Below are 230,686 nucleotides of genomic sequence, written 5' to 3'. Positions count from 1 at the left end.
TCAGGAGAAAGAAGTCAGTCGCAAAACTGCCGTGCGTAAATTGCGTTTGCCGGGAAAACTTGCCGATTGTACCCATAATTCTGCCGCAGGTGCCGAACTGTTTCTCGTCGAGGGAGACTCGGCCGGTGGATCTGCCAAGCAGGCGCGAAATCGTGCAACTCAAGCCGTTTTGCCTTTACGTGGGAAAATCCTCAACGTTGCAAGTGCAGGCAGGGACAAGCTCAGCAACAACCAGATTATCTCCGATCTTATATTGGCGCTCGGATGTGGGACCCATTCAAAATATAAAGAAAGTGATTTGCGATATGATCGCATTATCATCATGACAGATGCCGATGTGGATGGCGCACATATTGCTTCATTATTGATTACTTTTTTCTATCAGGAAATGCCTGAACTTATAAGGAAAGGGCATCTTTTCCTTGCAGTCCCGCCTTTATATCGCATTTCTCAAGGTGGTGTTGTCGCCTATGCGCGTGATGATGCCCATAAAGACGAGCTGTTAAAAACGAAGTTTACCGGCCGCGGAAAAATTGAAATCGGGCGTTTCAAAGGGTTGGGAGAAATGCGCTCTGACCAATTGAAAGAAACGACTATGGATCCTAAAAACCGGACTTTGTTGCGGGTCGATATTGCGAATGACAGCGACCAGGAAACTAAAAAAGTTGTCGATGATCTTATGGGATCAAAACCTGAAGCACGGTTCCATTTTATACAGGATAATGCGGAATTTGCCGAAAACCTCGATATTTGATGAAGTATCAGCGAAACTGAAATAACTATTAGATTGTGATGGTATAATTCATTTTTTAAAAATGTTTTGACCGTTTATACAATGTGCAGTTCCGACGGGCAATCCGGTACATTCTGCCGGATATTCTTTTTATAATTTTGAAATCCGCGTAAGGCTGTTTCGTCGTCCTGGCAAGTCCGGAATTGCCATTATGATATAAAACATAATTGCCGTAAATTCGATCTCTTTATTTCTGATACCTTTCTTGAAAAGGTTTATTTGTGTAACTCTGTCATTCATCATTATAGAAGTTGGAATTGAACAAACTTTTAGAACTTGATTTGTCAAACAGTCTATTCTTTTTGTAATCCTGCTTACAATTATACGAAGCAGGATATAATCGCGTCATTGATATTATTTTTAACCGGATAATACATTAACAATAAACAGACATAAGTCGGCTTTTATACTTTATAAAACACATGTCCGCCGGATAAAATTATGCCGGATTATTTTTCGAGCGGCTAATAGAAATTTATTCCGGCTCGGCAGCGTCAATAACGCGAAATTGTGGCGAAGCTTGTCCATTCCAATAGTTAAGGTTGAGATTGCCCGCAACATGGATGTTTTTCCCAAAATGGGTCATCAGGAAGTCACCCAAATCTGTGCCGACTGCACGAAATGCAATAGCCTTCAATCTTTTGCCTTCAGTATTGGAAATAGACATCATCAAGTGGCCTTTACCCACCTCACGGACATCGGCCAAGCGATGCGACGGCAACACGAACACCGGCAATGGATTTCCCGACCCAAAAGGACCTGCTTTTTCAAGCATTTCATAGAGTTCCCGCGTGGCTCCGGAAGCTGAAAGGACACCGTCAACCAACAAGGTTTCGTGAGCGTGCAAGTCGTTGACCTTTGAAGACAATTTCTCATTAAGCCATTTTCTGAATTCGTCAATTTTACCGCTTGAAATCGTCACACCGGCGGCCATTGCATGGCCTCCGCCTTTTTCAAGCAATCCTGATTGAACGGCTTCACGGACAAGCTCTCCAAGATTGACACCGGCTATCGAACGACCCGATCCCGTAGCCGTGCCGTCATTCTTGATTGCTATCGCAAAAGCCGGACATCTGAATTTTTCTTTCAGTCTGGCGGCAAGAATACCAACAATTCCGGGATGCCATCCTTCGTGGGCAACCACAATAACACTCGGGGTTTCGTCAAGTGTCAATGATTGTAAGCCGACTTCGGCTTCAAGGAGTTGCTTTGCTTCAATATTTTGTCTTTCCTGATTTAAAGCATTTAGCTCTTCCGCAATGGACTCGGCATCGCCTTCTGTCTGTGTCGTCAGCAAACGCGCTCCCAGTGCCTGATCGCCAATCCGTCCACCTGCATTTATGCGTGGTCCGAGCAGAAAACCGAGATGAAACACATTGAGCGGCTCACCAATTCCGGCAACCCGTGAAAGTGCGGCAATGCCCGGATTGGACATCATTCGCGCAACTTTAAGTCCCTTGATAACGAAAGCCCGATTGACACCGACAAGAGGCACAACATCGCAGACTGTCGCAAGCGCCACAAGATCAAGGTAACGAAGAATATCCGGAAGGGTTTTATGTTTTCCTTCAGCCCGAATTTTTTTCAGTGTCCACGCCACCGCAATAAACACAAGGCCTGCTGCGCAAAGATAGCCCTGCCCCGACCGATCATCCGGACGGTTTGGATTGACAAGAGCGTTGGCCGCAGGATCGACTTCCCCCATCTGGTGATGGTCAAGCACCACCACATCCACACCTTTTTCACGAGCAGCTTTTATAGCTTCGGGGCTATTCGCTCCGCAATCGACTGTTACAATCAGACTGGAGCCTTCATCTGCCAGCATTCTCATAGCCTGCGGGTTTGGCCCATATCCTTCAACAAGGCGATCGGGTATGTAGATATGAACATCAAGACCGAAAAACGTCAAAAATTGATAGAGAATGGCAGAAGAACAAGCACCGTCGACATCATAATCACCAAAAATAGTGACCTTTTCCTTCCGGTTGATCGCCTGCAAAATACGATCCGTTGCTTTTTCCATATCAATAAAAGTCGTGGGATCGGGCGTCAACGTTTTCAAAGTCGGTTCAAGATAATTCAAGACTTCGTCTTCGGAAACCGAGCGGGCTGCAAGAACACGCGCCAAAGGTTCTGCAATTCCGAATTTTTGTGATAGGGAGCGAGCATTATTCACCCCTTCTCGGTCGAGACTTTCCGTCCAGCTTCGACCGACTGCGGAGCGGGTTACTCCCAAAAAATTTTGTTTACGCTGTATCATATCGGATTTGATACAACAAAACACCGTCGAAAGCGAATGACAAATTGATATATGTCCGGATCAACCTTTGTCGCCAAAATCAAACAATTCGGAAATTCTATAGTTTGAACTTTCAGGCGTGACTGTTTCGCGCACGCCTGAAAGATCTGTTTGTCATTAATAACTGATAATTTGTTTTATTATCAAATTTGGTTCAATGCCTGTTCAATGTCACCGATAATATCTTTAATATCTTCTATACCGATCGACAGACGCACAACGTCCGGACCTGCACCGGCGGCAATTTTTTGACTGTCTGTCAACTGGCGATGGGTGGTTGAAGCCGGATGGATAACAAGCGACCGTGTATCGCCGATATTGGCAAGAAGCGAAAATAATTTCAATGAAGAAGCGAATTTGACGCCTGCTTCATAGCCGCCTTTAACACCAAAAGTGAAGACAGAACCCGCCCCCTTCGGTGCATAACGCTGCTGAAGCTTGTGGTATTTGTTGTCCGGCAAACCGGCATAATTAACCCATGAAACTTTTTCGTGTTTTTCCAGATATTGGGCAACTGCCAATGCATTATCGCTATGCTTTTGCATACGTAACGGCAAGGTTTCAGCCCCTGTCAAAATGAGAAAGGCGTTAAACGGCGAAATGGTCGGACCGAAGTCGCGCATTCCCAGCACGCGCGCCGCCGTGGCAAAAGCCGCATTACCCGTTGCTTCGTAAATGACAAGACCGGCATAATCGGGACGTGGTTCGGTCAATTTTTTATAATGCCCTGACTTGCCCCAATCAAAAGTGCCACCGTCAACGAGAAGACCGCCCATCGAATTGCCATGACCACCAATAAACTTCGTTAGTGAATGAATGACGATGTCGGCTCCATATTCGATAGGGCGTAAGAGATAAGGTGTCGCAAGTGTGTTATCGACAATCACAGGAACACCATGTGCATGAGCTATTTTCGCAATGGCTTCAATATCGACTACAATTCCACCGGGATTGGCAAAACTTTCAATAAAAATTGCCCTTGTCTTGTCGTCAATCTGCTTTTCAAATGACTGTGGATCTTCGCTATCAGCCCAACGCACTTGCCAATCAAAAGATTTGAAAGCATTGGAAAACTGGTTAATCGAACCACCATAAAGCTGTCGGCCGGCAACAAAATTTTCACCCGGTTCCATCAAAGTATGAAACGTCAAAAATTCGGCAGCATGACCGGATGCCGTTGCCAAAGCAGCTGTGCCGCCTTCGAGTGCTGCAACTTTTTCTTCAAGTACCGCCTGTGTCGGATTTGTGATGCGTCCATAAATATTCCCCGGCTCCGCCAAGGCAAAACGATTTGCCGCCTGATCTGCGTCCTTGAACACATAAGCGGTGGTTTGATAAATCGGTGTAATTCTTGCTCCGGTCGTCGGATCGGGCGCAGTGCCCGCATGGACTGCCAATGTTTCTATTCCGGGTGTCGTTTTTGTCATTTGCTTCTCCATCAAGCATCTCTCAACATTGCATTTTGTTTGAGGCTAGTTGACGCAGAGACAAGTCACAAGAAAACAATTTCTCAAATCCCTGAATTGTTACTATTTCTCTCTCAAATCACCGAAATTTTTGATATTTATTTTCCCGGAAATTGGTTTCCCGCTTAGGTTGAAGAAAAAAAAGGAAAAAAACAAAAGCTCCACAGCAGAAAAACGCCACAATCAAAAAAATTCGTACAGTGATAGCCTGATGCATTTCTATCAGTCCGGTAATAATCTCTTAGGTAGCGGGCGTTCGAGTTGTTCAGAAAATTCCGGCTCCCCGAAAATGGCTCCCGATTGATTGGCTATTCATAGCTTAGGCCGGCTATCTTCATTGCCGGAATATTAAATGTTGACGCGTTGGAATTTTGTCGGAACTATCCCGATCATTCCGAATAAATGATGAAAGCTTTCGAGCTTTATATCGGGATATTTACTCAAAATATATTTATCATTTATGCAATTATAATAATATGTTACGCATTGTTTTTTATATTTTGATTCAAGCAATATAAAATAACGAGTATCAAAACACGTCCGGAAATATTGATTGGAGAACTATTTTTGCGTTCTTCCTGAACCGCAGTCCGGCCAATTCCCGACAGAACAAATTATTCAACCGTTGTTTTATCGTTTGTCAAAAGCTGCGTCCATTATCGCGCTTTGCTGCATTGTCGTGTTTTATTCGATTGTTGCGCTTTATTTTGTAATTTTTTTGAAGTTCACCTTATGAAATTTCAGTTTTTCAAGATGAAGTTCTAAGAACGAAAACAGATTCCCGCTTCTGTTAGCAACAATAACAATCTATTTTAAGCGGTATTATAATACCGCTATTGCAAAATATTGGAAATATTGGATTATTTTTCAATTGACGTTATGATCGAGAGCTTATAAGAAGCTCGCACATGTCGCATTCGGCATAAATTGTTGTGATACGATGTCACAACGCAAAGCAACAAAAAACGCCCTTGTTTAACGAGGGATTTAAAAAAGGAAAGCTTCAATGGCAACTTTTTCACAAAAGCCCGCTGAAGTGGCCAAGAAATGGGTCATTATTGACGCAGAGAACCTTGTTTTAGGTCGTCTTGCCACATTGGTAGCCAACCGGTTACGCGGTAAACATAAACCAACATATACACCTCATGTCGACGACGGTGATAATGTTATTGTCATCAATGCCGATAAAGTTGTTCTGACCGGCAAAAAATTTCACAATAAAAAATATTACTGGCATACCGGTTATATTGGCAGCGTGAAAGAACGTACCGCCCGTCAAATCCTCGAAGGTCGTTTTCCTGAACGTGTTATCGAAAAAGCTGTTGAACGTATGATTCCGCGTGGTCCTCTTGGTCGTCGGCAGATGAAGAATTTGCGCGTTTATGCCGGAACAACACATCCTCATGAAGCCCAGCAACCTGAAGTTATCAATGTTGGCGCACTCAACCGTAAAAATAAAAGGATTGCTTAATTATGGCCGAGATTAGTTCTTTTTCTGAACTTGGTGCAGTGACCGAAACGGTTGTAGCTCCTGCAGCACCAGCAGCACCAGTCCATGAACGTAAACTTGATGCGCAAGGACGTTCTTACGCAACTGGTAAACGTAAAGATGCCATTGCACGTGTATGGATCAAACCGGGTAGCGGCAAAATTGTTGTTAACGGTAAAGATTTCGACAAATATTTTGCACGTCCTGTTTTGCAGATGATTTTGCGTCAGCCGATCCTTGCTGCCAATCGCGACGGCCAGTTTGACATTGTCGCATCTGTTGCCGGCGGTGGTCTTTCCGGTCAGGCCGGTGCTGTTCGTCATGGCATTTCAAAAGCTTTGACATATTTCGAGCCGGGTTTACGTTCCGTATTGAAAAAAGGTGGCTTCCTTACACGTGATAGCCGCGTTGTAGAACGTAAGAAATACGGTAAAGCAAAAGCTCGCCGTTCGTTCCAGTTCTCGAAACGTTAAGTTTCAGCATTTTCATTTTTCATGGAAAAGCCCCGTTTTACGGGGCTTTTTTATTGCTCTTCTATTTCCAATTCGGGAACTTGCTTTTTAACCCAGAAAGCGTTTGACCATAGACATGAAATTGACGACCGATATTGGCTTGGACATGTAATCCTCACAACCGCTTGCCCTTATCCTTTCTTCATCGCCTTTCATTGCAAAAGCTGTAACTGCCACAACAGGAATCGATTTCAATTTCTCATCGGCTTTCAGTTGTTTTATCACGTCAATTCCTGAAACTTCCGGCAATTGAATATCCATCAGAATGAGTCCGGGATTGCTTTTCCGCGCCAAATCCAAAGCAGCCAAACCGCTGCGCGTCTCCACTGTTTCATAGCCACTCGCTTCGACAAGATCGCGGAACAATTTCATATTCAGCTCGTTATCTTCCACAATCATAACTTTTTTTGCCATTCTACAATCTCCGCTCTTCCAGCTTTGCGCTGACAAGAGTAAACTACTTATGGTTACCACTTGGCTAAAATGATATGAAAAAACAAATAACCAACCGTGAAGAAGCCGAACAATTGGCAGTCGACGCATTATTGTTTATTGCCAACGATCCTGAACTTATGCCGCGTTTCCTGAACATTACCGGTATTAACGCTTCCGATATCCGTCAAGCTGCGGCCTCCAACGGTTTTCTTGCGGGCGTATTACAATTCATATTGGCGCATGAACCCACATTGATGAGTTTTGCTGAACAATCGGGTTACCCGCCACAGTCAATCGGCGAAGCGATAAACTTTCTTCCCGGTGGAGAACAACCTGTATGGCTATAAACCCGTTTGACCAACCTGATTTTGGTTTTTGTCGGGATTGTTTATCCATTCAACATGCATTCGATAAACGTTGCGAAAAATGTGGCTCGCCTCGTCTCATACGTCATCCGGAGCTCTATTCACTTTCATTAGCACATATCGATTGTGACGCTTTTTACGCTTCCGTGGAAAAACGCGATCATCCCGAACTGCGTAACAAACCGGTTATCGTCGGTGGCGGCAAAAGAGGTGTCGTTTCGACCGCTTGTTATATCGCCCGGATTTCCGGCGTACATTCGGCAATGCCTATGTTCAAGGCATTGGAACTTTGTCCGGAAGCCATCGTCATTCCTCCGGATATAACCAAATATGCACGTATCGGTCGGGAAATTCGCCAACTCATGCTGGAATTGACACCGCTCGTCGAACCAATTTCCATTGATGAGGCGTTTCTAGACATGAGCGGCACAGAGAAACTGCATAAAGCACCGGCTTCCTTTACTCTGGCGCGTTTTGCCAAGCGTGTTGAAAATGAAATCGGGGTTAGCGTATCAATCGGATTATCTTATTGCAAATTTTTGGCAAAAATCGCTTCCGATCTCGATAAACCGCGTGGTTTTTCCATTATCGGTGAACATGAAGCACTAGCATTTCTAGCAAAACAACCAGTTACGAAAATATGGGGGGTTGGCTCGGCACTGGCGCAAAAATTATCACATGACGGAATTACTATGGTGGGAGAACTCCAGCATCTCGATGAAGCATTGCTCATCAAACGCTATGGACAAATGGGACAACGCCTTTATCGGTTATCGCGCGGACAGGATAAAAGACAGGTTGAACCCGAACGTGAAGCTAAAAGCATTTCCTCGGAAACAACTTTTATGAATGATCTGTCGAATAGTGAGGATTTGATACCCGTTTTACGCATGCTATCGGAAAAAGTATCAGCAAGATTGAAAGCAAGCGATATTGCCGGCCAAACAGTCGTTCTCAAGTTGAAGACAAAAGATTTTAAAACACGAACGCGGAATGTCGGTCTGGATGACCCGACACAAACTGCCGATCGTATTTTTCGTACCGGATTAAGATTGCTTCAAAAAGAACTTGATGGAACGAAATTCCGTCTTCTGGGAATTGGCGTTCAGCAATTGTCAAAAGCAACGGGTCTATATGATGGCGATTTTCTCGATCCTTATTCTCACAAGCGGGCTGTCGCAGAAACCGCAATGGATAAACTCCGTGCCAAGTTCGGCAATAAGACTATTGAAACCGGCTACACCTTCGGAAAAAATATGTCCTTGCCAAAAAAGCACGATGATAAACTTTAAGAAATCCCGATTATAGGCGCTGCCGCTCGAAAATTTTTCCATTTCAACAAACGGATAATTCGCTATATGTTGGCCGAAAATGTTTTCGACCGGAAATTTGCATTTTAAGTTCCGCATTGCATCCGGAACCGTCAAGAACAATTCCGTCAACAGAATGCCACTTGCCGGATTTCTGCAATTTTTCGAGACATTGGCGACACGCTCCATTGGCGTGTCGTTCTTCACTTCGCCAGAAAAACGACTTTCTAATAAAACGATATTTGACTTACCCAAACGATATTCGAGGAGCCCGCACGCTTCATGAAATCGAGCTCCGCCAAGCCCACGCTCAATACCAACCAAGAGCTATTTGAGCTTCCTCGGACATTCTGTCAGGTGTCCAGGGTGGATCGAATGTCATATTGACTTCGACATGCGATACCCCCTCCACTGCTCCTACCGCATTTTCAACCCAGGTCGGCATATCGCCCGCCACCGGACAACCCGGCGCTGTCAATGTCATGTCAATTTTTACCGTACGGTCATCTTCTATATCAATTTTATAAACGAGACCCAGCTCATAAATGTCAGCCGGAATTTCGGGATCGAATACCGTCTTCAACGCATTGATAATATCGTCTGTCATGCGGTCAAGTTCATCGGCGGGAATCGCTGAACCATGTGATGTAACAATATCATTGTCCCATGCGCCTACCGGTTCTGCCGCATGAATTTCGTTGGCGGAGTCACTCATTAAAAAACCTCCTTGCCTTTTCCAACGCTTCGGCAAGCTGATCGACATCATCGCGGTCATTATACATTGCAAAAGATGCCCGACATGTCGATGTCACGTGAAAGCGATTCAATAGCGGCTGGGCACAATGCGTTCCGGCTCGCACCGCTACTCCTTGACGATCAATATACATCGACACGTCATGAGGATGGATTCCCTCAAGCTCGAAAGAAATGATACCGCCTTTATCAGGCGCATGTCCGAAAATTCGTAATGAATTGATCGCTTCAAGTCGTTCATGGGCATAGGCCGTCAAAGCCTTCTCATGTGCTTCAAGCGCTTTTCTGTCTTTCGACATGATGTATTCAAGTGCAGCACCAAGCCCTATAGCCTGAACGATTGGCGGTGTACCTGCTTCAAAGCGATGCGGCGGTTCATTATAGGTGATCTTGTCGATGCTCACATCTTCAATCATCTCGCCGCCGCCCTGAAAGGGATGCATTTCTTGCAGCCGATCTTTTTTTCCAAAGAGAACGCCAATTCCCGTTGGCCCATAAAGTTTATGGCCGGTCATCACATACCAGTCACAATCAAGATCCTGAACGTCGACGGTGAGGTGAACAGACCCCTGTGCACCATCAACCAGAACAGGAATATTACGGTCATGAGCTACCTTTATCATCTCTTTGACCGGTGGCACTGTGCCGAGCGTATTGGACATATGCGTGATTGCAACGAGTTTTGTCTTTTCAGTCAAAGCCTTATTGAAATCATCAAGATGTAGAACACCATCCTCGTCGACCGGCACAAAAACCAGCTTTGCTCCCTTGGTTTCCCGAATAAAATGCCAGGGAACAATATTTGAATGGTGTTCCATAATCGTCAGAACAATTTCATCACCTTCTGCAAAACGCGGCATCGCATATCCATAGGCAACAGTATTGATTGCTTCGGTTGCATTTTTGGTGAAAACAATTTCCTCATGAGACGATGCATTGATGAACTTGCGAACGCTTTCTCTGGCTTTTTCATAAAGATCGGTTGCTGTATTTGACAAAAAATGCAGACCACGATGCACATTGGCATAACTTGTCTTGTAAACCTCATCCATTACATCAAGCACTTGACGGGGCTTTTGCGCCGAAGCGGCATTATCAAGGTAGGCCAAACGTTTGCCATATATTTTCCGATCAAGAATTGGAAAATCGCGCCGGATTTTCTCGATATCGAAAGGAGAAGGCGAAGGAGTTGACATAATAAATCCCTTTAAAGGTGCTTTTCCAACCATTGATTGATGATTTCGACAATGACATCCTGCATCTGTTCATTATTGACATCGTCTATCAACTGCGAAACAAACGCTTTCACCAGCAAGCCGCGTGCGACCGATTTTTCGACACCACGAGCCATAAGATAAAATAGTTGGTCGCGATCAATTTCCGCGACAGTCGAACCGTGCCCGCAAGCAACATCATCGGCAAAAATTTCAAGTTCCGGTTTTGAATCAAACTCGGCATCATCCGATAAAATAAGACTATTGCATGCCATGCGCGCATCAGTCTTCTGCGCTTCCCGCGCAACCTTTATCATGCCCTGAAATGCGCCGCGTGCATTGTCTGTCACAACATTGCGGACAATTTCAGTCGACGTTGTACTTTCCGCAATATGACGAACGAACATCGTAACGTCGCTATGGCTTGCTCCGGCGAGCAAATTAATCGTTCTGAGCTGGAAATTCCCGCCTTCACCAGGCATTTCGACATCAATTTCCTGCCGGTTCAACTGGCTTGCAATATTGACGATATAAAGGGTAAGTTTGGCATTTCCGGCTAGTGTTGCGCGGAATTTGGAAAATTGTGTTGCCTCAAACCCGCGATCACGGATGATGATCCACTTGACATCCGCTTCCTCGCCCACTTCGAGATTTTGAACGGCAGTAACAAATACTGGTTTTTCGCCACCCAACTGTCTTTCAATAAACGTAACCGAAGAATTGGCTCCGACTTTTATGTTGGAAAATACGTGAGCTTGCCCCGCCGGATTAACCATTTGCAATTCGACCGGTTCTTCAATTTTTGCCCCCTCTTCAACTTCAAGAAGCCAACCATCCGTTACGAAAGCGGTATTGATTTGTCCAACAAAATCATCATCGGCAATATCAGGCTTAAGGGTGAAATGCTCGTTCGCAAGCTCGTCGGCTACACGTTTGACCGTTATGGATTTTATTTCCGGCGCGCTCAGCGTCTTTCCGTTAAAAATAGCCAATACAGAGTTTTTAGCTAAAAGTGGAGCACGTGCCAACCCGTCGCCCTCGTCGCTGAAATTCGGAACAGTCTTCAGCAATGTACGCAAATCGGTATAATGCCAATATTCGCGTTTTCTCGAAGGAACCCCTACCCGTTTGAATTGTTCGACCACGCTGTCACGCGTTGACATGACCTCGCTATTACCGGGAAAATCACCCAATTTTTGTCCGAAAATATCGACAATTGCTGTTTCAGCAGCCGTCATTTCCGGCTTTTTATCAGATTTCGAGGTTTCACTCATGTTCTTCCCCCGATTCTGCTTTGTCAATAATATCGGCATAACCGGTTTCTTCGAGCTGCATCGCCAATGTTTTATCACCGGTTTTGATTATTCTCCCCTTATAAAGGACATGGACCGTGTCAGGCACGATGTAATCGAGCAATCTTTGATAGTGGGTAATCACCATGAATGAACGTTCGGGAGAACGTAAAGCATTCACGCCGTTTGCCACAATTTTCAACGCGTCGATATCAAGCCCGGAATCGGTCTCGTCCAGAATGCAGAGTTTGGGTTCCAACAATAACATCTGGAGGATTTCTGCACGCTTTTTTTCACCACCTGAAAAACCGACATTGAGCGGCCGCTTGAGCATTCCCATATCCATTTCAAGTTCGGCAACACCTGCCTTCACTTTCTTGAGAAATTCGGGTACTTTCAGCTCTTCTTCACCGCGAGCTTTTCGTTGACAATTCATTGCAACTTTCAAGAATTCCATCGTTGCAACGCCAGGTATTTCCATTGGATATTGAAAGGCCAAGAAAATACCGGCTGCCGCGCGTTCGGCCGGATCCATTTCAAGAAGCGGCTTGCCATTGAACAGAATTTCACCTTCTGTCACTTCATAGTCATCACGACCTGCCAGAATGTAGGAAAGTGTCGATTTACCCGAACCGTTCGGCCCCATGATAGCAGCGACTTCACCGTCGTGAATTGTCAAATCCAGACCATGCAGAATTTCGGTCTTGGTTTCGGCGATACGTGCATGAAGATTTTTGATTTCTAACATTTTTAAATCCTATTTTGCGGACGCTAATCGGACTACCGCATAAAAACTATAACTTCTGTCAACCGACACTACCTTCCAGACTGATCCCAATGAGCTTTTGCGCTTCTACAGCAAATTCCATTGGCAATTCCTGGATAACTTCCTTGACGAAGCCGTTGACAATGAGCGCAATTGCTTCTTCTTCCGGAATGCCGCGTTGCATAACGTAAAACAATTGGTCTTCAGATATTTTGGACGTTGTAGCTTCATGTTCAAACTTTGCGGTCGCATTTTTAGCTTCAATATAAGGAGCCGTATGAGCACCACAATTGTTGCCGATTAGCAGGCTATCGCATTGCGTGAAGTTACGGGCATTGGCAGCTTTACGATGCGCCGATATTTGCCCGCGATAGGTATTGTTGGAAAATCCGGCTGAAATACCTTTGGAAATAACACGACTGGACGTGTTTTTTCCCAAGTGGATCATTTTCGTACCGGAATCGATTTGTTGATGTCCGTTGGAAACGGCAATCGAATAAAACTCGCCACGGGTATTATCACCGCGCAACAAACAAGACGGGTATTTCCACGTAATAGCCGAACCGGTTTCCACCTGTGTCCAGGATATTTTGGAATTGTCACCGCGACAGTCACCGCGCTTGGTGACGAAATTGAAAATGCCACCTTTACCGTCTTTATCACCCGGATACCAATTTTGAACCGTCGAATATTTTATCTCGGCGTCTTTTTGCGCGATAAGCTCGACCACGGCCGCATGGAGCTGGTTTTCATCACGTTGCGGAGCTGTGCACCCTTCGAGGTAGGAAACGTAAGCACCTTCATCGGCGATAATCAAAGTACGCTCGAATTGACCGGTATTGCGCTCGTTAATACGGAAATATGTAGACAACTCCATCGGGCAATGAACGCCTTTGGGGACATAAATAAACGAACCGTCGGTGAACACTGCTGCATTGAGCGCTGCATAAAAGTTGTCACCAGCCGGCACAACCGAGCCGAGATATTGTTTTATCAGCTCCGGATGCTCGCGTATTGCTTCCGAAATCGAACAAAATATAACGCCCGAACGTATCAGCTCTTTTTTGAATGTCGTAACCACAGATACAGAATCAAAAACTGCGTCAACAGCAACGCGCCCTGAAGCGTAGACATTATCGTCAAGCTGCGACGGTTCTTGCTGTTTGCGAACACCCGCAAGAATTTCCTGTTCTTTCAGTGGTATACCAAGCTTTTCGTACGTATTGAGAAGAGCCGGGTCAACTTCATCAAGAGATTTCGGTGCATTCTGGCTTTTAGGAGCCGAATAATATGAAATAGCCTGAAAATCTATCGGTGGAATATCCAATCTGGCCCAGTGCGGTTCCTCCATTGTCAACCAATGGCGAAATGCTTTAAGCCGCAATTCCAACATCCATTCGGGTTCTTGTTTCTTCGCGGATATTAAACGAATAATATCTTCATTAAGCCCTAACGGGGCTTTATCCGCCTCGATCTTGGTTTCAAAACCATATTTATATTGGTCCACGTCAATTTCACGGACCTGACTTATAGTTTCCTGCACTGCAGGCATGGGCTTCTCCCTCCTGGCCGGGTCAAAAACCGGCAGTTGTCGATTATACCAAAATAAGCATAACCTGATTTAGGGTTTCATTCACCAGACTTCAATGAAAAAACATGATAAATCCAGTCAAGCTTATTTGACTTTGTTTAAAACGGTTCTAAAGTGGATTGCAAGTACTGTTTTTCAAATTTTTGAATTTTGGATGATTTTTTGAAAAGCAGCCAGAAAATCGTCAATATTTTTGAGGCTGGTTCGTGTGCCCGTAGAGACACGAATTGCCCCGTCGGGGACGTGGTAGCCCATCGCTTCGAGAACGCCGCTTTGTTTGACTTTTCCTGAAGAACAGGCAGAACCTGCCGAAACCGCAAACCCCGCCAGATCAAGGCCTATTTGCACTGTTTCGGCCTTCAAGCCTTCTATTGCAAAATAGGTTGTGTTTGGAAGGCGGGGCGCATGTTCTCCGTAAATCACAAGTTTGTTGCTTAATTGACGCAAACCGTTTTCCAAACGCATTTGAAGTGCTTTGGAGTGGTCAAGATCCTGCGTTGTAGGCTTTTGCTCCATTGCTGCTCCGAAAGATGCGATCAAAGGAATAGACTCGGTTCCTGAACGGAAGCCCTTCTCTTGCCCTCCTCCAAGAATCATCGCTTCGGGCATCAGTGCGCTGCCGGTTGCAACAAATGCACCCACTCCTTTCGGACCGCCGATCTTGTGTGCGGCAACAATAAAGAAATCCCCTCCGAAACTCTCGATATTGACAGGAAGTTTACCGATATACTGGACTATGTCGACAATAAGCACGCCACCCGATTGTTTGACGACATCGGCAATTTTTCCGATCGGCTGGATGACACCGGTTTCGCCATTCGCCGCTTGAATGGCAACCATTGGCAAACCTTGGGATTTATCATGTCGGGCGAGTTTTTGTTCAAGCTCGTCAATATTGATAATACCGTTTTTGTCAACTCCGATATGGTCTTGCCGGTCTTTATCAAAACGGCCACCTTTGCCGATACAGGGATGTTCGGTTGCTCCTATGTAGACTTTGGAAAAAGAGACATCCGAACGACCCATTTTATAATGGGGTGTAAGCAGCGTCATGGCTGCCTCGGTTGCACCTGAAGTAAACACAACGTGATCTGCTTCGGTATGAAGACGTTTGGCTACCTGCCTGCGTGCCTTTTCCAACAAAGCCTTTGCAGCACGTCCTTCCTGATGGACTGATGACGGATTGCCATAAACATCCAGAGCGTCGACAAGCGCATTGCGCGCCGCATCTGATAATGGAGTTGTTGCATTATAATCGAGATAGCATCTTGAAGATGACATAAAAAGCCTCGCAAAATTTATTCTTTCAAATGCATCATTAGCGCAATTTCCTTGAAAAGTGCACCCATAACAGACTATCTAATCTTCAGATATTTTTTTAACATTCAAAACGGTTGGAAGCTGATTATATCCATTTGTCTAATGATGGGCTTTCCAACCGGTATAATAAGGAGTGCTTGATGCCTGAAGTCATTTTCAATGGTCCCGCGGGTCGCCTTGAAGGTCGTTATCAACCCTCACCGGAAAAAAATGCTCCTATAGCTATTGTTCTTCATCCACATCCACAGTTCGGCGGAACAATGAATAACAAGATCGTTTACGACTTGTTTTATATGTTCCAACAACGCGGTTTTACCACATTGCGTTTCAATTTCCGCAGTATCGGTCGCAGCCAAGGTGAGTTCGACCATGGTGCGGGGGAATTATCCGATGCGGCTGCCGCGTTGGACTGGGTGCAAGCCTTGCATCCGGATTCAAAAAATTGCTGGGTAGCCGGTTATTCATTCGGCGCATGGATCGGCATGCAGCTATTGATGCGTCGACCGGAAATTGAAGGTTTTATATCGGTTGCGCCACAACCGAATATTTATGACTTTTCGTTTCTTGCCCCCTGCCCATCGTCAGGCCTTATCATTCATGGAGATGCTGATCGGGTAGCGCCGGCTAAAGATGTTCAAGGGCTTGTCGACAAGCTAAAAACACAAAAAGGCATTACAATTACCCAGCAGATTATTGAAGGTGCAAACCACTTTTTTGCCGGTCAGGTTGACGAGCTTATCGACGATTGCGCCAACTACCTCGACCGTCGTCTTAATGGTGAATTGTCCGAACCACGTATGAAGCGCCTGCGTTAAAACTTTGCATTTCAGAAAGTTTGTTGAAACCTTGAAGGTAGCGGCCCTTGCGAAACACTCGCAAGGGTTTATTTTTATTTTTTGTTTTCAGAATTTGAAAAATAGACGGGTCCAAAACGAACCAAACAATACACCTGAAAACGCATTTACAATATACCGAAAACGGCGAGAAAAATTTTGATTAATGAAAATGGCGTTTCAGCTATTCAATGATAGAAATTGTCGCTTCGTTGATTATTTCTATGAATTGACTTTACCTTTTGTTTTCCCGTCACAATCAAAACCCGTGCTTTGCCAACACACCACCCGACTGTGGTGACGAGCATCCTGTTGTCGTCGGAAAAGTAATCGGCAAACCGTAACTCGATCTGATTGCAAGATAAGCCCACGCTTCCGCTTCGATAAAATCCGAAGATAGATTTAATGATTGCGCAGTTAATGTGACAATGTCGTATTCTTTAGCGAGGCTTTCCAATGACGCCATAATAGCACGGTTATATGCACCGCCACCTGACACCACGATTGTTTTCGGCAATATAGGGAGATGCCTGAATGAATTGACAATTCCATAAGCTGTAATGAAACTCAGTGTTGCTGCACCATCTTCGACAGATATTGTTTTGTCAGACAAGGGTTCAAAACTGCGCCAATCAAGAGAACCGGACTTTTTTTCATTGAAAAACGGGTGATGACGATATGATTCGACGATCGGTTCGATTATCGTTCCGTGAAGTCCGGCTTCGCCATTACGGTCGTATGGTTTATCTCTCCTCAAAGACATCCACTGGTCAATCAAAACATTTCCCGGCCCGCAATCAAAAGCATAAAGTTCGTCATTTTTACCTATGAAAGTCAGGTTGGAAATTCCGCCAATATTGACGAATGCAACCGGAAAATCGATCTTATCCTTCATTTTCTTTATCAAAGCACGATGGTAAACCGGCACAAGCGGTGCTCCTTGCCCGCCATGCGTCATATCATTCGAGCGAAGATCGAAAATCACGTCAATCCCGCATTTTTGAGCGAGAAGTTTTCCATCACCCAATTGGATAGTCAGTCCGCTTTCCGGCTTATGCAGAATAGTTTGTCCGTGAAAACCGACAAGATCCACATCGGCTGGCAGCATTCCATATTTCTTGAGTAATTTTTTGACAATATCTGCATGTCTCAGTGTCAATTCGCGCTCGATAGTCAAAGCAGCCACTGGGAGTTCGTCCCGGCTCTTCACTTCGGTTACATCATCCAGTATTTCTTTCAATCGTTTCCGAAAATTTGTGTCATATTGACTCGACAAATGGCCGATAATTTTTATTTCGTTTTCGCCATCGCTTACAAGCACAGCCGCATCAATTCCATCCATCGACGTTCCGCTCATAAGGCCAATGGCCGTTTTTGTCGCGCGCATATTAAGTTTCCCGTAGCGTGTTTCCTTGTGAATCACATCTATTTTATGATAAAGCCCTCAAAACAGTTGAATATTGTTTTCTATGCATGACTTTTTTTAGGAAAAAATCTGATGTCCGCTTTTAAATCCGATTTCCTCAATGTTATGAGCGAGCGTGGTTTTATTCACCAAATGTCCGACGAAAAAGGTCTGGACGACCTGTTGTCGAAAGAAGTTGTAACCGGTTATATCGGATTTGATCCAACAGCCGCAAGTCTTCATGCGGGCAGCCTGATCCAGATTATGATGCTCCACTGGTTGCAACAAACAGGCCATCGCCCCATAGCCCTGATGGGAGGGGGAACCGGAATGATCGGAGATCCGTCTTTCAAAGACGAGGCGCGCAAATTACTCACTGTTGATAAAATTGACTCCAATATCGCAGGTATCAAAAAAGTTTTCTCGAATTATATAAAATTCGGTGATGGTGCCACAGATGCAATCATGGTCAACAATGCCGATTGGCTGAGGGATTTGAACTATATAGAATTTTTGCGTGATGTCGGCCGTTTTTTCTCGGTCAACAAAATGCTTTCCTTTGATTCGGTCAAATTGCGGATGGATAGAGAGCATTCCCTTTCATTTCTCGAATTCAATTATATGATCTTGCAAGCCTATGATTTTGTCGAACTCAATAAACGGTTCGGCTTGCGCATGCAGATGGGCGGTTCTGACCAATGGGGAAACATCGTCAACGGTATTGATCTCGGCCACCGTATGGACACGCCACAGCTTTTTGCATTGACCTCACCACTATTGACGACAGCCTCCGGCGCAAAAATGGGAAAATCGCTGAACGGTGCTCTTTGGCTCAATGCGGAAATGCTTTCTCCTTACGACTTCTGGCAATATTGGCGCAATACAGAAGACGCCGACGTTTCACGTTTTCTGAAGCTCTACACGACCTTGCCTATGGACGAAATAAATCGCCTTTCGGCGCTACAAGGTTCGGAAATCAACGATGTGAAAAAAATTCTGGCAACAGAAATCACGGCCATGCTGCATGGCCGCGAAGCAGCAGAAAAGGCCGCCGAAACAGCACGCAAAACTTTTGAAGAAGGTGAGGTCAGTCACGACCTTCCGAAAATCAAGGTTTCATCGGACGAACTTAAAGGCGGAGTGGGCCTTTTGACATTGTTGGTTAAAGCAGGCTTTGCCAAATCGAACGGTGAGGCGCGGCGTCATGTGCAAGGTGGTGGCATACGTGTCAACGACGTATTGGTCGAAGATGAGAAGCGTTCCATAACCGAAAATGATGTTAATGCCGACGGCGTTATAAAATTGTCTTTCGGAAAAAAGAAACACGTCCTCGTGACACCATCGTAACCCCGTACAAAATATAAACTGCTTCCGCTTACAGGCTTTGTGCAGAAAATATTTGATTACCTAAATTTGTTGCAAATCCGGCTTTGCAACAAATGGATGCCGGTCATAACAGTCCCGTGATATTGGCAAAAACTTTTCCCGAAAGCTGGTGACGATGGGGCGTCGCTCTAGGTTTAGCTCACAGACAAACGCGCCTTCTCGCATGCATAGATAAATTATTTTCGGTTACTCAGCCGAGTTGAGTTTATCAAATGAAACGCAAACTGGAAGAAACTGGCGTCGCACGGAAACCTTTGAACATCAGCTCATCGGCGAGTGAATGAAAACCAACCCTATCTTTGTCGATCGTGGCTTTCATATAGCGGGTTTATTGAAACTCGAAGATTGACCGGAAGATACCCGGAGCAATAACCGAAATCGGATTAACCATGACTTGCGGGTGTTTTGCGTTGCCCTCGATTTTAAATGTAATCCCTATCAAGCCACGATCGCGCCCGTTCCCCAAAACTTGTCCTATGATTGGCAAATCACCGAAGAGGCGGTTCAAACCATAGGCAGGCATGAAAGTGCCGGTAATCGACATATTTCCCGAAACATCATAAAGGACACCCTGAAATGTTGCCCCGACTGTCGGCCCGCGCAAAACACCCCGATCAAGTACAAGATAATTATCACCTTTCCCGATATGGGCATAGGCCAGATCAAAACCGACGCTTGAGCTGTTAATTTTACCCCTCACGGCTTCGTTCAAGCTTTTTCCACCTCCACTTGGACGAGATGAAACAATCGTCGCAAGTCGTGGTTCATCAACAACCTCGAAATTTCTTATACTAACGCGTCCCGACAGCGGTTGACCGGATGATGAATTCAAATCGGCTTTCAAGACACCGCCGCGAATTTTGTCATAATAATTCATGAACCGCATGAGCGCACCCGCATCGTTGCTTCTTGCGCTGACAGTCTGGCGACCTTGACTCTTTTGCGTCTCTACATTGATTGACTGGCGACTATGCGTTGAACCGCTTAGTGAAAATTGCACAGCTTTCTGTTCTGTTATCTCGTAAGTTGCATTTACATTTGTCAGCTCTTCACCATAAAAACCTGCAAGATTTCCGATAGAGGCATGCAAAGAAATTGCGGTTTTATCATTTGCATTGTTTTTTGTTGTTTTTCCAAGTTGTTGAATGAGTGCGCGTCCGTCAAAGCTCTTGCCTGTAGCCTCGATATGATAGGATTTTCCGGAACTTATCACTTTCAATGCCAAATCGTCATTCCGGCTTAAATTGGCTTTGGAAAATTCCGCGCCGAAAAATTGTTTATCCTTGATATGGATTTGACCCGCTACATCGAGATTTTGCCCCGACAAAGCAAAGTTTTCAATCGAGTAATCCGGTTTATCTTTTATGTTTGAAGGCATATCGAATTGCGCATGAGCGGCCATGCCTTTCCCTTTTTTCCAGCCTGCCCACGAAAATTCAAGATCGGCATTTGTCAGATCGGCGTTAAAACGACGCTTTCCATTATTATCCTGTCCGATTTCGACAGCCACAGGGCCTGAAAGGAAGTTATTAAGAAAAGCAAAGTGTTTCGCCCGAATTGTATCGTCGATATTAAGCGTGATTTTCTCACTTTTTTGCAAGCCGGAATTCTCGAAAGGTTGAACAAGCTTTATTTGCGCAGGAAACTCGTTCAGTAAGCCGTTAGCTTCCAGAACAATTCCCGATTTATCGACATCAGCAGTACCTGACGCATTGCTGACGGAGTTGTTTTCGATAGGATCAGGAACGGAAAAATCACTGAAGTTGACATGTGCACTGTAAGTTATTTCTCCACGTGGATTGTCTCGTGTTACAGGAAATCTGAGCTTGATTTCCGCCTCGACATTACCTTGCGCATGATCGGAATTGAAAGGCAGACGATGACGGGCATTTATAGGCGAATATCCGATCATCTCTCCGGCGGCATTTATCTCACCCCGTGCAGTCAAGTCCATATCGGCAAAAACCGGCCGCTGTGGCCCCCATGGTATTACCATAGTTCCTTCGACAGCTTCGATCTTACGACCTTCGGAAAGATAACTGGCACCGCTATCAAGCGTTATTGTCGTCGTCATACCGTCAACCGCAACATTGCCGGAAGCATCGCGTAAAGCAGGCAAATCACCAACGAGGTCCGAACGCGTATTGACAATATCGGTTCTGATCTTGACTTCATTGCCGGAAAGTGTGCCTGCCGGAATACCCGATTGGAAATAGCCTTGTGGTAGGGCTATTTCAATCGAACCATTTTTTAATTGACCACCAAAAATATGCGACACAACCCATCTTCTCGCACCCGGAGAAATATTGACCGGCCACAATTGCTTAGCTTCTGCAACGTCCATTTGTGGAACATGGAGAACAAAAATCGTTTCCGGAGACCCTGTACCGAATTTCAGGCTGCCCTGCCCCATCAAATTACCATGCGGAGTGTTGATGGTAATTTCATCCATAATGGCTTTTTTATCGGCACTGTTGAATTGGCCTGCAAGCTTCATTTCAAAGCGGAGTGCTATATCCGGCACCTCGTTTGAAGCACTAACCGCGTGTTGTGCTACAATTTCAAAACGGTAATCATTCACCGGTCTATCCGTTTCGGCATTGGCCGGTGTTAGCCCGATAGCCCCGTTAAAGGGAATGACCAATCCACCAATCTGTAGCAGTGACGGCTCGAATTCGATCTTGTTGCTATGGGGCATGTGCAGCAGGTTGAGATTGAACTTCGATGGAATATTCTGTTCGGTGCCGAAATCCATAACCCCTTCGGACATGGCAAGTTGCGTGCGCACAACCGGTTCCTCGTCGATACTGGTGCGATGAGCCTCGACTGTCAGATCGGCTTTACCTTTTAATCTGAAATGTCCGTTATTCGTATGGCCATTTGGTAAGAATGGTGAAACGTCGTCGGCAGCCCCCAAATGTAGCGGAAGCGATTTAACGTCAAGTGTAATATCCCGTGCATGTCGGTCGATATAATTTGCATTTGCTTCAAGATCTATTTCCTGACCATTCCACGTCAAGGCCGACAACAGCGTGGCCGTTTTCCACCTCATGCGCAAATCGAGATTTTTTATTCCTAAAATCGTGCCATCTGTTCCCGGCATACGCAGAGAAATATTTTTCAATACCAGAACATTGATTGACATTGACCGTAATTTATCGGCACTCGCGTCAAAAGCGGGAAATAGAATATTGGCGGTTGCATCAGGATCAACCCGGCCATAGGAATCTTTCGGTAACTGTGCCAAAAACCCCGGCCCTTGTGACTGCGGCAACAGCACATTCGCATCATGTAGTTCGATCTGTGCTATCTGTAGCTTGCCCAGGAGCAATCCCCAGGATGAAAAACCGACGCGAAACACTCCGATCTGGTCTACCTTTACGCCATCCTTTATATCGTCCAGCATAACATTCTGTGTCTCAAGTGCCAGATGATAATCTTCATCCAAAGATAGTCGTGCATCATTTATTTTGACATGCGCATAATCACCCAGTTGCTGGGACAATGTCGCCTGCATTTTTTGTGTCAGATATTGGCCGCTAATGCCAACTTTCAAAAGCGAGAATATCAAGCCCAGCATTACGATGACTATAAAAGCCGCCCATAGGATGATGTGAAAGCAGCGTTTCAATAATTTTTTACGTTGGCGTGGGGTATCAACTTTCACTCCGTCTCCATGGCGAGACGAAGGAAACTGGTCGAGGCTTTTTATCTCGCTTTTTTTAAAGCGAATCTCTTCATGTGGACCTGTCAAATCACAACCAATCCTGTTTTTCGCTCGCTACATTGAACGGTGTAGAATGAATAATCTGTGACTCGTTATAGCACCGATTAATGTTGATTCATGAGTTTTATAATGTAATTTTACATCTTCTCCCAGAAGAAAGCTTCTATGAAGAAAGGTTATAGAATGACCACATTGGAAAAAGGCGATATTGCCCCCGATTTCAAGTTGCCGCGCGATAGCGGAAAGATACAAACACTGTCCGGTCTTCGCGGACATCCTGTTGTTCTGTATTTCTATCCTAAAGATGACACAAGCGGCTGCACGTTGGAAGCACATGATTTTACAGAGTTGAAACCCGAATTTGACAAAATCGGCGTTACGATTATCGGAATGTCGCCCGATAAACCTGAAAAACACGATAAATTCAAATCGAAACACGATCTCGACCTTATTCTGGTATCCGACGAAGAAAAAACAACGCTTAACGCCTATGGCGTATGGGTGGAAAAGTCGATGTATGGACGGAAATATATGGGAGTTGAGAGAAGCACTTTTCTCATTGATAAAAACGGCAAGATTGTTGAAATCTGGCGAAAGGTAAAAGTTCCCGGTCACGCAAAAGCTGTTCTTGAAAGTGCCAAAGCTATCGCATGAATTTGCCTGTTAGGGATTTGTTAACTTTTTGGTGCGCAAATAGTTGCCATAAAGGGCATATGGCAAAATGAAATATCTGACAAAAATTCTGGTTTTATCATCAGTTTTCGTTACAGGGATTGTATCCGCTACGATTGCCAAAGACACCACAAATGTAAACATAGCTTCGGGACCGGCTATTCATCAAACGCTTCCCGCATTACCGAAAATGTCGGCGCCAAAAACCGAGAACATTGTGTTCAAACCGGATGCGGGTATTGACCCGATCATTACCGGCCCCCGCAGTTAATAGCCCAAAAAAACATTGTCGGCCGTTCAGTTTTGAACAACGTAAGCAATTTGAAGTTTTGCCCCCCCTCCCCATTGCCTGTAAACCCAAGTGTTAAGGGCAAATCCTGATTTTCCCCGATAGGCATCGTCACGATTTCGGGGATTACAGATTTTCCACCAAATTCAGCATAGAAAGAGAAGACGTCAGGTGACGTCTTCCACATGTTCGACACCGCCCTTGATCTTTTGGGCAAGCGCTGCTTCCATAAATTCGTCGAGATCGCCATCAAGTACCGCTTGCGGGTCAGTGTTTTCAACGCCGGTGCGCAGATCTTTGACCAACTGGTAAGGCTGCAAGACGTAAGAACGGATTTGGTGTCCCCAACCGATTTCTGTTTTGGACGCTTCCAGAGCATTCACTTCGTCTTCTCTGCGTTTCAGCTCCTCTTCATATAAACGCGCTCTCAACATTGCCCAGGCTGTAGCACGGTTTTTGTGTTGCGACCGTTCCGCCTGACATTGAACAACAATACCGGTTTTCAAGTGCGTAATTCTCACTGCAGAATCGGTGGTATTGATATGCTGTCCGCCTGCGCCCGATGCCCGATAGGTATCAATTCGCACATCCGCTTCCGATACATCCACTTCAATATTGTCATCAATAACCGGATAGACCCAAACACTGGCAAAAGATGTATGGCGTCTTGCATTCGAGTCGTAAGGGGAAATACGCACCAGACGATGCACCCCCGACTCGGTCTTCAACATGCCATAGGCATTATGTCCCTTCACAAGTATTGTCGCTGATTTTATGCCTGCTTCTTCGCCATCGTGGACTTCAAGCACCTCGACTTTCATGGAATGTTTTTCAGCCCATCTCGTATACATGCGAAGCAGCATTGAAGCCCAGTCCTGACTTTCAGTACCACCAGCTCCGGCGTGAATTTCAAGATAAGTGTCGTTGCCATCAACCTCGCCTGATAAGAGCATTTCAATCTGCCGTTTATCAAGCTCGCTTTTTAATGCATGAATTGACGCTTCGGCATCCCGGATAATGTCTTCATCACCTTCTTCTTCACCCATTGCAATGAGTTCGACACTATCATCGAGTGTCTGCGTCAGATGTTTGATATTGTTGATTCCATCATCCAGCCGCTGACGCTCGCGCATCATTTCTTGTGCTTTGGCTGCATCATCCCAAAGGCTTGGATCTTCGGCTTTTTCATTGAGGTATTCCAAACGTTTTACTGACTGATCCCAGTCAAAGATGCCTCCTCAGCAGGCCTATAGCCTGCTTGATTTCTTCGACCAAAGTTTCGATTTCTGCACGCATAATGATTTATTTTTCCCGATTTTTTCGTCTTTTATGTTTGTTGAAATGATCGTTTTTCACGCTTTTGGCAAATTTGAAGTCATCTGTCAAAAGGCCTTTTATCAACTGGCAATTCTGTTGCGATATTCACATCGCGAGTTTTTGTCAAAAACCGAAGATCAATAGAGACCGCCAGCGCCGCTCTGGATTGCTTTATTTACTTGCGGTGAAGTTGGCGCTACCGGCACTCCTTCCTTGAACGAAGTTGACCCGCCAATAACCTGATAAACGTCGGCCGGTCCGGTTCCGGGCTTGAAAGCTTCAACGATAACATTGCTGTTTCCCGGTTCTGCACGCATGCCCGTCTTTCGATCTATTGCAATCTGCGTCATCCCGTCGGGTATTTTGAAATCGACATCCGGTACACCCTTCATGGCATTTTCCATGAATTCTCCAAAAACCGGAACCGCGAGGGAACTACCTGTACCGCCATACCCCAAGGTTGCAGGCTGGTCATATCCGATAAACACACCAACTACGATATTGGGTGTAAAGCCCATAAACCAAGCATCTTTCGAGTCATTGGTTGTCCCTGTTTTACCGGCGATATGCCGGTTGAGATAAGCAAGACGTGCAGCCGTACCGCGTTGCACAACGCCTTCCATCATAGATGTAATCTGATAGGCGGTCATCGGATCGAGAACCTGATCGCGTTCGTCGACGAGCGTCGGTTCGGGCTGGTTATCCCATGCCCTGACATTGCAGCCTTCACATTTACGCTGATCGTGCCGGTAAATCGTTTTACCGTAACGGTCTTGAATCCGGTCTATCAAAGAAGGCGAAATCGAACGTCCGCCATTTGCAATAACCGAATAGGCCGTCACCATACGCAAAACTGTCGTTTCACCCGCTCCCAAGGCCATTGGCAGGTAAGGTTGCAATTTGTCATAAATGCCGAAACGTTCCGCATATTCCGAGACAATCGGCATTCCAAGATCATTTGCCAATCGTACAGTCATCAAATTACGCGAATGTTCGATGCCATAGCGCAATGTGGAAGGTCCGGCAAAAGTACCACCATAGTTTTTCGGTCGCCAAACTTCCCCATTCGGCTGTTTGATCTCGACAGGACCATCAAGAACAACAGACGCAGGCGTATAGCCATTATCCAGTGCCGCCGCATATACAAACGGTTTGAACGAGGAGCCGGGTTGCCTGTAAGCTTGTGTTGCACGGTTAAATTCCGATTCAGCAAATGAAAACCCGCCGACCATAGCAAGAACGCGGCCGGTGCGTGGTTCCATGACCACCATAGCCCCTTCGATTTTAGGCGGTTGGCGTAACAAATAGCTGCCATCGTTTCCCGCTTTTTTCTCGACAAAGACGACATCGCCCACTTGCAAAACCCCTGACGGGCTTGAAGCAGATGAACGGCGGTCATTCCTACCGACCATGCGATAAGCCCAACGCATATCGCTGGCGTTGATTGTGGCAACGTCACGCTCCGCCGAAAGTGCACCCGAAACTTCACGTTTCGGCTGTAAACCGATTTTTACTTTGTCAGCAGACACAGCCAAGACGACAGCCAAACGCCATTCCGGAACGTCGCTAAAACCACTCACCTCGCCGAGTGCAACACCCCAATCGTCCGAAATATCAATATGTTTATAAGCACCGCGCCAACCGTGATTCTGGTCATATTTGACAAGGCCATCCTGCAAAGCACGACGCGCCATAACTTGCAAATTCGGATCAAGTGTTGTGCGAACCGATAATCCCCCCTCGTAAAGTGCCTTCGACCCATACCGATTTATCAATTGGCGGCGAACTTCTTCAGTAAAATAATCAGCGGCAAAAATATAGGTGTCGTCGCCCCGCAGAGTAACTCCGAGCGGTTTTAATTTCGCTTGTTCACCCTGCATTTGCGTTGCATAGCCATTTTCGACCATCCGGTCGATCACCCAGTTACGCCGATCAAGCGCGCGTTGTGTATGTTTGAATGGATCATAGTTGCTTGGCCCCTTCGGAAGAGATGCAAGATAGGCGCATTCCTCCAAGGTCAGTTCATTCACGGACTTATTGAAATATGTTAAAGCCGCAGCAGCAATCCCGTAGGCACCCCGCCCCAGATAGATTTCATTCAGATAGAGTTCGAGGATGCGATCCTTGGAATAGGCGCGCTCGATACGCATAGCCAGAATTGCTTCTTTGATTTTGCGTTCCATCGTCGCGTCGGAACTCAATAAAAAATTCTTTGCCACCTGTTGCGTGATGGTTGACGCCCCCTCCGGTCTGCGTCCGGAGCCGATATTCTTGAAATTGCTCACCATTGCGCGGGCAAGTCCTTCCGGATCAAGTCCGAAGTGGGTATAGAAGTTTTTGTCTTCTGCCGAAATAAATGCCGATTTGACCAGATCGGGAACAGACTGGATTGGCAAATAAAGACGGCGATTGGTTGCAAACTCGGCCATAAGGCCACCATCGGCGGCGTGAATGCGTGTCATCACCGGAGGTTCATAATCGGCAAGCACCTGATAATCGGGAAGCTCATCATCTTGCTGTTGGTTCACAGCGGCTGCCGACCCGATCAAGGTTATACCCATGCCGCAAGCAACTCCGGCGGCAAGAAAAAAATTAAAAAACTTCATCATAATACCCGGATGTCGCTTTCTCCCGAACTCGCACAATGCGAGACATTCACTGCTGAGCCTCGTTGCGTGTGCACCGGAATTGCGATAGAAACAAGGCTAAATTGCAATATTTAGTATTTTAATGTCAAAGTTAAGACTATCGTAGCAGTTTTTCTCAAGCATTTTTCTCATGGTTGTGGATTATTTCCGTTGCGGTTGCGATAATTGGCGAATTGTTGCACTGCATTTGCAATCGCGGTTGCAGCGCGTCTGCGCCAAAGCGGATCGGTAATCAGCTTTTCATCTTCCCTGTTCGACAAATATCCGATTTCTACGAGGACCGAAGGAATATCGGGTGCTTTCAAAACCTGAAAACCGGCATAGCGATGCGGATTTTTTATGAGATTTATATTATTTTGCTCAAGGCATGAAATAACCCTGTCGGCGAAGTTTACCGAAAACGAAAGCGTTTCTCTGCGCGCCAGATCAATCAGAATATCCGTAACTTCTGGCGATTCATCGGGTGGCAATCCGTCCACAAGATCGGCTTTGTTTTCACGATCGGCTAAAGCTTTAGCGATGTCATCCGAAGCCTGATCGGAAATCGTATAGACTGTTGCACCGCGCATTGCCGTCATGTTGATTGTGTCTGCATGGATAGAAACAAAAAGATCTGCTCCATAACTTCGCGCTTTTTGCACACGTTCGTTCAGTCTGAGAAAAACGTCGGAATCACGCGTCAAAAAAACTTCCAGATTGACATTTTTTTCAAGTTCATCACGTAACGATCTGGCAAATGCCAAAGTCACATTTTTTTCCAACACCCCCGAAATGCTCTCCGCACCACTATCAATTCCGCCATGTCCGGCATCAATCACAATGCGGAAAGGTTTTTGTGCGATTGGCCTGTTTCCGGCTGTCTGTGCATTTTCAGTAATCCCGCTATTCACCAGCTTTTTGAAATTTTGCTCGTTATCTTTGACGAGATCGATAACAAGTTGCCAAAGTCCGCTATCAAGCTGTTCAATGCTGTTTTTTTCGATAGAAAATGGTGCTGTTGTGGTCAGGATAATTCTCGAAGACACCGGACCGGACGAGCCGTAGCGCAAATCGGAAACCATACCGAAGTTTAAAGGCTTTTGTTTCTGCGAAGAAAAATCGACAACCGGGAGGTTGATTACAAGACGGTTCGGATGGTCGAGAAATTGGAGCGAATAGGCAGGATTGGCAGAGAATACCGCAATGAGGCGTGTGCGTGTATTGTCGCCGATAGCCCTTATGTTGATAAGCTCCAGTTTTGCCGGTGCAGCAATACCGGAATTGATAAAACCGGAAAAACACATCAACAAGGCGATAAGAAAAAGAACCCCTCTCGCATTTCCTCTTACAGCAATGAACCCCGATCGCTGTCTTTGTTGATTCATTGCTAAACAATCCTCGTTTCTTTTAGTTTTTGCCCCCAAAAACGGGTCGAACAGTAATGCGGCTATTTGGCAATTTTAAGATCGTGCCACTATTGTTTGCAAAAGATGCACATAAACCGCCAAAATCATGTTTTTCAAGGGATAAGTTATGTGTCCCTATAAAGTTACTTGTGTTGGACACAATATCGACTTAAAAGCGTAAATGTCTTGAATGGTCAGGAAAAAATGGATGAACGTTCTTTTAGGCAGTTCATGCAAATAATTTTCCTTCCAAGAAGTCTATAAGCGCCGGGCGTTCTATATCATTTTGTCATAGACTGAATGTATTGGAAACGGGCTTGTAACAGTTAAGTTTCGCTGGTTCGGTTATCCGGACTATTTCAAAAACGTTTTGCCGGAGACTCGCTGGATATGAGTCAAACAAAACTGATAGTGGAAGTTATTTCAATAGCGGCACATGCAAGCTGGAATATGCGCGCCCACTCTTACTATAGTTCGTTGGCAAAGCTTCTATTCATCGGCAGACAGTATTTTTTGCCTCCCAAGAGACTTTCAAGGTCTCTCATCGGCTCTATTATACGTGTCGCCTGCAGGATTTTCTATAATGTCAAACAAAATGCTTATCGATGCCTCCCACCCGGAGGAAACTCGCGTTGTTGTTGTTCGTGGCAATCGTATTGAAGAATTCGATTTTGAATCCGAACACAAAAAACTTCTCAAGGGAAACATTTATCTAGCCCGTGTAACGCGGGTAGAGCCGTCTTTACAAGCTGCTTTCGTTGAATATGGCGGTAATCGCCATGGTTTTCTTGCGTTTTCCGAAATTCATCCCGATTATTATCAAATTCCCGTTGCTGACCGGCAAGCTTTATTAGAGGAAGAAGAAAAAGCAGCTCTTGTCGACGATGAAGACGAACAGGAAAACGAAAAAACTTCCAGAAATAACCGCAGAAAGAAAGTCAAACCGGCTGAAGCTGAAATTGAGAGCGATATAGTCGCCGATTCAGGTGATGAGATTGACGACATTGAACAGGCAGCGGGCGAAGATGCTGAAGACAGTGTCGAGCTTGTTGGTGCTGAAGACGCGTTGGAAGAGGTTCCCGCTCGCGAGCGTGCTCCCCGTCGCCAATATAAAATTCAGGAAGTTATTAAACGTCGTCAGATTTTGTTGGTTCAGGTTGTGAAAGAAGAGCGTGGCAACAAAGGTGCGGCCATGACAACCTACTTGTCCTTGGCGGGTCGTTATTCTGTGCTTATGCCGAATACTGCTCGCGGTGGCGGCATTTCGCGCAAAATCACAAATGTCCAAGATCGTAAACGTCTTAAAGATGTCGTCAAAGACCTTCACGTACCAAAAGGTATGGGGGTTATTTTGCGCACAGCCGGAGCCAACCGCACAAAGGCAGAAATCAAGCGCGATTATGAATATTTGATGCGTCTTTGGGAAAATGTTCGCGCGCTGACGCTTGAATCGGTTGCGCCCTGCCTTGTTTACGAGGAAGGTAGCCTTATCAAACGCTCGATCCGCGATCTTTATAACAAAGACATCAGCGAAATTCTTGTTTCAGGCGAGCATGGCTATAGAGAAGCCAAAGACTTTATGCGCATGTTGATGCCCAGCCATGCGAAAGTCGTTCAACCTTATCGCGAACAATTACCAATTTTTGCCCATAATGGTATCGAGGCGCAACTTGATGCCATGTTGCAGCCTGAAGTAACGCTTAAATCCGGTGGCTATCTTGTTATCAACCAGACCGAAGCTCTTGTTGCAATCGACGTAAACTCCGGTCGGTCGACCAAAGAACATTCTATTGAAGAGACCGCCTGTCAAACAAACCTTGAAGCAGCCGAAGAAGTTGCGCGACAATTGCGACTTCGTGATCTTGCTGGACTTGTTGTCATTGATTTCATTGATATGGAAGAAAAGCGCAACAACCGGTTGGTCGAGAAAAAACTCAAAGATTGTCTGAAAGATGATCGGGCGCGCATTCAGGTCGGGCGCATTTCGCATTTCGGACTTATGGAAATGAGCCGCCAACGCATTCGTGCTTCTGTTCTTGAAAGCACTATGCAACCCTGTCCACATTGCAATGGAACAGGCTATATCCGTTCCGACTCGTCATTGGCTCTCCACGTATTGCGGTCAATAGAAGAATATCTGTTACGTAACCCGCATTTCAATATTACCGTTCGGACATCGGTCGCAACAGCACTCTATGTGCTCAATCACAAACGGCAAGCTTTGTCGGATTTGGAACATCGGTTCGGTCTTACAATCAATATCGAGGCTGATGACGAAGTCGGTGCACAAAATCTGGCGATTTATAAAGGAACGGCCGCCGAAGGGACACCTGCGGTTATTCCGCAATTGCCACCGGTTGATGATAGCGAAGATGAAATCATTGTCGAAGAAGACACTTCGGAAATCGATAATGAAACAAAAGATGATAATAATAACGACAATAATCAGAGGCGCAAACGTCGTAACCGCGGCAAATCGAACGACCGCAATGAAGAGAAAGCCCAGCGTACCCGTAATGAGGATGACGTAGTACGCAGCGAAGACGACAACAGGCGTCGCCGTCGTCGTGGACGCCGTGGCGGCCGCCGTTATCGTGATGGCGATTTTGAACGTCGCAGAATTCCTTATGCGGAACCGGTTGGCGAATTTGCTGAACGCGCGCTCGCCGAAGTTATCGCAGCCAGAAGGCAACGTCGTGTACCGGCTGCCGAACCGGTCGGCTTTTCCGCAACAGAAATTGCAATCAAGGTGACACCTGTAGTTGCAAAAGAACAAAGTGTTCCCGAATTTCCTGCTGAACAACCGAAAATAGATCAAAAGGACAATAAAGACCAGAAAGACCAGGAAGAAACCGCAAAACCCCGCAAGAGACGGACAAAGAAAACGCCTGTTGAAGCCGGAGAAACTGCACAAGAGAAAAATAGCGAGACAAAGTCTCAGACTAACGAAGCGGACGAAACACCAAAACGCTCGTCGCGTGGTCGCAAACGTAAAACAAAAACGGCTGAAACTGTTGAGGCTGTTTCAAATGACGACGCGACAACCCCTGTAGAGACGACGATAGAACAGGTGCCGCCGGAAGAAGTCGAAAAACCTGCAAAGAAGACAACCAGACGGTCACGTAAAGCGAAAGTCGAGGAACAATCAGACGAAACAGCGTCAGAAACCGAAACGCTTGAGGCGGAAAAACCTGCCAAGAAATCTCGACGCAAAACAACGCGATCAAAAAATAAAACCGACGAGAATGAAAAAACGGTTTCCAGTGAACCGGTTGTAACCTCCTCTGACGAAAATGAAGAAGACAAGCCAAAACGTGTTGGCTGGTGGCAAAGAAAAGGATTTTTCTAAGCGTTTCACTTGAAAATACCTATTTCATCGCTCAAGAACAAGCCTCACAAAGTCCGGAATATAACGGCGTTGTGAGGCTTTTTTGTTGTTGTAAAAGTTAACCAAAATTTTCTCTACAATCCTGCTGCTGACAAAATATCAACGCGAAAGTCTTTACCGCACAACCGACTTTTATTTTATCAGCAATTTTTATCGTTATTTTTGGAAAGGTTATGGGAAGACATAAAATCTTCTGTCTTGCGCCCGCTCTTTTTTAATTTTCACGCAAATCTTTCGGATTCCCGCCCTTTTTCCATATTATTGGATAGAGTTGCAAGACCGTAAAAGTCCTGAATGTTGCAGCAAATCGTATTGCCGATTTGCTTGTCACGAACATTGAAAAACCATCGTGACATCAGAAGCGGTTTTATAAAATTCCGGATTGATTTCACATATCGGGAACAACCGGAAATTGGTTCGCGCTAAACGAACGTCTCTCTGCTTATCGAATATTTTCAAGAAATAGATACCATATTGGCGCACCCGAAGAGATTCGAACTCTTGACCTCTGCCTTCGGAGGGCAGCGCTCTATCCAGCTGAGCTACGGGTGCAAATCCGGATTGCAAGAACCTGGTTTGTTTTGAGGTTTTCTAGCCGATCAGAATGAATGGTTCAATGGTGAAAATGCTTTTTGTATTAATAACGTGAAAAAAATCAAAAACTGAAAATATTTTTCGCTTCGCCTTAGGGCATTTTATTTGTAGTGCGACAGATGCTTTAAACCGTCATTGCACCATTCCAGAAAACGCGTTCCAATTAACACATCTCATAGATCATGTGGCACCATGCCTCTTCAGAATGTGATGACAGTTTTTTGCCGCAAACACATTTCTATTTTAATTTTGCAAATGAGAGAATAACCAAGCGGCGCAATTGTCGGCAGCAATCAAGCCGCCGAAACATATTTGGATCTAATATCAATCAATTTCACAATAGAACAATCTAAACGCTGAAACCTTTTTGATAAATTTTCTTTGGATGCGGTCATTTTTTCAGGCTGAAAAGGTCCACCAAACCGAATTTTAGCGAATACCAAACGAAATTCTGGCGAATAGTTGGTTTTGAACGACAAGCCACCAACATTCCGCATTCTCAAAATGAGCAAGCATAACAGCAGTTAAAGCACACCCTTGAAAACTATTCTGGTGGCGTTTTTGGCCTCGCCCGCCCTTTTTACCCGCTCATCAGAACGATCACCGGTAATTTGATAAATGTCGCTATAACAAAACGCAAAACACCAAAATCGGGAGAACAATACCCTTTTTAACGATCGAGTTCTTCCTGCGCAGCTTTCAGTTCTTGTTTTGCCTTTTCCAGTTTTTCAGCTTTACGGGATATTTTTTTCGCGTCACCGCGTGCTTTCGCCTCATTCAGTTCGGCTTCTCTTTCAGAAACCTTGTTCATTCTTTCTGTTATTTTTTGTTTGCGTTCAGCCGCCAGTTTCTTATCGTCACAATTTTCGATATTATCTTCAAGAGCTTTTTCCAACCCCTTTATTTGATGTTTATTGTTATATTGTCGTGCATGTTGGAGTTGCGTTTCGATGCTGTGTTTTTTTGCAGCACAACCTTTCAGAGCCGGTTCTCCATAGGCATAAGAAAAAGAAAAAAGTGCGACAGGTATAATCAAACAAAGTCTCGTTTTCATCACTTCACCTTTTTGGGTAACCGTTTCTTTTCGGCTTGCGTTTCAATTATTTGCTGAACGAATGATAAGAACTTGCCATTATTCATGAACTAAGGCAGCAGAAATTGTCAATGATTGAAAAAACTGTTTTTACAGATTAAGTATCCAATGTTTTGTTTTTATAATGAATCCCAATGTGCGGCCTGCAAATTCAAACTCTTCTGAGACCAGGCTCCCGGAAAAGCGGAATAATTTTATGGATAAATCTATAGAGCGGTTTCATTTTATTGCATCCAGAACCGAACAGGCAAAAAGTTCGATGCAAGCCCTGACTGACCGTTATGGACAATCGGCGGTGGATGAAGCCGATGTCATTGTTGTGTTGGGTGGCGATGGAACAATGCTGGAAGTTTTACGTAACTTCATGAATTCGGGAAAGCCCATTTACGGAATGAATCGCGGGTCGGTCGGCTTTCTTATGAACGAATATAGAATAGCAAATCTGCCACAACGCATCGCCAAAGCGCACAAAGAAGATATAAAACCTCTCAGAATGATAGCGGATTCGATCTGTGAAGGCCATGTCGAGGCATTGGCGATCAATGAGGTCTCGCTGTTCCGGCAATCATATCAGGCGGCCAAAATCAAAATCAGTATTGACGACAAAGTGCGTATGGATGAACTGAATTGTGACGGGGTCATGGTTGCAACTCCGGCTGGTTCGACTGCTTATAACCTTTCGGCACAAGGGCCGATATTACCTTTACTTGCCCCGCTACTGGCTCTCACGCCGGTTAGCCCGTTCCGGCCAAGGCGTTGGCATGGTGCGCTGTTGCCCAATTCTGTGACTGTCCGTTTTGATATGCTGGAATTGGATAAGCGGCCTGTTAATGCTGCCGCAGACAATGTCGAAGTAAAATCCGTGAGTTCGGTAATTATTTCATTAGCAAAGGGCGTTAAGGCCTCTATTTTATTTGATTCTAACCATTCATGGGATGAGCGTATATTATCCGAACAATTCCGTTATTAAGAAGAATACACGTTAAAACGCGTGGCGAACAAGGGTTTTTGTTGACTTTTTTATGATTGCACCTTAACGCCTTTGTAAGGGGTGTAAGTTGGCTGACTTGTCCTGACCATAGTCATAAAAGTTGGGCGAAAAAGAGAAAGAGTGATAGCGCCTTTGACCAGTTTCAGTGATTTGGGCCTTTCTGAAAAGGTTCTCGAAGCAGTAAAATCCGTTGGATATGAAGAACCGACGCCAATACAACTTGGAGCCATTCCTCATGTCCTGAAGCATGAGGATGTATTGGGCATTGCCCAGACCGGTACGGGGAAAACTGCTTCCTTTGTACTTCCAATGTTGACGCTTCTTGAAAAAGGGCGCGCAAGGGCACGAATGCCCCGCACCCTCATTCTTGAGCCGACGCGTGAACTTGCTGCGCAAGTGAAAGAGAATTTCGATCAATATGGCGTCAATCATCACTTGAGTGTGGCACTTCTTATTGGCGGCGTGTCATTTGACGATCAGGATCGCAAGCTCGACCGTGGAGCGGATGTTCTGATTGCTACTCCGGGACGACTCCTCGATCATTTCGAGCGGGGCAAATTGTTGTTAACCGGCGTTGAAATTCTGGTTATCGATGAAGCAGATCGTATGCTTGATATGGGATTTATTCCCGATATTGAACGTATTTGTAAACTCATTCCGTTTACCCGCCAGACGTTGTTTTTTTCCGCAACCATGGCACCCGAAATTACCAAATTGACCGAGCAATTCCTGCATAATCCGGTCAGGATTGAAATCGCAAAAGCCTCTTCAACCGCCACCACAATTACGCAAAAGCTCGTCGCTTCCGGCCGTAAATCCTGGGAAAAGCGTGCGGTCTTGCGCGACCTCATTCACAATGAAGGAAATGAATTAAAAAACGCAATTATCTTTTGTAATCGGAAAAAAGATATATCGGAGCTGTTTCGTTCGCTCGTACGCCATAACTTCAGCGTCGGTGCACTTCATGGCGATATGGATCAACGTTCGCGTATGACTATGCTGGCGAATTTCAAAGAAGGAAAAATTGCTTTGCTCGTTGCTTCCGACGTTGCTGCCAGAGGTCTTGATATTCCGGATGTAAGTCACGTCTTTAACTACGATGTTCCAACTCATGCAGAAGATTATGTTCACCGTATCGGACGAACCGGCCGAGCCGGAAAATCTGGAAAAGCTTTCACTATCGTTACAACGGCAGATAAAAAATACGTCGACGCAATCGAAAAGATGAGCGATCAGAAAATCGAGTGGTATAATGGCGATCTCGCTTCGCTGAAACAGGATACGAGCGAGGAAGAACCGAACCGTAACGACAAACGCTCCAAATCGGCAGAATCGAAAACCGGAAGAAACGCGAAAAAACGAACAGACAAGGCCGAGCAAAAGCAGGAAAGCAAAAGCCGTGAAAAGCTGCCTGTCGAAAAGATTGAAAAAACAAAAGATGCTGAGCCAAGCCTGAAGCATGCTTCTGCAACGGATGTTCGCTCCAACGACTCTTCAAAAAATTACGCCGGTAAATTGTCAAAAGAACCCGCCTCTCCGAAAGGGTTCGGGAACGATATTCCCGCTTTTATGTTGATTGATACACGGGGCTGATTTAGCCGTAAGCGGGGTGATTTAATGGTACGCGGGGCTGATTATTTGCCGTACGCAAGGCTGATCTAACCGTGGGCTGGGCTGATTTAGCCATACGAGGGTTGATTTAACCGTTTCTCCGTTCGTTTCATCCGGCATTGTTATAGAGCGGAAAATTCAGCGGTTTGAAGCGGTATTTCGCTGCCAATATAGATTTTATCAAATAAAAATAGCAGCCTTACGTATCGCTAGCTTTTGGCCAAATAGAAAATTTTTGATTAAAGAAAAGGCAGATCAACATCTGCTGGTCTGCCTCTATTGGTGTTTCTTTAAACATCAAGTCACGCTTTTAAACGCTCAAGAGTTTTGGTTTTTCCCAATAGCGGTAATAATGCTGCCATTTCCGGTCCATGATCGAGGCCGGTGAGCGCCTGCCGCAATGGCATAAAAAGTGCCCTGCCCTTTCGGCCTGTTGCTTTTTTTAATGCTTCCGTCCAGCTTTTCCAGCTTGTTTCGTTAAATTCGCCTTCCGGTAAATAGGAAACAGATTGGTGAACATAATCACGATCTTCCTTTGAAACAGCGTTAAAAGAACCGTCTTTCTCCAATCTTTCCCACCAGAATTTGGCTTCGTTAACCTTGTCAATATTGCCGCGTACTGCATACCAGAAGGGTGAAGCATCTTTTCCGGCTATACCCAATTTCTCCAGACGTGCCTTGACTTCATCAAATTCCAGCAAATGCACAATATGCTTGTTAAGCGTTAACAAATCGGCCGGATCAAATTTTGCCGAAGACTTTGATGCAGATGCCAGATCAAAGTGTTCCAGCAACTCTTCCTGTGTTCTACATGCTGTTACATTTTCAGAAGTTCCAATCAGAACCGCCAATGACTCGACAGCCATAGGTTCAAAACCTTCTTCCCGTAATGAACGGATTGACAGGTCACCTTTACGTTTAGAAAGACCTTCACCCGAAATGGTCGTAAGCAGATTGATATGGCCGAATGTCGGTGCATGAGCACCAAGTGCCTCAAAAATTGCTATTTGAACGCCGGTATTTGTAACATGGTCATCGCCGCGAATAATATGGGTTATACCCATGTCAATATCATCTACGACAGATGGCAGCGTGTAAAGATAACTTCCATCCTCGCGAATGAGGATCGGATCCGACATAGAAGCAAGATCAATTGTTTGCGGCCCACGCACAACATCATCCCAATGGACATCGGTGCGTCTCGTCTTGAACGGGTCGGTATCAAAATTGGGCAGTTTGAAACGCCAATGAGGTTTGCGGCCTTCGGCCTCAAATGCTTTTATTTCTTCCGGCTCAAGTTTTAAAGATTCACGCCCATAGATTGGCGGAAGTTTGCGAGACAAACGAATTTTACGCCGTCTTTCAAGCTCTTCCTGTGTTTCATAACAAGGATAAAGAAGACCTTGCTGTTTCAACTTTTCAACGACATCATTATAGCGGTCAAATCGCTTGGACTGATAATAGATTTCATCCGGTTTGATACCGAGCCAGTCGAGGTCAATACCGATTCCATCAATATATTCCTGTTTGGAACGTTCGATGTCTGTATCATCGAAACGTAAAACATATTTACCCTGTTCGGCCTTGGCAAACAGCCAATTAAACAAAGCAATTCTGGTATTACCGATGTGAATATAACCGGTTGGCGAGGGTGCAAAACGAACTTTTATCATAAAACAACTCAATTTTTATCGCGGAAACGATTGGTAATGGGGTAGCGACGATCACGACCGAAATTTTTATGGCTTATTTTTACGCCGGGGGCCGATTGGCGTCTTTTATATTCGGATATATAGAGCAAACGCTCGATCCTTTCGACCAAATCTCTTGGATGTCCACGTTCGACTATTTGGGAAACACTCATTTCTTCATCGACGAGGCAACGCAAAACATCATCAAGTACCGGATATGGAGGAAGCGAATCCTCGTCTTTCTGGTTTTCACGCAGTTCGGCCGATGGTGCCTTATCAATAATATTTTGCGGAATGACCGCGGCTTTTGGTCCCAAGCCGTTCATTGGAAAATGGTTATTGCGCCAATTTGAAAGCGCATAAACCTGCATTTTATAAATGTCTTTTATCGGATTAAAGCCGCCATTCATATCGCCATAAAGTGTAGCGTAACCAACCGACATTTCAGATTTGTTTCCGGTGGTTACAACCATTGAGCCGAACTTGTTCGATATGGCCATCAAAATTGTGCCGCGTGTCCGGCTTTGTAAATTTTCCTCGGTAATATCGGCCTTTGTGCCTTGGAAAAGCGGTTTTAGAGCCTGTTCAAATCCTTCGACCGGTTTGGCAATCGGTACTGTGTCATACCGGCAGCCCAGCATTTTCGCACATTCTTCCGCATCCCTTATCGATTCCGAAGAGGTATAGTTATAGGGAAGCATAATAGCGTGAACACGTTCGGCTCCAAGTGCATCGGTTGCAATGGCCGCACATAAGGCTGAATCGATACCACCCGAAAGCCCCAATACAACGCTCTTGAACCGGTTTTTATTGACATAATCGCCAAAGCCTAAAACGCAAGCCTGATAATCGGCTGCTGCATCATGAAGCATTTTTTCCTGAGGTCCCGAAACACAAGACCATTTACCATTCTGTTTTTGCCAGCGACTATATGCAAGCTCGCTTTGAAAATGCTTCATTTGAAAGGCAAGCGTTCCATTTGCATTGACCGCAAACGACCCACCATCGAAAACAAGTTCATCCTGACCGCCGACTTCATTCGCATAAACAATTGGCAGAGAAGATTTCAATACCTGTTTTTTAACGACTTCATAGCGTAATTCCGGTTTTTCACGATTATAAGGAGAGCCATTGGGAACGAGTATGATTTCCGCGCCTGCTTCGGCAAGTCGGGCTGCGACTTCATCATCATTCCAAATATCTTCACAGATTGGCAAACCGATCTTCATGCCGCGGAATTCTACCGGCTGCGGACATGGTCCGGCAGAAAAAACCCGTTTTTCGTCAAACTCGCTATAATTCGGCAGGTCGAATTTCAGGCATTCGGCAATGACCTTTCCCCCGTCAAGAACGACAGCGGCGTTATAGACGTGGCCTTTTCGACGTATCGGAACACCGACGATAATACCGGCACCCGTAGCCGTTGCCGACGCAAGTTTCGACAATGCTTTTTCACAAGTTTCAATGAAAGACGGTTTCAGCACAAGATCTTCAGGAGGATAACCGCTGATAAAAAGCTCGGTAAACAGTAGAAGATCGGCACCGGCTTCACTCGCCTCGTTATGGGCTTTCAAGGCAAGATTCAAATTGCCTTCAATGTCGCCAACAACCGGATTGAATTGTGCAACAGCGAGCGTCAGATCATTTTCTATCAGCTTTTTGGTCATGGTCTTGATTTAGCCTGTCATCGTTGCCCTTGCAACGGCATATGTTAAACGAAAAACAACGTTTTTAAAATGACCGAAATCCATATACATATCGTTAAGAGAATAGAAAGAAGAACCGCTAGAGAACCCGCATCCTTGGCAATTTTTATATCTACACGATATTCGCGGGTGATGGCGTTGCAGGTCGCTTCGATAGCGGTATTCAATACCTCGACAATAATGACAAAAACTATAGAACCGCAAAGCAATAAAAAGCTTTGCCAATTATCGGTCAAAAAGAAGGCTACAGGCAGAGAAATCACGAAAAGAATTGTCTCTTGAATAACAGCCTTTTCGTGAGTCAACAAATATTTGACTGCACGGAGGGAATTCAAAAATGCTTTGAATAATCTCTCCATGCGCTTTTCATCCGATGTCAAAAATCGTGTTTTAATTTCTCTAGCGGGCAGTTGCCTGTGTTGTCTCGGCATCCCGTTGTTTTTTCAAAAGCTCTGCAACAAGAAACGCCAATTCAAGTGCCTGATCGGCATTCAGCCGCGGATCACAATGGGTGTGATACCGATCGGAAAGATGTTCTGCCGAAATGGCATGGGCGCCACCCGTACATTCAGTGACATCACGTCCGGTCATTTCGATATGGATACCACCGGGATAAGTTCCTTCCGCATGATGGACAGCGAAGAAGTTTTCCACCTCTTTCAAAATCCGTTCAAACGGGCGGGTTTTATAACCGTTGGCCGTAATGGTATTGCCATGCATCGGATCACAAGACCAAACAACCTTTTTGCCTTCGCGTTCAACAGCACGAATGAGTTGCGGAAGGTGATCTCCTACTTTGTCGTAACCGAAACGGGCAATCAGTGTCAGTCTTCCCGCCTCGTTTTCAGGATTGAGAATATCAATCAGTCTCAACAAATCATCAGGTTCAAGTGACGGACCGCATTTAAGGCCGATCGGGTTTTTGATACCGCGACAATATTCGACATGCGCATGATCGGACTGACGTGTACGATCTCCGATCCAGAGCATATGCCCCGATGTCGCATACCAGTCACCCGATGTAGAATCAACGCGCGTTAGCGCTTCTTCATAACCGAGGAGAAGCCCTTCATGGCTTGTATAAAATGACGTTTCACGCAATGACGAATTTGTATTGGCTGTTATACCGATTGCCCGCATAAAATCCATTGTTTCTGAAATGCGTTGTGCAAGCTTGCTATAACGTTCGCCCTGCGGGCTGTTGGCAATAAACCCCAACATCCATTTATGGACATTATCCAGATTGGCATAGCCACCTTGAGCAAAGGCACGCAATAAATTCAAAGTTGCTGCCGATTGCCGGTAAACTTCCGACATGCGCTGTGGATCGGGTGTACGAGAAGCTTTATCGAACTCTATTCCGTTTATGATGTCGCCACGATAGGATGGCAAGGTAACACCATCCTTGGTCTCGGTGTCGGAAGATCTCGGTTTTGCAAATTGTCCGGCAATGCGGCCGACTTTTACCACCGGCTTTGAAGCGCCGAAAGTCAATGCAATCGCCATCTGTAAAAATACACGGAAAAAATCGCGGATATTATCAGCTTCATGCTCGGCGAAACTTTCTGCACAATCACCGCCTTGCAACAGAAAAGCCTTTCCTTCTGCAACCAGTGAAAGTTCATGCTTCAAATTGCGCGCTTCACCGGCAAATACCAAAGGTGGATAACGGCGCAATTCACTTTCTACATGAGCCAATGCTACAGGATCAGGATAAGTCGGTACCTGCTTAATCGGTTTTGATCTCCAAGATGCAGGCGTCCAATTTTTAGTCATCATTATCTCACTTTACGGTATAAAATATAGTTCCGGTGTCCTTTTATCGGGATTTAAAAATATCCCGGATCAGGTGCACCTACCTACTTTATGATATAAACAGAATTGTTGTTTAAAGCCAAGTCCATGGTCTCTCTAAAAGTGTAATTCCGCTTTTTTTACTACAATTTAACAACATCCGTTCGACTGAACACATTCTATTCAATTCAGCTTCTTTCCGTTTTCGTAAACATAAGTGGGTTGATACATTGTAACCAATTCTTCAGAGGCCGTCGGATGAAGCGCCATGGTTCTATCAAACACATCTTTCGTCAATTGGCCTTTGAGAGAGACACCGAGAAGTTGTGCCATCTCGGCTGCATCATGACCCAGTATATGGGCTCCCACCACCCGTTTTGACGTTCCATCAACAACCAGTTTGGTGAGCATTTTTTCAGTATTTCCCGAAAGTGTATTACGCATCGGACGGAACAGAGCACGATAAACCTCGACACGTTGGAACTTCTTCACCGCCTCTTCCTCTGTCAGCCCTACTGTGCCAATCTCTGGCTGTGAAAATACTGCTGTTGCAATAAGTTCATGATCCGGCTTTGTCGGATTGTTTTTGAAAGCGGTTTCGATAAAACACATTGCTTCATGGATTGCGACAGGTGTTAGCTGTATCCTGTCGGTAACATCACCCACAGCCCAAATATTATCAGCACTTGTCTTCATATAGTCGTCGACAATGATAGCATGACGGGAATTACATTCAACTCCGGCTTTATTCAAATTCAATCCGTCGGTGTTGGGCGAGCGTCCAAGAGCCAGCATGACTTTTCCCGTTGTCAATGTTTCGCCTGTCGAAAGCTTTACGTTGAAGTTTTCAGAATTTTTCTCAACCTGTTCGATCGTTGCGTTATATAAAATGCGAATACCTTTTTCTTGCATGGCATCATTTAACAGTTGCCGTAAATCGGAGTCGAATTTGCGCAATATCAGATCACCGCGGTAAACCAATGTTGTTTTCACACCCAGTCCGTGAAAAATGTTTGCAAATTCTACTGCAATATAGCCACCGCCTGCTATCACGATGGATTGAGGCAATTTGTCCAGATTGAAAGCCTCATTCGAGCTGATACACAATTCGTTTCCGATAATTTCCGGATGGCGGGAAACATGACCGCCTGTTGCAATCAGAATTTTCTCGGCAGTTACCCGTTCGCCGGTTGTTTTAATTTCCAATGTGTGAGCATCGACAAAAACGGCACGGCTTTCAAAAATCTTGACATGGTTGTTATCAAGTCCTTTGCGATAAAGCCCTTCGAGTCTGGCAATCTCTTTGTTTTTAGCTTCAAGAAGCCGCGTCCAGTCGAATTTGTAATCATCCAGAGTCCAGCCAAAGCCATGACTATCCTTGAACTCCTGTGAATATTGCGAGGCATAGACAAAAAGCTTTTTCGGCACACAACCGCGGATAACGCAGGTTCCGCCCATGCGATATTCTTCTGCAATGCCAACTTTTTTTCCGAGCGCACCGGCCAAACGTGCAGCACGCACACCGCCCGAACCACCACCTATTACAAACAGATCAAAATCATATGATGACACGGGGACTTCCTTTCACTTCAATTGTTGGAACTTTTAATATGGTACCGGAGTGCCTGAATTATAAGCCAATACAATGTTATTTGCTTTAACCGATTTCTGAAATAGCTGTATTTTTAATTTTTGGCAAAAAAAATGGCGACAATAATGCCGCCATTTTCAAAACTTGATGAAAGCCGATTATTGTGCAGGTGCGGGAGCCTTGGGCTTTGCACTCTGTGCGGCTGCCGGTGGATTGGGTGCTGCACGTTTTTGTGTACCAAGCTTTTGAGCCATTGCTTTTCCGACATTTGCAGCCAGATCCTGAGCTACACCTTGACGCCATACGTCATATGCCGAAAGGATGTCGCGAACGGCAACAGGACCTTCTGTCAACAATTTTTTACCTGTGTCCGATGTATAAAAGGCAGTGATCTGGTCAAGCTCGGCTTGTGAAAAATGCTTGGCATAGGCACGGGCGGCCTCTTTTTCCAAATCGGCGCGACGTTTGGCAAGTGCCATCGCCTGTTCATCAACCGTATCGGAAATAATATTTGCGAGATTGGGGTCTTTACGCATCAACTCGTCTTTCAGATCACGAGCGGTGCTTGGGAGAAATTCATCAAATTGGTCTGTAGCATGGATTGCAGCAATTGCTTTTTGTGCCGATTGCAACTGTGCTTCGCTAATATCGTCAGCATAGGTGAAATTAACGCCCATACCAAGAATTGCGACTGTTCCCAGCGTTGCAGCAAGGCGTCGGATGGAAAATGCCGTGTTCATTCAGTGGTTACTCCATAATTATCGTCAAAAACTTTTAGCCATCTTTTTCGTCAAAAAAAACCGATGGAAAGACATTTACTCTAAAAATCCGCCTCATCCAAAACTTTTATTTCACCATTGGTCATTGCAACCACCGATTTCTTTGCCAAATTCAAAAATAAACCGTGTTCGACAACGCCCGGGATCGAAAAAAGTGCTTCGGATAGAGCTTCTGGATCAGAAATACGACCAAATGATGCATCGAGAATAAAATGTCCACCATCAGTAACAAAAGGTTTATTATTCTCTTGCCTTAATGAAATGTTGCCAGAAAGGCCAAGGCTCTTTGTTACTTCGACAATTGCAAGTTTTGTTGCTGCCAAACCGAACGGATTGACTTCAATAGGCAAAGGAAATGCACCAAGCGCGTTAACCAGTTTGGAAGAGTCAGCAATCACCAACATGCGGGACGAAGCAAAAGCGACGATTTTTTCGCGCAATAATGCACCACCGCCCCCCTTTATCAAAGCCATATGCGGACCAATTTCATCAGCACCGTCAACATCAAGATCAAGAGCGGGAACATCATCGAGACTTGCTACCGGAATTCCGAGTTCACGGCATAGCTGTTCCGAACGCACCGATGTAGCAACGCCCACAACGCTTAAACCGTCTCTGACACGCTCCGCCAATATACGAATAAATTCATTTGCTGTAGAGCCGGTTCCAATTCCAAGTTTCATCCCGTCTTGGACAAATTCAACCGCTTTTGCGGCGGCTGCTTTTTTCAGTTCCAGAGCATTCATAGCCATTCGCTTTTCCTAACAAGTGTTTCATCTCTTACGGATCGCCGAAAAAAAAGCAATCTCCCGACACCCGAAACCCGATATTTTTACTGAAATTTGCCCTTTTATACCCTGATTTTATAGTGGATAAAAAAAATCCACTTTAGGGGTTGATTCCCGACTTAATGTTTCATATGTTTGTCATGTTTTAGTGAGTCTGATAGGTTTCATTGTAATTGGTTATCGATAATGATTGTTTGTTCGTGTAACGTAATAAGTCAATCAGAGATCGAAGATGTTATCAATTCTCTGTTGGAAGAGGATTGTTGGCAATTGATTGTTCCCGGAAAAATTTATAAAGTGTTGGCGAAGCGCGGCAAGTGTTGCTGTTGCTTTCCGAATATACTCGAAACCATTATTCGGGTATCGGAAAATTATCATCGCCTACATAATCGGGACGAGGCTGAGATTATCTCCTATCTTGATCGTGTGCGCGCATTGCGATTGAAATATAGGAGAATAGGTCAACATGAAAGGTCACGAAAAGGTCATCGAGCGGCTTAACCAGGCGCTCTTTCTTGAACTTGGGGCGGTCAACCAATATTGGATTCACTACCGCTTGACTGAAGATTGGGGTTACACAAAGCTTGCAAATAAGGAACGTGAGGAATCCATTGAAGAAATGGGGCACGTTGACAAGCTGGTCAAACGTATTGTTTTTCTGGAGGGGCATCCCAATTTGCAAACCCTCGCCCCTCTTCGCATCGGCCAGAATATCAAGGAAGTTCTGGAATGTGACTTGGCCGGAGAATATGAGGCAAGAGAAGCTTATCGCGTTGCACGTGAGCTGTGCGCCGAATTGTCCGACCATATTTCAAAAAAATTATTCGATGAATTGTTGGAAGATGAAGAAGGCCATATCGACTTTCTGGAAACACAACTTGCTCTCCTTAACAAGATTGGCGAAGAAAAATATGGCCAGTTGAATGCAGGTTCAGCTGAACATGCCGAAGCCAAAGAATAAAAAATAACTATCGAAATTGAACCGGCCAGAACCACCACGAGTGTCGTTCTGGCCGGTTTCTTTTAGCCTGAAGCCGTTTTTCAAATTCACATATTTATTTTGAAATAGCTATTTATTCGCTTACACCTTGTTTTGGTTTTCGCCCTCATTGCTCGTTAAACCGACGTTCCGGTATGTCGCAGTTGTCACAACACCACCGTTCATTCCAGAAAGACTTGCGGAGTTGGCGAACCGTATCCATGGAGCTAGAAATCTCGTCGATTTATCCATGAAAATAAGAAATCTTGCAGATATTTTCAGGTTCTGCCTCTATTATATTTAACTGGCTCGATAACTTTTCAAAGCTTCCGTGAAACCGAAAACCTTAAACTGCGCGACAGTTTCTTTCATTGATCGACAGTTTCGTTCATTATTGACGCTTCAAGCGAATACCCGAACGATGTCAGTTGTTAATCTCGAAAAACAAACGGAAAAAGATGAGCAGAAGACAAGCTGAAATCGAAGAATTGAAATTCAAGAATCCTGATAGTCTTTAACTGTCATTTCATTCAAAATGACCGGTTTGAAGCTTGCAAATATTTTCGATATTCGTTCCAAGGTCGTGTCGGCCCTCCCTTAATAGAGGATATTATTTTACCTTTATCGGTAACCAGCGTAGTTCCGTATAACATCAATGAAGTTGCAGTAATAATTTTTTGCCCTGAGTCACATTTCAATAAATGGATATTTTGATAAACAACCAGAATATCCGCATCAGGGCATGTCATGTCGCTATTATATTGCTCTTCGATCACTGCTATTTTTAAACCGCTATCTTTTTGTGTTCGACAAGTTCCTTCATTACAAATAAATTGCGCTCCTTCCCGCTGTTCAGCGTTTGCGGGGCCTACAACTGTGTTCAATTTATACGACCGTTGCCAAACTTCTGTGACAAATTTCGTCGGCTTTTTATCGGTAATATAAAGATTTCGATTGTCGATGAGGCCGACAGCACCTTTATCTTCCGACACAAGCAATAAAGGCGGTTTTTGTATAACAACAAAAAAAATGCCTGCCAAAAACCATAGAACTGAAAAGAGACAAAGCCTCGTCTTTAAAAATAAAAGTATAATGAGGCCGGAAGACAGAAAAACCAATGCAACCGGAGGGATGACACCCGGATTGATATCCGGCGAGATTGCCGCAACACTGTAGGAAATTTTTTCAACAAGTTTCACGCCTCCTCCCATGACTTGCAACGGCAGCCATTCAAGACCGAATGGCATAACCAGCGCTGCAACAAGTGCAAAAGGCATGACAATGATCGACATTACAGGAAATGCCAAAGCATTGCTGATAATTCCAAGGGGCGCTGTATTGGAAAAATGGTAAGCAGAAAAAATTCCGCTTGCAAGACCGGCCACAAGTGAAGCGATTGCCGTCGAAAGAACCGGAAAAAGAACAATGCGCATTATACCGGCTCCCAAAAACATCGGTGTCGTCTGATAATATGATTTCGGTCTTCTGCTCCACCAACCGAACACAGCCACCAATGCGGCTGTTGCCGAAAACGACATTTGAAAGCTCGGTCCCAGCACTTCATGCGGGACAACAAGCAAAGTCATAATGGCGGCAATAGCGAGATTGCGCATTGTTATCGCGGAACGATCAAAAATTATCGCGATAAGCATAACTGCAACCATTACGAAACTGCGCTGCGCCGCGACATCGGAACCGGACAAGACGAGATAGAAGGCGGATGCCAATAATGCCGCTGCGGCGGCAATCTTTTTTGATTGATAGCGCGAGGCAAAGCCAGGAAATATTGCAAGTAATGTCCTGACAATAATCAGAACCATGCCGGCGACCATCGCCATATGCAAACCGGAAATTGACAAAATATGCGAAAGTCCTGCAACCCGTAAAGCATCATTGGTTGTTTGCGAGATGCCGCCTCTTTGGCCGGTAATCAATGCTGCCGCTATGCTACCGGTTTCCCCGCCGATCGCCTTTATTATCCTTACTGTCATTGCCACACGTAAACGCGAAATTCCCAGAGAAACCCGCTTGACCAACGAGTCCGGCGGTTCGACAATAATTTTCTTGGGCTTGCCTACAAAATAGCCTTGACCACCGATAGACTGGAAATAATTGGAAAATCCGAAGTCATAGCTGTTTGGCCTGATTGGTCCGGAACTTGCCCGTAATTTCACCCGTCCCTCGACCCCGTCACCCGGTTCGATTTCCATATTGCTCGTCGAAGCGGATAACTTTACTCTTTCGGGAGCGTAATAGAGATGGGGATTATTCGTCGCCAATATATCCACAACCAAACGCGATTTTGCATTTGTTGCCTTTTCGACTGCGATAACTCTACCCCTTATTGTTGTCGAAATATCGCTTCCAAGCATTGGTGTCGCTATACGCCACGTCTCTATTTTGGAACAAAATGCCCCGACAACAATACATGTCGCAAAACCGGCAACAAAAAAGACCGGCCGATAATGACGGGACAGGATAAAAAACCCGATCGCCAAAGCGCAATAAGCTGCAAGTTTTGAACCGTCGGGTTCATATGGAAGTGTAAAATAGATTATCGCACCGACAGCCATGAACACCGGAATCAACAGAAACGCTAACCCTTGCTCGAATTCATGAACAAACGAGTGATAGACCCACAAAAGCGCATCCTTGAGCTTTTTAGAGAGCGAATTTATCCCTGTTTTATGTGGATTGATAAATGGTATATCATCGGGCAGACTCACAACATGCCGCTCGACCGGGCTGTAAAGCTGCGCAGCAGACGCCATCCTGTTCTTTCCGGACTGCCTGTTCAATCCTTGCGCATTTGATTTGCTTTCTGGTGCATTTCTCTGCTTTATAATTCTATCTGTCCCCGTTGGTATGACTGGCACACGTGAGTGAGTCTATGCTAATGGTTCGACACCATACTGACAATGGAATACTCGTAGAAATCTGGAGACATTTATGTCCACGCCTGTAGTTACACGTTTTGCCCCTTCACCCACCGGTTTTCTTCACATCGGGGGAGCGCGTACCGCCCTGTTCAACTGGCTTTACGCCAAGCACACCGGTGGCAAAATGCTGCTTCGTATCGAAGACACCGATCGGGAACGCTCCACCAAAGCAGCGGTCGACGCAATTATTGACGGATTGAAGTGGTTGGGATTGACATGGGATGGCGAGCCTATTTCGCAATTCTCACGTGTTGACCGTCACCGTGAAGTTGCCGAAGAACTCGTCAAAAAAGGGCAAGCTTATTATTGCTACGCCACACCGGAAGAATTGACAGAAATGCGTGAAAAAGCACGGGCAGAAGGAAAACCCCCGCGTTATAACGGCATCTGGCGCGATCGCGATCCTTCCGAGGCTCCGAAAGGAGTAAAACCGGTTATCCGCATAAAAGCACCCCTTCAGGGCGAAACAATCGTGCACGATCGTGTACAAGGGGATGTACATTTCCCCAACAAGGATCTTGATGATTTTATTATTTTGCGTTCGGACGGAACACCTACTTATATGTTAGCTGTGGTGGTTGATGACCACGACATGGGAGTAACCCATGTTATCCGTGGCGATGACCATCTGACCAATGCTGCACGCCAGACAATTCTTTTTAATGCGATGGGGTGGGATGTTCCGGTAATGGCTCATATTCCACTCATTCACGGAGCTGACGGTGCAAAACTGTCAAAGCGCCATGGCGCCCTCGGCGTTGATGCCTATCGCGCAATGGGTTACCTGCCGATAGCCTTGCGCAACTATCTTGTACGTCTTGGCTGGAGCCATGGCGATGACGAGATTATGTCGACTGAAGATATGATTTCTTGGTTTGATATTGATGACATCAACAAAGGTGCTGCCCGCTTCGACTTCAAGAAACTTGAGGCGATCAACGGCCAATATATGCGCATGAGCGATGACAAAGAACTGTTTGATGCCGCGCTTTCCATTCTACCGGAAATCGAAGGCGGTAAGGAACTTCAAGCGAAGCTCGATGATAAAAACCGGGCTGAATTTCTAAAAGCAATGCCGGAATTGAAAGAACGCGCCAAAACGCTTGTAGAACTGATTGATAATGCCGCTTTTATCTTTGCCGATAGGCCTTTGAAACTTGATGAAAAGGCTACCAACCTTTTGAATGAGGAAGGAAAGGCGATTTTGAGAGCTGTCTATCCGGCTCTTGAAGCTTGCACCGATTGGAACAAGGAACAACTTGACCACATCATCAGGCAATATGCGGAAGGTGCACAATTAAAGCTCGGTAAAGTTGCACAGCCTTTGCGGGCAGCATTAACAGGTCGGGCGGTTTCACCCGGTGTTTTTGATGTGCTCGTTATTTTGGGACGCGAAGAGTCGCTGGGCCGGATAAGAGACCAGATCGCCTGAGACTCCACACCGTATTAGCCGGTATCTTGGTGTTTATTATTGTGCCACAGCTCCTTTTAAAGCGCTGTGGCATTTTTTTATCAAATTAGTTTGGACATTTTGCGACCGCGGGCAATGCCGATCTTTGATACGCGCATTTTCCTGTGCTTGAATCACACAAGATTGACACCGGTAACATAAAAATACACAACTTAGAGATTGCAAGCCGGCGCTTTTTGGATAATCTGGAAAGTAACACAGGCATTAGACATGAGCCGCAATTATTACCTGTAGTGTGAACGCGGCACCTCATCTTTTTGGGGTGGAGGGTCTGAAAGGGAAGATACATGATAGACAATAAAGCACATATAACCGTTGACGGTAAAAGCATTGAACTTCCGGTACGCAAAGGCACAATGGGCCCGGACGTTATCGAGATTGCACCGCTTTATAAGCAAACGGGAACGTTTACTTATGACCCCGGTTTCACATCAACGGCTTCTTGCGAATCCAAGATTACCTATATTGACGGAGATGCCGGTGTATTGCTCTACCGCGGCTATTCGATAGATCAGCTTGCCGAGCAAGGTGACTTCATGGAAACTTGTTATTTGCTGCTTTATGGAGAACTCCCCAGCAAAAAACAAAAAGAAGATTTTGACCGGACTGTGCGCGAGCACACCATGGTTCACGAACAGTTCTCGCGATTCTTCCATGGCTTCCGCCGTGATTCACACCCGATGGCTGTGATGGTCGCCTGCCTTGGAGCAATGTCGGCTTTCTATCATGATTCACTTGATATTGCCGACCCGCGTCAAAGGATGATCGCATCCATCCGTCTTATTTCAAAAGTGCCGACACTTGCCGCTATGGCCTACAAATATTCAATCGGCCAACCGTTCGTATATCCAAGTAACAACTTGGGTTATGCTGCAAATTTCCTGAAAATGTGTTTTGCCGTGCCTTGTGAGGAATACAAAGTCAATCCGGTATTGGCGCGGGCAATGGATCGTATTTTCATCCTTCATGCCGACCACGAGCAAAATGCTTCAACATCGACTGTCCGTTTGGCCGGTTCGTCGGGAGCCAACCCGTTTGCTTGTATTGCTGCCGGCGTTGCTTGCTTGTGGGGTCCTGCCCACGGCGGGGCTAACGAAGCATGTTTGAAAATGCTTCAGGAAATCGGATCAGTTGAAAGAATTCCTGAATTTATCGCACGTGCGAAAGATAAAAACGATCCGTTCAGACTTATGGGATTTGGTCACCGCGTCTATAAAAATTATGACCCGCGTGCAAAAATCATGCAAAAGACATGTCATGAAGTATTGACGGAACTCGGCATTAAAGACGATCCTCTTCTCGACATTGCTATGGAACTCGAACATATCGCTCTCCATGACGAATATTTCATCGAGAAAAAGCTTTACCCGAATGTCGATTTTTATTCCGGTATTACTTTGAAAGCCTTGGGCTTCCCGACCGATATGTTCACAGTTCTGTTTGCTTTGGCACGTTGTGTCGGCTGGGTTGCTCAATGGAAAGAAATGATTGAAGATCCGGCACAGAAAATTGGTCGTCCGCGTCAGCTCTATACCGGTGCTGCACGCCGCGAATATGTACCGCTGGACAAACGCAAATAATTTGCTACAGAAATATTAAATTTCCAGAAAAACAAAAATTAAAACCCCGTCACAAATTTTATGGCGGGGTTATTTCTTGTTCAAATATCACTTTCGCGATCGAGATAACATTCACGAACAACGCCTGCCCGCATTGTTATCCTTGGTCAATTCCATAAACCCGCACGACCGAGCCAACCGACATACCGATATTCCGATATAATTTGCCGGTTACAACCGGCGCAAGACGGGTCTTCAGCCGGTTGCTCCATTCGGGCTATAGACCGAGCCTATAGTCGAATTGGGTAATGCGTTTATTTATTACTCTTTATTGAGCGGTGTAACCGCCATCAATAACCAGTTCCGAACCGGTGACAAAACCGGATTCATCGGAAGCAAGATAGAGAATGCCATAAGCAATATCGTCCGGTACACCTAATTTTCCAATCGGGTGTAGAGCTGTTAAGGCTGCTTTTCTTTCCTCAACATCGCCGCTTTCTTTGGCACTTTCTTCAACCATGGGTGTCCAGATATAGCCCGGATGAACCGAATTCACACGAATTCCATAGCCCGATTTTGCGCAATGCAATGCGGCAGACTTGGTGAATAGACGAACCCCGCCCTTACTTGCGTTATAAGCAGCAAGCGTTGGATCTCCAACCAATCCTTCGATAGAAGAGAGGTTGATGATCGAACCGCTCTTCTGGTTTTTCATGACGCGGATCGCTTCTCTTGTACCCAGAAATACGGCATCAAGGTTGATCGATTGCAGAAAGCGCCATTTTTCCAACGTTTCGTCTTCTGCAGAAGCCGAGTGTCCGACACCCGCATTATTGACCAGAATATCCAGTTTCCCGAATAGATTGACGGTTTCATCGACGACTTTTTTCCATTGCTGTTCATTGGCAACGTCGTGTTTCATATATTTTGCAATGCCGCCGGCTTTGTTAATTTCTGCTTCGACTTTCTTGCCTTGGACTTCATCAAGATCGGTCAAAACGACTTTTGCACCTTCTTTAGCCAGAAGACGTGACGTCGCCTCGCCCAAACCTTTTGCGCCACCGGTAACGATCGCTACTTTATCTTTCACCCGCATAATAAATTCTCCTCATGCCTATATTTTCTTGCTATTACATTTTAATAGCAATCACATATCGGTATCAGATGAAATGATTATCTTACAATTGTCAACCGTTCTGCGGCACGTGTAATTGCTGTATAAAGCCAGCGTTCGCGCGTATCGCGAAATGCAAAACTTTCATCAAACAATACAACATTATCCCATTGCGAGCCTTGGGCTTTATGGACGGTCAACGCATAGCCGTAATCGAAATCGTCATAACGGCGCTTCATTTGCCAGGAAATCTCGCTTTCAGGATCGTCAAAAACTGCTTTTAATAATTTTATTTTTGCAACACCGCGATCGTCATCTTCCGGTGTAATAAGCAAACTGATACCGGGTTTGATTGTTTCCTTCGAGGCTGTCATGACTTTCCATAACGAGCCATTCAACAGCCCCTTTGCGGGATCATTGCGCAAGCAAACAAGTTTATCACCTGCTTGCGGGTAATCGGCCGAAAAACCTTTAAGCTCCCGCAACCGTTTATTATAAAGCCGTCTCGTCCGGTTAATGCCAACCAGCACCTGATCGGCTTCAAGAACCAATTGCTGATCCACTTGCTTTCGGGTAATTACCTTGGCACTACCGTAATCACCATAATCAATATTGCGGCCTTCCCGAACATCCATAGCCAGACGGATAATCGGATTATCCCGTGCCTGACGGTGTATTTCCGTCAAAAGAAAATCCGGCTCGTGCTCGGTAAAAAAACCGCCACCTGATATTGGTGGCAATTGACCGGGGTCACCCAATACGAGGATAGGCGTTCCAAAGCTCATCAGATCACGCCCCAATTGTTCATCGACCATCGAACATTCGTCAATGACAACGAGCTTGGCTTGAGCAATGGGACTCTGCCGATTGAGCGAAAACATCGGAGCCATCGAAGTTTTTCCGGTGGTTTCGTCTGCCACTTCTTCTTCACCGCGTGGACGATATATCAAAGAATGGATGGTTCGCGCATTCGTAGCACCCTTCGAGCGCAAAACTTGCGCCGCTTTACCTGTAAAGGCAGCAAATTGAACCGTACCATCAACACTTTCGGCAAAATAGCGGGCGAGCGTTGTTTTGCCTGTTCCCGCATATCCGAACAAACGAAAAAGCTGCGACTGACCATTCTTGAGCCAAGCCGATACTTTTGTAAGCGCTTTATCCTGTTCCGGTGAGAATTGCATGATTTAACCAAACAGGATTCGACGATCAAGGGCAAGTTAATTATAGTCCTGTTACCATAGAATATTCGTGTTTTTACGGGAGGTACACATGCCGCATACCGGTTTTTGCGATCGTTTCAAAATAGATATTCCGCTTATTCAAGCTCCGATGGCCGGCGTTTCAACGCCCGAATTGGCAGCGAAAATCTGTAATAGCGGCGCAATCGGTTCACTCGGTTTGGGGGCATCATCTGCTGAAATCGCATATAAAGCAATCGAAAGCTTGAAAAAAGCGACAACGCAGCCTTTCAATGTCAATTTTTTCTGCCATAAGCCTGCGCTGATCGCAAAACAAGTTGAAGAAAACTGGCTACAACGTTTGAGCCCTCTGTTTCAAAAATTCAACGGCCAACAGCCCGCGAGCCTGCGGGAAATCTATACAAGTTTTTATTCCAATGATGAACTTTTCACACTCGTTATGAAAGAAAAGCCGGCAATTGTGAGTTTTCATTTCGGTCTACCGCAACCGGAAAAAATCAATGCTATGAAAAGTGCCGGAATCTTTTTGCTTGCAACCGCCACCAACCTTGACGAGGCTTTGGCAATCGAACATGCCGGTTTCAATGCGATTATCGCCCAAGGTTACGAGGCCGGTGGCCATCGCGGAATATTTGATGAAAACTCTGTCGATCAATGCCTTTCGCTTGCACCACTTTTAAAGATCATTCGTAAAAATGTTTCTATTCCGGTCATTGCCGCCGGAGGCATCATGGACGGGCGTGACATCGCAGCCTTTATAAAACTCGGTGCCAGTGCTGTACAAATGGGTACGGCCTTCATCGGCTGTCCGCAATCGCAAGCCGATAGCGGCTATAGACAAACTCTCACAAGCAACTCGGCCTATCATACGGTGATGACCCGCGCATTTTCCGGAAGACCGGCGCGTGCACTTGATAATGCTTTTGTTGAATTTACCCGAAACGTTCCGAATAAGGAGGTTCCCCCCTATCCTTTTGCCTATGATGCAGCAAAGCAACTTGCAAAACTTGCGGCAGATAAACAGAACTTTCAATTTGGCGCTTATTGGGCCGGACAAGGAGCCCCGTTTTCACGCCCGATGGATGCAGGCGAACTCGTTGATTGTCTAAAAAAAGAATATTATCAGGCAATACAATCTGCTGAATAAAAATCCGGTTTAATAAAAAGCCACCGGCATTTTACCGGTGGCCTTCTATCGAGCCTCATTACATACCGTCCGGCCCTCTATTCATGGCGGAAACACCTGTCCGGCAAATTTCAACCAGTCCCAATGGCCCCATAATTGCAATGAATTGATCGACTTTCGCAGTGCGTCCGGTAATTTCAAAAATGAAATGTTCAACTGTGGCGTCAATTACTTTGGCATGGAAAGCGTCTGCCAAACGTAAGGCTTCAACCCGATCAGCGCCTTCACCAGCGACTTTGATAAGTGCGAGTTCCCGTTCAATCGGAGCATCCTGACCCTGCTCGCGAGCGCGAAGTGTGAGGTCGACCACTCTGTGAACAGGAACAATGCGTTCCAATTGGTGGCGAATTTGATCGAGCACCTGAGGGGTTGCCCTTGTTACAACGGTAATGCGGGATAACCGCTGCTCATGTTCTGTTTCGGAAACCGTCAAACTTTCAATATTATAACCGCGCCCTGAAAACAATCCGATAACACGGGCAAGCACACCCGGTTCGTTGTCAACCAGAACCGCAAGCATATGGGTTTCCATCGGGTCATTATCCGGCTCGATAAAATAAGCTGAGCCAAAACTTAAATTCTGTGCATTCATCATCCTATTCCTTATACGAGCGAGCGACCTTTTGCATCTATGGCGTTCCGGACTGCTTCATCATTTGCTTCATCGGGAAGCAGCATATCGTTATGAGCACGACCGGAAGGTATCATCGGGAAACAATTTTCCAGTTTAGCAACAATGCAATCAAACAAAACCGGTTTGTCACATTCAAGCATTTCAACGATTTTATCATCGAGTTCCTCAGGTTTGGAACATCTGATGCCGACAGCTCCATAAGCCTCGGCAAGTTTTACAAAATCGGGCATAGCATCTGTATAGGAATTGGAGAGCCTGTTTCCATGAAGCAATTGTTGCCACTGACGAACCATTCCCATGTAATGGTTGTTCAAAATAAACACCTTGACCGGCGTCTTGTGTTGCATAGCCGTTGCCAATTCCTGAATATTCATTTGAATGGATGCATCACCGGCCACACATATAACAAGTGCATCAGGATGGGCAATCTGAACGCCAATCGACGCGGGGAAACCATAGCCCATTGTGCCCAATCCGCCGGATGTCATGAAGTGGCGCGGCTCCTCGAAACCATAATATTGCGCTGTCCACATCTGGTGTTGACCGACTTCGGTCGTGATATAGGCGTTCTTTTCTTTCGTCAGCTCGTATAGCCGCTTTATTGCATATTGCGGCATAATGACATCGGATCTGTGTTTATAGGCAAGCGAGTTGCGTGCTCTCCAATGATTGATCTGATCCCACCAGGCTTTTCTTGTTTCTTTATCAGGAACCGGCTTCAGAGCACGCAAATTCCGTGTCATATTTTCCAGAACATGGGCAACGTCACCAACAATCGGCACTTCGACTTTGACAATCTTGTTGATTGAAGAGGGGTCTATATCAACATGGATTTTACGCGCATTGGGCGCAAAAGCGTCAAGCCGCCCTGTAATACGATCATCAAAGCGCGCACCGATTGCCAACATAACGTCGCACTCATGCATTGTCATATTGGCCTCATAAGTGCCATGCATTCCGAGCATACCCAACCAGTTTTTCCCTGATGCCGGATAGGCTCCAAGCCCCATAAGCGTCGAAGTGATCGGAAAATCTCCGAGCGCAACAAGCTCGCGCAACAGGCGCACGGCGTCGCTTCCGGAAGATATTACCCCGCCGCCCGTATAAATAACCGGTTTTTTGGCTTCCGCAAGCATTCTGACTGCATATTCGATTGCTTTGCTGTTGCCATCCAATTGCGGTCGATAACTTTGACGCGGCATAGATCGGGGTGCGGTATAAACTCCGGAGGCAAATTGAACATCCTTCGGAATATCAATGAGAACAGGACCCGGACGCCCCGTCTGCGCTATATAGAATGCCTCGTGAATAATGCGAGACAGATCATTTACATCCTTGACCAGCCAATTATGTTTTGTACACGGGCGGGTAATTCCGACAGTATCGGCTTCCTGAAAACCGTCTGTACCGATCAAGGTTGTCGGAACCTGACCTGAAAAACATACAAGCGGTATCGAATCCATCAACGCGTCCTGAAGTGCTGTCACCGTATTCGTAGCACCCGGCCCTGACGTGACCAACATAACACCGACTTTACCGGTGCTGCGGGCATAACCTTCCGCTGCATGTCCGGCAGCTTGTTCATGACGAACGAGTATATGCTCGAATGAATTCTGTTGATAAATCTCGTCAAAAATCGGGAGCACCGCTCCCCCCGGATAACCAAAAACACGCTCCACCCCTTGGTCGATAAGTGCCTGCACGACCATTTCCGCACCAGACATTGTTTTTCCATCGAAACTGTCTTTTGGTTTTGGTTCTTCTGTCATTTTTCCTACTCGCCAACTGAATTCATTGAGGTAATAAAAAAGGCCCCCAAGGGAGCCTGTTTCGCGTATGAGTGGCTATAAGCCGAATGGTTACACCATTTGCCCCATACGCGTTCGCACTACTAGAATAATCTGTTTCATGGGTGAAACATTATTATGGAGAAAACAGCTCGTCAATCCAAAAATTTCAATTTTTTAAGCAAAACAGGAAGTTTATGAAGCTGAACTTGAAAGCTCATAAAATTGAGCCGATCAGACAGTTTCAGTGAAAAGTAAAAATTGTTGAAGTTTGACGGCAAGTTGAACCGGAAACACAAGTCTGCTTTCAAGTGTCGTTTTGGCCTTGAAATGACGGAATTGGTTGACGTCGGCAGATTTTAAAAAATTTATCCGGATCTTGAACCGTCTACTCCACACGGGTTTATATTTTTTCAATTCCAATTGATTTCAAATGACTGCTTTGGGCAACATTACCGCCGAGAGACGATCGGAAGTTTCAAGCCCTCTTCGTCTTAACCCTGTACAAGGCCTCGACATTCCCGATAGTGAAGAAATCGGAAATCCGGATTTTTGCCCATTAAACAATAATCATAAAACGAATTTTTATAGCTTGGAAAACCGCTTTTTCAATAAAACTCAGGATTGCTTGCGAGCAATAAACAAATGCCCGTTTACAGGTTCGCCCTGCTCGGCACGCACAATGATGTTATTGATACTCACACAATTCATGCCGTATTTTTTCAGTTCCCTGCTGATATAGGCTTCATCATGCGCAAAGCGTTGATGGGAACCGACTTTATAGTCGAGACCATTAAACTCGTTTTGGGCAAGAGTTTCAGTTGAAAATCCGAAAACGCCGTTTTTGGAGAGTCGGCAAGCAACTTTGTCAAAGAAAATATCAATGTCCCCCATATAAGGAAGGACATCGGTAGCTACAATCAAATCCCATTGACCGGACGAACGGCTCACAAATTCCACTACATCTCCCACAAACAAATGTTGGTAATCACCCTTTTCGTGGGCTATTTCAATCATGTTTTCCGAAAGATCAACACCGGTTTTTTCATTTGCCAGATCATCAAGCGCATCGGCAGAAAGTCCTGTTCCACAACCGAGATCAAGCATTTTCTCATATTTCACGTCGGGAAAGTTTTTTATCAATTGTTCGCGCAATTGCAGCGGAACATCGTAACCCAATTGGTCGACAAGAATATAATCGAACATATCGGCATTCTGATCGAACAGAGTTGCAACATAAGCCTTGGGGGCTGTTTTCGGTGTCTCGCCGCGGTTGATAGAAGCAAGCCTTACTTTTATCCCGCCATGATCTTCCGGATCCGCTTCGAGTGCCTTTTTGTAAGCTTCGGCCGCTTTATCGAAATCACCCTGTTTTTCAAGCGATAATCCCAAATTATAAAAATGTTCCAATCTGGATTTATTCGTCTTGTCCAATTTCTTTTCTTCTTTCCGATAAATGACGGGCAATAATGGTACAAACCATCAACTGTATCTGATGGAACAACATAAGCGGTAACACAATAGCTCCGATTGCTCCGCCCGACCCCGCAAAAATAGCGTTCGCCATAGGTGCGCCACTTGCCAAACTTTTTTTCGACCCACAAAACGTAATTGTAATACAGTCTTTCTCGTTAAAGCCTAAAAGTTTGGAGCCATACCAGGTTATCGCAAGCACGATAGCAAGCAAAACCACGTCGATAACCACCATCACGATAAGGTCATGCCAACTTGTCGTATGCCACAATCCGCTTGTTGTAGCCTCGCTAAATGCAAGATAGACAACCAGAATGATCGACCCTCTATCGACAAGCGAAGTCAAAGATTTGTGCCGGATAATAAAATTGCCTATCCACTTTTGGCAAATTTGCCCAAGTACAAATGGAATAAGCAACTGTACCATAATACTTTCAAAAGCAGTTGCCGATATTGCAGCTTTACCACCGCCCGCAGAAAACAACAAACCGACGAGAAGTGGTGTCAAAAACATGCCGAAGATATTGGATGCCGAAGCAGAAACAATTGCGGCGGGGATGTTGCCACCCGCAATAGATGTAAAAGCGATTGATGATTGCACCGTTGAAGGTAACACACATAAATAGAGGATACCGGCATAGAAAGCCGATTCTTTCAGTCCCGGAACAATTGCCCCTGCAACAATACCCAGAACGGGAAAAAGAACAAAGGTTGCAAGGAAGACCGTCAGATGAAGCCGCCAATGAACAATACCTGCGAGAACTGCGTGCCATGGCAATTTCGCGCCATGCAAGAAGAATAACAAGCCCACAAAAAATTGCGTCAGCAACGAAAACCACTCTGCGGCTTTGCCTGAAACAGGTGCGATGCTGGCAATAATAATGGCCAGAATAAGTGCGCTTAAAAATTTGTCGGGCAAAAACTTCATTGTCGTTATTCTTCTTGAAAAACGAAGGCACAAAATCGGGAAAATAGCGCCATCCCTATCCGGCTTCTATAGTTGTTCAGGCAAAGACAAAGGAACAAGATTATTTTTGAACCTTTGCGCATTGTCATAATAATGGGAGGCGGATGCTTTTATACCCTCGATTTCCTTATCCGTCAGGTTTCTCACAACACGTGCCGGATTGCCGAGAATAAGTGATCGAGGTGGAAACTGTTTTCCTTCGGTAACGAGTGCACCGGCGCCAACAATTGACTCTTCCCAAATAATGGCGCGGTTCATGATGATTGCCCCCATCCCGATCAGACTTCCGTCACCGATGGTGCAACCATGAAGAAGGGCTTTATGGCCGATCGTACAATTCTTGCCGATTGAAACAGGAATTCCCGCGTCCGTATGAATAACCGACAAATCCTGTATATTGGTTCCCTCGCCGATTATTATCACGTCGTTGTCACCCCTTAAAACACTGCCAAACCAGACACTTGAGCGCGGTTTTAAAGTGACTTTTCCAATAACTTCGGCACTTTTCGCAACCCAGGTTGCGCCCGTGTCTTCAATTACAGGATCAATGCCTTCAAGCCGATAGAAAGCCATTTGCGTTCCCCTTCACAGGTAAATATTATTAAACTGAAGGTTTTGTTTTTATCATATTATTCAGCCGATCATTCGCCTGAACAGTTAAATTTGCCGTAACAATAAGCGATCCATCGTCTTCCGGCTTTTTTTCAAGGACTTCACCATTATTGTAAAGCCAATCGAGCAAACCATATTCGGCCGGTTTGAGGACGATCCGGCGTTTGACCATTTCACCCGAAATCTGTTTTTCAATCATGCCGAGAAGTTTGTCAATGCCTGCTCCGGTCAAAGCAGAGACCGTTACAACCGGATTAAGAGAAGCGCGTGCTGAATCCTCAAGTGCTGCCCGCGAAACGTCATCCAGTAAATCGACTTTATTCCAGACTTCTATGATATGGTCAGGATTGTCGATATTGACGCCGAGGCTTGAAAGAATGTTCAACACATCCTGAGCATGGGCGTGGTTATCAACGTCCGACATATCCCTTACATGAAGAATAAGATCGGCTTCAACGACTTCTTCCAACGTTGCTCTGAATGCTGCAACCAGATGGGTCGGCAAGTCGGAGATGAATCCGACCGTATCGGACAACATCACTGTCTGTTCATGTGGCAGAATAATTTTGCGCAATGTCGGATCGAGTGTCGCAAATAACATGTCTTTTGCGAGCACATCGGCCCCCGTCAAACGATTGAACAGTGTCGATTTGCCGGCATTTGTATAACCGACAAGAGCGACAACAGGATAAGGCACTTTTTTTCTTTTCGCACGATGAAGGGCGCGCGTTCTGACAACCGTATCAAGCTCGCGCTTGATGCGTACAATTTTACTCTGCAGGATACGCCTATCCGATTCAATTTGCGTTTCGCCCGGTCCGCCCAGAAAGCCGCTACCACCGCGTTGCCTTTCAAGGTGCGTCCAGCTTCTGACCAATCGGCCTTTCTGGTAATTGAGGTGGGCAAGTTCCACCTGAAGAACGCCTTCTTTGGTTCTTGCCCTGTCACCGAATATCTCAAGAATGAGTGCGGTGCGGTCGATGACTTTGCAACTCCACTCTTTTTCGAGGTTACGTTGCTGGATCGGCGTCAGGGAGGAGTCAATAATGGTTAATTCAACATCTTTTTCCGCAATGATTTTTCCGATTTCGGCGACTTTTCCTTGTCCCAAAAGAGTTGCCGGACGCGGTTTATCAATATTTACAGAAAGTTTTTCAACCACTTGTAACCGGATAGCTTCGGCAAGCCCTACGGCTTCGTCAATGCGCGAACGTGTTGAAGCTTCATAGGTTTTTTGGGCATTTTCCCGTTCATAAATCACGGGAACAATGACAATTGCACGCGTTGCTACAGTTTGTCTCGAAATAAGCTTATGAGCCTTGTCATCATCCGTCATGACGCGTCAACCGATTGACAGGCCGGAAAACGGCAATGCCCCATCTTTTCAAGCCTATACTCTTTTTCAAACAAAACACCTTCCCGACCGGAATAAATGTCGCTTATTCGATGTCTTCTTCGTCATCAAACATTTGCACCGGCTGGCTGGGCATAATCGTGGATATGGCATGTTTATAAACCAGCTGCGAATGTCCGTCACGTCGAAGCAACACACAAAAATTGTCGAATGATGTTACTATGCCTGTAAGCTTGACCCCATTAACCAAAAAGATTGTGAGAGAAATCTTCTGTTTACGCACTGCATTCAAAAATAGATCCTGCAGGTGCTGCGATCGTTCCGTCATTGTTCTTATACCTATATTTCGAACCGCAAAAATTCTGTTCTGTTCATATCGAACAAAAAACCATCGATTGTCAATGTGAAACTACAACCGCTCCCACAGCTTTAAGTAGAACACCGTATCAAGCTGTTCACGGTTTCCGGGCTATCATCATGGTAATAGGAAGAGCGTTGCGCCAGACATGGAAATGACCTAAAGGAGCCGCTTCCGAAAGTGCCAAATGAATAAGTCGCGCATTCAATTTCGGCGCCTCGGCGGCAAGAATTGCAGCGGTTTCAAGGGTGACAGCATTGACCACCATCCGACCGCCCTTTTTCAAACTCTGCCAGCATCGACTGAACAGATCGGGATGGGTAAAACCGCCACCGATAAAAATGGCATCAGGGGGTTCAAGTCCATCAAAACAAAACGGCGCTTCGCCTTTTATCAAATGAAGCCCGATAACACCAAAGTGATCGGCGTTTTTTAAAATAATATCCTGCCGTCTGGCATTTCTTTCGATTGCATAGGCACGGGAACCTTTTGTTCCACGCAGCCATTCGATTGAAATAGAGCCGCTTCCCGCCCCGACATCCCAGAGAACTTCCCCCCACCTTGGCGCAAGATGTGCCATGGTGACCGCACGAATGTCCTGTTTCGTTAATTGCCCGTCATTAAAAAACGCACTATCTGCCAAGCCGGAACAGCACGAATATCCTGCATCGGCATTATCCGCTTTGCAATCAACCGCCACAAGGTTGAGATTTTCGCAGTCTTCGAGACTGAACGTATCGGCGTTTTGCGAACGGATACGCTGTTTCGTTCCCGCGAGATGTTCCATAACCACCATGGTGCTCGCACCAAAACCTTGTTCAGTTAATATTTTCGCAAGTGCTGAAGGACTTTCGCCATTTTCGGAAAGGATGATAAACCGGCTGTGAGGCTGTAAATGTGGTACAATCGAGCGGATGGGACGACCGTTAACCGAAAGGCAAATGACATCCTGTAATGCCCAGCCAAGATGCGCAGCAGCCAAAGAAAATGATGACGGATGAGGCAAAACCAGAACCTCGTCAACGGGTAGATAACGTAAAAGAGTAGCACCTACCCCGAAAAACATGGGGTCTCCGCTAGCCAATACAACAATATTTTTCCCTTTGAGCGAAAGTATCTCGTCTATCCCTTTCAAAAAAGGAGTCGGCCAGACTTTCAACTCCGCTTGCAGATTGTCCGGTAAAAAATCGAGATGTCGCTTGCCACCGAAAATATGCGTAGCGCCAATGATGATTTCTTGTTGGCGGTGAGTGAGACCATCCCAACCATCATCACCGATACCTATAATTTTAAGCCAAGGTTTTTTGTTCATTCACGTTGATCGGTCAGCTATTTGTTCCTATTTAGTTTTATTAGATTCCGCACGGTTGAAGAGCAAGCAAAATGATGAATTCCCCCGCCACCGAGATTGAAAACAAGATTAAAGCCGTTCAAGACAGGAGATATGCCTGTCCGGGATTGTTTCGCATGCCCGCTGCCAATGACGGCGGCATTTGCCGGATAAAGCTTCCACTCGGTTGTGTGACAAGCGACCAATTGAATGGTTTGGCTGATGCTGTAGATGCGTTTTCAACCGGTTTTATCGAGCTTACGACGAGAGCAAATCTTCAAATTCGGGCTGTTGAAAAAAATAATGAACAAAAGCTGATCGACAAACTGCTTAAGCTCGGCCTTGGTCCCTTAACGCCGGAAGGAGATGATATTCGCAATGTCATGGTTGCACCAACTGCCGGCATAGATGTGGATATGTCATGCGACACAACAAAATTGGGAAAAGAACTTCTGGAAATGTTGCAACTTGAAAAAGAGTTTGCGGTTCTGTCTCCCAAATTTTCTTTTCTGATTAATGGCGGAGAAACCACTCGCGTTCTCGACCACATTGCCGATATATGGCTCTCTGCCCTACCCGATGGTAAAACTTATAATTTCGGTTTTGCTTCATCCGCTCTTGATAATCAAAAACAGAATTCCAATGCCGTCGGAAATATCAGCGCTTGTCACGCTTTGGAATTTATCCGCTCTGCACTCGAAGCATTCATTGCCGTGTCCAGAACAAATCCGTCAATCAGCCGGATGAAACATCTCTGTTCCGGTTCCACATTCAAGGCGTTTTTAACCGATCTATCCAATCGCTTCGGCGGTGAAATTTCCAAACCTGTGTTTTCAAGCAACAGAAACAACGCCAAATCAACACTCGCCGGAATTTTCCCCCAAAAGCAGGAAGGACTTTTTTACGTCGGAGCGCGGCCGGAACTTGGCCGCCTGACATCTGGCGCATTGCGCGAAATTGCTGAACTTGGCGAAAAACGGAATATCGCCACGCCGGTGCGCCTTACCCACCATCAGGGAATAATCATATCCGATTGTTCCAAGACGGAAGCCGAATCTGTAAAAAATGAACTTTCGCGAATAGGCCTTGCGACAGATGAAAACAGTCCGGCACTCTATGTTTATTGTTGCGCCGGTGCGCCATTTTGCCGTTCCGCACTGTCAGACGTTCAGCGCGACGGAAAATACCTTGTCGATCATCTCTCATCTTCGCAAAACGCTTCTATACATTTAACCGCGTGCCCGAAATCATGCGTAGCAACGGTCGCTTTTCCCTTTACTTTACTGGCTGTCAAAGATGGCGTTTACAATCTCTATCAGGCAGATTCGGGGCAGAAAACCAAATTCGGAAAACTTTTATTCGAGAATGCGGGCATATCCGATATTGTGCGCTATATAGAACAATCGAAAAACGAAACACAAAATAAAAAGGCGCAGGTGAATGCTTGATTACATCAAAGACGGTCAGGAAATATATAATCGTTCTTTTGCAACGATCCGTTCGGAAGCGGATCTTAGCACTGTACCGGCCGATCTTGAAAAAGTGGTTGTCCGCGTCATCCATGCCTGCGGCATGATTGATATTGTCAAGGATATAGCATTTTCAGACCATGCCGGCATTGTCGGCAGAACAGCACTTGATGGTGGTGCTGCAATATTATGCGATGCTAAAATGGTTGCCGAAGGCGTTACAAGAAAACGCTTGCCGGCGAATAATCGCGTGATCTGCACACTTGACGACGAGACTGTGCCTGCTCACGCGAAAGAAATTCACAATACGCGCTCGGCCGCTGCGGTCGAGCTTTGGAAACCTTATCTGTCAAATGCTGTGGTGGTTATAGGAAACGCACCGACCGCGCTCTTCCATCTTCTTAACTTGATTGAACAAGGCTTTGATAAACCGAAGTTAATTATTGGTTGTCCAGTAGGGTTTGTAGGTGCAAAAGAATCGAAAATAGCTCTGTCGACGAACAAATTTTCTATTCCCTATATTGTTGTCCATGGAAGGCGCGGCGGTAGTGCTATGGCTGCGGCTGCAATCAATGCTTTGGCGAGTGAACGCGAATGAGCGATCAAAAAGCAAAGCTTGTCGGTGTCGGCGTTGGTCCCGGCGATCCTGAACTTATCACTGTCAAAGGTGTGAAGGCCATACAGTCGGCCGATGTCATCATCTATCACGAAACAGATTCGCATAATAGCAACGCACTCAAAATAGCAAGTCGCTGGATTTCTCCCTCGGCAATCCTTCAACCCCTGACTTATCCGGTAACCGTACAATCGGATAGCAGTTCTGACGACTATAAGGAAAAGCTGAACGATTTTTATAAGAAATCAGAACAACTTATTGAAACCTATTTAAAAAATGGAAAATTCGTTGTTGTTTTAGCCGAAGGCGACCCACTTTTTTATAGCTCTTTCATGTATATTTATGACCGGCTTGGGAAAAGCTATAAAACAGAAATCATTGCGGGTATTTCGTCTGTTTTCGGTGCAGCATCGGTTCTTCAGGTACCATTATGCTACCGCAATCAAAGTTTCACCGTCTTGTCGGGTGTTCTCGAAAAACAACAGCTTATTGAGCGCCTCAAAAACGGCGATGCTTTTGCCATTCTGAAAGTCGGTCGCAATGTCGAAAAAATTCGACAAGCGCTCGCAGAAACGGGATTGATCGAACGTGCTCTATACATTGAACGGGCTACGATGGAAAACCAAAAGATCATTCCGCTTAATGAAGTCGCCAGTGAACAGGCGCCATATTTTTCGCTTATCTTGATACCGGGGCAATCGCATCAGAAAAAAGGTTGATATTATTGTTTAACGATTCTTCCCAACATATTGCGATATTTGTTTTTTCTGACTTCTCTTCTCAACACGCAATGGCGATAGGCGAAGATTTCAGGAACGCCACAATTTATCGGACAAGTCGCGTTAAACATAGCGGATTTGTGCTTACAGAAAATATCTCCGATGAAATCAGGCACGCGTTCAAGTCCGGTCGGCCGGTTGTCGCATTCTGCGCCTGCGGAATCGTTATTCGCATTCTCGCCCCGCTATTGAAGGACAAATTCGATGAACCACCGGTTTTGTGTATTGCCGAGGATGGTTCGTCCATTGTACCGCTTTTGGGAGGGAACGCCGGAGCCAACGAACTCGCCGGTGAATTGGCTGATATTCTTCACGGACACGCGGCAATTACCACAAGTGGATATTTGCGTTTCGGGTTAAATCTGCTTTTGCCTCCTGCCGATCTCGAACTTGTCAATAAAGAAGATGCTGCAAGTTTCATTTCATCGCTTTTAAACGGACAAAAAGTCGCGTTGGTCGGGGACCATCAATGGTTTCATACCGGTTCGCTGCCTCTGGTCAATGATGCGCCATTAAAAATCGTCATTGATGACGTGAATAAAGAACAGAATGGCTTCCCGACAAAATTGGTTTACCGGAAACGGGAAGAACATGTCTCTTTACCAGCGCAAGAGCGTGGACTGCTTACAATCATCGGCCTTGGATCGGGAAGCTCCGAAGGCATAACTCTTTCTGCACAGAATGCGTTGAAAGAAGCGACAGACGTGTTCGGCTATGAATATTATTTAAAATTGGCCGCTCCGTTTCTGACAAACCAGATTGTCCACGCAAGCGACAACCGCGAGGAATTGGCACGGGCAAAAGCCGCACTTGATCTTGCAGCAACAGGCAAAAAAATTGCGATGATCTCATCGGGAGACCCCGGAATATTTGCAATGGCTGCTGCCGTTTTTGAAACATTGGATCAACATTATTCACCGCTCTGGAATAATGTCGACGTGAGAGTAGAACCGGGCATTACTGCCGCACAATCCGCTGCAGCACGTTTTGGAGCACCACTTGGACATGATTTTGCGGTGATTTCGCTGTCGGATAATCTCAAGCCATGGAAGATTATAGAAAAACGGATTATTTCTGCAATAGAAGCCGATCTGGTTCTTGCTCTTTATAATCCTGTCTCGCGGGCGCGCCCTACAAAAATAATGGATGTCATCGACATGCTTAAAGCACATTGCGGGGCGGAAAGATTAATCATGATTGGCACCGATATTGGCCGAAGTGGCGAGCAAACGTTGATTACGACGCTCGCCAATGTAAACGTTCAGGATATAACAAGCCGTTCTGTTGTCATTATCGGTTCAAGTCAGACACGAAAATTTACACAATCCGGTAAGACGTGGAGTTATACTCCTCGATCATATCCCATCCCGAAGGAATAAACAGGCTTAATTTTAGTAGAGCGATTGTCCGGAAGAAGCTGTTGCTTGCGACCGCTTTTTATTACCGGACGACACGTTGGTTGCAGAAGTGGCTTTCCGCGTGGTTTTAACGACCGTGTTTTCGGTACGACCAGGTGAAACTGTCTTGGCTGATGCTGCTTGTGCTTCTGCTGCTATCTGGTCAGCACTTTTCGGAGATGTATCTATAACCGATTTCACGACACCTCCTGCACTGACAGTGCAGACCGCGTCACGTAAATCGACTTTCAAGATCACTTGTGTCGATCCATCGCCGGGTTTGCGAGAATCAACCGCTTTGATAACCCGTGTCGGTAAAAAGTATTTATTTGCCGCGCTGTTGATACACGCTTGTGCAAGATCGGGTGCAACGCTCCGTGCCGACGAGGTGAATGACGGAAATTTCGGCGCCGGATTGCTTGCTATAGGGGTAACCAAAGCATTTGTTGAAGCCGTCGATTTTGTCGTCGAGGTTGTAGTACATCCCGATACAGCAATTGCTAAACCGGCAACAATAAGAAATGATTTCGGGAAAACGCTTGACATACGAACACCTCAGCTTGCGAACACTTCAGCTTGACCAATCGACAACGCTCGCAAAGTTATCGAATTATAATGCCCTTTAACGATTTTTTCTGCCCGCGTCACCACTATAATGAAAAACCATTGTCATCTGATTGTGAAGTGTGTCGGAAGTACCACAATACCTTCATTCCGACATTCGTTTTTCCACGCTTTGACTTCGCGCCCGTTAATAACGAGATCCGGAGCTATTTCATTTAACGGCTCCAACACAAATGCCCTTTTCGTCATCAACGGATGGGGAATATCCAGAGTTTCAGAGTGATAATGGTCGATATTTTCATATGCGAGCACGTCAATATCGAGCGTTCTCGGACCCCATTTGACTTCTCTTAGCCGTCCATATTTTTTTTCAAGATTCAGACAAAACTGCAAAAGCTCTTCCGGAGAGAGGCCGGTCTCGATCTCGCAACAGACATTGACGAATTGATTCTGGTCGGTTTTTCCCCAAGGAGGTGTGCGGTAATAGGAAGAAACCGCTTTCAACCGGATAGCCGGTGCATGCGCCATATCTTCCAGGGCATTGCCAAGTGTTTTGATAACATCTCCGATATTACCGCCAAGTCCGAGCCACGCCCTCTTCCAACCGTTTTCTCGAAGCTCTTCCACATTCGGCTTGTTCATCAGCGTTAATCACTCTCTTCAATATTCAATAATGCATCAACAATTGCCAATGCATCCTTGTTGGCTGTCACATTATGCACCCGAAAAAGTGAAAAACCGGCCTGCCTTAACAGAACCGAAGTTGCAGCGGTTGCAATGTCGCGCATTTTCGGATTGTCGTAGCCTGTTATTGTTCCGAGAAACCTTTTTCGGGAAGTAGCCGCCAATAACGGAAAACCGAACATCCGGAGTTCGTCTGCGCGCTGAAGTAAAGCGAGATTATCGTGATAATTCTTACCGAAGCCAAATCCCGGATCAAGCACGATCGAATTGTCGGGAATTCCGGCCTTCGTGGCTATTTCCAATGATTTATCGAAAAAGAATTTCTGGTCTTCGATCATATCTGGAAGCGGAACGCGTTCGCGCGAATTGTGCATGATGATGATACCGGCCTGCTCTTCGGCAATTATTTCTGCCATCTCCGGATCTTTCTGCAACCCCCATATATCGTTGATTATATGTGCTCCCGCTTTCAAGGCAAGACGCGCCGTTTCGGCGTGATAGGTATCGATTGACAACAGCCCTTTACCCTGCCCGCTCAAACTCTCTACAACAGGTAAAACACGTCTCTGTTCATCATCGCAGCCTATCTCGCCAAATCCCGGTCGGGTGGATTCCCCCCCGACATCTATAATCATGGCTCCGTCATGCAACATTTTATCAGCGTGACGAATAGCATCTTCAAACGAATTGTGTTCGCCACCATCCGAAAATGAATCCGGCGTTACATTCAAAATCCCCATCAATACAGATTTTGTACCAAGGAAAATAGTTTTATTATGTCCAATAGACCAGCTACTTTGCATGTCGTATTTTGCTTGCTTTAAATTTATCCGATTTTGTAGATGCTTTTTTAGCATATTCATGTAAATGTCTAGAACAACTTACGACATTTAACGACAGAGATTAAAATGTTCAAAAAAACTTTTGGTATTTTAACTGCTACATGTATTTTCTTGATACCGTCCTGTTTGACGGCCAATGCGGCCAGAATTTATAAAACTGTCAGCTACTACACTTTATCGGGCACAACCCCTGAACAATTGGATAAAGGACTGGCACATAAAGGCCCCTATCTGAAAAGCACAGGCAGCCATCATCCCGGTGCTACGACAATTTCGTTTGATCCACGCTTGAAACTGGTTCAGGACGGGCGTTATTGCAAGGTTGCTTCTGTCAGTGTCGATGTGCACGCAAAAATGTCTCTGCCACGCTGGAAGCAACGCAGAACCACCAAGTCAATCGAAATGGCACTCGTCTGGGACACTTTGTCCCGCGATATTCAGCGTCACGAAGAAAGCCACATTGTCATTGCGCGAGCCCATGCCTCGCAAATCGAAAGAGCGGTAAAAAGTTTACCCTACAGAACCGATTGCAATCTCTTGAAAGAAGACATTGAAAAAACAACCTATAAAATATTGGCAAACCACGAAAATGCGCAAAAGGAATTTGATCGGGCTGAAGCAGTAAACTTTGAACATCGTTTCATAAATTTGCTCGTTGCAAGGTTGCAGAAACTCGAACAATCGAGAAAATAATTCTCACCCCTGTCGTTCCGGAATATAAACAACAAGACCGTCCAGACTTTCGTCAAGAGTTATCTGGCATGAAAGTCTGGAATTTTCACGTCTGTCATAAGCAAAATCGAGCATATCATCTTCCATCGGGTTCGGGTCTCCGACGCGTGACAACCAGTTCTCATCTATATAAACGTGGCATGTTGCACATGAACACGCTCCGCCACATTCAGCAACGATTCCGGGAACATTATTTCCCAATGCTGCCTCCATCAACGTCAAACCTGATGGGCTATCCACAACAAATTGCTGTTGTTCACGCGTGTTTACGAAACATATCTGTACCAAACCAATCACCCTATCTCATTGTTTCTTCGGATTTTTTTACCGAATTTTCGAGTCTTGACGAAGTTCCGTTAACTTTATCTTAAAACTTTTCAAACTTTAGCCAAGAACGTATTCCTTTCTAATTCCTTAAAGGTTAGGATAGGCAAGCTTTATTGAAAGTACCACCGTCTTTCAATGTGTATAGAGTAAAGAGGCTAAGATGGCACGCAGAACCAAGGCAGAAAAGATTGATGTCGAAGTAGAAGAAGCACTTGAACAGGCTTTAGACTTCAACTTCGATAATGCCCCGACAAAAGACAATGCTGCCCAACCAAACAACGGGCTCATAGATCTTGATGACCTTGCCGAGCAGATAGCGCAAGCGACAGAAGAACTTGCCGCCGAAAATGCTCCGTCTGCGAAACGCAACGGTCCGGCGGGACCGGCTGTTGACGAATCTGTGGCAGAAAGCCTTTTCGGGAAAAAACCGGTGCGCGAATCAACTGGTGGTACGGTTCACGACACACTGATCGCCAATCAGCCTCGCCCTGCCAATGACGACCTCAATCTTGTCGCCGTTCGTGGAACCTATACCAACAAACCATCGCGCATTTATTGGAGCACAACAGCTTTAAGTGCACTTTGGGCAGCCGGTGGTGCTTACGTTGCAAATACATTGGCACCGGCGGGACTTGCCGCATTTGCTACCACTCCTGTCGGTCTTGCGGTGGCTGCGGGAACGGCAGTGCCTATTTTGATGTTCTGGGGATTTGCACAATTATCGAAACGTTCGAGCGAACTCAAGAATATCGCGGCCGCGGTCAGCGATGCTGCATTACGACTAAGCCATCCGCAATCGACAGAGGAACATGCTGTTTCGTTAGGCAAGACGATCCGTCAGGAAGTCGCCGCTATGAACGAAGGCATCGAACGGACGTTGTCGCGTGCGGTAGAACTCGAAGCACTTATTCAGGGTGAAGTACAAAACCTTGAACGCGCTTATACAGAAAACGAATCACGCATTCATAATCTTATCAGCGAATTGAGCACAGAACGCGAGGCGATTCTTGGCCATGCCGATCGTGTACAATCAACCATTCGCGGAACGCAAAACGAGCTGGGCAAGGAATTTAGCCTCATTACCTCCAACATTTCCGCCAATGTTGAAAACGTCACAAAAACACTGACAAAATCACTCCAGCAACAGGGAGAAGATCTCGTTGCGCGCCTTGCCGAAGTCGGCGAAGGTGTCAGTGGTGAACTTGCCGAAAAGTTCCGTCAGACTGCCGAGGAATTGCAAAAACAGAATTCCGAACTCTACAATAATTTAGAGCAAAGCGTGAATAACGCGACCGAACGGCTTGAATCCAACAGTGCGAAAATATCGTCAAGTTTCAATCAGGGGGCCGAGCAAGCAGAACAGCGAGCCGAAGAACTCGGACAGCGGATGCAAGCTGCAACCGAACGCGTATTATCCACGTTCGACGAAAGAATATCCAAGCTGGGCAGCCATGCAAACACATTGTCGGCCGAATTTGACAATGCAACAACAGCAGCTATCGCAGCATTTGAAAAACGCTTGTCCGACGTCGACAAATCGTTGGACGAACGAGGCAACACGATAATCGATTCATTTATTAAACGCGCTCAAGAACTTGAAGAAAACACCGAGAAGCTTGGCGGAGTACTCGATTCACGTGCGTCAGAAATAAATGAGACACTTAAAGCCCGTGCCATTGATATTGCCAATGCGTTCACATCCGGTCGTAATGATTTTCTCACGACTGTTGATGACGGTAAAAAAATACTTGCCGACCAGATAGCCGGTTTGGACATTTCGCTTGGCGATATGCTCAAGAACCGCGCCGAAGCGTTCAAATCACAGATCGCCGAAGGTCGTGAACTCATCACCGAAATGCTGGGTGGCGAGACAGATAAGCTTTCTGCGATTGTAAAAGGCCAGATCGACGTGCTTTCACAACATGTAACCGGTATTGAAGAAGTTATGGTTAAAAATGTTGAAATGCTCGACAAACGTTCGCAAGGCTATGTCGAGGGTATTGAACAACGCACCGGAGCACTACAAGCGGCTATCGAAAAAAGTTTTGAGACAGCCAACGAATTGCTGGATACGCAAACGCGCAATATCGACACCAGAGCTGATGCTTTGAGGGATTCCCTCACCGTCAACAGCTCTGCGCTCAATGAAGTTCTGGCCGATCAAGCGCGTGTACTTGAGGAACGCATTGATTACATCAAGGATGTCATTGCAAAAGGTGATGCAACTTTTAACGAAACCGTCGGCAATCAGGTTTTGAAAGTTCAGGATGCTATTAGCAGCAATAGTGAATCGTTGAAATCTACGTTCACAAACCATCTGGATACTTTGAAAAATCACACCGAAATGCTCGAAAAAGCATTGGCTGTTTCCAATGATTCATTGTTGGCATCCGTCGACGAGCGTATCGGTTCTATGAATAAAAGCCTGACAACAAGCTCCAATACGATAACCGAACGCGCCAGAGAGTTGGAAAACAGCCTTACCACGACCTTGGGCGAAGTCACCCGTTCGTTGGAAGTCCAAAGCAATTTGCTGGGGCAAAGGTCCGATGAACTGAAAAACATTGTGATCGAGAACAATGAAGGCATTACACGTTCATTCTCCGAACAGACGGCGATCCTCGACGAACGCACCCAGACCATGCAAAAAGCATTGGAAGTCGGCGTTCATAATGTCAAAACAACTTTGGAAGATTCTGCTGTCTCTCTCGCGGGAGATTTGCGTGACAATATAGCGGCCGCATCGGAAGTTTTCAGTAATGAAGCTAAAAAGGCTGCCGAGTTGATTTCCCAGTCGAGCGGTAGTCTCGTTACGAATTTGTCGAGCCAAACAGACAAGGCACATTCCTTGCTGACAGAGGCCAATGACAAACTTGTCAATAGCCTTGAAGAGGCAACACAAAAAGCTTCAGACGTTCTTTCGGCGGCCGGTAACGGATTGACAACGTCAATCGCCGAAGAAACTGAAAAAACCCGCAACGTCATCGAAAATTCAAATGAAACATTAAAGGTTTCACTCACCGAAGTGACAGACAAGGCTTCTGCCATGCTCTCCCAATCGGGTAATCAGGTACTTTCCTCTTTCAATGACGAAGCGGCAAAACTCCAATCGACACTTACCAATATGAGTGATGGTATTCTTTCGACATTGAATAGCGAGACAGATAAGGTTCATTCGAGAATTTCCGACATCAGTCAGGAATTTGTCTCGTCCTTTGCCGATGTTGCAGTAAAAGCCGAGGGCGTTCTCACTGCTTCAGGGCAACGTGCTGTAACCAGTCTTACAGAACAGTCGGATAATGTTGGCAAGGCTCTTGCCGAAGCCGGAGATAATATTCTCTCTTCACTCGATTCCAGAATTAATGAAGCAGCAAGCCGTTTCAACGAAGCCGGACAGACATTGACAACAACTTTAGATACGGAAATGTCTCGCGCTGAAGGGATTATCAACCAGCAAGCCGAGCGTTTTAACTCTGTCATCGAAGCTTCAGCCCAGTCCATCGAACAGTCGTTGTCGGAACGTTCTAATCTGCTGAACGAAACGATGCAGCAATTGCAGAATAATATCGGTTATCAATTGAATAGCGTTGGCGAAAACGTCAACAATGTATTCGCCAATGCTTCGAGCCAAATTGCCGGTAATGTTCAGCAACTGGCAAGCGTTGCAGAAAATCTCGGTCAGACAGCTCAGCAAGCCACACAATCAATCGGTAATATGGCCACGCAGTTTAACGACCAACTCAGCTCGGCGACACAAGAAACCGAGCAACGCATGCAGGCGCAGAACGACGCATTACTGAATGCACTGGCACAACGTACGTCGGAAACGCTACAGGCTGTTTCGGGTGCAAAAGATGACTTCCTTGGCAATGTATCCGGTCTACTGGCGCAAATGGATCAATCTGCGCAGAATATCGGTGCCAATGCCAATTCGTTGATCGCTTCGATCCAGAACATTGACGGTCAACTCAGTGAAACGGCAAATGCGTTCTATCAAAACAGCAACCAGATTGCCGAGAATATCAACAATTCCAGCCAGATGCTCAGCAATAATTTCGAGCTTCTACAAGGTTTGTCAGGCAATACTCTCGAACAAATCAACCAGATGTCGCAGAATATCGATCAACATGCGGGTGTTCTCAGTCAGGCAGTTCAAATGCTTGAACAATCCCAGTCGTCGTTCAGCGGCACAGTTGAAGAGAAGCAGAATGCTTTGGCTCAATTGAGCAATGCCTTGATGGCAAAGTCGGAAGAAATCAGTCAAGTTATCGCCCATTATGAAGAAGCAATCGGGGCAGCATTGAAAGAAACCGACCAAAGCACACGCGATTCAGCATTCAGACTGCAACAGAGTCTCAATGAAATGGTGGTCGTTGCTTCTTCAAAATTCTCCAATGCGACTGATGAAATTCGTCACGCCACCCAATCAATCAAGGACGAACTTGAAAAAACAAGCGACAGTTTGAATAACACGATTCGCCAACTGCCGGTACAAACGAGGGAATCTGCAGACCAGATGCGTCATGCGGTAACCGACCAGATCAATGCGTTGCAAGAACTTTCGGTATTGATGCAGCAAACCGCACAAAGCAATAATTTTTCGCGCCCTGCCTCTTCCAGCGCGAATTTAAGGACTGCGGCTCCGTCTTTTGACGAAAAGCCTCGTACAATGCCGATGTTCAAGCAGAATTTCGCTGCAAAGCCGGCCCCTGCTGCTGCAAAGGTAACGACAACACCTCCGGCGAGAGATGGGTGGGTTTCAAACCTGCTGGCTCGCGCATCACGTGGAGATGAACCCGATGTCGCAACACTGACCAAAGTCGAGCAGCCCCGCCCTGCCGATCATGTGATTGAATCGCTGAATTCGCTTTCTGTCGATATTGTCCGCGCGATAGATCATAATGCAGCAGTTCAGCTTTGGGATCATTATCGTCGCGGTCAACGGAACATCTACACACAACGTCTCTACACTTTAAGCGGTCAGAAGACATTCGAGAAAATTCGCCAAAAATATCTCGTTGACAGTGAGTTCCGCCGTTCGGTCAATCAATACATTGCCGATTTTGAAAAATTGTTACGTGATGTTTCGAGAGAAACCGGTGATCGGGAAACGATACGTAAATATCTGACTTCCGATACAGGCAAGGTTTATACAATGCTTGCCCATGCAAGTGGACGCATCCAGTAAGTTGAAAAAAGGGGAGCCTTAGGCTCCCTTTTTTATCTTAGGCTGATCCGGTTAAAATATCGTTTGAACGTTATTCTGGAAGCCGAGAACCGAAACCTTCTCTAATTCGGCACGATCTTCCGCTTTTTTGCGCTCTTGAAAATCCTCAAGCTTCCTGTTTTTTAACGAGATAATCAAGCTCTCTGGTTTTTGGCTAGCAAATTGTGCAGCCGTTCGGCTCCTGAGCACCGGAAATCTGTTTTTTGGAATGCACAAAAATACCTGCGAATCCGAAACCTCCGAAATAAAATATTTTGTTTGAAACCGATGTTCCCGCCGGTTTTCCGGAAGGATGAATATTTATTCTCCAAAAGGCAATTCGACAGTCTTTAATCCGTAAGTGATGGCTTCATCATCTACCCCGCCACTATCCGTATTTTATAGAGGTGTTGGGAAAACTGCGGCTTTAAAATAATAGCGGAAATCTGCCTGCGTAAGCGTGGTATTCGCCTATTCTAACAATATGCACTACGCCACGCTGCCACAGCGAAATCTCCTCCTACCGGCTTTTCGGCCATATCACGAAAAAGCAGGCGCAAGCTCGTTGACCGAGTGGCTTGCAGCATTATGATTTGTGAAACCGGCTAAAACCCCTTGGCTAAATAGACGAAACTGTCCAGTTGACAATATCATTGGTAATTTTTTTGAAAGCATTATCCAGAGCGGCAGCATATTGATTGTTGTTTGTACCCGACACAGGTGAATTGGCTGTGAAAACTTTCTGCGCTTTTATATTACCGTTTCTGTCATCCATAATTTTTACGGCAATCTCAAGGGTCGCCACATTATGCCCATTCATAACATTGACGTCAAATGAACGAATGTCCGAGAGGATTCGATAATTGATAGCCAAGCCGTCTCCCGGACGCCCGACACCACCGAAATGATTGCTATTGTCATAAGCTTGAATGAGACGTGCCTGAACAAGATCGGGAAGACGGTCGCTCCATTGGGCCCGTTTCAGATAGGAAATAGAACCGCCCTGTTTGACAACAATGTCCTGTCCGTCAAGCGCTTTAACAGCATCCGGTTGTTCAACCAGAATTTGTATTTTCGGATGTTTTTGCGCGCCCTCAAGCGTGGCATTGCCGATTGATAGATCATAAGTGTCGCGTGAAGGTGTACCACAGGCGGAAAGAACCGATGCAGTAAACATGATTCCCAAAGAAACCGAGAGAAACCGGCTGACTTTTTTCCGTTCTGTTATCATCGACGTGTTCTCCCGTCATATTGTGGAACAGTCCCCGTCCCGCCGAATAACACGCGTTGTGGATCACGTTCCAAATCCGAAATGGCTCTTTCTATCCGGTCAACCGAACGACGGCTATCACTGACAAGAGCCTCGACATTTCGTAACCCCTGCCCCGAAAAACGTTCCAGATTATTGGCGATAGGTCCTATATGTTCATTTATAGTATCGGCCGCCTTTTGAATAGAGGCCAAGGTTTGTTGAGCCTGAACAATGACACTGTTCCGGTTATCCGGCGAGAGCATATTGTCAAGCTTGGCCATAATGGAATCGGCTTTTTCCGAGGCGGTATTCAATCGCGCCATCATCTGTCTGGTATCATCAAGAATTTTTTGAACATTGTCGGTGTTGTTGTTCAACGTCGCAGAGAAATTGCGGGTATTTTTTATCGTTTCTGTAAGAGGCTCGCGTGAATCCTTCATAAATCGTTCCATTTCGCCCAATGTCGAATTTGCACGGGCAAAAATATCTTGTGCGGTTGCCAGAAGATTGTTGAATGTTGAAGGATCGGCATCAATACGTGCAACTGTATCTTCTTTCTTTGCTTCTTCAAGGAGATTCGGTTCTTTTAGGCTACCACCTTTAAGTTCGATAAAAGCAAGTCCCGTCAACCCCTGAAATCCCAATGTTGCAACTGTCGAGCGGGTTATCGGCGTTGTGCCGTTAATCTCTGTTTTTGCGATAACCATATTGGGGTTGGTGTCATCGAGAACAAGGCGGCGCACGGTACCAACGCGTATACCGTTAAAGAATACCTGACTGCTTTCGCCCAGTCCGGTAACAGAGCCAGGAATGCGGACATCCAAAGGTTCGAGCTGGTGGGAATCACCCATTCGGGCAATAAAATAAACAATCATAAAAGCAGCGATAAGCGTCACCACAGTGAAGATACCGACTGTCACATAATCTGCTCTGGTTTCCATCTTACTCTGCCGTCTCTTTTATTTCAGGTTCAGGGTGGCGTTTATGCGGAACAATCTGCCTTGCCCGTTTTCCACGAAAATACGATTGAACCCATGGATCGTCAAACTTCAACATATCCTCTATCGTACCTTCAACCATAACCTTTTTATGACCGAGAACCGCTATTCTGTCACAAACAGCGTAGAGGCTATCAAGGTCGTGTGTTACCATATATACAGTTAATCCCATAGTGTCGCGTAAATCTTCAATAAGAAGATCGAAATCTGCCGCACCGATCGGGTCAAGGCCGGATGTCGGTTCATCAAGAAACACAATATGCGGGTCGAGTGCCAAAGCACGCGCAAGTGCTGCACGTTTAATCATACCACCTGAAAGCTCGGAAGGATATTTTTCGGCCGTATCGGCCTCCAGACCGACCAGAGAGATTTTCAATCTCGCAAGTTCGTCCATCAATTTCGGCGATAAATCGAGATATTCGCGCATGGGAACCTGTATATTTTCCAAGACATTCAATGCCGAAAACAAAGCGCCATGTTGGAATAATACGCCCATACGCATATCAATCTCGACTTTTTCATTGTCTGAAATTTCATCAATATCCTGTCCCAGAATTTTGATATGTCCGGATACTTTTTTATTAAGCCCCAGAATTGTTCTCATTAACACGGATTTTCCGGCACCCGATGGTCCTATGAACCCAAGAATTTCACCACGGTGAATATCGAGATTAAGCCCATCGAGAACTTTCTTGCTGCCGAACTGCACTGTAACATCACGAACCGAAATGATTTCATCGGTTGTGAGATCCAGTGTCGAATGGTTCCGTTTGGCTCTTTTCACCTTAAAACCTCTTAAAAATTGATCGCAGCATAGAAGATTGCAAAAAAACCGTCGATGACGATAACAACAAAAATGGACTTGACGACCGAAGATGTTACGCGTTGCCCCAATGATTCTGCACTGCCACCAACCTTCATCCCCTCGACCGAAGCAATGATTCCGATAATCAGTGCCATGAAAGGAGCCTTGATAAGACCGGCAAAGTAGGTTGTTGTATAGACAGCGTCATTCAGACGGGTAATAAAGGCCGCATACGAAATATTGGAATAAAGGTTTGCAACAACGCCTGCGCCGATCAATGCTGCAAGATCGGAAATAACTGTCAGGAGTGGCAAAATAATCGCCAGAGCGACGAGTCGCGGAAAAATCAGAACACCTATCGGGTTAAGCCCCATAACTTTTAATGCGTCGGTTTCTTCGCGCATTTTCATAGAGCCGATTTCTGCGGTGATCGCACTTCCCGATCGTCCGGCAATCATAATCGCCGTTAAAAGCACACCGAGTTCACGGAAAACAAGGATACCAACCAGATCGACCACAAAAATTTCTGCACCGAAAAGCCGCAACTGGAATGCGCCTTGCTGGGCAATAATTGCCCCCACAATAAATGACATAAGAATAATAATCGGAACGGCCCCCACCCCCATCCGGTCGATCTGAGTCACAACGGCAGGCAGGCTTACCCCGGACCCTCTCCCTTTTTTCATCTGGGAACCGCGAATCGTCGCACCCAATATATCCATTGCCAATAAAAAATCGTGGTAGCTGTTAATGACCCTTTCACCCAGGGCGGAAAAAAAGCGGATATAAGCGGGTAGCTTGGGTTCGTTCAGTGTATCATCTTTATTGGAAAAACTTTTACCGACAGTAATGAGAAGCGAATGCCACGATTGCTTGGTTCCTGTCAGCTCGACCTCTATGTTGCGTTCTTTGAGCTTGACATAAAGGCGTTCGAGCACCCATGCACCGGCAGTGTCCAGAGTTTCGAGACCGGAAGCATCCAATACAGCTTTTTTGCACTCGGCGTGTTCGAGTTTGCGTAATTCATCGTCGATAAGATATACCGTATGCGTATTCCAATAGCCAAGACACGAAACAGACAGAACTCCGTTCTCTATATCATGTCTAACCATTGCCGGTTTATTTAACTTCTGTTGTGCCGACTTCATACGATCACTCATTCAACCTGTTCATTTCCCCCTGAAATGTCGATTCTTCTCAATACATTCCTAAATATCATCGAGAAAGATTAATCTCCAATTAACTATGTTTTTCTGGACATAACACATTCGTGTAAGCTACACATTCCTGTAGCTCATGACAGTTGCGGATAGTTAGACTATATCTCGACAACTAAAAATGAAAAACAGCGGCATCCACTTAAAAAAGCCGACATAATCGCGTTCTTATATTATAAAAGGTGGATTGAAAGAAAAATACTATGGATTTGGGTTTAACAACACGTAAAGCGATTATATGCGCGTCAAGTAAAGGATTAGGCAAAGCTTGTGCAATCGCTTTGGCTAAAGAAGGATGTGAAGTTGTCATTAACGGACGACATGGCGAAAGTCTTCACGAGACAGCGAAAGAAATCAAATCGCTTACTGGTGCAACAGTGATCGAAGTGGTTGGCGACGTTGCAACTCAAGAAGGACAGAGAGATCTCTTCAAAGCATGTCCGGATCCCGATATTCTTGTCACAAATAATCACGGTCCTGCCTTTCGTGATTTTCGTGAGCTTGATCGCAACACAATTATTGATGGTGTCATACAAAATATGGTCACACCTATCGAATTGATAAAAGCGGTCATTGATAAAATGGTTGCCAAAAAATTCGGCCGCATTGTCAATATAACATCGACATCGGTTTATGCTCCTATTGCCGGTCTCGATCTTTCATCCGGAGCCCGCGCCGGTTTAACATCTTTTCTTGCCGGAATTGCGCGTACAGTCGTTGCAGACAATGTCACGATCAATAATCTTTTGCCCGGTCCGTTCTTGACTGACCGTTTAAAACAAAGTTTTGCAGCAGCATCGGAAAAGACCGGAATTCCGGTTCATGAAATCGTAGCAAAAAGGCAAAATCAGAATCCGGCTAAACGTTTCGGAAATCCGGAAGAATTCGGGCAGGCTTGTGCGTTCTTATGCGCGACAAAATCCGGTTTTATAACCGGCCAAAACCTTATCATTGATGGCGGCGCTTATTTAAGTGCTTTTTAAATTTGGATTAACCCGATGTCACAAAAAAACAAATCCCCCCGTCAAGTAGAACTCGAACAAGCAGCTCTCTTTTATCACCGTTATCCGAACCCCGGAAAACTTGAAATACATCCGACCACACCTTTGGGAAACCAGCGCGATTTGGCGCTTGCCTATTCTCCCGGTGTAGCTGCCCCTTGCGAGGCTATCCACGATGATCCGAAAACGGCCGCCGAATATACTGCACGCTCAAATCTGGTTGCTGTGGTCTCTAACGGTACGGCAGTCCTCGGCCTCGGCAATATCGGACCACTCGCAGCCAAGCCGGTTATGGAAGGCAAGGCTGTACTCTTCAAAAAATTTGCCAATATCGATGTATTTGACATTGAAATAGATGCCAATGACATTCCCCATATTGTTGATACTGTTGCAGCATTGGAGCCGACTTTCGGCGGTATCAATCTCGAAGACATCAAAGCACCCGAATGTTTTGAAGTTGAAGAGCAACTCAGGGAGCGGATGAATATTCCGGTATTTCATGACGACCAGCACGGTACTGCCATTATCGTTGGCGCGGCCGTTATTAACGGACTTGAACTCGCTCACAAAAACATCAAAGATGTAAAAATTGTCGCTTCCGGAGCCGGAGCGGCCGCCCTTGCCTGCCTCAATCTATTGGTTCGCCTCGGAGCAAAAAAAGAAAATATCTGGGTGAGCGATCTTGAAGGCGTTGTTTATGAAGGGCGTGAAGCTTTGATGGATCGCTGGAAAAGCGTCTATGCGCAGAAAACCGATGCGCGCAAGCTTGACGACATCATCGGGGATGCCGACATTTTTTTGGGCGTTTCTGCCGGTAATGTTTTAAAACCTGAAATGGTAGCAAAGATGGCTAAAACGCCACTCATTCTTGCTCTTGCCAATCCGACACCCGAAATTATGCCGGAAGAAGCACGGAAAGTACGCCCCGATGCAATGATATGTACCGGTCGTTCAGACTACCCCAATCAGGTCAATAATGTTTTGTGCTTTCCTTATATTTTCCGTGGTGCACTTGATGTCGGGGCAACGGCAATCAACGAGGAGATGAAAGCGGCGGCTGTCTATGCAATTGCAGCTCTCGCCAAAGAAGAACCTTCCGATGTGGCAGCTCGCGCCTATTCGGGCGAGGCTTTGAACTTTGGTCCGAATTATCTGATCCCCTCGCCTTTTGACCCCCGGCTTATTCTGCGCATCTCGCCAGCCGTTGCAAAAGCCGCGATGGAATCGGGTGTAGCGACACGACCGATCACGGATATGAATGCTTATATAGACAAGCTGAACCGCTTTGTTTTCCGCTCAGGACTTATCATGAAGCCGGTTTTTGCTGCTGCCAAATCTGCCCAACATAAGCGCGTTATTTATGCTGACGGTGAAGACGAGCGTGTACTGCGTGCCGCCCAAATTGTTCTTGAAGACCAGACTGCTGTTCCTATTCTGATCGGTCGTCCGGAAGTTGTCGAAGCACGATTGAAACGTTTTGGCCTAAGAATTAGACCCGGCAAAGATTTCGAGCTGATTAACCCGCAAAACGACCCGCGCTACCGCGATTACGTCGATCTGCTTCTCCATTACACAGGGCGGCGTGGTGTCACACCGGAAGCAGCTAAAACCATTGTCCGGACTTCTACAACCGCTATTGCCGCGCTGGCAGTCATGCGTGACGAAGCAGACGCGATGATTTGCGGCCTGGGTGGGCGTTTCAGCCGAAATCTCCAGCTTGTGGACCAGATTATCGGCCTTGAAAACAAAGTCGGGCAATTTTCTGCCTTGAGCTTGTTAATTTCACAGCGCGGAACGCTGTTTCTTACCGATACTTATGTGAATACCGATCCAACGGCAGAACAAATTGTCGAAATGGCCGCGCTTGCCGCCGAAGAGGTTCGCGGCTTTGGTATAGAGCCGAAAGTCGCACTGCTTTCACATTCCAATTTCGGTTCCAAGGATACAGATTCTGCGAAAAAGATGCGTAAAGCTTCGGAAATTCTCGCCGAACGTTTTCCCGATCTTGAATCGGATGGTGAAATGCATGGTGATGCTGCTCTCTCGCAAATATTGCGTGATCGTGTTTTTCCCGGTTCCCGACTGAAAGGAGAAGCAAATCTTCTTGTTTTTCCAAATCTTGACGCAGCCAATATCACGCTCAACGTCGTGAAAAATCTGACAGATGCCCTGCATGTAGGGCCAATCCTGTTAGGTACGGCACGACCGGCTCATATTTTAACAACCTCGGTTACCTCGCGCGGCGTTGTCAATATGACTGCATTGGCTGTTCTTGAAGCAAATACAAAAAGGAATCAAAAACAAAACGGATAGGTTTCATCCTGTTCATTTTTTACCTGACTTGTCTTTGTAAACCGTATTCCGTCTCTTTTTTCATAAAAAAGCCTAATTAGAACGGGCTTTATAGTGGAAGAGGCGGAATATTGTTTCCGTGAAGCAATAAGAAATGTTAATTCTGCTTTCAGTCTTTTTTTTAATCGAGAAAGACGCTAGAAAGATTCGCTAAGAGGCTGGTTGACAGCCATAACAATTAAAAGGAATTGCACATTGACCTCTACGTTTGACAGAGTTGCCGACATCATCGCTGAAACAAGCGAGATCGATCGCAATACGATTAAGCCGGATAGCCATGCCATCGACGATCTGGGCATTGATAGTCTTGACTTTCTGGATATTGTTTTTGCTATAGACAAAGATTTCGGTATCAAAATACCGCTGGAAAAATGGACGCAGGATGTTAATGAAGGCAAAGTCGGAACTGATGAATATTTTGTTCTGGAAAATCTTTGCAAGAAGATTGACGAACTCGTTGAAGCCAAGAAAAACGCCGGATAATCTTATATAATGCCAAACAACCATTCTGTCGTCATTACCGGTATAGGTCTGATAAGCTCCCTTGGAGAGGGTGTGGAGAAACATTGGGAGATGTTGAATGCGTCTCCGCTCGCTCCCCACCTCGATCAGGAAAGCTTTGCTCCTTATACAGTTCACGCTCTTGGTGAAGTTGACTGGAGCCTGCAAATTCCCAAGCGCAGCGATCAGCGACAGATGGAAACATGGCAGAGATTGGGCACTTATGCAGCCGGTCTTGCATTGGAAGATGCCGGTGTCAAAGATGACCTTCCGGTAACTTCAACCATGGATATGATTGTTGCTGCCGGTGGCGGCGAGCGCGACATCAATGTCGATGTTGAAATTCTCAACAAAGGCAGGACATCAACAAACCGTGGTGTCATGTTGAATGAAACGCTTTCAACCGAATTACGGCCAACTCTTTTTTTGGCACAATTATCCAATCTTTTGGCTGGCAATATCTCTATTGTTCACAAGGTTATCGGTTCTTCCCGCAGCTTCATGGGGGAAGAGGCAAGCGGTCTTGCGGCTTTTATGGTTGCAACTGCAAGAATTCGATCCGGTCAGAGCACCCATGCTCTTGTTGGAGGGTCTTATAATTCCCAACATTATGATATGCTTTTGGGACAGGAACTGGGACAACTTTTGAAGCGGGACGGGTGGTCTCCGGTCTGGCAGCGGGAAAATTCCCAAGGCGGCGGGCTTGTTACCGGCTCGGGCGGTGTTTTCCTCGTTCTTGAAAGTTTGGAATATGCCAAAAAACGCGGCGCAAAGATTTACGCCACTGTTTCCGACTTTGTGACCGATCAAACAAACCGAAAAACCGCTTCCCTTGATAAAACATTGGAGAGAATGTTTGAACATGTCAAAGGAACCGGCGGGCCAAGACAAAATGATCTGGTTGTATCGGGTGCGTCAGGTGTGAAAGGCATCACCAGAACCGAAAAAGCTTTATGGGATAAAAGCGGACTTCCCTATCGTGGCGTTTCCACTTTGTTCGGTCATTGGCGTGAAGCCCAGTTTCCTCTGGCTTTGGCTCTAGGTGCTATAGCGATAAAGAAAAAACAAGCGTTCAAAGCCTTGAGTGAAGATGAAAAACCGTTCGACGGTAATCTTGAAAGCGTCATTGTTTCAACAGTTGGCACAACGAGAGCCGAAGGTATGGCACGGCTTATAGCTGGCTAAAGGATTTGTAATGGACAAATATACCGATCATCTGGGGCGGCCACTTGTCGCAATTACAGGGGCTGGTGTCATCAGCTCTTTAGGCCAAGGTAAAGAAGAAAATTGGCAAAAGCTTATCAATGGTGTCAGCGGTATCCACCGGATAACACGTTTTCCGGTCGACGGGTTGACGACACAAATAGCCGGCACTGTCGATTTTCTTGAAGAAAGCCATGTCGGTGCTTCCGCTTTATCGGAAAAACTGGCAACTATTGCAGCAAGCGAAGCAATCAACGAAGCAGGGCTTGATGAAGCTGCATTTAACGGTCCATTGTTTCTGGCTGCTCCGCCGGTAGAACTGGATTGGAAATCACGTTTTGCACTTGATGCTGAAGTCGATCACGAAAAAGCTCCCTCCTATCAGGCTATTTTGGAAGTTTGTGCCAAAAATCCCCATCACAGTTTCTTCGAGACAACCCAATTCGGATATATAGCCGAACGATTGAAAGACCGGTTTGGAACAATTGGTTTGCCAATCACCTTATCGACCGCCTGTGCATCCGGAGCAACAGCAATCCAACTTGGTGTTGAAGCGATAAGACGCGGCGAAACCGATCGTGCATTGACTATCGGTACCGACGGTTCGGTGTCTGCCGAAGCGTTGATACGCTTTTCTTTGCTATCGGCTTTATCAACCCAGAACCAGATACCTGAAAAGGCTTCAAAACCATTCAGCAAAGGCCGTGACGGTTTTGTCATGGCTGAAGGTGCGGGAGCACTTGTTCTTGAATCTCTCGAAAGCGCATTAAAACGTGGTGCGAAGGTTCTGGGGCTGCTTGCCGGATGCGGTGAAACGGCTGATGATTTTCATCGCACCCGTTCCAAACCCGACGCTTCGCCCGCAACCGGTTCAATGCGTAAAGCATTGGAAGATGCGGGCATTGGTATTAATGATATTGATTATATCAACGCCCATGGGACTTCCACGCCGGAAAATGAAAAAATGGAATATCTCGCTTTGTCGAATGTATTTGGCGAACATATCCATAAGGTTCCGGTGTCATCGAACAAGTCCATGATCGGCCACACATTGACCGCGGCCGGCGCTATAGAGGCTGTTTTTTCGCTTTTGACCATCCGGACAGGAATTATGCCACCGACCATCAATTATGATGAACCTGATCCGGCTATCCAGCTTGATGTCGTGCCAAACAAATGCCGCAAGGCGAAGGTGACATCTGTTCTTTCAAATTCTTTCGGGTTTGGTGGTCAAAACGAAAGTCTTGTCATCAGAGGCTATAACGGGTAACTCACCGTTTAGTTTTCTTCTCTGGCAAATTATTTTAAGAAGGATTGGTCATGCGCGCATTGCAATTGCTTGACGACAAACGTCTTGAATTAACCGAAATAGCACCACCTCCGGCTCCTGGTAATGGTGAAGTTACGGTCGAGATAAAAGCGGTAGCACTCAATCATATTGATGTTTGGGGCTGGCGCGGAATGGCCTTTGCAAAGCGTAAGTTACCACTGACGATCGGTGCTGAAGCTTCCGGAATTATCCGGTCAGTCGGTTCGGGCGTCGGCAATCTTCAGGTTGGCCAGCTCGTTTCCATTTACGGGGCAAAAACTTGTGGACTTTGTAAAGCTTGTCGTGAAGGACGTGATAACCTTTGCACGCATGTAAGTGGTGTTCACGGCTTTCATATTGACGGTTTTGCCTGCGAAGCGGTGAATTTGCCTGCTCGTTTATTGGTACCGGCACCACTTGATTGCGACGAAATTGACGCAGCCGTTGCTCCCATAACATTCGGTACAGTCGAACATATGTTGTTCGATAATGCCAAACTTCAACCCGGTGAAACCGTTCTTGTCCATGCAGGCGGCTCCGGTATCGGTTCTGCGGCGATCCAGTTGGCAAAGCGCATGGGCTGCACCGTCTATACGACGGTCGGCTCCGACAGCAAAATGGAAAAAGCAAAAGCTCTTGGCGCAGACGTTGTCATCAATTATCGCGATGATCGTTTTGAACATGTTGTGCGGAAATTGACCAAGAAAAAAGGCGTTGACGTGGTCTTTGAACATGTCGGTGCCGATACCTGGGCCGGTTCCATGCTTAGTCTGAAACGGGGCGGTCGTCTTGTCACCTGTGGTTCGACTTCCGGCGTCTCCACACAAATGAATCTGATGCAACTCTTCCAACAACAATTGAAGATTTTCGGTTCTTTTGGCTGTCGCATGGAAAATATGGCCAATGCCATGCAAAAAATGGCGCAAGGTATTGTCCACCCCGTTATCGATACAATTGTTAATTTTGACGATATTGAAAAAGCACTGGAACGGATGGAAAGTCGTGAAGTGTTCGGTAAAATCATCCTGAAAATCAATTGATGCAGAAATTGCGTTTAAAGCTTATCCTTTTTCGTTTGCGGGCAAAGCTGAAAGACTGGTGGGACTGGTCTTGGGCCCATTTTGTTTCCGGATTGATGGCGCTTGTCAGCCACCTGCCTGCAAAGGCCGGTATCGGCTTTTTCGCGTGGTTTGCCCGCACTGTCGGGCCGTTACTGCCGCGCCACAAAATAGCGCTGGAAAATTTGCGCAAGGCATATCCTGAAAAAGATCCGCAATGGATCCGCAAAACCGCCCTTGAAATGTGGGAAAATATGGGGCGGTTATTTGCCGAATATGTGTTTCTTGACAAAATTTTCGACTTCAATCCGAATGATGAAAAACCGGGCCTCGTTGAAGTTGATGGAATTGATATTTTTGTCCGGCTTCGGGACGAAAAAAAGCCGCACATATTTTTCACAGCGCACACCGGCAATTTCGAGCTTTTACCCATTTGTGCCGCAACTTTCGATCTCAATGTTACTGCGCTTTTTCGCCCCCCCAACAATCCCTATATTGCCAAACGCGTTTTAAAAGCGAGACGGACTGCAATGGGGCATCTCGTTCCCTCGAAAGCCGGTGCGGCCTGGGCACTTGCGGGCAAACTTGCCGAAGGTGAAGATGTCGGTATGCTGGTCGACCAGAAATTTCGGCGCGGTATAAAAGGGACATTTTTCGGCAGACCTGTCAGAACAAATCCGCTATTGATTAAGCTTGCGCGCCAGTATGATTGCGATGTCTACCCTGCCCGCTCTATCCGGCTACCCGGAGGGCGTTATCGCCTTGAGCTTTATGAGCGTTTCGACTTACCCAAGGATGATGACGGTAATATTGACGAGGTCAAAGCCGCCCAGAAACTCAATGATATTGTCGAAACCTGGGTGCGTGAATATCCCGGACAATGGATGTGGTTTCATAAACGCTGGGACGATTAAAGCCGTCAGGCATAAGCGATATATCGCCCTTCCTTTGGTTCTTTATTGTCGTGTCGGAAAGCCGCCCTTAACCTGCCGGATATTGCTGCTATTTCACAAAACCCGAAATCCTTTATGGTGACTGATAAATTTCACTCAGGCGGGTTTCATAATTTTTGTAATTTCCCGTAAACACACCGTCAGAATGTTCAATGATGACCTGACATTTTATCGTGTTTCGTTTTTGTTATATCGTGCTGTGCTTTGTCGTCGTTCCGACTGCAATTCTAACACACTGGCTCAACAGCGTACCGGAACATAAAGAATAGCCAAGCTCCGGCAAGAAAGCTTGATCTTTTGTCTGGTTACAAAACCCCTTATCCGGAAACAAAACCGGTTGTCGTGAGACAAAACCGCTTGTCAGAAGACAAAACCGTTTGTCAGAAGACAAGGCCGATGACAGCTTCATTGCGGGCAAACACAGCCATTTGCCCGCTATGAAACCCGCCCGATTTTCCGGATGAAAGCTGATAACCGGAAACTTTTTTAAAGTAAAACGGGCGAGCCGGGAGCGTTACATGTGACGGGCTGACGAGTGAAAATAAACCGGCTCAGTCAGCAACAGCGACCATGACATCGGAAGATTTTATAACAGCAGCGGCTTGTTCACCTTCCTTCAACTGTAGATCATCAACCGCTTCGTTGGTGATGGAGGCTGTTACAATTGCGCCACCAATATCAATCTGGACATGGGCGGTTGTAGCACCCTTTTTGATGGCTACAATCTTACCCTTCAATATATTACGTGCACTAATTTTCATGATATTTCCTTCTTAATGAAACCCTATTTATAACCATCTGGGTTCTTGACCTGAAAATTCCACATATCGGTGCACATTTTTTCCAAATCTTTTTCGGCACGCCAATGAAGCTTTTCAAATGCGGTTGATGGATTGGCAAAAAATTCCCCAATATCACCGGGGCGTCTTGGCCCGACTTCATATTTTATTTTCCTGTTGGATATATGTTCAAATGCCTTGATAACATCCATCACGCTATAGCCGCGCCCACGCCCAAGGTTGATGACATCGCAACCGGGATGTTCCAAGGTTTTCAAGGCTCGTAAATGCCCCTCTGCCAAGTCACTCACATGAATATAATCACGCACTCCGGTTCCATCTTCGGTATCATAATCATTCCCCCAGATCATCACTTTATCGCGTCTTCCGGATGCAGCCTGAGCAATAATCGGCATAAGATTATTGGGTGTTCCTTTAGGATCTTCACCAATCAATCCGCTCTCGTCCGCACCGACGGGATTAAAATAACGCAGAATCGAAAATGCCCATGTCGGATCGCTCGCGTAAAAGTCACGCAACATATTCTCGACTGTCAGTTTCGTGCGACCATAAACGCTTACTGGATTGAGGGGATGTTTTTCATCGTAAGGGAGATATTTCGGAACACCATAAACAGTAGCAGTCGAAGAAAAAACCAATTTCTTGACGCCGGTTGATTTCATGGCTTGTAATAGCCTTAAACTGCCAACAACATTGCAATCGTAATAGAGGTCAGGTTTTTTTTCCGATTCGGCAACTGATTTTAGCCCCGCGAAATGCATAACAGCGTCACACTTATGATGCTCCAAAACATATTCAACAAAGCTTCGATCCCTTATATCGCCAGACTCATTGATCGGAGCACGTCCGGTAATTTTTTCTATCCTGCGCAATACTTCAGGATGACTGTTGCCAAAATTATCCAGAATCACGACGCGATAGCCTGCTTTCATCAGTGCGACAGAACAATGCGACCCAATGTAACCCGCGCCACCAGTTACCAAAATATTCATAATAAAACCCGTAAAACACAACAGATGTGACTTTTATGAAAGAATTCTCTATTACTGACAAGCCGTAACAAGGAATATTTTAGAACGCTTTTTAACTTCCGAAAGATTAACAAAAATGGAACCTTCCAAAAATATAAACCGGCTCATTGAAATCATGAAGTCTTTACGTGATCCGGAAACCGGTTGTCCTTGGGATAAAGAACAGAACTTGAAAACTATAGTTCCTTACACGGTTGAAGAGGTTTACGAGGTCGCCGACGCTATTGACCGCGACGATAAATATGATCTTTGCGAGGAATTGGGCGATCTGCTTTTGCAGGTCGTTTATTATGCCCGAATAGCGGAAGAAGAAGGAAGTTTCGACTTTGGTGATGTCGTTTACGCAATCACAAAAAAGATGATACGCCGTCACCCGCACGTTTTCGGAACAGCCGAACAAAAAGAGCGCGGACTTATCAAAGGGGAATGGGAACGTATAAAAAAAGAAGAAAAAGCCGAAAGACTGGAGAAGCGCAACAAGGCAGGTCTTCCCGATGACACTAAAAAAGGCTACCTCGCAACCGTAAAAACAGCTCAACCGCCGGAAAAGGAAGCCATTGCTTTACAAGAAAGAGCAGCACAAACCGGATTTGACTGGGTAAGACCGGAGCCTGTTTTTGAAAAAATTGACGAGGAATTATCAGAACTCGAAGAAGCGCTGCAAACGGGCGAGAAAAAAAATATCGAAGACGAATTTGGTGATGTCTATTTCACCGTTCTCAATCTGGCACGAACGCTCGACATTTCACCGGAAAATGCTTTGAAAAAAGCCAACAAAAAATTCCGTTATCGTTTCAATTTTATTGAAAACGCATTGGCAAAACAAAATAAAACCTTGTCAGACGCGAACCTCGAAGAGATGGAGAAATTTTGGAACGAAGCCAAACTTGTAAAGCGGTAAACGCCTGATTGTGTGATCGGGAAAAAGAACACCTTTCGTGTGAAACTGAAGGAATTAGAACCATCAACCGGCAATCGACAAGCTTGAACAGCGAAACCACTTGGCGACGGTGATAACCGAATAACACCTGATAATTCAGGTTGTTATTATTCGGGTTATTTCTGCGCCATCTCCAGATCGGCTTGGGCGACAGGCCGAATTTCCACTGATAGCCCGCAACCGCAAGCAGATGTCTGATTGGGGTTATTGAAAACAAAACCCGTGTGCAAAGTCGTTTTCTCGAAATCTATCTGTGTTCCAAGAAGAAACAGCGTCGCTTCGCGGGATACAAAAACACGAGCACCATCATCCTCGGCGAGATCGGCATTTTCAACAGCCGATTCGGCAAGATCAACGGTGTATTCCATGCCCGCACAACCACCTTTTTTTACACCGACGACAATTCCATATGCATTATTGTCATGCATAATATCTTTGATGCGCTCCTTGGCAGCATCAGTCATGGTGATTACTGAAAATCCGGCCATAGAATGGATAACTCCTTTAAAATCCTTGCTGCTAATCTGGTGTCTTAAACGTTTTCCGTCAAGGTATAGTTCTACTTTGATGCGAAACCGAGCGAATGTTAGAATACCAAAAAACCGAAATTGGTGCTAATCACTAATGGGTTCAAATTGCTTCAGCTGAAATCTGATTGTTCCGATGCATCATTTTACTATTTTCTGTTTCACAATTATGGCTTTTGCCAACATCATTACGGGAACACATGCTGCCGACATAGAAAACGGCAAAATTGTTTTTAAACGATGTGCCGCCTGTCATAATGCCGACAAACCCGATAATCGTATTGGTCCGACGCTGCAAGGAATCATAGGCCGCAAAGCGGGATCGCTGGAAGGTTACCGTTATTCTCCCGCAATGATAAATGCCGGCCAGAATGGTCTCGTCTGGAATAGAGAAACACTCATAACCTATCTTCATAATCCGCAAGGAATGGTAAAGGGAACCCGCATGGCGTCAATCCGCCTCAATGATGATTCGGATATTGATGACCTTATCGCATATCTCGAATCTGTTTTGCCGCGTCAAAATGAAAAATAAAAAACGTGACGAAAATCCGGTATAATAGGTTAGCTGTTCAGTAGGTTACGGAAAGTCGCTTACGAAAAATCGGTCAACCGTCAGTTACAGCTGAAGAAGCATTCAACCAGCGAAAACAAAGTAGCCGAACTGACTTTCCCTCAGAAAATACCCTGTTTATCAAAATTTTATACGGTTTCCGGCCAACAAACCGGAACTGGAATTATAGGGATTAGACTTTTTGAAGTGCCAATTCAAAATTTTGAAAGTTTCCCTTTACTGAAACTCCCTTTTGCCCCCCCTTTTTTTAGCAGCGCCCCATTTTGCCAGAACTCCCAGTTGCAAGAAATCTGTTTGGCGTCCCCATTTTGTCAGAACTCCCCGTTGTCGGCAACACGTCTGGCAGCCTCGCTTGCCGCCCCCCCGTTGCCAAAAACATTCTATCACCCGACATAACTCCAATAATGCGATCAACGAAGTTAACGGCAAGCGCGCGTTCGCAAGCCGAGAGCTTTCAATCATAAAATTCCACAGGCTGGGTAGCTCGTGTTCTGGCCAGTTTTGCGGCCAATTTAACCCTCAATAATGAATTGGGATCGTGTTTTTCCCGATTTTGATATTTTTTAAGAATTTTTCACTTGCCTTTGTAACGCTAGTATTTTAGGCCATCTTCACGGCTCGGAGCGTAGCGCAGTCCGGTAGCGCACTTGACTGGGGGTCAAGGGGTCGTGGGTTCGAATCCCGCCGCTCCGACCATTCTTTTTCCAAGATATTGGTCGTTGTTCTGACAGATAGAATCGTTTTCGATTACCAGCGGTAAAACGGTGCTGCAGACGCAAAATTCATTATTCTTTCTTTATTTCAGTCAGTTTCTGATATGCTCATGAAACAATTGTAGAACCCGCGTGGCCGACCACATATAACTGCGGTCAGGTCAATCCCGTGGCTCCGGCGTAGTCAAGTAAACAAAAACTTCCATTGAAATTTTCAATATAAAAAGGCTCCGGAAATTCCGGAGCCTCGAAGCACTTCATATATCGCGGCTAGCTCGCTCTTTGTCGTCGATTTAACGAGGCAGCAATGTCTCGCCCATCAGGAATTCATCAATGGCACGGGCGGCCTGACGCCCTTCCCTGATCGCCCAGACAACAAGTGACTGGCCACGTCTGACATCGCCGGCAGCAAAAAATTTATCGATACTGGTTTTATAATTATTCGTATCAGCCAGAACCGAGTGCGCACCCCGACGGTCGACTTTCAACTTCAACCGGTCTCCCAATTCACTGCAGACGCCTGCTTCAAACGGTCCGGCAAAACCGATAGCAATAAACGCAAGATCGGCACGAATAAAAAATTCGGTACCGGCTATCGGCTTGCGGTGCTCGTCGACATGACAGCATTTTACATGGGTCAACTCGCCGTTTTCGGCAATAAATTCAAGCGTAGCAATCTGAAACTCGCGCTCGGCACCTTCTGCCTGACTTGTCGATGTACGCATTTTTGTTGCCCAATAAGGCCAAACACTCAGCTTGTCTTCTTTTTCCGGAGGTTGCGGGCGAATATCGAGCTGGGTTACTTTAACCGCCCCCTGACGGAAGGCCGTTCCCACACAATCGGATGCCGTGTCACCACCGCCAACAACAACGACATGCTTTCCGTCGGCGGTAATAGACGGTGAAGGCCAACCGACCGATTCAATATTTTCACGACCGACCCGTTTATTTTGCTGCACAAGATAGCACATAGCATCATGTACACCATGAAAATGAACGCCGGGTATGTCAATTTTGCGCGGAGTCTCGGAACCCCCGCAATAAAGCACCGCATCATATTCGTTCAACAGATCGTCGACAGCCTTATCCACGCCAATATTGACGCCGCAGTAAAAAGTGACACCCTCACCTTCCAATTGCTCGACACGGCGGTCGATGTGATGTTTTTCCAACTTGAAATCGGGAATACCGTAACGCAACAGCCCACCGGGACGGCTTTCCCTTTCGTAAACGTCGACCATATGGCCGGCACGGGCAAGTTGTTGTGCAGCAGCCAAACCTGATGGTCCCGATCCGATAATCGCAACCCTCTTTCCCGTTTTTGATTCATTGGGGCGCGGCGCAAAAAAACCGAGTGCAAAAGCTTTGTCAGCCAGTGTTTGCTCGATTGTTTTGATGGTGACCGGCATATCCTCAAGGTTGAGCGTGCATGCTTCCTCACAAGGTGCCGGACAAACGCGACCTGTAAATTCAGGAAAATTGTTGGTGGACAAAAGATTGCTGATCGCTTCTTTCCAATTCCCCTTATAAACGAGGTCGTTCCAATCAGGTATCTGGTTATTGACCGGACACCCTGTCGAACCGTGGCAATAAGGAATTCCGCAATCCATACAACGTGCAGCCTGTTTTTGCACCTCTGCCTCGGACATCGGAATTGTAAATTCACGAAAATGGCGGATGCGATCAGAAGCTGGTTGATACTTCTGCGATTGGCGATCTATTTCAAGAAAACCGGTTACTTTACCCATTTGTTGTTTCCGTATCTGACTTTTGAACGATGTATCTGGCTGCCGATTATTCGGCAGCCGTTTCCATACGCATCTGTTCCATTTCTTCCAAAGCGCGGCGATATTCGACCGGCATGATTTTGACGAATTTCGGGCGATATTGATCCCAATTATCAAGGATCTCTTTTGCCCTTTCAGAGCCTGTATAGTGAAGATGATTGGCAATCATCTGCGCCAGCCGCTCTTCATCGTGGTGGGTCATATTGGCCGATACGTCGACACGGCCTTTATGCATAAGGTCGCCACCATGATGGTGAAGTTTTTCAAGCATATCGTCTTCTTCGGGAACCGGCTCGAGTTCGACCATAGCCATATTGCATCTTTGTGCAAAATCGCCTGCCTCATCGAGAACATAGGCAACACCGCCCGACATACCTGCTGCAAAGTTGCGTCCGGTTTTGCCGATCACCACAACAATGCCACCGGTCATATATTCACAACCGTGGTCGCCGACACCTTCAACAACCGCAGCCACACCGGAATTGCGTACAGCAAAACGCTCTCCCGCAACGCCACGGAAATAGCATTCACCTTCAATGCCGCCATAAAGCACAGTGTTACCAACGATGATCGAATCTTCGGCGACAACATTGCTATCTTCCGGAGGACGAACAATTATCCTGCCGCCAGAAAGACCCTTGCCGACATAATCGTTACCGTCACCAATGAGATCGAAGGTTATCCCCTTGGCAAGAAACGCGCCGAAAGATTGGCCGGCTGTGCCTTTGAAGTGGATGTTGATTGTATTATCGGGCAAACCTTTATGGCGGAAATGCCGCACAACTTCTCCCGACAACATGGCACCAACCGATCTGTCAACATTGCGTACCAATGTCTCGAATTCGACAGGCTTTTTATCGTTCAACGCAGCCTGTGATTTTTCGATAAGCTTGCGATCGAGAATATCCTCAATCGGATGATGTTGACGTTCGGTGTGCCTTATCTGCTTCTTCTCGGCATCCGGTTTATAGAATATCCGGCTGAAATCGAGTCCCTTTGCCTTCCAATGATCGATTGCCGGCTGTTTATCCAACAAATCCGACTGACCGATAATATCATCAAGCTTTTTGAAGCCCATATGTGCCAGAATAGCGCGCACTTCCTCAGCAAGATAGAAGAAGAAGTTGATAACGTGTTCAGGCGTTCCTTTGAAACGCTTGCGCAATACAGGATCCTGCGTCGCAACGCCGGTCGGGCATGTGTTAAGATGGCATTTCCGCATCATGACACAGCCTGCCGCAATCAGCGGAGCTGTTGCAAAGCCGAATTCATCTGCCCCAAGAAGTGCGCCTACAATAACGTCACGACCAGTGCGCAAACCGCCATCGACCTGCAATGCCACACGCGAACGCAAACCGTTAAGTACCAGGGTTTGCTGGGTTTCGGCGAGCCCCATTTCCCAAGAAGAACCGGCATTTCTGACCGATGTCAAAGGAGCTGCCCCTGTACCGCCATCATAACCCGATATGGTGATATGATCCGCACGTGCTTTTGCAACGCCTGCTGCGACTGTTCCAACACCAACCTCGGAGACGAGTTTGACAGAAATGTCAGCGTATTCATTAACATTTTTCAAATCGAAAATCAGTTGTGCCAGATCTTCAATCGAGTAAATGTCATGGTGAGGGGGCGGTGAAATCAGGCCGACACCTTGCGTCGAGTGACGGGTCTTGGCAATTGTTGCATCAACTTTATGTCCCGGCAATTGTCCGCCTTCTCCGGGCTTTGCTCCCTGAGCCACTTTAATCTGGATGACATCTGCATTCACCAGATATTCGGCAGTAACACCGAAACGCCCCGACGCTACCTGTTTGATAGACGAACGCTCGGGATTTTGTGTACCATCAGGCAAGGGATAGAGGCGATCAGGTTCCTCTCCACCTTCACCGGTATTGGATTTTCCGCCAATTTTATTCATGGCGCGAGCCAATGTGGTATGAGCTTCACGAGAGATGGAGCCAAAAGACATAGCGCCCGTTGAAAAACGCTTTACAATTTCGGATGCCGGTTCGACATCCTCGATAGCAACCGGTTTAGCACCACGTTCCTCGGCACTTTTGATCTTGAAGAGACCACGTATCGTCTTGGCGCGCGCTGTTTCACCATTGATACGTTGTGAATAAGCCGTAAACAGCGCCGGATTGGATGTGCGAACAGAATGCTGTAAGCTTGCAACCGCATCCGGTGTCCAGATATGTGTTTCACCGCGAATACGATAGGCATATTCACCACCGACATCCAGAGAGTTGAGAAGAACAGGATCATTGCTGAACGCCGACGTATGCCGTCTTACCGTTTCGGTTGCAATCTGATCGAGATCAACCCCTTCAATTGTTGTAGCTGTTCCCGTAAAGAAACGGTCTACAAAAGACTGCTTCAGACCGACCGCATCGAAAATTTGCGCTCCACAATAGGACTGATAAGTCGAAATGCCCATTTTGGACATAACCTTGAGCATGCCTTTACCGATCGACTTGATGTAACGATAAATAACTTCGTGCTCTTCGACTTCCTTCGGAAACTCGCCGCGCTCGAACATATCAATCAAAGTATCAAATGCGAGATAGGGGTTGATTGCTTCCGCGCCATAACCGGCAAGACAACAAAAATGGTGGATTTCACGCGGTTCACCGGTTTCGACAACCAAGCCGACGGAAGTGCGCAACCCTTTTCTAATCAAGTGATGGTGCACGGCAGCCGTTGCAAGCAATGCCGGTATCGGTATGCGATCCGGTCCAATCTGGCGATCGGAGAGGATGATAATATTGTAACCGCCGTGAACTGCAGCCTCTGCGCGCTCGCAAAGCCGCTCGACCGCACCTTCAAGACCGGCTGCGCCTTCCTGTACAGAATAGGTAATATCGATTGTCTTGGTATCAAAATGATCTTCCGTCTGGCCAATCGCTCTGATTTTCTCAAGATCACCATTGGTCAAAATCGGTTGGCGAACTTCCAGTCTCTTCCTACGGGATGTTCCGATCAAATCGAATATATTCGGCCGCGGACCGATAAATGAAACCAGACTCATCACCAGTTCTTCACGTATCGGGTCAATCGGGGGGTTCGTTACCTGCGCAAAATTCTGCTTGAAATAGGTATAAAGCAATTTCGACTTGTCGGACATTGCCGAAATCGGCGTATCAACGCCCATCGAACCAACCGGCTCCTGTCCGGTTGTTGCCATGGGAGAAAGCAGAAATTTCTTGTCTTCCTGCGTATAACCGAATGCCTGCTGACGGTCGAGGAGCGAAACATCCTTGCGCAGTGATCTAGGTTCGACCGGAGCCAGATCTTCCAGAATAAGTTGGGTATTATCAAGCCATTTACGATAAGGATGTTTGGAAGCAATTTCCGACTTTATTTCTTCATCAGAAACAATGCGCCCTTCTTCGAGGTTGATAAGCAGCATTTTCCCCGGCTGCAAACGCCATTTGCGAACAATGTGCTTTTCCTCAACCGGAATAACACCGGCTTCGGAAGCCATAATGACATAATCATCATCTGTGACAATATAACGTGCAGGACGCAAACCATTACGGTCAAGGGTAGCACCAATCTGGCGACCATCTGTGAATGCTATTGCGGCAGGTCCATCCCATGGTTCCATCAGCGCTGCATGATATTCGTAAAACGAGCGTCTTTCGACACTCATCAGACTATTGCCCGCCCATGCTTCCGGAATAAGCATCATCATCGCATGTGGAAGCGAATATCCACCTTGACAGAGAAATTCCAAAGCATTGTCGAAACACGCAGTATCCGACTGGCCTTCATAAGAGATAGGCCAGAGCTTGGAAATATCGTTACCGAAAAGTTCCGAGTCGACGGAAGCCTGACGGGCAGCCATCCAGTTCACATTTCCCCTCAACGTATTGATTTCACCGTTATGGGCAATCATACGGTAAGGGTGGGCAAGCTTCCATGATGGAAACGTGTTGGTTGAAAAGCGTTGGTGAACAAGCGCCAAAGCACTTTCAAAACGCTCGTCCTGCAAGTCTTTATAATAAGCACCGACCTGAAAAGCCAGAAACATGCCTTTATAGATAACCGTACGCGATGACAAACAAACAACATAAAAGCCGTTATCCCTGCCGCCGGTTTCATGGAAAATACGGTTCGATATGACTTTACGTAATACAAAAAGACGACGTTCAAAATCATCATCCGACTTGATCGACGGATCACGAGCAATAAAAACCTGCCGGTGAACAGGTTCGGTTGCAACAATAGCCGGAGCCTTGGAAAGCGAAGAATTATCAACCGGCACATCGCGAAACGCTATAAAATGCTGCCCTTCGGAAGCAATCACTTCCTTGACGATCTGTTCGATATGGGCGCGCATAGCTTCGTCACGCGGCATAAAAATATGTCCGACAGCATATTGGCCGGCCTTCGGTAATTCTACACCCTGTTCAGCCATAACTTCGCGAAAAAAACGATCCGGTATCTGTACCAATATACCGGCACCATCGCCGACCAGCGGATCAGCCCCGACAGCGCCGCGATGGGTCAGATTTTCGAGCATGAAAAGCCCGTCTTCGATGATTTTATGCGACTTTACGTTTTTTAACTGGGCAATAAATCCAACGCCACAGGCATCATGCTCATTGCGGGAATTATACAACCCCTGCGCAGCAGGAAGTCCATAAGCGGCCGTAGCACCCCCACTCGATAATGATGACGTTATCGACCCCTTTTGAGTAATATTATTACCTGAAGTAACGCTATCCGACATTTAGAAAGCCCTTTTTACGAAAACCGATCCAGAAATTATGACAGAAAATTGCTGATCCATTCTGCAAAAACTGTGAATGGCACTGCATAATCTCTCTTTTTTAAAGCTATGTCAGAAAGGTTCTAAGTTTTCAACTGGCAAATGTTAAAATTGAAATTTTATTTCAATAATTTTAATTATTTTTTATTTTTATTGTTTTAAAATTGATTTTTAATTCATATTATTTTTTTAAGCGTTTTTTTAGACGGTGATAATAACAAATTTCCGGAAGTTCGCCCCAGTTTTATCCGGACTCCTTCTCTTCCGGTATGGTGCTGCAACGGGCCGATACATGAAGAAACACTATACACATCCTAATACCCGATAAATCTGTATCGGAGATTGTTCGGGACATTTTCTAACTGTCCTCTCAGAATGGCAGAAATAAAAAAGGCGTGCCCCATGTTAAACACATGGGACACGCCCTTAACGAACAAAGTTCAAGAATAATTATTCAGCAGCTTCAACTTGAATATCGTGTTTTTGTGCACGTTTATTGCTATTGGAAGCTTTCGGCGTTTCAACCGTAATTTTACGTGGCTTCATCTCTTCGGGAATTTCCCGTTTCAATTCGATATGAAGCAAACCGTTTTGAAGTTGCGCACCAACCACTTCAACATGATCGGCCAATTGGAAACGCCGTTCAAAGGACCGCGATGCTATTCCGCGATAGAGGAAATCGCCTTCGTCATTTTCTTCCTCATGCGATTTCTCGCCCTTGACAGTGAGTTGATGACTTTGTGCTTCAATATCAATTTCATCTTCGGAGAAACCGGCAACAGCCATAGAAATCCGATAAGAATTCTCGCTCAACCGTTCAATATTATAAGGCGGATAAGTCTGAACGCTTTCCGGCTGGGTCATTGTATCAAACATATTGAATAAACGATCAAAACCGACAGTTGAACGATATAATGGTGAAAAGTCTACTTGACGCATAATAATTGCCCTCCTTCAGAGCGACGATTTGTTTGGTTATCACGATCTCCAAAAAGGCAGATCAATATAACCAGCGACCCCGTATCGGCGATCGCATTAATGATGTGGTTATCCGTTAGCCGACTTTCAAGTGCCATTATTTGTCCTGTTAATTTTTTTCAGAGAAAATGTTGAAAAAATCTCGTAACTATAAGCTGTTACCGCAAAATTCTGCGATCAGGTCGGGCTTGTCGAAGTGCGGGTTCATGGAGCTTCAAATTCCGCACGTCAATCCACGTATTCGGCCCACGTCTTCGGCAGGCAATTGCAACGGCAACCGGATATTTCCGGCAAACAAGAAATGCTTTTTTAAATTTTGCGGAATAGATAATTGTTGTTCGTCAATGACCAGCAAAGAAAGATGCGATAATTGCCTGCCTGCCTTTTGAAAGATGAAATGCCGATGCCGCTCCTGCATACTTCTATGCTTGAGACGTCGGATAACAGACAATTGCGAATTATAAAATATACAAGAAAATCCGGCTATCAAAAAGGTACGGTTATTTTCCTGCAAGGTGTAGCCGACAATATTGCAAGATATAAAGAACTGTTTTCAAAGCTTGACGAGCGTGGTTTTTCCTATGCATCATTCGACTGGTACGGGCAAGGCGGTTCTCTGCCGCCGAATAAAGGCAAACACGAAAATTTCCGACACAGATTCGACATTAACCGGCATATAGGTGACCTTGATGATTTCCTCCATCGAATTGTTTATACCGACTGCCCGCCTCCTTATTATTTTCTCTGTTATGAAACGGGATGTCTCATCGCTATCTCGGCGATAGATGTCATTAACAATCAATGCGACCGCCTCATCGGTATTTCACCCCTTTTTAGCCCGTTAGGCTATAGAATCGGCGGCATTCATTACAAAATCAACAAAACACTGAGCGATTTCGGTTTGGGCAGGATGAAATTGAAACAAAGCGCATGTCTGGTTCGTAAATCCTGTTCCCCTTTAACCGCTGGATCGGATCATAATGAACAAAAACAGCTCCCGCTGCTTGACAGGCACTGGCTGGCAGACATCTTTGAAACGGCTGCTTACGCAAAACAACGTTTACAAAAAAACGACCAGCGCTTTCCGGCATTGTTTGTGACCAGCCATAATGACAGCCTAGCTAGCGCATCTGAGGTGCGCAGATTTTGTCATGATGTCAGGCTTGCAGATACAATCACACTATCGGGAGCAAGCCACGACCTATTTCACGCAAGTGATTGGCACAAAAAACAATTCTGGGCTTTATTCGATGCTTTTATACCGGGCACCAATGCTTACGATATTAACCGTTGAGGATAGATGACGCTGCATCGAACAATTCCGGCGTTGAAGCTGCAATAATATTTCCGGCTTCTTCCGCACCACCACCGTTCCACTGCCTGATAACGCCGCCTGCCTGCTCGACAATAGGTATGAGCGCCATAATGTCATATGGCTCCAGCCCTGTTTCCACTACCAGATCGACAAAACCGCAAGCAAGCATAGCAAAGGCATAACAATCCGAACTGTAACGCGTTAAGCGGACTTTCTTTACCAGCTTTTCAAAACGTGTTTTTGATTCACCTTCAAACAGCTCCGGAGCGGTTGTAAACATTGTGGCTTTATCAAGTGTTTTACAGTCGCTGACGGCCAGTTTACGATGGCTACCATCAAGCAGCGTATTCAAATAAGCTCCCTTGCCACAGCTATAATATATTTCACGGGTGAAAGGTTGAGCCATCATGCCGGCAACTGCTTTTCCACTTTTCATGAGGCCGACGAGACTTCCCCAAATTGGCATTCCGGTAATAAAAGAGCGCGTTCCGTCAATCGGATCAATGACCCAGACATTATCATTCAGTCCTTTCAAGGTGGGAAATTCCTCTCCCAATATTCCATCATCCGGACGTTCCTGATGAATAAATTCCCGTAAAGCGATTTCGGTTTTGCGATCGGCAATTGTAACCGGATCAAACCCCTCTTTATCCTTATTGTCTATCGACAGCGAATGCCGAAAAAAGGGAAGCGATGTATCGGCAGCGATTTGCGCAAGTTTTTCAAAGAAATCAAATCCTGGAAGATTGGTCATCATCTGCTCCCGATCACTTGTATTACGGTCATTACGGCACGGATTAGACAAAAAGTTTTAACCGGCTTTGTCGGAAAACTCAATGTCGGGCATTACATTTCCGATTGCGCGTGAATTTCCACCTGCGATATTCTTATCCCGACAATTTGCCATATTATTCAACCGTTCGACCGATTTGAAAATCTGTCTCAAATTTAAAAAATAATTATTCTGCCGCCACTTTCGTGGTCATGAAATGACCTTCGGGAAAGGCCATAATATCCGAAGCAAGCCCCGTGAGGTCATTTTGCAGGACCGGAAAATTATGATTGGGTTCCAACGTAATTTCATCCAGATAAAGGCTTCTATTAATTTCTATTTGAAGAGCATGAATATTTTCGCAAGGTCGACCGTAATTTGCGGTGATGAAACCTCCGGAATAAGGCCGATTGAGAGCGACATTATAACCCTTTTGCTCCAATCTATCGGTTACATATTCAACGAAAGCATTCGCACAAGACTGGCCATATTGATCGCCCAGAATAAAATCGGGTTGTTGACCGCCATTAAAAAATCTCAGTTTTCCCGGCATCGAATGGCAGTCGATAAGAACTGCAAATCCGAAACGTTCTCGCATCTCATCGAGTTTCCTTGCGAGATGTTCATGATAAGGTACATAAAGCCCGTTGATACGCTCCAAAGCATCGCTCAAGTGAATACGCCCGTCATAAATCGGAACGCCAGTTGCAACAATCCTCGGTATGATTCCCAAGCCCGCAAGAACACGTGTCGAAGGCTTCGGAACATCTTCCGGCAATGGCTCGAAAAACATGTCGCCATCAAGTTCATCGCGCTCGCGATTGACATCCAGAAAGGAGCGCGGGAAATTTGCCGCCATGAGAGCTGCACCAAGCTCGACGACATTGCGGAAGAGAAGATCGACAAAACAATCTTCCGATATGCGTATTGTAAAATTGTCCAGACTCGACTGCTTTAAAAAGCTCTTGGGGTAAACACGCCCCGAATGGGGCGAGTTGAAGAGAAACGGAACTCTGAGTTCAGCCGGTTCAAAATATTGGAACGCTGCAACACCATCTAAATCCATTTCCAAAACCTGCAATCAATGTCTTTTTCAATAAAAACCGTAAACCGAATGCACCTTCATTCGCAACCGCGAATTAACCATTATGAGAAACAAAGTTGCACCGACAGCCTTTATCGCTTTTTTTACGAACCTAATTTATTGTATGAATACGAAAGAGATAAGCATCCAATTCAAATAAACAACTGCTGGACACTATAATGAAACGAATTTTGCTTGCTGAAGACGATAACGATATGCGTCGATTTTTAGCAAAAGCCCTGGAACGGGCCGGTTACGAAGTTACCGATTTCGATAACGGTGCAAGCGCTTATGAACGCCTACAGGAAGAACCCTTTTCGCTGCTCCTGACCGATATTGTTATGCCGGAAATGGATGGCATCGAACTGGCGCGCCGCGCAACCGAAATAGATCCGGATTTACGAGTCATGTTCATTACCGGATTTGCAGCGGTCGCACTCAATTCCGATAGCAACACACCACGCGACGCAAAAGTACTATCAAAACCGTTTCATTTGCGAGAACTCGTCTCGGAAGTCGAAAAAATGTTGATAGCAGCCTAGGAAACAGGTTTTAAATTTCCATTTTTTCCGGATTATGAACTATTTTTTTTAAAAAGGCATTGACCTGACTGAATTGATATGGTGTATGCACCAACATCAGATGGGCGTGTAGCTCAGAGGGAGAGCACTACATTGACATTGTAGGGGTCACAGGTTCAATCCCTGTCACGCCCACCATCTGTTTTCCATTTATCCGTTTTTCCGATTGTGTTTCGACACCATCCCGATTATCGGTTCTATTGCTTCCCGACTTTAAAAGCTTTTTTTGAAACCCCCTCTTCAATGGCTGACGAGGCAATTCCAACAATTTTAAAATTCAGTCTCTCGACATTAGAAGGTCGCATTAAAACTGCGACTGTGCTCCCGAAATCAGTAACGATTCTTGCCGATGAAGAACGGTCGAACTTAAAGACATATCGGATTATCACGGAATAAGATTGCTGATAAATTTTCAACTTTTTCTCAAAGCTACCACCGGTTTTTTCGCAAAATATCAGCCGGTCGGGACGATAACGAGCAAGACAACGACGAATACAAAAATTGGTGAGAGGTAACGTTTATATAAAGAATGAGCCTTCAGAATGCTTGATTGCAAAAATCACCGAGTTTTCATCGCTGTGACAGGACTAAAATAATTTTCAATAGAAAGAATATCGGAACCGGTTTTGATCCGCTGATAGTTGTCAGAACAAGAAAATGACTTTTTCACCCGCTTACTTGCGGCCAAATCCAACCGGATGGCTGTTATTACGTTTTTGTCCGGTTTATTTCATAAGGTGCATATTTTAAAAACTATTAAACTCTTACCAGTAAATAAAAATACATTTTTCAATATAAAAAACCATTTTATAAATTTACATTATAAATACTTAATAACATAATATAAAATAATTTATATTATTTTTTTATTATACATGTTTTATAATGGTATTTTTTAAACAATAACCTCTAATTGAAATGGATAATGCCTGATTAACTTCTGCGCCTATAATGTTATTAAAATATATTGTTATTGAAACTGTTTCATGAATGACAGAACTGAATTATTCATTGCCGAGACTGTAGCGACTGTTCGGAAAAATTAATTTTGAAGAACGGTGGCGGCTGCTTGCAAAAACCGTGAATTCAGAACGAAAGCAGCCTTTCAATGCAAAGGAGGAGATTTCAATAACAGGAAACCGTTTAGCCGAAGGTTTCTCGCCCCTGCCCTCATTTAACGGGCGCGGTCAAGCACTCTTTTGCATTCAATCAATTCAAACAGCGCTTCTTGCAGTAGCGTTTTGTTATCTTTGCCTTTTCCGATATTGCTGCCCCCCACTTCCGCATCCGAATCGGACTTCATGAAGCTGAATAAGCCTTTGGATTGCTGCGGTTTGGCTGGAATCGGGGTATTTTCAGCCTCTTCCTCGGCTTTCTTTTTTTGCGTAATCGCATCAATCGCCGCAATATCACCGTTACCCAAGGCGACAACAAAAGCGATGCCATTGTCCTTTAACAGACGTTGCGCGCCTTTAATGGTATAGCCCTGTTCATATAAGAGTTGGCGAATGCCTTTCAGTAAATCAACATCGGCCGGACGATAATAACGACGGCCACCACCGCGCTTTAACGGTTTTATCTGTGAAAAACGTGTTTCCCAAAATCTCAAAACATGCTGGGGGAGATCCAACGCTTCAGCAACTTCGCTGATGGTACGGAAAGCATCCGGACTTTTATCCATTTTTTGCCCTTTGCCGACTGCAACTTGATGTTTGGCCTGATATTAAGTTCCGGCGTCTTCAAACGCTTTCAGCCTTTCAAGCCTGTGTGAAAGTCTTGCAGCTTCATTGATAGATAATTATCACAATAGCTATCAATAACACGAACTTTAGCAAAACTGAAACTGTTATGCCGATCTAGGATTTTTTTGAACGATGGCCATCCAGAATTTTTTTCTTCAAAACATTGGATGCTTTGAATGTCATGACGCGACGCGGTGAAATCGGAACTTCTTCACCGGTTTTCGGATTACGGCCAATGCGTTCGGTTTTATTGCGAACATGAAAAGTTGCAAATGAAGATAATTTGACAGTTTCACCCTTAACGATTGCATCGCAAACTTCGTCAAGGATCATTTCAACCAACGAAGCCGACTCTGTACGTGACAGGCCAACTCTTCTGCAAACTGCATCCGCCAAATCTGCGCGCGTCACTGTAGTACCAGACATAACTATCGCCTTCTTTAAACTGAAGTACAAAAAACATATACGTTATATTTATGATCGGTCAACCCGTCTTGCGGTTACCAGCGGATAAGAATTGCTCCCCATGTGAATCCGCCACCCATCGCCTCCAACATGACAAGATCACCTTTTTTAATTCTACCATCATTAACAGCAACTGCAAGTGCCAGAGGAACCGACGCAGCAGAAGTATTCCCGTGTTGGTCGACAGTGATAACAACTTTTTCGTCGGCAATGCCGAGTTTTTTTGCCGAAGCATCAATGATACGTTTGTTAGCCTGATGCGGAACAAACCAGTCAAGTTCCGATGGAGAAATGCCGGTTGCCGAAAAACAATCGTCCACAACGTCGGTAATCATTCCGACCGCATGTTTGAAGACTTCGCGCCCCTCCATTCGCAAATGACCGGTTGTTTGCGTTGTTGACGGCCCCCCGTCAACATAGAGCTTGTCAACAAATGCACCGTCAGAGCGCTGTTTACAAACAAGAATACCCCGGTCACTATTATCGCCATTTCCGCTTTCGATTGCTTCAAGGATAACGGCACCGGCGCCATCACCGAAAAGCACGCAAGTCGAACGATCATTCCAATCAAGAATGCGGGAAAATGTCTCGGCACCGATAACCAATATCCGCTTTGCCATGCCGCCTTTTAAATAAAGGTCGGCAGTTGTGAGCGCGAAAATGAAACCCGAACAGACAGCCTGCACGTCAAAAGCAAAACCGTGTGACATCCCCAAGGCGTTCTGGATTTCGACAGCAGACGCAGGAAATGTGTGGTTTGGCGTAGCCGTGGCAAGGATTATACAGTCAATATCGGCAACTGTAAGCCCTGCATTATCAAGAGCGGCCTTTGCGGCGGCAGTCCCCAGAGAGACCGTTGTCTCGCCTTCACCGGCTATATAGCGCTGGCGGATTCCTGTTCGTTGAACGATCCATGCGTCGGATGTCTCGACAATCCCCTCAAGCTCGCTGTTCAACATCTTCTTTTTTGGCAGCGCACTGCCTATGCCGCATATGGCAGATCGAATCATTCAGTTCTATCCTTAACCAGCGAATCAATGTTCAGTTATCAATGCGTTTGTTTATGTTTTCAATCATGTACCGTGTGGTCACCATGGTCGAGAAGTTCCGGTTTTTTATCGTGAAAATGCCTCAAATCCGCTGCAATTTTCTCCAAAAGCTTGTTGTTAACCATTTCATAGCCTACACGCAAAGCAGAAGCAAACCCATCTGCATCGGTTCCGCCATGACTTTTGATAACAACTCCGTTAAGTCCCAGTAATACACCGCCATTCACGCGGCCAGGATCCATTTTCTGTTTGAGCTTACGAAAAGCACTAATTGATAAAAGATAGCCGATCTTTGTCAACAATGAACCGGACATGGCTTCCCGCAAAATTTTTGCCATTTGCCGCGCTGTTCCTTCAGCAGCTTTCAATGCGATATTTCCGGAAAAACCTTCTGTCACCACGACATCTACTGTTCCCTTACCAATATCGTTTCCTTCGACAAAGCCCTTATATTCCAGCCCATCGAGACCAATCTCGCGTAACATCATACCGGCTTGTTTGATTTCATCCAGACCTTTGACTTCCTCGACACCAATATTGAGTAAGCCTACTGTTGGCCGTTTGACATTATAAAGTGCGCGGAACATACCTGCCCCCATCACTGCCAGATCAACGAGCTGATCGGAGGAAGCACCGATCGTCGCACCAATATCGAGCACAATGCTTTCACCGCGCAAAGTCGGCCACACGCCCGCAATACCCGGCCGATCGGCTTCCTCCATCATTCTTAGACAAAAATAGGACATTGCCATTAACGCGCCGGTATTACCGGCCGACACACAAGCATCCGCCTCGCCTTTTTTAACAGCTTCGATTGCTGCCCACATGGATGATTTGCCACGGCCGTTACGCAAAGCCTGACTGGGTTTTTCATCCATCCGTGTGTAGGTTTCGGTTGCAATGAATGTCGAAGAAGAACCAAGCTCCGGATAACGTTTCAAAACCGGTTCTACCGCACTTGCCACACCATAAAAAATAAAACGTATTTCAGGAAAACGCTTCTGCGCAATTGCAGCACCGGCAATTGTGATCTCAGGGCCGAAATCGCCGCCCATTGCATCCACAGAAATTCTGATCACTCTCAAATGTCCTATTAGTTTCTAATTCTATATAAGGCCGCGTCACTTGGTTGCGATGGCGCATGAAACTTTAAGCCGAAAATACCGGTTTTAAGCCATTATACAACTATAAAATTTGTTTTTTCGACGACCATTACGATTTCAGTTGTTTCAAAACAGCAAAAGGGGAAGGTTCTTTTTCTTCATTTCCGGTGTCTTCAATATAGTTGCCATCAACCCCTTCCTTTCGCGGATAAGGATTTAAAGAAAGCTCGAAGAATTCCTCCAGAAAAGCACCGACATCTATGCTATCCCCATGAAATACTTCCGGCGTATCAGGCCCTTCCGCATCAATGAAGACTTCGCCCGTATGATCCAGCTCTTCATATTTCACAAGCTTGGAGTCTTCGGGAATAAAAACCGATTGAACTTCCTCTTCAACATGTTCGGGAATTGGTTCCAGTGTAACGACACAGGCCTGGACAATGTCTGCTTCAAACTTTCCCTTGATACGAACGCCCCGTTTTTTCCACGGCGAAACATGGACATCCGCATGAAATGAATCGACGCTTAAAAGACCATGGTTTTCCTTGAGTTTTTGGCGTTCTTTTTCGTCTGCATCAATTTTTATTCGCACACCTTTTACCGGCAATGAACGAACATTGACCGGATAATGGATTGCAAAACTCATGAGATGGCAATCGTTTTCGTTTGTGTGGTCATTATTGTGCATAATGGGCCTCATTCCAGTGTTCAACTTTAAAACTGTGTTTGATACATGCATCTTTTTCTGCACAGGCAAGATGAGGTGTATAAAACGACGTAAAATGTTTCCTGTTTTCCATACTCATTGTTAATAAATAGAAGTCGGCAACGATGCAATCTATTGCAAACGGCTTTAAGGTGGTTTAGGCAAAAAGATTGAAGAATAGTTTTTCCCCCGCCATGCGTTAGATGGAGATGTCATTGTTTCACACGATCCGCATTAAAACCCAAGCTAAGCATGGGTTACTTATCGGTTTAATCGCTGCTACGGCAATCACATTGAGTGGCTGCAAATCCCATGATTTCCTCAAGACAAGCCAAACATACAATGAAGGTTATGTGCTCGACGAGTCGGCACTTGCTTCTGTGCCGGTGGGTTCAAGCCGCGATCAGGTTTTGCTCGCCCTCGGTTCACCTTCAATGACTGCAATGTATGATAACGAGGTCTTCTATTACATCTCGCAAACGCGCTATCGCGGTGCACAATTCATGAAGCCCAAGATTGTTGATCGTAAAATTCTGGCTATCTATTTCAACAAGAACGGTCAGGTTGAACGGATAGCGAATTATGGCCTGCAAGACGGAAAAGTTATCGATACGATCACCCAGACAACGCCAACAGGTGGTCATGACCAGTCGTTCCTGTCGCAATTGATAAAAGGCTCGAAGGGCGTTCCCCAATTGCCACAAACGGGCAGGTAAATTTTCCTGCCCGCAAAGCCGATTTCGGCAGTAAATTAAGGCTTTCATCCCGTTTACTGAAAACGAAAAACCGGCAGACAAAAATAAAAGCTCTATCTTCCGATAGAGCTTTTTTTAAATATTGAATGCAATTTCAGCTTTTGCAACTTTATTGTTCGCGCAATTCTTTTGCCATTCTATCAAGCACGGCATTGACCATCCTCGGTTCATCACCATCAAAAAATGCTTTGGCAATATCGACATATTCGCTGATTGCGACAGCAACCGGTACATCTTTACGGTTTTTTATTTCCCAGGCACCGGCCCGCAATATCGCACGTAAAGTTGAATCAATACGTGACAGCGGCCAGTCTTCAGGCAAATGTTGACGAATCATAGGATCAAGTTGGCGTTGCTCTTCCACCACACCGGCAATAATAGCACGGAACCATTGTGGGTCGGCTTCAAGATATTGTTCGCCATCGACTTCCTGCCCCAACCGATAAGTTTCATATTCCAAGGTTATTTCAAGAATACCGGTACCGGCAACATCCATCTGATAGAGAGCCTGGACAGCAGCCAAACGCGCCGCGCCGCGTTTATTTGCACGGCGCGACCCATTACGATTATTGGCAGAAGTGTTATTCAACGATTTGCTCCGAATTTGTCTTTCAGTGCGATCATATGCAATGCGGCTTCGGCGGCAAAGCCACCCTTGTTCTTCTTATCCGGCAAAGCGCGAGCCCATGCCTGTTTTTCATTTTCGACTGTGATAATACCGTTGCCGATAGCCAATCGTTTGCGAACGCTCAAATCTGCAATGCCCCGACATGATTCGTTAGAAACGATTTCAAAATGGTATGTCTCACCCCTGATAACACATCCCAATGCGACATAACCGTCGTATTTTTTTTCACCCTTTTCGGCAAATGCAATCGCTGCCGGAATCTCCAAAGCTCCCGGAACAGTTACAACATCAAAATCTGCGTTAGCCTGTTCAAGTGTTTCTGTTGCACCTTTCAACAAGGCGTCCGAAATTTCTTCATAAAACCGGGCTTCTACAATAAGGAGATGAGCCTTCTTTACGTTTTTCTTTGTCATAATCTGATCCTATAACTCAACAATCGGGTTGGCACTTTACGTCCCTCAAAGCCCATCACAACAATGAGGTTGAGCCAATATCCCTTCATTTAGAACAGTTTTTGAAAATGCGAAAGCTGCTTTTCTTAAATTGCTTCCAACGAAAAGGATATTTAAGGACTAAGGGTAAATGGATACAAATGAATATCGGACTGTATAGTAACCGGTTACCTGACAAATTCGGAAAGTCGCGCGGCGTAACGCGCTAACTGGTCTATTTCCAGATTGACGAGATCACCCGTTTTCCGCTCGCCCCAGGTCGTTACATTCAGCGTATGACGAATAATCAATACATCGAACAAATTGTCTTTGACAGCATTGACTGTCAAAGATGTGCCATTCAGGGCAACAGAACCTTTACGGGCAATAAAACGGGCCAATTCGTCCGGTGCTTTTAGTTGAAACCTTCTGGCGTCGCCTTCTTCCGAAGTTTCAACAATTTCAGCCAGACCATCAACATGGCCGGAAACAAGATGCCCGCCCATTTCATCGCCAAGTTTCAATGAACGTTCAAGATTGACATGACTTCCAACCTTCCAGCTTGAAATGTTGGTAAGGCGCAAAGCTTCTTCCCATGCTTCAACAGTGAATGACGATTCTGGCGCATGATCTCCCGATTTATCGACCACCGTCAGGCAAATACCGGAACAGGCAATCGACGCACCAATATCGATTGTGTTCACATCGTAATGATTGCGGATTTTGATCCGCAGTCCCTCATTGAGAGGCTCTAAATCGGCTATTTCACCTATATCCGTTACTATTCCGGTAAACATTCGCGACGACATCTCCATTCACTGTAACTATCCTCGCCAAAATTGGCCTCATTGACCTTGTTGAAGTTCACAAGGTACTTGCTGAAATCGGGGGCAGCTATTTCTTTTTTTCCCAATATAAGTTTTGAACGGAAGAGTGCAATCCTGTCAACCAGCCCATGATCGAGAAAAGAACATGCCGTTGCCCTTCCCCCTTCCAGCAAAAGGCTTGAAATACCTTTTTGATACAATGTGTTAAGAATATCTCGCGGTGCAAATTCACCATCCTTATCATCAAGTTCAAAAATATCGATTCCACTCTTTTCAAGGTCCGCCTTTTTCTTGGGATCCACATTTTTGCCTGCGATAATCCAGGTTGGTACATGCTTTGCCGTCTCGACCAAGCGGCAATTCTCACCAATCGAAAGCTTGCGATCAATCACGACACGTATTGGGGAGCGTTCTTCCAACCCCGGCAAACGACAGGTAAGTTCGGGATTGTCGGCAAAAACAGTCTTTATTCCAACTGCGATTGCTGCATTTTCAGCGCGCATTATGTGGCTTATGGAATGCGATATTCCATTGCTGATCTGAACATTTCGCTCGCCTTCCACACCGATACCGTTATCTGCCGAAATAGCCATCTTCAAAGTGACTTCGGGACGGGCCAATTGTCTTGTTACAAGATATGCACTCAGTCCTTCATAGGCCTGATTTGCCAATATGCCGGTTTCAACAACAATCCCAGCATCTTCCAACATTCTTATCCCGCGTCCGGAAACTCTTTTATCCGGGTCGCGAATGGATATGACGACACGTTTTATTCCTGCATTTATCAATGCATTCGCACATGGCGGCGTTTTCCCGTAATGTGAACAAGGCTCAAGCGTTACATAAGCTGTGCCGCCACGCGCATTTTCACCGGCCATTTTTAACGCTTGTGTTTCCGCATGTGGTCGGCCACCGGTTTCCGTTACGCCATGGCCGACAATCGTCGTGCCATCAGCCCCGACGATAATAGCACCCACAGAAGGATTTTCAGCCGTTTCGCCAAGATGCCGACGCGCCAGACGAATGGCAGCCGCCATAAAACGATAATCGTCAGCTCTATCTGCCATTTTTAATGTTGTCTTTATCTCCGTCACGATCCGACAGCTCATCAATTACATCGTGAAAATCACTGGCATTGCGAAAATTGCGATAGACCGAAGCAAAACGGATATAGGCAATGTCATCAATGCCCTTCAAAGCTTCCATGACAAGGTGACCGATCTGTTCGGTCGATATTTCCGGTTCTCCGGAACTTTCAAGCTGGCGAACTATACCGGATATTGCCCGTTCAACCCGTTCGGGATCAACATTCCTCTTGCGCAAGGCAACTTCGACAGACCGCATCAACTTGTCTCGATCAAAGGGGACGTGTCGTCCACTTTTCTTTGTCACCATCAATTCGCGCAATTGCACACGCTCGAATGTGGTAAACCGCCCGCCGCATACAGGACATATGCGACGGCGGCGGATAACCGAGCCATCTTCGGCCGGACGCGAGTCCTTTACCTGGGTATCTTCCGATTGACAGTAAGGACACCGCATTTTTTACTCCGTTCAAATCATTAACCAAGATAAGGATATAGCGGAAAACGTTCAGTCAATGCATGAACTTTTTCGCGTACATGCGCTTCAACAGCGGCATTGCCTTCGTCCGAATTTGCAGCTTTGAGGCCATCCAGAACTTCCGAAATCAGCTCGCCTATCTCATCAAACTCTTTTTCACCGAAACCGCGTGTTGTTCCAGCCGGTGTACCAAGTCTTACACCCGATGTAACGAACGGTTTTTCGGGATCAAAGGGAATGCCGTTCTTATTGCAGGTGATATGCGCCCTGCTCAAAGCACTTTCTGCACGCTTACCTGTAGCGTTTTTCGGCCGCAAATCAACCAGCATCAAATGGTTATCAGTGCCACCCGATACAATATCAAGGCCATTTTTAATCAAGCGGGCCGACAATGTTTTTGCATTGGCAACAACATTTTTCGCATAAGTTTTGAAAGACGGGCGCAATGCTTCACCGAATGCAACAGCCTTCGCAGCAATGACATGCATGAGCGGCCCGCCTTGAATACCGGGGAACACAGCCGAGTTGATCTTTTTTGCGATTGCCTCATCATTGGTCAAAATCATGCCGCCACGCGGCCCACGCAAGGATTTATGTGTTGTCGAGGTTACAACATGGGCGAAAGGTACCGGTGAAGGATGAACACCGCCTGCGACCAAGCCCGCAATATGCGCCATATCGACCATCAGATAAGCGCCGACTTCATCGGCAATTTCACGGAAGCGCTTCCAATCCCAAAAGCGGGAATAGGCCGTGCCGCCAGCAAGTATAAGCTTGGGCTTATTTTCGCGGGCAATACGTGCGACTTCGTCCATGTCTATTTTCTGGTCGTCGCGTCTCACACCATAGGAAACCACGTTAAACCATTTGCCTGACATGTTAACCGGTGAACCGTGGGTCAAATGCCCGCCGGAATTGAGATCAAGACCCATAAATGTATCGCCCGGTTTCAGGAGCGCGAAAAAGACCGCCTGATTCATCTGGCTACCGGAGTTCGGCTGCACATTTGCAAAGGCTGCGCCAAACAGCTTTTTGGCCCGTTCTATTGCAAGATTTTCAACCACATCAACATATTGGCAGCCGCCATAATAACGTTTGCCAGGATAACCTTCGGCATATTTATTGGTAAGAACCGAACCTTGTGCTTCAAGTACAGCACGCGATACGATGTTTTCCGATGCAATCAACTCGATTTCATCGCGCTGACGGGAAAGCTCGCCGCGAATGGCATCATAGATCTCGGAATCAGTTGTTTGAAGATCGTCATTAAAAAAGCGCTTTTGCGCCACATCCACTTGGTCGCTCATGGGAAATATTCCTAACAATGAAAAATAGCCGCTCAATAATTATCACAGCGTTACAATATGTTATACGCTTTCACAGCCAATAGCCAATATTTAGCAAAAAATCTTCACAAAAATGGCCGGTTTTTACCAATTTTATTTGGCAATCATCTTTTTGCGGTTTTCACACCCCTGTTAGCAGTCCTGTTGATATAAACGCACAAATATTGAAAAACGCGCAAATATTGAAAAAAGAATTGTTTTTTTATTCCCTGAAGCAGGTATATTGGCTTTCTCCATAATGGCAATGTTCATAGGTTATATGTTCTTCCAAATTTCCAAAATCCGGTTTACTTCAATCCGGTCAATCATTTGGAACATATCGCCAAGACGCTCAGGTACAAAACAATGCGGACAAAAGTTTTTATTGATGGTGAACATGGTACAACCGGCTTACAAATCAGGAAGCGGTTGGCATCACGCGATGATCTCGAAATTCTTTCCATCCCTTTGGAAGACCGGCACAATGATGCTGCACGTTTCGAGCGTTTGAACGAAGCCGATATTGCCATTTTATGTCTTCCCGACGATGCGGCGATTGCAACAGTCAATGCCGTTGCTGAAAACCACAAATTACGCATTATTGACAGTTCGACCGCTCACCGTATTTCGCCACAATGGGTCTATGGTTTTGCCGAACTTACCGAAGGGCAAGCAGAGCGGATTGGTTCCGCACGATTCGTCGCCAATCCCGGCTGTTATCCAACCGGAGCGCTCAGTATCATCCGGCCATTGCGCGAAGCGAATCTTATAGACGAGAATTTTCCGGTCTCCATCAATGCGGTGTCGGGCTATACCGGCGGCGGAAAAAAAATGATAAGCCAGATGGAAAATCAGAACGGCGATGACAGGATTACTGCCAATTATTTCCTTTATGGACTCAATCTCCGACACAAGCATGTGCCGGAAATTCGGGTTCATGGGAAACTGGCAAAAACACCGCTTTTTGTGCCCAGTGTCGGACGGTTTCCTCAAGGTATGATTGTGAATATACCTCTTCACAACTCTCTTTTGAAAAAACACGTCACCGGCAATGATCTAAGAACAATTTTCAATGACCATTATCGTCATAGCAAACTTATCAGCGTCGCCACAGAAGAAGAAAATAACCGTTTGGTACGCCTTGATGCCGAGCTGCTTGCTAACACCGACAAGCTGAAAATATTTGTATTTGGCGATGATGCTGCCGGAATTTACAATATTTCGGCGGTACTTGATAATTTGGGTAAAGGTGCTTCCGGTGCTGCTGTGCAGAATCTTGATCTGATGATCGGAAAATCATGACACCGTAACATCACTAAAATCTAAAAATTTAAATGTAAAAATAAAGGTCGGCTATTTCTTTAGCCGGCCTTTTATTTAAGAATTCACTCTTCGGCTTTTCAGCAGACTAGAAAAACAGCGTTTCCGGTCAGTTCCAATAATCATGGTTCCGGTTATGCGCTTAACTCTCTCGCTTTATTTACGCTTGTTTCCGCCGGATAGGCACCTTTGGTCGCACGCCAATGGGCAACAGCGAATACAAGAACCAGTAACGCTACGCCCTGATGGATCAATCCCCAACTGATCGGAGCTTCCAGCAACAAGGTGATGATGCCGAAAACAGCCTGCACAATGATTGCTACAAGCAGCAGCATTGCACGCCTTGCATGTGTTGTTCCCGAAGCGAGCTTTTCAACCTTCAAAGCATGGACAAGCGCTGCCAACAACAGAAGATAGGCAAAACAACGGTGAACAAATTGCACAGTCAGTCTGTTCTCGAAAAAGTTCCGCCACGTCGGTTGATCGGCAAGCAAGCCTTCCGGCACCAACTGCCCGTCCATCAAAGGCCAGGTATTATAAACCTTGCCGGCATGCAATCCTGCGACAAGCGCACCAAGGTAAATTTGTACAAGCACCATCAACACCAGCCAACCGGCAAATTTCTGTATGCTGCGATTGGCAGGCTTGTCGCTATAGTCGGCAAGTCCGCGTGAAACATAAGTGACAAAAATCACCACAATACAAGCCGTGACAAGATGGATTGCGAGACGATATTGACTGACGCTCGTCAAATCACTGGCACCGAGACCGGAAGCAACCATCCACCAGCCAATTGCACCCTGAACGGCAATAATCACCGGAACGGCTATCAATTGCGGAAGAAAGGTTTTCTCTATCCGCTTCGTTGCCCAGAACCAGATAAGACCGAATAAAGCAATAACGCCGACAAGACGTGCCAACAAGCGATGCGCCCATTCCCACCAGAATATTCCCTTGAATTGAGAAAGTGTCATTCCCTGATTGACGACTTTATATTGGGCTATCTGTTGATATTTCTCGAATTCGTCCTGCCATTCGGCTTCACCAATTGGCGGGATGACACCGTGAACCGGCTTCCATTCGGTGATCGACAATCCCGATCCGGTCAAACGCGTGGCACCGCCAACAATGACTATTGCCAAACACAGAATTAAAACCGCATAAAGCCAAAGCTGTATCATCTTGCGATTGCGTGCCTGTCTGGCATTAGGCACGGTTTCATCAATTGCGGTCATAGTCATCATCAGACGCTTTCACTTGATAATATGCGCCGGAATTATCCGGTTCTTTTTCCTATTGGTGCAGCAATGTTCTCAAGAAAACAAGGGTATAATCCGCGACAAGCCGTCGCGTCCGGCGAGTTTATCAACTGTCGATAAGCGTGAACAGCGGTTGATCCGAATATTTTGAAAACAAATTGCGCCAGCTATCCTGATCGTTCAAATCATGACAGGAAATAACGAGGCAATTGCTTTGTTTGAATATCTCTTCGACACCGAATTCGGACACCTCTGACATTGCAATCAGAATAACCGCATATTGTTCTTTCAGTGCGTCAATGAGTGTCGGTATATCGCTTGCAAAATCTTTCGCTCTAAGAAGACTTGCAATCCCCCTCGGCAAAATATCGACGCCGGTGTCATAATCGCTATAAATAACTTCGGAAATCTTCGCATCTCCCGTAAGCACATCGGTAAAACCGCGGTGCGGACCAATCAAATTCCCGATTTCATTGGTTGAAATATCAACAAGCAGAACAGATTTTTCCACGCTCCTTAACTTCATTGACAAACGTGCCGAGGCTTGGGCCGCGTCTTTCCCGACAACCGTAACAGTCCTCAAATTGAACTTCCGGATCTCGTCAACCAATCCGGCAAAGTCCAGTTTTAATTGTTCAGGTGCTTTTACCGGCGCGCTAGAAATATCGACACTGTTTTTTGAAGTTTGCGATTTTTCCTGTCCTGAGACGTGTTTTCTTTCTTTCTTCCAACACTTTGCTAAAAAAAGGCTAGCGACAAGAAGAACTAAAAAAATGACAAGTGTAAAGATTGAAAGTGGCCACCCAAAACGGGATAAGAGAGAGCGTTTTTCAACGCTTATCGGACTGACTTCGATATTTTGGTTGTCCGCCAAGCCTCTATCATCTGTTTTTTTATCATAATCCGCCCATATAGACTTCAACTTTTCTTCCAGTTGATCGAAGGCTTGTTTACCCGATTGATTATTTATGTCACCGGCTTTAATTAGCTCGTCACGCAAACCGTTCTCGACCTTCACACAGAGATCGGCTTCAGTATAAAGGCGTTCAATAGCGAGATTTATATGGCGATCAAGTTCCTGCTTTAACGCATTTTGTTCGCTCATCATTGCTTTGATTTGCGGATGCGTGCTGCCCAACTGCGTTTCCATATGGGCTATTTCTGTTGCCAATTTATTCAAATTGGCCCTTGTATTTTGAACAGCCGGATCTCTTGCAATAAAGTCGAGATCGAGCGGCGATTTTCCGGTCTCAAGCAAGTTTCCCAGAACTTCGATGGAAGCCATATAAGCAATGCGATTATCGACTGCGGAAATCAACGCGCCATAAAGTTCTGCGTTACCAGCTTTATAATCGTCCGTTTTCCAATTTTTTTTGAAATTTTCGAGAGCAGACTCAAGATGTTTGTTGCGCTCCTCGCGTATTTTGGAAAGCTCGTTGCCGTTCCCGCGCTGATCGCTGTTTAAAAATTCTTTTGTCAAAACGTTCAAAACATTTTGCAACATCAAGCGGGCACGTGTTCCACTTTCATCAGAAAAAATCAATTCGATATGATCGGGATATTCTTTGACAGAAAGCGAATGATAGAAAGCTGTCAGATCATTTCCAATGGCTGCATCCTTTAAAAAATGAGCCATTTTTTGATAAACGGCGTCGGATGGCAAAACTGGTGGCACATTTTCTTTTATGCCATCGGGTGTCCTGAAACCGGCTTTTTGCCGGATTGAAAATTCGGCTTTTGCATCATAGATTTCCGGCTTTGACAGGCAGTAAAGAAGAGCAATAACAAAACAAACGACTGTAGCCAACAAAACCATGACAATGTTTTGTGGCGTAAATTGCTTGAAGTAATTATCCGATCCGGCTTTTCTGGTCATTCCCGTTCAACTGGTACAAAGGCTGTTATGCTCCAGATAGACCAGAAGGAGTAACTATCCCCTTAAAAAAACAAAATAAAACCGCCTTGAAGGCGGTTTTTGATGTTTTTGTTATCAATTTTGCTCAACCGGCTGTATCAAGAGCCAATTGTGACGATCCGTCAAGGTGATAGATGTCGTCACGGAACTGGACCACGCCTTCGCCTGTCGACCATCCCGAAATATAGACAAAATGAAGCGGAATAGGATCCGGAATGTTAATCGGCGTATTCTGGCGGGAAGAAATCACCGCCTCCATACGTTCTCTGTCCCAACCCGGCGTATTTTTCAAAATCCATACATTGAGATCGCGAATGTTCTGGATGCGGATACAACCTGACGAATCAAAGCGCATCAGACTGTTAAACAGCGTCTGGATTGGCGTGTCATGCATGTAAACCGAATAAGGATTGGCAAAATTGATTTTCGTCGAAGACATCGCATTGATTTTGCCGGGATCCTGCCTGAACATCATGCCGACAGCTTCATCGCTATGCCAGTCAATGCTTTCGGGCGACACCTCTTCACCACGACTGTTGAAGACGTGGATGTTGTTGTCGGAAAGATAGGATGGGTTTTTCTGCATTAACGGAATGATATCTTTCCGGATAATGGACTTTGGTACAGTCCAGAACGGATTAAGAATAACCTGACTGATTTTTGAGTCCAACAATGGTGTTTGCCGGTCAATCTTGCCGACGACAGCCGTATGACGTTGAACGACAACGCCGTTTTCAACCGCTTCGATTTGAGCGGCGGGTATATTGACCATAACAAAACGTTGTTCTTTCGATGTCATCTCGACTTTCGGCTTCAAACGCTCGACATTGATGTGGAGCTGGTTCAGCCGTGTCTGGGCATCAACATTCAACGATTTATATGTTGATTCACCGGTCACACCATCTGCCGGTAAACCATGACGGGCTTGAAAGCGTTTAACGGCAGCATCGACATAAGTATCGAAAGATTGAGACATCCCGATACCGCTTTGAAGATCACCGGAAGCAGCAAGGCGCTGACGCAGTGCAATAACTGCAGGATGTGTTACACCAATTCGCAATTTCCCCTGTTCTGTCGGCACTCTTTGCCAACCACCGCGGCTCACGATCTCTTCATATTGCGCTATTGCCCTTTGTGTGTATTCAACAGTTGCAGAACTCAACACCGGCTGGTTTGAAGCAACTCTTGCTCCGGCGGAAGGGGCCGCGTCAAACTGGTCGTCCCAACGTGCGCGTCCGGATTGGGCAAACAACATATTGTTCGCCTGAGCAATTGTCGGTGCACAGGACAAAGCCGTTAAAGTGACCAGAGATTTCAGAAAGAGTCTTCGCCCGATAAGAGAGTTTTTGGCAGATGTCATATTTTTATGTGTCATTCCCGATTTTTCCAAGCACACCATTGCCGATAAATATCGACACCCATGCTAAAAAATATTTAATGGAAGTATTGTTGCGTTTTCTTTGCTTGATACATTTTTGTGTCTTTATCATGTCTAACGAAAAGTACACCTTGAACATTCCGATGATATAGACAGCTTCCCGTTAAAAATAGGTAACTAGAGTAACTTTTTGTTAGTTTTGAGGTGGAGCAAAACCTGCATCATAATAAATAGCAACAGAATCAGGAAATGGAATACCGCAAGTGAGGGAAAGAAAACAAAGTTCGCGCTATAGAGAGTAAATGCCAATGATTCCGTCAGTGCGGCAAAAAACCATAAAATAATTCCCCACAGAGATCCCATCCATAGTCCGAGAGCCGCAATCGGATAAATCACCGACAAAACAACAGTCAAAACCTGCCAAAGCCACGGCATCCTGTCGATACGCCACAATTCACCGGGAAATACGCCAACAAGTCGGATCCAATAAAAAATTGCAAATAAAAGAGCAATGACAGCAATACAGCGAAGAAAAATCGAATAAGCCGATAATACCAGATTTGGTTTAACCACTTGACGCAACTGGTTATCCATCAAATCTCCAATTCTTTCTCGACCGGCTGAAAATAGGAATCGACAATTTCATCGCTTACTCCGGCTAAACTATCCGGTTGCCAATGCGGATCATTGTCCTTGTCAATCAATACGGCACGCACACCTTCATAAAAATCATGGTTGTCCATCATATGATGGGCAATTCTGTTTTCAACTTTCAAGCAATCATTAAGTCCCAGCGGCTTACATTGCGTCATCGACCGCCAAATGACAGCCAGACTGGTCGGCGAGCGTTTCAAGAGAGTTTCAAGCGTTGTTTTTGCAAACTCGTTCCCCTCGCCTGCTTTCTGTTTTAATATGTTGATACATTCTTCAAGTGACTCCGTACCGAAACATTCACCGATTAACGATCTTGTTTCGGCGCCGGTTTCAAAATTGACCTCGACAGAATATTTTTCCAGAGCCGGACGTGGATTGCCTTGTTCGATAATACTGGCTCGCAAATCTTCCAGATTTTCTTGCGATACAGCATGGGTGGCCAACCCTGTTTGCAAACAGTCGCCCCATTTGCATCTGGCACCGGTCAGCGCCAAATACATACCGAAATTTCCGCCCAAGCGTGAAAGAAAATCACCGGCGCCGACATCCGGAAAAAAACCGATAGCACTTTCCGGCATAGCGAAAAGTGTGTTTTCGGTAACGATGCGATGAGAACCGTGAACCGAAATACCTGCGCCACCCCCCATACAAATCCCGTCGAGTATCGCAATATACGGCTTCGGAAAACGCCCGATATAACCGTCAAGCTTATATTCGGAAGAAAAATAATTGTATGCCGGACGCCCTGCCTTGCCTTCTTTATAGGCCGAGACAACATCGCCACCGGAACAGAATGCTCGCCCCTCTCCCTCGACCATCACGCACAATACGTCATCATCGGTTTCCCAACTGCGCAACGCTTTTTCAATAGCAAGCACCATGTTTAAACTTAATGCATTCAACGATTCGGGGCGTGTGAGCCGGATGATTCCGGCGCGACCTTCTTTCAAAAACGTGACCTCGTTCCCGCCACCAAAATCAAGTTGCATCGCCCAAAACTCCTTAGGAAAACTGAAAGGCTTTCGCTATTTAAATCATTATGCACATCAAAATCAATCGACCTTGGCAGTTCCGAACGCACGCAAACGACAAAAATTAATTTTTGGTAAATTTTGGCGCTTAAGCTCTACGCGCCCCCAAGCCTGGAAACAATTGCATGACCGCACCGATAAGATAAATATACAAACCGGAAATTGTCATGCCGATTTTCACCCATTCGGGAGCATCGAGCCGATAACAAATGCCGATAATACCAAGCGCACACCAGATCAGAAAAATAGTGAGGTTAAGCGGGCGCAAACGCACCACCCTGACGGGATGCAGAAAATAGATCGGGAGAAATGAGATAATCGCCGATATGACCACGATGCTGAACGCTGCCCATTCGCCGGGCTTGACAATAAACAAAGTGAAAATCAACATGTTCCAGACAACCGGAAAACCTTTAAAAAAGTTCTCCCTGGTTTTCATGCCCGTGTCGGCGTAATAAATCGCTGAAGAAACGACTATGATTGCGCCTGAAAGAAACGACAATCCTTCGCCCATAAAACCGCTTTGATAAAGTGCAAATGCAGGAATGAGGACGTAAGTAACATAGTCGATAATATTGTCGAGCAGCTCGCCCGACCATGTCGGAAGAACATATTTGACTTGCAGTTTTCTGGCGATGGGTCCGTCAATGCCGTCTACCAAAAGCGCAAGGCCTAGCCAACCGAACATTGCTGTCCATTCTTTCTCGGAAGCGGCAACCAATGACAGGAAAGCCAGAAACGATCCCGATGCAGTAAGAAGATGAACAGAAAATGCCCGTGCTTGTGGCATTGTTACTTTTTTATGACGTAACTTCTCAGCACCACTCTTTATTTTGCCGGCAAGTTTGTTTTTCAAAGCAGTATAGTCCCTCTTGTCAAATGTGATTATCACATTCCTGCATGAATTTTTATGCTCTTTGTATCACCGATCACAAAAATTGAAACAATTGATTGTAATTACTGGATTGATCCACATATTGTGTTAACACTGATAAGTGATTGTTCCCGAACATAATCCAGCAGAAAGGCTTGGCAATGGCAGCTCCGGCAGATAAAAACAAGAAGGCAATAGCAATCATCGGCGCGGGGCCGGCGGGCATGATTTCTGCGCTTGCAGCAGCGCAAAAAGGTTTTCGATCGTTTTTGATCGGCCCTGATACAAATGCCAATGATTTACGTACCACTGCCTTGATGATGCCGGCTATCAAAATTCTCGATTCTCTTAATATCTGGAAAAATTTGCAAGATGAAGCGGCAGCACTTTCAACCATGCGAATCGTTGACGGGACAAAAAGGCTCATCCGCAGTCCGGTCGTGAGCTTCCGTTCATCGGAAATCGGCGAAATCGCATTCGGTTACAACATGCCGAATGTGGCCTTGAATAGCGCAATCAATAAGGCCGTTCTTGACTGTGAACTCGTCGAAAGATTGGAACTTTCCGCAAAATCGGTTGTGCATTCTAACGACCACATAACGATCACTCTTGACGACGATACCACATTGGACGTTGGTCTTGTCGTTGCGGCCGACGGAAGAAATTCAAAAGCACGTATTGCTGCCGGAATTGATTGTCGCCAATGGAACTATCCTCAAACTGCGGTTATTCTGAGCTTTTCGCATGAATTTCCACACAATAATATATCGACCGAATTTCATACGGAAGACGGGCCGTTTACACAAGTTCCGTTGCCAGGCAACAAATCGAGTCTGGTTTGGGTTCTCAATCCCGAACGCGCCAATAAAATTCTTGGTCTTGGGCCGGAAGGACTTGCCCGTGCAATCGAAGAGCGTATGCAGGCAATGCTTGGAAAAGTGACCGTGATAACGCCGGCTCAGGCGTGGCCATTATCCGGTATTGTGCCGAAATCCTTTGCGACAAAACGAACAATTCTTGTTGGCGAGGCAGCCCATGTATTTCCGCCAATCGGTGCGCAAGGGCTCAATCTCGGCGTTCGCGATGCCATCAATATGGTCAAAGCCATAGAGAGCGACGTGAGCGATCCGGGGAGTGATCGGGTTATGGAAAACTACAATAAATATCGAAAAACCGATATTTGGGTTCGTACCGGTTCTGTCCACGCTCTCAATAAAGCACTTCTTTCCGATATGTTGCCTGCACAACTGGTCAGAAGTCTCGGCCTCGAATTGTTGAGAAATTTTGCACCGCTCAGAAATATTTTTATGCGTGAGGGAATGTATCCGGGAAATGGTATTCGCGCGATCGTCAAGACTTTTTGCCCGTCTCCCAAATAGATTTTGTAATAAAATATCTAAAGTTTTTGTGTTACACTTCACGAGGTACTATGAGTGACAGGAAATAAAGAACTTTCTCTGTCACAATACGAAAATTATTTTGATTACTTTCAAAATGCTCATTGCGAAAAAGGTTTCACATGGTTCAATCTGCCGGTATCAATGGTGATCTGGTTGCTGCCGATAAGAAGATAGTGGTCGACGGCAACAATTTTTTGCAAGTTGGTGCACTGGTTTATCGCCTGCAAAAGGGAGCTGTCGAATTTCTGCTCATTACCAGTAGAGGTACCGGCCGCTGGATTATACCGAAAGGCTGGCCCATGCCGGGTCGCACTTTGTCTCAGGCAGCCCTTCAGGAAGCATATGAAGAAGCGGGCGTGCGCGGCATTGTGGAAATCGCATCAATAGGATCCTATCAATACACCAAGAATGACATGCCGGGAGGCGAAAACGGGAATTTCAGTGTTGACGTATTTGCCGTTCTTTATTCCCATCAAGAAAAAAAATGGCCGGAACGGGGGCAGCGTATTTTTGAATGGGTTACGCCCGAAGAAGCAGCAAAGCGGGTCGTGGAACCACAACTGAAAAAACTGTTATTGGATTACCGGCCTCGTTGATAACACCGTCCGCCTATTCTTGAACGGGTTACGCCCGAAGAAGCAGCAAAGCGGGTCGTGGAACCACAACTGAAAAAACTGTTATTGGATTACCGCCCCCGTTGATAACACCGCCCGCCTATTCTTGAACGGATTACTCCCGAAGAGACCGCAACCCGAGTCGGAGAACCACAACTGAAAAAAACTGTTATTGGATTACCGCCCCCGTTGATAACGCCGCCCGCGTATTCTTGAACGGGTTACTCCCGAAGAAGCAGCAAAGTGGGTCGTGGAAAAACAACTCAAAAAAACTGTTATTGGATTACCGGCCTCGTTGATAACGCCGCCCGCCTATTCTTGAACGGGTTACTCCCGAAGAGACCGCAACCCGAGTCGGAGAACCACAACTGAAAAAAACTGTTATTGGATTATCGCCCCCGCCGATAACACCGTCCGCGTTGATAACACCGATCCCGTTAATAAATGTTGTTATCCCACTATTGTCTGCGCTGGTGAAGATAAATTTGAAGTGCCCTGCCCCACCCCAATTTCTCGGGACTCATCGGTGAAGCTGTCAAGCAATCAATCCGGCAAATTCATCCGGCCAATCATGGTGATTCGGTCAATCATGCTGATTCGGTTTCGGGAGTTTCCCTATGTCACCATTTTATCAGCATTTTTTTTAAAATTATGCCTGAATGCCATTGATATTTTTAATTCCAATATCGTCACGCTGTTTGAAAAAAAATAAAGCGTTGAATTATATCGTCCCCGTTATTCACATCATTTTTCCACTGTGAAACATACCATATCTAGTTGTTTGGTGATTTGAACAAACGACTCCTTGACGGCAATGGCGTTTTGCTCTTTTATGCATAATTGCTCCTGCATTGAAAAATGGAGGACGTTTCAAATCTGTAATCATGCGTAGTTTTGTGTGCAGTCAAAAGGTTGTAATTGCGAGCAGGAATAGCTCGCATTTTTGTTGTTGTGTGCACATAAAAAGGTTCACTAAGCGTTGTGTAAAACTTAAAAATTTATGAAAAATTTACTATATTTTGTGTTAGTTATCCGTTAGCACCACAGAATGTAGTGCATGCATCTTTTTTATACGAGATGTTTGACAGGTATCGGATATGGGCAGAACAGTGTTTCTGTTTGCCATTATCTCATACCGGTTGTTGAAATTGGGGGTTAGTCTCTGCCATCCGGTTTTGTGATGGGAGAGGTTTTGGAGAGATTTGTATCGGGCGGATTTTGCCGACCAGTTACAAACACAACATATTGAATAAGGACAGGCTATGAAAATCGCGCGCCATTTCACCAAGGAGGGACAATCTCCGTATTCAGGAATTGAATTCCATAAAGCGACAAGTGAAATAAAAAATCCGAATGGTTCGATTGTTTTCCGGCTCGAAAATATTGATGTTCCAAGCCAGTTCAGTCAGGTAGCGGCCGATATTCTGGCACAAAAATATTTCCGCAAAGCGGGTGTTCCGGCGGTTCTGAAAAAAGTCGAGGAAAACGGTGTTCCTTCGTGGCTTTGGCGTTCGGTTGCCGATGAAAAAGAACTTGCAAAGCTGGCGGAAGACCGTCGCTATGGTTCGGAAATGGATGCGCGTCAGGTTTTCGATCGTCTGGCAGGAACATGGACATATTGGGGGTGGAAAGGCAAATATTTCGATACTGAAAGTGATGCTCTCGCTTTTCACGATGAACTCGCTTATATGCTGGCGACCCAGCGTGTAGCACCTAATAGTCCGCAATGGTTCAATACCGGACTGTTCTGGGCTTATGGCATTGATGGCCCAAGTCAGGGGCATTTTTACGTCGATTGGAAAACCGGCGAGCTGACACGGTCCAAATCATCCTATGAACATCCGCAACCTCACGCTTGCTTCATCCAGTCGGTTGCCGACGACCTTGTCAATGAAGGTGGCATTATGGATTTGTGGGTGCGTGAAGCCCGTCTATTCAAATATGGCTCAGGAACCGGTTCCAATTTTTCGCAATTACGCGGTCAGGGGGAAAAGCTTTCCGGCGGTGGTAAATCTTCCGGCTTGATGAGCTTTCTGAAAATCGGAGATCGGGCAGCCGGTGCAATCAAATCCGGAGGTACGACACGGCGCGCCGCCAAGATGGTTGTTGTCGATATCGACCATCCCGATATTGAAGCCTATATCGACTGGAAGGTGCATGAAGAGCAAAAAGTTGCTGCTCTGGTTACCGGCTCCAAGATTGTCAAAAAACATCTTACGGCCATTATGAAAGCTTGCATCAATTGCGAGGCCGATAATGGAGATTGTTTTGATCCTAATAAAAATCCGGCTTTGAAACGTGAAATCCGTGCAGCCAAAAAAGATCAGGTTCCCGAAAACTACATCCAGCGCGTGATCCAGTTTGCCCGCCAAGGCTTTCGGGATATGGAATTTGACACATATGATACAGACTGGGATTCGGAAGCCTATCTCACAGTATCAGGCCAGAACTCCAATAATTCGGTTTCCTTGAAAGACGAGTTCTTGCGTGCTGTCGAAAATGATAGCGATTGGAACCTTATTCGCCGCACAGACGGAAAAGTGCACAAAACAGTGCGCGCACGTGACTTGTGGGATCGTATTTCCTACGCAGCATGGGCTTCGGCTGATCCCGGAGTTCACTTCAACACAACAATGAATGATTGGCATACGTCGCCGGCTGAGGGGCCGATTCGCGCGTCGAACCCGTGTTCCGAATATATGTTCCTCGACGATACAGCCTGTAATCTTGCATCCATCAATCTGTTGACCTATCGGAACCATGATGGCTCCTATGATCTTGATGCTTATGAACATAGCGTTCGCCTATGGACGATTGTTCTTGAAATATCGGTCATGATGGCGCAATTCCCGTCAAAAGAAATTGCCAAACGTTCCTACGAATACCGCACACTCGGTCTGGGCTATGCAAATATTGGCGGCCTGTTGATGACATCCGGCATTCCTTATGATTCCGACAAAGGGCGCGCAATTTGTGGAGCACTTACAGCGATCATGACCGGCGTTGCCTATGCGACATCTGCCGAAATGGCCAAGGAACTTGGTGCATTCAAAGGATATAAGCCGAATAAAGAAAATATGTTGCGGGTTATCCGCAACCATCGCCGCGCTGCCTATGGTGAAACGACCGGCTATGAAGGATTGTCGGTCAATCCGGTCGCATTAATCGAGAAAGATTGTCCCGACCATAAGATGATCGAACGCGCCCGTAAGGCTTGGGACAAAGCGTTGGAACTCGGCAAGCTCTATGGCTATCGCAATGCGCAGGCCACAGTTGTCGCTCCGACCGGAACAATCGGTCTGGTTATGGATTGCGATACGACAGGAATCGAGCCTGATTTTGCTTTGGTCAAGTTCAAAAAGCTTGCTGGCGGTGGATATTTCAAGATTATCAACCGTGCTGTTCCCGAAGCTTTGCGCACTTTAGGCTATTCGGAAAGCCAGATCGCCGAAATCGAAGCTTATGCGGTAGGCCACGGAAATATCAATCAGGCTCCTGCGATCAATCCTACGACATTAAAAGCAAAAGGCTTTTCCGACGAAAAGATAGAAGTTTTGAACGAGGCAATGAAAAGTGCCTTCGACATCAAGTTTGTCTTCAACAAATGGACGCTTGGTGAAGATTTCTGCAAAAATGTCTTGAACTTTACCGAAGAGCAACTTGATGATGTTTCTTTTGAGATGTTACCGGCGCTCGGTTTCTCGAAAAAAGACATCGAGGCAGCCAATCTCCATGTTTGCGGTGCGATGACACTGGAAGGTGCTCCCCATCTCAAACAAGAGCATTATCCGGTATTTGATTGCGCCAATGCTTGCGGAAAGATTGGCAAGCGCTATCTTTCGGTTGAAAGTCATATCCGCATGATGGCGGCAGCTCAGCCTTTCATTTCAGGGGCTATTTCCAAAACGATCAATATGCCGAATGATGCAACTGTAGAAGATTGCGCCAATGCTTACATGTTGTCATGGAAACTGGCATTGAAAGCCAATGCGCTTTATCGAGATGGCTCGAAATTGTCGCAGCCTTTGAATGCATCGCTGATTGCCGATGACGATGATGAAGATGCTGTCGATAATCTGATTGAACAACCGGCGGCTGCCCGTACTGCGAAGGTTACCGAGAAGATCGTCGAAAAGGTTGTCGAGAAATATATTCATGAACGTGAAAAACTCCCCAACCGTCGGCAAGGTTACACGCAAAAGGCAATTGTTGGCGGGCATAAAGTTTATCTTAGAACGGGTGAATTCGGCGACGGCCGTTTGGGCGAAATCTTCATTGATATGCATAAAGAAGGCGCTGCTTTCCGCGCTATGATGAACAATTTTGCCATCGCTATTTCGCTTGGGCTGCAATATGGCGTACCGTTGGAAGAATATGTCGATGCATTTACATTCACCAAATTTGAACCGGCAGGAATGGTTCAAGGAAATGATGCAATCAAAAACGCGACATCAATTCTTGACTATGTATTCCGTGAACTCGCGGTTTCTTATCTTAGACGTTATGATCTTGCCCATGTCGATATGTCGGATTTTTCAAATACGGCCTTGGGCAAAGGTGTAAAGGAAGGAAAAACCAACCTTATTTCAACAGGTTGGACACGCGGGTACAAGTTGAAGCTTACCGAAACCAAAGGGCCGGTTGCCAAAATTGCAACGCCTTCTGCGACACCTTCTGCAAAGTCGAATGTTACGACATTGAAGACAGCAGCGTCAGTTCAGGCAAAGGCTTCACCCTCGCTGGAAACACATGGTGCTACGGCTTTGAAACCCGACTTGTCCGAGGAAGAGAACAAGATAAATAATTTGTTCGATGCCGACACTTCGGATGAAGCCAAGGCCGAAGAAATGGCCAATGAAGTGGCTGAAGCAAAAAAGCTTGCCTCCGACCGTAGAAAACAAGCGATGATGCAAGGCTATACCGGCGACATGTGTTCGGAATGTCAGAATTTTACAATGGTGCGTAACGGCACTTGCCTGAAATGCGACACTTGTGGTGCAACAAGCGGATGCAGTTGACCGTTTTATACGTCATTTGATCTTTTAAGCGGCTCCTTTCAGGAGCCGTTTTTTTAAATGCCGTGAAGCATTGATAAATAAAACCGTTTCATCAAGCGGTGAATTCAAAATACGGAATAAAAATTAGGACAAAAACAAAGCCTGAACCCGCCAAATTCTATATAAATGCCTCTCCTCACCGAGGTAAAATATTGCATCCGATTGATTGTTCTTTGCCGCTTACCAATAAAACTCTGGAGTTTTGACCGTTCTATAATGTCCCGAAAATGAATATCATTTCTCTTGCAAGAAAGAGTTGCCAATCCCTTTTAAGAAAGATGTGCCAGTCATTTCCACAAAGGTTACCGGACTTTTTCTCTATAAAGTTACGGGACTTTTTTCCAATCATCCCCTAATTGGTGTCTAAACCATGTCATTTGGCGTTTTGCGTAACGGCGTGTATTGGTTTTGGCTTCTTCGATTGCAGCCTGAATTGTCTTTCGGCCTTTCAGAACATCAATAAATTCCGGAATACCGATCGCTTTCATTGCAGGCATTGACGGGGCTAACCCCAATTTATCCAACGCCCGCGCTTCGTTCAAAGCACCATTTTCAACCATTTTATCGAAACGTTTTTCGATACGCTCATAAACCACGTTGCGATCGGGAAGTAACAGCAACTTTTCAACATTTTCATTTTCGAGTGCGGGTCTGGTCTTCCGACTTTGCCAGTAACTCAAGGTTTTTCCCGTTGCTTCATAAACTTCCAAGGCACGAATAATTCTTTGCCCATCACGATCGCTCAACCTTCGAGCTACCGGTTCGTCAATAGTCTCAAGCATCCTATAGAGGGTTAGCGAGCCTTCATTTTTCAATTTGTCACGCCATTTCTCGCGTGTGCAATCAGGAATATCGGGAATTTCTGCCAAACCTTCTGTCAAAGCTTTAAAGTAAAGCCCTGTACCCCCTACAAAAATGAGCGGAAGCTCGATATTTTCAAGAATCGCAATAGCATCCTTCAGCCATTTGCCGGTCGAATAGTTTTCGTCGGGTGCGACATAACCATAGAGATAATGTGGTATAAGAGCCATATCTTCACGGCTTGGCCGTGCTGTAATAATGTCCAGAACGCTATAGACCTGCATCGAATCGGCATTCACAATCACCGCTTCATTTTCTTGAGCCAATTTCAGAGCAAAATCCGACTTGCCGCTTGCCGTAGGCCCCGCTATCAAAGTAATTGTTCTTTTCTTCATGAACGGAGTTTTCCATGTCCCATAGCGAGTTACTTGTAGCCACGTTGATTGCCAATCCGGAAAAACCGGTATTGACACCACAGCTCGTTGATAAAGCCACTGATAGCATTAATGCAAGCAATGTCTATTGGCTTTGTGATGGAATAGCCTGCGACATCCCGTTGAATAACAATATCGCGCCGGATGAAGCACGAGCCACTTTACGAAACACCCTTCACGGCGAAGCTGTGGATGTTGCTGTTCAACGACAAGACAACAGGCGAAAGAAACTTCTGATCGCCGATATGGACTCAACCATGATCGGTCAGGAATGCATCGACGAGCTAGCCGATGTTGCGGGCTTGCGCGACTATATTTCCGACATAACGAAACGTGCAATGAATGGTGAAATTGCGTTTGAACCGGCGCTTCGTGAACGTGTCGCTTTATTAAAAGGGCTGCCATTGTCGATCATAGACGATGTGATTGAAAAGCGCATCACACTGGCAAATGGCGGCAAAGCACTGATTGCCACCATGCGTAAAAATGGCGCCTATACAGCACTTGTTTCCGGTGGCTTTACACTTTTTACCTCGAAAATTGCAAGTGCCATAGGTTTTGACGAACATAATGCCAATGAACTCGTCGTCGAAGGAGATCATCTCGCAGGACGGGTGAACGAACCTATTTTAGGCAAACAAGCAAAACTTGAAAAATTGGAAGAACTCTGTGAACGGTTACACATCTCGCCCGACGATGCGATGGCGGTCGGAGATGGTGCCAATGACCTTGCAATGCTTCAACGCGCCGGCTCCGGCGTTGCTCTTCATGCGAAACCGATTGTTGCAGAAGCTGCCTCCATTCGCATTGATTACGGTGATTTGACGGCTCTTCTTTATTTGCAAGGTTATCGTAAATCGGACTTTGTCGAATGAAAGCAACCTGAATTATCGCTTATCCGATGTTTTGGACATTATTCGATAAAACGGGCAACTGAAAACAGCTAGGGTGTATTACTGAACTCACCCCTCATCTAATCCGGTAAAATATTTCCAAAACACGTTGAATTTATTCAACAAAACCGGACAGAATTTTTGTAAGGCACGCGGGACAAAAACATCTTTTTTGTCGATAAATCAAAATATACCCTATCGGAACTTGTGTTGTTGAATTCAAAAATATTGATCTAACCCCTATACGAACAGGGTTTTACGCTTAGAAGTTTCCGAAAAAGAAACTCCGTATAGCCATTTTTATAATCCGGTTGTTATCAATCATTCTATCGGTCAATGAGAAGACCAAGTCGCGGTCAGTTGCTTACCGATTGTGATGCAAATTGCCGATATTTCTGCTCAAGAGCGGATTTTCAATCAAGCCGCAAGGTCACAAAACGCAATTCACCATCTTCACCCGCAACCATTAACAAGGCGTTTTTACGACCGTTGGCGCGCAATTGCTCCAATTGCTTGGAAACATCTTCTGGCGTTTTAACAAGCTGCTGGTTAATGTCTACAATAACCTCACCTGCACGGATACGCTTTTCATCGGCGGCACTATTCGGCGAAACCTCTGTGACAAGTACGCCGTCAACACCATCCTTGATATGGTAGCGTTTACGCAATTCGTCCGTTATTTCCGACAACGTCATGCCCATTGCATGGATGGTATCCGCCTCATCGGCCTTCTTATTGCCGCCTTCATGGTCATTGTCTGCGGACGAGTCGCTTTCTACTTCTTTTTCCTTCAAACGACCGAGTTTCACTTTCACACTTTTTTCCTGACCATTACGAAGAATTGTTACATCAACAATCTTGCCCACAGGGCTTTCTGCAACAATCCGTGGCAGTTCACGGGCGTCTTTGATAGTGTGGTTACCAAAGCGGATAATAACATCGCCATCTTTTAACTGGGAGTTATCGACTGTTTTGTCGTCGATTTTTCCGGCGACCAGCGCGCCCTGGGCTTTCGGCAATTTAAGACTATCAGCAATTTCCTGTGTTACCGGTTGTATTCTTATCGCAAGCGAACCGCGCCTTGTTTCGCCAAACTCTTTCAATTGGTCAAGGACACTGGTCGCCATATCGGAGGGAATAGCAAAACCGATACCGATCGAACCGCCGGATGGTGATATGATCGCCGTATTGATGCCGATAACCTTGCCATTCATATCAAATAGTGGCCCGCCGGAATTGCCGCGATTTATGGCCGCATCCGTCTGGATAAAATCATCATAGGGACCAGCGCTAATATCGCGATTTCGTGCAGAAATAATACCCACGGTGACTGTTCCACCAAGACCGAACGGGTTACCTATGGCCATCACCCAATCGCCAATGCGGGCATTATCCGAGTCACCGAACGAAACCGCAGTGAGCTTTTTTGCCTTTGGATCGACTTGCAAGAGAGCAAGATCGGTCTTGGCATCCTTGCCTAAGAGTTTGGCTTTGAGCTTGGAACCGTCAGTGAAATTGACCTCGATTTCATCGGCATCGGCGATAACATGATTATTGGTAACAATGAGCCCTTTTTCGGCATCAATAACAAAACCCGAGCCGAGCGATTGAACTTTCCTTGATTGGTTCAACTCGCTCTTGTCATTTTTGGGTGAAAAAAAGTCGTTGAAATATTCCTGAAACGGTGCACCCTCTTCCACTTTGGGCAAAGCCGTCTTGTCACCCTGCTCGGTGCCTTTCACCGTCTGCGACGTAGAAATATTGACAACTGCATCAAGTAACCCGGAAGCAAGATTTGCCACCGATTCCGGTGCTTTATGTTCAAGCGCGACTTCTGCAAAACTTTCGGAATGAGAAAACCCGAATGCCGAACAAAGAACGACAGCTAGCATAAAGCGCTTTAACAACATATTAGCATCCCATCCGAGAGCGACCAAAACAACGAGGCTCAAACCGTTTAAAACATTTTCAAGCTAAGGGGAAAGACCGAATTTTACCTAAAACAACCTTTATCCCTTTTAATAATGTTTGGCTTTTATCCTATCATTTACGATCGCGAAAGCCATACAATAATTAAACCGATAAGCATCGCGCAAAAACCGCTTATCCGTAAAATATGTTCAGGCGTCACATGTATTTGTGACGCCATCTTTTTTACAAATCCCGGAAAGCCTGCATAAACAAGCCCCTCGATAAACAGAACAAGCCCGAAAGCCGTAACCAACAAGCTCATTAGTTGTTTGCCGGTGAATTAATTTTACCGGTAGCCAGCGGATTGTGGAAATAATAGAAGAAATCCTCGTTAGGCGAAATCACCATCGGAGTGGTTTTCAACTTCTTATAATTTTCCATTGCCAACCAGAAATCATAAAATGACGGATTGGTTTTCCTTGCTTCCAGTAACAAACGGATACTTTCTGCCTGCCCTTCACCGCGGGTAATTTCGGCATCACGCTTGGCGGCAGCAACGATTTCTTCATATTCACGATTGGCTTCCGCGACAATGCGATCGCGTTCCTGCTGGCCGCGTGCGCGAATATTTTCCGCTGCAGCCTCGCGTTCAGCCGCCATTTGGCGATAGACATCTTCCGATACGGCATCTGTCAAATCGGTCTTGCGAATTCTCACATCAACAATTGTAATACCGAGTGAACCGGCATCAGCGGAAAATTGTTGTTGGACTTCTTCCATCATAGCTCCGCGTTCATCCGAAAGAGCCGCTTTGAACTCACGTTTTCCGTAAACTGCACGTAGTGCATCTATAAAACGCGGTGCAAGGTTTTCTTCGGCTGCGACTTGCGGACGGCCGGAGCTGATGCGTTGCAAGAACAGTTTGGGATCGGTGATGCGATAGATGAAGAATGCATCGACTTCATAATAAGCACCGCCACGAACCTGAACAGACTGTGTCGGGACATCATACCGCAACAGACGATTATCGATAATCACCGTCTGGTCGATAAAGGGCGTTTTGAAATATAGCCCCGGTTCCTGTTCAACTCTTACGATCTGTCCGAAACGTTTGACGGCAATCTGTTGACGTGGATAGACGATAAACACCGACATCCAGATTGCCAACAATACGACGATAATGACACCAAGGCCAATGAACAAACGGTTTTGTTGCATTATTGCTGACCTCCTGTCTTATCAGAGTCGGAAGGGGAAGACTTTGTTGCGCTAGAGGTTGCCGGCGATTTGTTTTGCCCCGACATCAATTCATTCAAAGGCAGATAAGACACAGGACCACCATTTTTTTGATCGATTACAAGTTTATTCGGCGCATTCAGAATATTTCCGATTGTTTCCATATAGAGACGATAACGGCTTGCGTCCGGTGAAACCGCGGCTTCATGGGAAATCGCTTCAAATCGTTCTGCACGACCTTTGGCCTCTTCCACAGTCTGCGCCTTTTCACCTTTCGCAACCTCGCGCGCTTTTGAAGCCTCACCATTGGCTTGTCCCAATTTCTGGAAACGCACCCGATTACCTTCTTCAATCATGCGCCCCCGTTCCTGTTCGGCTTGCTGAACAGAATTGAACGCAGCAGCAACTTTCGTAGGCGGAGCTGCCTCACTGATCGAAACACGATTGATTTGAACACCCAGCTGATACTTATCAACAGTCGACTGGATAATTTTTTTCACATTATCCGCGACCTCTTCCTTCTTATCGCGCAAAACATCATCAACGGGACGCCGACCGATAACTTCGCGCATGGCGCTTTCAGCAACCTGACGAACGGTTCCTTCCTGCTCGTTGACATTGAAGAGGTATCTATCAGGTTCCGAAATGCGATAATATACTGAAAAATTTACATAAACGATATTCTGGTCGCTTGATAGCATCAGCCCGTCGCTCTGCTGGGGTTGGCCGGGTTTGCCACCTATTGCGATCGACTTTTCAGTGAGCGGCACCTTCAAATAATTTTCGATTGGCCAGAAATGGAAGTGAAGGCCGTCATTGATAATGCCGGGTTTCGGCACACCGAACCGCAATTCGACAGCTTGCTCATTCTGCTGGACAATATAGAAACATTGAAAAAGCCAGAATATGATTGCAACGATGATTATGACAAGGACAATGGCACCACCGCCGAATTGCTTGAGCGTATCCTGACCTTTGCGTAAAATATCGTCAATATCGGGACCGTTGCCGCCATTATTTCCGCCGCCATTGCCACCCGAACCGAGCGGCTTTTTCCCCCACGGGTTTTTATTGCTGCCATTGTCGTTTCCGCCGCCACTCCACGGGCTTCCACCATTATTTCCGCCGCCTCCCCAGGGGCCGCCGCCATTCTGATTGCTCCAGGGCATAATCACCTCTTGCTCAGCGCAACATTTGCGCAATATTTATCGTTCCACTGTTATAGGGATGTCGACATCACGTTTCAACGCAATGATCGACCAATTGTCCTTTTTTTAAAACTTATTGGCGTTCATAGACAACAAATCTGGTAGGAAATGTGTCTTTCGACCCTTCCGGTACCATTTCACTCGACAAAGCGCGCCAATTTTGCGGATCAAAAGTCGGAAAAAATGTATCTCCCTCAACAGCCGCAAGTATTTCCGTGATATACATGCGATCGGCAAAGGGCAAAAATTCCTTGAAGATTGCCCCTCCTCCGATGATAAAAATTTCGTCTGTCTTTGTTTTATCCGCTTCCGCTTCGGCTATTTGGCGGGCTTCGGAAAAAGAATGCGTCACAATTGCACCATTTCCGGCAAAAGATTTATCGCGGGTGATAACAATATTGGCGCGCTCCGGCAGTGGCTTTTTTAGTGAATCCCATGTTTTACGCCCCATAACCACCGGATGACCGATGGTGAGTGCTTTAAATCTCTTCAAATCCGTCGACAAGCGCCATGGCATTGTTCCATCACGACCAATCACGCCATTTTCCGCAACAGCAACAATAAGACTGATCTTCACCATTACACGGCCACCGGTGCTTTGATATGTGGCGCGGCAACATAGTTTTCGAGTGAAAAATCCTCATATTGAAATTTGAAGAGATCTTTGACATCGGGATTGAGTTTCATGGTTGGCAATGGCAAGGGTTTTCGCGTGAGTTGCAGCTTTGCTTGCTCAAAATGGTTGGAATAAAGATGGGCGTCGCCGAATGTGTGGACGAAATCTCCCGCCTTCAGACCGGTGACTTGGGCAATCATCATTGTTAGCAAGGCGTATGAAGCAATATTGAAAGGTACTCCGAGAAATATGTCGGCCGAACGTTGATAGAGTTGGCAAGACAATTTTCCGTCCGCAACATAAAACTGGAACATGCAATGGCAAGGAGGCAAAGCCATCTCGTCGACCAGCGCAGGATTCCAGGCTGAAACAATCAACCGGCGCGAATAAGGTGTCTTGATAATCATATCGACAAGCTTGGCTATCTGGTCAATATGACGACCATCGGGGCACGGCCATGACCGCCATTGATATCCGTAAACCGGCCCAAGATCACCGTTTTCATCCGCCCATTCATTCCAGATGGATACGCCGTGTTCGTTCAGCCATTTGATATTGGTATCACCCCGCAAAAACCACAACAACTCATAGATAATCGAGCGGACATGAAGCTTTTTGGTTGTCAGCAGCGGAAAGCCGTCGGCAAGATTAAATCGCATCTGGTAGCCGAATACAGAACGCGTACCGGTTCCGGTCCGATCGGAACGGTCAATACCGTTGGCGAGAACATAAGACAGAAGGTCGAGATAGTTTTTCATAAAGCTTTGATAACAGATTCTTGTCGCTCAAGGGAATAGACATCCCGCGCCTTTGAAACACGGTTTCAACAATAAATAACGCTTTAAAAGCTATTATTCCTAATCGAAAACTCCTGAAGGAAATTCTTCCGGTTCACGATTTTTCAGGGGCATTGCGTGCCTATTTCTTTGATTTTTCAATTTATTGCAGCAGAAACGCAATCGTTTATCGTCAAGAAAATACGCTTCAAAAAATCAAGACCGGATATTCATTGTTGGGAAGTCTTTCGATGCTGACAGGAATAAAGAGCTATAAGTCGGCTGAAATAACACTATATGTTGTTGCATCTATTCGATCGACAGAAAATCGATTATTCCGGCATTCGAGATTAAAAATACCGGAATAACCGAATGAACACCCTTCTGCCGTTCTGTCATTGAATGAGATTGGAACTCTATTTCTGAAACCGGTGATAGAACGCTAATGGATAATGAAATTTCTCAACAGAGATAACTTTCCACAAGTCGAACCCAGTAAGTGCTTGCCCGCAATAACAATTCATCGTTGAAATTATAATGGTCGCTATGCAGATTTGCTGTGTTCCCGTTGCCGATAAAGAGATAGCAGCCCTGTTTTTTCTGAAGCATGTAGGAAAAATCTTCGCTAAACGTAAAGGGTTGTGAACGTTCTTCTATAGCCTCCTTACCGAATGCTTCTTCAGCAACGCGGCGTGCAAATTCTGTTAAAGCTTTATCATTCTCGCATGCCGGATTGAGACGAAAATAATCAATTTCGCATTTTGCACCGAACACATTGGCCTGAAATTCGACAATTTCCCTAATGCGTTTTTCTAAAAGATTGCGTATTTTTTCATCATAGCTGCGGATTGTAAGTTTCAATTCGGCCGTTGCCGGAATAATGTTATAGGCTTCACCGGCATGAAAACTTGCAACAGTCACAACGGCAGATTGCAACGGCGAGACGTTGCGCGAGACAATGGTTTGCAATGAACTGACAATAGCCGCACCGACAACAATAGGATCAATTGCCGTTTCGGGTTGGGCTCCATGTCCGCTTTTTCCTTTGATGATAATTCTTGCACGGTCGGAAGCGGCAGTTGCAGCCCCCGGTATAAAACAGAAATTACCGGCCGGAATACCGGGCACATTATGATAGCCGAATATGGCATCACACGGGAATTTGTCGAAAATTCCTTCATCAACCATGCGCCGCGCGCCGCCAAGACCCTCTTCTGCCGGTTGAAAAATAAGATGAAGCGTTCCGGAAAACTGTTTTGTGCGCGCAAGATAGCGCGCTGCCGTCAACAGGCTGGACGTATGCCCGTCGTGGCCGCATGCATGCATTTTTCCGGCATTTTTGCTGGCATAGGGCAATCCTGTCTGTTCATTGACCGGTAGAGCATCCATATCGGCACGAAGACCGAGCGTTTTTTTACCTTCGCCTGCTTTCAAAGTCGCAACAATGCCGGTTCCGGCAAGGTGCGACAATTCATAACCCCATTCCTGAAGCAATTTACCGACAATAGCCGATGTAGCCTTTTCCTCAAAACCTGTTTCAGGGTTAGAATGGATTTGATGTCGCAACTCGGTCATTTCCGGCAAATACGCCTTGATGGCATGGGCGACTTCACGACTATCTTCTATCATTTTCGATTATATCTGTTGCGCCTTATGAAAAAACGTAACAGATTTTTCTCCTATTTCATTTTCAATATTTTACCAGCATAGAAAAGCGCAATAATACTCACAAAAGCGGCGAACATGATATAATAGGCGATTGCTCTATTGTCTCCGGTTATACCGATAAGAGCGGTAGATATTGCCGCAGAAAAGCCACCGAAAATTGTGACCGCTATATTATAGGAAAGCGCAATACCGGACGAGCGAAAGGCTGTCGGAAAGAGTTCGGATAAAGCTGCGGAAGCAGGTGCTGTATAAAGCACCATCAAAACAGCATAAAAGAATTGCTGGCCGATAAGCACCCATAAATTCGGATAAGCCGATAATATCCAGAATGACGGATAGGCAAAAACAAGAATGGCTATTGCTGCCCCAATCATAATCGGGCGCCTGCCGACAACATCAGACCAGGCACCGACAATCGGACAGAATAATAACACTACGCCCACCACTATCATGCCGAGATAAGGCGAAGTCAAAGCCATATGCAGATTATTAATGGCGTAAGTTGCCATAAAGGAGCTTGCTGTTTTGCTCGTCACTGTCCAGATCATAACAATGCCGATGCCGATCAATAACGGTTTCCAACTGTTCTTGAGCAGAATCGTAAAAGGCACATGCTCTTTAACTGTTTTTTCCCGTTCGGCCAGAAATGCCGGAGATTCGTCAATCTGGCGGCGAACGTAAAAGCCGACAGGCGCAACCAGCATCCCGAAAGCGAAAGCGACGCGCCATCCCCAAAGAGCAACGTCTTCCCGTGGCAGAAATGCGGTAATACCCCAACCGATGATACCAGCCACAAGAAAAGCACCGGTTTGGCTGACCTGCTGCCAGGCGGCAAATTGACCGCGCTTATTAGCCGGAGCGGTTTCCACCAAGATTGACAAAGCCGAACCGATTTCACCACCTGCCGAAATACCCTGTATAAGACGGGCAATCACAATAATAATCGGCGCCAGAATGCCGATATGTTCATAAGTCGGGCATATCGCAATGATACCCATGCCGACAGCCATCAGAATCATTGTTAGAGAAAGTGCGGATTTTCTCCCGACGCGATCGGAATAAATGCCAAGCACAACGGCTCCAAGCGGACGCGTTAAAAAGCCGATAGCAAATGTAATAAATGTCAATAACATGGATACGGTCGGATTCCCCGTCGGGAAAAACTGGTCGGAAATGACATAGGCAAAAAGTGCATAAGCCCCGAAATCATACCATTCCAGCATTCCCCCCATCACCGCAGCAATGATTACTTTTCTGGAAACTGTCGGGTTTTCCACTTCGTTCGGATTTTTCATTCGGGCTTGGGCGTCTTGCATAAATTCTCCTTACAAACTGGCTCATGCGATAAAATACAGGAAACATAACCAATTCTCGATTGTTATTTCATAATAAAAGCCATAACAAAAAAGTATGGACATCTACTTTTTGTAGAGTCATTGGGTAAAAGTGTTTCATGTAAGGGATTGGTCAATATTGGATATAAAGCAGATCCGCTATTTTCAAGCTATTGCGCAATATGGCAGCATTTCCGAAGCTGCTAGGCGTCTTTTTATTGTGCAACCGGCATTAAGTCGCCAGATCAAGGAACTGGAAAGAAACCTCGGCGCAAAACTCTTTATCCGCCGGCAAAAGGGTATCGAACTGACCAAAGCCGGAGAACAATTATTGCAGGATAGTTCGACTATCATGCAAGCGCTCAATCTGGCGGTTACAAACGTCAGAAGGGCAAGTGGTGTCAGGGAAACACTCCATATCGGCATTGCCCCGACATATACGTGGAATCCTTTGGTTGTCGGAATTATCGAAGATTTTTGTAAATGCTATCCCGATATAAACCTTTCTCTCGAACCGACGCTCGCCGTCGGTCAATCAGAGCGGCTCACCAAAGGAACGCTTGATGCCGGTTTTATGGCATGGCGGTTGAAAGCCGACACAACAAAAGCAGGCATTTTGCTTGCCCGTTGCAAACTTCTGATTGCCAGTCATTCAGAAAGTAGAATTTTCAAAAACAATAAAGCACTCAAATCACTCGAAAATGAAAAATGTCTGTTTTTCCCGCGTGAAATGTCGCCCGAATTTTATGATTTCCTGTTTGTCGAGTGCCGGAAAGCCAATTTCAGCCCCGACATCGTCACATGTGCGACAGATTTCAATTCATGTCTCGGAATGGTATTAAGCGGCCTTGGCTACACATTTATCTCCAGTATATCGCGTTATAATTGCCCCTCCGGAATCAAGCTTGACGCACATCCACTGCTTTCAGGGGAATATGATTTCGAGCTTGTTTACCGAAAACCCGTACGTAAGGAAGCTTTGCAATTATTGATAGATTTCGTTAAAGAACGTCAAAGTCTCAATCCCCTTCCCGTCGCATGACGCCATAACAAAATGTTATCAACATTCATAAACAAAAATGCTGACGGGGAGAAACTAGACTTTCAATGGCGTTCGGTTTCAGAGTTATCCATTGTTTCATTACCCCTTTTATTTATGACTTATTTATTCGACATCGCATTGCCTGATATAACCGACTTTATAATGTTTTGTCATATCCGGTCAGGTAACGCATGTTCTCTTTGGCATAGGCTACCGGCAATTTTTCAAGCCATTCTTTCTTGCCGCTTTCTACGCCAATCCCGCTGTTTTCAAATGCCGATACTATGTGTCCCAGATCTATCATTGCAGTCCGCGTCATCAATGCGGGTCATAGATTGCTGCGATGAATTGTTTCTGTGTTTTATAAAGATTTTTCGCAAAATTTCTTCTTTTTAGCAAAACTTTGCAACTGGGCTTGGGAAAACCCGCTTTTCTACCTGATATATCAGTGGATTAACGTTTTTCCGTTGCCCTTCACAAAAAGATCGCGTTAAGACTAACGAATGTGGAACCGTTTCAAGCAGAACAAAATAGGAGCGAGACATGAAAGTTCTAGCAGCCGGACTCATATTGGGTAGCCTTTTTATCAGCTGCTCTGCACAGGCAGAAAGTTTGCGATTGGCAAGTGAAGGTGCCTATCCGCCATTCAATTATGTTGATTCCGACAACAAGCTTCATGGCTTTGACATCGATATTGCTTATGCCCTATGCGACAAAATGAAAGTTGAATGCATTGTAACCGCACAAGATTGGGACGGCATCATTCCGGGGCTGCTTGCAAAAAAATATGACGGCATCATTGCTTCCATGATTCCCACGGAAGAACGCAGGCAAAAGGTCGATTTTACAAACCGGTATTACACGACAAAACTTGCAGTCGCGGTTCGCAAGGATTCCGACATCAAGGATGTCGAACCCCAGTCTATGAAGGGTAAAACGATCGGCGCACAGGCCGGTACAGCCCAGGCCAATTACGCAGAAGATAACTATGGCCCTGCCGGTGCTGAAATAAAACTCTATCCAACCGCCGACGATGCGAATAGCGATTTGCTCAATAATCGTCTCGACGGCATTGTCCATGACAAATACCCGTTGATGAGCTGGTTGGAAAACGAAGGGAAAGATTGCTGCAAAGTCCTGGGCGAGCTTGATGGAACGAATGAACCGGTTGCCATCGCTATCCGGAAAAATTCGGATGAATTGAAAGCACGCTTGAATAAAGCTATTGACGAAATCAGAGCCGATGGGACTTACGAAAAAATAGCCAAAAAATATTTTCAGTTCGATGTCTATTGATCGTGCATTGTCTTAATGTAGTGAACGACCCAATCGACTGCCGTCCACACATAGCCGGAGTTTTTTCATGATCGAATATTTGTCATTGCTTTCTTTTGGCAGTGGCGGTTGGGGAATCGTTATGTTGTCCGGTGCGGGGGTAACATTGTCGCTCGCGCTTTGCTGCCTGCCGCTCGGTCTTCCCCTTGGCCTTGTCTGTGCCATGATGATTCAGTCGGATGTGAAGATTTTTCAGCTTGTTGCCACTGTTTTTTCGGCAATATTCCGCGGCTTGCCGGAATTGCTCACATTGTTTCTGGTCTATTACGGATTACAAACCTTGGTGCAAACCCTCATGGCGCATTTCAATATAAATGCCGAATTTTCAGTCAATGCCTTTTTTGCCGGCGTTTTGGCACTTGGAACAGTATTTGCAGCTTTTTCCTGTGAAGTCTGGCTTGGTGCTTTCAAAGTACTGGATAGCGGCCAATATGAAGCGGCAAAAGCGCTGAGCCTTTCACGCGCGACAACATTTTTTCGCGTGATTTTACCGCAGTTGGCGCGCAATGCCCTGCCCGGTCTTTCCAACAATTGGCTGACTCTTCTCAAAGATACGTCGCTGGTTTCAACCATTACTCTTGTCGATATTATGCGTCAGACCAATCTGGCAGTGGCCGCAACAAAACAGCCGATGTTCTTTTATTCGACAGCCTGTGTCATTTATCTTATCTTTTCGGCAATCTCTTCTTTCATTATCCGTTTTATGGAAAAGCGTGCCAATGCCTGTTATGAAAAGGTTTCGGCATGATGATACCCGACTTTTTACATTTTCTTGTTAATCCGGATATATTGACCCGTTACGGTTGGAAATTTGTCGACGGTTTTTTTGTCACAATCAAGCTTGTAGCACTTTCCTACACCGCCGGTTTTTTCTTGAGCATTTTCATAACGCTTGCCGTCCGCTCGAAATATTCGGCATTGCGTATCCCTGCGCGAATTTACATTCTGTTTTTTCGTGGTTCGCCGTTACTTGCCCAGTTGTTTTTGTTTTACTATGGAATCGGGTCTTTTACCGAACTATGGAAAAGCGTCGGGTTGTGGTGGTTTTTCCAAAGTTCGTGGTGGTGTTGTTTATTGATTTTCGCACTCAACACGGCTGGCTATCAGGCAGAAATCTTCCGCGGCAGTATGCAATCTGTACCGACCGGTCAATATGAAGCGGCAAAAGCTTTGGGGCTTGACGGAAGAACCACATTTATCCGTGTCATCTTGCCGCAATCCATGATTATGGCATTGCGCCCGCTCGGAAACGAATTCATCCTTATGGTCAAAGCCTCCGCTGTCGCATCTCTTGTGACTGTTTACGACATCATGGGAGTAGCCAAACTCGCATATTCACGCACATTCGATTTTCAAGTCTATATCTGGGCAGCGGTGCTCTATCTGCTCATTGTCGAAGTGGTTCGACGTGCGATCGGCATAACGGAACGTCGACTGACACGGCATTTACGTTAGATTCCGTTTTTTTTTGAAAAGAGACTTGCGGGACATAGTTTGAATGGAAAAATTTGATGTTATCGTACTTGGTGCGGGAATTGTCGGCGTATGCACGGCTCTACATCTTCAATTCAAAGGGTATAATGTCTGTCTCGTCGATAAAAAAGACCCCGGACAAGGAACAAGTTACGGCAATGCGGGACTGATTGAACGCTCCAGCGTCATCCCCTATCATTTCCCAAGAGAATTTTCCCGCCTTCTTGCCTATGCCTTGAACCGGCAACCGGATGTCAGATTTGACTGGACCTATTTACCTAAAATAGCTCCCTGGCTTTTCAGGTTCTGGCAACAATCGTCACAGAAGAACCTTGAAATTGCCACTCAGGCTATGTTGCCACTCATAGAAAATAGTGTCAAAGAACATGACTTCCTTGCAGCCAAAGCAGGAGCAACGTCTTTCATCGAACCGAAAGGCTGGTTGGAAATTTACCACACGGAGAAAGCGTTTGATGAAGCGAAAAAACATCTTCTGACACTTCAACGTTTTCATCTTGCCTATGATATTCTTGACCGGAAAAAATTGCAGGAAAGAGTGCCATTCATCAGTTCGGCAATGATCGGTGCTATTCATTGGCTTGACCCGAAAACCGTCAATGATCCGGGTGGTCTTACTGCCGCTTATGCAAATTATTTTATAAAACAGGGCGGATCTTTTTTAAAACTCGATGCATTCAAAACAAAAAACAACGACGGCAGATGGCAGATCGAAGATCAGGAACACTCTGTTTCTGCGCCCGATATTGTTGTTGCACTCGGTGCACAGTCGGTTTGTTTTCTGAACCGGTTCGGTTATCATCATATTCCTTTTGCTATCAAGCGCGGTTATCACATCCATTACCGGAAGGTCGATCAAAACACGTCTCTTGCCCATTCCATCTGTGATCCGGTTTCAGGCTTTGTTCTTGCACCGATGCGTCAGGGAATTCGCTTGACCACAGGAATCGAATTTGCAAATCCGGAAGCGCCGGCCTATTGGACACAGATAAAACGCGTGGAAAAAATTGCCAAAAGCATTTTTCCGCTCGGCAAGACTATCGAAGCCCGCCCATGGCTGGGTGAACGCCCTTGCCTTTCCGATATGCGGCCGGTGATCGGAAAAGCTCCGAAACATCATGGGCTTTGGCTCAATTTCGGTCACGCACATCATGGATTGACGCTGGGGCCTGTCAGTGGAAAATTGCTCGCCGGAATGATGACGGGCGAACAACCATTGACATCACCCGATCTATTCAGTCTAACACGTTTTACAAGATAGAAACGGAGAACAACTGCAATGACGGCAGTTCAGCAAACGAACGACACAAACACAGAAGGTGAACATGTTATCGTCATTGAAGGATTGAACAAATGGTACGGCGAATTTCAGGCACTTTACGATATTTCGCTTGATGTTAAAGCTGGCGAACGAATTGTTCTATGTGGGCCTTCCGGTTCCGGCAAATCGACACTTATACGCTGCATAAACCAGCTTGAAATCCCCGAACAAGGCAGCATCGGCATTTATGGCGTCGATATAATGAGTGCCCCTCAGCCGGAACAGAAAAAAGTTCTTCGCGAAGTGGGCATGGTATTTCAGCACTTCAATTTGTTTCCGCATATGACAGTCATGCAAAATTGTATTCTTGCGCCAATGACCGTTCAGGGGCTTACAAAAGAACAGGCAAAAGAACGTGCCATGACTTACCTGAGCAAAGTGGGTATCGAAACGCACAGCGAAAAATATCCCTCGCAGTTGTCGGGTGGACAACAGCAACGCGTTGCCATTGCACGCGCGCTCTGTATGGAACCGAAAGTTATGTTATTCGACGAACCGACCTCTGCCCTTGATCCGGAAATGGTTGGCGAAGTTCTCGATGTTATCGTCAAGCTTGCCGACACCGGCATGACTATGCTTTGTGTAACGCACGAGATGGGTTTTGCCCGTGAAGTTTCCGAACGCGTACTGTTTCTGGAAAATGGTAAAATCATCGAAGACACAACGCCCGATAAATTTTTCACCAATCCTGATAATCAACGAGCCAAAGAATTTCTGGCAAAAATCAAACATTGAGCTATTTACAGGTGAGAACTCTTGGTCCCAACCTCAGCCAAGCTTCAGCCACATTGGTTGAAGCGGCATTTCAGGCTATCCCTACACTCAAATCTCGCCTTTAAACCCGCTTCAATGCTACCATGATACAATTTTAACAAATAATCATTCCGGTTTTGTCAGAATAGACGTGCTCATTCGGCAAGATTGTGTTGGTGCAGGCGTTGAATGACTTGTCCCACACGCGCCCCGAATGTTGTTTTGGCGATAATGTCAGTAAGATAATTAATTCTGTTTCAGATATTTAAGAATGGCTTGTGAAGCAATTTCACCTGACGGCAAGGTGGTTGCCATGGTTTTCCTAATGAGAGAAAATCCGTCAAGTTGAGCCTGACGCACCGGTCCAGCAGCAACCAATTGTTCAATTTGCCTTGCAAGCATACCCGGACGCAAAAATTCGTTAAAATATTCCGGCACAACCGGTCGATCGGCGATGATATTGGGCAAAGCCGCACTCCACACTTTCACTCTGGGCAAAATAAAAGTTTTTGAAAACAGATCCGCTTTATAACCGAGCACCATTGGAACATCGGCCAATGCCAATTCAAGCGATACTGTACCTGAAGCAGCCAAAGCAGCGTCGGCCTTGGCAAACGCTGCCCATTTCTCATCCTCACCGGTAACAATATTGACTTTAACCGTCCATTCGCTTGCAAATTTTCGTACCTGATCGGCAAGACGCGGCAATGTAGGCAAAACAAATTCTATATCCGGCCGGCGCTTTTTCAATATTTCCAAAGCTTGCCCGAATATCGGCATCAAACCGCGAATTTCAAAATGTCTCGAACCCGGTAAAACGACAACTGTCGGTGCGTGCTTCACTTCCTCGATGCGAGAAGATCTCAACTTTTCAATCGCTACCAGTGGCGGATAAGTCAACAGACGATGCCCGACATAAGTTGCAGGCGGGCCTTGCAAATCGCGCATAACCTGTTTTTCAAACGGCAAAACGACAAGGACATGGTCAATATAGGGACACATTGCTTTCGCCCGTTCGGGGCGCCATGCCCAGACAGATGGAGCAATATATTTTATAATCGGAATTTCCGGCGAAAGCTTCCTTACTTTTTTTGCTACACGGTGCGTGAAATCGGGACTGTCAATGATAATGAGGCAATCGGGCTTTTCATCGGCAATAAAATGCGCCAAACGGTGAATATGGAGGATCAGTTTCGGCAGTTTTTTCAAGACTGCTCCAAGTCCCATTAGTGCTATATCATCGACATTAAAGACGCTTTTTAGCCCAAGTGCTTCAAGGTGGCTGCCGCCAACTCCGATCAGCTTGATATTTCGCCCTGTCTTTCGCGCCAGTGACGAAACAAGGTCAGCACCGAGAAGATCGCCGGATTCTTCACCCGCCACGATAGCAATTTTCAAACGACCGTCAGACATAATCGTTTTTTCCGAAAGTTTCGATAAACATCGAAGATTTGTCGGCTTGCTCGACCGTTTCTTTCAATGAAACAATGAAAGTTCGTCCGGCTTCGACTGCAACCCCCTCCAATAGACATTCTTTGGCGCGGATAATCGTTTCGGGACCAATTGTCGGTAGATCGGCCCGTTCATCCTGTTGCGCCTTCGTACGTTTTACAAGCACCCCGCCAATTGGCGGAATACGTTTTTCCTCACGCATTTCCTTGATACGACGTAACATATTATCGGTTCCCTCCGCCCCTTCGACAGCCACGACACGCCCCCTGACTGCAACTGCTCCCTGCCCGATATCAAGTTTTCCCAATATCGCCGCAGCCTTTGCTGCCAACATGATGTCGCGCCAATTTTTATCATTGGCGCGTTTTTTTGTCAGGTTAAAGCCTATCGGTGCCAATAATTGCGGAACAACCTCATGTGCTCCAACAACATGAAATCCATATTTTTCCACAACACTGATGAATGCTTTCAATAATGCATCATCACCCTGCCCTAACGCCCGGAATAATTTTGGCAAAGCCGAGATCGTTGTCCAATCCGGACGCAAATCTGCCAAATTCGGTCGGCTTTTTACGCCGCCAGCCAATATAACGTTCTTGACGTCGGCTTTTTTCAAAGCCTTTATCAATTTTGCCAGTTGCACGACCGATATTTCACAATGATCGAAATTATAAAGGCTCGAATCGGCCTCGCCTTTCAAGGGAACCAGAAACGGTTTTTCGCCTCTTTCCTGAATGGCTTTGGCCACAGCCAAAGGTAATACACCATTACCTGCAATGATAGCAGTACGACCGGAAAGGCTACGTTTTGTGTCGCCCTTCCCCATATTCAATATCCAGTGTCGTCGCTGCTAATGGTATGTTCCAGTTTGGGCGTGCAAAAAGCGCGTTTGTGATCGGCTTCAATAAAATCGATAATGTCGATGACTGCTTTTGAATCGGGATAAGCATTGCGCACATCAATGGCTCTTTCCTTGACCGGTTTGGTTCTGTCAAAGAGCATGGGAACAGCATGGCGCACCGCATGAATTTCCTTATGCGGCAATCCCGACCTTTTCATGCCGATAATATTCAAGCCTCCGAGCCATGCATGGACACCGATGGCAGAACCATAGGGAATGAGATCGCCAACCAATGCAGCCAAGCCACCAACAAAAGCATGATGGCCAACACGAACAAATTGATGAACCGCGCCGCCTCCGCCGATAATCACATAGTCACCAATGACAACATGTCCGCCGATCATCACATTGTTGGAAAAAGTAACATGATTTCCCAAAGCGCAATCATGTGCAACGTGCGCATAAGCCAAAAATTCGCAATCATCGCCAACGGTTGTTGTTCCGCGACTTGTATCAGACCCGCGGTGCATCGTGACACCTTCACGAATGATACAATTTTTTCCGATAACCAAAGTGGTGCGCCCACCTTTGTGTTTGTTGTTTTGCGGATCACCGCCCAGTACCGCATTCGGATAGACAAGACCATTTGCACCCAATGTAGTAGGTCCCATAATAACGACATGACTAAGTAGCCGAGAATTGTCGCCAATGACGGCGTCGCTGCTAATGTGACAGAATGGCCCTATTCTGACATCGGTTCCAAGCTCCGCACCTTTTTCGACAATCGCAGTTGGATGAATTTCAACACCGGCCATTCTTTTATCCTATTCTTCTTTATTATCGCCAACAGCAATCATAGCTGCGACTTCCGCTTCCGCCACACGGTTCCCGTCAACTTCTGCAACGCAGGAAAAGCGCCTAATTCCACCATGTTGTTTCAATTTCTTGACATGAAGCTTTAACTGATCGCCAGGGACAACCGGTTTACGGAATTTTGCTTTATCAACCGTCATGAGATAAACAACACCGGGTTTTTCATCTCCCTGCACAAGCAAAGAAATTGCCCCTGCTGTCTGAGCCATGGCTTCAATAATGAGCACCCCCGGCATAATCGGATTTTCCGGAAAATGGCCGGTAAAATGTGGTTCATTCACCGTAACATTTTTGATACCGGTTGCCGAACGATCGCCGTCAATATCAACAATGCGGTCAATGAGGAGAAATGGATAGCGGTGAGGCAAGATAGACAAGAGCTTGCGTATATCAACTGCTTCCAAACTGTTTTTCTCGACAGCAGCATTCATCTCGTCATTTCTCCTTATTGAACTTTGTCATATTTCTAAGAGCTGCAACTTCGCGGAACCATTGTTTAATAGGTCGAGCGGGACTTCCTCCCCACTTTTCTCCATCGGGTATATCATTCATAACGCCGCTTGCAGCAGCAATCTGAACATGTGAACCGACCTTGACATGATCTGCCAGACCGACACTGCCGCCAAGCTGCGTCATATCACCTATCGTGGAACTGCCGGCGATTCCGCAATGCGCAGCAATAAGACAATAGCGCCCGATCTGGACATTGTGGGCAATTTGTACAAGATTATCAATCTTTGTACCTTCACCGATCACCGTATCTTTCAGTGCACCACGATCAATCGTTGTATTGGCACCTATTTCCACGTCATCCTGAATGATAACCCGACCAAGTTGCGGTATTTTTTCAATTCCGCCCGGACCACCAACATACCCGAATCCATCCTGCCCGACCCTGACACCCGGATAGAGATGAACACGATTGCCTATGAAACTATACTGGATTGAAACCGAAGGTGCGATATAGCATTCTCTCCCCACGCGGCAATTTTCGCCAATCACAGCAGTTGAAGAAACAAGTGTGCCGCTCCCCACTTCAGCACCTCTCCCGATAACGGCACCGGCTTCTACCGTAACACCTTCTTCGAGCTTTGCTTCGGGATGAATAAAAGCTTGCGGGGAAATACCATATTCGCCGAACCATGGAGCAGGTTTTGCGGCTGTAGGAAACAAAATACGCCCGATCATCGCAAAATCGCGGTGAGGCGACGGCGTTACCAGTGTAGCAATATTATCGGGAACTTTGGAAGCAACGTCTTCCGAACAAAAAACTGCAAGTGCACGACTATCCCGCAAAGCTTTTGCAAATTTTCTGTTTTCAACAAAAACCAGCGAGCCCGGCTCCGCATTATCAAGCGAAGAAAGATGCTCTATAACCAAAGCACTCTGTTCAGGATTGCGTAAAGCGGCACCTGTCAAAGCTGCCGCCTCGCCAACAGTCAACTGTCGGGACGGCGTAAAAAATAATGAATCCGCCATCAGAACACTTTCTCTCCCGACCCTGTCCGGTCGGGAGAAAGGAAAAATTAGAACTTGGTTGAGACACCAAAGTTGAAGTTCTGTGTCCGATCACCACTCTCTTTAGCAACAGGCCAAGCATAGTCAAAACGCAACGGGCCAAATGGAGAAGCCCACATCAAGCTGACACCGGCCGATGCACGCCATGCGCTATCATCACCCGTAACCGGATTTTCATTGGGAATACTCGGCTCATAATTATTGCCATATAATGTCGCGGTATCGGCAAAGAACGCGCCACGCATACCCAGACTATCCGGCACAACCGGCATCGGGAACTGGATTTCCGCTGTAGCATTCATATAGGTCGTACCACCGAGGAAGTATTTATCCCCATCCGAAGACCGTTGGCGTGCACCGATACCGTTATATTTGAAACCGCGAATCATGTCCGAATTGCTCTTGAACATATCGAAGATACGAACACCATCGTCACCGATTTCGTGAATATAACCGCCACCGACAGACAACAGCCCGACGAGATCATATGTTTCAGAAATCGTCTTGTACATCATAGCCTTACCGGTTGTCTTCAGGAAGTTGGCGTCGCCACCGATACCGGCATATTCCTGAATACCGCGAATGAAGAGACCATCATGTGGATTTTTCATGTCGTCAATCGTGTTATAGGTCAAACCATAACTAACTGAAGAACGGGTCCACGGACTATTCTCGGAAGCCTCGATAATGGCACCGGAATAATCTTTCATTTCCTCTTGTTCTTTAGTTGTACCGTTTTGCGCTGCAAGTTTCCTATAGTGCCCCTTATGGTCGAGATTATATTCTTCCTGAACGTAGTTATAGGCGATACTACCGGTCAACTGTTCGGTAATCGGAACACCGAAACGAATTGAACCACCAGTTTGTTTAACATCGTAATCGTCATTCATACGATATGTACGACGGAAAATATCAAATCCTGCCGACAACCGATAGCCAAGGAAATAAGGTTCGGTGAACGACAAATTGTAATTACGTGCGTCATCTTCACCGGCACCGGCGCCAATACGAACATATTGGCCACGCCCCAGGAAGTTACGCTCCGTGATAGAAGCTTCGACCGAAGCCCCCGGCGAATCACCGCCGGTTGTATAACCACCACCGATAGAAAATTCACCGGTTGATTTTTCAGTTACATCAACGACAAGGATAACTTGATCGGGTTCGGAACCCGGAGCAGTCGAAACATTGACCGTCTGGAAGAAACCAAGCCCCTCAAGACGACGTTTGGCGCGCTGAACCATTGTCTGGTTATAAGCATCACCTTCGTTCAAATCGAGTTCGCGACGGATAACATAGTCGCGGGTTTTGTCGTTTCCACGAATTTCAATACGTTCGACGTAAGCGCGAGGCCCCTGATCGATGTTATAGACAATGGAAATTGTATGATTGTTGAAATCACGGTCACCGCGTGGTTCGACTTTGGCAAAAGCGTAACCGGAATCAGCGACCTTGTCGTTGATTGCCAAAACCGAATCTTCAATGCGCTTGGCCGAGTAAACGTCACCCTCGTGGGTTTTGAGCACTTTTTGCATCGATTGGGTATCAACACCCTCGATCGTGCTATCAACCTGAACATCGCCTAATTTGTAACGGGCGCCTTCATCAACAACAAATTTGATTTTATAAGAATTGCTTGCTTCATCAAAGGTCGCATCAGCCGAAACAATCTGGAAATCGGCATAGCCGTGATTGAAATAAAAACGGCGAAGAGCTTCCTGATCGGCCTGAAGACGATCATCACTGTAAACGTCGCCACGTGTCAGCCATGAAAGGAAGTTCGAGCGCTTGGTAGCGATAACATCGCGCAAACGGCGGTTACCGAAAGCCTTGTTGCCCTCAAATGTAATATCATCAATCTTGGTCTTCTTGCCTTCTGTGATTTTGAAGACAACATTGACACGCCCTTGCCCCAAATCAACAGTCTGGGCAGAAACGGCGGCATCATTACGACCTACATAACGATAGGCATCACGGATAGCCTGCTCGTCTGATGCAAGCTTGGCCGGATCAAAGGCTTCGCGTGGTTTAAGCGAGATAACACGCTGCAAATCCGGATCCTTGACCTTTTTATTGCCCTGGAAAAGCACCTGATTGACGACTTCGTATTCCTTAACGGTTACGACGAGCGTGCTCCCGACTTGATTCATCTTGACGTCGGAGAACAGCCCCATTGCAAAGAGCCGTTTCAAACCTTCATCAATATCGGTATTGGAAAAATTCTTCCCGACTTTGATACCCGTGTTATCACGAATCGTCTGTGCGTCAACACGCTGATTGCCATGAACCTCGATGGAGCGAACGACAGCCGCCTGTGCAACCCCCATCCCCAAGACCGAGACAGCTACAGTTGCCGGAACGGCCATTGCTACCGTAAGTGCCAGTGCAGATGCTGCGCTAAGAAATTTCGAATTCGCCGTCATTGGCTTCTTTACCCTTGTTTATTTGTTTCCGGACACATTGCGTCCAAAAATGCTTATATACCCCTAATAACGGGTTTTTTTATACAAGCAAGGCCTTCCGTTAAATTCTGCCTACTTCTTTATAAACCGTGGCATGTATGCCACGGCATTTCATAAATATGGTAAACAGTTTACACCATTTTCAATCAGAATTACCGTAGAACTTGATAAACTGTTAACACAGCTTAATCAACCGAACCAGCATAAATAATCATTGGATATTGCAAATAACATAAAAGCCATTACCGCAATAAAGCCGATTGTGAATATCGATTCCTGAATACGTTTTGGAACCGGACGCCCGATAATGCCTTCAATGACGTAAAAAACCAGATGCCCGCCATCAAGCGGAGGCAGTGGAAAAAGATTAATGAGGCCGATTCCTATCGAAAGAAATGCCGTAAAATTGAGCAGCGACATAAATCCCGTTTCGCTTACCTGCCAGGCGATTGTCGCGGTTTTTGACGGCCCGCTCAATTGGCAACGATCCTCTTTTCCGGCAATCAAACGTCCGAGAAAACGCACAGTTTGCACAACAATAAATGCCGACTTATCCGTCGCCTCGCCAATTGCACCAAACAAACCGTAATCAATATGTCGTTCATAAGCGGGATCTAATCTTTGCGGATTATGCGGATCAACCGGCGCACCGGCCCCGATCATGCCGACACGCACTTTATTGCCGAAGCCGTCATCCCGCTCGGTGGGTTTGGGCGTTATCGTGACTGAAAAGGGTGCACCGGCACGCTCCATACCGAAATTGACCGGATCATCTCCATGAAGAGAGACATAGGAGATGAGATCATCGAAACTTTCGACCTTTTGCCCGTCCATGGTTATGAAACGGTCGCCCGTTTTCAATCCGGCCGACATTGCCGGTGCACCTTCAACCAACGAGCCGATAACCGGTTCTACCGTTATTCTTCCGTAAGAAAAAAAGAAAAACGACAAAACGACCACAGTGAAAATTGCGTTAGTAAAGGGCCCCGCAAATACGGTTGCAGCCCTCGCCCATGCACCGGCCGATGCAAAGGAGCCGGGAAGTGCTGCCGCGTCCGATTTCGATGTCATTCCGGCGGCATCTTCATCACCGATAAATTTCACATAGCCGCCAAGCGGTATGAGTGCGATACGCCAACGTGTTCCGCGTTTATCCGTTAAAGCACAAATTTCCGGTCCGAACCCCAGTGAAAAAGTGCTCGCGCCGATACCACACCAGCGCCCGACGAGATAATGCCCCATTTCATGGACAAAAATAATGACCATGATGACACATATCACTCCGATAACACGTAATACCGGCGCTCCGACACCGGTAATAAAACTCATCGTTTCCAAGAAAGGCTCCGTCATTCAGATCAGGTTAAACATATTGGAAGGGACAGTCATATCTGCAAAAATTGCACCGACAAGATAGAGCAGAATGGCGGCAAATACCAATCCGTCAACGCGATCCATAAACCCGCCATGCCCGGGTAGAAAATGCCCTGAATCTTTGACATTGAATTTTCGTTTCACCCATGATTCCGAGATGTCTCCAATTTGGGACACAACCGAAAGAGCAAAAGCAAGAACAGGAATAAACAGATTGGCAGGTGTTGTATCCGCTGCAAGAAACGCAACAAGACAGCCGCCTGCTGTACCGGCAAGAGCGCCTCCGATCGCACCACTCCACGTCTTATTGGGAGAAAACTTCGGCGCAAGTTTCGGCCCTCCCAACGAGCGGCCATTAAAATAGGCAGCAATATCGGTTCCCCAAACAATCGCAAAAAGAAAAATAATTGCGCCGAACCCGAACGGTTCTTCGCCTCTTAGATAAGTGAGTGAAGCCACCGGCAAGGTGGCGTAAAGATATCCACCTGCTACCCAGCCTGCATTGCCAAGCGACCTTAGTGCAAGGATAATCGCCCCCACAGCAATTGTAACGAATACAAGCGGAGCCGAATAATCAAGAACAAGCAGAACACCAAATACGACATAAAACACGCTTGCAAGAATATCATCGACTTTTTGCCAACGGCTCTTTGTGATTCCACGCCACTCGAAGAGCACGAAACCGCCAACACACCAGGCAAACAAGGCGAAAGCCGCTCCACCTTCCCATGTCAGAAAAAGTGCCACAACTGCAAAAATAACAGCCGTCAGAATTCTCATGAGAAGATTAGACATTGTTATTCCGCTCCATAAAAGAATTCATGAGGAACCAAAGCCCTGCACCCCGCATTTTTCATCATCCGGAACAATGTCATGGCAATTCTTCTTTTTCTTTGTCTTTTTCATAAACCCGTCCGAAACGGCGTTCACGCAACCAATAATCCGATACCGCAATATCGAGCTGTTCCTCGTTGAACTCCGGCCAATAGCAGGAAGCAAAATAAAGCTCGCTATAAGCAGATTGCCAAAGCAAAAAGTTTGATAAACGCTGTTCGCCGCTGGTGCGGATAATGAGGTCGGGATCCGGCATATCATATGTGTCGAGACAGCTTGAAAAAACCTTCTCGTCAATGTCATCTACATTGATACGCCCCTCGGCCACTGCTTTTATCATTTTCTTGGCCGAGCGGACAATTTCAGCGCGACCGCCATAATTGAACGCAACAACAAGATTAAGGCCATCATTCTCTTTTGTTGTCGTTTCCGCTTCCTGAAGCAATTTCGCAATTTCGCCAGGAACCCCTTCACGCTCACCGATGACACGTATACGGACATTGTTTTCGCGAAGCTCTTTCAAGTCACGTTTTATGAACAGCTTCAATAGCCCCATCAGGTGATTGACTTCTTCATCCGGACGAGACCAATTTTCCGATGAAAACGCAAATACGGTCAACCACTCGAGACCGTTACGACTGGCATGGCGGACAATCCGGTGAAGTGCTTCCATGCCGACCTTATGACCGGCAATACGGGGCAATCCACGTGTCCGCGCCCAACGGCCATTTCCATCCATTATGATCGCGATGTGACGTGGATAAAGCATTGTTTCAACCTGTTGCAGTGATAATCTTCAAACTTGCATGATTTCTGCTTGTTTGGCTGCAAGAATCTTGTCAATTTCACTGATTGTCGTATCGGTCAATTTTTGAATTTTGTCGGAAGCAATCCGGCTTTCATCCTGACTGATTTCGCTGTCTTTTTCAGCTTTTTTCAAACCTTCCATTCCGTCACGACGGACATGGCGAACTGCGACACGAGCCTGCTCGGCATATTGGTGAGCGATTTTAACAAGCTCCTTGCGACGTTCTTCGTTAAGTTCCGGCAAAGGTATACGCAATGTTGTACCGTCTGTAATCGGGTTAAGACCCAAAGAAGATTCTCTGATCGCTTTATCGACAGCGTTTACCATCGACTTATCCCAGACCGAAACCGACAACATACGCGGCTCCGGTACAGCAATATTGGCAACCTGATTAAGGGGAACAGTCGAGCCATAGGCCTCGACTGTAATCGGCTCAAGCAAGCTTACAGACGCCCGCCCTGTCCGCAACCCCGTAAGCTCATGCTTGAATGATGAAATGGCGCCATCCATACGGCGCTTGAGATCGTCGATATTTGTAGCGTCACTCATGCTAATTCTCCTTCAATTCGTTTGATATTATTCGGATACAACTGTGTATCGTCCGGTACCATTCAGCACATTTGCCAATCCACCCTTTTCGCCGATGGAATAGACAATGATGGGAATATGATTTTCACGAGCCAAAGTAATTGCAGTTGTATCCATAACTGCAAGTCCTTTTCTGATAACTTCTTCATGTGTCAAGCGGTCATAACGGGTTGCATTCGGATCCTTTTTCGGATCGGCAGAATAAATTCCGTCAACCTGTGTAGCTTTCAATAACACATTCGCACCAATTTCCGCAGCTCTGAGGGCGGCAGCCGAATCGGTGGTAAAAAAGGGATTTCCTGTGCCACCTGCGAAGATGACGACTTTACCCTGACTGATATAGCCGACAGCCTTTCGTTGCGAGAAACTTTCACAAATTTGCGGCATGGCAATGGCAGATAGAACGACCACATCCACGCCCAATTTGGTCAGCGATGTGCGCAGCGCAAGCGAATTGATTGCCGTTGCCAGCATCCCCATATGATCGCCGGTAACCCGATCGCCACCTCTCGACGCGACCGCAACGCCCCGAAAAATATTTCCGCCACCGATAACAACACCGACTTCGACGCCCATTTCATGAGCATCGGCAATATCTTTAGCGATACGATCCACCACCGAAACGTCGATACCAAAACTTTGCCCCCCCATCAAAGCCTCACCAGAAGCTTTCAATAAAATCCGTTTATAGAGGGGCTTATTTGTCATCTGTAGTCTCCGAATGCAAAATTTGACTGTGCCTTCGATACACGAAGGGCATCGCATTGTCACGCGATGCCCTCTCTACAACGTTTTTTTTGCTTCTCACAATGCTAAAAGCATCGCTTTCAAGCAAATAAACCGAATTTTGTCAGAAATTAGCCTTTTACTGCCGCTGCAACTTCCGCTGCAAAATCACTTTCAGCCTTTTCAATCCCCTCGCCCAGAGCGAAGCGGACAAAGCCTGTGATTTTTGCCGGAGCACCGATTTCTTTTTCGGCTTCTTTCAGAGCCTGACTTACAGTCTGATCAGGATTGATGACAAAAGCCTGCGAGAGAAGCACAACTTCCTCGAAAAACTTGCGCATACGGCCTTCTACCATCTTCTCGACGATATTGGCAGGTTTACCCGACTGGTTGGCTTGTTCGGAATAAATTGCCTTTTCACGTTCGACAGCAGCCGGATCAACCTCTTCGGCGGTGAGAGCCAACGGATTGGTAGCGGCAACATGCATAGCAACCTGACGACCGAAATGTTCGGCTGCATCTTTGTCACCATTGGTTTCGATAGCAACAAGAACACCGATTTTTCCCAATCCGTCGCCGATGCCGTTGTGAATATATGTGGCAATAACACCATTATCGACCGAAAGTTCGGCAGAACGACGGAATGTCATGTTTTCGCCGATTTTACCGATTGCATCTTTGAGAGTTTCGGCAACAGTCTTATCCGATCCCGGATAAACCGAAACCGAAATTTTTTCCAATGTACCGTCTGTACCCAAAGCGGCCTTGGCAATATTGCGAACAATATCCTGAAATGCATCGTTACGGGCGACAAAATCGGTTTCGGAATTTACTTCAACAAGAACAGCCTTTTTGCCGTCCGAAGCAACGCCGACAAGACCTTCGGCAGCCGTACGCCCTGCCTTCTTATCGGCCTTGGCAATGCCTTTTTTGCGCAACCAGTCAACGGCTGCTTCCATATCGCCATTTGTTTCTGCAAGCGCTGCCTTGCAGTCCATCATACCGGCGCCTGACAATTCGCGAAGTTCTTTCACCTGTGCTGCGGTAATGCTCATATTTACCTCTTAATCTTAATAACGGCGAAAGCGTGCAAGGATTATCCCTCGGCACGCCCGCGATCCTATATCCTTGATTTTGGCACCCTCTCGTTCAAAAGGGGGTGCCAATCTATTCATTATTCTGCGGCAGGAGTTGCTTCATTTTCCAATGCAGGTTCGGCCGGTGCTTCGGCCTGTGCACCAAGATCAACACCCATAGCGCCCTGCTGACGGGCAATACCGTCCAATGCTGCTTTGGCTACGAGATCGCAATAAAGCGCAATGGCACGTGACGCATCGTCGTTACCGGGAATCGGGTAATTGATATTATCCGGATCGCAGTTTGTATCAATCACAGCGACCACCGGAATACCAAGACGCTTGGCTTCGTCGATTGCAATTTTTTCTTTGTTTGTGTCAATAATGAACAGAAGATCGGGAACCGATCCCATATCCTTGATACCGCCGAGTGCACGATTGAGTTTCTCGCGGTCATGTTCAAGATTCAAACGTTCTTTTTTGGTAAAACCTTGTGCCTCATTGGCAAGAATTCCATCAAGCTTACGCAGACGTTGAATGGAATTGGAAATTGTTTTCCAGTTTGTCAACATACCGCCAAGCCAGCGAGCATTGACATAATATTGGGCCGAACGGTTTGCAGCTTCTGCAATAATGTCGGAAGCCTGACGTTTTGTGCCTACAAAAAGCACACGGCCGCCACGGGCAACAGTATCCGAAACCACCTTCAATGCATTATGAAGCAATGGAACAGTCTGTGCGAGATCGATAATGTGAATATTATTGCGCTGCCCGTAAATATAGGGAGCCATTTTCGGGTTCCAGCGATGTGTCTGGTGACCAAAGTGAACGCCGGCTTCCAGAAGCTGGCGCATAGTGAAATCTGGCAATGCCATTTTTTTATCCTTTCCGGTTGAACCTCCACGGAAAGAGGCAGAAAAACTGCCACCGGCGGAAAATTGCGGATTTCTCCCGCAACTCCCCTATTTCCGTGTGTGGAATGTCGGGTTAATTAAGTGAAGTTGAAAAAACTTTCAAGTGTTTTTGACATCACTCATAATATTCTAACGAAAAATCGGAAATTCAACAAGCAGGTTTTGACCAACAGGCTATTCTTTACAGGTTTCTTTTGCTGGTTGTACGTCGAACAATTTGAATGTCTGCAATTTTCCGCGTACTGAAAAATTCCCGTAATCCATCACAAGGTCGCGGGTCACGCCGTTTTCATACAACAGAAAACTCGTGCGATAAACAGGTAAGCCATCCTGATTTTCGTCATCATTGAAATAGGAAATCGTTACCGGCCAATAGGGTTCGTTACCGAGCTTTCCCATGACTTTGGTTTCATTGTCAGCTTTGGCTTCCACCCTATCACCTATCACCACTGTTGCATCCGTCAAACGGTCGGCATCGTCCGAGCCGTCAAAAAGCGTGGTCCGGTAGAAGTGGCGACCTGCTTTGGCCTGACGGATAACTTCTATCGTTTGAATTGTAGGAAATGCAGCCGATTTCAGTTTGACTTCTTTTTCTTTGGGCTTCTTCAGATTGACAACCATTTCGCCTTTGGCAATTTTGGCAACGCCATCTGTTTCGCTGGTCACTTCCTGATCTATGATGGTTTTGCTGACAAAACGAAACTCTTTGCCATTTGCCGTCTCGAAGCTTGTCATTTGCTGGTCGGTAAGCCGTGCCGGTGAATCAGTCATATCAATCCGTGTGACAAATCGAAAACGGGTTGTATAACCTTCGCATGATGAACCGTTGAATTCATAGGCCATACGGCCGACGAGACCCGAAATACCGGATTTATCCGATGCAGTTTCGAGCTGTAGATCATAGATTGCCGTATGGGGAACCATGACAATTTTATCTTCGGCCTGCACTACGCCAAGACCCAGAATAAAAAAAGCAATGGTAACGAGAATCCTTGGCATCCACATATTCCTGTTTTTAACTGAGCTTGGCGTTATCATATATGCTAGATACAAAGCGAGTAAATTTCTTTTTTTAAACTTCGCATTTCCATATAAAAAGAAATGCGTTATTGAGCGAATATAAATCAAGCGAATATGAAATGACGGGATAAAGAGGTAGAAAATGTCCGACACGATTGAAAGCCGTTTAGAAAAACTAGGCATCAAAATCCCCGCTGCTGTACAACCTGTAGCAAACTATGTGACCGCCAGACGTTCTGGTAATCAACTCTATATCTCAGGCCAGCTTCCGCTGCGCGATGGCAAACCTGTCGCTATCGGAAAAGTCGGCAGAACAGTGAATGCCGAACAGGCAAAAAAATCGGCAGAAGCCTGTGCAATCAATATTCTGGCGCAAGCACAAGCTGCTCTTGGTGATTTGGGTAAAATAAAACAGGTTGTTAAAGTCACTGCCTTTGTCGCCGCCGATCCCAATTTTACCGATATTCCGCAAGTGGCTAACGGTGCATCGGATTTGTTTGTCAATGTTTTGGGAGACAAAGGAAAACACGCACGTTCAGCCGTCGGAGTTGCGACACTGCCCATGGACGTACCTGTAGAAGTGGAAGCTATTCTGGAAATTTGAGCGATGCGGCTTGACTGGTTAACAAAACGGCCCATTGCCAATTGTGGTCTTCATGGTTGTGACAAAACGGTTCTGGAAAATACACTCCCTGCATTCGAGCTGGCAGCCCTTGAGAATTATACGATTTGTTGCGACGTTCAATTGTCTCACGACGGAGTGCCTATGGTTTTTCATGGCGCTTCGCTGGAACAGGTAACCGGAAAAAACTTGCGTATTATCGACTTACGGTCATCCGAAATCGAAAAAATTCGCTCGGATGACGGCAAGCCGCGCATTCTCCCGTTCGAGACTCTTCTTCACAACATTGGTGGAAAAGTGCCGATTCTGGTAAATCTTGAAGGGAACGACGGTGAAGATGCAGGACTGATCTCGCGAGTGACCGAATTGCTGATTTCCTATCCCAACAGCTCGGCAATCATGTCGCAAGATGTACACATTTTACGTCGTGTACGTTTTGCCGATCATGCAATACCACACGGGATAAAAGCCGAAGGAAATCGGCGTTCAGAGATAGAAGAACATTTTGCAATGCTGGCTCACGATATGGAATTCGTTGCTTATAATTTTCGCCAATTGGCAAATCCGTTTGTAAGGTTTGCCCGTGAAAAACTGGCAATGCCGGTTCTTGCATGGACAATCCATAACGCGGAAGAATGGGAAAGAGCACGCATTAATGCCGATCAGATGATCTTTGAAGGGTTTAAGCCAACTGGAATTAATTAAATCGTTTTTTCAATTGGTTAAATACAACTGTTAATCTATCGAACGAGGAAAAAATGCAACAGGTCTATGACGAAAATAATATTTTCGCAAAATTGATTCGTGGGGATATTCCTTCGATACGGGTCTATGAAGATAATGATGTTGTCGCCTTCATGGATGTGATGCCGCAGGGAAAGGGACATACTCTTATCGTACCGCGTAAAGGTTCACGCAATCTCTTGGATGCCGATCCCGAAACGCTCTCCAAAGTCATCAAGGTCGTGCAAAAAATTGCCAAGGCCGTAAAAAAAGCCTTCAATGCGGATGGCGTTACAGTTATGCAGTTCAATGAACCGGCGAGCGGCCAAACAGTTTTCCATCTTCACTTCCATGTCATTCCACGTTTTGAAAATGTGCCGCTAAAACCCCATAGTGGCGAACCGGTTGACACTAAAACGCTGGAACAATCGGCAGCAAAAATCCGTGCAGCCTTATAAAAAGCTGTTTTTTCGGGTTCCCTTTTATCTGGCGAATAGTTGAAATTATTCTAAAAAACCTGACCGATCATTCAAACAGTCGGTCAGGTTTTTCTTAATCGGCTGGCGTCGTTTTTTTAACCCGTCGCTTATCTGTTTTTATTGATCGGGTCTGTTTTTTATTTGCCTGTGTTTCGTTGCTGATTATTTTCAAGGCAAGCTTGTTCTTATCGGTTTCATCAGTCATCACTTTGACTGTTCCACCGTGACGCAGCTTGCCGAATAGTATTTCTTCAGCAAGAGGTTTCTTGATATATTCCTGAATGACACGCGATAACGGGCGTGCTCCCATATGTGAGTCGTACCCCTTATTGGCCAACCATTTTGTGGCAGCCGCGCTTAGTTCAAACGTAATATCGCGGTCGGCAAGCTGTGCTTCTAGTTGCAAAATAAACTTCTGCACAACCTGATGGATAATCGGTTCCGACAACGGTGCAAATGGAATAATAGCATCAAGACGATTACGAAATTCGGGCGGAAAAAGCTGGTTGATTGCTTCGACATCATCGCCCTCGCGTTCCGTTTTACCGAAGCCGATCGCGGATTTTGCCATATTCGCAGCACCGGCATTAGTTGTCATGATGAGAATGATGTTTCGAAAATCAATCTCTTTGCCATTATGGTCGGTGAGCTTGCCATGATCCATTACCTGTAACAGAATATTATAAAGATCGGGATGGGCTTTCTCTATCTCGTCAAGCAAAAGCACAGCATGAGGATTTTGGTCGACGGCATCGGTCAACAACCCGCCCTGATCGAAACCGACATATCCGGGCGGTGCGCCAATCAACCGTGAAACAGTGTGCCGTTCCATATATTCCGACATGTCAAAGCGTAACAATTCGATTCCGAGTGAAGCCGCAAGCTGTTTTGCAACCTCGGTTTTTCCAACCCCTGTAGGACCGGAAAACAGATAGCTGCCAATCGGCTTGTCAGGCTCTCTAAGACCGGCACGGGCGAGCTTGATCGAGGCTGCAAGAGCTGAAATAGCCTTATCCTGCCCGTAAACGACACTTTTCAGCTCTTTTTCGAGATTTGCCAGCGTCTTGCGGTCATCACGCGATACAGTCTTTTGAGGAATGCGCGCCATTGTTGCGACTGTTTCCTCTATTTCCTTGACGCCAATGGTTTTTTTCCGCTTATCTTTCGGCAAAAGCATTTGCGCAGCACCGGTCTCGTCGACCACATCAATAGCTTTATCAGGCAATCTTCTGTCAGACATATAACGCGAAGAAAGTTCGACAGATGCTTTCATCGCTTCATCGGTGTATTTGATCTTATGGAAGTTCTCGAAATATGGCTTCAAACCCTTCAATATTTCGATCGCATCATCAATCGAAGGCTCGTTAACATCTATCTTTTGGAAGCGGCGCGCCAATGCACGGTCTTTCTCAAATATTTGGCGATATTCCTTATAAGTGGTCGAACCGATGCAACGGATAAGCCCCGAAGAAAGTGCCGGTTTTAACAAATTGGCAGCGTCCATACTACCGCCCGACGTTGCCCCTGCTCCGATAAGGGTGTGGATTTCATCGATAAAAAGAATAGCACCCTTATAGTTTTCAAGCTCCTTAACGACCTGTTTGAGACGTTCTTCAAAATCACCGCGATAACGGGTACCGGCGACCAGCATTCCCATATCAAGGGAAAAAATCGTTGCATCGTTCAAAACTTCAGGCACTTCGCCATCAACAATGCGTTTTGCCAAGCCTTCGGCAATTGCTGTCTTGCCAACGCCGGGATCACCGACGAGAAGCGGATTGTTTTTTGAACGACGACACAAAATCTGGATTGTCCGCGCAATTTCTTTATTGCGACCGATCAGCGTATCAATTCTTCCCTGACGGGCACGTTCATTGAGATTGATACAATATGCCGATAGCGCATCTGTTTCTTTTGCGGCTGCTTGTTCACTACCGGGCAGTTCGTCATCGGCACCACCGAGCGGAAAACTCGCGGCGCCATTTTCAGACGCTATACCATGAGAAATAAAGTTCACGGCGTCATAACGGGTCATTCCGAGTTCTTGCATAAAATAGGCAGCAAAACTTTCCCTTTCGGCAAAAATCGCTACAAGCACATTTGCTCCGGTAACAATATCACGCCCTGCCGATTGAACATGAATTACAGCACGTTGAATAACACGTTGGAACGAATTTGTCGGCTTGGTATCCTCGTCGTCGCCAATTTGTGCATCAAGTTCCGACTCAACATATTGGGTCAATCGCGAGCGCAATTGTTCAATATCGACATTGCAAGCCTGAATAACTGCTTTGGCATCGACATCATCAAGCAATGCCAGCAAAAGATGTTCGAGCGTCGCATATTCCTGATGCGCGTCGCTCGCTATCATGAGTGCTCTATGGAGTGTCTTTTCAAGGCTGGTTGTGAAAGATGGCATGGGGGATCACTTTCTTTCCATTACGCATTGTAAAGGATGCTGGTTTTCGCGGGCACAATCCATAACCTGTGCAACCTTTGTTTCTGCCACTTCATAAGAATAAACACCGCATTCGCCAACGCCGGTGTGATGAACATTCAACATAATACGCGTTGCGTCTTCACGATTTTTACGGAAAAACTTCTGTAAAACAAATATAACAAAATCCATCGGCGTATAATCATCATTCAAAAGAAGGACGCGATAAAAGTCCGGCTTCTTAACCTTGGGAAGCGTTTTGGTAGCGATACCGGTTTCAAAATTTTCCGGATTATCGCCAGCTCTTTCATCATTATGGCCGCTTAATCTTTCAAACTTGCTTTGTATCACTGTTGCGTTTCTTTCTCTATCGAATGCAATTTATGTAATGTATTTTTATCAGATTATAAGGCCTCCGATAGCGGGTTTGATAACAGTTTTATATCATTTTCCACCATTTAGGTTCCGCTTCGACTATTTAGATTCAAGAAAAATTTTGCCCTTATAAATAAATTGGTAACGCTGTCGGATTAGTCTTCCTGCAACCGAAGCGGCAGAGCCTACTCTGACGCTCATTCTGTTTGGCGAAATCAAGGGTAATTCAAAGTGCAAAAAGCCTACCAAAAAGTAGCTAATTTTTTCAGAACAGCCGCCATTGCAACACTCGTATTTTCTGTTTCTATCACTTGTGCAAAAGCCGCTCCCCAGAGTGCTTATGCCGATAAATATGCGGCAATAGTGATTGATGCCAATACCGGAAGAACCTTGTTCGAGGCAAACGGAAATGCACGTCGTTATCCGGCCTCTCTTACAAAAATGATGACGCTTTATCTGCTTTTCGAGGCTATGCAATCCGGAAGGGTTACGCCAAACACACCAATTCCGGTTTCGGCCTATGCTGCTTCGCGTCCGCCCACAAAAATCGGCTTTCGCGCCGGCCAGACAATTCCTGCCGAACTTGCCGCAAAAGCTTTGATAACCAAATCGGCAAATGATGTCGCAACCGCTATCGGTGAATATCTTGGTGGTTCGGAACCCCGTTTTGCCCAGATTATGACAGCAAAGGCAAGAAGACTCGGTATGATGAATACCAATTTTGCCAATGCATCCGGTTTACCGGACGAACAAAACTATTCGACTGCCCGTGACCTCGCCATTCTTTCACTCGCTTTGCGTGAACATTTCCCGAAGCAATATGACTGGTTCAAGACAACGAGTTTTCAATTCCGCGGCCAAACAATCAACGGTCATAACCGCCTTGTCCGCGATATGAAAGGTGTCGACGGTATTAAAACCGGTTATACCCGCATGTCGGGTTCAAATCTGGCAACGTCCATGCGCCTCGACGGTCGTTCCATTGTTGCGGTCGTGATGGGCGGGCGTTCCTCGGCATTGCGTGATGTGCATATGGCGGAACTCTTACGCCGTTATCTGCCAGAAGCCAGTCGTGGTAAAACACGCGCACCGCTCATGGCTGCCACCCAATACGATTTACCGGAAGTCAATAACGCTCCCATTCCGGTAACAAAAGCAAATATGCCGAATGTCAAAGCCGATAAAATCGCAGTTATTGCAAAAGCGGATGTCACAAATGCCACAGCCGACACAAGTACAGCAGTCGCCGACGCACCAACCGCCAAAAAACCGGATAATGCTTCGGATGTTTTGACAGCACTTGCGAGCACATCCCAATCCAATGTACCTGCGGTAAAAGAAGCAACCGAAGCGGTCCTTTCAAAACCACAAGCCGGAACTGCCCGATCCGGTGCTATTGATCCTGTTATCACCGCATCAGCTCCCACGAATGCCGGTCAGAATGGCTGGGCCATCCAGATTGGCTCCCTGCCCAATCAACAACAGGCAACAGACATGCTTTCCAATGCCTCCGACGCCGCCCGTTCCGCTCTTTCAAACGCAAAACCCTATACCCAAGTGTTTGATAAAGACGGCCAACGCTATTACCGCGCACGCTTCGTCGGATTTAATTCAAAAAAAGCGGCCTGGGACGCATGTTCGGTTTTAAAGAAAGCAAATTTTAACTGCTATGCGATAACACAATAGCCAAGAACAATTTTCGAGTTTTGCGTAAAAGGTAATTGAGCCATGGAAAATGCAACTGATATGGTGTTAAAAGCCCGTTCTCACAATTTCGAGAACCCGTTACTCACTTTGCGGTCGCTTCAGCAAGCAGCCTTGAAATTGCACGGTTTGAAAGCCACGCCCAATGGCTTGGGCACACGGTCCCTGCTCGGCCTGTTGATTTGCCAAACGCAACGCAACCGCCGCATGGCTTTGCCGCCGGTTCGCGTCCATTTGCGTGTTGCAAGCCCGCGGGGGTCGTTCGGCGTAAAACTTCGCCTCGGTTCAACCAACAGTTAAAACCCGGGTGTGTGATTGCGCATTCCATCGAAAGATTATAACAGCCCCAGATCTGCAAGTTCCTGCCTCAACGCAGGAGGTAAGCGGTTTTTGCTTCCGTTCAAATCATCCTTGGGTGCTTCATCTATCTTGAGATAACGCCACCCCTGAAAGGCACGTCTTGGCTGCCATTCCGTCGGAATAATCTTGTCATCAAGGACAAGTTTACAACGATGAATTCCCTCCTCGTCCGTAAACGGGCGGATGTCCAGAAATTTTTGTCGACACTGGATATTACCTTTCATAACCCAATAAAGCGACCCCCCGTCGAGGAGTTCATCAATTTTTTTGGGAACCATGCGGGTAATATGATACTGTTCCGGCTTTTCTCCCGCCAAACGTAATTCGGCAAGCCGAAAATCAACCCAGGCTGCGAGGTCTTCAATCGAGGAACAACCAACGCATAATTTTACCATGTGAAGCGTCATGATTGAAGATTTAGCAATCCGTCACATTAACTGCAAGGCCACCTTTGCTGGTTTCCTTATATCTATCGCTCATATCGTGTCCGGTTTCCCTCATTGTCTTTATGCAAGCATCAAGTGACACAAAGTGGTGACCGTCACCGTGAAGTGCCAATGAAGCAGCCGTTACGGCTTTGACGGCTCCCATCGCATTTCTTTCGATGCACGGAACCTGAACGAGACCGGCAACCGGATCACACGTCATTCCGAGATGATGTTCAAGCGCAATCTCGGCCGCGTTTTCGATCTGCTTGGGCGAACCTCCCAAAACGGCTGTCAAGCCTGCGGCTGCCATAGAAGAAGCAGAACCCACCTCCCCCTGACAACCGACTTCAGCACCCGAAATCGACGCATTGGATTTGATGATTCCACCGATTGCTGCGGCGGTGAGCAGAAAATCCCGAACCCCGTTCTTATTGGCATCGGCACAAAAGCGCAAATAATAGCTGATCACTGCCGGAATAACTCCTGCTGCGCCATTGGTCGGCGCTGTAACAACGCGCCCTCCTGCTGCATTCTCTTCGTTAACAGCAATAGCATATGTCGACAGCCAATCATTTGCCGACAACGGGCTCAACTGATTCTTTTTGCTGTCACCGATCAGTTTCTCGTATAGCTTTTTTGCCCGGCGTTTAATGTGGAGACCTCCGGGCAATTCTCCCTCATGACCAAGTCCGCGTTCAACACAGCTTTTCATTGCGAAGAATATTTTGTCGAGTCCCTCATCCAGATCGCTGCGCGTCATACATGTTTCTTCATTGGCGCGTTTCATTTCGGCGATTGTCAAACCTGATCGGGTTGCCATATCAAGCATGTCTTTCGCAGTGGCGAAAGGAAAAGGCACTGAAGAGCTATCGTTACTGCTGTTGTGCTCGATCCGGTTTATTTCGTCTTCTGTCACCACGAAACCGCCGCCGATAGAATAATAAACGCGGCGCAACAGCACATTTTGCATCTCGTCGAGGCCTTCAAAAACCAGACCATTGGTATGCGCCGGCAACGGTGTCTTGTAATCGAATATCAGATCCGTTTCAGGAGAAAAACGATATGCAGGATGTCCATGCGGATGAACCTCTCCGCTTTCGTATACACGACGAACGATACTATCCATCGCGTCGGGATCGACAGTTGCCGGCGCCTCTCCCGACAAGCCGAGAATGACCGCTCTGTCAGTCGCATGGCCTACGCCGGTAAAAGCCAGCGACCCATGTAGAAATGCTCGCAAATGCACAATTGACGAGTGGCTCGGCTTTGGCCAATTACCCGACAATATCTCTTCAAGAAACATATTGGCCGCAGTCATCGGGCCCATTGTGTGCGAGCTCGACGGACCAATTCCGATTTTAAAGAGTTCAAAGACCGAAAGAAACATGGAATTAATCGAACACGTCAATGTCCAACAATCAGGAATTCCCCTACATAAAGCTTAAAAACCCACTGTAAGGTAAATAAGGGAAATAACAGCAACAAGCGCTATCGTTGCTTTTATAGCGATGCTCCAACAAGATTTTTCAATGATTTCATCCATAAAGCACCTATAAAATAACAAAACAATCAACCTGTAACTGAATTGTCTCAAGCTATAATGGTGAAACAGCAAATAGACAACATTAAAAAAAAATTAAAAAAAATAATTTTCAACAAAATTTTCGAGCAAGTTCCAACATCAAGAACTCAAAATATCCCGCTTTACACACAATCCGGCATCACTCGACAAAACGTACAAACTCTTCGAGTGGCACACGTTCGGTCGGGAAATTATTTTCAGGCGCGTTTTCATCCCGATAGCCGAGAGCAAGTCCGCAAATGACCTGTCGTTCGGGAGGAATATCCAGTTCTTGCGATATTGTGTTATGATATTCGGAAAAGGCCGCCTGAATACAGCTATCAAGACCGAAACTGCGCGCCACCAATGCAATTGTCTGGATAAAACCTCCCAAATCCAGCCAACTGCCAAGCTCCATATCCCGATCCATTGTAAAAATAAGACCGACAGGCGCTCCAAAAAACATGAAATTTTTCGCCTGCTGGCGTTCGATTTTGCTTCTTTCCGAACGTGCAATTCCAAGCGCCCGATAAAGATCCCAGCCGACTTTACGTCGTCGCGCGAGATAAGGCTCACGCCAGGAACGGGGATAGAATTGATATTCACATTCTTCCTTTATGCCGGAAACCGACATGTCGAAAAGTTTCCGGCCGAGTTTTTTCAATGCTCCATTATGAACGACAATCACTTGCCAGGCCTGTATATTTGCTCCCGAAGGCGCACGCGAAGCCAGTTGTAATATGTCTTCCACCAGCTTCCGGTCGACATCCTTTTCCAGATAAGCGCGAATTGATTTTCGGCTTTTTACGACGTCGCAAAATTTTTCAATTCTGGTCATTTTTTATGTTCCACCCACAGGAAAAATGAACACACAGGCTAATTTACCCGAGCAAAGCAAAAACTTTGTGATAGATAGATAGATAGCAAAGGATACCGATATGAACCAGCCTGAAACCATTAAAATACGATTACAAAAGGTTGATCTCTTTCGTGGGCTCGCACTCATTGGCATGGTGGTTTACCATTTCAGTTGGGATTTGAGCTATTTTTCCTATATTGCCCCACAAGTTCCGGCGGAAGGCGGTTTGCGCGTTCTGGCGCGTATTGTCGCGTTTTGCTTCCTGTTTATTTCCGGTTTCAGTCTCTATCTTGCACAGGGAAAACAACTCCACGTTTCAACCTATTTCCGACGCTTGTCGATCATCGTACTGGCTGCTTTTGTTGTTTCTATCGTTACCTATTTTATCATGCCGCAAGGCTTCATCTATTTCGGAATATTACATGAAATAGCTGTGGCAACGGTCATCGGATTGCTATTTTTGCATACGCCGCTTGTGTTGAATTTTTTGGCTATTTTGATTTTCGTTCTATTGCCGTTCATACTGAAATCCGATGTTTTCAACGCACCTTATCTGTTATGGACCGGATTTTCGAGCCATCCCCGCCCCTCATTTGATTATGTTCCGGTTTTTCCGTGGTTTGGCGCAGCTCTTTTAGGGCTTACAACAGCCCGCATCTGCGACAATTTTCATCTATTGCCATATTTACAAAACGGCATCCGCCCACAATGGCTCAACACATTCTTGCAGCTCATCGGGCGCCACAGCCTCATATTTTATCTGGTTCACCAACCTGTCCTGTTAGCTATCCTCTATTGTATCTCTTCTGTTTTTCCCCCTTCCCCCGAAGCCTTGAGGGCACCAATGGAGAAAGCTTGCGTCAGCGAATGTCGTCAAAGTCAACCAAACGGCCACTTATGTTCCGATTTTTGCACTTGTGTGTTTGACAAAATCGAAGCAGGAAAACTGATTTCTCCATTGTCTAAAGGAGAAATAACAGAAACAGATGAAAGGCTACAAAAACCGGTCAATGAATGTTGGGCAGGAATTCTAAATAAACTTGATTAGATGGCATGCTAAAACCATGGGGAAGACAACCGGTTGCCGGACTTCTAACGATTGACATCGCGTTCGGCCAAACGCTCGAAACATATTTCCTCAATACGCTCAAGCTCGTGTAATGATTCATCAATGTCCCGACGCATCTGTTTCAGATCTTCGCGTTTTTCCTTGATATCGTGCAAGACATTCTCGACCTTTATTGCCTCATCAAGCGGAGCTGTAGTAACTGTCAAGAGCGAGGCGATTTCGGCAAGCGAAAAATTGAGCCGCTTGGCTCTGAATATTTGTTGAAGACGATGGCGATCAAGCTCGGTGTAAAGCCGTGTACGCCCCCGGCGCATCGGAACAATAAGCCCCTGATCTTCATAATAGCGCAATGTTCTCGTCGTTACACCGAATTCCCTTGTCAGTTCACCGATTGAATAATATTCATGCATAAGTCAACTAAACAGGGTACGATCAAAAAACCTGACGAACCCTCATCTATCCCTCTTTGTTTTCCACAATAGTTTTGCAAACCGATGGTGCAATAGCGGATCGTTGCAAAACAAATATTGTTGAAATCAATTATATGTTTAACATAGCGGGCGAAACAACCGATAATAAAAACTTTCGCCAGAAACTTGCAAACCCGTTTAACATAAATAACCGGTTGCGAAACCGGCCTTCCCCGTCAACAGTTAATAAAATCATTAAGCGGAACACTGAAAATAGATCAACCCTATATAGCGTTTCAAAACAAAGCCAACCCGATTGATGCAGTATTTTTTAAAACAGTGATGCAATTATGCTCTATATGAACCTGCAAAACCCGTTTATGATAGAAACCGACCAAGCTTTATCGTTCAAGAGTACTCCTTCTGAAGTATGCCATCATGAAGAAAAAAAAATGGATCATTGGCTTTATTGTACTCGTCATTGTCGCCATTCCCTTGTCATTCAACTACCTCGTCGACCGGCTCGGACGTTCCGAGCTATATGCGTTTGCACAGGACAAAAATTATTGCAGAACAGCTGATTGCGAGGAAGGAATTCAATACGTTACGGAACTTCTCCACAAACAATCGGGTATTGAAGAAAAAGACGTTCCCTGGTGTATGGCCACCAACCGTATCTATTACACGGATCTTTATTCTCTGAATGGTTTGAAAGTAAAATTTACCAATTGGATGTACCAGACATGCGAGCGTCACGAGCTTACTCTCGACGATGCAAATATCGAAATCGGCGACCACCATCACGATGAAGAGGATCATTGATCCTTTCCAGACGGCGATGATCCTTCAGGTGAATGATTTTGCCAACATCAACGGGGACATTGATAAATCACAGCCCCGATTTGTCGAACGTTCCGGATTTTGTAGCGCGGCTTTACCGACTTTATCGCCTCCCTCGTTCATTAACGCTTCTGGCTTTTGCTCGCTCTTTTCCAACAAGCTGAAATGCACCAGACACATGACCAGTATCTATAAAAACGGATTTAAAAAATTTGCCATTTGTCATCACAATTTTTCGGTTACGGCGTATGGCCTCTTTTACAATCGTTGGAGAGGCAAAAATACCTCCAATTAAAGCCGTTACTGTTTCATAAAAAAATAAGGACATTGCTATTGCTAAAAATTTTCAAATTTAAAACCGGTTTTATTTATGTTTTTTCAGTGATTTCATATTTTTTTGAACAATAATACAGAAAAACAAATCAACATTACTTAAAAACTTTTCAAAAATGATGTCGCTATTTTCTCTTAGACAACCATCAAACATTATTTTAAAAAATTCGCATCCCTATATTGGAATAGATAACGAAGAGATAAATATTCATCATAATGAAATGATGTCATCCACTTTATCGGGAACGATTTCTGCCTATATTCCGAACAATCATCAAGAAACAAACTGTTCCGAAGACTCTCTATGTTTATCGACCACATTGACCATATTGTTATGACCTGTATCGATTTGGAAGCGACCAAACGCTTTTATACCGACGTTTTGCAACTGAAACTCGAAGTTTTCGGAGAAAACCGTTTTGCACTCCGCTTCGGCAATCAGAAGATCAATCTCCATCAATATGGCAAGGAATATGAACCGAAAGCTCACCTACCCGTTCCGGGAAGTCTCGATCTTTGTTTCATATCAAAACTTCCGCTAGATATGGTCATTACTCAACTGAAAAAGAGCAACTGTCCTATTGTTGAAGGTCCTGTCGAGCGCACCGGAGCGAACGGGAAAATCCGTTCCGTTTACATACGTGATCCAGATTTGAATCTGATCGAGATTTCCGAATATCTGAAATGATAACTGATCGGACAATTTCTTTCTAACAACCGGCTTTCCTCTTTCAAGCCCGAATTTTTTTAAACATTAATAGACAGATTTAAACATTAATATGCAGAAAAGCCCGACCGTTAAGTCGGGCTTTTCTTTTTTCCAAAACCAGCCGAATAGTGGGCTTACTCAGCAGCTGTATGTGTCATATCCGACAACATTGCATTTGCTTTATCGCCGCCATTTGCCTTGCGATGTTCGTCAACGATCAAATCGTCACGAGCTGTGGCAATACGACGGATTTGGGCAATTGTGCCACCTGTACCGGCAGGGATAAGACGACCAACGATAACGTTTTCCTTCAAGCCCTGCAAGGTATCCATCTTTCCGGCAACCGCAGCTTCTGTAAGCACGCGTGTTGTCTCCTGGAAGGAAGCAGCCGAAATAAACGACGGCGTTTGCAACGACGCTTTTGTAATACCCAACAAGACAGGATTACCGCTTGCCGGTTTCTTACCTTCTTCGATGAGCCGATCATTGACTTCCTGAAGCTCGATCCGGTCGACATTGTCACCCGGAATATAGCCTGAATCACCGGAATCGGTAATTTCGACTTTTTGCAGCATCTGGCGAACAATGACTTCGATATGCTTATCGTTAATCACAACACCCTGAAGACGATAAACCGACTGGATCTCGTTGACGAGATAGGAAGCCAATGCTTCCACGCCCTTGATTGCCAGAATATCATGCGGTGCCGGATTACCGTCAAGGATGTAATCACCCTTTTCTATCTGGTCACCATCCTGCAGATGGAACGGCTTGCCCTTCGGAATAAGATATTCGACAGGCTCGACCGTGTCATCATTCGGCTCGATCGTGATACGCCGTTTGTTCTTGTAGTCGCGTCCAAAGCGGATTGTACCATCAATTTCAGCAATAATGGCATGATCCTTTGGACGACGGGCTTCAAAAAGCTCGGCAACACGCGGAAGACCACCGGTAATATCCTTGGTCTTGGCGCTTTCCATCGGCAGACGTCCGATTACGTCACCGGCTTTGACATGAGCACCCGGTTCAACCGAAAGAATGGTTTCCACCGACATCATGTAACGCGCATCACCGCCCTTCGAGAGCTTGGCAATCTTGCTGCCCTTCTTATCCGCATAGATAACAATGGCAGGTTTGAGTTCTGCACCACGGGGGTTGGCGCGCCAGTCAATAACCTGACGTTTGGTGATACCGGTTGATTCATCGGTTGTCTCTGTAACAGACAGACCGTCAAGCATATCTTCGAACCCGACATAGCCCTCGACTTCAGTCATGATAGGACGGGTATACGGATCCCATTCGGCAATACGCTGGCCACGTTTAACCACATCGCCATCATCGACGAAGATGCGGGCACCGTAGGTAATACGGTGGGAAGCGCGTTCCTTGCCATTTTCATCCTTGATAAGGATAGCCATATTACGGCCCATAACGACCAGATGGCCTTCAGAATTGCGAACAACCTTACGATTGCGCAGTTCAACCTTACCTTCATAGGATGCTTCCAGATATGAAGTATCAACAACCTGTGCAGTACCACCCAAGTGGAATGTACGCATTGTCAACTGTGTACCGGGTTCGCCGATAGACTGTGCGGCAATAACACCCACTGCTTCACCCTGATTGACAGGTGTACCACGTGCGAGATCACGACCATAGCACTTGGCGCAAACCCCGACGCGGGTTTCGCAAGTCAGTGCCGAACGGATCTGGACAGACTGGATACCGGCAGCTTCGATCTTGGCAACGTCTGCTTCCTCGATCATGCGGCCGCCTTCAACGATAACTTCACCCGTAGTCGGATGAATAATATCATGAAGTGCGGTACGACCAAGAATACGTTGGCCGAGAGAGGCAACAACCTGACCGGCATCGACGATCGCCTGCATTGTCAGGCCCTTATCCGTTCCGCAATCAACCTCGGAAATGATAGCATCCTGAGCAACGTCAACAAGACGACGCGTCAAATAACCGGAGTTCGCAGTCTTCAAGGCTGTATCGGCAAGACCCTTACGGGCACCGTGTGTCGAGTTGAAGTACTCGTTCACAGTCAGGCCTTCTTTGAAGTTGGAGATAATCGGCGTTTCGATGATTTCGCCCGAAGGTTTAGCCATCAAGCCACGCATACCGCCCAACTGCTTCATCTGGTTCGGCGATCCACGAGCACCGGAGTGGGACATCATGTAAATCGAATTCATCGGTTTTTGACGCCCTGTTACGGGATCAAATTCAACCGCCTGAATACGTTTCATCATCTCGTCGGCAACACGATCGGTACATTTACCCCAAGCGTCGACAACCTTGTTGTACTTTTCGCCCTGTGTAATAAGACCGTCATTATATTGCTGTTCATATTCCTTGGCCAAAGCCTCGGTTTCCTGAACCAGTCTTGCCTTGCTTTCCGGTATAACCATATCGTCCTTACCGAACGAAATGCCGGCACGGCAAGCATTGGCAAAGCCCAACGACATGATGCGGTCGCAGAACATCACGGTTTCTTTTTGCCCGCAGTGACGGTAAACATGGTCGATCATCTTGGAAATGTTCTTTTTGGTCATTTCCTGATTGACGATATCGAACTTGATGTTCGGGTTTTTCGGCAATGTTTCACCGATGATAAGCCGTCCCGGTGTTGTGTCGTAAATTTTCGAGACAATATTGCCATCGGCGTCAACACTTTTAACGCGGCCTTTGATCTTTGTGTGAAGCGTTACAACTTTGCTATCCAACGCATGTTGCAATTCACCCATATCACCAAACGCCATGCCCTCACCCGGTTCATGTTCGCAAACAATCGACAGGTAATAAAGGCCGAGCACCATATCTTGCGAGGGAACAATAATCGGCGCGCCATTGGCGGGATGCAGAATATTGTTGGTCGACATCATCAGGACGCGGGCTTCAAGCTGGGCTTCAAGCGACAGCGGTACGTGGACAGCCATTTGGTCGCCATCGAAATCCGCGTTGAAAGCTGTACAAACCAGCGGATGAAGCTGGATGGCTTTACCTTCAATCAAGGTCGGTTCAAAAGCCTGAATACCCAAACGGTGCAAGGTCGGAGCGCGGTTCAAAAGAACGGGGTGTTCACGGATAACCTCTTCAAGGATATCCCAAACTTCCGGACGTTCTTTTTCAACGAGCTTCTTGGCTTGTTTTACGGTTGAAGAAAAACCTTTTGCATCGAGGCGTGCGTAAATAAACGGCTTGAATAGTTCCAAAGCCATTTTTTTCGGCAAGCCGCATTGATGCAACTTCAGTTCAGGACCTGTAACGATAACCGAACGACCGGAATAATCGACGCGCTTACCAAGCAGGTTTTGACGGAAACGTCCCTGCTTGCCTTTCAGCATATCCGAAAGCGATTTCAGCGGCCGCTTATTGGCACCGGTAATGACACGTCCACGACGACCATTATCGAACAGAGCATCGACGGCTTCCTGCAACATACGCTTTTCATTGCGTACGATAATGCCGGGTGCGCGAAGTTCGATCAAACGTTTCAAACGGTTGTTACGGTTGATAACGCGACGATAGAGGTCGTTAAGGTCGGATGTCGCAAAACGGCCACCATCAAGCGGAACCAGCGGGCGTAAATCCGGCGGAATAACCGGAATAACCTTCATAATCATCCATTCCGGACGATTTCCGGACTCGATAAAATTCTCGACGATTTTCAGACGTTTCATCAATTTCTTGATTTTCAAATCCGATGTCGTCTCTGCGAGTTCCGCACGCAGATCGGCAGCTATTTTCTGCAAATCCATTGCTGCGAGCAGCTCATAGATCGCTTCTGCACCGATCAAAGCGGTAAACTGGTCCGGCCCGAATTCGTCAACCGCCATCATATATTCTTCTTCGGAAAGAAGCTGATGCATTTTGAGCGAAGTCAATCCGGGTTCGGTAACAATGTAGTTCTCGAAATAAAGAACACGCTCGATATCCTTGAGAGTCATATCAAGAAGCGTACCGATACGGCTCGGCAGTGATTTCAAAAACCATATATGTGCGACTGGAGCAGCAAGTTCGATATGCCCCATACGCTCGCGGCGAACACGTGAAAGAGTAACTTCAACACCGCATTTTTCGCAAATAATGCCTTTATATTTCATGCGCTTGTATTTGCCGCACAGACACTCATAATCTTTGATCGGCCCGAAAATACGTGCGCAGAAAAGCCCGTCACGTTCTGGCTTGAACGTACGGTAGTTAATGGTCTCAGGCTTTTTGATTTCGCCATAAGACCAGGACAGAATCTTCTCAGGGCTGGCGATTGATATCCTGATGGAATCAAACGTCTGTGTAGGCGCCTGAGGATTGAAAAGATTCATGACCTCTTGGTTCATGCCGTTCTCCTTCAGGGGTTTTATCTAAAACCCGTTGCGATAGTCATTTTTGTCCATTGATAAACAAAAACCTATCTCAGTAGAAATCTATTTGTTCGACTTAACAAAAGCCAATGGAGGTGCGCCCTCTTGGGCGCACCTTTCCGATTACTCGGCTGCATCCGGCAAGTTTTGCTGCTGAGCCAATAATTCACGCGTATCGTCAAGCTCGACATTAAGCCCAAGAGACCGCATTTCCTTAACCAGAACGTTGAAGCTTTCCGGTATGCCGGCTTCAAACGTATCATCGCCACGAACAATAGCTTCGTAAACTTTGGTACGTCCGGCAACGTCGTCAGACTTCACTGTCAGCATTTCCTGCAAGGTGTAAGCGGCACCATAAGCTTCGAGTGCCCAGACCTCCATCTCGCCGAAACGTTGACCACCGAACTGTGCTTTACCACCCAACGGTTGCTGGGTAACAAGCGAGTAAGGTCCGATCGAACGGGCGTGAATCTTGTCATCAACCAGATGGTGCAGTTTGAGCATGTAAATATAGCCCACTGTCACCTGACGATCGAAAGGTTCACCCGTACGGCCATCAAACAGTTGAACCTGACCCGATGTTGCAAGTCCTGCTTCCTTCAACATTTCGTTGATGTCGGCATCATGTGCACCATCGAAAACCGGTGTCGAAATCGACACACCATGGCTCATCTGGTCGGCAAGACGGACAATGCTTGGATCATCGTATTCACGGATCGGCTCGTTACGGTCATTATCGGGAATAATATCCTCGATCCGTTGACGTAACGGCTTGATGTCTCCGCCTTTACGATAAGCTTCCAACAAATCGCCTATCTGCTTGCCAATACCGGCACAAGCCCAACCAAGGTGGGTTTCGAGAATTTGCCCGACATTCATTCGGCTCGGAACGCCCAGAGGGTTCAACACGATATCGGCATGTGTACCATCTGCAAGGAACGGCATGTCTTCAATCGGCAGAATGCGCGAAACCACACCCTTGTTACCATGGCGACCGGCCATCTTGTCACCCGGCTGGATTTTGCGCTTAACAGCAACAAAAACCTTGACCATCTTCATGACACCCGGAGGCATTTCGTCACCACGCTGGACTTTTTCAACCTTGTCCATGAAGCGACGCTGGAGAGCATCCTTGGATTCGTCGTATTGCTTGCGCAATGCTTCGATTTCACCCTGAAGCTTTTCATCCTCGACGGCGAATTGCCACCACTGTGAACGCGGAAACTCTTTCATGACAGCTTCAGTAAGGCTTGTGCCTTTCTTGAAGCCCTTAGGCCCTTCAATAGCCGTTTTTCCATTCAGCATATCGACAAGGCGTGCATAAACGCTGCGGTCCAGAATGGACTGTTCGTCATCACGGTCTTTCGCCAAACGCTCGATTTCTTCGCGTTCGATAGCCATTGCACGTTCGTCCTTTTCAACGCCGTGGCGATTGAAAACACGAACTTCAACGACTGTACCGAATGCCCCCGGAGGCATACGCATTGACGTATCACGAACATCGGAAGCCTTTTCACCGAAGATAGCTCGCAAGAGTTTCTCTTCCGGTGTCATCGGGCTTTCACCCTTCGGTGTGATCTTGCCAACGAGAATATCACCAGGTTGAACTTCGGCACCGATATAAACAATGCCGGCTTCATCGAGGTTCTTCAGTGCTTCTTCCGAAACATTCGGAATATCACGTGTGATCTCTTCCGGTCCAAGTTTCGTATCACGGGCAGAGACTTCGTATTCCTCGATATGGATCGAGGTGAATACATCTTCTGCAACCATCCGTTCGGACAATAGAACAGCATCTTCGTAGTTATAGCCGTTCCATGGCATGAACGCGACGAGAACGTTACGTCCGAGAGCCAGATCACCGAGATCGGTCGACGGACCATCAGCAATGATATCGCCCTTCTCGATATGGTCGCCAACACGAACCAGAGGACGTTGGTTGATACAGGTCGACTGGTTGGAGCGTTGGAATTTGTGCAAACGATAAATATCGACGCCCGATTTGGTCGGGTCGAGATCCTGTGTTGCACGAATAACAATACGCGTTGCGTCAACCTGATCGACAATACCACCACGTTTGGCTGCAATTGCAGCACCGGAGTCACGGGCAACAATCGGTTCCATACCGGTTCCGACAAACGGTGCTTCGGCGCGAACCAGAGGCACAGCCTGACGTTGCATGTTGGAACCCATCAAAGCGCGGTTCGCGTCGTCGTTTTCGAGGAACGGAATAAGCGCTGCAGCAACAGAAACCAACTGCTTCGGCGAAACGTCCATGAGGTCGATATTCTCGCGCGGTGCCATCAACACTTCGTTGGCATGACGACAAACGACGAATTCATCAACAAATTTGCCGTCATCCGACAAGTTGGAATTTGCCTGTGCTACATAGTGCTTGGACTCTTCCATAGCCGAAAGATAAACGACTTCACGTGTAACCTTGCCATCAATGATCTTGCGATACGGACTTTCGATAAATCCATATTTGTTGACACGGGCAAATGTTGCAAGCGAGTTGATAAGACCGATATTCGGACCTTCCGGTGTTTCAATCGGGCAGATACGACCATAATGGGTCGGGTGCACGTCGCGAACCTCGAAACCGGCACGCTCGCGGGTAAGACCACCCGGTCCCAATGCCGACAGACGCCGCTTATGGGTAATTTCCGAAAGCGGATTGGTCTGATCCATAAATTGCGACAACTGCGACGATCCGAAGAATTCACGCACAGCAGCTGCGGCCGGTTTGGCATTGATAAGATCTTGCGGCATAACCGTGTCGATCTCGATTGAAGACATACGCTCCTTGATGGCGCGTTCCATCCTCAACAGACCGATACGATACTGGTTTTCCATCAATTCACCGACAGCGCGGACGCGACGGTTACCGAGGTTATCAATATCGTCGATTTCACCACGACCATCACGCAGTTCAACAAGTGTCTTGACAACTGCCAGAATATCTTCTTTGCGCAAAATGCGGATCGTATCCGGACAATCAAGATCAAGACGCATATTCATCTTTACGCGACCGACGGCCGAAAGATCATAGCGTTCCGGATCAAAGAACAGCGAATTGAACATCGCTTCGGCTGTTTCAAGTGTGGGCGGTTCGCCAGGGCGCATAACACGATAAATATCGAACAATGCATCCTGCCGGCTCTGATTTTTGTCAGCCGCGAGTGTGTTGCGAATATATGCACCGATATTGACATGGTCGATATCGAGAACATTGATTTCGTCAACATTCTGGTCAAGCAAAATCTGAAGAGTCTTTTCGTCAATCTCGTCACCGGCTTCAAGATAGATTTCACCGGTTTCGTAATTGACAATATCTTCGGCCAGATAGGAACCATAAAGATCGTCTTCTGTTGCCTTGATCTCTTTCAACCCTTTTTCGACAAGTTGCTTTGCCGCACGAGCTGTGAGCTTTTTGCCTGCCTGTGCTACAACTTCACCTGTATCGGCATCAACAAGATCAGCCAGCAACTTCATTCCCTTATAGCGTTCAGCCGAATAAGGAATACGCCAACCATCTTTGGCACGTTTGAAAGTAACCGTATTATAGAATGTCGACAGGATTTCCTGTCCATCCATTCCGAGCGCCATCAGAATACTTGTGACAGGTATCTTGCGGCGCCGATCAATACGGGCATAAACGATATCCTTGGCATCGAATTCGATGTCGAGCCACGAACCACGATACGGAATGATACGAGCAGCAAACAACAGTTTGCCGGAAGAATGGGATTTCCCCTTATCGTGATCGAAGAATACACCCGGTGAGCGGTGCATCTGGGATACGATAACACGTTCCGTACCATTGACGATAAACGTACCGTTATCTGTCATAAGGGGCATATCGCCCATATAGACATCTTGCTCCTTGATATCTTTAATATCTTTGGAACCGGTATCTTCATCAATATCAAATACGATCAAACGCAGCGTCACCTTGAGAGGTGCCGCATATGTAAGATCGCGTTGCCGACATTCTTCAACGTCGAACTTTGGTGGATCAAATTCGTAACGGACGAATTCGAGCATGGATGCACCCGAAAAATCCGTTATCGGAAATACCGACTTGAATACTGCTTGCAAGCCTTCGTCTTTTCTTCCCCCTTTTGGTTCATCAACCATCAGGAATTGGTCATAAGAAGCCTTTTGAACCTCGATAAGGTTCGGCATCTTGGCCACTTCGGGAATCTTTCCGAATACCTTGCGCACGCGCCTGCGACCATTAAATGAAAGGGTCTGAGCCATCGTCGCTCCTCGATTTGTGCCTTTCAGGAGCCTTCACTCCTTAAGAACAATACATCATTAATTCGCTTAAAGCGAACCAGTTAAAGTAGATCATAGAGACCTACACTTTACTTGTTTTACATCAGACATCCGGAACCGGATGTTGATTGGCAACCCCCATGCAACCGGAGCGCCTTGTTTTCTCAAAGACCGACGACCAACCATCCAATCGTTGATTCTAATGTCATGTCCTTGAACGGTTTAAACCCGTTTCCTGACAGCCACCGAACTGTCAGGAAAAGGGTTCAATCCAAAGCTCGTTTCCATCCTTGCGGATGTGGAACCGGTGAGCGAAAGCCCACCGGTTTTGCGAACTTATTTAAGTTCAACCTTTGCACCAGCTTTTTCAAGCTGTTCTTTAAGTTTCTCGGCTTCGTCCTTCGAAACGCCCTCTTTAACGGGCTTCGGAGCACCTTCAACCAAATCCTTGGCTTCTTTAAGGCCAAGACCTGTAATGCCGCGAACTTCCTTGATGACGTTGATCTTCTGGGCACCGCCAGAAACGAGGATAACGTCAAATTCGGTTTTTTCTTCAGCAGCCGGAGCAGCAGCGCCAGCAACAGCAGCAACAGCTACCGGTGCAGCAGCCGAAACGCCCCATTTTTCTTCGAGCATTTTGGAAAGCTCTGCGGCTTCCAAAACGGTGAGGTTGGAAAGGTCTTCAACGATCTTTGCGAGATCAGCCATTTTTATATTCCTTCAAATAAAAGGTTTAACCAATTGTTTAACAGCGAACCGACTAAAAAGACTTGTTTTAAGCGTCTATAGCCGGCTTGCGAAACAGCCTTAAGCCGCTTCGTTCTTGCGGGCATATGCGCCAATAACACGTGCAACCTGACCGGCAGGTGCCTTGACAACTTGAGCAATACGGGTAGCCGGTGTGGAAATCATGCCAACCAGTTTCGCACGCAACTCGTCCAGAGACGGCAACGAAGCCAAAGACTTCACAGCGTCTGCGTTCAAGTTCGTAGCACCCATAGCGCCACCAAGAATGACAAGCTTGTCATTAGCTTTAGAAAATTCGACAGCAATTTTCGGTGCTGTCACCGGGTCCGAAGAATAGGCGATCAGTGTCTGTCCGGTGAACAGATCTGAAATCGACTCCGAATCCGTGCCCTTAAGAGCGATCTTGGCAAGGCGGTTTTTTGCGACTTTAACGGCGCCGCCAGCTTCACTCATTTTGGAACGAAGTTCGTTCATTTGTGAAACTGTCAGACCGGAATAGTGAGCCACAACGACCGAACCGGACTCTTTCAAAGTCCCATTGAGCCATGTGACAAATTCGCGTTTTTCCGCTCTATCCACTGTCTCTCTCCATTTAACAGGTTCTATCAAAAACCTGTCGGGTTGCCTTGAGATAACAGAACCATTTCTGTTATCAGTGAGGATCCTGTCCCCTTTTTCACGCTTTTTTAAAAGCACTCAAAGGCAACGCTGGTTCAAACCTTTTAGTCTCAAAAACATCAAGGTCATTACCCCAGTCTCATGCAGGTTCAAATTCTATTAAGACACTTAATGTGTCACCCACAATCTCGGACAGGACATTCCGGGTTTCCCCGGTATGACCCGGACTTCCTGAAAAGCCCGGATTAGTACGCCAGCAACAAAACTGGCTGAATTCTTATTGCTCCGGACGAACCGTTGCCAAATCGATCTTGACGCCAACACCCATCGTTGAAGAAAGACCGACACGCTTCAGATAATCACCCTTGGCGCCTGTTGGCTTGGCTTTCAAAACTGCATCGGCAAATGCTTTCACATTCTGGGCAATCTGCTCGGCACTAAAGGAAGCCTTACCAACACCGGCATGTACAATACCGGCCTTTTCAACACGGAACTCTACCGCGCCGCCTTTGGAAGCCTTCACTGCAGCCGCAACATCAGGTGTAACCGTACCCACTTTCGGGTTCGGCATCAAACTACGCGGTCCAAGAATTTTACCCAAACGACCAACCAACGGCATCATATCCGGTGTAGCAATACAACGATCGAATTCGATTGTACCGCCGTTTACGGTCTCGAACAAATCCTCGGCACCAACAATATCGGCACCGGCTGCTTTTGCCTCTTCAGCTTTATCACCACGAGCAAAAACTGCAACGCGTACGTGACGACCTGTTCCATTCGGAAGATTGACAACGCCGCGAACCATCTGGTCTGCATAGCGGGGATCAACACCCAGATTCATGGTGATTTCAATGGTTTCGTCAAATTTGGCGATCGCACGGTCTTTCACCATCTTGACCGCTTCATCCAGAGGATACAACTTGTTGAAGTCTACACCTTCACGGATTTTTTTAAGTCTTTTTGCTATCTTCGCCATAATCTTAGCCCACCACCTGTAGACCCATCGAGCGGGCTGAACCTTCAATCATACGCATAGCAGCCTCAACGTCATTGGCGTTAAGATCTTTCATCTTGGCTTGCGCAATTTTGCGAACCTTGTCACGGGAAATCGTGCCGGCAACTGTCTTGCCCGGTTCCTTTGAACCCGATTTCAAATTTGCTTCTTTTTTCAAGAAATAGGAAACCGGAGGCGTCTTCATCGAAAAAGTGAAAGACTTGTCCTGATAATAGGTAATAACGACCGGTATCGGAGAATTTTTCTCCATTTCCTGAGAAGCAGCATTGAATGCTTTACAGAATTCCATAATATTAATGCCGCGCTGACCAAGAGCAGGTCCAATTGGCGGAGACGGGTTGGCGGCCCCTGCCGGTACCTGCAGCTTAAGCTGGCCTGCAATTTTTTTAGCCATAATAATCTGCCTTTTTAACTATGCCGAAAATCGGCGGTTTATATAACCGGATAACCGGTTTTGCAGTTTTGTGGTCTGGCTCATATAACCGGCTAAAGTTATAGTCACCTTCCACAATCCAATTTCAAAAACACCCTACTTCCGACGGGTGTTCTTTGAAAAATCAATCAGAGCTTTTCAACCTGACCAAAGTCGAGATCAACCGGAGTAGCACGTCCGAAGATCGAAACCTCCACCTTCAGGCGGGATCTTTCATCCTCGACTTCCTGAACGATTCCATTGAATGAAGCAAATGGGCCATCAGCAACACGAACCTGTTCGCCGACTTCAAACGAAACAGAAGACTTCGGACGTTCGATCCCTTGCTGAACCTGATTAAGAATCTGATCCGCTTCCCGATCGGTAATCGGTACAGGCTTGGAGTCAGACCCTAAAAAACCTGTTACCTTCGGCGTGTTTTTTATAAGATGATAAACTTCATCCGTCAAATCCGCACGAACAAGAACATAGCCGGGGAAAAATTTCCGTTCCGAATCAACTTTGCGCCCACGACGGACTTCTACAACTTTTTCCGTCGGAACAAGAATTTTCTCGAACAGATGATCCAAGCCTTTCAGCTTTGCTTCCTTTTCAATAGCCTCTGCAACCTTTTTTTCAAAGTTCGAGTAGGCCTGAACAATATACCAACGAGCAGCCACGGTTACTTTCCTTGAACTATTAGCTGAAAAGACGTTTTAGAAGATCAATACTCTCCCAAACGCCAAAATTCATAATCTGGTCTGCAATGAAAAAGAACGCAGCCGCAAAAGCTGCCATCAAAACAACCATAACTGTCGAAATTGTTGTTTCGCGACGTGTCGGCCAGGTTACTTTTGCAGTCTCGGCACGAACCTGTTTGATAAAGGTAATGGGGTTTGTCTTGGCAGCCATCACTTTCCCTATGTTTTCCTGATTATATCGCGAATCACAAAATCTACTTTAAACATGCCAAAACCGCGAAAGGCCAATCACCCAGCCTCACGCGATTTCCTTGTTAACACTAAATAAAGCGTTATTCATAAAATTACAAGCCAAAACTTCGTACAATTAATAACCGGAACCGGTAATAACACGAACTAGCCGAAAAATGAATCACGGCAAACAGCGATTATTCGTTTAACAACAAACCGGTGATGAATAGCAACGATAGTTGCGACCCTTTTGCCGACTTTTTCTAAAAACACCTGTCTATAAAAAACAAAAATGCATAAGCAGGTTTTATAAAAAAACCACACCCATACATCTATCCGGTATTAATTGAAAAAAATGGCAGGGGCAGTAGGGTTCGAACCCACGACCTGCGGTTTTGGAGACCGCCGCTCTACCAACTGAGCTATACCCCTTCAGGTCAAGACAGACATACCAAACTGCATGTCTGTCTTTCTCTTGACTATTCAATGATTTTGGAAACGATACCGGCACCAACTGTGTGGCCACCTTCACGGATAGCGAAGCGGAGCTTCTCTTCCATAGCAACCGGAACAATCAGTGTAACATCCATCGTAACGTTATCACCCGGCATAACCATTTCTGTACCTTCCGGCAATGTTACAATACCGGTAACGTCTGTCGTACGGAAATAGAACTGAGGACGATAATTGGTGAAAAATGGTGTGTGACGACCACCTTCATCCTTTGTCAAAATATAGGCTTCTGCCTTGAACTTGGTGTGCGGTGTAACAGTACCGGGCTTTGCCAATACCTGTCCACGTTCAACACCTTCACGTTCAATACCACGAAGAAGTGCACCAATGTTGTCGCCTGCTTCACCTTCATCAAGAAGCTTGCGGAACATTTCAACGCCGGTCACTGTGGTCTTTGTTGTCGGACGAATACCAACGATTTCAACTTCGTCACCAACCTTCACAATACCGCGCTCAACACGGCCGGTCACAACTGTACCACGACCGGAAATCGAGAACACGTCTTCAATCGGCATCAGGAAAGGCTGGTCGATCGGACGCTTCGGAGTCGGGATATATTCATCAACTTCGTGCATCAAAAGACGAACAGCATCTTCACCGATTTCCTTGTTGGTGCCTTCAAGAGCAGCCAATGCCGAACCCTTGACAATCGGAATCTCGTCGCCGGGGAAATCATATTTTGAAAGAAGTTCGCGAACTTCAAGCTCAACCAGTTCCAACAGCTCTTCGTCGTCTACCTGATCGACTTTATTCAGGAAAACAACAATAGCAGGAACACCAACCTGACGGGCAAGAAGAATGTGTTCGCGTGTCTGGGGCATCGGGCCATCAGCAGCAGAAACAACAAGAATTGCACCGTCCATCTGGGCAGCACCGGTAATCATGTTCTTGACATAGTCAGCGTGTCCGGGGCAATCAACGTGGGCGTAGTGACGCTTCTCTGTCTCGTATTCTACGTGTGCTGTAGAAATCGTGATACCACGAGCGCGTTCTTCCGGCGCAGCATCAATCTGGTCATACGCCTTGAACTCGCCAAAATACTTTGTAATCGCTGCCGTCAGCGTTGTTTTACCATGGTCAACGTGACCAATCGTGCCGATATTTACATGCGGCTTCGTACGTTCATATTTGCTCTTTGCCATCGCCGTCGATCTCTCGTCTTGTTAACACCCTTACAGGGTTTCAGAACCGAACATTACCGGATTAAAACTTCAAACCGGCTTACATCTAATAAACGGAAACTTCCGTCTGGTCACAATGGAGTTTTACCCCAATATTTTATTGCTTTATCGCTAACGAACGCTTGGAGCGGGTAGCGGGAATCGAACCCGCGTATTCAGCTTGGAAGGCTGCTGCTCTACCATTGAGCTATACCCGCACGTTGACTCCGGCTCCGGTAAATGGTGGAGGGGGTTGGATTCGAACCAACGTAGCATAAAGCAACGGATTTACAGTCCGTCCCCTTTAACCACTCGGGCACCCCTCCATTAAATACCTAGCGGAGTTGCGCGATAAGGCATATACAACCAGACCAAATACATAAAGAACTCGTTCTGTTTGTGTGGGGCGTTATGCCGTTTAGCATTGCCTCTGTCAACAGGTTAAATTCCGTTCTTTTCATTTTAATATCAAAAAATTCTTTTTTCACATTTTTTAGTATCGGATAGGACAAGCAATCGGCTATAGAAAACCATGAACGAAAAAACTCCAAAAGATTCCCATTACGCCCGACTACGCCGCCAATATCGTGACCGTTCGGGCTTAAGGGGTGAAAAAAACAGCCGCCCGAAAATTGAACCGTCACCCTTTAATGACGGAGAACTCCGGCTTTATGGCCTCCATACGGTGGCTGCCGCCCTTCGCAATAAAAAGCGCAAACTCAAGAAGCTTTCTGTCACAAAAAACGCGTTTGACCGTCTTGGTCTCGACGAATCAGAATTAAATTGTCCGGTGGAAGTGGTTGCACCGAAAGTGCTTGATTCGCTTGTCGGTAGCGAGGCGGTACACCAAGGTGTCGTTCTCGAAACAGAACCTTTGAAACCACGCTCGCTTGACGAACTCTCCGATACCGATCTTGTTATCGTGCTCGATCAGGTCACCGACCCGCACAATGTCGGCGCTATTATGCGTTCGGCTGTTGCATTCAATGCCGGTGCTCTTATTACAACGAACAGGCATTCGGCACAGGAGACCGGAGTCCTTGCAAAAGCTGCCTCCGGTGCTTTGGAACTTATAGACCACATTGCCGTGCGCAATCTCGCAGACGCACTCGAAGAACTACACAAAGCCGGTTTCACGAGTTTCGGACTTGATTCGGAAGGACCACTTCCTCTCGAACCAAGTTTGAAAGGCGGTCATATCGCCCTCGTTCTGGGGGCCGAAGGAAAAGGATTGAGGCAAAAGACACGCGAAACTGTTTCCGTGCTTGCCCGCCTTGATATGCCGGGAGCGATAAAATCCCTGAATGTATCCAATGCCGCAGCCATTTCGCTTTATGCTGCACGCAATTATATCACAAAAAAATAATCCGGATTTCATTCCGGATTTTTTCAACGCCGGATATATCAAGCCGGCTTTTTCATCAAATTGAGAAAACACCATGCCGACCGGAATCAGGTGGCTGCTAAAGTTCCTGATTTCTGCGTTTGTCAAATATCCCTATGAGAAAGAAGCCGGCTAACAGCCCGCCAATATGTGCTACCCAGGCGATTGAAGTTTCTTCCCCCCCGATAGATGGTGTCGCAATGCCGGTAATGATGTCGATTATGATCCATGTACCGATAAAAACGACCACATTCTTCGAGACCAGTGATTGACCTATGGATAAAATCGGTCCGGCAAATTCCGACCGTTGTCTATATCCTTGATTTTGCACCTGCCTAAAACCGTAGCGTGCAGCAGCTCCCATCATACCGGATATGGCCCCTGACGCACCAACCATCGGCACATAACTATCGGGATAAATGTATAAATGCGCAAACGCGGCGGCAGCCGAACATACACACCAGAAGACAATAAACCTCAAACTGCCTATCCGGTTGGCAAGCGGCGAGCCGAATATCACAAGCCACATCATATTGACGCCAACATGCATGAGGCTTGCATGCAAAAATGAATAGCTGACCGGTGTATACCAGAATTTCAGGAAAGCGTGACTGAAGAAATCGGGAATAAAAGCGAAATAGGTATAAAATATATCGTAGTTTCGGGGTGAAAAGAAATATTCCGGAATTAAAAAACTGAAAATACATACCGCAACGATGATAACGATGATGGTTGGTATATTGAACAGCGGTGTGTGTTGCCTTCGGTTAAAAGCGTGGTCGTTATAGTCGTTGTTCACATTCAGTCTCCTGACATCGGAAATGTTTTTGTGCGTAACGCGGTATCAGACGTACATATATAATTTCGGCAACAAGTTCGACGCAGGTTTGTGTCAAAACAACGCCGGTAATCAGAGCGCGTCCACCAGAGGGTGCTATAGATAGCAAAAGTGGCAACAAAACCAGAGAATTTCGCGTGGAAACACTAAAACTCAGAGCAATTGCCTTTTTCCGGCCAAGCCTCATTAATTTTGCAGTTAAAAAACCGATAAATGGCGCAAGAAAGGCATATAGTGCATAAAATAAAACCCCGTATAAAAATGCACCGGATAATTGCTTTTTATCACAACAAGAAACGGGTTCAGCATTATCGAGCATAGGTAAATTTTCGCCCGATAGCCGATTATTCAGGCCAAATAAACTCGTATTTTCCGCAGCAGAACAGCAATTTTTGAATGTCGAAAAAATTTCCGAACTGGCATAGAAAGCGATAGCCATCAATGTGAGTGCGGTAACAGGAACGACACTTTTTTCCATGACCGAAGTCGAAGTGGAAATGAATTTGTTATGACGGGATATCCCCTGAAGAAGCCAGGCAATACATAACGGTAAAACCAGAACCGAGACAACCGAAAACAAAAATTCACCGATTTTTTGCCGTTCATCTGCAAGACTTTCAGTATTCCCGAAGCCCATTACCCCCCAAAGAAACAGAAAACACAGTTGGACGATCAATAAAACCGGAAGCATCGCAGTCAGAGCTGTGGCATCACCTTTTGCCATACGGCAAAAAGACACAACATAATCCACACAAGGTGCGCAAAGCAGGATTGCTCCAAATAGGGAAAAGTAAAGATAAGGATTGTTGCCGGATGTTAATGTCGAAAAAGAAAGCTGTTTATCCGGAAAATCCAGCCACGACAAACCCGACCATAATAATAAAAACACGAGAGCCGGAATAAACAGGAAATTGCCGACGATTAGCCCCGCAATAAAACGTTTGTCGCTGAAACTATTGACAATTGCTGCGCACGGAACCTGCAAAAATGTGACAAGCAGCAATAGAGGTAACATCACTTGTAATGCTCGATTGGCAAAACCTGATATTGGCGAAAAGCATCCGGTAACGAGCCCTATAACGATTGCTACGCAATAAAACCATATTTGATAATGTTCAAAAAATGCTGGCCAGTTCCGGTGATTACAAACCATTATTTAATCACAATTTTCAAATTTTCCGGCCCCGCTTCTTGCAGCATTTTATAGAGTATCTGCGCATTTGCCGTATTCAGGCGTATGCAGCCATGGCTTGCAGGGCTACCTAACCTGCTTACATATGAAGTTCCGTGGATTGCATAGCCTTCGTTATAGAAAATCGCATAAGGCATAGGCGCATTGTCATATTTTCTGCTCCGCCACATTTTATGCATTCTGACGGGTCTGAAAGTTCCGCTTGGCGTCGTATAACCTTTACGGCCTGTCGATACTTTCCAATGATAAAGTGTCTTGCCGTTTTTTTTAACGACCATTGTTTGTTCCGATACATTCACCAACGCCAATAGGTCGTCAGCCAAAGCAAAATCTGTCAATAAAAATGACGGTACCAACACTCCCATAAAAACAGCAGATATTTTCCAACGCATTGCATCCCCACCCCACTTTACTTTCAAAAAATTCATAGCCCAGCGTAAAACGCTAAAAAACTAAAGGAAATGAAAAAAATAAAAAATCGTTGAATTTTTATCTGATAAATTGATTTTGATATTCAATATTTCGGCATGGATTGCATCTGGTCAAGAACTTGCTGAAAAGCTCTTTTATCAAGAAATCCGTCAACATAATTCCCGCGCCCGACAAGTTTAAAAATAAATCCGCTGACAGCATATTGGCGAAATTCATCTTCAGGAATAAAAATGCGACCTTTTTCTGAATTTGTACATCCGATCGTACAAACTATATTCAGTTTTTCCCGTGCAACATAACGATAGTTTCGTTTCTGCGACCATGCCAGACTAATATCAAGATCGTTGCTGTTTGTAGACGTTGCGATCGTATCAATGACGTAACCTTGATTGCTTATCCATTTTGCCTGCATTTCCAGTTGTATCAAAGGATTGTTCGTAAAATAGAAACTTTTGGAGCTAAGTTCCGTAACACGCGTATAATAATCATGTGTTGTTGAAGGTTCTGTCGTCCACTGGCAGGCGGTGAGACAACAAGCCAAAATCAGATAAGCAAGACTCTTTTTCACAAAACGAATTGACAGCATGTTGCGCCTTCTGAAACACTGCGATTTTCCGATTAAAAGATTAATGCGCGACGCTTACGCCAAGCTTAAGCCTTGTTGTTTGAGATATAAAAACGCAAATAAATCGAAAATAAAGGCAATCCGCTTCTGAAAACAACGGACATCACGCCCGAATATTAACTTTTCAACTTCGCAATGTGTAATTCAAACTGCTTGAAGACTTGAAGTCACAATTATTGACGAGGCCAAGCTTTTTATAATTTTTAATATCCATTTCATATAAAACCGGATTAAGCGGCCTTTGGGTGAAAAATAGATTTCCTTTCGGGATAACCTTGCACCAAAAGCAGTGTCACGTCAGAACATTCCGGTTTCACGCCTTTCAGTTTCACGCCTTTCAGATGACCGGTGCTTTTGCCTGAATTTTTGAAAAAACAAACGGCTATCCGGCGTAAAATGCTGATTTCAACCAAGAGATTTCCGGAAAATGACAGCTTCCAACCGGTTAATACCGATTTCAAACAACATTCGCATTGTTATGGGGGGGAAATAGCACGGCGATTGCCCGCTCATTACATGAACCGGATGAAATGAATAATAAATGCCAATTCAGAAAGATCACTGAGGTGCGGGAACTTTCGATTTTTGTTTGCAGTCTTTCAGCCAAACATCATAAATCGGGTGCTCGACGGCATTCAGACCAGGACTGTCGGCAAACATCCACCCCGTGAAAATGCGTTTTATTTTTTTGTCCAACGTGATTTCATTGACTTCAACAAATCCATCGGTACGTGTAGCCTCATCTGCCGAGTTCGAGTAACAGACACGCGGGGTTACTTGCAACGCACCAAATTGATATGTCTCGCCGATATAGACATCGAATGTTGTAATACGGCCGGTTATTTTATCCAGCCCCGAAAAGACGGCAACCGGATTGCTTAAACGTGTTGTTTCCTGAGAAAATACCGACGTGGTGCCAGCGAGGATACCGGCAACGCCAATCACGGCAAATAAGCAACTTTTTGGAAACGGTTTAAAAAATTTCATAGCACCGCATCAACAACTTCAATTAAAGCCCGAAGCTTATCTGCCAATTATGGCAATATGGCGGAAACCTTCGGTTTGTCCGCCACTGTTTAATTATTTACCCGGTGTCCAGGCATCATAATCGCCGGTTACATGTGGCCGCTCACCATGATGTGTAATCGAGCCTTTTGGCGTATAGGCCTGACTTGTGCCGGTGAGATTTGGGTGATGCGGCTTTTCCCATTCACGTGCGTGATAATTTTCAGCGCTTGGTGGTGTATTTGTCCGATGATGGATCCAGCCATGCCAACCGGCAGGAATTGTCGAAGCTTCGGAATAATTCTTATAAATGACCCAGCGACGTGGATAACCGTCTTTATGAAGGCCACCTTCATAATAGATATTTCCGAACTCGTCCTCGCCGACGCGCTTGCCGTGTAGCCACGTAAAAAACCGCGTATTGATGGTGTTACCATTCCACCACGTAAAAACCTGTTTCCAGATACCAGCCATTTCAGTGCGAGCTCCTTCAGTCCAGCCCATAAGCTTCAAACGAATAACAAACTTTAAATGTTATGCAGCCCGACAGCATTAAAAGCAAGTTATTATTCACATTGTCAAAATAGCGTTTTCTCGAACACAATATCATCGTTCGAGACATTGTCGCTATTTTTCCCCAGTCTTTTATAGCCTTGTTCTTCAAAGAATTTTTGCGCCCGCTCGTCTTTTTTATTGAGCGAGATACGAATTTTCCGCGCAGCAGGAAAGGCTTCTTCAAGTTCTATCAACAAACGTTGACCGATCCCCTGCCCCTGACTTTCCGGCTTTACACATAAATGAAACACAAGAGCTATTTCCGAATCACCCTTGACAGCGCCCTGCGCTGCATAAGCCACCCCGTGAAGCAGTTCGCCATCATCTGCGACGATAAATTCGGATGCGGGACGGCTGAGCATTTTCTTCAATATGTCGGGCGTATAATCATGGGAGATTCTACGGTCTACCTCTTCACGTCCGACGAGATCATCAAATACAGCATGCCATGTTTCGATCAGAAGATCATGAATAGCATTGATATCATCCTTGGATGCAGTGCGAATCCACATGATCGTTATTCAATCCCAAGTTTTGCCTTTATCAATTTGTTCACCACTTGCGGGTTTGCCTTGCCACCGGTCTTTTTCATAACCTGACCAACAAACCAGCCTGCCAGAGTCGGTTTTTCTTTGGCTTGTGCAACCTTATCCGGATTGGCAGCAATGATTTCATCGACAGCCTTTTCGATAGCTCCGGTGTCAGTCACCTGTTTCATTCCACGTTCTTCAACGATTTTCGCAGGATTTCCGCCTTCATTCCAAACAATCTCGAAAAGATCTTTTGCGATTTTACCTGAAATCGTACCCTCTTTGATAAGGTCGATAATTCCGCCAAGTTGATCTGCACTCATTGGAGATTGCGAAATATCAAGGCTTGCCTTGTTCAAAGCGCCGAGCAAATCGTTAATCACCCAATTGGCGGCAAGTTTACCATCGCGACCTTCGGCAACGGCCTGAAAGAAATCCGCAATCGCTTTTTCACTCACAAGGATCGAGGCGTCATAGGCACTCAACCCCATTTCATTGATAAAGTTCGACTTGATTTCATCAGGCAAGGCCGGCAATCCGGCTTTCAGGTCATCGACAAATTTCTGGTCGAAAACCAAAGGCAGCAAATCGGGATCAGGAAAATAACGGTAATCATGCGCTTCTTCTTTGGAACGCATCGGCCGTGTTTCACCTTTGGCGGAATCAAACAGCCTTGTTTCCTGATCGATTGTACCGCCGTCCTCAAGAACCGCTATCTGTCGACGTGCTTCGTAATCGATTGCCTGCCCGATAAAACGGATCGAATTGACGTTTTTGATTTCGCACCTTGTGCCGAAATCCTCTCCCGGACGACGCACCGAGACATTAACATCGGCACGCATTGCGCCTTCATCCATATTGCCGTCGCATGTGCCAAGATAACGCACAATGGTACGCAACTTGGTCACATAAGCTTTTGCTTCATCCGATGAACGCAAATCCGGCTTGGAAACAATCTCCATCAGGGCAACGCCAGAGCGGTTAAGGTCAACAAATGACATTGTCGGGTGTTGGTCGTGAATAGACTTTCCTGCATCTTGTTCGAGATGGAGACGTTCGATACCGATTTCTACATCCTCGAACTCACCTTTCTTGTCCGGCCCCACCGAAATGGTGATTTTTCCCTCGCCGACGATCGGCTGCTCAAACTGTGAAATTTGATAGCCTTGGGGTAAATCGGGATAAAAATAATTTTTGCGATCGAACACCGACTTCAAATTGATTTTGGCATTAAGTCCTAATCCGGTTCGTACAGCCTGTTTTACGCATTCGAGATTAATGACAGGTAGCATTCCCGGCATCGCCGCGTCGACGAGCGACACATGCGCATTGGGTTCGGCCCCGAATTTTGTCGAAGCACCGGAAAAAAGTTTTGAATTGGAGGTTACCTGTGCATGTACTTCCAACCCGATAATGACTTCCCAGTCACCGGTAGCTCCAGAAATGAAACGTTTCGGGTCAGCTGTGCGGGCATCAACGATTGTCATCAGAAATCCATCATTGTTATTTCAAAATAAAATTGTCTTTAATGGCTAGTCCAAACAAGCGCCAAGTGCAAGTAAAGAGTGTCGGGCTTATAAAAAAGGCCCGGAAAAACCGGGCCATAAATTCGCTTTCAAAAGCAAATCAATCTTTTTTGGCTGTTTTCTTGGCAGCCGGCTTTTTAGCTGGAGCTTTTTCTTCATTCTGAGATTTTGAAGCAGCTTTCTTTTCATCCGACTTTTTGTCGTCGGACTTCTTGCTTTCAGCCTTCTTCTTGGAGCCGGATTTCTTCGGCGAAGTTTCGTCTTCGTCCTCTTTCAGCAGTTCTTCGGCCGTTACTTTCTTGTCGGTAACTTTGACTTTGCCCAAGAGATGATCGACAACCTTTTCTTCAAAGATCGGTGCACGCAAATTGGCAACTGCATCGGGAGTGCGACGGAAAAATTCGATAATCTGCTTTTCTTGTCCGGGATACTGACGAACCTGATCGTAAACCGCACGTTGCAACTCATCTTCCGAAACGTTGATTCCGGCCTTTTCACCGATTTCGGACAAAACAAGGCCAAGGCGGACACGGCGTTCGGCAAGCTTGCGATATTCATCACGGGCTGCTTCTTCTGTTGTCTCCTCATCCTCGAAAGTGCGACCGGCCTGCTTCAATTCATTGGTAATCTGTGCCCAGATATTATTGAATTCCACATTGACCAAGCGTTCAGGTGTCTCGAAATCATAATCGTTGTCAAGAGCATCAAGAATCTGGCGTTTTACCTTTTGGCGGGTAATTGTACCATATTGATTTTCAATCTGCTCACGAATGACATCACGAAGCTTTTGCAGTGATTCGAGACCAAGCTTTTTGGCGGCCTCATCGTCGATCTTGAGTTCGTCCGGTTTTGAAACTTCCTTTACAGTAATGTCGAAAGTTGCTTCCTTACCGGCAAGATGTTTTGCATTGTAATCATCAGGGAATTTTACCGTGATGACCTTTTTATCTCCGGCTTTTACGCCGATAAGCTGTTCTTCATAACCCGGAATAAACTGTTTTGAACCAAGAACGAGCTGGGCATCATTGTCTGCACCACCCTCGAACGGTGTTCCGTCAAGCTTGCCAAGATAATCGATCGTTACCCGATCACCCTCTTCGGCTTTACCTTTCTTTTCCGTATAAGTGCGGGTTGAAGAAAGAACGCGCTCGACCTGTTTATCAATGTCGGTTTCAGGAACTTCAACAACTTCACGGGTGACAGCAATACCGGAAACATCCTTGAGATCGAATTTCGGCAAAACTTCATATTTCAACGTAAAGACGAAATCGGCATCTCCGTTCAAAACCTTTTCGGCTTCTTTTTCGTCTTCGCTCATATCTATTTCCGGCTGGGTAGCCGAACGTTCATTACGATCCGAAAGAATTGAACGGGGTGTGTCCTTCAAAATTTCGTTGATGACGTCAGCCATGAAAGACTTGCCATACATCTTTTTCAAATGGCTGACAGGCACTTTACCAGGGCGGAAGCCGTTCAGCTTGACCTTGTCTTTAGCGTCGTCAAGACGTTCATTTAATTTTGCTTCCAGATCTTTAGCCGGGATCACTACCTTGATCTCGCGCTCCAATCCCTTATTAAGCGTCTCGGTAACTTGCATCGAACAACCTTCATTTTTCTAAGGACAAGTGCTTAAGCCCTGTCCGATACCAATTCTGCTCCAACACTAAAGCGTCAGAATACCATGAAGCGGGCTTCCGCCTCAAGCGTAACCCCGCAAAAATTCTCTTTGCATTCAAGGTTGTTGCTGTGGTGCGGATGAAGGGACTCGAACCCCCACGGTTACCCGCCAGAACCTAAATCTGGTGCGTCTACCAATTTCGCCACATCCGCAAATCCTGATAATCAGGTTTGCAACAAACCATAGGCAAGCGGCGTCTCTATATCATTCAATTTCTATCAATCAAAGGAAAAAAGCCGACTCTTGCGTTTTTTAACGCTTATTTGGCGTAGAAGATAGATCAAAATCACACAATCCGGTTTGTTAACAAACGATAATCGGAAAACCATTTCAACAGAATGCCCCTTTGAAGATCTGTAAAACACGTAAATCTTCTGTTTTCATCGAAATTTCGGGATTGCTCCGTAAAAGCTTGAATAAAAGTCGAACAATCATCCGTTCGACTTTAGCGAGAAAGTCAGCGTCTGTTTATTTTTTCGATGAGATGCGATCGTCGATAGACCAGTCGACTGCGACGAACAAAATTTGAAATGCACTCGTTGCACATCCTGTTTGGCGTTTTTTGAGTTCCCTATAAACAACGAAAAAATATTTCCGATAAACATCGGTCGGCAACCTCCCCATCCAGACCAACCGGACTTTTCATTGCCCCGTTTCCTTGAAAATTGACATGAATGATTGATTCGCGAGCGTTAGAAATCCGGTTGTTGAAAAGCCGATTGATCGAGTGCGGCCAATTTTGTTCACGTCAAAAAGTCCGGCGATAATCCATGCTATGTCAGGCCATTTTATAAGAATTTTCCGGTTACATTCATTAAATAACGGCTGAAGAACGATTGATAATCAATTACATCCTTCGGCCTCATATAGTCAAAAATTCGAGAATTTTTGTCGCTACCGTTTTCCCTTGATAGGCCTGAATATCGGTATCGAACCTATTCCTTAAACGGGCTGAAAGGCTCTCATTATATCCGTGCTTTTTCTGCCATAAGATGATATTGACCGGCTTATATCCGGATTTTTATAGGGTAACGCCGGATTTTATAATTTAACACCCTGATTTTTATAATTTAACGCAAAGAATGCCAATGTCGAATTTTTCCAACAAGCCGATCCATGTTATCGGCGGCGGTTTATCAGGTTCGGAAGCTGCCTGGCAGATAGCAGAAGCCGGTATTCCGGTGGTTTTGCATGAGATGCGACCGGTCAAACAAACACCGGCACACAAAACCGCGGGGCTTGCCGAACTTGTATGTTCCAATTCACTTCGTTCGGATGACGCTGCCACCAATGCGGTCGGTTTGCTTCATGCCGAAATGCGGCTTGCCCATTCGCTTGTCATGAAGGTTGCCGACGATCATCAGGTTCCTGCCGGAAGTGCACTTGCGGTAGATCGTGACATTTTTTCCCGAACAATAACAGAGAAAATAGAAAACCACCCGCTCATTGACATTGATCGGGGAGAGCTTGCAACGCTTCCTCCGGAAGAATGGGGTAACGTTATTATTGCAACTGGCCCGCTAACCTCTCCCCGTCTTGCAGAGGCTATTTCCACTGTTACCGGCGCCGATGCCCTTTCCTTTTACGATGCTATTGCTCCGATCGTATATAAAGATACGATTGATATGGATATTTGTTGGTACCAGTCCCGTTATGACAAAGTTGGACCAGGGGGTACAGGCAAGGATTATATCAATTGCCCGCTCGACAAAGAACAATATGAAAACTTCGTGAAAGCGTTGATGGAAGGCGAAAAAGCCGAATTTCACGATTTTGAAAAAGTGCCCTATTTCGATGGTTGCCTGCCAATCGAAGTCATGGCCGAGCGTGGGAGCGAGACTTTACGCCATGGCCCGATGAAACCGATGGGACTTACCAATGCGCATAACCCGACTGTAAAAGCTTATGCCATTGTCCAGTTGCGACAGGACAATGCCTTGGGAACGCTTTACAATATGGTCGGATTTCAAACCAAACTCAAATATGGGGAACAAACGCGCATTTTCCGCTCTATACCGGGACTTGAAAATGCAGAATTTGCACGTCTTGGCGGTATCCATCGCAACACCTATCTCAACTCGCCTGTTCTGCTCGACGAAACTTTAAGGCTGAAAAAGCTTGAACGGTTGCGCTTTGCCGGTCAAATGACGGGGTGTGAAGGCTATGTGGAATCGGCAGCAATGGGGCTTGTTGCCGGACGCTTTGCAATTGCCGATTATAATGGCGTGAAACCGAAACTGCCGCCGGTTACGACGGCGTTCGGTGCATTGCTTAATCACATAACCCGTGGGCATCTTCCGACAGAAGACACCGGCAAACAATCGTTTCAACCGATGAATATCAATTTCGGACTGTTTCCACCGGTAGAGGTTGAAAAACAGGATGGTATACGTTTACGTGGAAAAGAAAAAATTCTGGCGAAAAAACGTGCTTTGACAGCACGCGCACTCGCTGATTGCAAAACATGGTTGAACGAGGGGAAAATCCAATGAGTATCTCGCCCATAATTGTCTTCGATCTTGACGGAACACTTGTTGATTCAGCACCGGATTTGCTTGACAGTCTCAATTTCTGTCTCAGCCAAGAGGGGCTGAAGACTTTCGCACCCGATGATATTCGCCGTCTCGTCGGCATGGGTGGACGGATTATGATCGAGCGTGCACTCGCATTCCAGAACATCAAACCGGATGAGACCCATGTCGAGCAGTTACTTGCAACTTTCCTGCGTCATTATGCTGAAAATATGCCCGGTAAAACGCAATTCTTTGCTGGCGCAGATGCGTCACTCGACGCGCTTTCCAAAGCAGGTTACAAACTTGCTGTCTGTACCAACAAACATGAAAAACTGGCACGTCGTCTGCTAGAGGGAATGGGTGAAGCGGGCCGTTTTGCAACCATTGTTGGCGGAGACACATTTGCCTATCATAAACCGGACGCACGCCATATCCTCTCCACCATCGAGCGTGCCGGTTGCAGTCCTGAAAAAGCTCTGATGGTCGGCGATAGTCAGGCAGATATTCTTGCCGCTCAAAGTGCCGATATTCCGGTGATCGCGGTCGATTTCGGCTATACAGACAAACCTGTCAGCGCATTTAATCCGACGAAAATAATAAGTCATTTCAATGAATTGACACCGCAACTTGTTGCCAAGTGTCTTGGCTGACATTCCAGGCGACAGGAAGGCTATATTTCCCGGATTTTACGACAGCGAGATCACGTCAAAATGGATTATATCCTTAGTTTATCGGATAAAAAGCCGTTATTTGAAGGGCTAACGCGCTCGGTCTATGTCAATGAGAGTGATCCCGATTATCTGATAAAAATTCCGTCTAACGCATGGCGGGAAAAAATTGCCGGATTTTCACCATTGCGTCAAATGCGAAAAGCCGTTGATATAAACACGCCGAACACACGTGAAATCCGCGAATATATGCGTCATTTTCCCGATCCCGAAAAAGCACAGAATGAAAAACATCTGATGCAAATAGCAGGTATTGTTTCCACAGACATCGGTTGGGGATTGCTTGTCAAAGCTGAACGGGATTTGTCGGGAAACTATGCCAAACCGTTTGGTGCGCTTAAAGCCGAAATTCCCCATTACCGCAAGGAAATCGCGGATTTTATTGACTGGGTAAAGACAACCCGCATCATTTGTTACGACCTGAAATTCGACAATATACTCTTAAGTTCAAGGAACGGCAGCCCTACCCTTGTACTGGTCGACGGGATTGGTGAAACGGGGATCATATCGCTACGCAAGTGGTGCCAGAAATATAACCGTGCCAAGAATGTTCATGAACTTCAGGAATTTATTGACGAACTGAAGCAATATATGGATTTGAAAAATCTGTAGAATAATTCGATCTAGACAATAAAAAGCCCGACACTTGGAATAAAGGTCGGGCTTTTAAAATGATTTTTTATTATTTACTGTTGACGGCGTCCTTCAAGCCTTTACCGGCAGAGAACTTCGGAACGTTGCGGGCAGGAATGTTGATTTCTGCGCCAGTAGAAGGATTGCGTCCTTTTGTAGCCGCACGGTGGGAAACTTCAAATGAACCGAATCCGGGAAGACGAACGTCACCGCCATCTTTCAAAGCATCGGTAACGGAAGCAATGAAGGCGTCCACAGCCGAAGCAGCTTGCGTTTTTGTTATGCCGGCTTTTTCAGCTACAGAGCTGACCAATTCGTTCTTATTCATTGGATAATTCCTTTCTTTCTATGACCGGACAATATTGATTCAACCGGTTGGGTGCGAGTTTATTGAAAACTATGGCAAACAGAAGCCAATTTCGACAAAAAAAGCCCGAATTAATGGGAAAATCACAGTTATTCACGGAAAAAATACCGCATTTAACACTTGTAAAACAAGGTTAAAAAGAAAAGGCAGCAGAAAGCTGCCTTTTCCGACGTTTGTTTAACCATTTAATCGACAAGTGATTCAGTGTGCAATCGAAGCAACACCGTCTTCATCACCTGTAATATTGCCGCCAACAGCGGGGGTTGTCGGCTCTACCCATTCGATCGGTTCAGGCCGGCGAACCAGAGCGTGATCGAGAACTTCACTTGCAAAACTTACCGGAACAATTTCCATATTGTTTTTAACGTTATCGGGAATATCGACAAGGTCTTTGGCATTCTCTTCCGGAATGAGCACCTTCTTGATACCGCCCCGTAACGCCGCAAGCAATTTTTCTTTCAAACCACCGATTGGCAAAATCCTGCCGCGTAAGGTAATTTCACCAGTCATCGCAATATCCTTGTGAACAGGTATGCCGGTGAGAACAGACACAATGGCTGTTACCATAGCAACACCTGCCGAAGGACCGTCCTTCGGGGTTGCCCCTTCGGGTACATGAACGTGAATATCACGACGCTCGAACAAAGGCGGCTCTATACCGAAATCGACAGCACGCGAGCGGACGTATGATGCAGCAGCCGAAATTGACTCCTTCATAACATCACGCAGATTACCCGTGACTGTCATCTTGCCTTTACCCGGCATCATGACGCCTTCGATGGTCAAAAGCTCGCCACCGACTTCCGTCCACGCAAGTCCTGTAACAACCCCGACCTGATCCTCGCCTTCAATCTGTCCGTAACGGAACCGTTTGACACCGAGGAACTCGTCAATGTTGCTATCATCGACCTTGACCGCCTTCTTTTCTTTTTTGACGATCTCTGTCACTGCCTTTCGTGCAAGCTTCATCAGTTCGCGTTCAAGACTACGCACACCCGCTTCGCGCGTGTAGTATTGTATGATCGAACGGATTGCCTCGTCAGTCACGACAAACTCTTTCTTGGAAAGAGAATGTTCCTTCATGACTTTCGGCAGAAGATGGCGTTTGGCAATCTCCATTTTTTCTTCTTCCGTGTAACCGGCAATACGGATGATTTCCATACGATCCATTAACGGTTCGGGAATATTCAGCGTATTGGCGGTCGTCACGAACATCACATCCGAAAGATCATATTCGACTTCGAGATAATGGTCCATAAACGTGTTGTTCTGCTCAGGATCAAGAACTTCCAGTAAAGCCGATGAAGGATCACCTCTGAAATCCTGCCCCATCTTGTCAATCTCGTCGAGAAGGAAAAGCGGATTGTTCTTCTTCGCCTTTTTCATCGACTGGATGATCTTGCCAGGCATGGACCCGATATAGGTGCGACGGTGACCGCGAATTTCCGCTTCATCACGTACACCACCCAATGACATACGGACATATTCGCGCCCTGTTGCTTTGGCAATCGAACGGGCAAGCGATGTCTTACCAACTCCGGGCGGTCCGACAAGACAGATAATCGGCCCTTTTACCTTTGCTGCACGGCTCTGCACAGCCAGATATTCGACAATACGTTCTTTGACCTTCTCAAGACCGAAATGTTCTTCATCCATGACTTTTTCAGCATAGTCGAGATCATTCTTGATCTTGGATTTTTTGCCCCAAGGGATACCAAGGAGCCAATCAAGATAATTGCGGATAACTGTTGCTTCAGCCGACATTGGTGACATATTGCGAAGTTTCTTGACTTCGCCTTCTGCCTTTTCGCGGGCTTCCTTCGACAATTTGGTTTTTTTGATACGCTCTTCCAGTTCGGAAATCTCGTCATGGCCGTCTTCGCCATCACCCAATTCTTTCTGGATAGCTTTCATCTGCTCATTGAGATAATATTCGCGCTGGGTTTTCTCCATCTGGCGTTTGACACGCGAACGTATCCGTTTTTCAACTTGCAAGACAGAAATCTCGCCTTCCATAAAGGCAAGCGCTTTTTCGAGCCTTTCACGGACAGATAGCAAAGCAAGCATTTCCTGTTTTTCGGAAAGCTTGATTGCCAGATGTGAAGCGACTGTATCGGCAAGTTTTGTTGCGTCGTCAATCTGGCTGACAGCACCGATGACTTCCGGTGAAATCTTTTTGTTCAATTTCACGTAATTTTCAAAGTCGGAAACAACCGAGCGCATCAAAGCCTCGATTTCGACTTTATCTTCTTCCGGTTCGTCAAGAGGCGTTGCATAAGCCTGATGATAGTCCGGATTATCGGAAAAACCGCTAATCTTGGCGCGCTTAACACCTTCAACCAGAACTTTTACTGTACCGTCCGGCAACTTTAACAATTGCAGTACATTTGCCAATGTACCGACATCATATATATCGTCGGCCTTCGGATCATCATCAGAGGCATTCTTCTGGGTTGCCAGAAGTATTTGCTTATCCTGACCCATCGCCTCTTCAAGAGCACGTATGGATTTTTCACGACCAACGAAAAGCGGCACAATCATATGGGGGAAGACAACAATATCGCGAAGCGGCAAAACAGCATAAAGCTTATCGCCGACATCCGCCGTCTTCTCTAAATCATGTTGCATAACATTTCCTTTCTGGAGCCTGAGGCTCGTTTGCAACGTCGGCACCCCTTAAAATAAGCAAATGCCCACGCACAAAGGGATTAGGTGGTGTGTTTCCACCAATAAATCAAGAGCTACGCGAAACCGGAACACAACACCGTTCAAACTTTGAATTGCCAACCGATATAGCCGTCCAATCAGGCAGAGGCATTTTCTTTCGGATGGTCTCTCTCGGCATAAATATAAAGCGGACGCGCTTTGCCTTCGACAACATCACTCGAAATAACCACTTCCTGAACGCCTTCAAGGGTTGGAAGTTCAAACATCGTATCAAGCAAAATCTTTTCCATAATGGAACGCAGACCACGTGCACCTGTCTTGCGTTCGATTGCTTTATTGGCAATTGCCCGCAAAGCATCATCATGAAAAGTCAATTTGACATCTTCCATCTCGAACAGACGTTGATATTGTTTAACCAAAGCATTTTTCGGCTTCGACAAAATCTGAACCAATGCGTCCACATCAAGATCTTCCAATGTGGCAATAACCGGCAAACGTCCGACAAATTCCGGTATCAAACCGAATTTTAACAGATCTTCCGGTTCAAGATCATGGAAAATCTCGCCTATACGACGTTCATCGGGCGCTTTGACCGTGGCACCGAAACCGATGGATGTCTTTTCTCCACGTGCAGAGATAATTTTTTCAAGGCCTGAAAACGCACCGCCGCAAATAAACAGGATGTTTGTTGTATCCACTTGCAAAAACTCCTGTTGCGGATGTTTGCGTCCACCTTGTGGCGGAACCGAAGCAACCGTGCCTTCCATAATCTTCAACAATGCCTGTTGCACACCTTCGCCCGATACATCACGGGTAATAGAAGGGTTATCGGATTTACGTGAAATCTTATCAACCTCGTCGATATAAACGATTCCGCGTTGGGCACGCTCTACATTGTAGTCGGCGGCTTGTAACAGTTTCAGAATAATATTTTCGACATCCTCACCGACATAACCGGCCTCTGTCAATGTTGTTGCATCGGCCATTGTAAAGGGCACATCAATAATGCGCGCGAGCGTCTGTGCAAGGTAGGTTTTACCGCAACCGGTAGGGCCAACCAGAAGAATATTGGACTTTGAAAGCTCGATGTCATTACTTTTTGACTGGTTTGCCAGACGTTTGTAATGGTTATGGACAGCAACAGCCAGAACACGCTTTGCATGCGCTTGCCCGATAACATAATCATCAAGAACCGACATGATTTCCTGCGGTGTCGGAACGCCATCGCGAGCCTTCACTCCTGAAGATTTGTTCTCTTCACGAATGATATCCATACATAGCTCTACACATTCATCACAAATGAACACAGTCGGCCCGGCAATCAGTTTACGCACCTCATGCTGGCTTTTGCCACAGAATGAGCAATAAAGCGTATTCTTTGAATCGCCCCCGTTATTACCAATTTTGCTCATTTCATTTTTCCTTTCGCCCGAATTGCATGAAATATTTTGCCTTTTCGGTTAAACTTTTCAAGACCATTCCACCAACAAACTAAAACAAATATCAGGTTCGACCATATAACTTGCCGCTGTTTCCTCTGTCATAGGTAAATGCCAAACGTTATTTTTCCATAAATTCCGGAAACAGCAATTTGAAGAAGGGGTTGCCCCCTACTCCGTTCTTAGCCGTCAATCATCCCATTTCAAGCTTGTCTCAAGCTTGATCGTTTTTTTCTTCTTCGGCTTCGGCGCGGTATTGGATGACCTCGTCAATAAGGCCGAATTCTTTGGCTTCATCAGCCGTCATAAAATGGTCACGATCAAGTGTGCGTTCGATTGTCTCATAATCCTGTCCGGTATGATGGACATAGATTTCATTCAAACGCCGTTTCATTTTCAATATATCCTGCGCATGACGCTCGATATCGGAAGCCTGCCCCTGAAAACCACCCGACGGCTGGTGCACCATAACGCGGGCATTCGGCAAAGCAAAACGGTGCCCTTTCGCACCGGCAGTCAACAATAGCGAACCCATTGAAGCTGCTTGCCCCATGCAAAGAGTAGAAACAGCAGGACGGATGAACTGCATTGTGTCATAAATAGCCATGCCGGAGGTGACAACTCCACCAGGCGAATTGATATAAAGGCTGATTTCTTTTTTCGGGTTTTCCGCTTCAAGGAACAGCAATTGGGCGCAGACAAGCATAGCCATACCGTCTTCGACAGGACCATTTATAAAGACAATTCTTTCCTTCAACAAACGGGAAAAAATATCATAGGACCGTTCGCCGCGATTTGTCTGTTCTACAACTATCGGAACAAGATTGAGGGCAGTCTGGATCGGATCACTCATTTTCACTTCCATATTATACGAATCGTCATTTACGACCTGAAATGTCGTTATAACTAGAATATCAATCCATTAGAAGATCAATAGATTGTTGTTTTGCCTTTTGAAACGCTTGTTTACCCGCACTTACAACGACCGGCATGACCTGATATATCGAAAAATGGAAAAATTGCAGATTTCTTCGAATGAAGGGAGACAAGCTTATATGTGTTATTAGCACTGTAATTTCAATCCCCGATGCGAGGAACAAAATAACAAAACAATAAACACAGCTTTTTTGAAAAATGACCGGACATTCAAACGCATAAATTAAAGTATGCCAAGTCGACAAAATGCTCACAAACGCGAAATCAGGTACGACGGGATAGCACTCCGGCGCAATGCGGCCGAACTTTTTATATAGCTGATTTACCAGCTCTCTATATCAGCAATTCGCCAGTTTTAATTATTCTTTTCCTGTTCCAGAACTTTATCAAAGCCGGAAATCCGTTTGACGGCCCAATCGTAAAAACTCCCGCTTTTTATAGGATCTCTTGTTCTTTCCTTCTTATGGACATGAAAGCCGATAAAACGGGGATCATTCAATGGCTCAAGACCGTAAGCAGGATCGAAAATGCGTTCGGTGTCGCGTCCGGTCCAATAATAAAAGGTTTCTTTTTCTTTTGCTTCTTTAAAAAAGCCATATCTTTTGGCAAGGCGGGATATGCCATCATTGCCAAAGACAGTAATTCCCAAACGCCCCGGAACGACCGGTAATTTTTGCCTCTTGAGACGCCATGGCAACCAGACACCGCGGTGAAACCCCAGCCAGTTCGGCACCATTCGGCCACTTTCGAGATAATCGTCAAACTCTTTTATTATCGGATTATCCGCAGGCAGATAAAGCGCCGAAACACCGACACGTGAACGATTTTCACGCGCAAGCCAAACTTTGCCCTCTTCCGGATGAAATTGTTTGACGAGATAAACATCGGTATCAAGCCATACGCCGGCAGAATTTTTCATGAGCCTTACACGAAACAAATCGGAAAGCTGGACAATTGTGCGAATGGGTTTGAAGTCGGGGAAAGTGGGGTCTAACCGATAAAGCGTTGAAAGTGGCAATATCGGCTCTGCCTCCAGAAGCTCTACCCCTTCAGGAACATTTACAACATTCCCGTGGCTATAGAGTTTCACATGCTGTCCGGTTTTGACCATGGAAGAAAGGCATAGCCAATCAATGGGTCGCAAACGATCTCCATACCAGAAAGTGCAGATGTCCATTGAATGCCCCTTTTAAAAATATTCCAGACTGACCCGAAACAATTGTTCGACATCACGCACTGCATCGGCCATTGCAAAAATAACCACCATATCACCGGCTAAAACCCGCGTATCGCCTTTTGGCCTTATCATCGTGTTGTCACGATAAATCGCTCCTATTCGCAGTCCCTCCGGCAGTGCGAGTTCGGACAAAGGTTTGCCCACAAGCGGGGAAGTTTGCATGGCTTCTGCTTCAATAATTTCAGCTTCGCCGTTTAAAACAGAATAGACCGAGCGGATACGACCGCGACGCATTTGCTGGAGCACTTTGGAAATTGTGACGCTGCGTGGATTAAGATGGGAATCAATGCCGACACTTCGGGTGAATTCCTGAAAAGCCGTATTGTTGATGAGTACCATGTTCGACTTGCAGCCAAACATTTTTGCCATGATGGCGCTCAGCACATTGACCTGATCCTGATTGGTCAATGTCACGATCAAATCGGCCTGATCGACATTTGCTTCCTGTAAAATTGCCGGATCAAGCGCACTGCCATTCAAAACTACCGTACGATCAAGCTGGTCGGTAATAGCCATAGCCCGTTCTTTATCGGCTTCAATAATGCGCAGCCTTGCTTTATGTTGGCGCTTTTCCATAGCACGGGCGACATAAAGTCCGATATGACCACCGCCTGCGATAATGATGCGATTGGCCGCCTGCTCATCATGCCCGAACAACCCCAAGGCACGACGAACCTGACTGCGTGATGCAACAAGATAGGTAATATCCCCCACCTTCAATTCGGTATCTGCATGGGCAATGAAGAGTTTCTTTCCCCTTTTTACCGCAGTAACAGTCGTCAAAAGATCGGGAAAGAGATCGGTCAACTGCCTGAGCGGCGTATTGATAACCGGACAATCCTCCATACATTCAAGCGCGAGAGCGACAATATCGTCATAGCTGAAATAAAGAACATCCAAAGCACCCGGCAATGCAATACGGCGCAATACCATTTCGCCAACCTCGATTTCAGGCGAAATAACCACATCAATCGGCAAAGCGTCACGCTGGAATAGGCCCTGATATTGCGGGTCGAGATAGGATTGGTCGCGAACGCGGGCAATTTTTGTCGGCACGTTAAAAAGTGCATGGGCAACCTGACAGGCGACCATATTGACTTCGTCAGAAAGTGTCACAGCGATAAGCATATCCGCTTCATCGGCTCCGGCTGCACGTAACACATCGGGGCGCGCACCATGGCCGACTATTCCGCGGACATCCAAAGTATCGCGGATTTTTTCAATCAGCTTCGGCTCGATATCAATAACCGTGACATCGTGCTGTTCGTTCGACAAACGCTCCGCTATCCCGTACCCCACCTGACCGGCACCGCAAATGATGACGCGCATATTTTAAGAAACTCCAAGCGATTTGAGTTTACGATGCAATGCTGACCGCTCCATACCAACAAATTCGGCAGTACGCGAAATATTGCCGCCGAACCGGTTGATCTGCGCAACAAGGTATTCTTTTTCAAAAAGCTCCCGTGCCTCACGCAATGGCAATGCCATGATATGTAAATCCGAATCTGTCGGGGCGCGCGGCAATGTATCACCCACTTCGGCAGGCAGAAGTTCTGCCGTAATCGGCCCGTCTCCACCTTCTCCGCGTGCCAGAATTAACAGACGTTCGATGTTGTTGCGCAACTGTCTGATATTACCGGGCCAACTATGAGCCTGTAGAATTGCCATTGTGTCATCACCGATCTCGCGCGGCTTTATGCCTGCCTGTTCGGATATTTGGTGAATAAAATAATGGACGAGTTCGGGAATGTCCTCGCGGTGACTGGCGAGTGGCGGAACCGCTATCGGGACAACAGCCAGACGATGGAAGAGATCTTCGCGAAACCGCCCTTCGGCGATCAACCCTTCAAGGTTTTGTGCTGTTGATGAAATCACCCTTACATCGACTTTAACACGTTTACTTCCCCCCACGCGCTCGAATGTCTGATCTGTCAAAACCCGCAAAATCTTGTTTTGTGTCTCTCTCGGCATATCGGCTATTTCGTCGATATAAAGGATACCGCCATGGGCTTCTTCGAGGGCACCGACTTTACGCTCTCCACCATCCATTTCTGTACCGAACAGTTCGATTTCCATGCGTTCGGGTGTAATTGTAGCAGCATTGATCGTCACAAAAGGCCCATTGGCACGACTTGACAATGCGTGAATGGCACGCGCTGTTGTTTCTTTACCCGACCCTGAAGGCCCTGTAATCATGATACGGCTATTGGTGGGGGCTACTTTTTCAATCGTCTGGCGCAAATGGTTCATAACAAGCGACTTGCCGAGTAATTCCGGTGTCACGCTTGATTGTTTGCGCAACTCGTTGACTTCACGCTTTAACTTGGATGTTTCAAGCGCCCGTTCGGTAACCAAGATCAAACGATCGGCTTTGAAGGGTTTTTCAATAAAATCATAAGCACCGCGTTTAATAGCCGAAACAGCGGTTTCAATATTACCGTGACCGGATATCATCACGACAGGCAAATCCGGATAACGGGTCTTGATCTTGTCAAGCAACGCCAGCCCGTCGAGGCGGCTTCCCTGTAACCAGATGTCGAGAAAAATCAATCTCGGTACACGATTCTCGATCTGCTGAAGAGCCTCGTCGGAATTAGCCGCAAGGCGCGTTTCGTGCCCTTCGTCCTCAAGTATTCCGCCGACCAGTTCGCGTATATCCGCTTCATCATCGACAATCAAAATATCCGAAGCCATCTCACTTAACCGTCCTATTTCTCGATATTTACTTCTTCGACATCAGATTCACCAATATCTGCTGCCGGAAAGACCATACGGATCATGGCACCACGGCCATTATAAAAATTCACCGGTGCATCATGCAATTCCATGTAACCTCCGTGGTCTTCAACTATTTTTCGTACTATCGCGAGTCCAAGCCCTGTCCCCTTCTCTCTGGTTGTTATATAGGGTTCCAATAATTTTTGTCTTTGTTCCTTGGGCAAGCCTTTGCCATTATCTATGACATCAGCGACCAATTTATCACCCTGACAATAGGAACGAACAAGAATATGCCCCTCGATATTTTTTTCGAGGGCAACCGCATCTATTGCTTCACTCGCATTTTTAATAACATTCCCGAACGCCTGTCCGATCAAACGGCTATCAAACTCTCCCATGAGCGGCTCATCTCCCAAATCGCGCTCGAACTTGATGTCATGACGGGACACCTCGACAAGAAAAAACGCCTCCCTTAATGGCTCACGCATATCAAGAAGCCGCATTTCCGGTTTCGGCATACGGGCAAATGAAGAAAATTCATCCACCATTCTGCCGATGTCGCCGACCTGCCTGATGATCGTATCAATACATTGGTCGAAAACCTCGCGATCATCAGTAATGACTTTGCCATAACGGCGTCGTATCCGTTCGGCAGATAATTGGATAGGCGTAAGCGGATTCTTGATCTCATGGGCAATACGCCTTGCCACATCGGCCCATGCACTTGATCTTTGTGCTTCAACGAGATCGGTAATATCATCAATTGTCAATACCCACGATTGGCCGCGACCATCATTTTCTTCCATGGTAACCTGTACATTATAAACGCGGTTACGCCCGTCCTGAGAGAGTGTGACTTGTTCGCGATGATTTTTCCGTCCCGAAGACCGTGCAACCTCAAACACCTGCCCGATCTCCGGATTAAGCGACATCAGACTTTTTCCAATGACTTCCTTCGGGTCAAGAGCGAACATTGTCTGCGCGGAACGATTGATAATTGTAATATCACCATTTTCATCAATTCCGGCCACACCGGCATTGACACCTGCAAGCACCGCTTCCGAAAAACGCCGTCTCTCGTCAATCTGGTCACGTGCAGAAATCAACTCGTTGCGCTGACTTTTAAGTTCGCTCACCATATAATTGAATGTTCTGGAAAGCTGGCCGATGTCGCCATCCTTGGCGCGCACAGGGACGACAACATCCATATTGCCGGAGGCCACATCATCGGCTGCGCCTATCAGCAGACGGATTGGCCGCACCAAGCGATCGGCAACCGCAATTCCCGTCCAGATAGCAGAGATCAACAGGCTTAGAAAAAGACAAAAATAAAGAACGGCAAAAGCAATTTGTGTCGGAACACGATTTTCGTTCAGATCATGGTAGCGAGCTGTATTCGCCTCGGTCAAACGCAAAGCCGCCAGAACCCGTTGATCCACATCGCGTACCAGATAAAGAAACGTATTCGGAATATCATTGAGTTTCAGTATAATTCCGAAATAGTCGTGTTCACCCGGTTGAAAAGTAAAAGGGCTACCTTTTGTTGCCTGCACGATAAGGTTCGCTGGCGGGATCGGGAGTTTGTCTTCTCCTCCGAGATTACTTTGCAAAAAAACAGTCCCGTTCGGGCTTAACAAAAATGCACCTCGCAAATCGCGGCCGGCTGCATGGCGGGTGAGTTGCAACCGGTATTCGGTCGGATTCAAGGCCAGCAATTGCCTGTTATCGAGTGCCAATGCCATAGCATAAGAAGAATTTTTCAAATTTTGCAGTGTTTCATCTGCATAACCATTGGCAAGATCTATCGACGAAGCGACGATCTGCCGTGTTGTCGTATCGAACCAACGGTCTAGCCCCTGATTGAGAGTAACACCGGCGACAATTGCCACGACAACCGCCGGAAGCGTCGCAACCAGCGCAAAAAGCGATATGATCCGGACATGCAACCTTGAAGCAGCCCGTCTCGCCTTCCAAGCCTGAATGATCGGCATAAGCTCATAAACTGCGATAGCAATAAGCCCTAACACCCAAACGCTATTAACCCCGATAAGAACCAGAGTTACAAAGGTACTTGGAATAATCGGCGTGAAGCCTAACAGAATTGTGAAAGAAACAACTGCTGTTAGCAATGCAAGCGCAATGACCATAATACCAAAGAAGGCATGCATATTGCGTAGTTTGCCGCTATATATGCTTTTTTCTACAGGCTTTGCCAATTTGCGATTCTTCCCATTTCCAGCAATTGTCGTCACAATCATGCAACACTTTGTGGCGAAAATGCAACAGAAACAATCAAATGACGATCAAATATAGGTAAATTCGGCAATCGGAGTGAAAACGGAATTTTTAAATGACGTTATTTATCGATTCCCCGATCATCGGGATTGTTTCCTGCCCCCAAAAAATCAAATCACGTCCACCTGTCCCAATAAATGAGGCGGGAAATGGCTACAAGTGCTGATATGCTTGAAGCCGAACGAGTTGATTGACGTAGAAACCGGCAAAGTAGTCGGGGCATCTATAATTCATATTACAGAAAAGGCTGATAAAGAACATTTTGTAAAAGTTTTTGCTGATGGCGTTAAAGCTGCATTTGACTTGACAAAGACCGGAGACCGTTTATTTCCGACCGGTCTTCAAGACTATCAATTATCAAAGATGACAGGCGGTTACAGTGATACGATCACCCTCTTTTTCTTGCGTGATGGCTGAATGGTGCTCCTATGATATGTCTGAAAAATCTTTTCAACGTGGCTTAAAAGGACTCATTGGAAAAGCGTTTTTATATCCCGAATCTCCAAATCAATATTGGGTAAATCCTGCTCTTTTTTAAAGGAGATCGAGTTTCCTTTATGCGTGAATATCGAAAAACACCAAAGGACAAATAAATAACCACTAAAAGCCCGATGCATAACACTGCACCCATAAAAAATCCGACGCCAACTCGATTTTCCACGGATTAAATGGTTGTACCTATATAGCTCACTGACCGCCAAATGGACGTACCCATATACGACATCACTATATGCCTACCTTAACGCCCAACCAAGCCGCGAAAAAATTAGGAATATTTCGCCGAACCGTTATGTGGGGTATTGGACAACACAAACTTCACGCCGTCCGTGACAATTGCAATCAATGGCAGATTGATGATGCAGATGCAGATTGATGATGCAGATATTGCCCATTGGGGAGTGCGCAGTGAAGCTGCCTGCCTATTGCCCAAGCAACGCTCATCCCTGCGCACTCTATTCATGTGATACACATGCGTTTAGCTGTTTTAGAGGCTGAACTTAAAGCCGAAACCAGCATCATTGATATTTTAAAAAAAGATCGTAATGCGTGGCGAGCGCAAACACAAAATGTATCTCGACCTTGGTGGAAAAAATAGCACTATGATGAACTACTTTTTTCGATTTATATTGGGATATAATATAACAGAATATGATATTATATCTTTTAGGTCGTTAACGAACCAAAGACCTCCAATCCTAAGTATTTTTATATAAATTACACCCAGATTAATTAGATATAGAAGCGAGAATCATACCTTTTGTTATTATTTGTTTTATTTGAGATAATTTTACACAATCGGCTGCTATTTTGTATTCTTTTTTTATGTTCTCTATAGCTTTTTTAAGATCTTCACTGATTGTATCCGCTGTTGTTAAAACATATGCAGCTATAACTCGTCCTTGATCTTTCCGTAAATCAATTGCTTGAATCAATTGTTCTGCCACTTGAACGCCTATTTCACCCTTGTAGTTTTTTACTTGAATAACGATTATCCATGGGAATTGTTCTTTAAATGGATTCGGGATGTTAATTACAATATCAGCTCCACATTCCGATGGTCCGCCCGTATGCTCAATCTGAATATTTTTCATTAATGGATCCAAAGCATAACACAAAACAGGTTCCCACTCCGCTCCTTGTAAAACACTAGGTAATTTTTCGATGATCGTCTCTGATAAATTATCTACACTTGTTTTAATCTCGTCGTCCACGAGCCCCTTAGCGCGCTCCACATGATCACTCCCTTCACGCAAGAGATATTCTTTTCGATCATTCACCAATGAAATAATCTTATCAACACAGTCTTTGTATGGATTAATATTCCACAATCTTCCCCGACATCTTAAAGACTGTCGCAATGCGGCATCAACATTTTTATTAGAATAGGGAACTCCACCTTTTGTGATAACTTCAACAGGAAGCATATGCCTCAAATCATGAACGTCTGTATCCTCGCTATAAGAATAATCACCAGTGACACGACACAAAGTAAAAGAGCTATTATTAGGCATATTTGGCACGAGGATAATATCACCTACCTGAATATAAGTCTTAGAATATTGACAATATTTACCAAGCATCTTTATGTTCCATAATGCGTCTTCTTCATGAGATGAAAATTCTTTCCGATTAAAATTAGAAGCTTTTAGTTTATCATATATTTTTCTTAAATCTTGTTCGTCACAATAGCCCCACCCCTGCCGAAGTATGCCTTTATTCTCCAATTCATTTCTTACAAAATTAATATGTTCTTCTGAATCTCGCGAAGTACGCATTGCCCAATAATTCATCAAGTTTTCCTTCCCTTAATTTAGAGCTCCTACTTGGCTCCAAGTTTGTCTAAATGGTTCAATGTTTTAGCTTTCATATGGAAAGTTTACCCAAATATGCAGATTAACTTAAACCACTTCGTATTTCACTATTTTTAACCTCTAAAAACTTTTAAATCACAAATACGCACGGCGACTTCACACGTGAAATGCAATGGTGCAAGCAATAAAAATGAAGATTTTTAGAGGTGTAAAATTTGCGAACAAAAAAGAACCCTTCTACTAAGCCTTTTAGGTCTTTTTTTTTACATTTTATCAAATAATTTTTTGAACGGATTTGTTCTCTGGCCTGTCCGTGTTGTTTTACGATTGGTTTAACGTGTTCGATAGCCTATTCAATTGCCCTGTTTGTACTTGATAACTCTCCGACCGCTGAATTAATGAATTCAACAATTCGGTTAATGTTTTCTCGATATTCGTTAGCCGCTCGACACCTCTGGCGGCGCATTACCTTTATGCCATCTACGTCCGTAATGATTAGGTCGGTGAGTAGCGTGCCGTGGCTCCTTAACCTTCAAGAGCCTTTTTCCTTTATGCCAGCTCCCATTCGTATTTGAAGTTTTGCCAATGTTGATGTCTTCAAGCGATGTCAAAGGCGCCCCCCTTGTCAGTTCGCATTCAATCACACATAGTGTCATGACAAGAGTATACTGGCTAAAAACAGATTGGCTGCATAAACGTTGAAATCCTGTTAGATTTTTCAATAAGGAAGTCGGTTTTACAGATTACAGACCTTCGGGTCGCTTACGCAAGTTCATCCACAGATGCTAACGCAACTGATGGATAAAACCGATTATGCAAAATTCCGATTGTCTTTTTGTTTGCTCCAGCACGTTTAGCCCGGTCAGTCACTAAAGCGCTTTTTGAATAGCACGTTCCTTCCGGTCGTTATTCTACGCTCGCGCCTGCTCAATGGAAAGTTTTTCCTACCTCTCACCAAGACAATGCAAGCATTTATAACGTTTATCAAACTTATCTAAAATGATTGATTAAAAGAACGATATTGGATTTTGACTAACTGTCTTGAGAATTCGGGAACATATGATGTCCTAAATCCTTGTTCTTATATTATGGAACTTTTTAAACCGAATGAGGTTTTTCAAGACTATATGCCATTTATAATGGAATAAAAAACGTTAATCCGCTTACACAGAATTTCATGGACAGAGATTTTCATTCCACTTTGTTAAAACCACTTAATGGCGCATTGAAGAACCAATCACACCTTTCACATGCACAATGTATCAAAATCAACCTCGATTCATTTTTGAATTATTGTTAGGGCTGATTTTTGGTTGTGCCCGCTCACTGAACAATCAAAGGGGCATAAAACAAAAATTTGCCTCGCTATAGGTAGACTGACAATTAAACGCCGAAAAAAGGCAGAAATTGAGTGCATTGGGCAGAAAAGCCGTTTTTATTAGAATCTTTCCGAAGTGGGGGTGGATTAGTCACTCCCTCTATGTTTTAGTAAAACCTTCTAAAAAAAGTAAAGAAAACATCTTCACATTTTTAAGAATCGTTCTAAATTATATAGAGATGATGTGAAAACAGAAAGGATTGGAAATGCGGCTCACAAAACAGACGAATTATGCCATCCGGATGTTAATGTATTGCGCTGCCAACGAGGGAGAGTTGAGCCGTGTGCCTGAAATAGCCAAGGCTTATTCGGTTTCCGAGCTATTCTTATTCAAAATACTTCATCCGCTGGTCGAAGCCGGTTTGATGCAGACAGTGCGTGGACGCAACGGCGGAGTGAAACTCGCCAAGCCTGCTGATGAAATTTTTGTTTCCGATGTGGTAAAGGTCACCGAAGAAAATTTCGCCATGGCCGAGTGTTTTGAAAATGGCGCTATCGAATGTCCTTTGGTTAATTCTTGCGGTCTCAATGCTACATTGAGCAAGGCATTGAACGCTTTTTTTGATGTTCTGAAATCGACTTCTATCGCCGATTTGCAACGCCCCAATTTCAGAGAACGTCTCGGTATCACCGAAGGCGAAGAACATGTAAAAGCATTGAATTAATATCTATTAAAAGGTAAATGTTTTTGCATTCCAATTTTTCTGAAGGGGATTATCATATCCAATGCAGCCATTATATTAGCGGCCGGTAGAGGTGAACGCATCGGTTCACCTGAAAACGGACCGAAACAATATCGGATGATTGCCGGTCGCGCTGTTATTTTTCACACGCTAAAGCATTTTATTGACAGCGGGCTTTTTTCAAACATTGTGCTCGTCATTCATAAGGACGATGAACAATTATGCAAAAAGGCGATTGATGGCATAAGCGATGCAATTACCATTGTGCATGGTGGAAGTACACGGCAAATATCAACGCTTTGCGGACTGCGTGCGTTAAACGCAATGCCGGAAGATAGACACCCTGAATATGTTTATATTCACGATGGCGCGCGACCATTTGTATCAGAAGCGCTTCTTGAACGCATTCAACACGCGCTTGCTCCCGATTGTGGAATTTTACCTGCTGTTGCTGTCTCTGACACGTTAAAACGCGCTGATGACAATGGCATGGTTATCGGGACGATCAAACGCGATCATCTTTTCGGGGCGCAAACGCCCCAAGCGTTTCCCTTTTCCAAAATATTAGAATTGCATGAAAATGCTGATAAGCTTGGGCAAACCGGTTTTACCGACGATTGCGCCTTGGCGGAATCGGCTGGACTTCCTATAAAGATTGTAGAAGGCAGCAGTGACAATATCAAAATTACCTGGCCTGCCGACCTCGCTTTAGCGCAATTACGCATGAAAACAGAAAACATGACAAACGAAATCAACGAAGCCCCCTCTTCCTTACAATTTCCGGACGTGCGGACCGGCAACGGATATGATGTCCATCCCTTCGAGACAGGTGACGGTGTTACGCTGTGTGGTGTGAAAATCGCTTATGAAAAAAAGTTGAGTGGTCATTCGGATGCGGATGTCGCTCTTCACGCCTTGACCGATGCGCTTCTTGCGACGCGTGGAGCCGGAGATATTGGCACACATTTTCCCCCTTCCGACCCACAATGGAAAGGTGCTTCATCGGATATTTTCGTGCGCCACGCTGTTTCAATTATCAAAGATGCAGGCGGGCGGATTGCTAACGCCGATATTACGTTAATTGCCGAAGCACCGAAAATCGGGCCGCACCGCGCAGCAATGACCGAAAAACTCATGGATATGCTTGGAATTTCTGCAGATCGTATTTCTATCAAAGCCACAACCAATGAAAAATTGGGTTTTGTCGGGCGTAAAGAAGGTATTGCCGCTATTGCCACCGCAACAGTTGTTTATCCGGGGAGTATTCCAGAATGACACTTATTGCTGAAGACAAAGCAAAAAAAGTTCTAGCCGCTTGTCGTTTGCACCATTTGAAGCTTGCAACCGTTGAATCGTGCACAGGTGGCCTGATTGTCGGCAGTCTTACCGACATAGCAGGCTCTTCGGATGTGGTTGAATGTGGATTTATTACCTATTCCAACGAAGCGAAAACTGCACTGGTCGGTGTTCCTTCTGCGATGATCGAAAGCTATGGCGCCGTGTCGAAGCCGGTGGCTATTGCTATGGCCGAGGGTGGTATCAAACATTCGCGTGCCGACATTGCCGTTTCTGTGACAGGCATAGCCGGCCCCGGCGGTGGGAGTGCCGAAAAACCGGTCGGTCTGGTTCATATGGCGGTTGCTTTGGCAAATAGGCCGACACTTCATTATGAAGCCCGTTTTGGCGATCTTGGCCGCGAAAATGTTCGTCACGCAACCGTTGAACGGGCATTGGATCTTTTATTGGAAGCGGTTGCAAAAGCCTGATGCCCGTCTCCGTCTTTTAGCAATGTAGAGGATTCGATTTTACCCTGCGTCCCGATATGCAAAACAACTAAATCCATCGTCCGGCCGAACAACAGAGTTTTCATATATAGTCTGCAATCGAGGTTCAATATAGTCTGCAAGCAGCATCCGCATTTGCACGAAAAACCGGTAAAACGGCATTTAAACGATTAACGATTGCCGAAAAGAAATTCGGGTTAACGCCGGAAGCTTATTGCCAGAACGACATTGACAGTGAAGTTATTTACCGCCTTTTTCCTCGCCAGATGGCTTGCAAGGTTCAACCAATTGTTCTTCCATTAAAACACATTCATTGATCTTCGCCCGATAATTGACAGATTGTTTGACGAACTATAGCGGGGTGTTACCGGAGCGGGCAATCTCAACTGCTATTGGCTCTAAAATTTTGTCGTAACAAACAAAATTGGTTCCACCGCCTGTTCAACGCAATTCAAATAATTCGCGATGAAATTTCTGACGGTCAAACCCGCATTGAACCATTTCATTTTCCAAGGTTTCACCAAAATTTTTCGGACCACAAAACCAGATTGATGATTGTTTCCAATCCGCAAACATTTTTCGCAACAGAGTTCCGTTAAATCTTCCCTGTTTCGGCGTTAGCCAGAGCGTTAGAACGACACCCGCCGACCGCGCCAATTGCGAAAGCTTTTTCTCGTCATCATCATCAAGTGCTTGAGCGATATAAACAAAATTTATTTGAGAATTGCGGTTTTCCTGTCGTGAGGCCAATTCGTCAAGTCTGGCTAAAAATGGTGTAATTCCAATTCCTGCGCCAATCCATATCTGGTCATGCGATTTATCATCAGAAAAGCAGAACTTGCCATAAGGACCTTCAATACGCACTTTCTTATGAAGCAGATTTCGTTTCAAAAGTTTATCTGTGTAATCACCAAGTCCTTTGACAAAGAACGTTAGCAAGCGGTTTTCCGGATTCCAGGAAGAGGCAATCGTGAACGGATGTGCTCCCTCTCCTTTATCCAATGTCACAAAGGCGAATTGGCCACTTTTATGCCCCGACCATTTATCGGAAACTTTCAGCGTCAGATGCATGACATGATTTAACGTATCGATCCTGTTGCCTACGATTGTCGCCATGATTTTACGTCCAAAGCCCGATCTTTTCAGCAATATTGTGATGGCAGCAATAGACCCGAAAATTGACAAGCCGAATACAAGAAGCCCGAAAGGTTCGCTCCAATAGGTAAATTTCGTCAAAATAACCGCATGAAAAACCAGAACGAGATAAACCGCCGCGAAAATTGTATGGACATGCGCAAATAAACGGTAAGGAATACGTTTTATGAGTGCGATAAGACAAAGCACTACAGCTATATAAAACGCCCATTCCCCGAAAACTTCCGCATTTTTTCTGAATGCAGAGAAAACATATTCAAGCCCGACTTTTTCCGGCATTGTAGCCAAATCAATATGGCGGGAAGGCCTTGTCAACCACCCCCAGCCGACGGCCCATTTTGTTCCTTTGGCAAGGAGAAAATGCATGATGGCCGTAAGAAGTGCGGTGATACCAAGCCATTTATGGAGCCGATAGGCCTTGTCCAACCCGCCCAATGCATCATCTATCACTTTAAGACGACAGGCAATCACCACATCAATGCTCATTGCCACGAAAGCGACAAGTCCTGTCAATTGAATGGCCTCGGACCGGAAAGCAAAATAACCGCGAGTGATGCCAAAAATTTCACCGGTTGCCAACCACACCGCAATAGAAATCAGGACGATCAAAAAATACGAAATCTTCAAGTTTCTCATTATAAGCTAAAACTCATTTTCTTCATTACAAGAAAATAGAATCCAACTCACAAAAAGAAAAGTTAAACTTATTTAATCTATTGATTTCATTAAACTTTATTTATTTTATCAAGTTTTTAAGGGTGTTTTTCAACCGGCTTTCAAAACAGGATGACAAGCGGGAAAAACCGCGCTGATAAAATAATCAGGCTTGAGCCAAGCCATATATTTTATCGGCACGCGCTTCAAAAGCTTCGGTGAAGCGTTTGAATGCAATATCGAACATGGCGCCCATAAGCACGCCAAGCATCCGGCTTTTGAACTCGTAATCGATATAGAATTCGACATCGCATGATTTACCGTCTTCGAGCGGCTTGAATATCCAACGGTTTTCAAGATAACGGAAGGGGCCATCAATATAACGTACGTCAATACGTCTTTCAGCGGGATTAAGTAAAACCTGAGTGGTAAAAGTTTCCCTTATCATTTTATAGCCAACAGTCATATCGGCGGTAAGCAATGTTTTATCGCTCCGTTCTTCACGTGAGCGGATATTGAGAGATTCACACATCGGTAAAAATTCCGGATAGCACTCAATATCCGAAACGAGATTGAACATCTCCAGATCGGTATGTTTGACTTGCCGGTGGGTATTGAATTTCGGCATTCTTTATCCGCGTTTTTGAGCCAGTTTTTCCGCCCGCGCTTTTCTGAGTGCTTCAAAATCTTCACCCGCATGATGTGACGAACGGGTTAGCGGGCTTGACGACATATGAAGAAATCCCTTGGTTTTGCCGATAATAGCATAGGATTTGAACTCTTCCGGCGTAACAAAACGGATAACAGGATGATGTTTACGCGTGGGCTGCAAATATTGGCCAATGGTCATGAAATCAACATCGGCGGAGCGCAAATCATCCATCAATTGAAGGACTTCATTCCGTTCTTCACCGAGTCCGACCATAATACCGGACTTTGTAAAGATCGACGGGTCAAGTTCTTTGACACGTTGTAAAAGTCTGATCGAATGAAAATAGCGCGCACCCGGACGCACCGTCAGATACTTTGACGGCACGGTTTCAAGATTATGGTTAAACACATCCGGCTTGGCCGCTACCACAGTTTCAAGTGCGCCTTCCTTATGACGGAAATCAGGTGTGAGAATTTCAATAGTCGTACCAGGTGACTTTCTTCTGATCGCATGAATCACATCGGCATAATGCTGGGCTCCGCCATCGGGAAGGTCATCGCGATCAACAGAGGTGATAACCACATGTTTGAGCGCCATTTGTCTGACTGCATCGGCAACCCGTTCCGGTTCATCCTTGTCAACAGGAAGAGGTATGCCGGTTGCAACATTACAAAAAGCACATGCGCGCGTGCATATTGCACCCAAAATCATGAAACTTGCGTGCCTCTGCGTCCAGCATTCGCCCACATTGGGACAACCGGCCTCTTCGCAAACCGTCACCAGATTGTTATCACGAACAATATGACGGGTTTCGGCATATTGCCCACGTAACGACGGTGCCTTCACCCTGATCCAGTCAGGTTTTTTCAGAACCTCTGAATCCGGACGATTGGCTTTCTCCGGATGCCGTACCCGCTTCTGCGATAAAGTGTCAACAACGGTTACCATTTAGTACCTCACGCTCTTTCCCACTTCATATGGAGTATAAGCATCAAGATTGCAATTCACTTCTTGATGTTTGTCAGGCGTTCAACACCTGACCATATGCATCCAGAACACTTTCCTTCATCATTTCCGAAAGTGTGGGATGAGGGAAGACTGTATGCATCAATTCTTCTTCGGTGGTTTCAAGATTCATAGCAACTACAAAACCTTCAATCAATTCCGTTACTTCTGCACCAACCATATGTGCACCGAGCAATTGGCCGGTTTTCTTGTCAAATATGGTTTTGACAATTCCTTGATCCTCGCCCATGGCAATTGCCTTGCCGTTTGCCGAGAACGAAAAATGCCCGACCCTTATCTCGTAGCCTGCGGCCTTGGCCTTTGCTTCCGTAAGCCCGACCGAGGCAACTTGCGGTGTGCAATAGGTGCAACCGGGAATCTTTCTCTTGTCCAACGGTTCGGCTGTTTCAAGCCCTGCAATATGCTCGACACAGATCACGCCTTCTTCTTCAGCCTTATGGGCAAGCATCGGTGCTCCGGCAACATCACCGATAGCATAAATACCGGCGACATTGGTGCGTCCCCATTCATCAATCACAACACAGCCGCGTTCGGTTTTTACTCCTAACGCTTCCAGTCCGATGTTTTCTATATTGCCCTGCACGCCGACTGCAGAAATCAGACGATCGGCAGTGATTGTCTCGGTTTTGCCATTTATATCAATATGGGCTGTCACAGAATTGGACGTTTTCTCGATTTTCGAGACTTTCGCTTCGGTCAGAATCCGGATGCCCTTTTTCTCCAATTGCTTGCGGGCAAAAGCCGAAATTTCCGCATCTTCAACCGGCATGATTTGCGGCATCATTTCAACAACCGTAACTTCCGCCCCCATATCACGGTAAAAGGAGGCAAATTCGATTCCGATAGCACCCGACCCCATAACGACAATGGATTTCGGCATGGTTTCCGGAACCATCGCCTCAAAATAGGTCCAAACCAGTTTGCCGTCGGGTTCGATACCGGGCAAAGTGCGCGGACGCGCGCCGGTTGCGACAATAATATGTTTGGCCTGATATGTCCCCTCGCCCAAAGTACCCTTTGGAATCGGGTTTTGTGGCTGCATAATTTTTTTGGTTATTTTTCCGACGACGATTTCGCCAAGTCCACCGTCTGTCGCGGCCTTTGTCAGCTTGGCTTCACCCCAGATAACATCAATCTTGTTCTTCTTCATCAAATAGCCGACACCTGCATTAAGGCGGGCAGAAACATTGCGGGAACGCTGGACAACATCCTTTATATCCGCTTCGATCGAACCATTGAGTTTCAAACCATAATCTTTGGCATGTTCGCTAAAATGCTTGATTTCTGCTGTTCTAAGCAGTGCTTTTGTCGGGATACATCCCCAATTAAGACAGATGCCTCCGAGGTGTTCGCGTTCGACAATTGCAGTTTTAAAGCCTAATTGTGCTGAACGGATTGCGGTCACATATCCGCCGGGGCCAGAACCTATAACAATAACATCATACGAATTTGCCAATTTTTCCTCCATGGGGAAAGATAGAGCGAGAGGCCGGGAACGACATGCACCAATGGTTGAAGCCCTTTGCCAATTGCTTTTGTGTTGTTTTCATCAATGCACACCATCAAGTGGTGACACAAGAGGGACAGACGCCGCGTCGAAGAAGGCACATTCCATCTCGTCAGCAATATCCGGTGAGAAACTTGCGGGCTTTCCCGATTTGGCAACAGTGCCGTTAAAAAGCCCGCTACGCAAGGGATGGATTGTTTCTGCCGCATGAAGTGGCGAAACAAAAATAATTTTCGATGGTTCGCTTTGCAATGGATGAGAACGGGAGCGGACGTTTTCAGCCGGTCTTTCCATTCCTTCACTTGCTGCCACTCTTTTTCTTGCAACACATGTTTTCACGTCATTTGTTGCAAGCATAATCATTCCGAGATCAAGCGGCCAGCCAAAGCCTGAAACCCTGGGAAATCTCGTCGAACCATCACGAACTCCGATTGAAGTTGTATCGCTGAAACAATTCATGCATCTGCACAATGCCGCCTCTACAACTTCAACCGAACCTTCAAATTGCTGTTCCGGCACACGGGGCCAACGAATTTCGTTTGCGTGACGTGTTTGGTTTATCGGATTTAATCCCCGTGACAGGGTATCTCCATAAGCCGGAACAGTTTTTTTCATTATTACACCAACATGCTCATCGGGTTTTCAATGAACTTTTTGAAGGCTTGTGCGAGTTCTGCTGCGAGTGCACCGTCTACTGCGCGGTGGTCGGTTGATAATGTAACCGACATCACAGTGGCAATAGCCAATGCACCGTTTTTGACAACAGCACGCTGTTCACCTGCACCGATCGCAAAGATCGTTGCATGTGGTGGGTTGATAATAGCGCAGAAATCTTTGACACCATACATCCCCATATTGGAAACGGCAGTTGTTCCACCCTGATATTCTTCGGGTTTCAACTTGCGTTCGCGCGCCCGTTTTGCCAAATCTTTCATTGCATTGGAAATCGTCGAAAGCGATTTTTCCTCGGCATGTTTGATGATCGGAGTAATCAAGCCGTTCGGAATGGAAACGGCGACCCCGACATCCACAAATTTATGGCGCATCATACCACTATCAAGCCACGAAACATTGGCATCCGGAACGGCTTTAAGTGCCAACGCAGTCGCCTTGATAACCATATCATTGACCGAAAGTTTATAAGCCGGTTTTTCGCCTGCACTCGTTTTAACCATCGGAGCTGCCGCATTCAATTCGGCACGCAATTTCAACAAGGCATCAAGCTCGCAATCGATTGTGACATAAAAATGCGGAACTGTGTGTTTCGATTCAACCAGACGTTTGGCAATGGTTTTGCGCATACCATCGTGAGGAACAATCTCGTATTCGTCGGTATTGAAGAGCTTCAATACCTGTTCGTCCGACGACGAGCTACCGGCCGAAGCAGGAGTTTCGACAGCCTGTGCAGTCGCAGGCGCAGCCTTACCGGTACCATTTGCCAATGCCGCATCAATATCGCGTTTGATGATGCGTCCATGCGGTCCTGTACCCGAAATAAGCTCCAGTTGAAGCCCGTTTTGTTTTGCAAGCCGGCGAGCCAACGGGGAAGCGAAAATCCGGTTTCCTTTGTCTGTCACCGGAGCTTTGGAAGCCGGAGGCACAGCAGTTGCCGGAGTGGGATTTGGACTGGTAGCTGCGGCAACAGGCGCGCTCGCATCGGCTTTCTGCGGGGCAGCAGCAGGAGAAGCCGGTTGTGCGGCTGCCGGAGAAGATGAAGCCTGTTTCTTTTCCTCATCTTCAATCGCTTTAATAGCATCCTCGGCACTTTCACCATCTTCCGCCAGAATACCGATCAATGCATTGACTTTCACGCCTTGTGTGCCGGCAGGAACAACGATTTTTGCAAGCGTTCCCTCGTCTGCCGCGTCCACTTCCATCGTTGCTTTATCGGTTTCAATTTCGGCAACTGTATCACCGGGGGAAACCTTATCTCCGACTTTGATGTCCCACTTTGACAAAGTTCCTTCTTCCATAGTCGGAGAAAGCGCCGGCATCGTAATTTTAATAGCCATAGTGCAATCTCCTTCAGGCTTTGTAAGTGACAGATTTTACCGCATCGACGACCTCGGCAACGCTCGGCAAGGCAAGCTTTTCGAGATTCGCCGCATAAGGCATCGGAACGTCCTTGCCGGCAATTGTGGCAATCGGTGCATCAAGATAATCAAATGCCTGCTGCATCACACGGGTAGCAATTTCAGTTCCGACAGATGATTGCGGGAAACCTTCTTCGATGGTTACCAGACGACCGGTTTTCTTCACCGATTCGATAATGGTCGGCAAATCCATAGGACGAACTGTCCTCAAATCGATCAACTCGACATCAATTCCGAGTTTCTCGAATTCAGGCAATGCTTCAACTGCATAATTCATTCCCATGCCCATACCGACGATCGTAACATCGTTACCGGCCTTATGGATACGGGCTTTTCCTATCGGCAAAACAAAATCATCCAGCTTCGGTACATCGAATTGATGGCCGTAAAGCAATTCGTTTTCAAGGAAAATGACCGGATTATCATCGCGGATTGCAGCTTTTAGAAGACCTTTTGCATCTGCGGCAGTATAAGGCATGATAACCTTCAAGCCCGGCACATGACTATACCACGAAGCATAGCACTGGGAATGCTGCGCACCAACGCGCGAAGCCGCTCCATTCGGGCCACGGAAAACCATCGGTGCGTGCATCTGTCCGCCCGACATATAATGTGTCTTGGCAGCAGAATTTATAATCTGGTCAATTGCCTGCATCGCAAAATTGAACGTCATGAATTCAACAACCGGACGCAAGCCACCAAAAGCCGCCCCAACGCCAAGACCGGCAAATCCCTGTTCGGTAATTGGCGTATCAATGACACGTCGTGCGCCGAATTCATCAAGCAGCCCCTGACTGACCTTATAAGCACCCTGATATTGCGCAACTTCTTCGCCAATCAGAAAAACCTTGTCATCACGGCGCATTTCTTCTGCCAAAGCTTCATTCAAAGCTTCACGAACCGTCATTTTGACCATTTCTGTTCCTGCCGGAATATCCGGATCGGACTGGACAACAGGTTGCGAAGGTTTCGGCGCTGCCGCAACAGACGCGGCTGGCGCAGCTTGAGCAGGTGCAGCAGGCTGCGGTGCTTTGGGAGCCGCTTCTTTTGCAGGATTAACCGCATTTTTAATGTCTGCTGCTGTTTCACCATCTTCCAGCAGAACCGCAATAGGCGTATTGACTTTCACACCCTCTGTTCCTTCCGGAACAAGAATCTTGCCGATTGTTCCTTCATCGGCAGCATCGACTTCCATCGTTGCTTTATCGGTCTCGATTTCGGCAATAACATCACCGGCTTCGACTTTATCGCCTTCCTTTTTGACCCATTTTGAAATTTTGCCTTCTTCCATTGTGGGCGAAAGCGCCGGCATCAAGATATCAATAGACATAGTCGCTTTCCTCGCTATTAAAGAAGAACATCGGTATAGAGTTCGGAAACATCCGGTTCAGGATCGTTTTCCGCAAAGTCTGCTGCATCGGCAACAACAGCACGAACCTTTTTGTCAATCTCTTTCAGTTCGTCTTCGGTTGCCCAACCCTTTTTAATACAACGGTTCTTCACCTGATTGATCGGATCATGTTCGGTCTTGACTTTTTCAACTTCTTCCTTGGTGCGGTATTTTGCCGGATCCGACATCGAGTGGCCGCGATAACGGTAAGTTTGCATGTCAAGAATAATCGGGCCTTTGCCTGAACGTGCCCAGGCGACGGCCTCATCGGCTGCCGATTTTACAGCGCAAACGTCCATACCATCGACAACATAGCCGGGAATTTCAAAAGACAAACCACGACGTGAAAAATCGGTCTCGGCAGAAGCACGAGAAACTGCCGTTCCCATTGCATATTGGTTGTTTTCGATCACGTAAACGACAGGAAGTTTCCATAGCGAAGCCATATTGAAGCTTTCATAGACCTGCCCCTGATTGGCCGCACCGTCACCGAAATAGACAAGCGTTACATTGTCGCGTCCCAAATATTTGTTGGAGAACGCCAAACCCGTTCCGATCGGCACCTGCGCTCCGACAATGCCATGCCCGCCAAAAAAGTTCTTTTCCTTGGAAAACATATGCATCGAACCGCCCTTCCCTTTGGAAAAGCCGTCTTTGCGACCGGCGAGTTCAGCCATGACACCGCGGGGGTTCATACCTGTTGCCAGCATATGACCATGATCGCGATAGGAAGTAATAACCTGATCGCCTTCCTTGATCGCTTTGACTGTGCCGGTTACCACCGCTTCTTGCCCGATATAGAGATGGCAGAAGCCGCCGATAACGCCCATGCCATAAAGCTGACCGGCTTTTTCTTCAAACCGTCGGATTAAAAGCATATCGTGATAAAACTGAAGTTCTTCTTCTTTGGTAAATTCCGCCGGCTCAGGTGATCTGGCGGTATTGGTTAATACGGTCTGCGTCTTTTTCGCAGAAGTTTTTTTAGCCCGTGCTGCCA

General features: G+C 46.0%; 195 protein-coding genes, 7 tRNA genes and 1 pseudogene (2 of these 203 cut by a window edge). 64 read left to right on the top strand and 139 right to left on the bottom strand.

Annotated elements, in window-relative coordinates; all coding sequences use genetic code 11:
* Nucleotides 1-754, top strand: the 3' portion of a protein-coding gene (gene parE, locus H3S94_RS06930; protein WP_198240855.1) for a DNA topoisomerase IV subunit B. It extends 1,325 nt beyond the left edge of the window; only the last 754 of its 2,079 coding nucleotides appear in the window; its start codon lies beyond the left edge, outside the window; the stop codon is at nt 752-754.
* A 514-nt stretch (nt 755-1,268) separates the two neighbouring features.
* Here parE and recJ read toward each other — a convergent pair.
* The gene (recJ, locus tag H3S94_RS06925) at nt 1,269-3,050 is read right to left on the bottom strand and encodes a single-stranded-DNA-specific exonuclease RecJ (protein WP_198240854.1); all 1,782 of its coding nucleotides are present in this window, start codon (nt 3,048-3,050) and stop codon (nt 1,269-1,271) included.
* A 185-nt stretch (nt 3,051-3,235) separates the two neighbouring features.
* Nucleotides 3,236-4,519, bottom strand: coding sequence for an O-acetylhomoserine aminocarboxypropyltransferase (locus H3S94_RS06920; protein WP_198231081.1), 1,284 nt, complete (start codon nt 4,517-4,519; stop codon nt 3,236-3,238).
* 1,045 nt (nt 4,520-5,564) lie between these two features.
* On the opposite strand from H3S94_RS06920, the gene rplM reads away from it, so the two are divergent.
* A complete protein-coding gene (gene rplM, locus H3S94_RS06915) occupies nt 5,565-6,029 on the top strand; it encodes a 50S ribosomal protein L13 (protein ID WP_077992103.1) in 465 nt (154 codons plus the stop codon).
* 2 nt (nt 6,030-6,031) lie between these two features.
* Nucleotides 6,032-6,520, top strand: a complete 489-nt coding sequence (gene rpsI / locus H3S94_RS06910) for a 30S ribosomal protein S9 (protein ID WP_077992101.1) — start codon at nt 6,032-6,034, stop codon at nt 6,518-6,520.
* 87 nt (nt 6,521-6,607) lie between these two features.
* Here rpsI and H3S94_RS06905 read toward each other — a convergent pair whose 3' ends face one another.
* Nucleotides 6,608-6,973 carry a response regulator gene (locus H3S94_RS06905; protein ID WP_077992099.1) on the bottom strand — a complete coding sequence of 122 codons (366 nt, stop codon included), beginning with the start codon at nt 6,971-6,973 and terminating at the stop codon, nt 6,608-6,610.
* 74 nt (nt 6,974-7,047) lie between these two features.
* Here H3S94_RS06905 and H3S94_RS06900 point away from each other — a divergent pair, with 74 nt between their 5' ends.
* Complete coding sequence (locus H3S94_RS06900; RefSeq protein WP_077992097.1) at nt 7,048-7,341, top strand: DUF3572 domain-containing protein; 294 nt, start codon at nt 7,048-7,050, stop codon at nt 7,339-7,341.
* Nucleotides 7,332-8,651 carry a DNA polymerase IV gene (locus tag H3S94_RS06895; RefSeq protein ID WP_198240639.1) on the top strand — a complete coding sequence of 440 codons (1,320 nt, stop codon included), beginning with the start codon at nt 7,332-7,334 and terminating at the stop codon, nt 8,649-8,651. The genes H3S94_RS06900 and H3S94_RS06895 overlap by 10 nt, the downstream gene beginning before the upstream one ends.
* A gap of 328 nt (nt 8,652-8,979) precedes the next feature.
* On the opposite strand, the gene H3S94_RS06890 is transcribed toward H3S94_RS06895, so the two are convergent.
* The 6 genes from H3S94_RS06890 to H3S94_RS06865 form a co-directional block, all read right to left on the bottom strand.
* Entirely contained in the window at nt 8,980-9,384 is a 405-nt protein-coding gene (locus tag H3S94_RS06890) for an SUF system Fe-S cluster assembly protein (protein WP_077992094.1), read from the bottom strand.
* Entirely contained in the window at nt 9,377-10,618 is a 1,242-nt protein-coding gene (locus tag H3S94_RS06885; protein WP_198240638.1) for a cysteine desulfurase, read from the bottom strand. Before H3S94_RS06885 ends, H3S94_RS06890 begins: the two co-directional genes overlap by 8 nt.
* 11 nt (nt 10,619-10,629) lie before the next feature.
* Nucleotides 10,630-11,910: a Fe-S cluster assembly protein SufD gene (gene sufD, locus H3S94_RS06880; RefSeq protein WP_198240637.1), complete on the bottom strand. Its 1,281-nt coding sequence runs from the start codon at nt 11,908-11,910 to the stop codon at nt 10,630-10,632.
* Nucleotides 11,903-12,676, bottom strand: a complete 774-nt coding sequence (gene sufC / locus H3S94_RS06875; protein ID WP_198231076.1) for a Fe-S cluster assembly ATPase SufC — start codon at nt 12,674-12,676, stop codon at nt 11,903-11,905. The genes sufD and sufC overlap by 8 nt, the downstream gene beginning before the upstream one ends.
* A gap of 58 nt (nt 12,677-12,734) precedes the next feature.
* The gene (gene sufB, locus H3S94_RS06870; protein ID WP_077992087.1) at nt 12,735-14,246 is read right to left on the bottom strand and encodes a Fe-S cluster assembly protein SufB; all 1,512 of its coding nucleotides are present in this window, start codon (nt 14,244-14,246) and stop codon (nt 12,735-12,737) included.
* Nucleotides 14,247-14,420: 174 nt separating this feature from the next.
* The gene (locus H3S94_RS06865) at nt 14,421-15,566 is read right to left on the bottom strand and encodes a cysteine desulfurase family protein (protein WP_198240636.1); all 1,146 of its coding nucleotides are present in this window, start codon (nt 15,564-15,566) and stop codon (nt 14,421-14,423) included.
* Nucleotides 15,567-15,745: 179 nt separating this feature from the next.
* Here H3S94_RS06865 and H3S94_RS06860 point away from each other — a divergent pair, with 179 nt between their 5' ends.
* On the top strand, nt 15,746-16,420 hold the full coding sequence (locus H3S94_RS06860; protein ID WP_077992084.1) for an alpha/beta hydrolase: 675 nt from the start codon (nt 15,746-15,748) through the stop codon (nt 16,418-16,420).
* A 277-nt stretch (nt 16,421-16,697) separates the two neighbouring features.
* Here the strand turns inward: H3S94_RS06860 and H3S94_RS06855 are convergent, their stop codons facing one another.
* Nucleotides 16,698-17,825 carry an anhydro-N-acetylmuramic acid kinase gene (locus H3S94_RS06855; protein ID WP_198240635.1) on the bottom strand — a complete coding sequence of 376 codons (1,128 nt, stop codon included), beginning with the start codon at nt 17,823-17,825 and terminating at the stop codon, nt 16,698-16,700.
* 111 nt (nt 17,826-17,936) lie between these two features.
* Between H3S94_RS06855 and tyrS the strand changes: the two genes are divergently transcribed.
* Nucleotides 17,937-19,190: a tyrosine--tRNA ligase gene (gene tyrS / locus H3S94_RS06850; RefSeq protein ID WP_198240634.1), complete on the top strand. Its 1,254-nt coding sequence runs from the start codon at nt 17,937-17,939 to the stop codon at nt 19,188-19,190.
* A 367-nt stretch (nt 19,191-19,557) separates the two neighbouring features.
* Here tyrS and H3S94_RS06845 read toward each other — a convergent pair whose 3' ends face one another.
* On the bottom strand, nt 19,558-22,983 hold the full coding sequence (locus H3S94_RS06845; protein WP_198240633.1) for a DUF3971 domain-containing protein: 3,426 nt from the start codon (nt 22,981-22,983) through the stop codon (nt 19,558-19,560).
* 156 nt (nt 22,984-23,139) lie between these two features.
* Here H3S94_RS06845 and bcp point away from each other — a divergent pair, with 156 nt between their 5' ends.
* Together bcp and H3S94_RS06835 are read left to right on the top strand one after the other, a co-directional pair.
* Entirely contained in the window at nt 23,140-23,610 is a 471-nt protein-coding gene (bcp, locus tag H3S94_RS06840) for a thioredoxin-dependent thiol peroxidase (RefSeq protein ID WP_198240632.1), read from the top strand.
* Nucleotides 23,611-23,677: 67 nt separating this feature from the next.
* Nucleotides 23,678-23,899 carry a hypothetical protein gene (locus tag H3S94_RS06835; protein WP_198240631.1) on the top strand — a complete coding sequence of 74 codons (222 nt, stop codon included), beginning with the start codon at nt 23,678-23,680 and terminating at the stop codon, nt 23,897-23,899.
* Nucleotides 23,900-24,084: 185 nt separating this feature from the next.
* Here the strand turns inward: H3S94_RS06835 and prfB are convergent.
* From prfB to H3S94_RS06820, 3 genes are all read right to left on the bottom strand, one after another.
* A protein-coding gene (gene prfB, locus H3S94_RS06830) for a peptide chain release factor 2 (protein ID WP_149866643.1) occupies nt 24,085-25,213 on the bottom strand; the annotation gives its coding sequence in 2 pieces (ribosomal slippage) (nt 24,085-25,143 and nt 25,145-25,213; 1,128 coding nt in all).
* Between the two features lie 158 nt (nt 25,214-25,371).
* Nucleotides 25,372-27,843: a penicillin-binding protein 1A gene (locus H3S94_RS06825; RefSeq protein ID WP_369805719.1), complete on the bottom strand. Its 2,472-nt coding sequence runs from the start codon at nt 27,841-27,843 to the stop codon at nt 25,372-25,374.
* Between the two features lie 167 nt (nt 27,844-28,010).
* Nucleotides 28,011-29,246: an N-acetylmuramoyl-L-alanine amidase gene (locus tag H3S94_RS06820; protein ID WP_246786439.1), complete on the bottom strand. Its 1,236-nt coding sequence runs from the start codon at nt 29,244-29,246 to the stop codon at nt 28,011-28,013.
* 604 nt (nt 29,247-29,850) lie between these two features.
* Here H3S94_RS06820 and H3S94_RS06815 point away from each other — a divergent pair.
* On the top strand, nt 29,851-32,616 hold the full coding sequence (locus H3S94_RS06815; RefSeq protein ID WP_198240630.1) for a ribonuclease E/G: 2,766 nt from the start codon (nt 29,851-29,853) through the stop codon (nt 32,614-32,616).
* A gap of 260 nt (nt 32,617-32,876) precedes the next feature.
* On the opposite strand, the gene H3S94_RS11990 is transcribed toward H3S94_RS06815, so the two are convergent.
* The 3 genes from H3S94_RS11990 to H3S94_RS06805 all read right to left on the bottom strand — a co-directional run bounded on the left by H3S94_RS11990 (nt 32,877) and on the right by H3S94_RS06805 (nt 34,303).
* On the bottom strand, nt 32,877-33,011 hold the full coding sequence (locus tag H3S94_RS11990) for a hypothetical protein (RefSeq protein WP_255520160.1): 135 nt from the start codon (nt 33,009-33,011) through the stop codon (nt 32,877-32,879).
* A 119-nt stretch (nt 33,012-33,130) separates the two neighbouring features.
* A tRNA-Arg gene (locus H3S94_RS06810) sits at nt 33,131-33,207 on the bottom strand.
* 712 nt (nt 33,208-33,919) lie between these two features.
* Entirely contained in the window at nt 33,920-34,303 is a 384-nt protein-coding gene (locus tag H3S94_RS06805) for a DUF1090 domain-containing protein (RefSeq protein WP_198240629.1), read from the bottom strand.
* Between the two features lie 235 nt (nt 34,304-34,538).
* Here H3S94_RS06805 and H3S94_RS06800 point away from each other — a divergent pair, with 235 nt between their 5' ends.
* Both H3S94_RS06800 and H3S94_RS06795 read left to right on the top strand, forming a co-directional pair.
* A complete protein-coding gene (locus H3S94_RS06800; RefSeq protein WP_198231066.1) occupies nt 34,539-35,312 on the top strand; it encodes an NAD kinase in 774 nt (257 codons plus the stop codon).
* Between the two features lie 141 nt (nt 35,313-35,453).
* On the top strand, nt 35,454-36,926 hold the full coding sequence (locus H3S94_RS06795) for a DEAD/DEAH box helicase (RefSeq protein WP_198240627.1): 1,473 nt from the start codon (nt 35,454-35,456) through the stop codon (nt 36,924-36,926).
* Nucleotides 36,927-37,246: 320 nt separating this feature from the next.
* Here the strand turns inward: H3S94_RS06795 and gltX (H3S94_RS06790) are convergent, their stop codons facing one another.
* The 7 genes from gltX (H3S94_RS06790) to rpiA form a co-directional block, all read right to left on the bottom strand.
* Entirely contained in the window at nt 37,247-38,617 is a 1,371-nt protein-coding gene (gltX, locus tag H3S94_RS06790; RefSeq protein WP_198240626.1) for a glutamate--tRNA ligase, read from the bottom strand.
* An 8-nt stretch (nt 38,618-38,625) separates the two neighbouring features.
* Complete coding sequence (locus H3S94_RS06785; protein WP_198240625.1) at nt 38,626-40,302, bottom strand: NAD+ synthase; 1,677 nt, start codon at nt 40,300-40,302, stop codon at nt 38,626-38,628.
* Nucleotides 40,303-40,346: 44 nt separating this feature from the next.
* Nucleotides 40,347-40,700 carry a diacylglycerol kinase gene (locus H3S94_RS06780; protein ID WP_198240624.1) on the bottom strand — a complete coding sequence of 118 codons (354 nt, stop codon included), beginning with the start codon at nt 40,698-40,700 and terminating at the stop codon, nt 40,347-40,349.
* A 40-nt stretch (nt 40,701-40,740) separates the two neighbouring features.
* Entirely contained in the window at nt 40,741-42,117 is a 1,377-nt protein-coding gene (locus H3S94_RS06775; RefSeq protein WP_077994530.1) for a class II 3-deoxy-7-phosphoheptulonate synthase, read from the bottom strand.
* Between the two features lie 201 nt (nt 42,118-42,318).
* Entirely contained in the window at nt 42,319-43,707 is a 1,389-nt protein-coding gene (gor, locus tag H3S94_RS06770) for a glutathione-disulfide reductase (protein WP_198240623.1), read from the bottom strand.
* A 177-nt stretch (nt 43,708-43,884) separates the two neighbouring features.
* Nucleotides 43,885-44,466, bottom strand: a complete 582-nt coding sequence (locus tag H3S94_RS06765) for a DUF2059 domain-containing protein (RefSeq protein ID WP_198231061.1) — start codon at nt 44,464-44,466, stop codon at nt 43,885-43,887.
* Nucleotides 44,467-44,546: 80 nt separating this feature from the next.
* Complete coding sequence (rpiA, locus tag H3S94_RS06760; RefSeq protein ID WP_198240851.1) at nt 44,547-45,251, bottom strand: ribose-5-phosphate isomerase RpiA; 705 nt, start codon at nt 45,249-45,251, stop codon at nt 44,547-44,549.
* Between the two features lie 228 nt (nt 45,252-45,479).
* On the opposite strand from rpiA, the gene H3S94_RS11880 reads away from it, so the two are divergent.
* Nucleotides 45,480-45,794, top strand: coding sequence for a (2Fe-2S)-binding protein (locus H3S94_RS11880; RefSeq protein WP_077992055.1), 315 nt, complete (start codon nt 45,480-45,482; stop codon nt 45,792-45,794).
* The gene (gene bfr, locus H3S94_RS06755; RefSeq protein WP_075870748.1) at nt 45,760-46,254 is read left to right on the top strand and encodes a bacterioferritin; all 495 of its coding nucleotides are present in this window, start codon (nt 45,760-45,762) and stop codon (nt 46,252-46,254) included. Before H3S94_RS11880 ends, bfr begins: the two co-directional genes overlap by 35 nt.
* Nucleotides 46,255-46,802: 548 nt before the next feature.
* Here bfr and H3S94_RS06750 read toward each other — a convergent pair.
* Nucleotides 46,803-49,043, bottom strand: a complete 2,241-nt coding sequence (locus tag H3S94_RS06750; protein ID WP_198240622.1) for a ComEC/Rec2 family competence protein — start codon at nt 49,041-49,043, stop codon at nt 46,803-46,805.
* A 178-nt stretch (nt 49,044-49,221) separates the two neighbouring features.
* Between H3S94_RS06750 and gltX (H3S94_RS06745) the strand changes: the two genes are divergently transcribed.
* Nucleotides 49,222-50,643 (top strand): glutamate--tRNA ligase, encoded by a 1,422-nt coding sequence (gene gltX / locus H3S94_RS06745; RefSeq protein WP_198240621.1) that lies wholly within the window; start codon nt 49,222-49,224, stop codon nt 50,641-50,643.
* A gap of 326 nt (nt 50,644-50,969) precedes the next feature.
* Nucleotides 50,970-52,262, top strand: coding sequence for a citrate synthase (gltA, locus tag H3S94_RS06740; RefSeq protein WP_077992050.1), 1,293 nt, complete (start codon nt 50,970-50,972; stop codon nt 52,260-52,262).
* A 307-nt stretch (nt 52,263-52,569) separates the two neighbouring features.
* On the opposite strand, the gene H3S94_RS06735 is transcribed toward gltA, so the two are convergent.
* Both H3S94_RS06735 and H3S94_RS06730 read right to left on the bottom strand, forming a co-directional pair.
* On the bottom strand, nt 52,570-53,337 hold the full coding sequence (locus tag H3S94_RS06735; RefSeq protein WP_198240620.1) for a glucose 1-dehydrogenase: 768 nt from the start codon (nt 53,335-53,337) through the stop codon (nt 52,570-52,572).
* A 77-nt stretch (nt 53,338-53,414) separates the two neighbouring features.
* Nucleotides 53,415-54,536 carry an ATP-dependent RecD-like DNA helicase gene (locus tag H3S94_RS06730; protein ID WP_077992046.1) on the bottom strand — a complete coding sequence of 374 codons (1,122 nt, stop codon included), beginning with the start codon at nt 54,534-54,536 and terminating at the stop codon, nt 53,415-53,417.
* A gap of 88 nt (nt 54,537-54,624) precedes the next feature.
* On the opposite strand from H3S94_RS06730, the gene H3S94_RS06725 reads away from it, so the two are divergent.
* Entirely contained in the window at nt 54,625-55,701 is a 1,077-nt protein-coding gene (locus H3S94_RS06725; RefSeq protein ID WP_198240619.1) for a nitronate monooxygenase family protein, read from the top strand.
* Nucleotides 55,702-55,759: 58 nt separating this feature from the next.
* Here H3S94_RS06725 and ilvN read toward each other — a convergent pair whose 3' ends face one another.
* The 8 genes from ilvN to cbiE all read right to left on the bottom strand — a co-directional run bounded on the left by ilvN (nt 55,760) and on the right by cbiE (nt 64,237).
* The gene (gene ilvN / locus H3S94_RS06720) at nt 55,760-56,332 is read right to left on the bottom strand and encodes an acetolactate synthase small subunit (RefSeq protein ID WP_077992043.1); all 573 of its coding nucleotides are present in this window, start codon (nt 56,330-56,332) and stop codon (nt 55,760-55,762) included.
* A gap of 11 nt (nt 56,333-56,343) precedes the next feature.
* Entirely contained in the window at nt 56,344-58,143 is a 1,800-nt protein-coding gene (locus H3S94_RS06715) for an acetolactate synthase 3 large subunit (protein ID WP_198240618.1), read from the bottom strand.
* Between the two features lie 636 nt (nt 58,144-58,779).
* Nucleotides 58,780-59,619 (bottom strand): methyltransferase, encoded by an 840-nt coding sequence (locus H3S94_RS06710; RefSeq protein ID WP_369805739.1) that lies wholly within the window; start codon nt 59,617-59,619, stop codon nt 58,780-58,782.
* Nucleotides 59,579-60,562 (bottom strand): bile acid:sodium symporter family protein, encoded by a 984-nt coding sequence (locus tag H3S94_RS06705; RefSeq protein WP_077992040.1) that lies wholly within the window; start codon nt 60,560-60,562, stop codon nt 59,579-59,581. The genes H3S94_RS06710 and H3S94_RS06705 overlap by 41 nt, the downstream gene beginning before the upstream one ends.
* Before the next feature lie 66 nt (nt 60,563-60,628).
* Nucleotides 60,629-61,174, bottom strand: a complete 546-nt coding sequence (locus H3S94_RS06700; protein ID WP_198240616.1) for a gamma carbonic anhydrase family protein — start codon at nt 61,172-61,174, stop codon at nt 60,629-60,631.
* Nucleotides 61,175-61,202: 28 nt separating this feature from the next.
* The gene (gene hflX, locus H3S94_RS06695) at nt 61,203-62,549 is read right to left on the bottom strand and encodes a GTPase HflX (protein ID WP_198240615.1); all 1,347 of its coding nucleotides are present in this window, start codon (nt 62,547-62,549) and stop codon (nt 61,203-61,205) included.
* Nucleotides 62,550-62,652: 103 nt separating this feature from the next.
* Nucleotides 62,653-62,895, bottom strand: coding sequence for an RNA chaperone Hfq (gene hfq, locus H3S94_RS06690; protein WP_077992035.1), 243 nt, complete (start codon nt 62,893-62,895; stop codon nt 62,653-62,655).
* Nucleotides 62,896-63,022: 127 nt separating this feature from the next.
* On the bottom strand, nt 63,023-64,237 hold the full coding sequence (cbiE, locus tag H3S94_RS06685; RefSeq protein ID WP_198240614.1) for a precorrin-6y C5,15-methyltransferase (decarboxylating) subunit CbiE: 1,215 nt from the start codon (nt 64,235-64,237) through the stop codon (nt 63,023-63,025).
* 71 nt (nt 64,238-64,308) lie between these two features.
* Between cbiE and cobG the strand changes: the two genes are divergently transcribed.
* The 4 genes from cobG to cobJ all read left to right on the top strand — a co-directional run bounded on the left by cobG (nt 64,309) and on the right by cobJ (nt 68,498).
* A complete protein-coding gene (cobG, locus tag H3S94_RS06680) occupies nt 64,309-65,703 on the top strand; it encodes a precorrin-3B synthase (RefSeq protein WP_198240613.1) in 1,395 nt (464 codons plus the stop codon).
* Nucleotides 65,696-66,322: a precorrin-8X methylmutase gene (locus tag H3S94_RS06675; RefSeq protein ID WP_198240612.1), complete on the top strand. Its 627-nt coding sequence runs from the start codon at nt 65,696-65,698 to the stop codon at nt 66,320-66,322. The genes cobG and H3S94_RS06675 overlap by 8 nt, the downstream gene beginning before the upstream one ends.
* Nucleotides 66,319-67,059 carry a precorrin-2 C(20)-methyltransferase gene (locus H3S94_RS06670; protein ID WP_198240611.1) on the top strand — a complete coding sequence of 247 codons (741 nt, stop codon included), beginning with the start codon at nt 66,319-66,321 and terminating at the stop codon, nt 67,057-67,059. Before H3S94_RS06675 ends, H3S94_RS06670 begins: the two co-directional genes overlap by 4 nt.
* A gap of 140 nt (nt 67,060-67,199) precedes the next feature.
* Nucleotides 67,200-68,498, top strand: a complete 1,299-nt coding sequence (gene cobJ, locus H3S94_RS06665; RefSeq protein ID WP_369805715.1) for a precorrin-3B C(17)-methyltransferase — start codon at nt 67,200-67,202, stop codon at nt 68,496-68,498.
* Nucleotides 68,499-68,603: 105 nt separating this feature from the next.
* Here the strand turns inward: cobJ and H3S94_RS06660 are convergent.
* The 3 genes and pseudogenes from H3S94_RS06660 to folP all read right to left on the bottom strand — a co-directional run.
* Nucleotides 68,604-69,062, bottom strand: a pseudogene (locus H3S94_RS06660) (hypothetical protein); the annotation flags it as partial.
* Between the two features lie 123 nt (nt 69,063-69,185).
* Nucleotides 69,186-69,722: a 2-amino-4-hydroxy-6-hydroxymethyldihydropteridine diphosphokinase gene (folK, locus tag H3S94_RS06655; protein WP_198240610.1), complete on the bottom strand. Its 537-nt coding sequence runs from the start codon at nt 69,720-69,722 to the stop codon at nt 69,186-69,188.
* A gap of 5 nt (nt 69,723-69,727) precedes the next feature.
* A complete protein-coding gene (folP, locus tag H3S94_RS06650) occupies nt 69,728-70,567 on the bottom strand; it encodes a dihydropteroate synthase (RefSeq protein WP_198240609.1) in 840 nt (279 codons plus the stop codon).
* Between the two features lie 105 nt (nt 70,568-70,672).
* Between folP and H3S94_RS06645 the strand changes: the two genes are divergently transcribed.
* Complete coding sequence (locus H3S94_RS06645; protein WP_077992019.1) at nt 70,673-71,299, top strand: DUF922 domain-containing Zn-dependent protease; 627 nt, start codon at nt 70,673-70,675, stop codon at nt 71,297-71,299.
* Nucleotides 71,300-71,302: 3 nt separating this feature from the next.
* Here the strand turns inward: H3S94_RS06645 and H3S94_RS06640 are convergent, their stop codons facing one another.
* Complete coding sequence (locus tag H3S94_RS06640) at nt 71,303-71,626, bottom strand: 2Fe-2S iron-sulfur cluster-binding protein (RefSeq protein ID WP_077994525.1); 324 nt, start codon at nt 71,624-71,626, stop codon at nt 71,303-71,305.
* 199 nt (nt 71,627-71,825) lie between these two features.
* Between H3S94_RS06640 and H3S94_RS06635 the strand changes: the two genes are divergently transcribed.
* The gene (locus tag H3S94_RS06635) at nt 71,826-76,853 is read left to right on the top strand and encodes a hypothetical protein (RefSeq protein WP_198240608.1); all 5,028 of its coding nucleotides are present in this window, start codon (nt 71,826-71,828) and stop codon (nt 76,851-76,853) included.
* Between the two features lie 637 nt (nt 76,854-77,490).
* Here the strand turns inward: H3S94_RS06635 and H3S94_RS06630 are convergent.
* The 4 genes from H3S94_RS06630 to H3S94_RS06615 are packed head-to-tail and all read right to left on the bottom strand — an operon-like array spanning nt 77,491 to nt 81,086.
* Complete coding sequence (locus H3S94_RS06630; protein ID WP_077992016.1) at nt 77,491-78,102, bottom strand: ABC-type transport auxiliary lipoprotein family protein; 612 nt, start codon at nt 78,100-78,102, stop codon at nt 77,491-77,493.
* Complete coding sequence (locus tag H3S94_RS06625; RefSeq protein WP_077992014.1) at nt 78,099-79,064, bottom strand: MlaD family protein; 966 nt, start codon at nt 79,062-79,064, stop codon at nt 78,099-78,101. Before H3S94_RS06625 ends, H3S94_RS06630 begins: the two co-directional genes overlap by 4 nt.
* A 1-nt stretch (nt 79,065) precedes the next feature.
* A complete protein-coding gene (locus H3S94_RS06620) occupies nt 79,066-79,905 on the bottom strand; it encodes an ABC transporter ATP-binding protein (protein ID WP_077992013.1) in 840 nt (279 codons plus the stop codon).
* 11 nt (nt 79,906-79,916) lie between these two features.
* Entirely contained in the window at nt 79,917-81,086 is a 1,170-nt protein-coding gene (locus H3S94_RS06615; RefSeq protein ID WP_198240607.1) for an MlaE family lipid ABC transporter permease subunit, read from the bottom strand.
* Between the two features lie 260 nt (nt 81,087-81,346).
* Here H3S94_RS06615 and H3S94_RS06610 point away from each other — a divergent pair, with 260 nt between their 5' ends.
* From H3S94_RS06610 to H3S94_RS06580, 7 genes are all read left to right on the top strand, one after another.
* A complete protein-coding gene (locus tag H3S94_RS06610) occupies nt 81,347-82,126 on the top strand; it encodes an SDR family oxidoreductase (RefSeq protein ID WP_198240606.1) in 780 nt (259 codons plus the stop codon).
* Nucleotides 82,127-82,141: 15 nt separating this feature from the next.
* On the top strand, nt 82,142-84,457 hold the full coding sequence (locus H3S94_RS06605) for an NADP-dependent malic enzyme (protein ID WP_077992007.1): 2,316 nt from the start codon (nt 82,142-82,144) through the stop codon (nt 84,455-84,457).
* A 234-nt stretch (nt 84,458-84,691) separates the two neighbouring features.
* The gene (locus H3S94_RS06600) at nt 84,692-84,979 is read left to right on the top strand and encodes an acyl carrier protein (protein WP_077992005.1); all 288 of its coding nucleotides are present in this window, start codon (nt 84,692-84,694) and stop codon (nt 84,977-84,979) included.
* A gap of 9 nt (nt 84,980-84,988) precedes the next feature.
* Nucleotides 84,989-86,182, top strand: a complete 1,194-nt coding sequence (locus H3S94_RS06595; RefSeq protein ID WP_198240605.1) for a beta-ketoacyl-ACP synthase — start codon at nt 84,989-84,991, stop codon at nt 86,180-86,182.
* A 10-nt stretch (nt 86,183-86,192) separates the two neighbouring features.
* Nucleotides 86,193-87,470 (top strand): beta-ketoacyl-ACP synthase, encoded by a 1,278-nt coding sequence (locus H3S94_RS06590; protein WP_198240604.1) that lies wholly within the window; start codon nt 86,193-86,195, stop codon nt 87,468-87,470.
* Between the two features lie 50 nt (nt 87,471-87,520).
* A complete protein-coding gene (locus tag H3S94_RS06585; RefSeq protein WP_198231037.1) occupies nt 87,521-88,549 on the top strand; it encodes a zinc-binding dehydrogenase in 1,029 nt (342 codons plus the stop codon).
* Nucleotides 88,549-89,481, top strand: a complete 933-nt coding sequence (locus tag H3S94_RS06580; RefSeq protein ID WP_198231036.1) for a lipid A biosynthesis lauroyl acyltransferase — start codon at nt 88,549-88,551, stop codon at nt 89,479-89,481. The genes H3S94_RS06585 and H3S94_RS06580 overlap by 1 nt, the downstream gene beginning before the upstream one ends.
* Before the next feature lie 590 nt (nt 89,482-90,071).
* Here the strand turns inward: H3S94_RS06580 and H3S94_RS06575 are convergent.
* Both H3S94_RS06575 and galE read right to left on the bottom strand, forming a co-directional pair.
* Complete coding sequence (locus tag H3S94_RS06575; protein ID WP_198231035.1) at nt 90,072-90,281, bottom strand: molybdopterin-binding protein; 210 nt, start codon at nt 90,279-90,281, stop codon at nt 90,072-90,074.
* Nucleotides 90,282-90,304: 23 nt separating this feature from the next.
* Entirely contained in the window at nt 90,305-91,312 is a 1,008-nt protein-coding gene (gene galE / locus H3S94_RS06570) for a UDP-glucose 4-epimerase GalE (RefSeq protein WP_198240603.1), read from the bottom strand.
* 115 nt (nt 91,313-91,427) lie between these two features.
* Here galE and mazG point away from each other — a divergent pair, with 115 nt between their 5' ends.
* On the top strand, nt 91,428-92,252 hold the full coding sequence (gene mazG / locus H3S94_RS06565; protein ID WP_198240602.1) for a nucleoside triphosphate pyrophosphohydrolase: 825 nt from the start codon (nt 91,428-91,430) through the stop codon (nt 92,250-92,252).
* Between the two features lie 155 nt (nt 92,253-92,407).
* Here mazG and H3S94_RS06560 read toward each other — a convergent pair whose 3' ends face one another.
* The gene (locus H3S94_RS06560) at nt 92,408-92,779 is read right to left on the bottom strand and encodes an iron-sulfur cluster assembly accessory protein (protein ID WP_077991986.1); all 372 of its coding nucleotides are present in this window, start codon (nt 92,777-92,779) and stop codon (nt 92,408-92,410) included.
* Between the two features lie 175 nt (nt 92,780-92,954).
* Here H3S94_RS06560 and H3S94_RS06555 point away from each other — a divergent pair, with 175 nt between their 5' ends.
* A complete protein-coding gene (locus tag H3S94_RS06555; RefSeq protein ID WP_246786437.1) occupies nt 92,955-93,353 on the top strand; it encodes a cytochrome c family protein in 399 nt (132 codons plus the stop codon).
* Between the two features lie 658 nt (nt 93,354-94,011).
* Nucleotides 94,012-94,088 (top strand) — tRNA-Pro (locus tag H3S94_RS06550).
* A 310-nt stretch (nt 94,089-94,398) separates the two neighbouring features.
* Here the strand turns inward: H3S94_RS06550 and H3S94_RS06545 are convergent.
* The 4 genes from H3S94_RS06545 to H3S94_RS06530 all read right to left on the bottom strand — a co-directional run bounded on the left by H3S94_RS06545 (nt 94,399) and on the right by H3S94_RS06530 (nt 101,742).
* Nucleotides 94,399-95,853, bottom strand: a complete 1,455-nt coding sequence (locus H3S94_RS06545) for a glutamate synthase subunit beta (protein ID WP_198231032.1) — start codon at nt 95,851-95,853, stop codon at nt 94,399-94,401.
* Nucleotides 95,854-95,899: 46 nt separating this feature from the next.
* Nucleotides 95,900-100,597 carry a glutamate synthase large subunit gene (gltB, locus tag H3S94_RS06540; protein WP_369805738.1) on the bottom strand — a complete coding sequence of 1,566 codons (4,698 nt, stop codon included), beginning with the start codon at nt 100,595-100,597 and terminating at the stop codon, nt 95,900-95,902.
* 519 nt (nt 100,598-101,116) lie between these two features.
* Nucleotides 101,117-101,605 (bottom strand): Hsp20 family protein, encoded by a 489-nt coding sequence (locus tag H3S94_RS06535; protein WP_077991977.1) that lies wholly within the window; start codon nt 101,603-101,605, stop codon nt 101,117-101,119.
* A complete protein-coding gene (locus tag H3S94_RS06530) occupies nt 101,593-101,742 on the bottom strand; it encodes a hypothetical protein (protein ID WP_188318087.1) in 150 nt (49 codons plus the stop codon). Before H3S94_RS06530 ends, H3S94_RS06535 begins: the two co-directional genes overlap by 13 nt.
* 326 nt (nt 101,743-102,068) lie before the next feature.
* Here H3S94_RS06530 and H3S94_RS06525 point away from each other — a divergent pair, with 326 nt between their 5' ends.
* Nucleotides 102,069-102,938 (top strand): alpha/beta hydrolase, encoded by an 870-nt coding sequence (locus H3S94_RS06525; protein WP_198240600.1) that lies wholly within the window; start codon nt 102,069-102,071, stop codon nt 102,936-102,938.
* On the opposite strand, the gene hisN is transcribed toward H3S94_RS06525, so the two are convergent.
* Nucleotides 102,928-103,716, bottom strand: a complete 789-nt coding sequence (hisN, locus tag H3S94_RS06520) for a histidinol-phosphatase (protein WP_370541005.1) — start codon at nt 103,714-103,716, stop codon at nt 102,928-102,930. The two genes, H3S94_RS06525 and hisN, sit on opposite strands and share 11 nt — an antisense overlap.
* A gap of 202 nt (nt 103,717-103,918) precedes the next feature.
* Nucleotides 103,919-104,797, bottom strand: a complete 879-nt coding sequence (locus tag H3S94_RS06515; protein WP_077991973.1) for an N-formylglutamate amidohydrolase — start codon at nt 104,795-104,797, stop codon at nt 103,919-103,921.
* Between the two features lie 197 nt (nt 104,798-104,994).
* On the opposite strand from H3S94_RS06515, the gene cpdR reads away from it, so the two are divergent.
* Both cpdR and H3S94_RS06505 read left to right on the top strand, forming a co-directional pair.
* Complete coding sequence (cpdR, locus tag H3S94_RS06510; RefSeq protein ID WP_075870787.1) at nt 104,995-105,357, top strand: cell cycle two-component system response regulator CpdR; 363 nt, start codon at nt 104,995-104,997, stop codon at nt 105,355-105,357.
* 102 nt (nt 105,358-105,459) lie between these two features.
* Nucleotides 105,460-105,534 (top strand) — tRNA-Val (locus H3S94_RS06505).
* A gap of 1,036 nt (nt 105,535-106,570) precedes the next feature.
* Here H3S94_RS06505 and H3S94_RS06500 read toward each other — a convergent pair.
* The 5 genes from H3S94_RS06500 to H3S94_RS06480 form a co-directional block, all read right to left on the bottom strand.
* Nucleotides 106,571-107,077, bottom strand: coding sequence for a MerR family transcriptional regulator (locus H3S94_RS06500; protein ID WP_077991968.1), 507 nt, complete (start codon nt 107,075-107,077; stop codon nt 106,571-106,573).
* Nucleotides 107,078-107,252: 175 nt separating this feature from the next.
* Nucleotides 107,253-107,564, bottom strand: coding sequence for an integration host factor subunit alpha (locus H3S94_RS06495; protein ID WP_077991967.1), 312 nt, complete (start codon nt 107,562-107,564; stop codon nt 107,253-107,255).
* 74 nt (nt 107,565-107,638) lie between these two features.
* The gene (locus H3S94_RS06490; RefSeq protein ID WP_198231028.1) at nt 107,639-108,613 is read right to left on the bottom strand and encodes a beta-ketoacyl-ACP synthase III; all 975 of its coding nucleotides are present in this window, start codon (nt 108,611-108,613) and stop codon (nt 107,639-107,641) included.
* Between the two features lie 59 nt (nt 108,614-108,672).
* Nucleotides 108,673-109,731, bottom strand: coding sequence for a phosphate acyltransferase PlsX (gene plsX, locus H3S94_RS06485; protein WP_198231027.1), 1,059 nt, complete (start codon nt 109,729-109,731; stop codon nt 108,673-108,675).
* Between the two features lie 133 nt (nt 109,732-109,864).
* Nucleotides 109,865-110,443, bottom strand: a complete 579-nt coding sequence (locus H3S94_RS06480) for a DUF177 domain-containing protein (RefSeq protein ID WP_225868155.1) — start codon at nt 110,441-110,443, stop codon at nt 109,865-109,867.
* A gap of 221 nt (nt 110,444-110,664) precedes the next feature.
* On the opposite strand from H3S94_RS06480, the gene H3S94_RS06475 reads away from it, so the two are divergent.
* On the top strand, nt 110,665-111,177 hold the full coding sequence (locus tag H3S94_RS06475) for an outer membrane protein assembly factor BamE (protein ID WP_369805230.1): 513 nt from the start codon (nt 110,665-110,667) through the stop codon (nt 111,175-111,177).
* A 148-nt stretch (nt 111,178-111,325) separates the two neighbouring features.
* Here H3S94_RS06475 and nusB read toward each other — a convergent pair whose 3' ends face one another.
* The 6 genes from nusB to glyA form a co-directional block, all read right to left on the bottom strand.
* Nucleotides 111,326-111,805 carry a transcription antitermination factor NusB gene (gene nusB, locus H3S94_RS06470; protein ID WP_198240599.1) on the bottom strand — a complete coding sequence of 160 codons (480 nt, stop codon included), beginning with the start codon at nt 111,803-111,805 and terminating at the stop codon, nt 111,326-111,328.
* On the bottom strand, nt 111,802-112,257 hold the full coding sequence (locus tag H3S94_RS06465; protein ID WP_077991958.1) for a 6,7-dimethyl-8-ribityllumazine synthase: 456 nt from the start codon (nt 112,255-112,257) through the stop codon (nt 111,802-111,804). The genes nusB and H3S94_RS06465 overlap by 4 nt, the downstream gene beginning before the upstream one ends.
* A gap of 206 nt (nt 112,258-112,463) precedes the next feature.
* A complete protein-coding gene (locus H3S94_RS06460; RefSeq protein WP_077991954.1) occupies nt 112,464-113,072 on the bottom strand; it encodes a riboflavin synthase in 609 nt (202 codons plus the stop codon).
* The gene (gene ribD, locus H3S94_RS06455) at nt 113,057-114,169 is read right to left on the bottom strand and encodes a bifunctional diaminohydroxyphosphoribosylaminopyrimidine deaminase/5-amino-6-(5-phosphoribosylamino)uracil reductase RibD (protein WP_198240598.1); all 1,113 of its coding nucleotides are present in this window, start codon (nt 114,167-114,169) and stop codon (nt 113,057-113,059) included. Before ribD ends, H3S94_RS06460 begins: the two co-directional genes overlap by 16 nt.
* A complete protein-coding gene (gene nrdR / locus H3S94_RS06450) occupies nt 114,159-114,644 on the bottom strand; it encodes a transcriptional regulator NrdR (RefSeq protein WP_077991950.1) in 486 nt (161 codons plus the stop codon). The genes ribD and nrdR overlap by 11 nt, the downstream gene beginning before the upstream one ends.
* Before the next feature lie 20 nt (nt 114,645-114,664).
* The gene (gene glyA, locus H3S94_RS06445) at nt 114,665-115,972 is read right to left on the bottom strand and encodes a serine hydroxymethyltransferase (RefSeq protein WP_077991948.1); all 1,308 of its coding nucleotides are present in this window, start codon (nt 115,970-115,972) and stop codon (nt 114,665-114,667) included.
* 384 nt (nt 115,973-116,356) lie between these two features.
* Here glyA and argC point away from each other — a divergent pair, with 384 nt between their 5' ends.
* Nucleotides 116,357-117,292: an N-acetyl-gamma-glutamyl-phosphate reductase gene (gene argC, locus H3S94_RS06440; protein ID WP_198240597.1), complete on the top strand. Its 936-nt coding sequence runs from the start codon at nt 116,357-116,359 to the stop codon at nt 117,290-117,292.
* A gap of 152 nt (nt 117,293-117,444) precedes the next feature.
* Here the strand turns inward: argC and H3S94_RS06435 are convergent, their stop codons facing one another.
* The 6 genes from H3S94_RS06435 to pcsA form a co-directional block, all read right to left on the bottom strand.
* Nucleotides 117,445-118,551 (bottom strand): COX15/CtaA family protein, encoded by a 1,107-nt coding sequence (locus H3S94_RS06435; protein WP_198231333.1) that lies wholly within the window; start codon nt 118,549-118,551, stop codon nt 117,445-117,447.
* 124 nt (nt 118,552-118,675) lie between these two features.
* On the bottom strand, nt 118,676-120,445 hold the full coding sequence (locus tag H3S94_RS06430; RefSeq protein WP_198240596.1) for a hypothetical protein: 1,770 nt from the start codon (nt 120,443-120,445) through the stop codon (nt 118,676-118,678).
* A gap of 124 nt (nt 120,446-120,569) precedes the next feature.
* A complete protein-coding gene (locus H3S94_RS06425; RefSeq protein ID WP_198240595.1) occupies nt 120,570-121,859 on the bottom strand; it encodes a murein L,D-transpeptidase in 1,290 nt (429 codons plus the stop codon).
* Between the two features lie 180 nt (nt 121,860-122,039).
* A complete protein-coding gene (locus tag H3S94_RS06420; protein WP_077991941.1) occupies nt 122,040-122,456 on the bottom strand; it encodes a DUF6163 family protein in 417 nt (138 codons plus the stop codon).
* Nucleotides 122,456-123,505: an enoyl-CoA hydratase/isomerase family protein gene (locus H3S94_RS06415; protein ID WP_198240594.1), complete on the bottom strand. Its 1,050-nt coding sequence runs from the start codon at nt 123,503-123,505 to the stop codon at nt 122,456-122,458. Before H3S94_RS06415 ends, H3S94_RS06420 begins: the two co-directional genes overlap by 1 nt.
* Before the next feature lie 130 nt (nt 123,506-123,635).
* Nucleotides 123,636-124,403 (bottom strand): phosphatidylcholine synthase, encoded by a 768-nt coding sequence (pcsA, locus tag H3S94_RS06410; protein ID WP_304504621.1) that lies wholly within the window; start codon nt 124,401-124,403, stop codon nt 123,636-123,638.
* 179 nt (nt 124,404-124,582) lie between these two features.
* Between pcsA and H3S94_RS06405 the strand changes: the two genes are divergently transcribed.
* The 3 genes from H3S94_RS06405 (at nt 124,583) to H3S94_RS06395 (ending at nt 131,453) form a co-directional block, all read left to right on the top strand.
* On the top strand, nt 124,583-125,800 hold the full coding sequence (locus tag H3S94_RS06405; protein ID WP_077991938.1) for a UbiH/UbiF family hydroxylase: 1,218 nt from the start codon (nt 124,583-124,585) through the stop codon (nt 125,798-125,800).
* 140 nt (nt 125,801-125,940) lie between these two features.
* The gene (locus tag H3S94_RS06400) at nt 125,941-126,417 is read left to right on the top strand and encodes an NUDIX hydrolase (protein ID WP_077991936.1); all 477 of its coding nucleotides are present in this window, start codon (nt 125,941-125,943) and stop codon (nt 126,415-126,417) included.
* A 1,280-nt stretch (nt 126,418-127,697) separates the two neighbouring features.
* Complete coding sequence (locus tag H3S94_RS06395) at nt 127,698-131,453, top strand: vitamin B12-dependent ribonucleotide reductase (RefSeq protein ID WP_198240593.1); 3,756 nt, start codon at nt 127,698-127,700, stop codon at nt 131,451-131,453.
* Nucleotides 131,454-131,818: 365 nt separating this feature from the next.
* On the opposite strand, the gene miaA is transcribed toward H3S94_RS06395, so the two are convergent.
* Nucleotides 131,819-132,688 carry a tRNA (adenosine(37)-N6)-dimethylallyltransferase MiaA gene (gene miaA / locus H3S94_RS06390; RefSeq protein ID WP_198240592.1) on the bottom strand — a complete coding sequence of 290 codons (870 nt, stop codon included), beginning with the start codon at nt 132,686-132,688 and terminating at the stop codon, nt 131,819-131,821.
* A 14-nt stretch (nt 132,689-132,702) separates the two neighbouring features.
* Here miaA and serB point away from each other — a divergent pair, with 14 nt between their 5' ends.
* Nucleotides 132,703-133,602: a phosphoserine phosphatase SerB gene (serB, locus tag H3S94_RS06385; protein WP_198240591.1), complete on the top strand. Its 900-nt coding sequence runs from the start codon at nt 132,703-132,705 to the stop codon at nt 133,600-133,602.
* A gap of 431 nt (nt 133,603-134,033) precedes the next feature.
* Here serB and H3S94_RS06380 read toward each other — a convergent pair whose 3' ends face one another.
* From H3S94_RS06380 to H3S94_RS06345, 8 genes are all read right to left on the bottom strand, one after another.
* Nucleotides 134,034-135,512, bottom strand: coding sequence for a Do family serine endopeptidase (locus H3S94_RS06380; protein WP_246791214.1), 1,479 nt, complete (start codon nt 135,510-135,512; stop codon nt 134,034-134,036).
* 155 nt (nt 135,513-135,667) lie between these two features.
* Complete coding sequence (locus tag H3S94_RS06375) at nt 135,668-135,853, bottom strand: DUF2065 domain-containing protein (protein WP_198240589.1); 186 nt, start codon at nt 135,851-135,853, stop codon at nt 135,668-135,670.
* Nucleotides 135,853-136,749, bottom strand: coding sequence for a protease modulator HflC (hflC, locus tag H3S94_RS06370; protein ID WP_077991928.1), 897 nt, complete (start codon nt 136,747-136,749; stop codon nt 135,853-135,855). The genes H3S94_RS06375 and hflC overlap by 1 nt, the downstream gene beginning before the upstream one ends.
* Nucleotides 136,749-137,936, bottom strand: a complete 1,188-nt coding sequence (gene hflK / locus H3S94_RS06365) for an FtsH protease activity modulator HflK (protein ID WP_198240588.1) — start codon at nt 137,934-137,936, stop codon at nt 136,749-136,751. Before hflK ends, hflC begins: the two co-directional genes overlap by 1 nt.
* 112 nt (nt 137,937-138,048) lie before the next feature.
* Entirely contained in the window at nt 138,049-138,555 is a 507-nt protein-coding gene (locus H3S94_RS06360; RefSeq protein WP_198240587.1) for a dihydrofolate reductase, read from the bottom strand.
* Nucleotides 138,555-139,349 (bottom strand): thymidylate synthase, encoded by a 795-nt coding sequence (locus H3S94_RS06355; protein WP_198240586.1) that lies wholly within the window; start codon nt 139,347-139,349, stop codon nt 138,555-138,557. The genes H3S94_RS06360 and H3S94_RS06355 overlap by 1 nt, the downstream gene beginning before the upstream one ends.
* 480 nt (nt 139,350-139,829) lie before the next feature.
* Nucleotides 139,830-140,996: a M20 aminoacylase family protein gene (locus tag H3S94_RS06350; protein ID WP_198240585.1), complete on the bottom strand. Its 1,167-nt coding sequence runs from the start codon at nt 140,994-140,996 to the stop codon at nt 139,830-139,832.
* A gap of 50 nt (nt 140,997-141,046) precedes the next feature.
* Nucleotides 141,047-142,351 (bottom strand): MFS transporter, encoded by a 1,305-nt coding sequence (locus H3S94_RS06345; RefSeq protein WP_198231013.1) that lies wholly within the window; start codon nt 142,349-142,351, stop codon nt 141,047-141,049.
* A gap of 157 nt (nt 142,352-142,508) precedes the next feature.
* Between H3S94_RS06345 and H3S94_RS06340 the strand changes: the two genes are divergently transcribed.
* Complete coding sequence (locus H3S94_RS06340) at nt 142,509-143,411, top strand: LysR family transcriptional regulator (RefSeq protein WP_198240584.1); 903 nt, start codon at nt 142,509-142,511, stop codon at nt 143,409-143,411.
* A 157-nt stretch (nt 143,412-143,568) separates the two neighbouring features.
* Here the strand turns inward: H3S94_RS06340 and H3S94_RS06335 are convergent, their stop codons facing one another.
* Nucleotides 143,569-143,730, bottom strand: a complete 162-nt coding sequence (locus H3S94_RS06335; RefSeq protein ID WP_198240583.1) for a hypothetical protein — start codon at nt 143,728-143,730, stop codon at nt 143,569-143,571.
* A gap of 224 nt (nt 143,731-143,954) precedes the next feature.
* On the opposite strand from H3S94_RS06335, the gene H3S94_RS06330 reads away from it, so the two are divergent.
* The 5 genes from H3S94_RS06330 to H3S94_RS06310 all read left to right on the top strand — a co-directional run bounded on the left by H3S94_RS06330 (nt 143,955) and on the right by H3S94_RS06310 (nt 148,293).
* Nucleotides 143,955-144,707: a transporter substrate-binding domain-containing protein gene (locus H3S94_RS06330; RefSeq protein WP_198240582.1), complete on the top strand. Its 753-nt coding sequence runs from the start codon at nt 143,955-143,957 to the stop codon at nt 144,705-144,707.
* A 67-nt stretch (nt 144,708-144,774) separates the two neighbouring features.
* On the top strand, nt 144,775-145,494 hold the full coding sequence (locus tag H3S94_RS06325) for an ABC transporter permease (protein ID WP_077991911.1): 720 nt from the start codon (nt 144,775-144,777) through the stop codon (nt 145,492-145,494).
* Nucleotides 145,494-146,201, top strand: coding sequence for an ABC transporter permease (locus tag H3S94_RS06320; protein WP_077994512.1), 708 nt, complete (start codon nt 145,494-145,496; stop codon nt 146,199-146,201). The genes H3S94_RS06325 and H3S94_RS06320 overlap by 1 nt, the downstream gene beginning before the upstream one ends.
* Nucleotides 146,202-146,244: 43 nt before the next feature.
* Nucleotides 146,245-147,498 carry an FAD-binding oxidoreductase gene (locus H3S94_RS06315; protein ID WP_198240581.1) on the top strand — a complete coding sequence of 418 codons (1,254 nt, stop codon included), beginning with the start codon at nt 146,245-146,247 and terminating at the stop codon, nt 147,496-147,498.
* 18 nt (nt 147,499-147,516) lie between these two features.
* Nucleotides 147,517-148,293 carry an amino acid ABC transporter ATP-binding protein gene (locus tag H3S94_RS06310; RefSeq protein WP_198231008.1) on the top strand — a complete coding sequence of 259 codons (777 nt, stop codon included), beginning with the start codon at nt 147,517-147,519 and terminating at the stop codon, nt 148,291-148,293.
* Nucleotides 148,294-148,557: 264 nt separating this feature from the next.
* Here the strand turns inward: H3S94_RS06310 and lpxB are convergent, their stop codons facing one another.
* From lpxB to H3S94_RS06240, 14 genes are all read right to left on the bottom strand, one after another.
* Nucleotides 148,558-149,724, bottom strand: a complete 1,167-nt coding sequence (gene lpxB, locus H3S94_RS06305; protein WP_198231007.1) for a lipid-A-disaccharide synthase — start codon at nt 149,722-149,724, stop codon at nt 148,558-148,560.
* The gene (locus H3S94_RS06300; RefSeq protein ID WP_198240580.1) at nt 149,717-150,589 is read right to left on the bottom strand and encodes an LpxI family protein; all 873 of its coding nucleotides are present in this window, start codon (nt 150,587-150,589) and stop codon (nt 149,717-149,719) included. The genes lpxB and H3S94_RS06300 overlap by 8 nt, the downstream gene beginning before the upstream one ends.
* Before the next feature lie 2 nt (nt 150,590-150,591).
* Nucleotides 150,592-151,419 carry an acyl-ACP--UDP-N-acetylglucosamine O-acyltransferase gene (gene lpxA / locus H3S94_RS06295; protein WP_198240579.1) on the bottom strand — a complete coding sequence of 276 codons (828 nt, stop codon included), beginning with the start codon at nt 151,417-151,419 and terminating at the stop codon, nt 150,592-150,594.
* Between the two features lie 9 nt (nt 151,420-151,428).
* On the bottom strand, nt 151,429-151,908 hold the full coding sequence (gene fabZ, locus H3S94_RS06290; RefSeq protein ID WP_077991901.1) for a 3-hydroxyacyl-ACP dehydratase FabZ: 480 nt from the start codon (nt 151,906-151,908) through the stop codon (nt 151,429-151,431).
* A gap of 4 nt (nt 151,909-151,912) precedes the next feature.
* Complete coding sequence (gene lpxD, locus H3S94_RS06285; protein WP_077991899.1) at nt 151,913-152,956, bottom strand: UDP-3-O-(3-hydroxymyristoyl)glucosamine N-acyltransferase; 1,044 nt, start codon at nt 152,954-152,956, stop codon at nt 151,913-151,915.
* Between the two features lie 47 nt (nt 152,957-153,003).
* Entirely contained in the window at nt 153,004-155,418 is a 2,415-nt protein-coding gene (gene bamA / locus H3S94_RS06280; protein WP_077991898.1) for an outer membrane protein assembly factor BamA, read from the bottom strand.
* A 228-nt stretch (nt 155,419-155,646) separates the two neighbouring features.
* Nucleotides 155,647-156,795: an RIP metalloprotease RseP gene (rseP, locus tag H3S94_RS06275; RefSeq protein ID WP_198240578.1), complete on the bottom strand. Its 1,149-nt coding sequence runs from the start codon at nt 156,793-156,795 to the stop codon at nt 155,647-155,649.
* A gap of 15 nt (nt 156,796-156,810) precedes the next feature.
* Nucleotides 156,811-157,626, bottom strand: a complete 816-nt coding sequence (locus H3S94_RS06270; protein WP_198231003.1) for a CDP-archaeol synthase — start codon at nt 157,624-157,626, stop codon at nt 156,811-156,813.
* Between the two features lie 76 nt (nt 157,627-157,702).
* On the bottom strand, nt 157,703-158,452 hold the full coding sequence (locus tag H3S94_RS06265) for an isoprenyl transferase (protein WP_255520164.1): 750 nt from the start codon (nt 158,450-158,452) through the stop codon (nt 157,703-157,705).
* Nucleotides 158,453-158,461: 9 nt separating this feature from the next.
* Nucleotides 158,462-159,022 (bottom strand): ribosome recycling factor, encoded by a 561-nt coding sequence (frr, locus tag H3S94_RS06260; protein WP_077991895.1) that lies wholly within the window; start codon nt 159,020-159,022, stop codon nt 158,462-158,464.
* 27 nt (nt 159,023-159,049) lie between these two features.
* A complete protein-coding gene (gene pyrH, locus H3S94_RS06255; RefSeq protein WP_077991894.1) occupies nt 159,050-159,769 on the bottom strand; it encodes a UMP kinase in 720 nt (239 codons plus the stop codon).
* A 149-nt stretch (nt 159,770-159,918) separates the two neighbouring features.
* Nucleotides 159,919-160,842: a translation elongation factor Ts gene (tsf, locus tag H3S94_RS06250; RefSeq protein WP_198231001.1), complete on the bottom strand. Its 924-nt coding sequence runs from the start codon at nt 160,840-160,842 to the stop codon at nt 159,919-159,921.
* A 119-nt stretch (nt 160,843-160,961) separates the two neighbouring features.
* A complete protein-coding gene (rpsB, locus tag H3S94_RS06245) occupies nt 160,962-161,738 on the bottom strand; it encodes a 30S ribosomal protein S2 (RefSeq protein WP_077991892.1) in 777 nt (258 codons plus the stop codon).
* A 213-nt stretch (nt 161,739-161,951) separates the two neighbouring features.
* Nucleotides 161,952-162,776, bottom strand: a complete 825-nt coding sequence (locus H3S94_RS06240; protein WP_198240577.1) for a cell envelope integrity EipB family protein — start codon at nt 162,774-162,776, stop codon at nt 161,952-161,954.
* Nucleotides 162,777-162,939: 163 nt separating this feature from the next.
* Between H3S94_RS06240 and H3S94_RS06235 the strand changes: the two genes are divergently transcribed.
* Genes H3S94_RS06235 through H3S94_RS06225 form a run of 3 tightly spaced genes read left to right on the top strand, consistent with a single transcriptional unit; the run spans nt 162,940 to nt 164,600 of the window.
* Nucleotides 162,940-163,401: a RidA family protein gene (locus H3S94_RS06235; protein ID WP_077991888.1), complete on the top strand. Its 462-nt coding sequence runs from the start codon at nt 162,940-162,942 to the stop codon at nt 163,399-163,401.
* A 3-nt stretch (nt 163,402-163,404) separates the two neighbouring features.
* A complete protein-coding gene (locus tag H3S94_RS06230; protein WP_077991887.1) occupies nt 163,405-164,124 on the top strand; it encodes a glycerophosphodiester phosphodiesterase family protein in 720 nt (239 codons plus the stop codon).
* A gap of 53 nt (nt 164,125-164,177) precedes the next feature.
* On the top strand, nt 164,178-164,600 hold the full coding sequence (locus tag H3S94_RS06225; RefSeq protein ID WP_077991886.1) for an HIT family protein: 423 nt from the start codon (nt 164,178-164,180) through the stop codon (nt 164,598-164,600).
* Nucleotides 164,601-164,694: 94 nt separating this feature from the next.
* Here H3S94_RS06225 and clpA read toward each other — a convergent pair whose 3' ends face one another.
* On the bottom strand, nt 164,695-167,040 hold the full coding sequence (gene clpA, locus H3S94_RS06220) for an ATP-dependent Clp protease ATP-binding subunit ClpA (protein WP_198240576.1): 2,346 nt from the start codon (nt 167,038-167,040) through the stop codon (nt 164,695-164,697).
* A gap of 6 nt (nt 167,041-167,046) precedes the next feature.
* On the bottom strand, nt 167,047-167,409 hold the full coding sequence (gene clpS / locus H3S94_RS06215; RefSeq protein WP_369805229.1) for an ATP-dependent Clp protease adaptor ClpS: 363 nt from the start codon (nt 167,407-167,409) through the stop codon (nt 167,047-167,049).
* A gap of 303 nt (nt 167,410-167,712) precedes the next feature.
* Here clpS and H3S94_RS06210 point away from each other — a divergent pair, with 303 nt between their 5' ends.
* Complete coding sequence (locus tag H3S94_RS06210; RefSeq protein WP_369805737.1) at nt 167,713-169,119, top strand: D-alanyl-D-alanine carboxypeptidase; 1,407 nt, start codon at nt 167,713-167,715, stop codon at nt 169,117-169,119.
* 42 nt (nt 169,120-169,161) lie between these two features.
* Nucleotides 169,162-169,437, top strand: coding sequence for a hypothetical protein (locus H3S94_RS06205; protein WP_198230996.1), 276 nt, complete (start codon nt 169,162-169,164; stop codon nt 169,435-169,437).
* Nucleotides 169,438-169,472: 35 nt separating this feature from the next.
* Here the strand turns inward: H3S94_RS06205 and H3S94_RS06200 are convergent, their stop codons facing one another.
* The 3 genes from H3S94_RS06200 to H3S94_RS06190 form a co-directional block, all read right to left on the bottom strand.
* Complete coding sequence (locus tag H3S94_RS06200) at nt 169,473-169,904, bottom strand: DUF1489 family protein (protein WP_077991880.1); 432 nt, start codon at nt 169,902-169,904, stop codon at nt 169,473-169,475.
* Between the two features lie 10 nt (nt 169,905-169,914).
* On the bottom strand, nt 169,915-171,312 hold the full coding sequence (locus H3S94_RS06195) for an L-serine ammonia-lyase (RefSeq protein ID WP_198240574.1): 1,398 nt from the start codon (nt 171,310-171,312) through the stop codon (nt 169,915-169,917).
* 334 nt (nt 171,313-171,646) lie between these two features.
* On the bottom strand, nt 171,647-172,324 hold the full coding sequence (locus H3S94_RS06190) for a nitroreductase (RefSeq protein ID WP_198230993.1): 678 nt from the start codon (nt 172,322-172,324) through the stop codon (nt 171,647-171,649).
* Nucleotides 172,325-172,424: 100 nt separating this feature from the next.
* On the opposite strand from H3S94_RS06190, the gene H3S94_RS06185 reads away from it, so the two are divergent.
* On the top strand, nt 172,425-173,393 hold the full coding sequence (locus H3S94_RS06185) for a DUF1624 domain-containing protein (protein ID WP_198240573.1): 969 nt from the start codon (nt 172,425-172,427) through the stop codon (nt 173,391-173,393).
* Nucleotides 173,394-173,437: 44 nt separating this feature from the next.
* Here the strand turns inward: H3S94_RS06185 and H3S94_RS06180 are convergent, their stop codons facing one another.
* The gene (locus H3S94_RS06180) at nt 173,438-173,824 is read right to left on the bottom strand and encodes a MerR family DNA-binding transcriptional regulator (protein WP_077991873.1); all 387 of its coding nucleotides are present in this window, start codon (nt 173,822-173,824) and stop codon (nt 173,438-173,440) included.
* Nucleotides 173,825-174,262: 438 nt separating this feature from the next.
* Here H3S94_RS06180 and H3S94_RS06175 point away from each other — a divergent pair, with 438 nt between their 5' ends.
* Entirely contained in the window at nt 174,263-174,646 is a 384-nt protein-coding gene (locus H3S94_RS06175) for a hypothetical protein (protein WP_198240572.1), read from the top strand.
* 121 nt (nt 174,647-174,767) lie between these two features.
* Here the strand turns inward: H3S94_RS06175 and H3S94_RS06170 are convergent, their stop codons facing one another.
* Nucleotides 174,768-174,992, bottom strand: coding sequence for a hypothetical protein (locus tag H3S94_RS06170; RefSeq protein WP_198240571.1), 225 nt, complete (start codon nt 174,990-174,992; stop codon nt 174,768-174,770).
* Nucleotides 174,993-175,301: 309 nt separating this feature from the next.
* Here H3S94_RS06170 and H3S94_RS06165 point away from each other — a divergent pair, with 309 nt between their 5' ends.
* Nucleotides 175,302-175,685: a VOC family protein gene (locus H3S94_RS06165; RefSeq protein ID WP_077991867.1), complete on the top strand. Its 384-nt coding sequence runs from the start codon at nt 175,302-175,304 to the stop codon at nt 175,683-175,685.
* A 155-nt stretch (nt 175,686-175,840) separates the two neighbouring features.
* Here the strand turns inward: H3S94_RS06165 and rpoC are convergent, their stop codons facing one another.
* The 12 genes from rpoC to H3S94_RS06105 form a co-directional block, all read right to left on the bottom strand.
* Nucleotides 175,841-180,049, bottom strand: coding sequence for a DNA-directed RNA polymerase subunit beta' (gene rpoC / locus H3S94_RS06160; RefSeq protein WP_077991865.1), 4,209 nt, complete (start codon nt 180,047-180,049; stop codon nt 175,841-175,843).
* Nucleotides 180,050-180,196: 147 nt separating this feature from the next.
* Nucleotides 180,197-184,336 (bottom strand): DNA-directed RNA polymerase subunit beta, encoded by a 4,140-nt coding sequence (gene rpoB, locus H3S94_RS06155; protein ID WP_198230989.1) that lies wholly within the window; start codon nt 184,334-184,336, stop codon nt 180,197-180,199.
* Nucleotides 184,337-184,690: 354 nt separating this feature from the next.
* Nucleotides 184,691-185,062: a 50S ribosomal protein L7/L12 gene (gene rplL / locus H3S94_RS06150; protein WP_077991862.1), complete on the bottom strand. Its 372-nt coding sequence runs from the start codon at nt 185,060-185,062 to the stop codon at nt 184,691-184,693.
* A 99-nt stretch (nt 185,063-185,161) separates the two neighbouring features.
* Complete coding sequence (rplJ, locus tag H3S94_RS06145; protein ID WP_077991861.1) at nt 185,162-185,680, bottom strand: 50S ribosomal protein L10; 519 nt, start codon at nt 185,678-185,680, stop codon at nt 185,162-185,164.
* 316 nt (nt 185,681-185,996) lie between these two features.
* Nucleotides 185,997-186,698 (bottom strand): 50S ribosomal protein L1, encoded by a 702-nt coding sequence (rplA, locus tag H3S94_RS06140; protein WP_077991859.1) that lies wholly within the window; start codon nt 186,696-186,698, stop codon nt 185,997-185,999.
* A 4-nt stretch (nt 186,699-186,702) separates the two neighbouring features.
* Nucleotides 186,703-187,131: a 50S ribosomal protein L11 gene (gene rplK, locus H3S94_RS06135; RefSeq protein WP_077971159.1), complete on the bottom strand. Its 429-nt coding sequence runs from the start codon at nt 187,129-187,131 to the stop codon at nt 186,703-186,705.
* A gap of 167 nt (nt 187,132-187,298) precedes the next feature.
* A complete protein-coding gene (gene nusG, locus H3S94_RS06130) occupies nt 187,299-187,829 on the bottom strand; it encodes a transcription termination/antitermination protein NusG (RefSeq protein WP_198240570.1) in 531 nt (176 codons plus the stop codon).
* 19 nt (nt 187,830-187,848) lie between these two features.
* Nucleotides 187,849-188,061 carry a preprotein translocase subunit SecE gene (gene secE / locus H3S94_RS06125; RefSeq protein ID WP_077991858.1) on the bottom strand — a complete coding sequence of 71 codons (213 nt, stop codon included), beginning with the start codon at nt 188,059-188,061 and terminating at the stop codon, nt 187,849-187,851.
* Between the two features lie 376 nt (nt 188,062-188,437).
* A tRNA-Trp gene (locus tag H3S94_RS06120) sits at nt 188,438-188,513 on the bottom strand.
* A gap of 47 nt (nt 188,514-188,560) precedes the next feature.
* Entirely contained in the window at nt 188,561-189,736 is a 1,176-nt protein-coding gene (gene tuf, locus H3S94_RS06115) for an elongation factor Tu (RefSeq protein WP_077991855.1), read from the bottom strand.
* A 162-nt stretch (nt 189,737-189,898) separates the two neighbouring features.
* Nucleotides 189,899-189,972 (bottom strand) — tRNA-Gly (locus H3S94_RS06110).
* A gap of 23 nt (nt 189,973-189,995) precedes the next feature.
* Nucleotides 189,996-190,080 (bottom strand) — tRNA-Tyr (locus H3S94_RS06105).
* A gap of 206 nt (nt 190,081-190,286) precedes the next feature.
* On the opposite strand from H3S94_RS06105, the gene H3S94_RS06100 reads away from it, so the two are divergent.
* Nucleotides 190,287-191,120, top strand: a complete 834-nt coding sequence (locus H3S94_RS06100) for an RNA methyltransferase (RefSeq protein ID WP_198240569.1) — start codon at nt 190,287-190,289, stop codon at nt 191,118-191,120.
* Nucleotides 191,121-191,217: 97 nt separating this feature from the next.
* On the opposite strand, the gene H3S94_RS06095 is transcribed toward H3S94_RS06100, so the two are convergent.
* The 10 genes from H3S94_RS06095 to H3S94_RS06050 all read right to left on the bottom strand — a co-directional run bounded on the left by H3S94_RS06095 (nt 191,218) and on the right by H3S94_RS06050 (nt 199,671).
* Nucleotides 191,218-191,937 (bottom strand): rhomboid family intramembrane serine protease, encoded by a 720-nt coding sequence (locus H3S94_RS06095; RefSeq protein WP_198240568.1) that lies wholly within the window; start codon nt 191,935-191,937, stop codon nt 191,218-191,220.
* Nucleotides 191,921-192,991, bottom strand: a complete 1,071-nt coding sequence (locus H3S94_RS06090; protein WP_198240567.1) for a hypothetical protein — start codon at nt 192,989-192,991, stop codon at nt 191,921-191,923. Before H3S94_RS06090 ends, H3S94_RS06095 begins: the two co-directional genes overlap by 17 nt.
* 137 nt (nt 192,992-193,128) lie before the next feature.
* Nucleotides 193,129-193,560 carry a L,D-transpeptidase gene (locus H3S94_RS06085; protein WP_198240566.1) on the bottom strand — a complete coding sequence of 144 codons (432 nt, stop codon included), beginning with the start codon at nt 193,558-193,560 and terminating at the stop codon, nt 193,129-193,131.
* Between the two features lie 122 nt (nt 193,561-193,682).
* Nucleotides 193,683-194,186, bottom strand: coding sequence for a hypothetical protein (locus H3S94_RS06080; protein WP_077991849.1), 504 nt, complete (start codon nt 194,184-194,186; stop codon nt 193,683-193,685).
* A 597-nt stretch (nt 194,187-194,783) separates the two neighbouring features.
* Complete coding sequence (locus H3S94_RS06075; RefSeq protein WP_198230983.1) at nt 194,784-195,212, bottom strand: DUF2155 domain-containing protein; 429 nt, start codon at nt 195,210-195,212, stop codon at nt 194,784-194,786.
* Nucleotides 195,213-195,305: 93 nt separating this feature from the next.
* Entirely contained in the window at nt 195,306-195,704 is a 399-nt protein-coding gene (locus H3S94_RS06070; protein WP_077991848.1) for an NADH:ubiquinone oxidoreductase subunit NDUFA12, read from the bottom strand.
* Between the two features lie 104 nt (nt 195,705-195,808).
* Nucleotides 195,809-196,297, bottom strand: a complete 489-nt coding sequence (locus tag H3S94_RS06065; RefSeq protein ID WP_198230982.1) for a GNAT family N-acetyltransferase — start codon at nt 196,295-196,297, stop codon at nt 195,809-195,811.
* Between the two features lie 5 nt (nt 196,298-196,302).
* A complete protein-coding gene (gene gatB, locus H3S94_RS06060; RefSeq protein WP_198240565.1) occupies nt 196,303-197,802 on the bottom strand; it encodes an Asp-tRNA(Asn)/Glu-tRNA(Gln) amidotransferase subunit GatB in 1,500 nt (499 codons plus the stop codon).
* 139 nt (nt 197,803-197,941) lie between these two features.
* Nucleotides 197,942-199,438, bottom strand: a complete 1,497-nt coding sequence (tig, locus tag H3S94_RS06055; RefSeq protein WP_198240564.1) for a trigger factor — start codon at nt 199,436-199,438, stop codon at nt 197,942-197,944.
* 150 nt (nt 199,439-199,588) lie between these two features.
* A tRNA-Leu gene (locus tag H3S94_RS06050) sits at nt 199,589-199,671 on the bottom strand.
* 936 nt (nt 199,672-200,607) lie between these two features.
* Here H3S94_RS06050 and trmFO point away from each other — a divergent pair.
* The 3 genes from trmFO to H3S94_RS06035 are packed head-to-tail and all read left to right on the top strand — an operon-like array spanning nt 200,608 to nt 203,372.
* Nucleotides 200,608-202,011, top strand: coding sequence for a methylenetetrahydrofolate--tRNA-(uracil(54)-C(5))-methyltransferase (FADH(2)-oxidizing) TrmFO (trmFO, locus tag H3S94_RS06045; RefSeq protein WP_077991843.1), 1,404 nt, complete (start codon nt 200,608-200,610; stop codon nt 202,009-202,011).
* Nucleotides 202,008-202,682, top strand: coding sequence for a phosphoglycolate phosphatase (gph, locus tag H3S94_RS06040; RefSeq protein WP_198240563.1), 675 nt, complete (start codon nt 202,008-202,010; stop codon nt 202,680-202,682). Before trmFO ends, gph begins: the two co-directional genes overlap by 4 nt.
* Before the next feature lie 60 nt (nt 202,683-202,742).
* Nucleotides 202,743-203,372, top strand: coding sequence for a YrbL family protein (locus tag H3S94_RS06035; protein ID WP_198240562.1), 630 nt, complete (start codon nt 202,743-202,745; stop codon nt 203,370-203,372).
* 70 nt (nt 203,373-203,442) lie between these two features.
* Here the strand turns inward: H3S94_RS06035 and H3S94_RS06030 are convergent, their stop codons facing one another.
* From H3S94_RS06030 to H3S94_RS05995, 8 genes are all read right to left on the bottom strand, one after another.
* Nucleotides 203,443-203,721 carry an HU family DNA-binding protein gene (locus H3S94_RS06030; protein WP_077991838.1) on the bottom strand — a complete coding sequence of 93 codons (279 nt, stop codon included), beginning with the start codon at nt 203,719-203,721 and terminating at the stop codon, nt 203,443-203,445.
* A gap of 240 nt (nt 203,722-203,961) precedes the next feature.
* Nucleotides 203,962-206,388 (bottom strand): endopeptidase La, encoded by a 2,427-nt coding sequence (gene lon, locus H3S94_RS06025; RefSeq protein WP_198240561.1) that lies wholly within the window; start codon nt 206,386-206,388, stop codon nt 203,962-203,964.
* A gap of 176 nt (nt 206,389-206,564) precedes the next feature.
* Entirely contained in the window at nt 206,565-207,839 is a 1,275-nt protein-coding gene (gene clpX, locus H3S94_RS06020) for an ATP-dependent Clp protease ATP-binding subunit ClpX (RefSeq protein ID WP_077991836.1), read from the bottom strand.
* 241 nt (nt 207,840-208,080) lie between these two features.
* Complete coding sequence (gene clpP / locus H3S94_RS06015; RefSeq protein WP_077991835.1) at nt 208,081-208,719, bottom strand: ATP-dependent Clp endopeptidase proteolytic subunit ClpP; 639 nt, start codon at nt 208,717-208,719, stop codon at nt 208,081-208,083.
* Between the two features lie 438 nt (nt 208,720-209,157).
* Nucleotides 209,158-209,979 (bottom strand): hypothetical protein, encoded by an 822-nt coding sequence (locus H3S94_RS06010; protein WP_198240560.1) that lies wholly within the window; start codon nt 209,977-209,979, stop codon nt 209,158-209,160.
* A 12-nt stretch (nt 209,980-209,991) separates the two neighbouring features.
* Nucleotides 209,992-211,368: a Trk system potassium transporter TrkA gene (gene trkA / locus H3S94_RS06005; RefSeq protein WP_198240559.1), complete on the bottom strand. Its 1,377-nt coding sequence runs from the start codon at nt 211,366-211,368 to the stop codon at nt 209,992-209,994.
* Between the two features lie 3 nt (nt 211,369-211,371).
* Entirely contained in the window at nt 211,372-212,736 is a 1,365-nt protein-coding gene (locus H3S94_RS06000; protein WP_198240558.1) for a sigma-54 dependent transcriptional regulator, read from the bottom strand.
* Between the two features lie 14 nt (nt 212,737-212,750).
* Nucleotides 212,751-215,018: a PAS domain-containing sensor histidine kinase gene (locus tag H3S94_RS05995; protein ID WP_198240557.1), complete on the bottom strand. Its 2,268-nt coding sequence runs from the start codon at nt 215,016-215,018 to the stop codon at nt 212,751-212,753.
* 196 nt (nt 215,019-215,214) lie between these two features.
* On the opposite strand from H3S94_RS05995, the gene H3S94_RS05990 reads away from it, so the two are divergent.
* Nucleotides 215,215-215,472, top strand: coding sequence for a hypothetical protein (locus H3S94_RS05990; protein ID WP_198240556.1), 258 nt, complete (start codon nt 215,215-215,217; stop codon nt 215,470-215,472).
* Nucleotides 215,473-216,281: 809 nt separating this feature from the next.
* Here the strand turns inward: H3S94_RS05990 and H3S94_RS05985 are convergent.
* Nucleotides 216,282-217,346, bottom strand: coding sequence for a restriction endonuclease (locus tag H3S94_RS05985; RefSeq protein WP_198240555.1), 1,065 nt, complete (start codon nt 217,344-217,346; stop codon nt 216,282-216,284).
* A gap of 1,605 nt (nt 217,347-218,951) precedes the next feature.
* On the opposite strand from H3S94_RS05985, the gene rirA reads away from it, so the two are divergent.
* The 3 genes from rirA to H3S94_RS05970 are packed head-to-tail and all read left to right on the top strand — an operon-like array spanning nt 218,952 to nt 221,194.
* Entirely contained in the window at nt 218,952-219,410 is a 459-nt protein-coding gene (gene rirA, locus H3S94_RS05980; protein ID WP_198230975.1) for an iron-responsive transcriptional regulator RirA, read from the top strand.
* A 27-nt stretch (nt 219,411-219,437) separates the two neighbouring features.
* Nucleotides 219,438-220,703, top strand: a complete 1,266-nt coding sequence (locus H3S94_RS05975; RefSeq protein ID WP_369805246.1) for a bifunctional 2-C-methyl-D-erythritol 4-phosphate cytidylyltransferase/2-C-methyl-D-erythritol 2,4-cyclodiphosphate synthase — start codon at nt 219,438-219,440, stop codon at nt 220,701-220,703.
* Nucleotides 220,700-221,194 (top strand): CinA family protein, encoded by a 495-nt coding sequence (locus H3S94_RS05970; protein ID WP_077991824.1) that lies wholly within the window; start codon nt 220,700-220,702, stop codon nt 221,192-221,194. The genes H3S94_RS05975 and H3S94_RS05970 overlap by 4 nt, the downstream gene beginning before the upstream one ends.
* Nucleotides 221,195-221,653: 459 nt before the next feature.
* Here H3S94_RS05970 and H3S94_RS05965 read toward each other — a convergent pair whose 3' ends face one another.
* The 8 genes from H3S94_RS05965 to pdhA form a co-directional block, all read right to left on the bottom strand.
* Nucleotides 221,654-222,994: a ferric reductase-like transmembrane domain-containing protein gene (locus H3S94_RS05965; protein WP_198240554.1), complete on the bottom strand. Its 1,341-nt coding sequence runs from the start codon at nt 222,992-222,994 to the stop codon at nt 221,654-221,656.
* A gap of 193 nt (nt 222,995-223,187) precedes the next feature.
* Entirely contained in the window at nt 223,188-223,649 is a 462-nt protein-coding gene (locus tag H3S94_RS05960; protein WP_198240553.1) for a type II toxin-antitoxin system RatA family toxin, read from the bottom strand.
* Nucleotides 223,650-223,652: 3 nt separating this feature from the next.
* The gene (lipA, locus tag H3S94_RS05955) at nt 223,653-224,621 is read right to left on the bottom strand and encodes a lipoyl synthase (RefSeq protein WP_077991821.1); all 969 of its coding nucleotides are present in this window, start codon (nt 224,619-224,621) and stop codon (nt 223,653-223,655) included.
* Between the two features lie 73 nt (nt 224,622-224,694).
* On the bottom strand, nt 224,695-226,155 hold the full coding sequence (gene lpdA / locus H3S94_RS05950) for a dihydrolipoyl dehydrogenase (protein ID WP_198240552.1): 1,461 nt from the start codon (nt 226,153-226,155) through the stop codon (nt 224,695-224,697).
* Nucleotides 226,156-226,248: 93 nt separating this feature from the next.
* Entirely contained in the window at nt 226,249-226,821 is a 573-nt protein-coding gene (locus H3S94_RS05945; protein WP_198240551.1) for a hypothetical protein, read from the bottom strand.
* Nucleotides 226,822-226,823: 2 nt separating this feature from the next.
* The gene (locus tag H3S94_RS05940; protein WP_198240550.1) at nt 226,824-228,218 is read right to left on the bottom strand and encodes a pyruvate dehydrogenase complex dihydrolipoamide acetyltransferase; all 1,395 of its coding nucleotides are present in this window, start codon (nt 228,216-228,218) and stop codon (nt 226,824-226,826) included.
* Nucleotides 228,219-228,231: 13 nt separating this feature from the next.
* Nucleotides 228,232-229,629 carry a pyruvate dehydrogenase complex E1 component subunit beta gene (locus H3S94_RS05935; protein ID WP_198240549.1) on the bottom strand — a complete coding sequence of 466 codons (1,398 nt, stop codon included), beginning with the start codon at nt 229,627-229,629 and terminating at the stop codon, nt 228,232-228,234.
* 17 nt (nt 229,630-229,646) lie between these two features.
* On the bottom strand, nt 229,647-230,686 hold the 3' portion of the coding sequence (gene pdhA, locus H3S94_RS05930; protein ID WP_077991815.1) for a pyruvate dehydrogenase (acetyl-transferring) E1 component subunit alpha. The gene runs 1 nt beyond the window's last position; 1,040 of the gene's 1,041 nt are visible here — the last part of the coding sequence; only part of the start codon is in view: it crosses the right edge, with 2 bases visible at nt 230,685-230,686; its stop codon occupies nt 229,647-229,649.

It is taken from the genome of Bartonella sp. B10834G3, from assembly GCF_016102505.1.
Classification (GTDB): Bacteria; Pseudomonadota; Alphaproteobacteria; order Rhizobiales; family Rhizobiaceae; genus Bartonella; species Bartonella choladocola.
The sequence above is the reverse complement of the archived record's forward strand: the minus strand, read 5'-3'. Positions and strand labels throughout refer to the sequence as shown.

What these genes read in the sequence shown, in the direction of transcription:
- H3S94_RS06670 (WP_198240611.1), top strand. Translation starts at nt 66,319, where the DNA reads ATGAGCGATCAAAAAGCAAAGCTTGTCGGTGTCGGCGTTGGTCCCGGC.
- fabZ (WP_077991901.1), bottom strand. Translation starts at nt 151,908, where the DNA reads ATGAATGCTGCTGTCGAGAAAAACAGTTTGGAAGCAGTTGATATACGC.
- H3S94_RS06580 (WP_198231036.1), top strand. Translation starts at nt 88,549, where the DNA reads ATGCAGAAATTGCGTTTAAAGCTTATCCTTTTTCGTTTGCGGGCAAAG.
- H3S94_RS06515 (WP_077991973.1), bottom strand. Translation starts at nt 104,797, where the DNA reads ATGGATTTAGATGGTGTTGCAGCGTTCCAATATTTTGAACCGGCTGAA.
- H3S94_RS06800 (WP_198231066.1), top strand. Translation starts at nt 34,539, where the DNA reads ATGGATAAATCTATAGAGCGGTTTCATTTTATTGCATCCAGAACCGAA.
- cobG (WP_198240613.1), top strand. Translation starts at nt 64,309, where the DNA reads ATGATGAATTCCCCCGCCACCGAGATTGAAAACAAGATTAAAGCCGTT.
- H3S94_RS06630 (WP_077992016.1), bottom strand. Translation starts at nt 78,102, where the DNA reads ATGATAACAGAACGGAAAAAAGTCAGCCGGTTTCTCTCGGTTTCTTTG.
- H3S94_RS05960 (WP_198240553.1), bottom strand. Translation starts at nt 223,649, where the DNA reads ATGCCGAAATTCAATACCCACCGGCAAGTCAAACATACCGATCTGGAG.
- H3S94_RS06535 (WP_077991977.1), bottom strand. Translation starts at nt 101,605, where the DNA reads ATGCGTCAAGTAGACTTTTCACCATTATATCGTTCAACTGTCGGTTTT.
- H3S94_RS06465 (WP_077991958.1), bottom strand. Translation starts at nt 112,257, where the DNA reads ATGACAAAGAAAAACGTAAAGAAGGCTCATCTCCTTATTGTAGAAGCC.
- argC (WP_198240597.1), top strand. Translation starts at nt 116,357, where the DNA reads ATGCGGACAAAAGTTTTTATTGATGGTGAACATGGTACAACCGGCTTA.
- glyA (WP_077991948.1), bottom strand. Translation starts at nt 115,972, where the DNA reads ATGAGCGACCAAGTGGATGTGGCGCAAAAGCGCTTTTTTAATGACGAT.
- H3S94_RS06165 (WP_077991867.1), top strand. Translation starts at nt 175,302, where the DNA reads ATGTTTATCGACCACATTGACCATATTGTTATGACCTGTATCGATTTG.
- H3S94_RS06070 (WP_077991848.1), bottom strand. Translation starts at nt 195,704, where the DNA reads ATGGCTGGTATCTGGAAACAGGTTTTTACGTGGTGGAATGGTAACACC.
- H3S94_RS06705 (WP_077992040.1), bottom strand. Translation starts at nt 60,562, where the DNA reads ATGAAGTTTTTGCCCGACAAATTTTTAAGCGCACTTATTCTGGCCATT.
- tsf (WP_198231001.1), bottom strand. Translation starts at nt 160,842, where the DNA reads ATGAGCATTACCGCAGCACAGGTGAAAGAACTTCGCGAATTGTCAGGC.
- folK (WP_198240610.1), bottom strand. Translation starts at nt 69,722, where the DNA reads ATGAACAAGCCGAATGTGGAAGAGCTTCGAGAAAACGGTTGGAAGAGG.
- H3S94_RS06190 (WP_198230993.1), bottom strand. Translation starts at nt 172,324, where the DNA reads ATGACCAGAATTGAAAAATTTTGCGACGTCGTAAAAAGCCGAAAATCA.
- rpoB (WP_198230989.1), bottom strand. Translation starts at nt 184,336, where the DNA reads ATGGCTCAGACCCTTTCATTTAATGGTCGCAGGCGCGTGCGCAAGGTA.
- H3S94_RS06405 (WP_077991938.1), top strand. Translation starts at nt 124,583, where the DNA reads ATGGCAGCTCCGGCAGATAAAAACAAGAAGGCAATAGCAATCATCGGC.
- ilvN (WP_077992043.1), bottom strand. Translation starts at nt 56,332, where the DNA reads ATGAATGCACAGAATTTAAGTTTTGGCTCAGCTTATTTTATCGAGCCG.
- clpP (WP_077991835.1), bottom strand. Translation starts at nt 208,719, where the DNA reads ATGAGTGATCCGATCCAGACTGCCCTCAATCTTGTTCCGATAGTTGTA.
- gltX (WP_198240621.1), top strand. Translation starts at nt 49,222, where the DNA reads ATGTCCACGCCTGTAGTTACACGTTTTGCCCCTTCACCCACCGGTTTT.
- lipA (WP_077991821.1), bottom strand. Translation starts at nt 224,621, where the DNA reads ATGGTAACCGTTGTTGACACTTTATCGCAGAAGCGGGTACGGCATCCG.
- H3S94_RS06730 (WP_077992046.1), bottom strand. Translation starts at nt 54,536, where the DNA reads ATGCAATTCTCACCGGAACAGGATAAAGCGCTTACAAAAGTATCGGCT.
- hisN (WP_370541005.1), bottom strand. Translation starts at nt 103,716, where the DNA reads ATGATGACCAATCTTCCAGGATTTGATTTCTTTGAAAAACTTGCGCAA.
- H3S94_RS06785 (WP_198240625.1), bottom strand. Translation starts at nt 40,302, where the DNA reads ATGACCAAAAAGCTGATAGAAAATGATCTGACGCTCGCTGTTGCACAA.
- sufD (WP_198240637.1), bottom strand. Translation starts at nt 11,910, where the DNA reads ATGAGTGAAACCTCGAAATCTGATAAAAAGCCGGAAATGACGGCTGCT.
- sufB (WP_077992087.1), bottom strand. Translation starts at nt 14,246, where the DNA reads ATGCCTGCAGTGCAGGAAACTATAAGTCAGGTCCGTGAAATTGACGTG.
- H3S94_RS06575 (WP_198231035.1), bottom strand. Translation starts at nt 90,281, where the DNA reads ATGAAAATTAGTGCACGTAATATATTGAAGGGTAAGATTGTAGCCATC.
- H3S94_RS06530 (WP_188318087.1), bottom strand. Translation starts at nt 101,742, where the DNA reads ATGGCACTTGAAAGTCGGCTAACGGATAACCACATCATTAATGCGATC.
- H3S94_RS06835 (WP_198240631.1), top strand. Translation starts at nt 23,678, where the DNA reads ATGAAATATCTGACAAAAATTCTGGTTTTATCATCAGTTTTCGTTACA.
- H3S94_RS06235 (WP_077991888.1), top strand. Translation starts at nt 162,940, where the DNA reads ATGTCCGACACGATTGAAAGCCGTTTAGAAAAACTAGGCATCAAAATC.
- H3S94_RS06360 (WP_198240587.1), bottom strand. Translation starts at nt 138,555, where the DNA reads ATGGTGAAGATCAGTCTTATTGTTGCTGTTGCGGAAAATGGCGTGATT.
- H3S94_RS06865 (WP_198240636.1), bottom strand. Translation starts at nt 15,566, where the DNA reads ATGTCATCTTCAAGATGCTATCTCGATTATAATGCAACAACTCCATTA.
- H3S94_RS06820 (WP_246786439.1), bottom strand. Translation starts at nt 29,246, where the DNA reads ATGAATCAACAAAGACAGCGATCGGGGTTCATTGCTGTAAGAGGAAAT.
- H3S94_RS06325 (WP_077991911.1), top strand. Translation starts at nt 144,775, where the DNA reads ATGATCGAATATTTGTCATTGCTTTCTTTTGGCAGTGGCGGTTGGGGA.
- rplL (WP_077991862.1), bottom strand. Translation starts at nt 185,062, where the DNA reads ATGGCTGATCTCGCAAAGATCGTTGAAGACCTTTCCAACCTCACCGTT.
- H3S94_RS06700 (WP_198240616.1), bottom strand. Translation starts at nt 61,174, where the DNA reads ATGGCTTTCTATCGGCTTGAAGGCATTGATCCTGTAATTGAAGACACG.
- H3S94_RS06400 (WP_077991936.1), top strand. Translation starts at nt 125,941, where the DNA reads ATGGTTCAATCTGCCGGTATCAATGGTGATCTGGTTGCTGCCGATAAG.
- H3S94_RS06855 (WP_198240635.1), bottom strand. Translation starts at nt 17,825, where the DNA reads ATGCGCGCGACAAAAACGGCCATTGGCCTTATGAGCGGAACGTCGATG.
- H3S94_RS06610 (WP_198240606.1), top strand. Translation starts at nt 81,347, where the DNA reads ATGGATTTGGGTTTAACAACACGTAAAGCGATTATATGCGCGTCAAGT.
- H3S94_RS06430 (WP_198240596.1), bottom strand. Translation starts at nt 120,445, where the DNA reads ATGACCAGAAAAGCCGGATCGGATAATTACTTCAAGCAATTTACGCCA.
- H3S94_RS06225 (WP_077991886.1), top strand. Translation starts at nt 164,178, where the DNA reads ATGCAACAGGTCTATGACGAAAATAATATTTTCGCAAAATTGATTCGT.
- H3S94_RS06735 (WP_198240620.1), bottom strand. Translation starts at nt 53,337, where the DNA reads ATGCGGGTGAAAGATAAAGTAGCGATCGTTACCGGTGGCGCAAAAGGT.
- H3S94_RS06725 (WP_198240619.1), top strand. Translation starts at nt 54,625, where the DNA reads ATGCCGCATACCGGTTTTTGCGATCGTTTCAAAATAGATATTCCGCTT.
- H3S94_RS06080 (WP_077991849.1), bottom strand. Translation starts at nt 194,186, where the DNA reads ATGCTGTCAATTCGTTTTGTGAAAAAGAGTCTTGCTTATCTGATTTTG.
- H3S94_RS06415 (WP_198240594.1), bottom strand. Translation starts at nt 123,505, where the DNA reads ATGCAACTTGATTTTGGTGGCGGGAACGAGGTCACGTTTTTGAAAGAA.
- H3S94_RS06765 (WP_198231061.1), bottom strand. Translation starts at nt 44,466, where the DNA reads ATGAACACGGCATTTTCCATCCGACGCCTTGCTGCAACGCTGGGAACA.
- H3S94_RS06230 (WP_077991887.1), top strand. Translation starts at nt 163,405, where the DNA reads ATGCGGCTTGACTGGTTAACAAAACGGCCCATTGCCAATTGTGGTCTT.
- nrdR (WP_077991950.1), bottom strand. Translation starts at nt 114,644, where the DNA reads ATGCGGTGTCCTTACTGTCAATCGGAAGATACCCAGGTAAAGGACTCG.
- H3S94_RS06860 (WP_077992084.1), top strand. Translation starts at nt 15,746, where the DNA reads ATGCCTGAAGTCATTTTCAATGGTCCCGCGGGTCGCCTTGAAGGTCGT.
- H3S94_RS06480 (WP_225868155.1), bottom strand. Translation starts at nt 110,443, where the DNA reads ATGCACAATAATGACCACACAAACGAAAACGATTGCCATCTCATGAGT.
- H3S94_RS06495 (WP_077991967.1), bottom strand. Translation starts at nt 107,564, where the DNA reads ATGTCTGGTACTACAGTGACGCGCGCAGATTTGGCGGATGCAGTTTGC.
- H3S94_RS06000 (WP_198240558.1), bottom strand. Translation starts at nt 212,736, where the DNA reads ATGGCTTCGGATATTTTGATTGTCGATGATGAAGCGGATATACGCGAA.
- H3S94_RS06900 (WP_077992097.1), top strand. Translation starts at nt 7,048, where the DNA reads ATGAAAAAACAAATAACCAACCGTGAAGAAGCCGAACAATTGGCAGTC.
- galE (WP_198240603.1), bottom strand. Translation starts at nt 91,312, where the DNA reads ATGAATATTTTGGTAACTGGTGGCGCGGGTTACATTGGGTCGCATTGT.
- tuf (WP_077991855.1), bottom strand. Translation starts at nt 189,736, where the DNA reads ATGGCAAAGAGCAAATATGAACGTACGAAGCCGCATGTAAATATCGGC.
- rpoC (WP_077991865.1), bottom strand. Translation starts at nt 180,049, where the DNA reads ATGAACCAAGAGGTCATGAATCTTTTCAATCCTCAGGCGCCTACACAG.
- gltA (WP_077992050.1), top strand. Translation starts at nt 50,970, where the DNA reads ATGATAGACAATAAAGCACATATAACCGTTGACGGTAAAAGCATTGAA.
- H3S94_RS11990 (WP_255520160.1), bottom strand. Translation starts at nt 33,011, where the DNA reads ATGTCACGATGGTTTTTCAATGTTCGTGACAAGCAAATCGGCAATACG.
- H3S94_RS06320 (WP_077994512.1), top strand. Translation starts at nt 145,494, where the DNA reads ATGATACCCGACTTTTTACATTTTCTTGTTAATCCGGATATATTGACC.
- H3S94_RS06780 (WP_198240624.1), bottom strand. Translation starts at nt 40,700, where the DNA reads ATGGAGAGATTATTCAAAGCATTTTTGAATTCCCTCCGTGCAGTCAAA.
- hflX (WP_198240615.1), bottom strand. Translation starts at nt 62,549, where the DNA reads ATGACGGATGATGACAAGGCTCATAAGCTTATTTCGAGACAAACTGTA.
- H3S94_RS05940 (WP_198240550.1), bottom strand. Translation starts at nt 228,218, where the DNA reads ATGGCTATTAAAATTACGATGCCGGCGCTTTCTCCGACTATGGAAGAA.
- H3S94_RS06420 (WP_077991941.1), bottom strand. Translation starts at nt 122,456, where the DNA reads ATGGATAACCAGTTGCGTCAAGTGGTTAAACCAAATCTGGTATTATCG.
- H3S94_RS06805 (WP_198240629.1), bottom strand. Translation starts at nt 34,303, where the DNA reads ATGAAAACGAGACTTTGTTTGATTATACCTGTCGCACTTTTTTCTTTT.
- hfq (WP_077992035.1), bottom strand. Translation starts at nt 62,895, where the DNA reads ATGACGGAACGATCGCAGCACCTGCAGGATCTATTTTTGAATGCAGTG.
- H3S94_RS06315 (WP_198240581.1), top strand. Translation starts at nt 146,245, where the DNA reads ATGGAAAAATTTGATGTTATCGTACTTGGTGCGGGAATTGTCGGCGTA.
- H3S94_RS06350 (WP_198240585.1), bottom strand. Translation starts at nt 140,996, where the DNA reads ATGATAGAAGATAGTCGTGAAGTCGCCCATGCCATCAAGGCGTATTTG.
- H3S94_RS06425 (WP_198240595.1), bottom strand. Translation starts at nt 121,859, where the DNA reads ATGACACATAAAAATATGACATCTGCCAAAAACTCTCTTATCGGGCGA.
- H3S94_RS06330 (WP_198240582.1), top strand. Translation starts at nt 143,955, where the DNA reads ATGAAAGTTCTAGCAGCCGGACTCATATTGGGTAGCCTTTTTATCAGC.
- H3S94_RS06460 (WP_077991954.1), bottom strand. Translation starts at nt 113,072, where the DNA reads ATGTTTACCGGAATAGTAACGGATATAGGTGAAATAGCCGATTTAGAG.
- H3S94_RS06345 (WP_198231013.1), bottom strand. Translation starts at nt 142,351, where the DNA reads ATGCAAGACGCCCAAGCCCGAATGAAAAATCCGAACGAAGTGGAAAAC.
- miaA (WP_198240592.1), bottom strand. Translation starts at nt 132,688, where the DNA reads ATGAAGAAAAGAACAATTACTTTGATAGCGGGGCCTACGGCAAGCGGC.
- H3S94_RS06890 (WP_077992094.1), bottom strand. Translation starts at nt 9,384, where the DNA reads ATGAGTGACTCCGCCAACGAAATTCATGCGGCAGAACCGGTAGGCGCA.
- H3S94_RS06010 (WP_198240560.1), bottom strand. Translation starts at nt 209,979, where the DNA reads ATGGACATCTGCACTTTCTGGTATGGAGATCGTTTGCGACCCATTGAT.
- tig (WP_198240564.1), bottom strand. Translation starts at nt 199,438, where the DNA reads ATGCAAGTTACCGAGACGCTTAATAAGGGATTGGAGCGCGAGATCAAG.
- tyrS (WP_198240634.1), top strand. Translation starts at nt 17,937, where the DNA reads ATGTCCGCTTTTAAATCCGATTTCCTCAATGTTATGAGCGAGCGTGGT.
- H3S94_RS06310 (WP_198231008.1), top strand. Translation starts at nt 147,517, where the DNA reads ATGACGGCAGTTCAGCAAACGAACGACACAAACACAGAAGGTGAACAT.
- H3S94_RS06170 (WP_198240571.1), bottom strand. Translation starts at nt 174,992, where the DNA reads ATGTCCTTATTTTTTTATGAAACAGTAACGGCTTTAATTGGAGGTATT.
- H3S94_RS06085 (WP_198240566.1), bottom strand. Translation starts at nt 193,560, where the DNA reads ATGCGTTGGAAAATATCTGCTGTTTTTATGGGAGTGTTGGTACCGTCA.
- H3S94_RS06090 (WP_198240567.1), bottom strand. Translation starts at nt 192,991, where the DNA reads ATGTTACCTCTATTGCTGCTTGTCACATTTTTGCAGGTTCCGTGCGCA.
- H3S94_RS06885 (WP_198240638.1), bottom strand. Translation starts at nt 10,618, where the DNA reads ATGTCAACTCCTTCGCCTTCTCCTTTCGATATCGAGAAAATCCGGCGC.
- gltX (WP_198240626.1), bottom strand. Translation starts at nt 38,617, where the DNA reads ATGATAAAAGTTCGTTTTGCACCCTCGCCAACCGGTTATATTCACATC.
- H3S94_RS06200 (WP_077991880.1), bottom strand. Translation starts at nt 169,904, where the DNA reads ATGACGCTTCACATGGTAAAATTATGCGTTGGTTGTTCCTCGATTGAA.
- H3S94_RS06375 (WP_198240589.1), bottom strand. Translation starts at nt 135,853, where the DNA reads ATGAGCTTGTTGGTTACGGCTTTCGGGCTTGTTCTGTTTATCGAGGGG.
- H3S94_RS06605 (WP_077992007.1), top strand. Translation starts at nt 82,142, where the DNA reads ATGTCACAAAAAAACAAATCCCCCCGTCAAGTAGAACTCGAACAAGCA.
- H3S94_RS06590 (WP_198240604.1), top strand. Translation starts at nt 86,193, where the DNA reads ATGGACAAATATACCGATCATCTGGGGCGGCCACTTGTCGCAATTACA.
- H3S94_RS06825 (WP_369805719.1), bottom strand. Translation starts at nt 27,843, where the DNA reads ATGATGAAGTTTTTTAATTTTTTTCTTGCCGCCGGAGTTGCTTGCGGC.
- H3S94_RS06775 (WP_077994530.1), bottom strand. Translation starts at nt 42,117, where the DNA reads ATGACTAAAAATTGGACGCCTGCATCTTGGAGATCAAAACCGATTAAG.
- H3S94_RS06625 (WP_077992014.1), bottom strand. Translation starts at nt 79,064, where the DNA reads ATGGAAACCAGAGCAGATTATGTGACAGTCGGTATCTTCACTGTGGTG.
- bamA (WP_077991898.1), bottom strand. Translation starts at nt 155,418, where the DNA reads ATGACGGCGAATTCGAAATTTCTTAGCGCAGCATCTGCACTGGCACTT.
- serB (WP_198240591.1), top strand. Translation starts at nt 132,703, where the DNA reads ATGTCCCATAGCGAGTTACTTGTAGCCACGTTGATTGCCAATCCGGAA.
- clpX (WP_077991836.1), bottom strand. Translation starts at nt 207,839, where the DNA reads ATGAGCAAAATTGGTAATAACGGGGGCGATTCAAAGAATACGCTTTAT.
- H3S94_RS06435 (WP_198231333.1), bottom strand. Translation starts at nt 118,551, where the DNA reads ATGACTATGACCGCAATTGATGAAACCGTGCCTAATGCCAGACAGGCA.
- H3S94_RS06560 (WP_077991986.1), bottom strand. Translation starts at nt 92,779, where the DNA reads ATGGCCGGATTTTCAGTAATCACCATGACTGATGCTGCCAAGGAGCGC.
- H3S94_RS06920 (WP_198231081.1), bottom strand. Translation starts at nt 4,519, where the DNA reads ATGACAAAAACGACACCCGGAATAGAAACATTGGCAGTCCATGCGGGC.
- folP (WP_198240609.1), bottom strand. Translation starts at nt 70,567, where the DNA reads ATGCAAAGTAGCTGGTCTATTGGACATAATAAAACTATTTTCCTTGGT.
- H3S94_RS06815 (WP_198240630.1), top strand. Translation starts at nt 29,851, where the DNA reads ATGTCAAACAAAATGCTTATCGATGCCTCCCACCCGGAGGAAACTCGC.
- H3S94_RS06545 (WP_198231032.1), bottom strand. Translation starts at nt 95,853, where the DNA reads ATGGGTAAAGTAACCGGTTTTCTTGAAATAGATCGCCAATCGCAGAAG.
- H3S94_RS06715 (WP_198240618.1), bottom strand. Translation starts at nt 58,143, where the DNA reads ATGACAGAAGAACCAAAACCAAAAGACAGTTTCGATGGAAAAACAATG.
- rirA (WP_198230975.1), top strand. Translation starts at nt 218,952, where the DNA reads ATGCGGCTCACAAAACAGACGAATTATGCCATCCGGATGTTAATGTAT.
- rplA (WP_077991859.1), bottom strand. Translation starts at nt 186,698, where the DNA reads ATGGCGAAGATAGCAAAAAGACTTAAAAAAATCCGTGAAGGTGTAGAC.
- H3S94_RS06195 (WP_198240574.1), bottom strand. Translation starts at nt 171,312, where the DNA reads ATGTTTCTTTCGGTCTTTGAACTCTTTAAAATCGGAATTGGTCCGTCG.
- gph (WP_198240563.1), top strand. Translation starts at nt 202,008, where the DNA reads ATGAGTATCTCGCCCATAATTGTCTTCGATCTTGACGGAACACTTGTT.
- sufC (WP_198231076.1), bottom strand. Translation starts at nt 12,676, where the DNA reads ATGTTAGAAATCAAAAATCTTCATGCACGTATCGCCGAAACCAAGACC.
- clpA (WP_198240576.1), bottom strand. Translation starts at nt 167,040, where the DNA reads ATGCCATCTTTCACAACCAGCCTTGAAAAGACACTCCATAGAGCACTC.
- H3S94_RS05985 (WP_198240555.1), bottom strand. Translation starts at nt 217,346, where the DNA reads ATGAATTATTGGGCAATGCGTACTTCGCGAGATTCAGAAGAACATATT.
- H3S94_RS06035 (WP_198240562.1), top strand. Translation starts at nt 202,743, where the DNA reads ATGGATTATATCCTTAGTTTATCGGATAAAAAGCCGTTATTTGAAGGG.
- trmFO (WP_077991843.1), top strand. Translation starts at nt 200,608, where the DNA reads ATGTCGAATTTTTCCAACAAGCCGATCCATGTTATCGGCGGCGGTTTA.
- bcp (WP_198240632.1), top strand. Translation starts at nt 23,140, where the DNA reads ATGACCACATTGGAAAAAGGCGATATTGCCCCCGATTTCAAGTTGCCG.
- H3S94_RS06475 (WP_369805230.1), top strand. Translation starts at nt 110,665, where the DNA reads ATGGAGATGTCATTGTTTCACACGATCCGCATTAAAACCCAAGCTAAG.
- lpxA (WP_198240579.1), bottom strand. Translation starts at nt 151,419, where the DNA reads ATGGCCGGTGTTGAAATTCATCCAACTGCGATTGTCGAAAAAGGTGCG.
- H3S94_RS06300 (WP_198240580.1), bottom strand. Translation starts at nt 150,589, where the DNA reads ATGGGGAAGGGCGACACAAAACGTAGCCTTTCCGGTCGTACTGCTATC.
- H3S94_RS06750 (WP_198240622.1), bottom strand. Translation starts at nt 49,043, where the DNA reads ATGGCGTCTGCTGCGCAGCTTTACAGCCCGGTCGAGCGGCATGTTGTG.
- H3S94_RS06500 (WP_077991968.1), bottom strand. Translation starts at nt 107,077, where the DNA reads ATGGATAAAAGTCCGGATGCTTTCCGTACCATCAGCGAAGTTGCTGAA.
- lpxD (WP_077991899.1), bottom strand. Translation starts at nt 152,956, where the DNA reads ATGGCGGATTCATTATTTTTTACGCCGTCCCGACAGTTGACTGTTGGC.
- H3S94_RS06240 (WP_198240577.1), bottom strand. Translation starts at nt 162,776, where the DNA reads ATGCCAAGGATTCTCGTTACCATTGCTTTTTTTATTCTGGGTCTTGGC.
- H3S94_RS06395 (WP_198240593.1), top strand. Translation starts at nt 127,698, where the DNA reads ATGAAAATCGCGCGCCATTTCACCAAGGAGGGACAATCTCCGTATTCA.
- lpxB (WP_198231007.1), bottom strand. Translation starts at nt 149,724, where the DNA reads ATGTCTGACGGTCGTTTGAAAATTGCTATCGTGGCGGGTGAAGAATCC.
- gatB (WP_198240565.1), bottom strand. Translation starts at nt 197,802, where the DNA reads ATGACAATCGTTGATGCCCGCACAGCTGACCCGAAACGTTTCATTTCT.
- H3S94_RS06270 (WP_198231003.1), bottom strand. Translation starts at nt 157,626, where the DNA reads ATGTCTAATCTTCTCATGAGAATTCTGACGGCTGTTATTTTTGCAGTT.
- H3S94_RS11880 (WP_077992055.1), top strand. Translation starts at nt 45,480, where the DNA reads ATGATTGTTTGTTCGTGTAACGTAATAAGTCAATCAGAGATCGAAGAT.
- H3S94_RS06525 (WP_198240600.1), top strand. Translation starts at nt 102,069, where the DNA reads ATGCTTGAGACGTCGGATAACAGACAATTGCGAATTATAAAATATACA.
- H3S94_RS06075 (WP_198230983.1), bottom strand. Translation starts at nt 195,212, where the DNA reads ATGAAATTTTTTAAACCGTTTCCAAAAAGTTGCTTATTTGCCGTGATT.
- H3S94_RS06355 (WP_198240586.1), bottom strand. Translation starts at nt 139,349, where the DNA reads ATGAAAAACTATCTCGACCTTCTGTCTTATGTTCTCGCCAACGGTATT.
- trkA (WP_198240559.1), bottom strand. Translation starts at nt 211,368, where the DNA reads ATGCGCGTCATCATTTGCGGTGCCGGTCAGGTGGGGTACGGGATAGCG.
- pyrH (WP_077991894.1), bottom strand. Translation starts at nt 159,769, where the DNA reads ATGACAAATAAGCCCCTCTATAAACGGATTTTATTGAAAGCTTCTGGT.
- hflC (WP_077991928.1), bottom strand. Translation starts at nt 136,749, where the DNA reads ATGCAACAAAACCGTTTGTTCATTGGCCTTGGTGTCATTATCGTCGTA.
- H3S94_RS06645 (WP_077992019.1), top strand. Translation starts at nt 70,673, where the DNA reads ATGTTCAAAAAAACTTTTGGTATTTTAACTGCTACATGTATTTTCTTG.
- secE (WP_077991858.1), bottom strand. Translation starts at nt 188,061, where the DNA reads ATGGCTGCCAAGACAAACCCCATTACCTTTATCAAACAGGTTCGTGCC.
- H3S94_RS06030 (WP_077991838.1), bottom strand. Translation starts at nt 203,721, where the DNA reads ATGAATAAGAACGAATTGGTCAGCTCTGTAGCTGAAAAAGCCGGCATA.
- H3S94_RS06065 (WP_198230982.1), bottom strand. Translation starts at nt 196,297, where the DNA reads ATGTGGATTCGCACTGCATCCAAGGATGATATCAATGCTATTCATGAT.
- hflK (WP_198240588.1), bottom strand. Translation starts at nt 137,936, where the DNA reads ATGCCCTGGAGCAATCAGAATGGCGGCGGCCCCTGGGGAGGCGGCGGA.
- H3S94_RS06555 (WP_246786437.1), top strand. Translation starts at nt 92,955, where the DNA reads ATGCATCATTTTACTATTTTCTGTTTCACAATTATGGCTTTTGCCAAC.
- H3S94_RS06205 (WP_198230996.1), top strand. Translation starts at nt 169,162, where the DNA reads ATGGAAAATGCAACTGATATGGTGTTAAAAGCCCGTTCTCACAATTTC.
- rpsI (WP_077992101.1), top strand. Translation starts at nt 6,032, where the DNA reads ATGGCCGAGATTAGTTCTTTTTCTGAACTTGGTGCAGTGACCGAAACG.
- rpiA (WP_198240851.1), bottom strand. Translation starts at nt 45,251, where the DNA reads ATGAATGCTCTGGAACTGAAAAAAGCAGCCGCCGCAAAAGCGGTTGAA.
- frr (WP_077991895.1), bottom strand. Translation starts at nt 159,022, where the DNA reads ATGAGTGACGCTACAAATATCGACGATCTCAAGCGCCGTATGGATGGC.
- H3S94_RS05995 (WP_198240557.1), bottom strand. Translation starts at nt 215,018, where the DNA reads ATGATTGTGACGACAATTGCTGGAAATGGGAAGAATCGCAAATTGGCA.
- H3S94_RS06185 (WP_198240573.1), top strand. Translation starts at nt 172,425, where the DNA reads ATGAACCAGCCTGAAACCATTAAAATACGATTACAAAAGGTTGATCTC.
- H3S94_RS06335 (WP_198240583.1), bottom strand. Translation starts at nt 143,730, where the DNA reads ATGACGCGGACTGCAATGATAGATCTGGGACACATAGTATCGGCATTT.
- H3S94_RS06175 (WP_198240572.1), top strand. Translation starts at nt 174,263, where the DNA reads ATGAAGAAAAAAAAATGGATCATTGGCTTTATTGTACTCGTCATTGTC.
- H3S94_RS06615 (WP_198240607.1), bottom strand. Translation starts at nt 81,086, where the DNA reads ATGAGTGATCGTATGAAGTCGGCACAACAGAAGTTAAATAAACCGGCA.
- H3S94_RS06490 (WP_198231028.1), bottom strand. Translation starts at nt 108,613, where the DNA reads ATGATTCGATCTGCCATATGCGGCATAGGCAGTGCGCTGCCAAAAAAG.
- H3S94_RS06180 (WP_077991873.1), bottom strand. Translation starts at nt 173,824, where the DNA reads ATGCATGAATATTATTCAATCGGTGAACTGACAAGGGAATTCGGTGTA.
- H3S94_RS06595 (WP_198240605.1), top strand. Translation starts at nt 84,989, where the DNA reads ATGCCAAACAACCATTCTGTCGTCATTACCGGTATAGGTCTGATAAGC.
- cbiE (WP_198240614.1), bottom strand. Translation starts at nt 64,237, where the DNA reads ATGAACAAAAAACCTTGGCTTAAAATTATAGGTATCGGTGATGATGGT.
- cpdR (WP_075870787.1), top strand. Translation starts at nt 104,995, where the DNA reads ATGAAACGAATTTTGCTTGCTGAAGACGATAACGATATGCGTCGATTT.
- ribD (WP_198240598.1), bottom strand. Translation starts at nt 114,169, where the DNA reads ATGGCAGATAGAGCTGACGATTATCGTTTTATGGCGGCTGCCATTCGT.
- H3S94_RS05970 (WP_077991824.1), top strand. Translation starts at nt 220,700, where the DNA reads ATGACACTTATTGCTGAAGACAAAGCAAAAAAAGTTCTAGCCGCTTGT.
- rplM (WP_077992103.1), top strand. Translation starts at nt 5,565, where the DNA reads ATGGCAACTTTTTCACAAAAGCCCGCTGAAGTGGCCAAGAAATGGGTC.
- rplK (WP_077971159.1), bottom strand. Translation starts at nt 187,131, where the DNA reads ATGGCTAAAAAAATTGCAGGCCAGCTTAAGCTGCAGGTACCGGCAGGG.
- H3S94_RS06100 (WP_198240569.1), top strand. Translation starts at nt 190,287, where the DNA reads ATGAACGAAAAAACTCCAAAAGATTCCCATTACGCCCGACTACGCCGC.
- lon (WP_198240561.1), bottom strand. Translation starts at nt 206,388, where the DNA reads ATGCAACATGATTTAGAGAAGACGGCGGATGTCGGCGATAAGCTTTAT.
- H3S94_RS06380 (WP_246791214.1), bottom strand. Translation starts at nt 135,512, where the DNA reads ATGCTAGCTGTCGTTCTTTGTTCGGCATTCGGGTTTTCTCATTCCGAA.
- H3S94_RS05935 (WP_198240549.1), bottom strand. Translation starts at nt 229,629, where the DNA reads ATGTCTATTGATATCTTGATGCCGGCGCTTTCGCCCACAATGGAAGAA.
- H3S94_RS06675 (WP_198240612.1), top strand. Translation starts at nt 65,696, where the DNA reads ATGCTTGATTACATCAAAGACGGTCAGGAAATATATAATCGTTCTTTT.
- rpsB (WP_077991892.1), bottom strand. Translation starts at nt 161,738, where the DNA reads ATGGCATTGCCAGATTTCACTATGCGCCAGCTTCTGGAAGCCGGCGTT.
- H3S94_RS06635 (WP_198240608.1), top strand. Translation starts at nt 71,826, where the DNA reads ATGGCACGCAGAACCAAGGCAGAAAAGATTGATGTCGAAGTAGAAGAA.
- mazG (WP_198240602.1), top strand. Translation starts at nt 91,428, where the DNA reads ATGGAACCTTCCAAAAATATAAACCGGCTCATTGAAATCATGAAGTCT.
- H3S94_RS06895 (WP_198240639.1), top strand. Translation starts at nt 7,332, where the DNA reads ATGGCTATAAACCCGTTTGACCAACCTGATTTTGGTTTTTGTCGGGAT.
- bfr (WP_075870748.1), top strand. Translation starts at nt 45,760, where the DNA reads ATGAAAGGTCACGAAAAGGTCATCGAGCGGCTTAACCAGGCGCTCTTT.
- H3S94_RS05945 (WP_198240551.1), bottom strand. Translation starts at nt 226,821, where the DNA reads ATGAAAAAAACTGTTCCGGCTTATGGAGATACCCTGTCACGGGGATTA.
- H3S94_RS06905 (WP_077992099.1), bottom strand. Translation starts at nt 6,973, where the DNA reads ATGGCAAAAAAAGTTATGATTGTGGAAGATAACGAGCTGAATATGAAA.
- H3S94_RS06585 (WP_198231037.1), top strand. Translation starts at nt 87,521, where the DNA reads ATGCGCGCATTGCAATTGCTTGACGACAAACGTCTTGAATTAACCGAA.